The organism is Flavobacterium fructosi (assembly GCF_042787335.1).
GTDB classification, from domain to species: Bacteria; Bacteroidota; Bacteroidia; order Flavobacteriales; family Flavobacteriaceae; genus Flavobacterium; species Flavobacterium fructosi.
The window spans coordinates 288,357-519,042 of record NZ_JBHZQA010000002.1 but is presented as its reverse complement, the minus strand read 5'-3'; the positions used below and the strand labels follow the sequence as shown (position 1 = coordinate 519,042).

Genomic DNA, 230,686 nt, shown 5'->3' with positions numbered 1-230,686 from the left:
CGTAATCATTCTTATTTTTCCTAAATCTTTCAATTCTTGTACTTTTTCAACAGAATCTAAAGCTCCTCTAAATTCATTTCTACGGTGAATCAAAGTCACCTCAGAAGCAATTTTAGACAAGAAAATACTCCAGTCCAAAGCGCTATCTCCTCCACCGGCAATTACAACTCTTTTGTCTCTGAATTTCTCCGGGTTCTTAATGAAATATTTTACTCCTTTATCTTCATAAAATTCGATGTCTTCGATAAGTGGTTTTCTTGGTTCAAAACTTCCTAATCCACCAGCAATCGCCACAACCGAAGCATGAAATTTTTTCCCTTTATTTGAGGTTACAATAAAACTTCCGTCTTCTTGTTTTTCTATAGTTTCTGCACGTTCACCAAGTGTGAATCCTGGTTCAAACTGCTTGATTTGTTCCATTAAATTACCCACTAAATCTCCAGCTAATACTTCCGGAAATCCTGGAATATCATAAATAGGCTTTTTTGGATACAATTCTGAAAGTTGTCCGCCCGCTTGTGGTAAGGCATCTAAAATATGACATTTTAGCTTTAACAATCCTGCTTCAAAAACTGCAAATAAACCTGTTGGTCCGGCTCCTATAATTAATATGTCTGTTTTAACCATTTTTTTATTCTTTATGTAATGTAATTGTACTTAACTATTTTATTGCAAATTAACGATTGATTTTCACTATGTAAAATGATAAATATCATTTAGTAATTTGCGCTACTTTTATTTTTTGTTTTTTAATGCTTCTGTGATTTCGTTCATTTTCTGCACTTTTTCTTCAAAATTTCCTTTTAGCGTCTTGCGGTATTCATTCAGGTTTTCGACCATTTTATTGATGTCATCCGGAATTATTTCTTCGAAAAACTCCCGTAATCTTTTGGCAGTTGTCGGTGATTTACCGTTGGTTGAAATGGCTATTTTCACATTTCCTTTGGTTACGATTCCGCCCAAATAATAATCACATAAATCCGGTGTATCGGCAATGTTGCAAATCAAATGTCTTTTTCGACACAAGTCGAATACCCGTTTATTGACTTTCAAATCATCGGTGCAGGCAATTACCATATGGCGTTTGCGAAGCATCCAGCGATTGAACTTTTTATAGGTCAATTTTACCAAAGGATGTTTTTGTACTAGCGTTTCCAGTTCCGGTAAAAACTTCGGTGCTACCACCTCAACATTGGCGTTAGGACTGGATTTTAGCATAAATGATAACTTTTCTAAACCTACATTTCCTCCGCCTACAATAAGTACATTGAGTTTGTGTAGTTTTAAAAAAACTGGATATAATTCGTTCCTTTCCATTACTATCTTATTTTCCTCTCCCCAACCCTCTCCTTCGGAGAGGGTTGGGGAGCTTGAATAATTTATACTTATTTTTTATGCAATGTTACTTAAAATCAATTCTTCGTAAAATCCTTTTAACTTGCTACTTTCTTTTACCACTTCTCCAATAACAATTATCGCTGGTGAGCTTAACTTATTCTTCGCCACAACTTCTTGGATAGTGTTAATCGTTCCAACACCCACTTTTTCTTGTGGAGTAGTTCCGTTTTGAATAATTGCAACTGGAGTTTCTCCTTTAAATTCTTTTTGAAATAAAGAAACAATTTGCGATAGCTTACTCATTCCCATCAAAATCACAACTGTTGCTGATGATTGCGCTGCGAGAGCTACATCATTCGACAAATTCCTGTCGGAAGTTGTGCCTGTAATGACCCAAAAACTTTCAGAAACCCCTCTTTTTGTCAAAGAAATTCCTTGGTAAGCGGGAACTGCAATTGCCGATGAAATTCCGGGAACTACAAATGTAGGGATTCCAAAACTTTCTGCATATTCTATTTCTTCGCTTCCACGGCCAAAAATAAAGGGATCTCCCCCTTTTAACCGAACCACATTTCCATACGTAAGCGCATTGTCTACAATCAACTGATTGATTTGGTCTTGCGAATATTCATGTGCGCCAATTCTTTTACCCACAAATATTTTTATGGCCGTTTTTGGTGCGTGATTCATTATTTCTTCATTGGCCAGCGCATCATATAAAACCACGTTCGCTTCAGCAAGTGCTTTAACTCCTTTCAGAGTAAACAAATCTGGATCGCCAGGACCAGCACCCACTAAAGTTACTTTTGGTTGTATTGTATTATGCATCAGCTAAATCTTTGGCTCTGTATTTTTCTATTTTATCAAAAAACGCAACTCCTTCTTGAATGTATTTTTGTGCAAATTCTGCCGAAGGCTCATTCGCTTTTATTTGATAAACTAACTCTTTAAAGCTTGAGTCCAATTCGATTTTTTTGCTTTCGATAAAAACAGTATCAAACAAATCGATAATTCCAGCGTGGTGATTTGTTTTTTGGTTTTCGGCCAGTAAAATTGCTTTGGCACCGTTTACAAAACCTGCGTAGGCTAAATAAATAGCATCCGCCCATTTTTCATCTTCAAAAGCTTCTTGTGCAAAAGTCATTTTATCTTTGGCTTCTAATATTAAAGTAGCCACTAAATCAATTACTACACCCGCGCATTCTCCTATTCCAACTGCTTTTACGTAGTTATCGGCATTTCCCCAATCTACAAAATCAGCCTCAGTAAGGTTTGTTATATCTGCTAATGGTTTCAAAAACTCATAGAAATATTTCTCTCCTTTGGCATCGTAATAATTCAAGAATGATTGTCCGTTTCCATTGGCATCAAAATCATTTAAGATATAACGCAACGCATCTGGTCCTCTTCTACTTGGAATTTTAATCACTTTATCCGAAAATCTTCCGTTTCCGTTTCCTAGATTTCCTCCGCCCAATAATACCTGAAGTGCCGGAGCAACCAGTTTTCCTGCATTGATTGACATTCCTTGGAAACCAATTTCGGACATATTATGTTGTCCACAAGCATTCATACAACCGCTAATTTTTATTGCGATTTGTTGATTGTTGCTGTATTGTGGGTATTCTGTTTTTAATACTCTTTCTAATTCATCTGCAATACCAGTACTACTTGCAATACCTAAATTACAAGTATCTGTTCCCGGACAAGCCGTGATATCTCCGATAGTATCATATCCTAAAGCAACAAAATCCAATTTGGCTAATTCTTGGTAAAAGAACGCTAGATTTTCTTCTTTAATATTACGTAAAACGATGTTTTGTCGTAATGAAAAACGCAATTCGTTAGCACCATAATTTTTAATCAAATCGGCTAATAATCGTGCTTTGTCTGTATAGAAATCTCCTAAAAGTACTTTGATACCAATAGCAACATAACCCGTTTGTTTTTGTGCAATCACATTCGATTTTTTCCAAGCTTCAAAAGCTTCAACATCCTCGATCGTTACTGCTGGTACTGCCAATAAAGGTTCAGTAATTGGGCCTTCAAAAGCGGTAGTGTCTATCTCGTAAGTATGGAAAGGCAATGCTTTTTTCTCTTCTTCAACCAAACGTAAAAACTCATCACGACCTAGGTCTTTGATTAAGAATTTCATACGCGCTTTCAAACGTTTTGCTCTTTCTCCGTAACGGTCAAAAACTCTAATTATACCTTCGGCAGTTGGAATAATTTGATTCACCGGTATAAATTCTGAAAGCAATTCGGCGTGACTTGGTTGAGAACCTAAACCTCCGGCAAACATTATTTTGAACCCTTTTTCGCCATTTACAATTTTTGGAATAAATCCTAAATCATGCAAATAACTCAAAGCAGTATCTTTATCTGAAGAGGAGAAGGAGATTTTGAATTTACGCCCCATTTCCTGACAAATTGGGTTACGCAATAAATATTGAAACAAACCGTGTGCATAAGGCGATACGTCAAAAGGTTCGTCAACATCTACACCAGCTAATTCGCTTCCAGTAATATTACGCACAGTGTTTCCACAAGCTTCTCTCAAAGTGATATCATCTTTGGCTAACTCAGACCAAAGCTCAGGTGTTCTATCTAAACTCACATAGTGAATTTGAATATCCTGACGGGTCGTAATGTGCAAACGTCCTGTCGAATATTTATCAGATACTTCAGTAATACGCTTCAATTGCTCGCTAGTCACTTTTCCGTATGGCAATTTAATACGAATCATTTGCACACCTTCTTGACGTTGACCGTAAATACCACGTGCCAAACGAAGACTGCGAAAACGCTCATCGTCAATTTGTCCACTTCGGAAGGAATGAATTTTTTTCTCTAAATCGATAATCTCTTTTTGGACAATCGGATCTTCTATTTCGGTTCTAAAACTTTGCATCTTTTTTAGCTTTTAGCTATTGCCTTGGGCTTTTAGCTGTTAATCTATATCTTTTAATTTATTTGTTTTTTTAGCAAAAGCTAAAAATTATTTTATAAATCCAACTCCTGCTGTTGTGTTGGTTGCAGCATCTATTAAGATAAAAGCTCCGTTTGATTTATTGTCATTATACGCATCAAAATAAATGGCTTTGCTTAATTTAATATTTACTTCTCCAATTTCATTTATAGCTAATTCAGTTGCCGGAGTTGAACCGGAATAATCCGTTGCAATTACATTTTTCACACTCTCGATTTTAGCCAAAACTCTATTCGTATTGTGCTGTATAAAATATTTTGTTCCCGGAACTAACTTTTTGCTGTCCATCCAACAAATTGTAGTGTTGATATCTTTCTCGATTCTTGGAAGCTCATTCGATTTCACGATCATATCGCCTCTAGTCACATTAATATCATTTTCCAATTCAATTGTAATAGAAGAACCCGCAGTGGCTTCGTTAAATTGTTTATCGAAAAAATGAATGTTAGTCACTTTAGATTCTGTCAAAGATGGAAGAACGGTTACCGCATCACCCACTTTAATATTATTTCCGTATAATTTTCCGGCATATCCTCTAAAATCATGGTATTCCTCCGTTTTAGGTCGAATTACTGTTTGAACAGGGAAACGTGCGATTCCGTTTTCGTAGATATCATTTGGCTCTAAAGATTCCAGATGTTCCAAAACCGTCTGTCCGGTGTACCACGGCATATTTTCTGATTTGTCAACGACATTCCCACCATTAATAGCACTTAAAGGAATGTAACTAACCGTTTGCTCTTTGAACGTGCTTTTTGCATTCAAAGCCTGAAAATCAGCTTTAATTTTATTGTATACTTCTTCCGAATAGTCCACCAAATCCATTTTGTTTACCGCGACAATCACTTCCTTGACACGCAATAAATTATTGATAAAAAAGTGACGGTAGGTTTGCTCAATAACTCCTTTACGAGCATCAATCAAAATGATTGAAACTTGTGAAGTTGAAGCTCCGGTAACCATATTACGTGTATATTCTACGTGACCCGGAGTATCGGCAATAATGTAACTTTTCTTTGCAGTCGAAAAATAAATGTGAGCCACATCAATCGTGATTCCTTGTTCTCTTTCGGCAACCAAACCATCGGTAGCCAGTGAGAAATCTAAATAATCATATCCTTTTTGCTTGCTGCTTTTTTCTATTGCTTCAATCTTATCTGTAGTCAACGATTTTGTATCGTATAATAATCTTCCGATTAAGGTACTTTTTCCGTCATCTACACTTCCCGCTGTTGCTATTTTTAAAACTTCCATCAGTTTTTTTATTTTAAATATTGAATTTGATTTTTTTATTTTAAATGCTGAATTTTAAATTTTAAATGCTTCAGAATAATTCAAACATTTAGAATTTATAATTTAAAATAATTTTCTAAAAGTACCCTTGTTGTTTTCTTTTTTCCATTGCGGCTTCAGAACGCTTGTCATCAATTCTGGCTCCTCTTTCAGAAATAGTTGAAGATCTAATCTCACCAACTACTTCTTGAATAGTTGCTGCATAAGAATCAACGGCAGCAGTACAACTCATATCTCCAACAGTTCTAAAACGAACAATTCTTTCTTCGATTTCTTCGTCTTCTTCTTGAAAAACAAATGGAGAATGCGACCAAATCATACCGTCTCTCAAGAACACCTTACGTTTATGTGAAAAGTAAATTGATGGAATTTCAATTTGCTCTTCTTCAATATAACTCCAAACATCTAATTCTGTCCAGTTGGAAATTGGGAAAACACGAACATTTTGACCGTTCTCAATTTTTCCGTTCAAAATATCAAACAATTCCGGGCGTTGGTTTTTCTCATCCCATTGACCAAAATCATCGCGAACAGAGAAAATACGTTCTTTGGCTCTTGCTTTTTCTTCATCTCTGCGTGCTCCACCAATACAAGCATCAAATTTGAATTCTTCAATAGCATCTAAAAGAGTTACGGTTTGTAAACTGTTTCTGCTAGAGTATTTTCCGGACTCCTCTACTACTTTGCCTTCATCAATAGCATCTTGTACATTGCGCACGATTAATTCCAATCCTAATTCAGCGACCAATCTATCTCTAAATTCGATTGTTTCCGGAAAGTTATGACCCGTATCAACGTGTAATAATGGAAAAGGAATCTTTGCTGGAAAGAATGCTTTTTGAGCTAAACGCACCAATGTAATTGAATCTTTACCACCGGAGAAAAGCAAAACTGGTTTGTCAAATTGAGAAATAACTTCTCTGAATATGTATATCGCTTCGCTTTCTAAAGCGTTTGTTTTTAATATTGAACTCATTTTTTTTATTTAAAGATTTAAAGGATTGAAAAATTTAAAGATTCCAACAATCATTTATAATTTATAATTACTTTTGGTGTAAACCGCATTCTTTATGACTAGATTCCCACCACCATCGTCCCGCTCTGATATCCTCGCCAGGCATAATGGCTCTGGTACATGGCGCACAACCTATACTCACAAAACCTTGTTTATGGAGTGCGTTTTGAGGCACATTGTTATCATTAATATATTTTTGAACTTCTTCTAAGGTCCATTTCAATAATGGATTGAATTTGATGATATCAAAATGCGCGTCGTATTCAAATAAATCCAGATCATTTCTGTTTTCGGATTGTTCCGCTCGTAAACCGGTAATCCAAATCTTATTACCTTTTAATGCTTTAGTCAATGGAGCCACTTTTCGAATAAAACAACATTCTTTCCTATTTTCAACTGATTCGTAAAAGCTGTTTGGACCTTTTGTTTGCAATAAGTTTTCAACCGCCGTAGCTTCTGGGAAACATACTTTAATCTCTTTTTTATATTTCTTTATGGTTTTGTGAAAAACATCATATGTCTCTTGAAATAATCTTCCTGTGTCTAAAGTAAAAATGGTAATAGGCAAATTACTTTTGGCAATCAACGCAGTAATTACTTGGTCTTCTTGTCCAAAAGAAGTCGAAAAAACTACTTTATCCTTGTATTCGTTAGCCAAAAAAGCCAAAGTTTCCTCGATCGAGAAATTTGTTGTTTTTTCTAATAAAGTATTTATTATTGCTGTACTCATTATAATAATTTAGATAATGTTCGTAAACTCAAAATAATAATTAAGATCCCAACCAAAATCATCATTGGTTGTCTTTTAATTTTGTTAACCAATAAGGCGGCAATCGGTGCGGCAATTACTCCTCCAAGAATCAATCCTATAATTACTTCCCAGCCTTGTATTCCGCCAAAAATCATAAATGTTATTCCACTTGCAAAAGAAACTGCGAACTCAGCGGCATTTACGGATCCAATAGTATATCTGGGATTTCTGCCTCGCCCAAGTAATGTAGAAGTGACAATTGGCCCCCATCCACCGCCACCAACAGCATCCATGAAACCTCCAAAAGAAGCCAAAATACCTAAACGCTTGGTTTTCTTTTTTATAATATTCTTTTGCATCGCTTTTCTAATAATAATACAAGCTAATGCAATCATATAAACCGCAATAAATGGTTTAATCACATCTCCGTCAATCACATCAGACAACAAATAAGCTCCTGTTATAGAACCTAAAACACCTGGTATTAGCAAGTGTCTCACTAATTTTTTATTTATATTCCCAAATTTATGATGAGAAATAGCAGATGCTCCTGTTGTAAACATTTCAGCAACGTGAACTCCAGTACTACTGATTACAGGGGGAACTCCGTACGCCAATAAAAAAGAAGTAGAGGTTGCTCCATAACCCATTCCCAGAGTACCATCAACTAACTGCGCAAAAACACCAATACAGAAAAAGATTAAAAACTCTTGATTAAAACCAGCTACAAAGCCATCCCAAGAAAACTCGGCGTGATGATTATATACTAATACGGATATCAAACCTATTAACAAACCAACAGGTATTATAACCCATAAACGTTCCTTAAAAGTCGTTCCCGATTTTATTGCTACCGTATTTTCTTTTAACTCTCTACTCATATTTTCTTCGATTCAATTAATTTGTCTATTACCCCATCGGAATAGTAGATTAAAAGGCAAAAATAATACTTTTTACTTAATTACAAAACTTATTCAGAGATTTATTTGTTAAAATGCGATATCAGCCAGTGTGTTACTATCTAAGATTTTCAATGTGTTATCGCGTACTTCGATCATTAGTTTTCTAACCGCGCAAGTTGCTTCATCCGTACAATCCTCACATTTTTCATAAAAATTATGACTTGCACAAGGTAATAATGCAATAGGTCCTTCCAGAATACGGTAGACATGTGCCATATTTATGTCTTTTGGCTCTTTAATTAAATAATAACCACCACCTTTTCCTTTTTTGGCACCCAAAAAACCGGAGTGACGTAAAAGTAATAATATACTTTCTAAAAATTTCAACGAAATATTTTCACTCTTTGCTATTTCAGCAATTTGAACTGGAGTATTATCTTTCTGTCGAGCCAAAAAAGTCAAAGCTTTTATTCCGTATTTTGTTTTCTTTGAAAGCATTTAAAAAAATATAAGATTGAAGATTAACGATTTTTAGAATTCAGATTTTAAAGTAATCTGAAGTCTACCTGTCTTTTATTGTAGCAACAAAAATATAATTTTTGATTTAAGAATAGTGAATGCAGATTAACGATTTTCGATTTGCACTAAATCTGCTCCCGAACTTCGGAATAAAAATCGTTAATCTACTCTCTAAACTTCGGGACAAAATCTTTACGATAGAGCTTGCTCTAAATCTGCTATAACATCTTTCACTGTTTCCAACCCTACAGAAACGCGAACCAACCCATCCGTTATACTTACAGCCAAACGTTCTTCAACAGATAATTTACTATGCGTTGTAGAAGCTGGGTGCGTTACAATTGTTCTGGTATCCCCAATATTTGCCGAAAGGGAACAGAGTTTTATTTTATCTAGAAATTTTCTACCAGCTTCAATCCCACCTTTAATTTCAAAAGCAATAATATTACCCCCTAAAAGCATTTGCTTTTTGGCAACATTATACTTTGGATGTGATTTCAAGAACGGATATTTCACGCTGTTCACATTTGGATTATTTTCTAGAAATTCAGCTACTTTCAAAGCATTTTTGCAATGTTTTTCGACACGAACCGATAAGGTTTCTAAACTTTTAGATAAAACCCAAGCATTGAATGGAGACAAAGCCGGCCCTGTATTTCTGGAGAATAAATAAATTTGACGTATCAAATCTTCACTTCCCACAGTCACCCCACCCAAAACACGTCCTTGCCCGTCAATCAATTTGGTTGCTGAATGAATAACTAAATCCGCTCCCCATTTTATCGGTTGCTGTATATATGGCGTTGCAAAGCAGTTATCTATAATCAAGATCAGATTGTGTTTTTTGGCAATTGTTCCTAATAATTCCAAGTCAATAATATCAACCGCAGGATTTGTGGGCGATTCAGCGTAAAGAATTTTAGTATTTGGTTTGATGAAACTCTCAATAGTTTCTGGTTTATTAATGTCAAAATACGAAGTTTCAATATTCCATTTTGGAAAATAGGTCATAAACAAAGCATGTGTAGAACCAAAAACACTCCCAGCAGAAACGATATGATCCCCTGAATTCAACAAAGCTGCAAATGTAGAATATACCGCAGCCATTCCTGTTGCAAAAGCATAACCAGCTTGAGCACCTTCCATTTTGCATATCTTTTCTACAAATTCAGTTGTATTGGGATTACTGAAACGACTGTAAATATTGCGATCTTTTTCTTCTGTAAAAGAGGCGCGCATGTCTTCGGCATCTTCAAATACAAAACTCGATGATAAATACAAAGGCACTGAATGCTCCTGATATTGTGATCTTTCTAATTGGGTACGGATGGCTTGGGTTTCAAAACCAAAATCTTGTTCGTTCATATTATTTTTTAATTTAAAGTTTAAGGTTTAAAGTTGTTGGAATCATGAAACTCCAAGCTCTTGTATTTAAACTATAATGATTTATTATTCAAGACTACTTTATAATGTATTGTTGCTGTTGGTTCTAATGTTTTAGAAACCGAGCAGTATTTTTCGAAAGAAAGTTGTGCTGCTCTGGCTGCTTTTTCTTCATTGATAGGTCCCTCCAAATAAAACACAACGTGAATATCTTTGAATGGCTTTGCTTCTCCTACTTGCACACGTTCGCCTTCGACCTCAGCTTTGAAAGAAGTGATTTCCTGACGCTGTTTTTTCAAAATAGAAATCATATCAATCGCACTGCAACCAGCAACACCCATTAAGACTAATTCCATTGGGCTTGGTCCCATATCATTCCCACCAAATTCTGGCCGGCTATCTACATTTACTATATGTCCTCTTTCATTTTTTAATTCAAAGTGAAAGTTTTCGTTTACTCTGTTTAATGTTATTTTCATTTTGTGTGTTTTTATTATAAATCAAAAATCTGTAATCTCAAAAATTACCCTTTATCCGACAATCTCAAGATATCTCCAAAAACACCTCTCGCCGTAACTGCAGATCCTGCGCCTGCACCTTGAATTACAATGGGTCTGTCACCATACGATTCCGTGTAGATTTCGAAGAAAGAGTCAGAGCCTTTCAAACCGCCCAAAGCCGTATCCGAAGGTACCGAAACTAATTTTACTTCAAGATTTCCTTTGTCGTTTTGTAAATCACCTGATAATTCGCCTATGTAACGCAACACATGATTTGGTTTTTGTTCTGCTTTAATTTTATCATAAATAGGATCAAACTCTTTTAGTTTACTCAAAAATTCCGAAGCACTTCCTTCACGCAAATGTTCTGGAATTAAATTCTCAATTTCGATTTCTTCAAATTCATTTTGCAAATCCAACTCTCTTGCCAAAATCAATAATTTTCGACCTACATCATTCCCGCATAAATCCTCGCGCGGATCTGGTTCGGTGTATCCATTGTCAATTGCCTCTTGTAATACTTGACTAAACGGAAGGTCATTGGCGGAGAAATTATTAAATAGATAACTTAATGTACCTGAAAAAACGCCCTTTATTTTGGTGATATTTTCACCAGAAAGATGCAATAACTTAATGGTATCAATCAACGGCAAACCAGCTCCAACATTGGTTTCATAAAGATAACTCTTTTGATTGTCTGCCAATACTTTTCGCAACTCTTTATAAAAACTATAACTTAACGTATTCGCCACTTTATTAGAAGAAATTAAATCGAAACCATTTTCAGCCAATTTGATATAATTTTCAACAAAGGTGGCACTTGCCGTGTTATCTATTGCAATTAAATTCTCTAGGTGATTTTCATTAGCAAAGGCAACAACATCTTCAATTGTATAAGAGAAACCGTTATTTTGTATTTCGTTTTTCCAATTTGGAGTCACTCCGTTTTTATTCAAAAGTACATTTTTCGAATTGGCGATAGCAAAAACATTCAATTTAATATCCTTTCTTTTTTTGATAGCAGCAGCCGACTCCAGTATTTGATTAATCAAAGTACCACCCACTAATCCATGTCCAAAAATGGCAATATTAATTTTCTTTGAAACTCCAAAAATTTCCCCATGAATAACGTTTAACGCTTTATGAAGTTGTGACTTGTTGACAACTAAACTTACGTTTTTCCCCGTTACCGTATTATTGAAAAGAATAGGCACAATCTTGTTCTTGATAAGAGCAGTATATGGCTTGTGAAAAGTGCTTAAATCCTGACCAATGATAGAAATCACCGAAACATTATCAGTAACTGAAATTTTGTTAACGTCCTTAGAATAGAAATCATTTTCGAATTCCTTTTCCAGTTCTATCATTGCTTTTGTAGCCTGATCTGCGGCAACTACAAGGCCGATACCTCTTTCTGAGGAACCTTGTGAAATGATACTGACACTAATATCATTATCTCCCATTACTCTAAAAATTCGCGCATCGACTCCAGTTTTTCCCAGTAATCCTCTTCCTTCCAGGTTTACTAAAGACACATTTTCCAGAACGGAAAGCGTTTTAATTCCTTCCTCATTAGAGTTTGACGTGATTAAAGTTCCTTTATTTTCGTGATTGAATGTGTTTAAAATTCGAAGCGGAATATTTTTTTCCAATAGAGGAATAATCGTTTTGGCATGAAGAATAGTAGCTCCAAAATTAGCCAATTCATTCGCCTCGTTAAAAGTCAAATGGTCTATTTTTTTAGCATCAGGAACTAAATCTGGGTTGGCTGTATAAATCCCGTCAACATGCGTATAATTCTGTAGTTCTTCTGCATCAATATAATTAGCAATTAATGAGGCAGTATAGTTACTTCCGTTTCTTCCTAAAGTAGTCGTGTCGTTTTTACTATTTGAACCAATAAATCCAGTAACAATATTGACTGTGTTCCCACTATTTTGCTTGAAATAATTGATTACATTTTTCTTCGAAATTTGTTCCAAAGGTTGCGCGTCTCCAAATTTAGAATCGGTTTTTATCAATTCCCTGGAATCGGTAAAACGAGCATTTATACCATTTTTAACTAAAATAGCAGTAAGTAATTTAGCCGAAAGCAATTCTCCTTTCGAAAGCACTAAATCTTTAATCTTATTGCTATAATCTCCAATTAAACTTACACCTTCAAAAAGTTTTTCAAGAACATTAAATTCTTCTGATAAATCTACGTCTTGATAATCGTCTTGCTGGTATTTTTTGAAGTCTTCAAATAGCGGTTTATAGTTACCATTTTTAGAGGCAATTCCTAAAATTTCTTCCAGTTCATCTGTAGCATTTCCTCTTGCCGAAACTACTATAGCAATTTTTTCTCCTTGATTTACTTTATCAGTAATAATAGCGACCACTTTGTTTATTCCCTCACCATTCGATAAAGATTTACCTCCGAATTTTAATATTTTCATCTTTTTATATTATATTTATGCTTGAAAAATAGCCACAAGCAAATTGTCTAATTGTTCATATTCTATCAAAAAAGCATCGTGACCATGAATGGAAACTATTTCCTGATAAGTAACATTATTTTTATATTTTTTTAATTCTTGATAGGTCGCTTTATTTTCCTCTGCAGTAAAAAACAAATCTGAATTGATTCCTATAATATGAATGTCGGCATCAATTTTTGAAACTATTTCTTGGAATGACTCAGCATTTCTGGTGATATCTATCGTTTTAAGCATTTGGTTCATCATTTTATAAGAGGAAAGTTGAAAGCGTTTTTGCAATTTAGTTCCGTGATGACTCAACCAGCTTTCCACATTAAAAATGTTTAATTCTTCGTTTGTTGTCCGCTGGAATTTTTCTTTGAATGATTCTGGAGTGCGGTAACACAACATAGCATGGATCCTTGCATCTTCGATAGGTTTTCGAGAATTATTAAGGATTTGTTCCTGTAAAAAACAATTGGCAATCAGCCAATCCGTCGATTTCCAGTCGGACGCAATAGGAATCAAATGATTTGTTAGTTTAGGTTCTAAGGCAGCTATTTCCCATGCTATTCCTCCTCCAACTGATCCCCCAATAATAGCGTACAATTGTTTAATTTTAAGAATTTTAATTCCTTTAATAAATAGTTTTGCAATATCTCTGGCGTTGAAATCCAAATAGTTTTCTATTTTGGTTCCATCGTATCCATTCCCAGGAACATTAAAAGCTAATACGGTATATTTAGTGGTATCAATGGTTTTATTGACACCTATTAAATCATTCCACCAGCCGTTTTCTCCCACAACTTGGGAATTTCCGGTTAAAGCATGATTTACTAAAACGATCGGCGCAGTGTTTAATGCGGGTCCAAAAACTTCAAAACTTAAGTTTAAGATAGCACAAAACACGCCACTTTCTGTGGTAAAATCTTTTATTTTAATATAGGTTGGTTTATTTTCCAATTTCAAATCTTTTATGATTTTTGATTTGCGTCTGGAAATATTAGAAAGAAAAAACTAGGGTAGTGCAGTTAAATTCTTGTTGTTATCTTTCCACGTTTGGCGTGGTAGAATGCAGCACCTTCTTCGATAAATCGAAGGGTTGCTAAGGCTTCATTGGGTCTAATCCCTCTTCCTTTCTTTATAACATTTCAATACGTTTGTGAACTTAAAGCAGCAAATAAACTACATTTTTTTTTAAGAAACAAATTTTTTAAAGAATTGATTACTGGTATCAAATAAAAAAAAATGCGCATAAGCACAAAAAAGCATCCATCTATTTGAATGGTGCTTTTAAGTTTTTGAACGAAATTCTAAATTTAATAAAGTCGTTTCTACCCATATAGAAAAATGCATTTTGAATATTTTTAATTAATAAAAACATGCTTTAAATTATATAAAAAGCATTTCATTTTCTTGAGAATACATTAAAGCTAATAGTGAATTAGACCCTTTTTCTCCAAGAACACCTATGGTTTTAACTTCAAACCTACGATGTATTAATTCATTTTCTGGTTGAATCTCTTTTGTTTTTCTTGCCTTGAATTTGAAATTCGGCATTGACGGAATTGTTTTTGATGCTCTCATTATAGTTACTTTTAGTAGTTTGTTTTAGTATTAATTAAATTTACAAAATCCCAGTTAAAAAGAACTGATATTCCTTACAATCAATTTCATTGCCAATAATAAATTAAATCTAAAAAATAAATGCCAAATAAGGTATTCGTTGGTAGTTTACTGAAAAAATATATTTTTAAAATAGCTGATCAATAATGTGATGCTTAGTTTTCAATGCAATTCATTGAAAAACAATTCTTAATTATTTTTCATGTTAATTTTAATTACTCTTTTGATTTGCTTTTTGGTTAAGCATTTTTTGGCATACGCTTTAGTGATACGCTCTTTTAAATCTTCCCACTTAACTCTCATATAAGGATATAGCGATAATGAGATTTCATCTCCGTTTTGTGAATTCTTGTAATGTCTCTTATATTCCTTGATATAATTATTATAATCATCCAGATATTTGTCCCATTTGTTAGTATGGATTTTGACTCTTTTTTTTACTGTATTTTCCAATACAAAAACGTTTTCGCTTGCTTTCATGGTTAAATTATTTTAGTTAAAAAATCATTCTACTAATAAATCATTGGCTATACCACTTCTCTAAGATATTTTGGTACTACAAAAATGTGGTGAATTTTGTGTAGGTTGTAATTTCTTACTTGTAAGCATTAAAAAAACTAACCTTGAAAAGTAATTATTTTTTCGATTATTCGTTCTGGGTTTAACAAATTTACTGAAATAATAAGGTTACAATAAAACATATCCGACCAACTAACACTATATCAGATATAAAGCATTTTTTCAAGATTAAATTTCAGAAAAAAGTCATAAAAAATAAAAATTTTCCCTTATACTAAATAGCACAAAATTAAATGGTTAAAAAAGAGTACTCTTTGTTTTTTTTCAACTTTCTTCACGTAAAGTATTATTCAATTTAAAATAAAAAAAATAAATATTTACAATTTAATGAATAATCTAAAATCGTTTACTCAATAATTTAAAAATAGCTGCCATTTTTGCAACAAAAAAAAAGACAAGATTAATTTGCAATTCAAAATGGTTTCATACATTTGCACTCGAATACAAGAGGAAAAATTTGAACTGATTGCAACCTCTTCATAATGAAAGGAATTCATTATGGATGCTGAAAAATTTTCAGTAGAAAAAATGCTAAAGCAGAAACTCTCCTTTAGTATTTTTAGCAATTATTTTCCTCCGTTAATTTTAATTTATATTTATTATGGCATATTTATTTACGTCAGAATCTGTGAGTGAAGGACATCCAGACAAAATTGCAGATCAAATTTCAGACGCATTAATTGATAATTTTTTAGCATTTGACTCCGAGTCAAAAGTAGCTTGTGAAACTCTAGTTACAACTGGACAAGTAATTCTTGCTGGTGAAGTAAAATCAAATACCTATTTAGACGTACAACAAATCGCTCGCGATGTAATCAAGAAAATTGGTTACACGAAAAGCGAATATATGTTTGAAGCCAATTCTTGCGGAATCCTTTCCGCTATTCACGAACAATCTGCTGATATCAATCAAGGTGTTGACAGAAAAAATCCTGAAGAACAAGGCGCCGGAGATCAAGGAATGATGTTTGGTTATGCAACTAATGAAACAGAAAATTACATGCCTTTGGCACTTGATTTATCTCATAAATTGTTGCAGGAATTGGCCATTTTAAGACGTGAAAATAACGAAATTACGTATTTACGTCCAGATGCTAAATCTCAAGTTACATTAGAATATAGCGATGACAACAAGCCAACTCGTATTGACGCTATTGTAATATCTACTCAACACGATGATTTTGACGAAGAAGCTGTTATGCTTGCAAAAATCAAAAAAGACATCGTTACAATTTTGATTCCAAGAATTATTGCAAAAAACCCAAAACAAGCGCATTTATTCAACGATTCAATTCAGTACCATATCAATCCAACAGGGAAATTCGTAATTGGCGGACCTCACGGTGACACTGGTCTTACGGGAAGAAAAATCATTGTGGATACTTACGGTGGAAAAGGCGCTCACGGTGGTGGCGCATTTTCTGGAAAAGATCCAAGTAAAGTGGATAGAAGTGCTGCTTATGCAACCCGTCATATCGCTAAAAACTTAGTTGCGGCAGGTGTTGCTGACGAGATTTTAGTACAGGTTTCTTATGCAATTGGTGTTGCAAAACCAATGGGTATTTTTATCGATACTTACGGAACATCAAAAGTGAATTTGACTAATGGTGAAATTGCAAAGAAAGTAGAAGCTATTTTTGACATGCGTCCTTACTTTATCGAGCAACGTTTGAAATTAAGAAATCCTATTTATAGCGAAACAGCTGCTTACGGGCATATGGGACGTACGCCAGAAACGGTTACTAAAACTTTCTCTGCTCCAGGTGGAAATGTAAAAACAGTTACTGTTGAATTGTTTACTTGGGAAAAATTAGATTTTGTTGACCAAGTTAAAACAGCTTTCGGATTGTAAGAAATACAATTCTATTTATACTTAAGACCCAGCTCAATTGAGCTGGGTCTTTATTTTAGCAATATACCTATCCACAAACACAGCAAGTAGAAAAAATTTAACTTAACAGTCAAAAACTAATAGTTTTGCTCTTTTTTTGTAATTTGCTTCAATTATGAAAAACCTGATTCTATTCTTCTTCTTCTGCACTACAATCTCGATTGCATTCGGCCAAAACCAAAAATTACTATCTTCCAAGATAAATCACCTAACTATTGATGCTGATCAATTTTTAGGATACGATCAATTTGGATATTATTATACCCTTAAGAACAATGTTTTTTCTAAAATAAAAGACACCGAGACTCTAGAGTATAAGAACATTTCTTTGGGCAAAATCACGAAAGTAGATTTACTGAATCCATTGAAAATTGTTTTGTTCTACGAAAATTTCAATACCGTTATCTTACTTGACAATCAACTGAACGAAACTCAAAAAATAAACTTTTCAGAAAACACTGTACCAATAGTTGCGACCGCTATTGGAATAGCTTCTCAAAATCAATTATGGATTTACAATAGTTTGAACCAACAAATTGGACTTTATGATTATTTAAAAAAGGATTACAAAACCATTTCTACTTCATTTCCGGAAAGTATAAAATATTATCAATCTGATTTTAACACCTTTCATTGGATCGATAAAAAAAACAATTGGTTCTCTTGTGACATTTTTGGAAAAATAACAAAGAAGGAAAAAATTTCTGATTTTGATTCAATAGAAATTATCAGTGACAACCAACTTATCATTTCTAAAGACTCAATTCTAACTATTGACAATGAAAAGAATCAAAAATTTGAAATTGAAATTTTAGAAAAAACGTTTAAAAAATTCTGCTACAAAGACCAAATTTTATCTATTTTTACATCACAAGGAATTACAAATTATAAAATCATAATACCGTAATGCACATAGCAGTAGCAGGAAACATTGGATCAGGAAAAACAACTTTGACGCGATTATTGGCAAAGCATTTTAAATGGGAGCCCCATTTTGAAGATGTTGTAGACAACCCTTACCTGGATGATTTTTACCATCAAATGGAACGCTGGTCATTTAATTTACAGATTTATTTCTTGAATAGTCGTTTTCGCCAAGTGAAGCAAATTCGCGAAAGCGGTAAAAAAATCATACAAGACAGAACAATTTATGAAGACGCTCATATTTTTGCTCCCAACCTATATTCGATGGGTTTGATGACAAATCGCGATTTTCAGAATTATTCTTCTTTATTCGAATTAATGGAATCAACGGTTAAAGCGCCAGATTTATTAATTTATTTAAGAAGTTCTATTCCTAATTTAGTAGGACAAATTCATAAGCGTGGCCGTGAGTACGAATCCACAATTTCTATTGATTACTTAAGCCGATTGAATGAGCGTTATGAAGCTTGGATTCACACGTATGACAGAGGTAAATTATTGATTATTGATGTAGACAATATTAATTTTGTCGATAACCCTGAAGATTTAGGGAACATTATTAATAGAATTGATGCCGAGTTACATGGGTTATTTTAGAATCCTCTCCTCTCCCGAAGGTTCGGGATACTCCGAAGGAAAGGGAGCATTAACGGAATAAAAATAAACACAAACAAAAATGCCCCGCAATTGCGAGGCATTTTAATTTATAATAATTTGCTGATTATTTCAAAGAATCAATCTTAGTTTGAACTTCTTCATCAGTTCCTTCAAAATTTTGAATATCCACTTTACCGTTTACGGTTGTTTTAATGGTAGCTTTTACTTTTCCGTCAACATTCGTTTTTTCAATTGAGACTTCTTTAGACATCATATGAGCAGGCATTGCTGCATTCATATATTTACACATTTTACTAGTACATCCTTTAGCAATGCATTCGGCTGCAGACATTGAAGTACACATTTCAGAAACAGTACAACAAGAAGCTTTATTGGCCAATGTATGACTTCCATTTCCTAGAATTGGAGCAATTACCAATCCGATTAAACAAGTCAATTTTATCAAAATATTCATTGATGGTCCAGAAGTATCTTTGAACGGATCTCCGACGGTATCACCCGTTACCGCAGCTTTATGTGCATCAGAACCTTTATAGGTCATTTCTCCGTTAATTAAAACTCCTGCCTCAAAAGATTTTTTAGCATTGTCCCAAGCACCGCCCGCATTGTTTTGGAAAACTGCCCAAAGCACACCAGAAACGGTAACACCAGCCATATAACCTCCTAACATTTCCGCAATTAATTGGTTATTGTCTCCATAAACTAATTTACCTAGTAGTACAATTGCTATTGGAAAACCAATGGTCAAAACTCCAGGTAACATCATTTCGCGCAAAGCGGCTTTGGTAGAAATATCAACACACTTCGCATATTCCGGTTTTCCGGTTCCTTCCATAATTCCGGGAATCTCCCTGAACTGACGACGCACTTCATACACCATGTCCATTGCGGCTTTTCCAACAGAATTCATCGCTAATGCCGAGAAAACTACAGGTATCATTCCGCCCACAAATAGCATCGCTAAAACTGGTGCTTTAAAAATATTGATTCCGTCAATTCCTGTAAAGGTTACATATGCAGCGAATAAAGCAAGTGAAGTTAATGCCGCTGAAGCAATAGCAAAGCCTTTTCCAGTTGCAGCAGTAGTATTTCCAACAGAATCCAAGATATCTGTTCTGGTACGAACTTCTTTTGGTAATTCGCTCATTTCAGCAATCCCACCCGCGTTATCCGATATTGGTCCAAAAGCATCGATTGCTAACTGCATGGCCGTCGTTGCCATCATCGCTGAAGCTGCCAAAGCCACACCATAAAATCCTGCAAAGGCATAAGAAGTCCAAATTGCTGCAGCAAATAATAAAACTGTTGGAAAGGTAGAAATCATTCCAGTTGCTAAACCCGCAATTACGTTAGTTCCTGCGCCAGTACTTGATTTTTGAACAATCGCCATAACCGGTTTTGTTCCTAATCCCGTGTAGTATTCCGTTACTGATGAAATGACTGCCCCAACGGTTAATCCAACAAGGGTCGCATAAAAAACTCTCATGGAAGAAATATCTTGAATCCCTTCACCGAAGAAATTCATTTTCATCGTTTCCGGCAACATATATTGCACTAAAAAGTAACATGCTACAGCAGTTAATACGATAGAAACCCAGTTTCCAATATTCAATGCTTTTTGAACTTGCGCTTCTTTTGCATTTTCATCTGTGATTTTTACTAACATCATTCCGATTATAGAAAATAAAATTCCGAAACCAGCAATTGCCATTGGTAATAATATAGGTCCAATTCCGCCGAAAACATCTTTGATATTACCACCCATATCTTTAATCACATAATTTCCAAGAACCATGGCGGCCAAAACTGTCGCTACATAAGAACCAAATAAATCAGCTCCCATTCCGGCAACATCGCCCACATTATCTCCTACGTTATCCGCAATAGTAGCTGGATTACGAGGATCATCTTCTGGAATTCCTGCTTCTACTTTACCTACTAAATCAGCACCAACATCGGCTGCTTTTGTATAAATACCACCTCCAACACGGGCAAACAAGGCAATTGATTCTGCTCCAAGAGAAAAACCAGCTAATGTTTCCAGCACTTTGGTCATATCTTCTGATGAAGTCCAAACGCCACCCATAAAATAATTATAGAAGAAAATAAAGAAACTTGTCAAACCCAATACGGCTAGACCGGCAACTCCCAATCCCATTACTGTGCCGCCACCAAAAGAAACTTTTAGCGCTTGTGGCAAACTCGTACGGGCTGCTTGCGTCGTCCTAACATTAGTTTTCGTTGCAATTTTCATTCCCATATTCCCGGCGAAAGCAGAGAAAAATGCTCCAAAAATAAAAGCAACAACTATTAATATATTGGTGGTATGAAATAAATAAGACATTCCTGCAAGAACAACACTTGCACCCACTACGAAGAAAGCCAACAATCTGTATTCAGCATTAAGGAAAGCTAATGCCCCTTCATAAATATAATCTGAAATCTCTTTCATTTTACCGTCTCCGGCATCTTGTTTTAAAACCCATTTTCTTTTACCTAGCATAAATGCCAGTCCAATAAACGCCATGACTATTGGCAAGTAAATCATTATTGTATTCATAATTTTGGTTTGGTTTTTGGTTATTTTTAATAATGTAACGAAACGAATTTAAACAAAAAAGCAATACTCTTAACGGAGTATTGCTTTTTTTGTAAAAATTACGTACAAAAATTATTTAATGCTAAATAATCCTTCCGGTTTATTTTCAATATCGTCAAAACGTTTAGTACATTCTTTGATAATGGCATACGCTTCATTCACATCGCCCCAACCACCAACATCTACTGTTTTGTTTTCAAGGTCTTTATATACTTGAAAGAAATGTTCGATTTCTTTTAATAAATGCGGATTCATATCAGACAAATCGTTCAATGAATTCCATATTGGATCAGAAACCGGTACACAAATTACTTTTTCGTCTGGTCCTTTATCGTCTGCCATATGAAAAACACCTATTGGTTTTACTTCCATTACGCATCCAGGAAAAGTTGGCTCATTTACTAAAACTAGAACATCTAAAGGATCTCCGTCTAAAGCTAATGTTTCAGGAATAAATCCGTAATCAGCAGGATACATCATGGATGAAAAAAGCATTCTGTCAAAACGCATTCTTTTTATTTCGAAATCATATTCGTATTTATTTCTACTTCCTCTTGGTATTTCGATTAGAACATCGAAAGTTGTTAATTTGTCTGCAGTCATTTTAGTTTTTTCTTTTCTATAATTATGGGTGCAAAAATAAGCAAACGATACGTTTTTACAATGAAAAATCCATGTTATCTCTGTATTAAATTTTCATAAAATTAATATTGGTATACCACAGTTCTGTTTCTTTTGTTCAAATAATAATGCCATAAAAGAAATGTGGCGTAAGAACGATACGGACTCCATTGCACAGCGTGAACTTCCATCGCGTTTTTTTCGTGAATACCTAGTAATTCTTTTATGGTATTTATTACGGCAATATCTCCAAGCGGAAGTAAATCTGGAGCTTGCAGACAAAACATCAAATAAATATCTATGGTCCAGTTTCCTATTCCTTTTATTTTAATGAGCTCTTGTCGTACTTGATCCGCTGTTTTGGATGGCAAGCTTTCTAAATCTATATCTTTGTTTAGTATTGCATTTGACAACGCTTTGATGTAAGACGTTTTTTGATGGCTTACGCCAAGGGTTCTAAATTCTTCATCCGATAGACTAAGCAGAATATTGGGTTCAAAGATTTTTATCTTTTCTCTTAATTTTAAAAAAGTGGCTTTGGCGGAATCTATCGAGACTTGTTGTTCCAATATTAACAACACTAAAGTCTCAAAACCTTGTGGCCTTTTTGGAATCGTTGGAAGTCCGTATTTTTCTATTATGAGTTTGAAAATGGTATCTTTTTCAGAAAGATATTCGATTGCTTGTTGCATAATCTGATTTTTTTTAGCCCTGATGGGAACGGCATCCTTTTTGTCTCGTTTTCAAAACGAGATAAAAAGATACAGTGTACAGCTGGATTAGCTTCAAATAAAAATAGTAGGATTAAATCTGAAACAAGTTTTCATTAAAAATAGAATCCGAACGATCCTTTTACAGAAAAACGATTGGTATCGGGAGTATTCAAATAACTGCCTCTCCATGCGAAATCAATACGCAAAAATTTGAAAATATTCCCAATGCCTGCTTGGTATTCCCAATAGACTTTGTCAGGTGCACTATACTTTAACCCCGAAGCATTAATCGCTCTATTCGCATCTGATATTGTTCCATAAACTCCTTTTACTCCAATAATTTCTCTCCAATTAAGTTTTCTCATAAAAGGGATTCTGGAAAAAAATCGCCCCTGAAAATTATGATTCCACTGCAACGTAGTATATTGATCCGATATAAACTCATAATAATTGAGGTTGTTAAAGGTACTTTCGTTCGAAAAGAAGGTTTGATTCCCAGGAATAACGCTCATCAATCCTAAAGGAATTGTCCCAAAGGTTTTCCCAACTTCAAGAATTATATTGGAGCGGCCTAAAGGCCCTATTATTATAGGTTGTTTATAATACAATTGAATTTTTTCGTATTTAAAATCACTATTCAGCAATCCTTTAAATCCGTGCCTGTAATTTACAGAAACCGCACTGTAAGGACTGTCTACAATATCTCTTTCTACGGCAAACCCAATGGTTTTTCTTTGCGGTGTAAAACCTACCTGAATATTAAATTCCGATTGTTTCACATCGCTTTTCGTTATTGTCTTCGCTGCATCTGTATAGTAATCTAAACTAAATGTCGGCGAAGCAGATTCTAAAGTTCGATAGGAAAATCCCGCTTGAAAAGTTAAGTTTTTAACCGGTTCAATTTCTAAACCAAATGTACTTAAATTGATAGTAGTCAACTTACCATTATTCCCCGAAGCAAAAATCGTTGACGAAGCATTACTTCGACCCAAGACATCGGTTGAAGCGGTTAAACTCGAGCCTATTTGTTCTACATCACGCCTATTTCCTCCAGATAAAATAAGGCGATTTTTCTTATCGACCATCCACTTTCCTGAAAATCCGTACTTAAACTTATCATCCTTAAATCCGTATGCAGTATAGCCTTGCAATCTCCATGTATCCGCTGTGCCAAAATAAGTTCTTGCTCCGGTCCGCAGTCGAAGACCTTCTACTTCATTGTATCCAAATGTCGAAAAAACAGGACCATAATCGATATGATTAAATTGGATATAACCACTGGCAAGTACCATTACTGAACTTGATATTTCTTTGAATTTTTTAACGCTCTTCAAAGTATCAAGCATTTTATAAACGCCTAACTCATCTTTGCTCAAATTTTCGAAACGGTTTTCATTCCAAAATTCATCTGATTTATCGTAAACCGCTTTATCCATATAATTAACCTCCTCCTTATAAAAGGCAACTGGTTTCTCTTTATTGAATTCATGGTTTCTGTAGAAAGAGGACCTCTTTCCATACAATCCTTTTGATTTTTCTTTTTTGTTTAAAGCAAAATCAGACATCATGTAATCGCGGGTCAATAAAAAAACAGAATCATTTACCACATCAAATTCCTGCTCTAAATAAATATCTTTTACCCAGTTAATATTAGCGCTTTTTGTAACCGCCATGTTGATTTTCTTGATAGCAAATGTGGAATCATTTACATAAAAATCACCTTTGAAAGTAAGCTCATTTTTACGTCGAGGATAGAACACTATATGATAACACCATTTTTTATCAACAAACGAGCTGTCTCTTAACACATAATTATAAACATCAATTCCGGTGGTAGACAATGGACTGGTAAAGCTTTTGTCAAAAAAAGTAAGGTGGTTTTCATAGATATTATAATCCGAATACAAATCTTTGACAAAAGTCAAAATTTGCTGATTGCCTTCAAAACCAGAAGTTTTATTAGCTTTCATTTTCTCTTTTACCTTCTTCAATTTAGTATCTCCATACACATCATACAAAGATTCATTGATGAAAATAGGTAAATACGTTTTTCCGGTAATTCTGGAAGTATCTACTTGATCAAAAATAAATTCCATGCCTTTGAAAAGCTTACTTTTCATAAAAGCACTGTCAATAGTATTCATATCAAACTCAACCTTCTCATATTTTTCCATTTGGTATTGAGCAAATAAATTCAATCCATTTTTACGCTTGTGCTCCCAAATTTTTCTAAGAATATCAAGTGCCGGATTATTTTTCTTAGAAGTTTTTCCTGAAAAAATCACTACTTCTTTGAGGCTTTCGGCTTCATTCAACTGAATTCTAAAATTATAATTTACCGGTTTATCCAAAGTAATCTCTTTTTCTGAAAATCCTACTGAAGACACTACTATTGTGGTATAGGTTTTTTTGGATTCAATGTAAAAACGACCATCTTCATTGGTAACAATTCCTGCATTTGAATCTTTGAAAACGACATTCGCAAAAGGAATAGGCTGACCTGATTTATCGATAACAATGCCGCTCACTTTTGTTTGAGCAAAAATGTTATTCGCAAATGTGAATAAAAAAAGCAGACTGAATACTAAAATTTTTTTCATAGTTGTAAAAAAAAACTTCATCAAATAAACAATTGATGAAGTTTCAAATATAGGTATTTAGATAATCTAAAATTAAGTCCGTTGACTGTTAAAATTTATTTAAAATCAAATTCTTAAAAAAATTTATTTTTTATACAGTACTTTCTTAACCGCTTTGATAACATCTCCGGAATTAGGCAACCATTCTTTCAGCAAAACTGGAGAATAAGGTGCTGGTGTATCCGCCGTAGTGATTCGTTGAATAGGAGCATCCAAGAAATCAAAAGCACGTTCTTGAACTAAATACGTAATCTCAGAAGAAACACTTGCAAAAGGCCAAGCTTCCTCAAGAATAACTAGTCTATTTGTTTTTCTTACTGAAGTCAAAATTGTTTCGAAATCCAAAGGGCGAACTGTTCTTAAATCGATAATTTCACAGGAGATCCCTTCTTTTGCTAATTCATCAGCAGCGATGTACGCTTCTTTGATGATTTTTCCGAACGATACAATCGTAACATCAGTACCAACACGTTTTACATCAGCAACACCAATTGGGATTGTATATTCGCCATCTGGCACTTCTCCTTTATCACCATACATTTGTTCTGATTCCATAAAAATTACAGGATCATTATCACGAATAGCTGATTTCAAAAGTCCTTTTGCGTCATAAACATTAGAAGGAACCACAACTTTAAGTCCCGGAGTATTTGCAAACCAGTTTTCTAAAGCTTGTGAGTGTGTTGCTCCTAGTTGCCCTGCCGAGGCAGTTGGACCACGAAAAACGATTGGCACATTGAATTGCCCACCGGTCATCTGACGCATTTTAGCGGCGTTATTTATAATTTGATCAATTCCTACTAAACAGAAATTGAAGGTCATATATTCTACAATTGGTCGACACCCATTCATTGCTGATCCTACCGCAATACCTGTGAATCCAAGTTCCGCAATGGGAGTATCAATAACCCTTTTTTCGCCAAATTCAGCAAGCATTCCTTTTGATGCTTTGTAAGCACCATTATATTCTGCAACTTCTTCACCCATTAAGTATATGGACTCATCGCGACGCATTTCTTCACTCATCGCTTCGCAAATGGCCTCTCTAAATTGTATCGTTCTCATAGTTATAGTGTATGTGTGTAATTTTTAGAAAAGCAAAAATAAATATTTAAAACCACTTAAATGCATAAATTACTTTAAAATAATTAGGATTTATCCTGATGAATATCAGGAGCTATTTCCAGCTAGCCGCTATATCTTCTTGCAGTCTAGTTCCAAAAAACTAGACTGCAAGAAGGATGCCGCTTTTATCCGGGCTACGAAATCGATGTAATAGCGAACTTTTTTTACTCTATAAAAAATAACGATTAAATTTCTAATTTATTTATTTTCAAAAGAGCCAGTATTATCCTAAAATCTAAAAAAATAACTATACTAATTTTCAACAAAAGCTATCTTTTCTAACGAAACAACCAAATACGATTAAATAATTTCCGAAATCGTAATAGTTATGATAAAAATATTATGCGCGCATAGTATTTATTCAAATTAAAATTTTAAATTTGTAAAAGAAATTAAGAATAATTAAATATATACTTATGAAAATATTAGTTTGCATCAGTCACGTTCCTGATACTACTTCAAAAATTAACTTCATCAATGGTGACTCAGAATTTGATACTAATGGTGTACAGTTTGTGATTAACCCAAATGACGAATTTGGTTTAACACGAGCTATTTGGTTTCAAGAACAACAGGGTGCAACGGTTACCGTTGTCAATGTTGGAGGGCCGGAAACAGAACCAACTTTAAGAAAAGCATTAGCAATAGGGGCAAACGAAGCAATTCGTGTAAACGCAAATCCTACTGACGGATTTTATGTTGCCAAACAACTTGCTGAAGTAATTAAAAATGGTGCTTACGATGTAATAATAGCTGGAAAAGAATCTTTGGATTATAATGGCGGAATGGTTCCTGGAATGATTGCCGGTATTTTAGGTTATAACTTCTTAAATTCTTGTACATCGCTAACGGTTGACGGCACAAATGTAAAAGCAGTTCGCGAAATTGACGGCGGAAAAGAAACCGTTGCTACTACTCTGCCTTTGATTATTGGTGGACAAAAAGGATTAGTAGAAGAGAAAGATTTGCGTATCCCTAACATGAGAGGAATAATGACTGCTCGAACTAAAGCAATGACTATTCTTGAGCCTGTTGATGCTCCAAAATCAACTAAAGCAGTGAAATTTGAAAAACCAGCTCCAAGATCGGCGGTGAAATTAATTTCTGCAGATAATTTAGACGAATTAATCAATTTATTACACAACGAAGCGAAAGTAATCTAACTGTCATAAAGTCGAATGTCGAAAGTCAAAAGGATAGAAATTTACACTAAATTCCCTTTATGACTTTAGACTTTAAAACTTTAAGACTAAAATAAAAAATTATGTCAATATTAATATATGCAGAATACGCAGAAGGAAAATTCAAGAAAGTAGCTTTCGAATTGGCTTCTTATGCTAAAAAAGTAGCGGAATCATTAGGAACAACTGTAACAGCAGTGACTGTTAATGCAGGAGATGTTTCGGAATTATCAAAATATGGAGTAGACAAAGTATTAAAAGTAAACAACGATAAATTATCAGGTTTTACAGCTAAAGCGTATGCTGATGTAATCAAACAAGCTGCTCAAAAAGAAAATATTAAATTAATTTTACTTTCTTCAACTACAGACAGTATTTACCTTTCCTCACTTGTTGCTGTAGCTTTAAAAGCTGGTTATGCTTCAAATGTTGTTGGATTACCAGTTTCAACCTCGCCTTTTCAAGTAAAAAGAAATGCTTTTTCAAACAAAGCATTCAACATTACGGAAATTGACACTGATGTAAAAGTACTTGGACTTGCCAAAAACTCGTACGGAATTGTCGAAAGTGCATCTACGTTAGCTGAAGAAGATTTCAACCCCACTATTGGAGATAATGATTTTGGAGTAAAAGTTGAATCAGTGGAAAAAGTTTCTGGAAAAGTTTCCATCGCTGACGCTGACATCGTAGTTTCAGCGGGTCGCGGATTAAAAGGACCTGAAAACTGGGGAATGATTGAAGAACTAGCTTCGGTACTTGGTGCTGCAACAGCTTGTTCAAAACCAGTTTCAGATTTAGGCTGGAGACCTCATGGAGAACACGTAGGACAAACTGGAAAACCGGTTGCCACAAATTTATATATTGCTATTGGAATATCTGGTGCAATCCAACATATTGCGGGAATCAACTCTTCTAAAGTAAAAGTAGTAATCAATAGTGACCCGGAAGCTCCCTTCTTTAAAGTGGCTGATTACGGAATTGTTGGTGATGCATTTGAAATTGTTCCAAAACTAATTGAAAAACTCAAAGCTTTCAAAGCACAAAACTAGTCTTTTTAATAAATCATCTAATTTGCTATCTAAAAAACAAGATATTTGTATCTTTGCTTTTAGACAGCATTTTTTTTGAACGCTATTTATTATTAAAAAAGTACACGGTACTTTCCCATTACAACAATTATGAGCTTAGTTAAATTATCCATAAAAGGAATTTCATATAGTCAAACTCAAAACGGAGCGTACGCTTTGATTTTGAATGAGGTTGATGGCGAAAGAAAGTTACCTATTGTCATAGGTGCTTTTGAAGCACAATCTATAGCTATTGCTCTAGAAAAAGAAATAAAACCACCACGTCCTTTGACGCACGATTTATTCAAAAATTTTGCAGAACGTTTTGATATCACTATAAAACAAGTCATAATTCATAAACTAGTAGATGGTGTTTTTTATTCGAGTATCATTTGCGAAAGAGATAAAATTGAGGAAATCATAGATGCTCGTACTTCTGATGCCATAGCATTGGCGCTACGATTCAATGCTCCTATTTTTACCTACAAGAACATTCTGGACAAAGCCGGGATATATTTGAAAGCAAACCCATCTGACGCTAATAAAGACTCCCAAGAAATAGATGATGTACTTTCTAATCCGGACACTTTCGGGCGAGCAGAAGAAAGCAATCAATCCGGTAACACTTATTCCAAGCATAGTTTACAAGAATTAAATGAATTATTGGATCAAGCCGTAACTCATGAAGATTATGAAAAGGCAGCAAAAATTAGAGATGAAATCTCGAAAAGAGAATCGTAAAAAGCTTTAACCTTTAGGCTATATGCTTAAAGCAAAAAACAAACTTAGGTTTACAACTTATAGCATAAAGCATAAAGCAAATGAAACAGTATTTAGATTTAGTGCAACACGTTATGAAAAACGGTTGTCAAAAAGGAGATCGAACAGGAACAGGAACAAAAAGCGTCTTTGGTTACCAAATGCGTTTTAATTTAAGTGAAGGTTTCCCGATGGTTACCACTAAGAAACTGCATCTAAAATCTATAATATATGAATTGCTTTGGTTCTTAAAAGGAGATACAAACATAGCCTATCTTCAAGAAAACGGAGTGAGAATATGGGATTCTTGGGCTGATGCTAATGGCGACTTAGGACCCGTTTACGGACATCAATGGCGCAATTGGAACAGTGAGGAAATAGATCAAATCACAGAACTAATTACCGAACTTAAAACCAATCCAAACAGTCGTAGAATGCTAGTTTCGGCTTGGAATCCTTCTGTACTTCCTGATACAACAAAATCATTTGACGAAAATGTAACCAACAACAAAGCCGCATTGCCTCCTTGTCATGCTTTTTTTCAGTTTTATGTTTCTGATGGAAAATTATCCTGTCAGTTATACCAAAGAAGTGCCGATATATTCTTGGGAGTTCCCTTTAATATCGCTTCCTATGCATTACTGACTATGATGATTGCACAAGTTTGTGATCTCGAAGCTGGAGAATTCATCCATACTTTTGGTGATGCACATATTTATAACAATCATTTTGAACAACTTGAATTACAATTATCCCGAGAGCCAAAATCATTGCCAAAAATGATTTTGAATCCAGCCATAAAAAATATATTCGAATTTAATTTTGAAGATTTTACTCTTGAAGGCTATGAGCCTCATCCAATTATAAAAGGAAGCGTCGCTGTTTAAATTAGACGGAATCCTTGCCCCTAAATTAAAAATAATAAAAAATATGCTTTATGGCGGATTTTCATATTTGATTAGATAGACAAAACACTATTTTCTGCCCCAGCAAAATCATTCCATCTGAAAGAATCTGCATCTGGTTCATTTACGAATTGACCATCTACTACATATTTAAACTCATAAGATGCATCTTTGTTCAAGTCAAAAGTAGCTTTGAAGGTTCCGTTTTTTAACTTACTTAATACTCCTTCAGCTAAATTCCAACCATTAAAATCACCAACTACTGATGCTGATGCTGCTTGCTTTGCTTCTACCGAAAATGTAACTTTACAAACCGGTTTTGTTTTTACAAATTGTTTCTTTATCGACATAACTATTTCATTTTTAGATTTATGAGACAAAGAAAATGAATTCAGTTGGACTTTCAAAAAACCACCCGAAGTTTTAATGAAATAAGTTAAACACTGTTAATTTTTTAAATGTTTTGCTTTTTTTTTAGTTTAAATTTAGATATCCAAAATAAGAAAACGTTTTCTCCCTAAATTATAAACAACCAAAATATTACCTTTCCAAAATAAATTTTATCTTTATAAAATAAAAACGAAATATGGAAAAAGAACTACACGAACAATATGAATATGCTCGTAGAAGAATAAAACAAAAAAAAAGACTTTATTTTCATTCTGTTTTATTCCTTTTAGGCAGTTTGTTTTTGTTTATTGCCCATAAATTCCTCAACATTGGTATAGAAACAAATTGGTGTATTTGGGTAATCACAATATGGTTTTTCCTTTTTATTCTGCATTTCATAAAAGTATATATAACAGATCGTTTTATGAATAAAGATTGGGAAAGAGAACAAATAGACAGACTAGTTGCTTTACAGCAAAAAAAGACCACTCAATTAGAATCGCATATAAATGAAGAATCCGGTACATAAAATTTTAAAAAAATGATAATAATGATTGCGGCTGTAGCCGAAAATAATGCACTTGGAAAAAATAATGAATTGGTTTGGCATCTTCCAAATGACTTCAAAAGGTTTAAAGCACTTACCTCAGGGCATCACATAATAATGGGTAGAAAAACATTTGAAAGTTTTCCAAAACCTTTACCTAATAGAACCCATGTAGTTATATCCAGACAGAAAGATTACAAGCCGGAAGGTTGTGTGGTTGTTGACAGCATAGAAAAAGCAATAGAAATATGTACTGAAAATGAAACCACATACATTATTGGCGGAGGAGAAATCTATTATTTGGGATTGCCGTTTACGGATAGAATTGAAATTACACGAGTGCATGAATCTTTTGATGCAGATGCTTTTTTCCCAGAGATAAATCTTGAGGAATGGGACAAAACCACTTCAGAATTTAATAAGAAGGACGAAAAACATCTTTACGACTACAGCTACGATACCTATTTAAGAAAATAAAAAAACATCCCTTTAGGGGATGTTTTTTTTTACAATGATAAGAGAATGACCTACTCTTGAAACAGTATTTGATAACATAAAATAAAAATTACAAATATTAAAAATACTCCAGATATGAAGATAATAATATTTGATGTTTTTTGAGAATACATCTCAAAAAAGCCTTTAATACCAAATACCACGAAGGTACTAAAGACAAAGAAAACTAAAATTTCCAAAAACAAATTTAATCCTAAGAACGTATTTTGCGCTTTAAACATAGTACCATTTTGTAAAATGGTACTTTCAATACAGCTTACAAGAACAAATGAGATTGTTAGCGCAAGAAAAAACCACTTTGTTTGGGTCATTAAATCTCTCTTAATCATTGATTCTAATATTAAAAACTAGAAAGTAAAATTCAACATTAAAAACCGTCCGTGCAATACCCACTTTTAGTGATATTTCATTTTTTTTTAAATAATTACGAGACCCTTTTTTTAACCGTTTACAACAAAATCGAATTCAATTTTAGAAACCCATTTTTAGTTCGTGCCGTTTGTATTACATTTGTATAAATAAAAATAAAATGTCAAAAAACATTACACCATATAAAAATTCGACTCTAGGGAAAAAAGAGCAAGTTGCACAAATGTTTGATACCATATCCGGGAATTATGACAACCTTAATCGCGTCATTTCTTTTGGAATCGACATAAAGTGGCGTAAAAAAGTTTTACAAATAGTTGCCAAATTTAATCCTAAAACAATTTTGGATATTGCGACCGGAACTGGAGATCTGGCAATATTAATGGCTCAGACAAATGCCGACACGATTATTGGCTTAGATATTTCCGGTGGAATGCTTGAAGTGGGTAAAAAAAAGATTGCCGCTAAAAATCTTTCTGGAACGATCAAAATGATTTTAGGAGATTCAGAAAATATGCCTTTTGAAGACAATTATTTTGATGCCATTACAGTTGCTTTTGGTGTAAGAAATTTTGAAACCTTAGATAAAGGATTAGCTGAAATACTTAGAGTCTTAAAGCCAAAAGGTGTATTCGTAATTTTAGAAACTTCAGTACCAGAAAAAATACCTTACAAACAAGGGTATAATTTTTACAGTAAAAACATACTTCCTCTGATTGGTAAATTATTTTCAAATGATAATGTAGCGTATGGCTATCTATCAGAATCTTCAGCTGCATTTCCTTATGGCGAAGCGTTAAACAATATTTTGAGAAAAATTGGGTTTATAGATGTGATAGCAATGCCACAAACATTTGGCGTTGCTACCATTTACTCCGCTTCTAAAAAATAATACGGAAGATCATTTAGAACAAACATGAAAAAAATAGTTTGCTTAATTTTGTTTGCTTTCACATTAAGTGGATCAGCACAGTTTACTAAGAATATGTTCAGCAAGGACCCTATTATCAACTTGGAAAATTTCCAGAATAAAAGACTGTATTTTGGATACTTTTTGGGTTTCAACTCTTATGATTTCAAAATTGACTATAAAACGGTAGGCCCTGATATTCAGGTAAAAAAATCTACTGGATTTAATGTTGGGATTGTTGGAGATATAAAACTTCATGAATACATCAACCTGCGGTTTGAGCCAGGATTATACTACACAACAAGAGAATTAATGTATCCCAATTTCTCTACGGAATCCGATGCTTTAAGACAGGTAAATAGCACCTACATTCACCTTCCTTTGTTATTAAAATTCTCTTCTTTAAGAACAGGGAATATTCGCCCTTATCTATTAGGAGGACTATCGACTACTTTAAATTTATCTAGTAATTCAAAATCTTTAGACGATAATTTAGAGCAGCGTTTCCGCGTAAAACCTTGGACGACAAATTACGAGATGGGTTTTGGAATTGATCTATTTTGTCCTTATTTTATATTTTCCCCTTCAATCAGAGGGGTTTTTGGGCTTAAAGATGAATTGATTAGAGACAACGATCCTAATAGTCCATGGACGAGCAATATTGAATCCATAAAAACCAGAGCCGTTTTTATCAACTTTACTTTCCACTAAATAGATTTACAGATTTACTTCAAAGTACCCAGCTCTCGTGCTAAAATGATCCTTAAGCTTCGGGATGAAAACTAAATACTAGCCCCGGCGAAACTCACTCAAAACAATCGCCGTAGCGGTGGCTACATTCAAACTTTCTGTTTTTTGGATGTTTCCAAAACGAGGAATCGTTAATCTATTTTGAATCAAATTCTCCAATTCAACTGAAATTCCGTTCGCTTCATTTCCCATCACAATAATTCCTTCCTGTGGTAAATTGGTTTTATAGATATTTGTCCCATCCATAAATGTTCCAAAAATTGGTAATTTAGTTTGCGTTATAAAAGCATTCAAATCAACATAATTTACATTTACTCTGGCTATGGAGCCCATTGTAGCCTGCACGACTTTTGGATTATAAATATCAACGGTTTCCTTAGAACACAACAGCTGATTGATCCCAAACCAGTCACACAACCGCAATATAGTTCCTAAATTTCCGGGATCGCGAACGGAATCAAGAGCAAGAATCAGTCCCGATTCAACCTTATCTTTCTCAACAGGAATTTTAAAGACTGCTAAACAAGAGTTTGGAGTTGACAAAGCACTTATTTTCTTTAAATCATTGTCGTCAATACGTGTCTTTTTTACTTTCGAAACTTCTTTGAAATCGTCTTGAGTAGAATACAAATGCTCCAGTTCAAAATTAGACTGCAATAATTCTTGAATTACTTTTACGCCTTCGGCAAAAAATAATTTATTGGTGTTTCGATATTTTTTTTGCTGTAAACTCGTTATAAGTTTTATTTGGTTTTTACTAACCATAAAATAATGTACTTTTGAATTAAATATTTATAACAATTGAAGAAGATTTCCACAAAAATAACAGCATTTATTCTAATAGCAATATTTATTTGTGCTTGTAATGCTGTAAAACGAGTTCCCGAAGGAAAATTACTGCTTACTAAAAACGAAATTAAGGTAAATGATAAGATCACAAAAGAAGAAATTGTTTTTAATCAACTGTATCAAAAACCCAACAGCACCTTTCTAGGCTATCGATTGCGATTAAATTTATATAACATAGCTAACCTGAATCCAGACTCTACCTATCAAGCGAAATTCACTAATAATCCCGGAAAATATGAAAGAAAATCAAAATGGCTGTCAGCAAAACAAGTTGACAGACTAGGTCAATCTTTCTGGTATCATGGTATCCATGATTTTTTAAAAAAAACAGGGGAACCGCCCGTAATTATTGAGAAAACTAAAATTGACAAATCCATCGTACGGTTAAGCTACTATTATTTTAATTCCGGTTATTTCAATGTGAAAGCTAATTATACTATAGACACGTTGAGCATAAAAAAAGCCAAAACAAAATATACGATAATTACTGGTGCACACTATTCTTTAGACACTATAAAAACAACTATTTTAACCCCAGTCTTGGACTCATTGTATGAATCTATAAAAGCGAATAGTTTAATAAAATCAGGCAATCAATACAAAACATTAGATTTTGAGAATGAAAAAAACCGAATCACCACTCATTTTAGAAACAACGGAGTTTATTTCTTCCAGCCTAACTATGTAACTTTTGACATAGACACAATCAAAAAAGTGAATAAGGCAAATGTAAATCTTATAATCAATAATTATTCTTATCAAGAGCAAGATTCAAGTAGAGCGGAACCTTTTAAAATGTATAAAATAAGTGATGTAAACATTTACACCGACTATTCGCCAACTAAAAAGCTAAACATAACTGACAGCACCACTTATAACAATTTTAATCTATACAGCCAGAATAAATTAAAATACAAACCGCGCGCGATCACAAATGCAATCTTTATTACCAAAGGAAGCTTGTTTGCTGATAACAAAACGGTTTTAACCACACGTTACCTGAATAACCTCAAAATTTTCAATTACCCAACGATTCAATATGAAGTTGATCCAAGAGATACAACCGCACACTCGTTAATTGCCAAAATCTATTTATCCCCACGAAAAAAATATAGTTTTGGTACTAACTTGGACTTAACACATTCTAACATACAGGATGTCGGAGTAGGATTGAGTGTTTCAGAAACTATCAGAAATGTTTTTAATGGAGCGGAAACTTTAGAAATTGGAGCGAGAGGAAATATTGGTTCCTCAAAAGATTTAGCAAACCCAAAGAATAATTTCTTCAATGTTTCAGAATACGGACTAGATTTAAAATTAAATATTCCCAGAATTTTCATGCCTTTTAGTACCGAAAAAATCATTCCCAAAAGTATGATCCCTTCCACACTTGCCAATGCCGGTTTTGCAAAACAACAAAACATTGGTTTGGATAAGGAAAATTTTACGGGTGCATTATCGTATAATTGGACTCCCAAAAAAAACAATACCGCACGCTTTGATTTATTCAACGTACAATTTGTAAGAAATCTAAATCCACAAAATTACTTCAATGTTTATGGATCATCGTACAAAGCGTTAAACGAAATTGGAAAAACATATAGCAACAACAATTCTTATTTTGACACTGATGGAAATTTGATAATTGAAGACGGAACTAGCGGTTTCACCAATGATGTACTAACCGGAACTGGCAGTTTTCTTACACCAATAGCGCAAACAGCTTTTGAAAGCGTAAAAAGCATCGAAGAGCGAAGAGTGCGACTTACAGAAAATGATTTTATTCTTGCCTCCAGTTTTACATTTTCAAAAACAACTAAAAAAGATTTATTGGATAATGACTTTTACCTTTTCAGAACTAAAATTGAGTCTGCAGGGACCCTTTTGTCATTAGTAGCTAAAGGAGCAAGTATGCCTAAAAATACAAATGGGAATTACGAAATATTCAATTTAGAATATTCAGAATATATAAAAACAGAGTTCGATTATATAAAACATTGGGATTTAACTAAAGAAAAAGTCTTTGCCGTTCGAACTTTTTTTGGAATTGCAATTCCTTTCGGAAATTCAGATAACGTTCCCTTTTCAAGAAGTTATTTCTCAGGTGGATCTAATGACAATAGAGCTTGGCAGCCATATGCCTTAGGACCGGGAAGCAGTGGCGCAACTAATGATTTTAATGAAGCAAATATGAAAATTGCTATAAGTGCCGAATTTAGATTCAAACTTTTAGGCAGTTTAAAAGGAGCACTTTTTGCTGATGCAGGAAACATATGGAACGTATTGGATAATGTTGTTGATGAAAAATCAACTTTTACCGGTTTTAGAGATTTGAAAGACATTGCATTAGGCTCTGGTTTTGGACTAAGATATGATTTTAGCTTTTTTGTAATTCGTTTTGATTTAGGATTTAAGACCTACAATCCAGCGAATGAAGGCGGCAAAAAATGGTTTGAAGAATACAATTTTGGACACTCTGTTTTAAATTTTGGAATAAATTACCCATTCTAATTCTATTAATTCTTATTTTTGCAAACTAAAAACAAAAAAAATAACTAAAAAAATCACAATGGCACACAACATAAAACCAGGCGTAGCTACGGGAGATCAAGTACAAGAAATCTTCAATTACGCAAAAGAAAAAGGATTTGCATTACCAGCTGTAAATGTTACGGGATCAAATACCATCAACGCTGTTCTTGAAACTGCTGCAAAATTAAACGCACCAGTTATTATTCAATTTTCTAACGGAGGAGCTCAATTCAACGCTGGAAAAGGACTTTCTAATGTTAATGAAAAAGCGGCGATCGCTGGCGGAATAGCCGGTGCATTACACATTCATACTTTGGCGGAAGCTTACGGAGCAACCGTGATACTCCATACAGACCATTGTGCAAAAAAATTATTGCCTTGGATTGACGGCTTATTAGATGCTTCAGAAAAACATTTTGCAGAAACAGGAAAACCATTGTTCTCTTCTCACATGATTGATTTATCGGAGGAGCCAATCGAAGAAAATATCGAAATTTGCAAAGGTTACTTAGAAAGAATGAGCAAAATGGGAATGACATTGGAAATCGAACTTGGAATCACTGGTGGCGAAGAAGATGGTGTTGACAACTCTGATGTTGACAGCTCAAAATTATATACCCAACCAGAGGAAGTTGCTTATGCTTACGAGGAACTTTCAAAAGTTAGCCCAAGATTTACAATTGCAGCTGCTTTTGGTAACGTACACGGTGTTTACAAACCAGGAAATGTAAAATTGACTCCAAAAATATTAAAAAATTCTCAAGATTTTGTACAAAATAAATTCAATACGGGATCTAATCCAGTAGACTTTGTTTTCCATGGTGGTTCCGGTTCTACCCTTGAAGAAATCAGAGAAGGAATTAGCTACGGTGTTATAAAAATGAATATTGATACTGATTTGCAATTTGCATTTACGGAAGGTATTCGCGATTATATGGTGAAAAATATTGACTATTTGAAAACTCAAATTGGAAACCCAGAAGGTGCTGACGCTCCAAACAAAAAATATTACGACCCAAGAAAATGGTTACGTGAGAGCGAAGTTACTTTCAACACAAGACTTGAGCAAGCATTTGCGGACTTAAACAATGTGAATACATTATAATAAAAAGTTTAAAGTTTCAGGTTTGAAGTTTCTCAACTTTAAACTTTAAACCTGTAACAACAAAAACACTAAATATGGCTTGGTTTAAAAGAAAAGAAAAGGGAATTACAACTCCTACTGAAGACAAAATGGACATTCCAAAAGGTCTTTGGTATAAATCTCCGACTGGAAAAATTATTGATGCTGATGAACTGGCTCGCAACTTATTTGTAAGTCCAGAAGATGGTTTTCATGTTAGGATTGGAAGTTCAGCCTATTTTCAAATTTTATTTGACAACAATGAGTTTGTCGAATTAGATAAAAACATGACTTCTAAAGATCCTTTGCATTTTGTGGATACAAAAAAATATGCAGATCGATTGAAAGACGTGATGGAAAAAACCAAACTTAAGGACGCAGTACGTACTGGAGTTGGAAAATCAAAAGGAAAAAAATTGGTGATTTGCTGTATGGATTTCGCCTTTATTGGTGGCTCTATGGGAGCGGTAGTGGGAGAAAAAATCGCAAGAGGAATTGATCATGCTATAAAAAATCAACTGCCATTTGTGATGATTTCAAAATCAGGTGGAGCAAGAATGATGGAAGCTGCATATTCATTGATGCAATTAGTTAAAACATCTGTGAAACTAGCTCAACTTGCAGAAGCAAAATTACCTTACATTTCTTTATGTACGGATCCAACAACTGGAGGAACAACTGCATCTTACGCCATGTTAGGAGATATAAACATTTCTGAACCGGGTGCTTTAATCGGATTTGCCGGACCTAGAGTGGTGCGTGACACAACTGGTAAAGATTTACCGGAAGGCTTTCAGACCGCAGAGTTCCTTTTGGAACACGGTTTCCTAGACTTTATAACGCCAAGAAAAGAATTGAAAGACAAAATTAATTTGTATATCGATTTAATTCAAAATAACGAAATTAGATAAATTTAAAATCCCGAGATAATCGGGATTTTTTTTGCTTAAAAAGCACAAAGAAAAACGGCTCTCAATTATTTTGAGAGCCGTTTTTATATGAAGTCTAGTACTTTCTTTATCCGATAACAAGTCCTACATCCCGGTTCTTATTGCCTCAACAGGATCCAATTTAGAAGCGGCAATCGCAGGAAGGATTCCAGAAATTAATCCAATTAACGCGGCAAGACCAGTCCCTAAAAGAACATTTCCTATTCCTAAAACGAATTCAAAATCTACCACTTTTGTTAAAACTATAGAGATAATCCAAACTAACAAAAGGCCGATAACCCCCCCAATTACCGAAAGTATGATGGCTTCGAATAAAAATTGAAACAGAATGAATCTATTTTTTGCTCCTAAAGATTTCTGAATTCCGATTAAATTGGTACGTTCTTTTACGGAAACAAACATAATATTAGCAATCCCAAATCCTCCTACAAGTAGTGAAAATCCACTGATAATCCACCCCACAACATTCATCTGACCTAAAATATTATCAATAAAATCAGTAAAACCTGAAAATACATTAATGAAAAAATTATCGATTTCTCCAGATTTCAAACCTCTGTAACTTCTCAATTTTTGAGATATTTCGCCTTTGTAAGCTTCCATATCAATTCCTTTTTCAGGCTTTAAAATAATTACATTCGTTGATGTTGTATTACTGTCCCCGTACAGCTGACGTACAAAATTAACAGGAATAAAAACAGTAGTGTCATTACTGTCTCCAAATAACCCTGCTCCTTCTTTTTTTAAAACCCCAATAACCGTAAATCTTTTCCCGTATAAACGAACATTCTTACCGATTGGGTCAAAATTATCAAATAATTGTTTTGCAATCTCATCACCTAGGACTATTACTGTAGCACCAGAGTTAGCTTCTGATTCGTTGTAAAATCTTCCTTTTTCAAATTCAAGTCCTTGAATATCTATAAATTCATGTGAAACAGGCACAACATTGACATCACTTACGGTTTTAGAGTCGTATTTTATAGATTCTCTTTTTGTGAATATTTGGTATCCCATTTGCGCCGTATTAGTCATAGCACCTTTCATGTAGGTATACTCATCGTATTCAACATTCGGAAACTGCTCCCTTTTCCATTGTGGAATATCAGACGGTCCGAAAGAAAATTTCATTAAATAAATTGTGTTTTTATCTAAGCTGCTTAAATCTTTTGTAATCTTTCTATCCAAAGAATCCACAGCTGCCAGTACCGCTATGATAGAAAAAATACCAATGGTAACCCCCAACAAAGAAAGCAAAGTTCTTAATTTATTGTTTCGTAAGGCATTCATTGCAAAACTAAAACTCTCTTTCAATAACCGAAGATAGACTAACATAAAAACTTTTTTGCGTTAAAGTAAAATTCAATAAATTTTATTCAAAAACCTAATAAAATCCTACCAACAAGTTAGTATGATTATTTAAGATAATGTTACGAATCTTCATTGAAATTTATAATCAAAAAAAAACTATTTTTGCACTTTATAATTATAACTACACAATGAACACTACTAAAAAAATTCAATCTGCATTAATTTCAGTATTTTCAAAAGAAGGTCTTGAGCCTATCGTAAGAAAACTGCATTCTCAAAATGTCATCTTATACTCTACTGGTGGAACTGAGGACTTTATAAAAAATTTAGATATTCCTGTAATTCCAGTTGAGGATGTAACTTCTTACCCATCTATTCTTGGTGGAAGAGTAAAAACATTACACCCAAAAGTTTTTGGAGGTATTTTAAATCGTCAAGACAACGAGAGTGATGTGCAGCAGATGGAAGAATTTAATATTCCGCAAATTGATTTAGTTATTGTTGATTTATATCCTTTTGAAAAAACCGTTGCATCAGGAGCTCACGAATCTGAAATAATTGAAAAAATAGATATAGGTGGTATTTCGTTGATTCGTGCTGCTGCAAAAAATTTTAAAGACACTGTAATTGTAGCTTCTGTTGATCAATACGGGCTACTTTTGGATTTGATTACGAATCAAGAAGGATCGACTACACTTGAGGACAGAAAATTATTGGCTACAAAAGCATTTCATGTTTCTTCTCATTATGACACTGCCATATTCAATTATTTCAATACAGACGAAACTATATACAAACAAAGTATTGCTAATGGACACGTATTGAGATACGGAGAAAACCCACATCAAAAAGGGTTTTTCTTTGGAGATTTTGATGCCATGTTCAAAAAAATTAACGGCAAAGAATTGTCTTACAACAACTTATTAGATGTAGACGCCGCAGTAAATTTGATTAACGAATTCAAAAATGACGGACCTACATTTGCCATTTTAAAACACAATAATGCTTGCGGACTTGCCACAAGAAGCACCATAAGCGAAGCGTATGAAGTTGCATTGGCTTGTGATCCAACTTCGGCATTTGGAGGTGTTTTAATTTCTAACACCAAAATAGATATTAAAACGGCGACAGAAATAAATAAATTATTTTGTGAAGTAGTAATAGCTCCTGAATATGATGCTGAGGCCATTACAATCTTACAAGAAAAGAAAAATAGAATTATATTAGTTCAAAATGATGTGGTTTTACCACAAAAGCAGGTTCGTTCTTGCTTAAACGGAATTCTAGTTCAGGAAAGAAACAATATTACAGACAATAAAGAAGACTTACGAACCGTTACTACTGTAGCTCCTTCAGAACAAGAAGTTCTAGATTTAATTTTTGCTTCTAAAATTTGTAAAAACACAAAATCAAACACGATTGTTTTTGCAAAAAACGGTACACTTATTGCTTCTGGTACTGGACAAACATCAAGAGTTGATGCTTTATTACAAGCCATAGAAAAAGCAAATAATTTCCATTTTGATTTACAAGGAGCAGTCATGGCAAGTGACGCTTTCTTCCCTTTCCCCGACTGTGTGGAAATTGCAAAAAAAGCAGGTATTACGGCAGTGATTCAGCCTGGCGGATCAATAAAAGACGAATTGAGCATCAATTATTGCAATGAAAATAAACTTGCAATGGTATTTACTGGAACGCGTCATTTTAAACATTAATTTGTTTAACTTTGCCCGTCTCAAATTTATAACTTTTTAACCCCTAAAAAACTTATGGGATTTTTTGATTTCATGACCGAGGATATCGCGATAGATCTTGGTACCGCAAATACTTTAATCATACATAATGATAAAGTTGTAATTGACAGCCCTTCAATAGTTGCTCGTGATAGAGTATCTGGCAAAATCATTGCTGTAGGTAAAGAAGCAAGCATGATGCAAGGTAAAACACATGAAAACATTAAGACGATCAGACCTTTGAAAGATGGTGTAATCGCTGATTTTGATGCTTCTGAAAAAATGATAAGCTTATTTATAAAAAGCATACCGGCATTGAAGAAAAGAATGTTTACTCCCGCATTAAGAATGGTTGTTTGTATTCCTTCCGGTATTACTGAAGTGGAAATGAGAGCGGTTAAAGAGTCCTGCGAAAGAGTTAATGGTAAAGAAGTTTATTTGATACACGAACCTATGGCAGCCGCAATAGGTATTGGAATCGATATCATGCAACCAAAAGGAAACATGATTGTCGATATTGGTGGAGGAACTACTGAAATTGCAGTAATAGCATTAGGTGGTATTGTTTGTGACAAATCAGTAAAAATCGCTGGTGACGTATTTACAAACGACATCGTTTACTATATGCGTACTCAACACAACCTTTTTGTTGGAGAGACTACTGCTGAAAAAATAAAAATCCAAATTGGTGCCGCTATCGAAGATTTAGAAACTCCTCCAGAAGACATGTCAGTTCAAGGTAGAGATTTATTGACGGGTAAACCAAAGCAAGTTGAAGTTTCATACAGAGAAATTGCTAAAGCATTAGACAAATCAATTCAAAGGATTGAAGATGCCGTAATGGAAACTTTATCTCAAACGCCTCCTGAATTAGCAGCAGATATCTACAATACCGGAATTTATCTTGCAGGTGGAGGATCAATGTTGAGAGGTCTTGACAAAAGAATTTCGCAAAAAACAGATTTACCTGTTTACATTGCCGAAGATCCATTGAGAGCCGTCGTTAGAGGAACAGGTATGGCGCTAAAAAATATTACGAAATTTAAAAGTATCCTTATAAAATAACAAATTCCAATTTTCAAATTCCAACTTATAAATCAATATTTTGGAATTGGGGGTTTGATTTTTTAAAAATTTTAACTTAAAAAAATGCAGCAAATATTTAATTTTATTTTTAAAAACAGTAATCGTATACTGTTTTTGCTGCTTTTGGGTATTTCGTTAACGCTAACTATTCAATCTCACTCTTTTCATAGAAGTAAAATAATTAGTTCTGCTAACTTTTTGAGCGGAGGTGTTTATGAAAAAGTGAATAACATCAATGAGTATCTAAATTTAAAAACTCAAAACGATGCGCTTGCTCTTGAAAATGCAAAGTTAAAAAGTTTTTTATTTAATAAAAAAGATACCACCGCAATAAAGAAATTAGACAGTTTAAAAGGAGTAAAACCATCGGATATAGTAGTTTCTAAAGTGATTCATAATTCGTTCAATTCGCATGAAAACTATTTAACCTTAAATTCCGGTGAACTTGAGGGCGTAAAACCGGACATGGGAGTCATCAATGACTTAGGTATTGTAGGAATTATAGATAATACATCCCCAAAATATTCTACTGTGGTAAGTATTTTAAATATAAAATCACAAATAAACGCAAAAATTAAAAAATCAAATCATTTTGGTTCTTTGATCTGGGATGGAAAAAGCACCGGTTTCGTGCAATTAATAGATGTTCCCAGATTAGCTTCAATTAGAAAAGGAGACACTATAGTAACGGGTGGACAATCAGTTATTTTTCCCGAAAATATAGGAATAGGTACAATAGCTAATATATATACGGATAATAAAACCCATTATTACATCATAAATGTCAAACTCTTTAATGACATGACAAATTTAGGTCATGTGTATATCATAAAAAGTAAAGATCGCGACGAGCTTATTAATTTAGAAAAAAAAGAAAAAAATGAATAGCACTTTGTTAGTCAATATTTTTCGATTCGTTCTGTTATTGGCAGTCCAGATTATTATTTTTAATAATATGAATTTTTTGGGCTATATCAGTCCATTCCCATATATACTCTTTATCATATTATATCCCGTAAACGGAAACAAATCCGGTTTATTAATAGCCAGCTTTTTTCTTGGTCTTATCATGGATATGTTTTCTAATTCGGGCGGAATACACACAACCGCTTGTTTAGTACTCGCTTATTTTAGACCCTTTATTTTTAAATTTTCTTTTGGTTTGAGTTACGAATATCAAACCATTAAATTAAATGACGTGCTCACTCCGGAACGGTTCTCTTTTATATTACTTTCTGTTTTAATACACCATCTCATTTTGTTTATTTTTGAAGCTTTTCAGTTTAGCTTTATCTTAGACATATTACTGAGAACACTATTGAGTACAGTATTGACATTACTTCTTAGTATCACAATAATCTACCTTATTAAGCCAAACAAAAGATGAGAAAAGTATTGCTGCCTTCTTTAATCATTGTTGCAGCGTTATTGCTGGTGCTACGCATATTTTATTTGCAATTTGTTGACGATTCATTCAAACTTAAATCCGACAACAATGCCATCAAAATAAAGTATGACTATCCTGAAAGAGGTTATATTTACGATAGAAATGGTAAATTATTAGTTGCTAATCAGGCTTCTTATGACATCATGGTTATACCTAGGGATGTGAAAAATATTGATACTTTAGAGCTTTGTCAATTACTTGACATTACCAAAGAAGATTTCTTGAAACGAATGGCAAAAGCCAAAATATACAGTCCAAGATTACCGTCCGTATTTTTACCGCAATTAAACAAAAGCGAATTTGCAGCATTTCAGGAAAAAATTCGAAAATTCGAAGGTTTTTACTTTCAAAAACGTTCTTTACGAGACTACGAAGTCGATTTTGGAGCCAATGTTTTCGGATTTATAACACAAGTTAACGAGAAGCTCGTTGCTAAAAACCCTTACTATAACAGCGGTGATTTAATAGGAAGACAAGGAGTTGAAGAAAGTTACGAAGATATTTTACGTGGAATAAAAGGAGTAAAATATTTTCAAAAAGACAAATACAATAGAGAAATTGGTTCCTATAAAGAAGGAAGATATGATACCGTTGCTGTTCAGGGAGAAGACATCAATCTCACTATTGATGCTGAACTTCAAAAGTACGGTGAACAATTAATGGTTAATAAAAGAGGGGGAATTGTTGCTATAGAGCCTAAAACTGGCGAAATACTGGCACTTGTTACTGCACCATCTTATGACCCTTCCATATTAGTAGGAAGACAACGTTCAAAAAACTATACGGTTTTATATCACGACTCGATTGCAAAGCCATTATATGACCGAGGATTACTTGCGGAATACCCGCCAGGTTCCCCATTTAAAATTCTAACTGGCCTCGTCGCACTTCAAGAAGGTGTCGTAAATGAACATACGACTTTTATGTGTCATCACGGTTTTAGTTATGCAAGAGGCCGATTTATGAAATGTCATGGTTTTGGACCACATCAATTACATAACGGAATCTACAATTCTTGTAACACGTATTTCGCAAGCGCGTATATGCTAACCATAAATAAATATGCAAAACCAGCTTATGCCGTTGATGTATGGAGTAATCATATAAAAAGTTTTGGCCTAGGTCAATTTATGGGATATGATTTACCAACTGGAAAAAAAGGAAATATTCCAGATTCAAAAACATACAAAAAAATCTATCCTAATGGTGGATGGCGCAGTACGACAATCGTGTCAAATGCCATCGGACAGGGGGAAGTTTTAATGACACCTATACAACTTGCTAATATGATGGCAACAGTTGCTAATGAAGGTTACTATTACACACCTCATATCATCAAAAGAATTGAAGGTCATAAAATCGACAAAAAATTTACTACTAAACATGTTACCACGATAGATAAAAAGTATTATAAACCGATGATAAGCGGCTTATTTGATGTGTACAATCTAGGAACAGCAAGTTCACTTCGAGTGGATGGGATCGATATTTGTGGTAAAACAGGAACAGCAGAAAACTTTGCAAAAATAAATGGCAAAAGAGAACAACTAAAAGATCATTCCATTTTTGTGGCTTTTGCACCAAAAGACAACCCAAAAATAGCTATCGCCATTTTAGTTGAAAATGGAGGTTTTGGCGCAACAATAGCGGGGCCTATCGCTAGTTTAATGATTGAAAAATTCTTAAGAAAAAAAATCACAAGAACTGATTTAGAAACTCGCATTCTTAATACAAGTTTACAAGGACAATATGCTAAATTAGGAGGACTTTCAGAAATTATAAAATTACAATTAAGAATTGAAGATTCAATTAAAAATAAAAAAACAGCAGTTCCAGTCCCAGTTATAAAAGTGGATACAACACAACAGAATTAATACGATTATATACCTGAGATGAAAAACCAAAGTATAAAGAACAATCTTGATTGGACCTGCGTAATTATATACATTGCGCTTGTGATCATGGGGTGGTTAAACATTTACTCTTCCTCTTTATCATCTATGGAGGGCACTTCTGAAAAACAGCTCATCTTTATTGTATTAACCATACCATTAATATTTATAATACTGTCTATAGACGGAAAATTTTACGAAAAGTACGCGAGTATCATTTTCGGAATATCTCTGTTATCACTCGCCGGTTTGTTTGTTTTTGGTAAGACAATTGCAGGACAACGCTGTTGGTATGGTTTTGGAAGTTTTACACTTCAGCCTTCTGAATTTGCTAAAGCCGCAACTGCTTTAGCATTAGCCAAATACCTAAGTGATTCTCAAATTAATTTAAAAGAGGTCAACAGGCAGATTCAGGCATTAGCCATTGTATTTTTACCAGTTATGCTTATATTGCCCCAACCTGATCCCGGAAGCGCCTTAATATACAGCATATTCATTATCGTATTGTATCGTGAAGGTCTTCCTTCTTGGTACGTCTGGACAGGCTTTATTACTATATTACTCTTTGTTCTAACACTAGTACTGCAACCACAATATGTTATCCTAATTGCTTTATTAGTACTAGTAATAGTCCATTTCAAATCGAGATTAGGGGATCGCAATCTACTATTAAGCAGTATTCTTTTTGTCCTAATGTCAGGTTTTGTCTTATCTGTAAATTATGTTTTTGAACACGTTTTTAAACAGCATCATCGCGATCGTTTTAATATTTTATTAGGCAAAAGTGTGGACATGAAGGGGATTGGATACAACACCAATCAATCTGAAATCGCTATTGGATCTGGTGGATGGTTTGGCAAAGGTTTTCTGGAAGGCACACAAACAAAAGGTGGATTTGTCCCGGAACAACATACCGATTATATTTTCACAACAGTTGGTGAAGAATGGGGATTTATTGGTTCACTTGTGGTAATTGGGCTTTTTGTTGGATTATTTCTAAGGATTATTTACCTCGCTGAAAGGCAAAAAACCAAATTCAGCCGAGTTTATGGCTATTGCGTAGCCGGTATTTTATTCATTCATTTCTTTGTAAATATTGCTATGGTCGCAGGTATATTCCCAACTATAGGTGTACCACTTCCTTTCTTCTCTTACGGAGGATCGGGACTATGGGGATTCACTATATTATTGTTTATTTTTATAAAAATGGACGCCAATAAAGTAAATGAATGGTAACCAGCATTTATTATCAGGAGCTAAATCCTACTATTCATTTCAAGTTTTTCGTCTCACTATAGTTTTTATTTATTTCTTCAATAGCTTCCCTTGGTCGCTTTGTAAAAATAGAAAAACGATGCTGCGCGCCTTCAAAAGCATTCTATTTCTATCAAAGCTACTTAAAACCCCCCTTTTTAAGACCACTATTTTTTACTACTTGATTTTCTAAATCTCCTTTTAATTTAAGAAAAATCTACCGTCTGTCAGAAAAAAGCGAGCACTTGTGCACTAATCCCAATAACAAACCCTTTGCGATTTCTATTACTGAAAACTAAAGTGAGAATGGATATTGAAATAGGAACAAAATTTTATTTTTCATTTCTAATAACAAAATTTAAACTAAACTCTCTTCAAATACTACCTTAACATTTCCTTAGAATTAAAATCTACACTACTACTAAAAACGCCACAAAAAAAATAGATTTTTTTGTGGCGTTTTAATTCCTTTATTTGTTATTAAAATAAAACAATATCAAATTATGACTTTGCCAGTTTATCCCTTTTTAATTTAGCTGGGATTCCCTTTTTCACAACACCCTTTGATTGTAAATCATCCAAAACATTTAAAGCTTCCTCTACGTAAATATCTTTTGCTAAAGCTTCGTGCCATCTCGCACGTTTTTCTTTCAAAACAACATCTTTACTTACCTCGTCAATTTCATAAGGCAATGAAGTGAACTTCAATGCGTTTTTGTAATCAGAAAGTGGCTTGTACTTTTTAGCAGTTACTTCGATCGCATTTTGAGCAATTTTAAACTTCTCCATGTTCAGGCTATAGGTATTATCCTGACTTCTACTGTCTATCCATTTTGCGTTTTCTTCAATTAATTGAAATTCGGAACTTTGCGCGATTCTTTTTTTACTATTTGCAATAGCCTGATTAAAATTAGCTGTTTTATTCCAAACAGAATAAGCAGCCGGATCAATTTTATCCCATGGCATAGCATTATCTACATCACGTTCACCCATTTTTAAATAAGCATATCTGTCCGGCATAACAATATCACTGCTTACGCCTTCAAGTTGAGTTGAACCACCATTTATTCTGTAAAATTTTTGAGTTGTTGTCTTAATAGCTCCTAAATCTCCCGTAGCACTATTGCGCACAAATTGATTCAAATCGATTACATTTTGCACCGTTCCTTTACCGTAGGTTTGCTTACTTCCTACAATGATACCTCTTTTATAATCTTGAATTGCCGCTGCCAAAATCTCAGATGCTGAAGCTGAAAAACTATTTACCATAATTACAAGTGGTCCATCCCATTCAATTTTTTTGTCTCTGTCAAATAAAACTTCTTTCTTTTTACCTGCGGATTTGATTTGTACGATTGGGCCTTGCTCAATAAATAATCCAGCGATATCAACAACAGTTGATAATGATCCGCCACCATCATCGCGAACATCTAACACAATTCCGTTTACACCGGCTGCTTTTAAACGTTCCACTTCTTTGGCAATATCTTTCCCGGCATCTCTACCATCCTTGTTTTCAAAATCAATATAAAATTTTGGCAGATAAATAACGCCGTATTTTAATCCATTTTTATTTACTACGCTTGATTTAGCGTAGGTTTCTTCAATTTCAACAATATCTCTTACAATAGATATAATTTTAATTGTTCCGTCAACTTTTTTCACAGTAAGGCGAACTTCAGTTCCTTTAGGACCTTTAATTTTTTTAACAACATCATCAAGACGCATCCCAACAACATCAACTGCTTCTTCATCTCCTTGAGCCACTTTCATAACTAAATCACCTGCCTCAAGCTGTTTTCCTCTCCAAGCCGGCCCACCGGAGATAAGTTCTGAAATTTCAGTAAAATCATTCTTCTTTTGAAGACGAGCACCAATTCCTTCTAATTTTCCACTGATACTAACGTCAAAACGCTCTTTTTCTTCAGGAGCAAAATAATTAGTATGAGGATCAAAACGAGCCGTAATAGAATTAATATATACCGAAAACCAATCATTTCTATCTAAGTCCTTCATAAAACCAAAATATTCATCTAGTGATTTCAAGGCACTTTCTCTAGTTTCTTTCTCTAATTGCTCGAATGTTTTCAGTTTTCCTTTATCTAGAGACACAGCCTTATTGTCTTTTTCCGCACTGATGATATCAACTTTCAATTTCTCCGCTTGTTCTATATTATTTGCAGAATCTTTAGCTTCCACTATTCCATTCTTTTTGTTTTCCTGCATTTTCAATCGATCGGTTAGCGAGGAAAGAGCCGACAGTTTAATTTGCTTACGCCATTTATCGGCCAGTTCCTTACTATCTTTCGAATAAGGTGCTTTTTCATAGTCTGTATTAAAACTCTCATCAATTGTGTAGTCAAAAGGTTGGCTCAAAATGTTCTTGTAGAGTTTTTTACTTTCCTCCATCCTTTGCATTAAACGATCGTAAGTAAGATTAAAAAAAGTCAAATCTTTATTTAATAATTGATCATCTAATTGCGTTTCATATTTTGAAAACTCATTAATATCCGACTGCAAAAAGAAACGTTTAGAAGGATCTAAAGCTTGAATATAGTCTTTATAAATTCCTTTTGAAAAAGTATCATCTATAGTTGCAGGATTATAATGTCCTTTTTGTATGACAAAAGTCAATAATTCTAAAAGTAATTTATCTTTCTCAGGGTCTGTATCTTTTGCCGCATTAATTTTGAACGCAAATAGCGATATCGAAAGACACGCAACAACAAGAAGTATTTTATAATTTCTTTTCATATATTCAATAATAGTATTCATCAATTTTTAATCTAAATTAAGGTAAAAACTATGCCATCGTCAACAAGTGCTGCATAATTTTTTGTTAAAGATATAAAAATGTTTTTTTTGTTTTGGCTATAATAAATCAAGTTCATAAATTTTATATTTTTTGTTTATAAAATACCGTTTTGTGTAACTACATTTGTTCTATAAATTGTGAATTAAAAATCTTTTCTTAAAAATAAAAAATGACAAAACAAGCTAAACCTTTAATATTAGTTACCAATGATGATGGCATTTCTGCACCAGGACTTCGAGCATTAATAGCGGTAATGGCAGAAATTGGTGAAGTCATTGTTGTCGCTCCTGATTCTCCACAAAGCGCTACAGGTCATTCAATTACAATAAACGACACGCTTTATTTGAACAAACTTTCAAAGGAAGGTGATACCATCACTGAATACAGTTGCTCTGGTACTCCAGTAGATTGCGTAAAATTTGCGGTCAGTGAAATTCTGAAAAGGAAACCAGATTTATGCGTATCGGGTGTCAATCACGGTTCTAATTCTTCGATAAATGTTATCTACTCCGGAACGATGAGTGCTGCTGTTGAGGCTGGTATTGAAGGAATACAGGCCATTGGATTTTCATTATTAGATTTTGATTGGAATGCAAATTTTCAAGACATAAAGCCATTTATCAAAAAAATAACATTGGAAGTTCTTGAAAACAAACTGCCCGAAGGAGTTGTTTTGAATGTAAATTTTCCGAAATTGAAGGAGAAGGAGATAAAGGGTATTAAAATTTGCCGTCAAGCTAAAGCTATTTGGATGGAAAAATTCGACAAGCGTAAAACACCACAAGGCAGAGACTATTATTGGCTTACAGGTGAATTTATAAACCAGGATCATGGCGAAGACACAGATGAATGGGCATTGAAAAACGGATATATTTCAGTTGTTCCAGTGCAGTTTGATATGACAGCACATCACGCAACACAACAACTTAACACTTGGAATTGGAATGAATAAAATAGATTTGTTGACTGGATTTATAATTGGTCTTTTAGCATCCCTATTAGGATGCTTCATTTTCATCACTTTTTTTACTGATTATACCTTTTTAGGTGGCATACAACTTATGAAATTTGAAGGAAAACTAGGTAAAATAATCACCCTTGGATCCATACTTGATTTGGTAGCATTTGCAATTTTACTCAAATTAAATAAAGAACTAATGGCACGCGGAGTCATTTTGGCAGTCCTATTTTTAGCGCTTCTTTCTTTGTTTGTTTAAAAAACAAAAAAAATAATACCTTTGTTTCATTAGATAGCATTCTAAAATAATTCTGATTTGAGATTCATTTCGACACGTAAAGAACTCCAAACACAACATAAAAAATGAAATACTACATTATAGCAGGTGAAGCGTCCGGCGATTTACATGGTTCTAATTTGATGAAAGCACTTTACATAGAAGATCCCAATGCTGATATTCGGTTTTGGGGCGGCGATTTGATGCGAAATGTTGGCGGCACTTTAGTAAAACATTATCGAGAATTAGCTTTTATGGGCTTTGTTGAAGTCATTTTTAATTTAAAAACTATTTTAAATAACATCAAAATATGCAAAAAAGACATCATTGGTTTTCAGCCCGATGTAATTATTTTCATAGATTACCCTGGTTTCAATTTGCGAATTGCAAAATGGTCGAAAGAATGCGGTTTCAAAAATCATTACTATATTTCTCCCCAAATTTGGGCTTGGAAAGAAAATCGAATTACTGAAATCAAACGTGACATAGATAAAATGTATGTCATTTTACCATTCGAAAAAAGTTTTTACGAAGACAAGCATCATTTTCCCGTTGAGTTTGTAGGCCATCCATTGATTGACGCGATTCATAACCAAACACCAATTGACGGTACTGTTTTCAGAAAAGAAAATCAATTAAACGAAAAACCTATCATCGCTATTTTGCCTGGTAGCAGACAACAGGAAATTAAAAAAATGTTATCCGTGATGCTTAGCGTGGTCGATAATTTTCCTGATTATCAATTTGTAATTGCGGGTGCGCCAAGTCAGGAATATTCATTTTATGAAAAATTCATTTCAAATGAAAACATAAAGTTTATATCAAACAAAACCTATGATTTATTGCAAAATACGACGGCCGCATTAGTCACTTCCGGTACGGCAACATTAGAAACAGCACTATTCAAGGTTCCTGAAGTTGTATGCTATAAAGGAAGCTGGGCTTCTTACCAAATTGCAAAACGGATCGTTACGCTGAAGTACATTTCACTAGTCAATTTGATCATGGATAAAGAAGTGGTAACGGAATTAATTCAGGAAGACTGTTCTACTACACGCATTCGAGAGGAATTAAAAAAAATACTTGAATCCACTCATCGAAGTACTATTTTAAAAGAATATGAGTTATTAGAGGCGAAACTTGGCGGAATTGGAGCAAGTACCAAAACAGCAAAATTAATTGTTGCTGATTTGCAGTAATTTCAGTTGTTTGATAGACTTTATTATTTTACAAAAACAAAAACTTTTGAAACACTTACTGTATCTTTCTTTATTAGTTCTCCTTTTTACTTCCTGTAAACCCACAGCTGCGGTTATAACTTCAAAAAAAGAGAATTACACAAAATCAGAAAAGAGGAACACTAGTCGTTTGATAGAAGAACTAATCGATACTGCAACTGAAAACATAGGAATTAAATATCAATACGCGGGCACTACAAAAGCTGGTTACGATTGTTCCGGATTAATATGCACTATTTTCAACTCGCACAATGTTCAACTGCCACACTCTTCTTATCAACAATCAAAAACAGGAGTGGTTATTGATCGAGAAGAAGCCAAAAAAGGAGATTTAATCTTTTTTAAAACAAATGGAAAAACTCAAATTAATCATGTGGGAATGGTCATTGAGGTCAATGATGACGAAATAATATTCATACATTCCTCTACCTCAAAAGGAGTGATTATTTCCTCAACAAAAGAGTCTTACTATAAAAGAACATATGCTCAGTTAAATAGAATTTTATAGTAGTTGACTAATTTGGCCCAATAAATTAAAGCTTCATTTCAATTATTTTTAAATACAAAGTTATTTCTTACTAAAAAAAGTGTACTTTAGAAACATGAAAGTGTTCCAATTCCCTTTAGCGAGAATAACAGTTGGTTTCGTTCTAGGCATAATTGCTGCATTTTACGCAAAATTAAATCCACAAACAGTATTTTTTTTACTATTCGTTACATTTTCGGTTTTAGGAATTACTTGGTTTTTATCACGAAAAAATATAATTCATCCGCTATATTTTAGCCTAACCTCTTGTTTACTATGGTTTTATATTGGTATGATTACGCATATCACGCATAATGATTTTTATCAAAAAAGTAATTATATACATTATAGCTCCATTTATGAAAAGCCTCATTTACTTGTCATAACCCTGAGAGAGAAACTAAAAAGTTCTGCAGCTAATGACCGTTATATTGCTGTTGTAAACCGTATAGGCAAATTAGAAAGCACGGGCAGGATAATCCTAAATGTTCGAAAAGACAGTTTACGACATGTATTTGAGATAGGCGATATTTTACAAATCAAAACTACCTTACATAAAAATAGTCCTCCAAATAACCCAAACCAATTTGACTATAGTAAATACCTTGAAAACAAGCAAATATTTGCGCAACTTTACACTGAGTCTGATGAAATAAAAACTGGAACTGAAACCGATAAAAACATTTGGTACTATACCTCCAAATTAAGATCTAAAATCATTCGTAATTTAGAGCAAAGCGACTTTCATAAAACAGAACTAAATGTTGCCATTGCTCTAATTCTAGGACAACAACAAGATATTTCACCTGAAATTATTCGGGATTATCAATACGCTGGTGCCATACATATATTGTCGGTTTCCGGATTACATATTGGGTTTATATTACTTTTTGTAACTTTTATTCTCACACCTCTACCCAACACAAAACGAGGTTCACTCTTTAAGTTGATAATTATTCTATCCTCATTGTTCCTCTTTGGCATAATTGCAGGTCTAGCACCATCGGTAGTTCGTTCTGTAACCATGTTTTCGTTCGTCGCAATAGGAAATCATCTACGAAGAAGTGTAAACATTTATCATACCTTACTCGTTTCCATACTAATTATATTGCTTTTCGAACCCTCATTCTTATTTGATGTTGGATTTCAATTAAGTTATATCGCTCTGTTTTTTATCATTTGGTTGCAACCGCTTTTAGCATCTATATGGTTACCAAAAAATAAGATTACAAAATATATTTGGGATATTCTGACTGTTTCCTTTGCCGCTCAAATCGGCACTTTACCTTTAAGCATTTATTACTTCCATCAATTTCCGGGATTGTTCTTTGTCACTAATTTAGTCATTATCCCACTGCTCAGCATTATAATGGTTTTAGGCGTTGTGGTTATGGTTTTGGCAGCATTTGGTTATGTTCCTTTTGTGTTTGCTAAACTTTTGGAATGGAGTATCTATTATTTGAATAAGATAATTAATTCAATCGCGTCTTTGGAACAATTCATAATTCATAATATCTCCTTTACTTATTCCCCTTTAATCAGTAGTTACTTGTTGATTATTGCAGCAGTAATTTGGTTTAAGAAACCAAGTTTTAATAAATTGATTTTCTTACTGATTACCATTGTCATTTTACAAACATCATTTTTGCAAAATCGATATAACATTCAAAACCAGCAAGAATGGGTTGTATTCAATTTAAAAAAACACACATTAATTACTGAGCGAAATAGCAATGATGTCATTATGTACGCAAACGACAGTATTTTAAAAATCTCCAGAAAAAACAGCACTCTAAACTCTTATTTGGTTGGTAATTTTAGTGTTTTGAAAACAAAAAAAAGACTTCAAAATACTGCTTTTTTCAACGGAAAGAAAATTATGATTGTCGATAGTTTTGGTATTTATCCTAAAAATATAAAGCCTGACATTTTACTGCTTATCCAATCTCCGAAAATAAATCTGGAACGACTTTTTCAAACTGTGTCTCCTAGAATAGTTGTCGCTGACGCATCCAACTATAAAACAATTCAGAAGCTTTGGAAAGCAACTTGTGCTAAACAAAAAATCCCTTTTCACGCTACTGGTGAAAAGGGATTCTATAAATTGAATTAAAAATTATTTCTTTTTCAAAATACCATTTGCGACTTCAAGCCAAGCAGCTGGACCTCCAGCGACATATCCTGTAGTTCCTAACCCTTCAAAATTGACTTTTCCGTCTTTATTAGTTCCATTTGCAAAGCAAATAGTTGGAAAACCTTGAATCGAAAAAGCTTGTTGCAATTCATTATTCTGCTGTTTGATTTCTGGAGTTTGAGGTGTTCTTCTTGGATAATCTAACTCTACCAGAATTACATTTTCGCTCGCCCACTTCTCAAACTCAGGCGTTTTAAGGACTTCCTTTTGCAATCGTATACACCAGCCACACCAGTCACTTCCTGTAAAAAACATCAACAAAGGTTTTTTCTCTTTATTACCAATAGCTATTGCTTCTTTAACATTGGTATGCCATTTTAACTCTTGCGCTTGTGACGAAATGATTCCTAAAAAGAATACTGTTATTAAATATATTTTTTTCATAATTACTCAATTTTTATACAAATTTAAACAAAAATAATACCATAAATGTCGGCTATCTTACTTCTTGCATTAATTTTTTTACCAAGGGTGAAATAACAATTAAAAGTACCCCTGCGATTAAAGCGTAAATGGCTAATTGCTTGTATCCATCGGCATAAACAATTAATTTTTCAAGATTAGTGGAATTTTCAGAAGCTCCGGCAATATTCGCTCCTAATAATCCAGCAAAATACTGCCCATATGCACTGGCAAGAAACCACATTCCCATCATTACGGCTTGCACTTTCTGAGGCGATAATTTTGTCATAGCGGACATTCCAATTGGTGATAAACACAACTCGCCAAAAGTGATAATAAACCAGCCAAAAGTGAACAAATCCAGGGAGGTAACACCATTCACGTTAGCAAAGAATTTTGTGTAATAAAAAATATAAAAACCACCTGCAAGAAACAAAAAGCCTAATCCAAATTTTACCACGGTATTAGGTTCAATTTTTCGTTTACTCATCCATAGCCACACTAATCCAACAAGTGCAGCAAAAGCAATTACAAAGAATGAATTAGCCGAATTATTTACACCGTTAGGATCTAACGGCACACCTAAAACCGTTTTACTTAAATTACTCTCTGCAAAAAGACTTAATGAGCCCCCGCTTTGTTCAAAAAATGCCCAAAAAATAATAGAAAACAAAACAAACACTAGTGCAGCAAGCAATTTTTTATTCTCGGAAGCAGAAAAATTTCTCATTTCAAAAAGTAAGTACAACAAAGAACAAGGACCAATAATGTACATAAATATATCAGTATAGCCCGAATTAGAAACTAATAAAATTATGACCGGAATAACGGCAAGTGAACCAAGGTAAGTACCGTATTCATAAACTTTTATTCTAGAATTTTCCAGACTTAACAAAGGTGAAATTCCAATGTCTCCTAAGCTTTTTTGAGTTTGGACAAAAGTCAATAAACTTATGACCATAACAATTGCAGCAAATCCAAAAGCAACGTTCCATCTTAAATGTTCGGGGACAATAGCAGACATCATGGACCCATTAGCCACAGCAATACACAAATAACCGCCAATCAGAGCGCCAAGATTTACTCCCATATAGAAAAAAGAAAAACCGGCATCTCTCCTATTATCATCGTCTTTATACAAACGTCCCACCATAGTAGAAATATTTGGTTTAAAAAAACCAGTCCCTATAATAGTAAAACTAATTCCGATAAAGAAAAACTGATGAGGATCTAATGCCAAAATAACACTTCCGGCAATCATTAAAATCCCTCCCCAAAACAATGATTTTCTAAAACCCAAAATTTTATCAGCAAACATCCCTCCAATAAAAGTAAAAGCATAAACAAAAGCCTGAGTAGCGCCGTACTGCAAATTAGCATTTACAGCATTCATATTTAATTGGTTCACCATAAAAATAACCAACATTCCTCGCATACCATAAAAACTGAAACGTTCCCACATTTCACTAAAAAATAAATACCACAATTGCTTTGGATACTTGCCTTTGAAATTTTGTATTTCTTCTATTGTTACATTTTGAGCCATTTGCGAAGTATTTAAAAAAACAAACCTAAAAGAATTCTTGTAGGTTTGAAAGATATTAACTTATTTTTTTCGTATTATCGAACACCATGCATCATTTTTTTCAAAACTGGTGTCAATGCAAATAGTATTACAGCTGCAAGTCCTGTTAAAACAACAAAAACCATGAAAAATTCAAATAAATTATGAATTTCAAAACCTGCAAATACTGGATTATGATCGCTCAACTGATTGTCTGATAACAACTTTAATTGTTCTGTCGTTGGTGTTATTGTTTTATCTAAAACGGCTTGTAAATCAATTCCTAATTCTTTTGCTTTAATAAATTTATCTCCCGTTGCAGGAATAATTGAACCTAAAGTTCCTGCTAACGCGTATCCTGCTGCATTGGATAAAAAGAAAACCCCGAATAAAAGAGAAGAAAAACGTTTTGGAGATAATTTGCCTACCAATGACAATCCAATTGGCGACAAACATAATTCAGCAAAAGTCTGAATTAGGTACATTAAAATTAACCATTTGATACCTAAAAGTCCGCTGTTTCCTAAATCCTTCACATTGTAAGCCAAGATAAAATAACTCAAAGCGATTAACCCTAAACCGATAGCTTGTTTTACGGGCGAAATTGGTTCTTTTCCAGAAGCTCTCAATTTATCCCAAAGAATACTGAAAGGAAGTGCAAACGAGAATACGAAAAGACCGTTAAAAATTTGAACCATCGACGGTGGCATATTCCATCCAAAGAAATTTCTGTCGGTTTGGTTATCCGCGATAAAAGTCAATGAAGATCCCGCTTGTTCAAAAGCTGCCCAGAAGAAAATAATAAAAAAGGCAACGATATAAATTACGAAAATTCTGTCTCTTTCTATTTTAGTCAGCGAAGTATCTGATATAATTAATCCTGCCAAGGTCAAACCACTTGCATAGATAATTGGATAAATTACTGTTTTAATAAAATTTTCACCTCCCAATAAATATCTAAAAGCAAAAAACAAAGCAACAAATGCAATTACTGCCATTACTAAAGATTTTACAGAGAACACCGCTTTTTGCGCTTCTCCTTCTTCAAAATCTGATGCTTCATTTTTAGATGGCAATCCTCCTAAAGGTCTTCCTTCTGGTGTTATCACGTATTTATTTTTCAAGAAATAAAACACTAACGTCCCTATTAACATAGCAATAGAAGCAGCAAGAAATCCCCATTTAAAAGCATGAATATCTCTAATTCCGTTTGCGTCCTTAATATCCCCTATTAATGGGCAAATTAATTGTCCTAGAAAAGCCCCTAAATTTATACCCATGTAGAAAATGGTAAAAGCAGTGTCCAGTTTACTTTTTTCTTGTTTTGGATACAAACTTCCCACCATGCTTGAAATATTTGGTTTAAAAAAACCGTTCCCAAAAATGATAATCCCTAAAGCCGACCACATTAATGTAGTGGCAAGACTTAAGTTTGTACCAAAAATACTAGCACTGGTGAACAATAATAACTGTCCAATAGCCATCATTAAACCTCCAAGTAAAATACAATTTCTATTTCCAAAAAAACGATCGGCAACGAATCCTCCTAACATTGGTGTCAAATAACAAAGTCCTAAGAAACCTCCATAAATAATAGAAGCATCTGCCTCTTTCATCATTAATGAATTGATAAGGAACAGGGTTAAAATTGCCCGCATTCCATAGAAATTGAAGCGCTCCCACATTTCTGTTCCAAACAATACCCAAAGACCTTTTGGATGTGCTGTTTTTACCTGTGTTTCTATCATATTGTTTGTTTTGAAGTTATTGTTTTAGTTTGTAAATTTTCTTTAATGAAATTAGTCATTTTAGTGTACAATTGTATTCTGGTTTTACCACCATAAATTCCGTGGTTTTTGTCAGGATAAATCTGAGAATCAAATTGCTTGTTTGCTTGAATTAATGCTTCCATCATTTGCATCGAATTTTGAACATGCACATTATCGTCTCCTGAACCGTGTATCAATAAAAACTTTCCTTTAAGTTTTTCTACATGATTTATTGGAGAATTTTCATCATAACCACTAGCATTTTCTTGTGGTGTTTGCATGTATCTTTCTGTGTAAATACTGTCATAAAATCTCCAATTCGTTACCGGAGCAACCGCAATCGCCATTTTAAAAACATCATTCCCTTTCATTATACAATTAGAAGCCATAAATCCACCATAACTCCAACCCCAAATTCCAATATTTGCTTTGTCAACAAAGGCGTAATTTCCGATCACTTTGGCGGCATCAATTTGATCTTCTACTTCGAATTTACCTAACTGTTTTTGAGTACATTTTTTAAAATCAGCTCCTTTAAAACCAGTTCCGCGACCATCAACGCAAGCCACAATATAGCCTTGTTGTGCTAACATCATAAACCAATACTCATTAGAACTACCCCACTGATTTACTACTTGTTGTGATCCAGGTCCTGAATATTGAATCATAAATACGGGATATTTTTTGGTAGCATCAAAATCTTTTGGTTTCATGATCCAAGCATTTAACTCATTTCCTTTTTCTGTTTTCAAAACAAAAAACTCTTTTGAAGGCAAATTATACGCTTTCAATTTTGCTGCTAATGCTTCATTGTTTTCAATAACTTGCATTTGTTTACCCGCTTTAGCTTCATTCAACGTATAGATTGTGGGCTGTGTTGCTGTTGAAAAAGTATTGATATAATATTGATAGTTTGGACTAAAAACAGCAGCATTTGCCCCAACATTCTTGGTCAGCCTTACTTTGTTTTTTCCGTCAAGACCTATTCTGTAAACATCTCTGTTAATTGTACCATTCTCCACTGATTGATAAAATACAGTATTGGTTTTTTCATCAAAACCATAATAATTGGTCACTTCCCATTTTCCTGCGGTAACTTGTTTTTTTAGTTTCCCATTTTTATCATATAGATAAATATGATTAAAACCGTCTTTTTCACTAGTCCAAATAAAACTATTGTCTTTCAGGAACGTTAAATTATCCGTCACATCTACATACGCTTTATCTTTTTCATTCAAAACCACTTTTGCATCTCCTGAATTCCCATCAATAAACAAAACATCTAAATTATCTTGATGACGATTCAGTACCTGTGCTGACAAAACATTAGAATTGTTTGTCCATTTCATTCTTGCAATGTAAAAATCATTGTATTTGCCTAAATTAACCTTTTTGGTTGCATTAGCATTTACGTCATAAATGTGCAAAGAAACTTCTGAATTTTTTTCACCTGCTTTAGGGTATTTGAATGTTTCAACTGTTGGATACAAATCTTTGTGAAAGATTGACATAGAAAATTCCGGCACTTGACTTTCGTCAAAACGAATGTAAGCTAACTTTTTACTGTCTGTACTCCAATCGAATGCTTTTACGAATGCAAATTCTTCTTCATAAACCCAATCCGTAATCCCGTTTATAATGGCATTTTTCTTGCCATCAGTAGTGATTGGAGCCGATTGATTTACAGCTAAATCGTATACATATAAGTTATTCTCTTTAGCGTAAGCTATCTTTTTTCCATCAGGAGAGAAAGTTGGTTCCTGAACCTGAAAATCAAATAACTTCTTTAGTTGTTTAGTTGCTATGTTATATAAATAATAATCTGCTGTAAAAGAATGACGGAAAATTTGTTTGGTATTGCAAGCTAACAAAATCATTTTTTCTTCAGCGTCAAATGTATAACTATCAATCGCAGGCAATTCCTTATGATCTTTAGTGTCAATCAAAACTGCCACTTTTTTCAACGTAGCAAAATCATATAAATTAACCTGCATACTTTTAGAGGCCTGGTCAAAATTTAAAACTGAATATTGATTGCTATTTTTCATGGATTGCAATTCATCCATTCCTTCCGCACGAAAAGTGCCATTAAAAACTTCATCAATTGTGATTTTTTGCTGTCCAAAAACAGTAAAACACAAGAATAAAAGTAAGACTGTAATTCTATTTGAATTCATAAGATAGATTTAAAGATAAAAACCGTCAATTTTAGTGAAAAAATTACAATTAACGGCTATTTATTATGTTAAATGTAAAAAGCAATATTAAAAACAACAATTTAATGAATATAATTTGAGGTAAATAAAAGCGCTAAAACCGTATCTTTGCAACTAAACATCACATAATCTCTTGAGAATGAATAATGCAGTAACGGGATTTTCTAAATTATCCAAAGAAGAAAAAATAAACTGGATTGCCAACGAATACTTTTCTACTCCAACAGAAGCAATCGCATTGCTGAAAAACTATTGGAATTCCGACAAAAAAACACAACAACTGCACGATGAATTCATCGAAAACACAATCACCAACTTTTATATTCCATTAGGAATTGCGCCAAATTTCTTAATTAACGGCCAATACAGCACTATTCCTATGGCTATTGAAGAGAGTTCTGTAGTAGCTGCAGCTTCAAAAACGGCTAAATTTTGGTCCACTCGTGGCGGATTTAAAGCAACAGTTATCAATACCGAAAAAATTGGCCAAGTCCACTTTATTTATAACGGCGATGTCTCCAAACTCAACTTATTTTTTGCCCAAACCAAAGCTGTCTTTTTTACCGAAACGGAAAGCATTACCAAAAATATGCAAAAAAGAGGTGGTGGAATTCTCGATATTGTTCTAAACGACAAAACCGACTTGCTGCCAAATTATTTTCAACTTCATGCTACTTTTGAAACTAAAGACAGTATGGGAGCCAATTTTATCAATTCTTGTTTGGAGCAATTTGCTAAAACATTAAAAGAAGAAGCTACCACTTATGAATTATTTTCAGAAAAAGAAAAGGACATTCATGTTGTAATGAGTATTCTTTCTAATTACGTTCCTAACTGTCTTGTTCGTGCTGAAGTTTCCTGCCCAATTGAGGAATTAACAGAAAAACACATACAGCACCCAAAAGAATTTGCCGAGAAATTCGTTCAGGCCGTTCAAATCGCTGAAGTCGAACCCTACCGAGCCGTAACTCACAACAAAGGAATTATGAACGGAATCGATGCAGTGGTACTTGCTACCGGGAATGACTTCCGTGCTGTCGAAGCAGGAATTCACGCTTATGCCTCTCGAAACGGAAAATATTCCAGTTTGTCGCATGCAAAAATTGAGAATGGTATTTTTACTTTTTGGCTGGAAATTCCTTTAGCCTTGGGAACTATCGGCGGACTAACCACTTTACACCCTTTGGTGAAATTTTCTCTGGAAATGCTTAAGAAACCATCTGCAAAGGAATTAATGCAGATTGTGGCCGTTGCAGGTTTAGCTCAAAATTTTGCTGCTTTGCGTTCCTTGACCACAACAGGAATTCAGGAAGGGCACATGAAAATGCATTTAAACAATATCATCAATCAGTTTGAGGCCACTGACAAGGAACGTGTTTTGATACAAAAACATTTCAAACACAATGTAGTTTCTCATAATGCGGTTGTTGACTTTATTGAAAATCTAAGAAAGTAAAACTGATTTCCGACATACCTGTCAGCATTCAGAAACCTGACAGGGATTAAAACAAGAATAATGAAACAAACATTCTACAGTAACGGAAAACTTTTGATCACAGGTGAATATCTAGTTTTGGATGGCGCCAAAGCTTTTGCTTTACCCACAAAATTGGGACAAAATTTAATTGTAGAAAAAGGAAATAATAAAGAAATACAGTGGACAAGTTTCGACTCTGATGGTAGCATATGGTTTGAAGATACCATTTCATTCTATGATATTTCAAAAGAAAGAAATTTAGAAAATGAATCCGTTAAATCAACATTAATTGCTATTTTACACGAAGCTTTTGTATTAAATCCTGATTTTATAAATCTTTCAGAAGGATACACAATTACCACCGAACTTGGATTTCCTAAAAGCTGGGGTCTAGGCACCTCGTCTACTTTGATAAACAATATTGCCCAATGGTTGCACATTAATGCTTTTACGCTGCTTAATAACAGTTTTGGAGGAAGTGGCTACGATATTGCCTGTGCTCAAAACGACACTCCTATTTTATATCATTTAGAACAAGGAAAACCCATTATTGAAAAAATCGTTTTTAGTCCTTGGTTTACTAAAGACCTCTATTTTGTCTATCTGAACAAAAAGCAAAGCAGTAAAACCGCAATAGCAACTTATAACATTAATAAAAAACACAATTTGGTCAGAACAATTGCTTTAAACGACAAAATAACTTTTGACGCTTTGAAAGCAACTACCCTTAAAGCATTTGCTTTGGCGATAGAAAAGCACGAGGTTAATATGAGTACCCTTTTGGAAATGCAAACCGTAAAAGAATCTTTGTTTCCTGATTTTAATGGCACGATAAAAAGCCTTGGCGCTTGGGGAGGTGATTTTGTTATGGCAATTTCTGATGAAAATCCTAACGAATATTTTAGTTCAAAAGGCTACCATACAGTTATTCCTTATAACGAAATGATACTATTTTAATTTTGATCTTAAATTCTGTTCAAGCTTTCAAACAAAACTTTATTAAAAACAAAATCCCGATACACTAAAAATGTATCGGGATTTCTATTTGAATTAATTACTTGTAAGATATTAGTAATTGAATTGTTTTCTGTTGTCTTCAATTTTAGCACTGCTTTTCAATGCTGGAATAACTCTATTCACATCAGAGGCAGCCTGTGCTTTTAACTTAGCCACATATGGAGCATGATCTTTCAAAGAAGGCGCTTTTACTGTACTCGTGTTTTTCACAACATAAACTCCTGTATTTCCTTCAATAGGAGCAGATGTTTTGTTTGCAGCTAATTCAAATGCATTTCCTACAACTTTAGGCTCTAACCCTGCACCCACTAACATTGGATTTTCCATAGTTATATCAGATGCTTGTTGAATTTTTGCACCAGTAGCTTTTGCGATAGCTTCTAATGAAGAACCTGTCATTTTAGCTTTGATCAATTCCGCTTTTTTCTTATTTTTAAGAATTGGCTCTACATAAGGTCTCGCTAATGTAACTGTTACTAAACCAGATTTATCTACATTTTTAAGTTTTGCAATTACATGCCCTAAATTAGCTACTTCAAATCTTTTTACAGCACCTACTTTAGTATCGTCTTCAAATGCCCATCTAACTATAGATCTTTGGTTTCCTAAAGGTCCAAAAGTCTCGTCCATACCTTTTAAAGTTAGTGGAGCAGCTACCGTAAGCTTCATGTCTTTTGCAATTTTGCCAAAATCTTTATCCGTTGCGTCCATTTCAAATTTAGTCGCTTGAGTAAACACTTTATCAGAAGTTACTTCCGACGCTTCAATTTTTTGAGCAACAGTTGCTAAACGAATTCCGTCTTGTTTGTCCGTAATTTTGATAATATGAAAACCGAAAGGAGTTTCTACTAAACCAACTTTTCCAATTCCGTTATTGAAAACAAAATCATTGAAAGGTTTCACCATTTGATTTGGACCAAAATAACCTAAGTCACCACCTTGTTGTGCTGAAGAATCATCTGAATTAGTAAACGCTAACATCAAGAAACTATCCGGATTTGCATTCACTTGAGCTAAAATAGATTCTGCTTTAGCTTTCGCTTCCTCTTTTGTTCTTTTCTCTTTTTTGTTAGGAACCTGTGTTCCTTCATAGCTAATTAAAATATGGCTTGCTTTTGCATTTACACCTGCCTTCATTCCCATTGATTTAGAAATACAGTAGTATTTTCCAAACATATAAGGGCCGTAAACCTCACCTGATGCAAGATTGAATAATTTGTCTGCATCAACTGCCGGCAAATCTTTTTTAGCTATGTAAGTTGAATCGTAAGGAACATCTGAATTCGAATTTACAAACTCAATTGTGTTAGTCGCATTTCTAAATCCTGGTAAGGTATCATTTTTACCAGTTGCCTGATTATACACTACTCTTCCAGACAACAATCCATTTATTTTAGATTTAACCTCATCTTCATCTTCTTTCGAAGCTTTGTCTTCAATCAAAACATATTCTACTTCACGAGATTCGTCAGCTTTGAATTTCTTTTCGTTTTTCTTCATGAAATCTACAATTTCAGCATCAGTTACTTTTACATCACTGTCTTTAATCGTAGAATACAAACCAGCTACGTAAGCAAAATTTACTTTGTTGGCTTCCATTTCATATTTCATTTTTCCTTCGCTCTCCGTAGTATAAATACCCGCTTTAATCAGTGTATTATAAATTTGATATTTCGCATTCAATTCCGCATCTTTCTCTCTATCTTTCAAATATTGCGCTTGTGCAGGATTTGATTTAAAATACTCTTTGAATTTTGCAATATCAAACATCCCTGCTGCATTCAAGAACAATGGATTTTTACCAATATTTTCATCTGCTTTTAAAACTTCAAGTATGTGTTTTTCACCTACTCTTAATCCTAATTTATCAAATTCTGAAGACAATAAAGCTATAGAAACTTCCTGATCCCAAACTCTGTTTGCTGCGGCTGTTGAAGTAATCCCTTGACCACTTTTCTCAACATTGCTTACTTTGATTCTAAAATCCTCGAAGGCAATATCTTTTCCGTTGATACTTCCTACATCCTTTGTACTTTTACCAAAGCCTCCTTTACCGATAAGATCTTGTATTATAAATGCAAATAATGCAAGTGCAATAACTGCTATCAATAAAGCGGAACGTTGTCTAATTTTTGCTAAAACTGCCATTTCTATTGTTGTTAATTTTTATATTCAGTTTGCGAAAATACAATTATCTAATTAATAATTATACTAGTAGCGTTTTATTTTGAAAGAATTTTTAATTTTATAAAAAAAACTACTCTCGCACCGCCATTTTCACTAATTCTATTTTTTTATTTGTGGCCTCTTCTATGACAAAATGAAAGGTCCCAATGGTAATTACAGTCCCTTTTTGCGGAATTTCCTTGGTAAAATCAACAATAAAACCACCAAGTGTACCATAAGAATCTCTCTCCGGAATATTAAGTTTATAGGTTTGATTTAGATATTCGACATCAAAACGAGCCGAAAAAAGATAGGTATCATCCCCAAGCTCTTTTTCGATTAATTCTTCTTCTGAATCGTGTTCATCTTCTATTTCTCCAAAAAGCTCTTCGACAATATCTTCTATCGTAATAATTCCGGAAGTTCCGCCATATTCATCCAGCACAACGGCAACACTCTTTCGCTTTTTAGTCAGCAAATCCATGGCGTCTTTGATATAAATTGTTTCTGGCACAAACTCTACCAAAATTACAATTTCTTTAATACTCTTCGGTTTTTTGAATAAATCAAATGAATGTACGTAACCTACAATATCATCCAAAGAATTCTCATAAACTACAATTTTTGAATACCCAGTTTCAATGAACAATTTATTCAATTCATCCATCGAATCATATAAATCAATCGCAACGATTTCAGTTCTGGGACTCATCACGTCTCTAGCTTTCACCCCCGAAAATTCTAAAGCTTTTTGAAACATTTGTATTTCTGAATCTACTTCTTCATTATCCTCAACAGCACTCATTTGTTCTGTTATGTAATTCCCAAGCTCCACTTTGCTAAAATATACCTGTGCCTGATCGCCTTCGGTTTTAAAGAATTTTTTCAAAACAAAATCGGAAACCCAGATAAAAAAAGTAGAAATAAAATAGAATAAAACGTAAAAAACGTAAGCTGGAACAGCAAAAAATTTTATTAACGTATTGGCATAAATCTGAAAGAATACTTTAGGCAAAAACTCTGCAGTAATCAAAACTATTAGAGTGGAAAGAATAGTTTGGACTAACAAATCCAGTAGACTTGAAAAATGATAACCAAAGGATTCAACCCAACGCATCAATAACCCGCCCATAAAAAACCCATATATCACTAACGCAATATTGTTTCCAATCAGCATAGCTGCAATAAATTTAGAAGGCTTTTCGGTAAGTTTAGTAAGTATTCTAGAGAGAAAATTATCTTGCTTTTTTTCTATTTCAAGATAAATTTTATTGGAAGAAATAAAAGCAATCTCCATTCCTGAAAAAAAGGCACATAGTATTAAACACAATATTATGATACTAATTTCCATAATTTAGGATTTTTTACTTCTGTCTTCAAATTTTTTTCCAAATTTCATTCGGAAGAAAAACATAAATACCGCTACGGCCGCTATCCCAAAACTTAGCCAAGGTGTTGCAGCAGGATCATAAAACTTTGTAACGCCGTCATAGAGAAAGAAAACTGCAAAAACCAAATAGAAATAAGGCACGTATTTTAAGTAAGTCATAATTAGAATTTATAAGTTATTGGGCAGATTCAAACTCACCGGAGATTCTCTGTGAATTGATCACTTTGAAATCTTTACTGAAATCGATGCCTTGTCCGTTAGAAGAACCTTTAAGGTCTGTTAATTTGAATTTTTTCTCCGTAAAAAACCATTCGTTTTTTTGATCGTAATACAATTGTTCCGTTTCGAGCATCTGCCCGTTCTCTGATTTAATTTTTACTTTTCCCTGCAAATCAATAATATTTGTCAACTTGTAGGAAACCGCATAATTGGCAGTTATAAATGTTCTCTTTGCTTTATTATCATATAAAGTTACATCAATTCCTTTAGGAAATTCAGTAAAAGGAAACTCAACATTAGAAAAATCTAACATTTTAGGACTTACCAAAATTGATTTAATCAAACCTGAATCAGTGTATTTTAGATTTACATTATCGGCATCGCCACCAGGAACAAAATCTGAAAAATTAATTTTTTGTACTTCTTTAAAATTACTTTCGCAACCAAAAAACAGAGTCACAGCAAAAACTGTGACTACTGGAAAGATTGTATGTTTTTTTAGTAAAGTCATATGCTGTACTTGACAAAGCAATGTGATTAAATTTACTTATTTGGCTCTAGTTGAATTTTCTTTTCTCAAACCATTTGTCGTTTAAGGAAAAACCAACACTAAAATTAGCATAATTCTCCTGAATCAAATTTGCATTTGTTGTTCCTTTTTTACCCAATTCAAAACCTAAATTCACATTAGAAAAACTTCCTGTTATTGGCAATCCAAATCCAAGAGTTAATCCCATGTCATTTATAGACTCTGAATTAATCATCAAGCCTGTTTTCTCATATTTAAGTCCAGCTCTATAAACAATTCTTTTCGTGTAACTTGAAAACGAATTATAGTTCGGAATGTAATAACCTCCAAGACTTACACTTCCGAATCTTCCATACCCCACATTACTAGCTGTATTATAGGTATTCTCTTGACCATAGGTTTTCTGGTATGCTATTTTCCCACCTAAAAGCCATTTTTTTGATTCACCAATTCCCATACCAAATGATATTTTGCTTGGATACCTCACATCAGATTGTGTTTTTTGCTCCCCATAGCTATCCACAACAGACAAATCAAAAGTCGAGTTATAAACGACCGTGGATATATTTCTTGTGTTTTTAGAAGTCAAACTACCTTCTATCGTATAATTTAAACTACTGTATAAAGATAATTTTTTACTTAATTTAGCTTGGTACATTGTTCCAATATTAAAATTCACTCCTGACAACTCTGCGCTATTCAATTCACGAGTACCTAAAGGGACATTTGTAATAATTTCTAAACTATTAGTTTCAATTTTACCAAAATTATAATTTGCATCAGCACCAATACTGAAATTTGGTGTTATTTTGTACCCAATTCCTAGAAATACTTTATTTAGACCACCAGTCCCGCTTAACCGTTTGTTGGTTTCACCTACTTCTGAAGATAATTTTTGAATTCTATACCCTACAGAAGAATATGGAATTAATCCAAAACCTATACCAAACTTTCCTAAAGGCAAACCAACAGCTAGATAGTCTAAAGTGGTTCTGCGAGCATTAGCTGACTCCGTATTTGTTTTAAAAGTCTTAGTCCCATAAGTACCTCCCATGCTAAAAGTAGTAAGTTTTAAGCTCGAAAAACTGGCTGGATTTTCTAAATTAATGTGAATACTATCTTGTTCCACCGCAACTCCTGCCATAGAGCGATTTTCAAGCGTTCCTTTAAATCTTATGTCACCAATTCCGTAAAAAGAATAAGGAGATGAAGTTCCCTCTTGAGCGATGGATACAAGTGACAAAAGTAAGCATGCGCTTATTATAATTTTTTTAATCATTTTTGATTTTATATTGAAATGTTTGGTTCAAACTCTCCAAAAGAAAATTTGAATTGGCAAATATGGTATTTTTTAATCGTTTAGCCAAAAAATCTGTATCTCCTCCCGTTAAAATTATTATAAAATTTGAATACCGGGCTCGATATTCATCTATGAAACCATCAATCTCATAGACCAACCCATTAACTACTCCTGAATGAATTGATTCGGAAGTTGAATTTCCAATTAAATCTTTAGGACTTTCCAAGGTTAACAAGGGCAATTTTGCCGTGAAATTATGCAATGACTCATACCGCAATCGTAATCCCGGAGCAATTGCTCCACCATGATATCTATTAATATCATCAATAAAATCAAAAGTAACACAGGTCCCGGCATCAATAACCAACCTGTTTTGATCAGGAAACTGAAATGTCGCTCCGGCAGCGAGAACCATTCGGTCAATTCCCAATGTCAAAGGAGTTTCATAATCATTAGAAAACGGAAAAGGATCCTCGTGTGATATAAAATGAACATTTAGTTCCTTTTTAAACGTCAAAAAAGGCTCCTTTTTAACATCTCCAACAGATGCAACTACCAAATCAGTTATTTTTTGATGTGTTTTTAAAATATTTTCAATTTTTTTTCGAAAGTCTATTTTAGTAAAAAAAAAAGCATCAATTTGAGTATTACCCTCAAAAACAGCACCTTTAATTCTGGTATTCCCTATGTCAACCGTTAAAATCATAATTTATATTTTGATGTTGCGAAGGTACGAATTGATTTTTTTAAAAAAATGTTTTGGATATCCTAAAAATGATTCTATATTTGCACCCGCAATAAGCACGGTACCTTAGCTCAGATGGTAGAGCAATGGACTGAAAATCCATGTGTCCCTGGTTCGATCCCTGGAGGTACCACAAAACCCGAATAGAAATATTCGGGTTTTCTGTTTTTAATCCTTTCCTGTAATTTATCAAATCGTAAGCATCATCAATTACAAGAAGTTTCAATTCTTTGTTTATTTAACGCAATCTTATTTTGAAGCTTTATTTCCATCGTAAGTCGTCGCCCTAATCCTATTTAAAAAATGCGATAAAACTTAGTCTTTTTTAACAGTAAGGATAGATTTCATTAACTGTATTACCTACTTAAAAATCATAATTTTACTAAACTAAACAAATGTTATTAAATGTAAATTAGAACTATTCCGTACAACAATTTATTAAGAAATAAAATAAATTATCAAAACAGCAAGGGGAGGTAAATCAAAAGCCTTGTAATTTATTTTAGTATTAAAGATTAGTGATTTAATATTAATAAAGAAAGTTATGAAATCATTTATTATAATTTTGTTTTTTGCAGGGTTTGTGACCCTCTCTTATTCCCAAGATAAGAAAAGTAGTGATTCAGAAGAAGGAAGTCTTACATTAGAACAATTACCTGAAGTGGTAATTCGGAGTGCCGGAAAAGATTTCTCTGTTTATTTAACCGACAAAAATCCTGATGCAAGCGTCAGAGGACTACAGCAACAATTTATTAGCTATAATCTGGGCAAAGATTACGAAGGATTTGACAGCTATTTAGTGACCATGGAAACTAAAAACGGCTCTTTGGCAGCAACCTATAATGGGAATGGAAAGTTAACACGAGTTGTAGAAAATTATCAAAACGTGCGACTTCCCAGCAAAGTGATTTATTCTATTTACAAAGACTTCCCAGGCTGGCAAATTATCAACGACAAATTTCTATTTTCTCAGGAAAATGGTGATATAATCAAGAAACAATACCATCTAAAAATCAAAAAAAATAATGAAGTTCGTAAATTAGTAGTTCACGCAAACGGGGAAATTCTAAAAGGAGTTGATTAAAACTTGAAAGCGTATTAAAAAATTTAATATTAGTAGAATCTAAGGGTTTAGTCTGAAAAAAGCTAGACCCTTTTTATTTCCTGAATCATTGAATCATCTATTAAAGAAATCAACTGTCCGAAAACAGATTTAGTCGAAAAATACTTATTTTTACTCATCGTTATTTGAATTTTGCAATTCTAAATTACGATTCTTTTTAAGAAGCCATTAATTTGGCTTCTTTTTTATCGGACAACAATGTTTCTGAATAGTAAAAAGTCGCTATCAAAAAGCATTAGTTTAAGACTTTATAAATGTAACAAAGTTCCTAATTGTAAGTTTTCGTTTTTACAAGCCAAAAAAATAAATTTCAAAAAACACTTCAACTTCAGAGATATTAACCAATTTTACCAATATAAATGCGGGTTCCGTAAATATTTTTATTTTTTATTATGAATTGCTAAAAATAATAATTGCTAAATTAGTATATTTATGCAAAATTTATATACATGGAACTTTTAACCTGCCCGAAATGTCAAAATAATCACATAGTAAAAAGTGGCATAGTCAACAACAAACAAAGGTACTTATGTAAAAATTGTAAGTATTTTTTTACTGTAAACAAAATTGGGAAAAAGATAGACGATTATTACGTTACCAAAGCATTACAACTCTACTTGGAAGGACTAAGTTATCGCGAAATAGAGCGTATTATAGGCGTTTCACATGTCACGGTAAGTAATTGGGTGAAGACATTTAATATCAAAAAACCCTCTCATGCTAATTACCATCCTACTTACAAGATTTTTAACCATTTAGAGCTGGTAGAATATATAAAAAACAAAGGATTGCTTTCAGGAGCCGGCATGATAATAACGGAACTTGGCGATAAATTTATGCTTATAAAATGGGAGCGTTTTAAAGATTAACTATATCACTTTACACATATATATAACTTAATTTTTTTTTAAACCAAAAAATTAGAATTTGGCAGTGTTGAAACTAACCATTTCCCCTAACCAAATCTTATTTATTATGAAAAAATATTGCCTTATCCTTTTGATTGGAATTTCTTCCCTTAAAGGATATTCTCAGACTGCCCCTGCCGCGCCAGCTGAAAAAGATTGGAGTATAAACCTGTATGGATTTGTAAAAACGGATTATATCTTCGATTCTAGAAAATCCGCAACTGTTCGCGAGGACAATTTAAATTTATATCCTTTGGATGTTGCATTAGACGTCAACGGCAAAGATGCAAATGCAGTATCACAATCCAACTTTTTATCGATAACGTCTCGATTTGGGATTAAAGTCAAGGGCCCTGATGTTTGGGGCGCAAAAATGAGTGGAAATATTGAAGGTGACTTTTTCGGAAATACAGATGGAACTATTGGAACTTTGAGATTACGACATGCCTACGTAAATATGGATTGGTCTAAAACATCCTTAACCATGGGACAAACCTGGTATCCAACTTTCATCCCCGAAGTTTTTCCTGGTGTTGCAAACTTTAATACTGGGATTATGTTTAATCCTTTCGGATGGGCTACCCAAGTGAAATTAAAACAAGCTTTAACAAAAAAAGTTACTGTAATCGCTACCGCATATAAAGAAAGAGAATTTTTTGCTCTTGGCACCACAGGAACTCAAAATTCAGCCTCAATCAATTCAGCTTTACCTTCTTTGAATGGCCAAATTCAGTACAAAGGAAAAAACTGGTTTTTAGGCGCAGGAATGGAGTACAAGTCAATGCAACCTTTGACAGTTAGCGCAACTAATATTGTAACTACCGAAAAAGTAAATAGCTCTTCCGTATTTGGCTATGCTAAATATTCAAATGACAAAATTATTATCAAAGCTTATGGAATTTCAGGTGGCAACTTAAACAATCTGGTGATGCTAGGTGGTTTTACAGGATCTACAACTTCTGGAATTCAGTCTTACGATCCAACAAAAACAACTTCTTTTTGGATTGACATCGCAAGCAACGCAAAAGCGATTGCTCCTGGTTTTTTCTTTGGAACTACCAAAAATAACGGAGCCAATACTGCCGCTGGAAGTACTGCCCAAGTATATGGCAGAGCTATTACGGGACCGAGAATAGTAGACAATGTTTGGAGAGCTTCGGGAAGAATTGATTTCAAAAGTAACAAATTCAGAGTTACACCAGAATTAGAATACACCACAGCAACATGGGGTGATACTGATTTATACGCAAAAGCATCCACTAACAAAAAAGACGTTGCTAACCTAAGAGCTATGGTTTCCTGTGTCTATGTCTTTTAAAATAATTAACCAAACCACTATAATATCAATTTTATGAAAGAAAAATCAACAAAAGGAATCTGGAAAGTTATTTCCGCATCCTCCATGGGAACAATGATTGAATGGTATGACTTCTACATTTTTGGAAGTTTAGCCGTTGTAATTTCAACTAAATTTTTCCCGGCAGATAATCCAACCGCAGCCTTCCTGGCAACCCTAGCCACTTTTGCAGTTGGTTTTGTAGTTCGTCCCTTTGGAGCACTTTTCTTCGGGAGATTAGGAGATTTAATTGGACGAAAGTATACCTTCATGGTTACCTTGCTACTAATGGGTGGCGCTACCTTCCTGATCGGTTGTATTCCCAGTTATGAAACCATTGGCTTTATGGCGCCTTTATTAGTATTAATATTGCGAATGCTTCAAGGTCTAGCACTTGGTGGCGAATATGGTGGAGCCGCAACTTATGTGGCAGAACATGCACCAGTCGGGCAAAGAGGATATTGGACTTCCTGGATTCAAACTACGGCAACGGTTGGTTTGTTTATTTCCTTAATGGTTATTTTAGCCACTAGAAATGTTCTTACTCCTGAACAATTTGACGAATGGGGATGGAGAGTTCCATTCTGGGTTTCTATCATTATGGTTGGAGTTTCCTATTTAATTAGAAAAAACATGGATGAATCTCCGGTTTTTGCCAAAGCGAAATCAGAAGGAAAAACAAGTACTAATCCGTTAAAAGAAAGTTTCGGAAATCGTTACAATTTAAAATTTGTTTTATTGGCTTTATTTGGAGCTACCATGGGACAAGGGGTTGTCTGGTACACCGGTCAATTTTACGCCATGAGTTTCTTAAAAACAGTTATGTCTATTGACTCTTCTCAAGTGGATACTTTATTGGGAATTGCATTAATATTAGGAACGCCCTTTTTCATTGTATTTGGTTGGTTAAGTGACAAAGTGGGTAGAAAATACATAATGATGGGAGGAATGTTATTGGCCATTTTATTATACAGACCCATTTACAAACAAATGTATGAAACAACATCTGTAAAAAATAAAACTGAAATTGTTACGAATACAAAAGTAGTTTCTGAACTGAAAGAGAACAAGAAACTAACTATGGATTCCATTTATACCACTAGCAAAGAGTATACTGACGGGACTAAATTTCTTGAAGTAAAAACGGTATCTTTAGAGAAGGGAGCAGCGAAGATCGTTGATGGGAAACCGAAAATTGAAACCAAAACAACGATCAATATTAATTGGAACGACAAGTGGACTTTAATCTTTTTGATATTTATACAAGTGCTATTTGTTACTATGGTCTACGGCCCTATTGCAGCATTCTTGGTAGAAATGTTCCCAGTGAAAATTAGATATACTTCTATGTCATTGCCCTATCACGTAGGAAACGGAATTTTTGGAGGATTGCTTCCTGCTATCTCCACCTATTTTGTTATAAATGCAAAAGAAGCAGGAAATCCAGAATTTTATCTCGAAGGACTTTGGTATCCAATTGTTATTGCTGCAGTCAGCTTTGTAGTTGGAATGATTTACATTAAAAATAAAGATAAAAACGCTCACATATAAAAAACACAGCTATGAATCAGATAAAAAGAGTTTTAGGATTAGTTTGGATCGCCTTAGCAATTGCGGCAGCTTATTTTTGCATCTTTACCTTTGGATTGCCAAAATTCATGTCCGGTAAACAAGAGGATTTAGTATTTGGAATTATCATCTTATTTATATTAACGCCATTAATAGTTTTAGGGCTGGGTACCTTTGGTTATTTTTCCTTAATGGGCGATTACGATGAAAAAAAATAATTATTAAATAAATTTCTAATATGCAGTCTCTACATTAATCGGTAGAGATTGCTTATTTTTATTACATATAGTCGCATTTAAAAATGTCGACACCATTTTTCGCTGAAAAATAATATTATCTTCAAATGAAAAAAAGACACGAACAAAAGTTAGTTATACTTTCCATGCTAATGCTATCAGCGTTGAACATACCTCTTTTGCTTTTATTTGACAGTTCTAAACCACTTTTTGGTTTCCCAATCGTGTACATCTATATTTTTTCGGCATGGTTATTTTCAATTGCCATCACCTACCTAATCATAAAAAGATATTATGAGTAGCATAGGACTTTTACTGATTTTAGCACTTTATGTGTCCATTCTTTTTTACATCGCCTATTGGGCTGAAAAAAGAAGCCATTCTAAATGGACGAATAATCCTTACATCTATTCTTTTTCCTTAGCGGTTTATTGCACCGCATGGACCTATTATGGAAGCATTGGTGTTGCTGCAGAATCTGGTTTAAGTTACTTACCAATTTACTTAGGCCCAATAATAATTATCCCCTCCTGGATGGTTATCCTCAAGAGAATTATCCAAATTTCGAGAGTAAATAAAATCTCCAGTATTGCCGATTTTATTTCTTTAAGATACGGAAACAGTAGATTTCTTGGCGCATTAGTAACTATAATTTGTGTTTTTGGAATTGTACCCTACATTTCTTTACAGTTAAAATCGATTTCAGATACATTTCATATTGTCACAAAAACGCAGTCAAGTGATAATATTTTTACGGACACTACTACTTATGTTTGTCTGGCACTGGCTTTATTTGCCTCTTATTACGGAACAAAATACGTTGATGCTTCCGAAAAAAGACGCGGAATCGTTACGGCAGTCGCAATAGAATCAATCTTAAAACTAGTTTTCTTTTTAATCATCGGAATTTATGTAACCTATTTTGTTTACGATGGTTTTGGAGATATTTACACCAAAGCTGCAGTTCTTGAAAATTTCGAAAAGAAGAATTCGATAGGCGACCTAACAAGCGGAATAAATTGGTTTTTCCTTTGTTTATTGTCCATGTTTGCGATTTTTCTGTTGCCAAGACAATTTCATACCGCAATTGTTGAAAACAATAAAGAAACCCATATTCGAACAGCCATGTGGCTTTTTCCGTTGTATTTATTGCTGTTCAATATTTTTGTTTTTCCAATTGCTTGGGGAGGAAATATTCTTTTTCACGGAAAAGGATTCAATTCAGACACCTTTTCATTGTTGATTCCTCAATTTTTCAACAATAATTTCTTGACCGTTTTAGTATTTCTTGGTGGATTCTCCGCTGCCATCTCCATGATTATTGTTTCATCGATTGCATTAGCAACCATGTTAAGTAATAATTTGTTGATTCCTTACGGTTTCATTGGTTCACTCAAAAATTCTTCTCAAGAAAAAAATAGTAAACGAATTCTGATTAGCCGAAAAATAGGCATTTTTTCGTTAATTATTTTGGCGTATGCCATCTACCGAATTTTCATTTTAGATTACTCGTTGGTTTCCATTGGCTTGGTTTCATTTGTTGTTATTGGACAACTAGCACCTTCTTTTTTTGGGGCATTATTCTGGAGAAGAGGTTCAAAAAAAGGAGCTATAACAGGAATTATAATGGGCTTTTTGATTTGCTTTTATACCTTATTAATTCCCTACGCCATTGGCATCACAAAATCTTCCAGCCTATTTATTCAGGAAGGGCCTTGGGGAATTGCACTGTTAAAACCGTTTCAACTTTTTGGATTGGATTACTTAGAACCTATTCCTCATGCTGTTTTTTGGAGTTTATTTTTTAACCTTATCTGTTATGCCGCAATTTCTGTAAGTTTCAAAGGAAATTACAGAGAACGTAATTATGCGGAAATGTTTGTGGATATTGACAAGTACATCACCAATCATGAAGATGCATTTGTTTGGAAAGGAACCGCTTATATTTCTGATATTCAAAAAGTTTTACAGCGATTTCTTGGAGAAGAAAGAACAAAAAGAGCCATGACCATTTTCAATTTAAAATACAATATTGATAAAAACATCACCACAGCCGATGCCCGGTTTATAAAGTTTGCGGAGAATTTATTGACGGGACATATTGGTACGGCTTCCGCCAAAATATTAATATCGAGTGTAGTAAAAGAAGATAAAATCAGCTTGACTGAAGTGTTGCGAATTCTAGAAGAATCTAAGGAGAACATTATTATCAACAAGAAACTGACAGATACTTCCAACGAATTAAAAAAAATATCCATTCAACTGAAAAATGCCAATCAGGAATTGGTCAACAAAGACATTCAGAAAGACGAATTTTTGGACACGGTTACCCATGAGTTACGAACGCCAATAACTGCAATTCGTGCAGCAAGTGAAATTCTTCATGACGACGATGACATCCCAGAGGAATTGAGAAAACAATTCTTGCTAAACATTATTTCTGAATCAGACAGATTGAATCGTTTGATAGACAAAATTCTGGATTTAGAAAAATTCGAAACAGGGAAGCAAAAAATTTATCTTTCTAAAAATAACATTTCTAAAACCGTCGAAAAAACCCTGCTTTCACTAAATCAATTAATTAAAAATAAAAAAATAAGTATTGAATTCGGTGAGTCTTCTAAAGAAATAAAAGCATTTTATGATGAAGAACGAATCATTCAGGTCGTTTACAATTTGTTATCAAATGCTATTAAGTTCAGTTCAGAAACAAATGGAAAAATCAGTGTCAAAATAGCAGAAAAAAAAGAAGTTGTGGAAGTGCGCATCCATAATAATGGTAAAGGAATTAAGGAAGAAGATTTTGAAGCCATATTTGATAAATTTTATCAATCCCGAAATCAAAATGTAAAAAAACCCATAGGAAGCGGTTTAGGATTGGCCATTTGCAAACAGATTATAGAACATCATAAAGGAAAAATTTGGGCGGATAACACGGAGATAAACGGCGCGACATTTATTTTCACTTTACCCAATTATAATACTACTGAAAATTATTAAAAAATGAAAAAAATTTTAATTGTAGATGACGAACCGAATATTGTTATGACACTTGAATACACATTCAAAAAGAACAATTTTGAAGTTTTTATTGCACGCGACGGACAAGAAGCTTTAGAAATTTTGAGGAACCAATTTCCTGATGTAATTATTCTGGATGTAATGATGCCAATGGTTGACGGCTACGCAACATTGGAACAAATCAAAAAAGACGAACGACTAAAACATTGTAAGGTTATTTTCCTAACGGCAAAAAACAAAGAAAAAGATATTGAAAAAGGACTTTCTCTAGGTGCAAATTTATATATGCTTAAGCCCTTTTCGGTCAAAAAATTGGTAGAACAGGTGCAAGGGCTGATTTAAAATAATTAGTTTCAGCAAATATGCAGGACTTTTTTAAAATATAAACAACCAATAACAAAATGAACTATAAAGATTTTTATACTAATAGCATCCATCAACCTGAAGCTTTCTGGAAAGACCAAGCGATGGAGATAGAATGGTATAACAAACCCGAAAATATTTTATCAAATGATAAAAATGGATATCCAGTTTGGTACAAAGACGGAGAATTAAACATCTGTTATTTGGCACTAGACAAGCATATCCAGGATGGTTATGGAGACCAAATTGCACTTATTTATGATTCCCCAGTGACACAAACAGTAAAAAAATACACTTATTTTGAAGTAAAAACGGAGGTCACAAAACTCGCCGGAGGAATGCTCTCCCTAGGTTTAAAAAAAGGCAATATAGCCATTATTTATATGCCAATGATTCCTCAAGCTGCATTTGCAATGCTTGCCTGCGCCAGAATTGGAGTGACACATTCGGTTGTTTTTGGCGGTTTTGCACCACATGAATTGGCTATACGAATCGATGATTGCAAACCGAAAGCCATCATCACTGCCTCTTCAGGAATTGAAATTGATCGACTAATTGCGTACAAACCATTAGTAGATGAAGCGATTGAGTTAGCTTCACACAAACCAAAAAAAGTGATTGTTTTCAATAGAAAATTAGGGGCAAGAGTTCCGTTTAAAAAATATGATGTTGATTATGATGCATTGGTGTATGGCTCAGAAGAAACACCCTGCGTTCCAGTTAATGCAACACATCCTTTATATGTACTTCATACCTCGGGAACAACAGGAAAACCAAAAGGAATTGTCAGAGATACCGGCGGCTACGCTGTTGCACTTAAATTTTCGATGCAATATATCTATGGCATAAAAGAAAATGAGGTTTTTTGGGCCGCTTCAGATTTGGGTTGGGTTGTTGGACATAGTTTTATTGTCTATGGTCCATTAATTAATAGAAATACCTCCATTATTTTTGAAGGAAAACCAATTAAAACGCCTGATGCGAGTACCTTCTGGAGAATTATCCAAGAACATAAAGTCAATACCATGTTCACCGCACCTACGGCGATTCGTGCCATCAAAAAAGAAGATCCTAACGGAGATTTCATTAAAAAATATGATTTAACTTCTTTGAAAACGCAATTTCTGGCAGGTGAGCGTTGTGATGTTTCAACATTAGAATGGTATTTAGAACACATTCCTGTTCCGGCAATCGACCATTGGTGGCAAACAGAATCCGGTTGGCCGATGACTGCCAATATGATGGGTGTAGAATATTTACCCATAAAACCGGGTTCAGTTGGAAAAGCGGTTTGTGGTTTTGACATTAAAATATTTGACGAAAAAGGCATTGAATTAGGTCCAAATGAAGAAGGTTATGTAGTACTAAAATTACCATTGCCACCGGGAACTTTAATGGATTTATGGAAAGACAATTCTCGATTTAAAGCAGATTATTTAAATAAATTTCCAGGTTACTATTTCTCCGGTGATGGTGGATTTAAAGACGAAGACGATTATATTTTTATTACCGGCCGAGTGGACGATGTAATTAATGTTGCCGGACATCGCCTTTCGACAGCCGAAATGGAAGAGATTGTTGCCTCCCATCATTCCGTTGCGGAATGTGCCGTAATTGGAATAAATGATACGCTGAAAGGGCAAACACCATTAGCATTAGTCGTAACAAAATTAGATGGCGGTATAGAGCATTTTCAATTAGAACAAGAAATCATTAAACTGGTTCGCCTTCAAATTGGAGCTGTTGCGTCTTTAAGAAATGTAGTGATTGTACAACGATTACCAAAAACACGCTCGGGGAAAACCCTCAGAAAATTAATGCGAAGCATTGCTGACGGAGAAAATTATCAAATCCCTTCAACGATAGATGATGAATCTATTGTTGATGAAATAAAAGCTGTTTTGAAAAAATATGAAATTGGAGTTTATAATACTAAATAAGAAAATATCACAATTATGAGTCGCTATAAAATTAATACCTTAGAAGAATACTTTAAAGAATACAAGAAATCAGTTCGTGAACCAAAAAAGTTCTGGGACAAAATTGCCTCCGAAAATTTTACTTGGTACCAACAATGGGAAAAAGTGGTCGATTTTAATATGGCAGAAGCCGAAATAAAATGGTTTATTAATGCCAAAGTAAACATCACTAAAAATTGCATCGACAGACATCTTGCAAAAAAAGGAGACAAAACGGCGATCATTTTTGAACCGAATGATCCCAATGAAGAAGCGTTACACATTTCGTATAATGAATTGCACCAACGTGTTTGTAAAATGGCAAATGTATTGCGAGAACAAGGCGTAAAAAAAGGAGATCGTGTCTGTATTTATTTACCCATGATTCCTGAATTGGCCATTACTACTTTGGCTTGCGCGAGAATCGGAGCTATCCATTCGGTTGTTTTTGCCGGATTCTCGGCCTCTGCTGTTGCAACAAGAATAAATGACTGCGATTGTAACATGGTCATCACCTCAGATGGAGGATATCGTGGTAACAAAACCATTGATTTAAAAGGAATTATTGACGATGCATTGACCAATTGCCCGGGAGTTTCAAACGTATTAGTGGTCAAAAGAACGAATACAATTGTAAATATGAAAGAAGGTCGTGACCAATGGTTGCAACCTCTTTTAGACAGAGCATCAGACAATAATGTAGCCGAAATTATGGACGCCGAAGATCCTTTATTTATCCTTTACACTTCAGGCTCAACCGGAAAACCAAAAGGCATGGTGCATACTACGGCTGGTTATATGGTTTATACTGCTTATACTTTCAAGAATGTTTTTAGCTATGAAGAAAATGATATTTTCTGGTGTACCGCTGATATTGGCTGGATCACCGGACATTCCTACATTCTTTATGGCCCATTACTGAACGGAGCCACTACGGTAATTTTTGAAGGAGTTCCCTCCTATCCTGACTTCAGTCGTTTTTGGCAAACAATCGAAAAGCACAAAGTAACTCAGTTTTATACCGCCCCAACAGCCATTAGGGCTTTGGCTAAAGAAAGCATCGAATACGTACAACGCTACCAATTAACCTCTTTAAAAGTGATTGGCTCTGTAGGTGAACCTATCAACGAGGAAGCTTGGCACTGGTACAACAACCACGTAGGAGACAAAAAATGCCCGGTAGTTGACACGTGGTGGCAAACCGAAACCGGAGGAATTATGATTTCACCAATTGCCTTTGTTACCCCAACAAAACCAACCTACGCTTCACTTCCCTTACCGGGGGTTCAACCTGTTTTAATGGATGAAAAACGCAACGAAATAGAAGGGAATCAGGTTACGGGCAGTTTATGTATTAAATTCCCTTGGCCGGGAATTGCGAGAACTATTTGGGGAGACCACCAACGCTATAAAGACACTTATTTCTCTGCCTTTCCAGGCAAATATTTTACTGGAGACGGCGCTTTGCGTGATGAAGTTGGGTATTATCGAATTACAGGTCGTGTAGATGACGTCGTTATTGTTTCAGGCCATAATCTGGGAACGGCACCTATTGAAGATGCCATCAACGAACACCCGGCAGTTGCTGAATCAGCCATTGTAGGTTTTCCTCATGACATCAAAGGAAATGCCCTGTATGGTTTTGTAATTTTAAAAGAAACCGGAGAGTATCGTGATAGAGAAAATCTTAGTAAAGAGATAAACCAACACATATCTGATCACATTGGACCAATTGCAAAACTAGATAAAATACAGTTTGTTTCCGGTTTACCAAAAACCCGTTCCGGAAAAATAATGCGTAGAATTTTGCGTAAAATAGCGGAAGGGGATTATTCAAATTTTGGCGATACCTCAACATTACTGAATCCTGAAATCGTAGAAGAAATCAAAAACGAAAAAGTATAATTTTTTTTAATTGTGGTAATTTGTCGAAAACTGCTTCCTCACGGGAGCAGTTTTTTTGTACAAAAAAAGGCTGCCCTTTTTAGAGACAGCCTGCTTGATGTTAATAATAAATACTACTCTTTTATAAATTTCATCACTTCAGTTTCATTATTATCATTCAGTACTTTTACAATATAAAGTCCTTTGGTCAAATCACTGATAGCAAAAGGAGTATCTTTAGAATGATTCGTATCAAAGCTTTTTACCAATTGTCCGGTAATTGAGAAAACCTGAACTTTAGTGGTATTTGTATTTAAAGTAAAATAACCTGAAGAAGGATTTGGATACAAATGAACGGTATTAGTTTTTTCATAGTTGGCAATCGCTAAGTTTGCCACCTTATTACCGTAAATTCTAAAATCACCTGCCGAAATTGCAATAGTAGCGTTCATATCAGTGACAGTAATAGCAGAATTATCCATCAAGTTGTACCAAATTCCAGGATAAGGAAAACCAGTCGGTACATCTTTAGTAGATAATTCAAAATTAGCTAATACTAACACATCTTTAAGTTGCGTTGCCGCCAAAGTGCTATTGGTAATCTTGATATTAGGTATTAATGAAGTACCACTTGACATCGTTGCCGTTCCAGAGAATACAGGTTCGGCAATTTTCATACTGATCATTTTTGCCCAATCGTTATAAATTTTATTTCTTCCGTTATCACTTAACCAATTATTCGACCATTGCGGTTGTGGTTTCTTGTCCAATTTACAATCACCAGAAATAGCATCTGAAGAAGTGTTCACTGAACCATCATTACAGCTAAAAATAGAAATCTCCCACCCAAGCTCACCGAAATGCCAAATCATTTTTGGTCCAGGAACTAATAAAGAAACGGCTCCTAAAGCTGACATTCTTGACAAAGCAGTCGCTGGAGTTTTTACACTGTAACCCCCAAGACTATTTCCAAATTGGATATTTTTGTACATCAATCGCTCTTCATCGTGACTTTCAGCATAGCCCATCAATCTGTTTGCGGTAAATCCATGACTGGCACTATTCATTCTTGAAATATCATTGCTAGAATTGTATCCCATCGTCAACTGATTGTATGGATCGGTCATTTTACCCCACATCATGATTCCTTTGCTAGGAGTTTCGGCAATTCTATAATTTGCCCATTCTTTTTCCTCTGCATCAGTTCCTAAGTGTTCGAAAATAGTATAGTGCGTTGGATCCAGACTCCAGGAATAATCCGCATAATCTTTCAAAATGGCAACTCTGTCCGCTTGATACCCATTAGTGCAATTTTCGTCACTAGCCGTACAATTTTGTGTAAAACCTTTTGTCAAATCCCAACGGAAACCGTCAATTTTGTATTCGTCAATCCATTGTTTAACTACTCTTTTTACGTAATTTTTCGTCAAGGCCGAAGTATGATTGAAATCATTCCCCACACTATAAGTGTGTTTTGCCACAGTATTAAAATAAGGATTCTCCGTTGAAGGGGAACCCCAACCATCGCCATCAGGATCATTCATCCACATTCTGACCATTGGATTTCTGTCAAAAGCATGGTTTAACGCTACGTCCAGAATTACTGCAATACCATTTTGATGGCAAACATCTATCAATTCTTTAAATTTACTTGAAGTACCATAAAACTTATCTAAAGCCATATGGAAAGAAGTATTGTAACCCCAACTTTCATTCCCTTCAAATTCCATTACTGGCAGTAGCTCAATGGCATTAATTTTCAAATTTTTGAAATAATCAATTCGGTCAATTACATTTTGAAAACTTCTGCCTGCATCGAAATCTCGTACCAAAAGTTCGTAAACCACTAACTTTTCCTTCTCCGGTTTTACAAAATTAGTCGTTGCAGTTGTCCATGGATACGGTGTTTGACCCGTTTGCAAAACGGTCACTTCTCTTTGCTGACCTGCAGGATATATCGGCAAATTTGGATAAGATACTGCAGGAATATATGGATCATCATCTGCTGACAATACTAAAGTAGAATACGGATCGGCTGTTTTTACTAAAGATGGAGTTCCAGTAATAGGTGTTGCGTCAACCACCCAATACTGATAACTATAATTGGCGCCTGACGTCAATCCGGTCAATTCCAACCAAAATTTTCCTGAAATAGGGTCCTTTTTCATCGCGTAGCTCGAATTTGGCTGCCAGTTATTAAAACTACCGGCTACATACACAAAATCCTTTAACGGAGCATCTAATACTAAAGTAGCTTTTGTCGCATTTGCAGTATAATTGATTCCGTCCAATAAACCTGTCGGTAATGCCGCACTAACTGTTCCCGGATTTACGATTACACTAAATCTTTTAGTGACACTTGTACTTCCCTGCGTTACTTCCAATGCATAATTTCTATTACCGGTGATATTAGTATCATTAAAAGTATAACTAGCTGTACTTGTATTTGTATTTATACTTACACCATTTGCTTTTAAGTTATAGCTGGCGTTTCCGCCTGTATTTGTCGCGGCAATATTAAAACTGGCTCCAGATGCAATTATTGTTGAACTATTTTCAGTTGGAGCTGTTAGATTTACTTGAAAAGCTCCAACATTAAAAAAAGTATCAGCAGTCTGCATGTTTCCAGCGTCATTTCTCAATACAACACAAATTTCAGTGATAGAACTAGAAAGTGGAACTCCAAAATAAGTATATAAATCAGGTGTTAGATCTAATTTATAACTAGTTCCTGAAATAAATGTTAACGCAGGCTGAGTTGAATTGTTCGCCCATGTTCCTTTGACATTTTGCCATCTTGTTCCATTAACGGTCAAACCAATATGCGCATATATTGTACCTGTATAGGCAGCTAATGCCGTTCCCGTTTTATTAAAATTCAGCGTAACTACCCCACTAGCAATTGCCGGTGAAGGCGTAGTTGTAAATTGAGCAAAACTAATAGATGATATTAGTAAAAATAATAAAGTAATTTTTTTCATCTCATTTATTTATTAAATTAAAAAAAGAGGCTATCCATAAGATAGCCCCTTCAAATTTAAAAAAATTAATTTTTTGTAAACGTATATTTGTAATTTCTTGGAGAACTTAAATCTAAAGTTATCGTATAATTTCCAGCTGTTACAGCAATATTATCGCCGCCATATTCTAGGTGAGAACCATCAGCCGCAGTTTTAAGTTTACCTAGGTTAATATCCCAACCGTTATTCGCTCTAAATTTAAATTCAGCTCCAGTTAATGTTGCAGTTACAGACCATAATTTTGTCGTTTTATTATAAGTCATTGCTGTACTGTTATCCCAACCACCTGCAGTTGCACTACCAATGATTCCCCATGAAGTTGCAGTCGCTTTGTACGTTAATTTTTCAGTATCAACTACAATCTGATAATAACCCGCAGCAGGGATTTTAAGATTAGCCCCTGTAAGAGCTAATGTTCCAGCAGTCGCACCTGCCGCATATTCCCCTTTCCACTCTGGGAAACTTGTAAATTTATATTCAGCATTTGCATCATTGAAATTAACATATCCTTCAAAATCTACTTTACCATATCCAGAAGCAGAAAGTTGTGGAGATGTAGCAGGATCCCAATCGTTAGGATATCCAGAAGCTTTAGCATAACCACCAGGAACCCATAATTTAGGATTTTCAGTAGTGTAAGGCGTAACTACAATTCCAACAACATTAGAATACATTGCAGCAAGCGCACCAGCGCTTGATTTTACTCTTACTTCAAATTCACCAGGGGAAAAAGGAGTCGCTTTTAAAGTCAATGCAGCTTTATTCATTGATTCAACACTTACAGAAACTTGATTTGCTGAAATTACAGATCCAATAGACTGAGGAGTTTTGAATGCATTTCCTTTTTTGTCCATTTCGACTGCATAGGTAACTTGAATATCACCACCGTAGTTAGCAGACTTCCATGTAAAACGTTCTGCTTGAGCAGCTGCATTTATAGGAGAAAGAACATAAGCAGCACCAGAAGTTGGAGCTGTTAATACTGGGGAATCAACCCCTTCAATGACTGGTCTGTCTTGAACATCTTGTACCGTACAAGACAAAGCAACTACTGCAAATAAAGCAATTATTGATTTAGTTATATTTTTCATTTTTATATATTTTTTAAATTATTAATATCCAGGGTTTTGTTGTAATTTACTGTTTGAAGATAATGCCGTTGCAGGAATAGGGAATAAATCTCTGTAAGACTGTGTTGGAGATCCTCCAGCAACATTTCCTTTCCAAGGCCATAAATAACTACCTCCAGAGAATTTTCCGAAACGAATTAAATCCGTTCTTCTGTGTCCTTCCCAGTGTAATTCTCTTGCTCTTTCGTCAAGAATAAAATCTAAGGTTAAATCGCCTTGATTTACTGCGGCACCATTTGCTCTTATTCTTAAGGCATTAATATAAGTAGTTGCTTGTTGCAAAGTCCCACCACCGCCTCGTACAGCACATTCAGCGTACATTAAATAAGCATCAGCTAAACGGAAAATAGGGAAATCAGCATCTGAGAAGTTACCTGCTTTATCTGAACCTTGTTTCCCATTCACATCAACATTTCTAAATTTTTGAATAGCATATCCATCAGTAAAATTACCAATGTTTTTGATTTCTTTAGTTTGACCAACTTTATAGAATTGTCCACGTGTATCTGTAGTGTTAGCATCAAATTTATCGACAAATGCAGAGGTAGTTCTTATACCACCCCAACCACCATTGATACCAAATGAAGCTGCATTCATGCTACCTCCAACAGGAGCGTGCGTTAAGAAAGTAGTTCCACCATACGTTTGTGTATGAAGACCGTCAAAGCCTATTGCAAAAATAAATTCGTTTTGTGCACCATTTTTATCATTATCTGCAAAAAACAATTGATTGTAATTAGTATGCAATTTATAACTTGAACCAGTGATTTTTGTAAGTAAAGGAACAGCAGCAGCATAATGATCCGTACCTGTATATACTTTTGCATTCATGTACAATTTAGCTTGTAACATCCAGGCAGCAGCTTGATCCACACGATATGCCTCATTAGCTTTTGGTGCTTTCAATAATGGAGTAATCGCTGTCAATTCATCATCAACAAATTTGTATAATTCTGCTCTTGTAGCATATTCTGGGTAAAAGAAAGTACTCGGAGAATCTTCCGTTACTAATGAACCACCCCCAAACATATCAATTAAATGCCAGTACGTCATTGCTCTCAAGAAACGTGCTTCTGCTCGATAAGTAGCAATCTCTCCTTTCAAAGTAGCATCAATTCCTCTTGCGGTTAATTTCTCGTCAGTAGTTTGACGTAAAAACTCATTACAGTTTACAATTTGAAAAGAGTAACGTGCAAAAACAGCTGTTACAAAACGGTCCAACGATGTCCATGTTTGAGAGTGTAGGTCTTTAATAGTTCCATCATTCCAAGCAATTACTGCTTCATCAGTTGTTAATTCCTGTAACAACCAATATCCTCTAATGTATTGGCTTTCTCCTTCATCTATTCCCGAAATATCTGGAGAACCAGCCGCCGTTTGACCTGAGGTAGCAAATCCTGCATATAATTTAGCTAGATTTTGCTTATAGGATTCCGGTGTACTAAAAAATTGGTCACCCGGAATAGCATTAGCACTTTCAGGAGCTTGGTTCAAATCATTGGTACATGATGGCAACAACATCACCAACAGTAACAAAGAAATACCCAATAATTTTATTTGTGTCTTTTTCATTTTTCTTGTTATTTGTATTAGAAATTAACGTTTAAACCTAACGTGAAAGTAATTGGTCTTGGATATAAATTATTATCTATACCTCCAGAAATTTCTGGGTCTAATCCACGGTAGTCAGTAATTAACAAAACATTTTGAGCTGCTAATGTTAATTTAACTAATGAAGTAGAATTCGGTTTTTGATTAAAAGTATATCCTACGCTAACATTATCCAATCTAACGAAAGCTGCATCTTGAATGTAATAATCCGACTCATATCTTTTTGTATCCTGAGTAGTAAACCCAGTTTCCAAAATATTGGCAACACCATTAGACAGGTCAGTTTCTCTTAATAATATGTTTTGGTAAGAACCTTTGCTTGAATCAACATTGTTATAATTAAAATTACCCCAAGATCCTCTCCAATTCATTCCAAAATCAAAATTTTTGTACGTTACACTTGTATTGAAACCATAAAACACATCAGCCGCCGGCTTGTGAAAACGATATTTATCTTGTTCTGTAATTATTCCGTCTTTATTTCTGTCAATATAAACACCATCAATTGGCTTACCATCAACTCCGTATGCTTGCTCGTATACATAAAACGAACTTGGTGCATACCCAACTTGGTGATTTTGAATCGTATTTCCTGTAGCGCCTTCGTATCCACCTACATTAATACCAGGTGTATTCGGTTGTGTTGTAGTTAACTTAGTGATTTTAGAGTCTTGAAAAGTAACGTTTCCGCCAATTCTCCATTCTAAATCATCAGTACGAACTGGAATAACTTCACCAGAAAGTTCAATACCCTTATTTTCTATAGTTCCTACATTATAATTGTCATAATTAGAGAATCCAAAGAAAGATGGGTTTTGAGTGTACAATAATAAATCTTTGGTAGTTCTTTTATATAAATCTACAGTACCATTAATTCTATTGTTGAACAACCCATAATCAAGACCTGCATTGACCGTAGTAGTCTCTTCCCATTTCAAATTACTGTTGTAAGGCTGCGGTCTAAATGTATTATAAAATGTATTACCAAATTGGTATTGTGCCTGACTGTTAGAAACTAAATATAAAGGAATAGATGGATAACTCACCCCAATATCCTGTTGTCCAGTTACACCCCAACCTCCTCTAAGTTTTAATGTAGAAATACTTGACACATCTTTCAAGAAACTTTCTTCGTTTAATTTCCAAGCTAAAGCTACTGCAGGGAAATTTGCCCAACGGTTTGCCTCTGTAAATCGAGAAGTACCATCGCGTCTGTAAGACAAAGTCAATAAGTATTTATCGGCAATAGTGATGTTAGTTCTAGCAAAAAAGGACTGCAAATTCACACGTGATGGAACCGGAACTCCTAGGGTACTAATTTTGTTTTCAAAATTATAAGAAGATCCGTCATTAACATCTCTAAAATCTTGGTACGAATACCCTCCTGTTAAATCAATTTGTGTATTAATTGATTCTACTTTTTTATTGTAGTTCAAAAATAAATCCATCAATTTATTATTTCTTGAACCTGTATTCGCATAGGAATTATTATATCCAGAACCAGGAAGTCCATTTAGATACTTTGCGTCTGTATTTCCATAAGATCTTCCGCTTAACTGATCGTAACCAAAATTAGCTACAGCCTTCAATTCTGGCAAGAAGTGCATTTTATATTCCGTTTGAATATTTCCGATGCTTCTGTAAGAAGTTCCAAAATTATTCTGTTGATTTATTATAGATAATGGATTTCTACCTGCTAGTTGATTAATTTGCGTTGGAGAAGTATACCATTGGAAATAAGTACCATCAGCATTCCTTACAACCTGTGTAGGGTCAAAGCTAATTGCAGAACCAATAGCTCCTCTATTACTATAATTATTTTTAATCAACGAAGTGTTATTATTCAATTCAATTTTCAAATGTTTGTCTAAGAAATTTCCAGTTACACCAACTCCAATAGTCGTTCTCTGCATGTTATCTCTTTTCAAGATACCATTCAAATTAGCATAACCTACAGAGGCTCTGTATACTACGTTCTCAGTTCCTCCACTTAATGCAATGTTATGATCGGTGCCAATTGCCGTTCTGTAAATTTCATTTTGCCAGTCTGTATCAGCCGCTCCAACAATTGCTTGTTGCGCTGGTGTACCATGAGCAGCAATAAAATCTCTAAATTGAGTAGGCGTCAACGCATCTACTTTTTTAGTAATTTCAGATACTTGCAAATTTCCATTATAACTCACCTGCATATCACCTGCTTTTCCTTTTTTGGTAGTAATAATAATTACCCCATTAGAAGCGCGAGATCCATAGATAGCAGTCGCGGAAGCATCTTTTAAAACCGAAATAGATTCTATATTATTTTGGTTGATTGTTGATAATGGATTTCTTCCACCATTGATTCCACCAGCCGCGACCGGAACGCCATCAATTACATATAAAGGATCATTATTAGCAGATAATGAAGAACCACTTCTGATTCTTATTGTCGCACCTTCACCTGGAGAACCACCTCCATTAATGATTTGCAAACCAGCCACTTTACCTTGAATCATTTGATCCGCAGAGGTTACCGGTCCTTTATTAAAATCTTTTGATGTCAATACAGTAACTGCTCCTGTTGCATCTTTTTTCTTAACGGTACCGTAACCTACTTGTATAACAACCTCTTTTAGTTGATTTTCATCTTCAGCTAAAGAAACCATTACTGATTTTTGAGAATCGTAAGTAACGACAGAAGCTTTATATCCGATAAAAGAAAAAACGACTTTATCGCCTTTCTTAACATTTGATAACTGATATTTACCATCAAAATCTGTTGAAACACCATTTGTGGCGCCTTGAACATTTACATTTACTCCAGGAATGGGCTGTCCTGATACTTTGTCAAGAACAACACCATTAAGAGTATTCTGAGCCAGAATACTAAGAGGTAGTAGTAGTAATAAAAATAACAACTTTTTATAAATTGTTTTCATACTTTTTGTTTAAATTAATTTGAAATTTGGATGTGTTTTTAACTTTTAATTTTACTTCGAATGTTAAATTTATGTAAATTTTGTCACGCCCGACAAACCCCCTTTTTTTTTGGTTTACGAAAACGTGATAGTGTTGAAAACTTTCTATATTATCTAATTATTTAAGGGATAAATTGCCATTAATAAAAACATACCATACCTTTATTACGAAAATAATTATTATCAATTTTACAATTATGAAAAGGAAGGTAACGCTTAAACAAATTGCCAAAGAACTTGACGTTTCAATTTCCACAGTTTCAAAATCTTTAAGAAATAGTTTAGAAATTGGAGAAGATACCCGATTAAAAGTGCAAGCTTTCGCCAAATTTTACAACTACAAACCCAACAATATAGCCCTGAGTTTAAAGAATCGAAAAACAAAAACCATAGGGATCATCATACCCGAAATTGTTCATCATTTTTTCTCCACTGTCATTAATGGAATAGAACAGGTTGCAAACGAAAACGGATACAGTGTAATCATCTGTTTATCAGACGATTCTTTCGACAAAGAAGTTCTTAACATGGAAATGCTTGCCAATGGAAGTATAGACGGTTTTATTATGTCTCTTTCTAAAGAAACCCAGTTCAAAGGTGATTTTCATCATATCACTGAAGTAATTGACCAAGGAATGCCAGTTGTTATGTTTGACCGAGTTACCAATGAAATTCTGTGTGACAAGGTTATTATTGACGATAAACTTTCGGCTTATGAAGCTGTTCAAAGCCTGATTGACAGAGGAAGAAAGAAAATTGCCCTAGTTACCACTGTAGATTATGTTAGTGTCGGTAAACTGCGCACAGATGGCTACATAAAAGCATTATTAGACAACAACATCCCTTTTGATGAAAATCTAATTATTAAAATCGAGGACGTAGATACTTGCGAAATAATAATAGGAAAACTATTAGAAGACAAAGCTATTGATGCCGTTTTTGCCGTTAATGAGCTTTTTGCCGTAATCTGCATAAAGACAGCGAACAAAATAGGCCTGAATGTCCCTAAAGACCTAGCAGTTATCGCGTTTACGGATGGAATTATTTCAAAATACTCTACTCCTACTATTACAACCGTGAGTCAAAGCGGAATAAAAATGGGTAATAAAGCCGCAAAAATGCTGATTGACCGATTAGAATCAGAACATGAAGAGGAAGAGGAAGAAAATTATAAAACAGAAGTAATTGAAACCCATTTAATTGAAAGAGAATCTACAAATTAGAATTTATCAGTTTTCAGTCGCTTTCTGAAAACGGCGACTGAAAACGGCGACTGCTTTTTAAAACAAACGGCAGATATTCCGTATGATATTCATTACTACAACCTTGTAGTAATGAATATTTTTTTTTATTTGTTTCTAAAAAATAAAAGTTTAAAAAATATTTTTATATTTACCCGATCAAAGCTTTTACTTTTACTTCGAAAAATAAGACAAGTTTTGATAAGCATAGCGCTTATCGTATTAATTTTACAAATTACGATAATGGAAAAGCGTAAATTAAGTTTCTGGCAAATTTGGAACATGAGTTTTGGATTTCTGGGAATTCAAATGGGTTTTGCCTTGCAAAACTCGAATGTCAGTAGAATATTTCAAACTTTAGGTGCTAATATTGACGACATCCCAATTTTATGGGTTGCTGCTCCTTTGACCGGATTAATTATTCAACCAATTATTGGCTATTTTTCCGACAGAACCTGGACAAAACTAGGGCGAAGAAAACCCTATTTTCTAGCAGGCGCAATTCTAGCTTCAGCCGCCTTATTTATAATGCCTAATTCGCCAGTACTTTGGATTGCTGCAGGAATGCTTTGGATTATGGATGCATCTATCAATGTTTCAATGGAACCATTTCGTGCCTTTGTTGGAGACAACCTTCCAGAAAAGCAACGTACAATGGGATTTGCTATGCAAAGTTTTTTCATTGGTATTGGTGCTTATTTCGCTTCAAATCTGCCTTTAATTTTTACCCATTTAGGAGTCCAAAATACAGCTCCTCTTGGCATCATTCCTGATTCCGTAAAGTACTCCTTTTATTTCGGTGGAATTGTATTTATCATAACTGTTCTATGGACTGTTATTACTTCGAAGGAATATTCTCCGGAAGAATTAGCCGCTTTTGAAAAACACAAAGAAGCCACTTTTATAAAAGAGGAACATTCTGCTGATTGGTTTGCATCTAATGCAAAATCGCATCTGACAAAGGGAATTTCATTCCTGATTGTTAGTGTACTATTTTCGTTAGCGATCTACGAATTTGATTTAAAGAAAAATTTATACGTGTTATCACTTGGACTTATTGGTTTGGGTGGAATGGCCATGTTCCTTTCCGGATTGATGCAAAAGACAAATAATACTGAAAATGGATTCGTAACTATTATGAACGATTTCCAGTTTATGCCAAAAATAATGAAACAATTGGCATGGGTTCAATTCTTTTCCTGGTTTGCGCTTTTTTCCATGTGGATTTACACCACTCTTGCCGTAACCCAACACATTTATGGCACAACAGACACCACTTCTACTGCTTATAATACTGGCGCCAATCAAGTAGGTGAAATGTTTGCTAATTATAATTTAATTGCGGCAATCGCTTCTTTTTTACTACCATTATTAGCCAAATATACCAGTAGAAAATTCACCCATTTCGCGGCATTAGTCTGCGGTGGCCTTGGTCTTATCTCTATTTATTTTATATCAGAACCAACCGCGTTCACTATGGAATGGCTTCCGATGATTGGCGTTGGAATTGCCTGGGCTAGTATTTTATCTATACCATATGCAATGCTATCCGGCTCATTACCTTCAAACAAAATGGGATATTACATGGGAGTTTTCAACTTCTTTATCGTAATTCCACAATTAGTCGCAGCATCCATTTTAGGATTTTTAGTCTCCAAATTTTTTAACAACGAACCTATATACGCGCTTTTAATTGGTGGAGCATCAATGATTCTTGCCGGAATTATTGCGCTTACCATTAATGACGAATCAAAAATTATCATAAATGAATAAAAAAGCATTCATCTTCGACCTTGACGGAGTTATTGTTGACACCGCGAAATACCATTTTTTGGCTTGGCAAAAAATTGCAAAAGAATTAAATATTGATTTCACACTCGAACATAACGAACTTTTGAAAGGAGTTAGCAGAGTGCGTTCATTAGACATAATTTTAGAATTAGGAAATGTTGAAGCTTCACAAGAAGACAAAGACAAATGGTTAATTCAAAAAAACGAGGATTATCTAACCTATTTGGTAGATATGAATGAAAGTGAAATTCTTCCGGGTGTTTTTACAATTTTAAAGTTTTTAAAAGAAAAAAATCAACCTATCGCTTTAGGTTCAGCAAGTAAAAATGCCAGACCAATTCTCGAGAAAACTGGAATATTATCTTATTTCAATGTTGTTGTAGATGGAAATGATGTTACCAACGCGAAACCTGATCCGGAAGTTTTCCTGATTGCGGCTAAACTATTAAATATAAGTCCAGAAAACGCTATCGTTTTTGAAGATTCAGTAGCTGGTGTACAAGCCGCTAATACTGGAAAAATGACAAGTGTAGGAATTGGCGAAGAATCTATTTTGCAGGAAGCAAAATACATCTTTAAAGATTTTACAGAAATAGACACCGATTTTATAGAAGAATTAATTAAAGAATAAAGAAACAAATTCAAAAAAAGTAAAAAAGGACAAGATTGAATGTGAATCACAACAATCATTGAATTTTTAAATCATTGAATTTTTAAATTAGAAAGAATGAATCAAGATTATATAAAACCTGACAATTGGTCGATCATTGAAGAAGGCTTTGATGTAGAGAGCGTAAAATCATCGGAGAGTCTTTTCAGCATTGGTAATGGAGCGATGGGACAACGTGCGAATTTTGAAGAAAATTATAGCGGTGAAACATTTCAAGGAAGTTATATTGCCGGAATATATTATCCTGATAAAACCAAAGTGGGTTGGTGGAAAAATGGATATCCTGAATATTTTGCCAAAGTTTTAAATGCGCCAAATTGGATTGGAATCAACATCGAAATCAACGGTAAAAACTTAGATTTAAACAATTGTAGCTCAGTTTCAAACTTTCGTAGGGAATTAAATATGAAAGAAGGCTGGTATCACCGTTCCTTTGAGGCAACTCTAAAAAACGGCACTCAAATTTCTGTGAACATTCGTCGTTTCCTATCTATAGTTTTAGACGAAGTTGGTATTATCAATTATGAAATCACACCTTTAAACAAGGATGTCAAAATAATTTACAAACCCTATATTGATGCTGGGGTAACTAACGAAGACGCTAACTGGGAAGAAAAATTCTGGGAAATACTTGATGTTAAAAAATCAGGAAATGAGGCATTTGTAACTGCACAAACATTCAAGACGCATTTCAAAGTAACTACTTTTATGCAAAACAGCATTTTGATTAATGGAGAGAAAACGAATATTTCTCCTTCCAATATTGAAGCTGTTTCAGATAAAATCAAATTTAGTTATGATGTTGTTGTGGCTCAAGGCCAAAAATCATCTATCCAAAAAATTGGTGGTTACACTGTTTCTTTGAACCATGCAAATACGCAAACTGCTGCCGAAAAAGTTATTCAAACAGCACTTGCTAAAGGATACGACCAAATGTTACAAGACCAAATTGATGCTTGGGCAAAAATTTGGGAAATGTCAGATATCACTATTGATGGTGACGTGAAGGCACAACAAGGAATTCGTTTCAATATTTTTCAATTGAATCAGACCTATTTAGGAAAAGATTCCCGTTTGAATATTGGACCAAAAGGATTCACAGGAGAAAAATATGGTGGTTCTACTTATTGGGATACTGAAGCCTATTGTATCCCATTTTACATGGCGACCAAAGACCAGGAAGTAGCCCGAAACTTATTGACGTATCGTTACAATCAATTAGACAAAGCCATTGAAAACGCTGCCAAATTAGGATTTACAAATGGCGCTGCTTTGTATCCAATGGTGACCATGAATGGCGAAGAATGCCATAACGAATGGGAAATTACATTTGAAGAAATTCATAGAAACGGAGCTATTGCATTTGCCATTTATAACTTTTATAGATACACTGGGGATTACAGTTATATTCCAGAAAAGGGATTGGAAGTATTAATAGGAATTGCACGTTTTTGGCATCAAAGAGCTAATTTTTCGACAAATTTAAACCAATATGTGATTCTTGGCGTTACGGGTCCAAATGAATACGAGAACAATGTAAACAATAATTTTTACACCAATTATATTGCAAAATGGTGTCTGGAATATACCTACGAACAAATTCAAAAAGTGTCTCTGGAATATCCATCGGATCACAAAAGAATTTCGGAGAAAGTAAAAATTTCGGATTCGGAATTACAATCTTGGAAAAAAGTTGCTGATAACATGTACTTCCCTTTTTCGGAAGAGCATAATGTGTACTTGCAACAAGATGGCTTCTTAGACAAAGATTTAGTAAGAGTGGCTGATTTAGACAAAAGCCAGAGACCAATTAACCAAAAATGGTCTTGGGATAGAATTTTGCGTTCTCCATATATCAAACAAGCCGATGTTTTACAGTGTTTCTATTTCTTTGAAGATCATTTTTCGAAAGAAGAACTGAAAAACAATTTTGAATTTTACGAATCCTTTACGGTTCATGAAAGTTCACTTTCTCCTTGTGTACACTCCATTCAGGCAGCATTATTAGATAAGATGGATATGGCCTATACGTTCTATTTGAGGACTTCTCGTTTAGACTTAGATGATTACAATAAAGAGGTAGAAGAAGGTTGTCATATCACCTCGATGGCCGGAACTTGGATGAGTATTGTTGAAGGTTTTGGTGGAATGAGAATTAAAGAGAATAAACTCCATTTTTCTCCAAAAATTCCAAAAGAGTGGAAAGGCTATTCCTTTAAAATAAATTTCAGAAATCAAATTTTGAAAGTAGATATTACTCATGAGAAAACTTCATTTTCAATCGATGGTCAAAAAGACCTATCAATAGTTGTCAATGGAAAGACACTAGTTGTCTTGGTAAATAAAGCAATATCTGTATAAGTATTAATTGTTGGAACTTGTAGTTAATTCTATCATTTAATAAGAGGCCCCAAAGGCCGACAAACAATCCCAATTTTTATTGGGATTGTTTAATTACCATCCGTTTATAAAATTTCGTTGTCCGTTGCTGTAAATTTAATATCACTAAAACGTATATAATAATGAATATATTTGTTACATTCCCTTTCATAAATAAGAGCTTTCTAAAAAAAATAACCTTATTACTTTTCTTTATGTCTTTATCATTAACCGCTCAAATTCAAAGAGTCGAACCTCCTTTTTGGTATGCAGACATGAAAAATCCGGAACTTCAAATCCTGTTTTATGGTAAAAACATAGCGGACTATCAAGTTACGGTATCAAATGCAATAAAAATCACTAACGTGAAGCGAACGGAAAATCCTAACTATATTTTTATCACAATTAACACTAAAAAAGTGCAGGCGACAGATTTGATTTTTACTTTTAAAAACAACAAGAAGGAATCGTTTACACAAAAATATGCTTTAAAGAAAAGAAGAGAAAATTCAGCGCAACGCAAAAGCTATGATTCCTCAGATATGATGTATTTACTGATGCCAGATCGTTTTGCAAATGGAAATAGAAATAATGATAGTGAAAACACCACAACTGAAAAATACAATAGGGAATTACCCGGAGGCAGACATGGTGGTGACATTGAAGGGATTATAAAAAACCTCGATTACATCTTTTCTTTAGGAGCAACAACAATCTGGAGTACGCCACTTTGCGAAGACAACGACCCTACTTTTTCGTACCACACTTACGGTCAATCAGATGTTTATAAAATAGATCCTCGTTACGGAACCAATAAAGATTATGTACGTTTATCCTCTGAAATGCATAAAAAAAACATGAAACTAGTCATGGATTATGTAACCAATCATTGGGGAATTAAACATTGGATGATGAAAGATTTACCTACAAAGGGATGGATCAATCAATTTGATAATTATACCCAAACTAATCATAAAAGAACGGTTATCAGCGATACCCATGCGTCTAAAATTGACACAGAAACCTGCTTAAACGGATGGTTTGCACCAGCAATGCCGGATTTAAACTTATCGAATCCATTGGCCTTAAAATACCTGATCCAAAATGCCATTTGGTGGATCGAATATGCTGATTTAGATGGTTTTAGAGTTGATACCTATAATTACTCTAGTCCAAAAGGAATAGCTTCATGGACCAAATCCATCACAGATGAATACCCAAATTTTAATATTGTAGGGGAAGTCTGGATGCAAAGCCAAGCACAAATGGCCTATTGGCAAAAAGACAGCAAAATAAGCCAAATTCAAAATTATAATTCGTATTTACCAAGTGTAATGGACTTTACATTGTACGAGGCAGCGACAAAAGTTTTCAATGAAGATGATGGCTCTTGGGACAAAGGAATGATAAAGTTATATGACAATTTCACCAATGACTTTCTGTATCCTAACATCAATAATTTGTTGGTTTTTGTTGAAAATCACGACACCAATCGGTTCAATCAGACGTACGGAAACGACATTAGAAAATATAAAATGGCAATGAGTTTGCTGGCAACCATTCGCGGTATTCCGCAATTATATTACGGAAGCGAAATTGGCATGACAGGCGATAAAAACAAAGGTGATGGAGATATTCGCCAAGACTTTCCGGGCGGCTGGGAAGGAGACCAAAACAATGCTTTTATAAAAGAAGGAAGAACTTCGGGGCAAAGTGAATATTTCGATTTCACTGCTAAGTTATTCAACTGGAGAAAAAGCAAATCAGTGGTTCATTTTGGAGAAATGACACACTATATTCCAGAGAATAATGTCTATACCTATTTTAGATACAATGCCAATGAAACTGTCATGGTTGTAATAAACAACAGCAATGAAACCCATAAAATTAACACACATCGTTTCAAAGAAAACATCAAAGAATTTAAAACCGGAAAAGATGTGATTTCGGAATTATCATTTGATGTTACAAATGAAATTATTATTGAACCAAAATCAGTTTTGATTTTAGAGTTAAAGTAATGTAAAGCACAAAAAATAGCTTACAAAATAATCCTTAATGCTAAAAAAATGAAAAAATATTCAATTCCCCTTTTACTATTAACCATGACAATTCTGAGTAGTTGCTCCAGTACAAAAACAGTTTCTGAACGTGACAAAACACCTTTCGTTTGGGAAGGAGCAAATGTTTATTTTCTAATGACGGACCGTTTTAATAATGGTGATACTTCAAATGATATAAACTTAAACAGAACTAAAACACCGGGGAAACTTCGTGGTTTTGAAGGAGGAGATATCATAGGAATTTCTAAAAAAATAGAGGAAGGGTATTTTGACAAACTGGGAATTAATGCCATTTGGTTTACACCAATTGTAGAACAAATTCATGATGGTGTTGATGAAGGAACGGGTTTAAGCTATGCCTTTCATGGGTATTGGGCCCGAGATTGGACAAATTTAGACCCTAACTTTGGAACAAAAGAAGACTTAAAAGCATTAGTAGAAAAAGCACATGCACACGGAATCCGAATTATTCTTGACGGGGTGATCAATCATACAGGACCGGTAACGACTGAGGATACGGTTTGGCCAAATGACTGGGTGAGAACAGGACCAACTTGTAATTATAAATCCTTCGTAAATACAACTGCCTGCACATTAGTAGCCAATCTTCCGGATATAAAAACGGAAAGTATGGAAAATGTGGATTTACCTCCCTTTTTAATCGAAAAATGGAAAAAAGAAGGACGTTACAGCCAAGAAATGAAAGAATTGGATGCGTTTTTTGCCCGTACCGGTTATCCTCGAGCGCCCAAATATTACATCATTAAATGGCTGACTGATTATATTGCCGATTACGGAATTGATGGTTATAGAGGTGACACCGTAAAACATACTGATGAAACGGTTTGGGCCGATTTTAAAACACAATGTAATTATGCTTTTGAAAACTGGAAGAAAAACAATCCTACAAAAGTGTTAGATAACAATTCTTTTTACACCATTGCTGAAGTGTATAACTATGGAATAAGTGCAGGACAAATTTTTGATTTTGGAGATAAAAAAGTCAATTATTATGAAAATGGCTTCAACAACATGATCAATTTCGAATTCAAATGGGATGCGCAAAAAGACTATGAATTTATATTTTCCAAGTATTCTGACAAGCTAAACAATGACTTGAAAGGTCATAGTGTTTTAAACTATTTATCCTCTCATGATGACGGCGGACCTTTTGATGCCAAAAGAACAAAAAGCAAAGAAGCAGGGACTAAATTATTATTAAGTCCCGGACTTTCTCAAATATATTACGGTGATGAAAGCGCTCGTCCTTTAGTAGTCGAAGGAACTCAAGGTGATGCTACATTGCGTTCGTTTATGAATTGGGATGCTATTAAATCAGATTCTTCAACACAAAAAACGTTGTTGCATTGGCAGAAATTAGGACAATTCAGAAAAAATCATCCTTCAGTAGGTGCAGGAATCCACAAACAAATTTCGGCACATCCGTATGTGTTTTCCAGAACTTTTGCTAAAGATGAACTTACAGACAAAGTAGTAATTGGATTGGATTTGGCAATTGGATTAAAAGAACTTTCTGTAGATTCTATTTTCAGTAATGGAACGACCGTAATTGATACCTATTCTGGCAAAGAAGCAATAGTTTCCATTGGAAAAGTAAGTATTGATTCAGAATTCGACATTGTTTTATTGGAAGTGAAAAAATAATTTTTTAAATTATTTAATCCAAACGTCTTTAGAAATGAAGGCGTTTTTTTTATGTTTACCTTTACCAAAAAATAAAAGACAATGCTTAAAATTGGACATCGTGGTGCAAAAGGATACGAACCGGAGAACACCTTGGTTTCGTTCCAAAAAGCATTAGATATGCAAGTGGAAGGTATTGAACTCGACGTGCATTTGAGCGCTGATGGTGAAATAATCGTAATTCACGACGAAACCATTGACCGAACGACCAATGGAAAAGGTTTTGTAAATAACCTTTCTTTGCACGAATTGAAGACTTTCCCAATTGATGGTAAGCATCAAATTCCAACTTTGAAAGAGGTTTTTGATTTGGTAAACCAAGATTGTTTTATCAATATTGAGCTCAAAAGCTATGAAGCTACAGATAAAGTAGTTTCACTGATTGAAAAGTATGTCACTAAAAAAGGGTGGAAATACGATCGTTTTTTAGTTTCCAGTTTTGATTGGAATGCATTGCAGCAAGCGGCGTTTTTAAATGATAAAATTCCAATTGGCGTTTTAACGGAAACTGATTTAGACTTGGCTTTGGCTTTCGCCAAATTTATTCAGGCCAAATCTATTCACCCTCATTTTCATTTATTAACAAAAGAAAATACGGCCAAGATACAGGAAAAAGGGTTGCAGGTTTTCCCCTGGACCATCAATGAATTAGAAGATATTCAAAAAATAAAAGTCTTCAACGTAAACGGAATCATTACAGATTTCCCAAATAGAATATGAACCAAAATTTGACATTATTATTTCCGTTTTTTCAAATAGGATTTTATTTTTAAACCATTAAGTGAGTTAAGTCAATTAAGTAGCTAGCTAAATAGTATAGTTTATGACAAAAAAAGAGCTAACGCAATTATCCTATGAAATTATTGGTTACGCCATAAAAGTTCACAAAAAACTAGGACCAGGTTTATTAGAAAAAATTTATGAAGAATGCTTAAAATATGAGTTAGAAAAAAACGGGGACAATGTTAAGCAACAATTTAATGTAAAAATCGATTACTACGATTTAGAACTAGCAGATCCATTACGATTAGATTTATTGTAAATGATTGTATTATTGTAGATTTAAAAACAGTTGAAAAATTCCACCCCATTGATGAAGCCAAATTATTAACGTACATGAAACCATTAAGTGTTCCACAAGGATTACTTATTAATTTTAACACTACCAACATCACAAAATCGTGCAAACCCTTAATTAACGCATATTTTTCAAGGCTAGCTGATGATTAAACTTAAAAATCTTAACTTTCTTAATGGTTAAAAAATGAATCAAAATTTTGATATAATAATAGTAGGCGGTGGCGCTGCAGGTTTTTTTACGGCAATTAATATTGTGGAGAAAAATCCAAAACTGAAAGTCGCAATTTTAGAACGCGGTGCAGAGGTATTGCAAAAAGTTCGAATTTCCGGCGGCGGAAGATGCAACGTAACGCACGCTTGTTTTGAACCGAATGAATTGGTGAAGTTTTATCCTCGTGGCGAAAAAGAATTACGCGGTCCTTTTCATCAGTTCTGTTCTGGCGATACGATTGAATGGTTCGAGAAACATGGTGTAGAACTGAAGATTGAAGCGGATGGACGCATGTTTCCCGTTTCAAATTCCTCACAAACTATTATTGATTGTTTTCTAAAAGCGACGCAAAAACTCGGAATTGCAGTACTTACGGGACAAAGTGTGCAATCTATTTTCAAAAAAGAACATGAATGGAAAATAGAAACCCAAACCGAAAATTATCTTGCCGAAAAGCTAATTTTGGCCACAGGGAGCAATCCTAAAGTATGGGAAATGTTACAAAGTTTTGGTCATGCGGTTGTTAGCCCGGTTCCTTCCCTATTCACTTTTAACATCAAGGATTCAAGAATAAAAGAATTACCCGGAGTTGCGGCACAAGTAACTGTAAAAGTAAAAGATACCAAACTCAGCTCAACAGGACCATTGTTAATTACCCATTGGGGAATGAGTGGTCCCGCAATTTTGAAACTCTCCGCTTGGGGTGCCCGAATCTTGCATGACAAAAATTATCAGTTTACCATTTTTGTGAATTGGTTGAATGATGCTGACAAAGAAGATGTCGAGAAAAAGCTAAAAGATTTAAAGCAAGAACACGCGAAAAAATCAGTTTCAAAAAAATCCCCTTTAGAGCTTACAAATAGATTATGGGAGAGTTTAGTGCTCGCTTCTGGAATTGAAGTAGAGACAAAATGGGCCGATTTATCTAAAATACAATTGCAAAACTTGGTAAATCAATTGACGAATGGGACTTTTCAAGTCAATGGAAAAAGCACGTTTAAAGAAGAATTTGTGACTGCCGGCGGAATTGATTTAAAAGAAATCAACTTCAAAACCATGGAAAGTAAACTGCATGAAAACTTATATTTTGCAGGTGAAATCATCAATATTGATGCAATCACTGGAGGATTTAACTTTCAGAATGCTTGGACCAGTGGGTTTATTGTGGCGAATGCTGTTTAGACCAAGTCATTACCCTGCAAAACTTTAATTAAGAGAACTTTAGTTTTTGATTAACATGAATTTATTATTCTGTTTTAATTTTGATAGAATGATTTGAATATGTTTGTAATCAAAATATTACGAATGATAAAAATCTACTTTTCGATTCTATTACTGATTTTTGTATTCCAATCTGGTTTTTCTCAAACCGAAAAATTAATTAGCGGCAAAGTTTTACATCAAAATTTCCCTGTCGAAAAAGTTGAAGTCGCTAATTACAATTCTAAAAAAACTACAATTAGTAACGCAGCCGGGGAATTTTCTATATTGGTAAAAGTAGGTGATGGTCTACTTTTTATTTCAAAAAACCATGATATCAAAAAAATTGTAGTAGATCAAAATACCATTGACAAAAACAATCTTCTTATTCCATTAATCCTTAAGCCAGAACAATTAGAGGAAGTAATAATTACAAAAATGCCTTCTATTAAATTAAGTACAGACAAAGGCTATGAACAAGGGAAACTTGATAAATATACATTAGAGAAATCAGCAAGAAGTTTAAAAACGGGGGTTTACAATGGCAGTATTGAAAATGGAATGGATTTTATGCGAATTGGCAGAATGATTATAGGCTTGTTCGCAAAAGAAAAACAAAAAATCAAAAAAAGTCTCCCAAAAATTGAATTTGCAGCATTAGCAAAAAGCAGCTGTGACCTGACATTTTATATCGAAACTTTAAAATTAAAACCAGAAGAAATACCTCTTTTCCTTCAATTTTGCGATGCTGATCCTAAGTCGAAAAAATTAATTGAAAATCACAATATACTCCGCATGATGGATTTTTTATCGACCAAGAATATTGAATTTAAGAAGCGATAAGACTTGGAGAAATCGTTAAAATTGTCATCAGAAGATAAACTAAAAACTGCCAACTACTTATTCAACCACCAAATACTTCCATTCAAAACGGCGGCAAAACTTACCCAAGCCAAATACGGAAGGAATAAATAGCCCGCGATCCTATTAATTTTAGAAAACTGGATATACGTTTCATAAATCATTAGCCACAATACTATAATCTCTAAACCAGCCAGCATCGGGTTGTGCAATCCAAAGAATAAATACGACCACAATGCATTTAATGCCAATTGTATAGCAAAGAAAACCAATGCTTTTTTTACGATCTCTTTTTCAAATTCGATTCGGTTCCACACTAATCCTGCAGCAACACCCATCATAATGTAAAGCATACTCCAAACGGGTGCAAAAATCCAATTGGGTGGATTAAAACATGGTTTTACCAAAGTTGGGTACCAAGTCACAATTGCAGAACGGGTAACCATTCCAGAAAAATAACCAATCACAAGACAGGTTACAACCATCGTTAAAATTCGAGTAATCTTAGTCATAATTCTATTTTTCTAATGTGGGTCAAATTTAATCAAAACTTTAGTACAAATCGATAAATAAACAAATCAAAGGATAAATCAAAAAAAGTATCTTTGCATAAATTTTATCATTCATGTTTATAGCAAACGATTTTATTCCAAAAAAGTATTCACAAATTATCGAACAAGGTAATTTCGAATGGAGTGCGCCCAGTAATATTGCTTTGGTGAAATATTGGGGGAAAAAAGACAATCAAATTCCTGCGAATCCTTCGGTGAGTTTTACGTTGAATAATTGTAAAACGATCACCAAATTGGCTTTCGCCAAAAAAATAAACACTGGAAATTTTTCTTTTAACTTACTTTTTGAAGGAAAGCCAAAAGATGATTTCAAACCGAAAATCCAGAAATTCTTAGAGCGAATTGAAATCTATTTGCCATTTTTGAAAGACTATCATTTTACGATTGAAACGGTAAATACCTTTCCGCACAGTTCCGGAATTGCCTCTTCAGCATCAGGAATGGCGGCTTTAGCAATGAACTTGATGAGTTTAGAAAAAGCGTTAAACCCGGGAATGACGGAGGAATATTTCTATCAAAAAGCATCTTTGCTAGCGCGCTTAGGCTCGGGCAGCGCTTGCCGCAGCGTAAAAGGACAAGTGGTAGTTTGGGGAAACCATGAAAATATCTCCGGAAGTTCTGATTTATTTGGAGTGGAATTTCCAAAGGTTATTCATGAAAATTTCAAGAATTATCAAGACACTATTTTATTGGTTGATAAAGGTGAAAAGCAGGTTTCGAGTACCGTGGGTCATGATTTAATGCACGACCATCCATTTGCTGAAAGACGATTTGCACAAGCGCACGAGAATTTAGATAAACTAATTACCATTTTTGAAAAAGGAAATTTAGAGGAATTCATTAAAATTGTAGAAAGCGAAGCGCTGACTTTGCACGCCATGATGATGACTTCGATGCCCTACTTTATATTGATGAAACCAAATACTTTGGAGATCATTAATGCCATTTGGAAATATAGAAATGAGACTAAAATTCCGGTTTGTTTTACGCTGGATGCTGGTGCAAATGTGCATGTTTTATATCCTGAAAATGTTGCCGCAACAGTTTTACAATTTATTCAGGACGAATTAGTTGGCTATTGCCAAAATGGTCAGTACATTTGTGACGAAATTGGAAATGGAGCTTTGTTGAATTAGTTTGTTTTTTTCCTATCTTTATTTTTTAAAGCACTGAAATTATGGACATTCAATCTGAAAAATTAGACTTAATAAAAATGCTATTAGAAACTAATGACAAATCCATAATTGAAGCTGTCAAAGATATTTTGAAGTCAGAGAAAAAAGAAGCTTGGGAAAAATTAACGCCTGAGCAACAAGAAGAAATTAATATCGTAATACAAAAAGAAAATCGAGGTGACATTGTCGATTTTTAAAATTATCAAAATCAAATCACCAACCCCAAATTGCTAATTACCAACATCATATGAAAGGACCTTTATTTTATTCAAAAATATTACTCTTTGGCGAATACGGAATTATTCGTGATTCAAAAGGATTGTCCATTCCTTACAATTTTTATAACGGTGCGCTCAAAAAAGACGGAAATCCATCTGATGAAGCTATAAAATCAAATGGAAATTTGAAACGTTTTCTTGTTTATTTAGAAACATTGCAAAATGAGCAACCCGACTTAGTTACTTTTGATTTAGCAACGCTAAAAAATGATGTTGAAACGGGAATGTATTTTGATTCCAGTATTCCGCAAGGATACGGAGTAGGAAGCAGTGGGGCTCTTGTTGCTGCTATTTACGATAAATATGCCCAAAATAAAATCACGGTTCTGGAAAATTTAACACGTGAAAAATTATTGCAGTTAAAAAATATATTTTCTCAAATGGAGAGTTTTTTCCACGGAAAAAGTTCTGGTTTGGATCCATTAAATAGTTATTTGAGTATTCCAATTCTTATTAATTCAAAAGACAATATTCAAGCTACCGGAATTCCAAATCAAAGTTTCGACGGAAAAGGTGCGGTATTCTTGTTAGATTCAGGTATTGTAGGCGAAACTGCTCCGATGGTTAATATTTTCATGGAAAACTTGAAAGACAAAGGATTTCGTGCCATGTTGAAAAATCAGTTTGTAAAACACACTGACGCTTGTGTAGAAAATTTCCTTGGTGGCGACATGAAATCATTGTTCATGAATACCAAGAAATTATCAAAAGTAGTTTTGAATAATTTTAAGCCTATGATTCCAGAGCAATTTCACGGAATTTGGCAGCAAGGAATAGACAGTAACGACTATTATTTAAAATTGTGCGGCTCTGGTGGTGGCGGTTATATCTTAGGATTTACTGAGGATTTAGAACGTGCAAAATTATCGCTAAAAGATTATAAACTAGAAGTCGTTTATCAGTTTTAAAACTTTATACCTAAAAATTAAACTCGAATAATTATTATGTTAAGCAGGCAGCACAAACTTTTATTGATGAAAATGATAAGTTTGTTCTCTGTCGTACGAGGCTATAATATTCCAATAATTATTTTGGCGCAGTATCTTTCGGCTATATTTATTCTAGCTCCTGAGATCAGAGCTTTAGACATCCTGCTTGATTTCAATTTATTCCTGATTGTCTTCGCTTCCTCATTAACGATTGCTTCCGGCTACATCATTAATAATTTTTACGACAGCAAAAAAGATTTAATCAATCGCCCGAATAAATCCATGCTTGACCGCTTAGTAAGCCAGAAGACGAAGCTTACGGTTTATTTTTCTCTTAATTTCATTGTGGCCTTAATGTCAATGTTTGTGTCCTGGCGCGCTTTTTTATTCTTTTCTGCTTATATATTTTTCGTTTGGTTTTACTCTCATAAAATAAAAAAATATCCGATAATAGGGAATTTGACAGCTGCCTTGTTGGCTGTTTCGCCATTTTTTGCCATCTTGTTATATTATTACACTAAAATTTCCTTTAGCGATATCGAGGTTTATAAAAGTCAGTTTGCTGTAATTTTCGCGCATGCGACATTCTTATTTCTTTTACTTCTTGTTCGTGAAATGGTTAAAGATTTAGAGAATTTAAAAGGGGATTTAGCTAATGGCTACCAAACGATTCCAATTATATACGGCGAAGAGATCTCGAAGAAAGTAATCACTATTTTGGCTCTTTTAACCATTTTTCCAGTTTATGTTCTAATCGAAATATATGATGTAGGTTACATGGATATTTATTTTTATGTCTGTCTTATTATCCTAATTTTCTTCCTGCTTTATTTATGGAAATCCAATACCAAAGCGCAATTTTTATTGCTTCATAACGTCTTGAAATTCCTTATTGTAGCTGGGGTATTTTGTATTGTGCTTATCAATCCAAGCGTATTGTGGCATGGAAAAAGATTACTGTTGATGATATAGGTTTTTCTTCAAAAGATCATAAAAAAGGTTGAAAATAATTTCATTAAAAATTCATTAATTCCTCGATTAGGTTAGCCCCGATTAAAACGGCATCCTTTTTCTTTTTTTCTTTATAAAGAAAAAGATACAGTGGAAAGCGGGAAATAGCTACAAAAAATCAAATCAACACTACTTAATCAGCTTATTAATTAGATAGTTAGCGTTTTCTAATTGTCAAAAATCGTTTGTCAATTATATAAATACTATCTTTGCGCAAATTATTGGAATATTATGAATAACAAGGAGGGCAATAATAAGAAAAGTGGCGCTAGAGCAAATAGCTCAAGACCCAGTTCGAATAAGCCAAAACCTGCCATGCAGAAGCGCGCTCAAGGGCCAAAAAAAGTTAAAGTAAATACTAAAGTTGCCGAAGTTGCTACTGATAAAGTAGAGAAAAAACCAAATCAGGCACCAAAAAGACCAAAAGTAAAAGACGAGATTCGTTTGAATAAATATATTGCTAACTCTGGTGCGTGCTCGCGTCGTGATGCCGATATCTACATTCAATCCGGAACGGTAAAAGTAAACGGAATCCCTGTTACTGAAATGGGGTATATGGTAAAACCCGGAGATGTTGTAAATTTTGACGGTTCAACTTTGACACCGGAGAAAAAAGTATACATCTTACTGAACAAACCTAAGAACTTTACGACAGCCATGGACGAAGGTCAGGAATATCGTAATGTATTGGAATTAGTAAAAGGTTCTACAACTGCAAAAATTGGAGCTGTAGGTAGAATGGACAAGAATACAACTGGTTTGTTACTGTTCACTAACGATACGGATATGATTCGTAAATTTACTTTACCAAGTCAAAAATCATCTAAAATATACCAAGTTTCTTTAGATAAAAACCTGAAATATGAAGATTTAGAAAAGATAAACAAAGGTTTGACTCTTGATGGACACCGTGTTTTTGTAGAAGATGTAAGCTACATTGATGGAGAAGCAAAAAGTGAGATTGGATTGCAATTAAGATCATCTAACGTGAAAGTGGTTCGTAATATTTTTGAACATTTTAGTTATGATGTATTAAGAATTGACAGAGTTTCTTTTGCTGGTTTGACCAAAAAGAACTTACCAAGAGGAAACTGGCGATTGCTTACCGACCAAGAAATCATCAACTTGAAAAACGTTTAATATTTCTTTGAAATTATAAAAATAAAATCCCTTTTCGCATAAGTGAAATGGGATTTTTTTAATTAAAAAAACAACTACCATGACCCCAGAAAAATTACAGTCTATTGCTTTTAAATGGTTCGAAACCTTTAACAACAAAGAATTAGAAAAACTATTGTCATTGTATGATGATGAGGCCGTGCATTTTAGTCCAAAACTAAAAATTAACAAACCCGAGACCAATGGTTTTGTCATAGGAAAACAAGCATTGCGCGACTGGTGGCAAGATGCTTTTGAACGTTTGCCTAGTTTAAACTATAAAGTCACTTCGCTTACTGCAAATGGAGATCGTGTTTTTATGGAATATCTTAGGACAGTTGATGGAGAGGATGAAATGCTTGTTGCAGAAGTACTCGATATTAAAGAAAATAAAATAATTGCTTCGCGCGTATATCACGGTTAAAATAACCTCATTTAAGTTCTTATTTTAACAATATAGAAAAACAACTCCTAAAATTCCATTCCCTTTAAAAAGGAATTGGATTTTTTTTTAAACAGACAGCTTTAAAGCAAAAACAACTTCACTTTCGGAAAACCTTTCTTTTAAAACGAAAACGTTAAGCCCTTTGAAAACAAAGGAAATAATAGGTCTGAAGTAGCGCTGTACAAAAAATAGCATATATTTAAAATCGAGCAATTAAAAATATAATTTTATTCATTAGTTTTTAAATATTCTAAAAAACCAACCAAAAGACAAACACAAAAAATGAAAAAAACAATTCTCTTACTATTTGCAATCATCCTTTACCCAAACTCTTCCTGGAGTCAAGATAGTAAAGCTCAAAAATCAGAAATCAACCAGAAAGTTTCGGAATTACTTTCTAAAATGAGCATTGAAGAAAAAATTGGGCAAATGACTCAAATTACAGTCACTAATTTTGAAGCAAAGGGCAAACCTGGCGTTTTTGACATAGCAAAATTGAGAGAAGCGATTCAAACATATCATATAGGTTCTATCTTGAATGTACCAAATCCTGGTGCACCAACAATTAAGAAATGGAACGAAGTAATTACTACAATAAGTAATGAAGCCAACAAAACAAGACTCAAAATTCCTGTGTTATACGGTATCGATGCCATCCACGGATCAAGTTATACTGCCGGCGCTACTTTGTTCCCGCAACAAATAGGAATTGCAGCAACATTTAATACTGAAATTGCCAGAAAAGGATCGGAGATTTCAGCTTATGAAACTAGAGCTTCCTCTATTCCATGGGTTTTTTCGCCAGATTTGGACTTACCTAGAAATCCTTCATGGTCAAGAATATGGGAATCTTTTGGAGAGGACGCTTATTTATCCTCTCAAATGGGCAAGGCAATGGTTGAGGGATTTGAAGGAAATAATGTGGCTTCTAAATACCATGTAGCTTCTTGTATGAAACATTTCATAGGTTATGGAAGTACTACAACTGGAAAAGATAGAACCCCAAGTATTATCCCAGAACGTGTTTTAAGACAATTTGATTTAACAATTTATCAAGCTGCAATTAAAGCCGGTGCCAAAAGCATTATGGTGAGTTCTGGCGAAATAAATGGAACTCCTGTTCACGCGAGCAAACATCTGATTACCGATATATTGAAAACAGAATTAGGATTTGAAGGCGTTGTCGTTACGGATTGGAAAGATATTATTTATTTGCATTCTCGCCATAAAGTAGCAGAGACTAATAGAGATGCCGTACGAATAGCTGTTTTGGCTGGAATTGACATGAGTATGGTACCGGAAGATTATACCTTTTATACTGATTTATTAGATTTGGTAGCCAAAGGCGAAGTCCCTGTGTCACGAATTGATGATGCCGTTTCCAGAATTTTACAAATGAAATTCAAATTAAATCTATTCCAAGATACCGTTGCTAATTTAAAGGATTATCCAAAATTTGGCTCACCGGAGTTTATCAACGAAGCTTATAATGCAGCGGCAGAATCAATTACTTTATTAAAAAATAATGACGCTGTTTTACCTTTAGCAAAAAATGAAAAAATATTAGTCACAGGTCCTACTGCGAATAGCATGAAATATTTGAATGGTGGTTGGTCCTACAACTGGCAAGGTGAAAATTCAGACACCTATGCTGCAGATAAATTTACTATTCTAGAAGCTTTACAGGACAAAGCAGGACATGAAAATGTACTTTATACACAAGGGGCAGATTTTGCTACTTTTAATGACGCCGAAATAGAAAAAGCTGTAGAATTAGGAAAAAGCGCTTCGAAAATAATTTTGTGTCTCGGGGAAAAAAATTATACCGAAACTCCTGGCGACATTAGTAATTTATACATAACCGAACCGCAATCTAGACTAGCCTTGGCTTTATCGAAACTAAACAAACCTATTATTTTAGTTTTGAACGAAGGAAGGCCACGATTAATCAGCAACTTTGAAGACAAAATGAATGCAGTTATCCAATGTTACCTGCCAGGAAACGAAGGTGCTAGAGCTTTGGCTGACATTCTTTTCGGCACCATTAATCCAAGTGGAAAATTACCATACAATTACCCAAGATACCCTAATTCATTAGAAAAATACAATAGAAAACACACCGAGAGTTTAGGGGACGAAGAGCAAAATAACGATGCTCAATATGAAAAAAGCTATTCTCCACAATTTGAATTTGGTTCCGGATTATCATATACCACTTTTGCGTATTCAAATTTAAAAATAAATAAATCAGAAATAAATGATACCGATGATTTAACTGTAACTGTTGATGTAAAAAACAATGGAGAATTAGCCGGAAAAGAAGCGGTTTTACTTTATTTATCTGATAATTATGCCAGTATTACTCCTGAAGTAAAAGCATTAAAAAGATTTACAAAAATTAGTTTAGCGCCAAATGAAACAAAAACTATAATCTTCACTTTGAATCAGAAAGATTTACAGTTTGTCAACAATGACTTGAAATGGATATCCGAAAAAGGAACATTCAAAATACAAATTGAGAAACTTACAAAAGAGTTTTTGTTAAAATAAAATTGCATTTAAATAACGATTAAAGAAAAGCTTCTCGATGTAAGAAGCTTTTTTAATTATAGGCAAGACCCATCCAGAAACCAAAAACAACTAATAGTTGGATAGCAAAAATTCAAATATATTTGAATTATAATCAGTTTTTTTAATAAATTAGCTACAACTATTTAACAATCAATCATTATGAGAAAAATAACTATTGTTTTTATTACTTCAATTATTTCATTAGTACTGGTAAACTGTAAATCCAACGAAAAAAAAGAAGATTTTAGTACCTTGACAGAAAATTATTTTGATGATAAAAATGCACTGGATCCTTTGAGCGCAACACAAAATGGTCAAAACGAATATAACGATCAGTTGCAATTTGAAATGACGGATAGTTATAGAAAATCCCAAGCCGTATTTTTTGACAAATATGAAAAAGCATTGCAAGATATTGATGAAACGAAACTTTCTGAAGAAGAAAAAAATAGCTACAAAATCATTAAATGGGAAGTAGGGATAGGAAAAAAATTGCTAAAGCAGCCTACTAATTTAATGCCAATTCATCAGTTTTGGGGAACACACTTGACAATGGGACAATTTGCCGGAGGAACAAGTGCACAGCCTTTTAAAACAGAGAAAGACTATACCAATTTCTTAACGAGGATGGATAAGTATTCTGTTTGGATTGATTCGGCCATGATTTATATGAAAAAAGGAATCAAACAAGGTATTGTCATACCAAAAGCGTTAACCGTAAAGTTAATACCTCAATTTGAAGAAATGGCAACCTCAAAAATAGAAGATAATTTATTTTATTCGGCTATAAAATTAATGCCAACCACTTTCTCCGATGCGGTAAAAAAAGATTTTACAGAAAAGTATACTGCCCTAATTAATGATAAATTGATTCCGCAGCATAAAAAAATGACTGAATTCCTGAAAAATGAATACCTCCCTGCGTCGAGAACTACAAGCGGAATAGGAGTTTTTCCTTTTGGAAAAGAACTATATGCTACTTATGTAAAACAATGGACCACTACTGAAATGACTCCTGAGGAAATCCATGAATTGGGATTAAAAGAAGTCGCTAGAATAAATGCCGAAATGGAAAAGGTAAAAACTCAAGTTGGGTTTAAAGGTACTTTATTAGCGTTTTTTGAGGAAGTTCGAAATAAAAAGGAATTAAAACCTTTTAAAAAACCCGAAGAAGTTATTGCCAATTTCCAACGTATTTATGCTCGCATAAAACCGAACGTGAACCAATTATTTTCGTTGCAACCTAAAACAAAATTTGAAATTAGAAGAACGGAAGCTTTTAGAGAAAAAACTTCCAGTGCTGAATATATGCAAGGTACTGCAGATGGTTCGCGTCCCGGTATTTTTTATGTACCAATACCAGATGTAGTTAATTATAATCTGTACGGAGATGAAGATTTGTTTTTGCATGAAGCCATTCCTGGACATCACTTTCAAATTTCCTTGCAACAAGAAAACAATAGTCTTCCAAATTTCAGGAAATTCAATTGGTTTGGTGCTTATGGTGAAGGCTGGGCTTTGTATACGGAAAGTTTAGGTAAAGAATTAGGTCTATACAAAGATCCCTATCAATATTTTGGCATGTTAGGCAACGAAATGCATAGAGCTGTCCGATTAGTTGTTGACACTGGCTTACACGCAAAAGGATGGACCAGAGAACAAGCAATCCAATATTCTCTAGCAAATGAAGCGGAGAGCGAAGCAAGTATAATTCCAGAAATAGAACGTTACATGGCAATTCCTGGACAAGCTTTATCTTATAAAATCGGCCAATTGAAAATCATGGAATTGCGCAAAAAAGCGCAGGATAAAATGGGAACCAAGTTTGACATTAAAAAATTCCATGAAAAAGTATTGGAATCCGGAGTAATGCCATTGGCCCTATTAGAAAATAAAATTAATGCTTGGATAACTGAAGCTAAATAAAAATGAAAAAATTACTATTCAACGGCTTATTACTATTTTCTATCGTTTCTATGTTAATGCTCAGGCAATGTTTGAAAAAATTGCCCCTTACTCTAGTGGAGTCCTCTTTAGAAATCCAAATTTCGACAATCGCGATTTCGTTAAAATCGAAGGTTCACAATACCTGAACGAAGACTATAAATTGGCTGAAGTTTCCGGGGTCACTAAAAAACTACTAGTGCGCTACAATGCTATGGCGGATGTAATAGAGGTTCAAGATGAGGGCATGAAAGAGTTTTTACTGACTAAACAAAGTCCTTATCACACGATTACTATAATTTCGAATCCAAATAAAATTAAACTTTTAAACTACAAGAATAAGCAGGGGGAAGTTTATGGATACTTATCAGAATTACACAATAAAAACAATGTTATTCTATATAGAAGAGATAAAATTATACTCCAGAAAGCCTTAGAAGCCAGAACGACATATCAAGAAGCTGTACCTCAAAAATTTGTCAAAATTGACGACGAATACTATTTGAATTTAAAAAATGATATGGCTGTAGCAATACCAAAAAACAAGAAAGAACTTCAAAACCTTTTTCCGATGAAAAAAGAAGAAATTGCAGTTTATCTCAAGGATAACAAATTCTCTTTAAAGGATGAAAAGAGTATAATTGAAATGGTAAAATTCATTTCTAGGTTATAACAAAAAAAAAAGCTTCTCGATTGAGAAGCTTTTTTTGTGCGGATAATAGAAGTCCAATCCTAGTTTAGATAAGATTAATTACATTCGGATATTCTAATTTAAGCCAACAAATATAACATATTACAGCTTTATTTAATCAAACTGAATTTCGTCTAATTAAGTAAAATTAAGTCATAATGGGGTATTTATTGGGGGAATTAAAATAATCAGTATATTTGAAAAAAGATAAATTATGGCAACAGGAAGCTATCGAATAAAAACAGCAAATGATTTAAATAGCATTTACTATCGATTCAAACAGGGTAATCAATTTGATGTTGAGATTTCGACTGGTATTCAAGTACCAAAAGGACGATGGAGTGTGAGCAAAGAACAAGTTTTATCAACTTTAGAAGTTGAAGTTGATAAAATAAATATAAAACTAAAAGAACTAAATGTATTTGTAAACGCAGAGTACAATGCTACGAAAATTGGAGGTAAAACGGTTTTAATTACTAGTAAGTGGCTTAAAGAAAAGATGGCTTTTTGTTTTAAGCATGGTTCTAAATCAAAAAAAGTAAACGAACAAATATTTTTCACAAACTTTATTACAAAATTCATCGAAGATTCTCTTAAAAGGAAAACAAAAAATAATACACCAATAAAGAAGCGTACAATTCAACACTACCAGACAACTCTAAATAAGATTGAAGATTTTGAGAAATATATTGGTTCGAAGGTAAACTTAGATGGGGTTGATATTGACTTTCATACTCATTTTGTTCATTATTTAGAAACCATAGTCGTATTAAATCCTAATACGATTGGAGGATATATCGATGATATAAAGTTATTTTGCAGATCAGCCATACTTAAAAAACATGTTATTTCTATGGAATTTAAAGAGCAACAATTTTATAGTCCTTCAAATTCGACACAAGACATCTATCTTAAGGAAGAAGAAATAATAGAGATTTATAGTACTGAATACAAACAGGATTATCTTGACAACGCAAGAGATTGGTTTATTATAGGACTTCGAACTGGCCTAAGGGTTTCGGATCTACTTGGTCTTACACGAAAAAGTATAGATGACGGATTTATACAGCTTCGCAATAAAAAAACAGATTTTCCTGTTATAATCCCAATACACGGCAATGTTAGTAAAATTCTAGAAAAAAGAAATGGATTATTTCCTCGGAAGATTAGCGATACTAACTTCAATCTTTATATTAAAGAAGTTGCAAAGATTGCAGGTTTAACCGAAATGACTAAGGGGGGTAAAATTTCAGAAAAAATCATTGAAATAAACGGTAAAAAAGAAACCATGCATCGGAAAGTTGTTGGAGAGTACCCAAAAAATGAATTAGTATCAAGTCATATTTGCCGAAGAACATTTGCAACGTTGCTTTATGGCAAAATTGATACACTAACCATTATGAAGATAACGGGGCATCAAACAGAAAAACAATTTCTTGCATACGTCAAAATTACACCAAAAGAATACGCTGAAAAGTTAAAAGCTTATTGGAGATTAATGGATCAGCTGGTAATGTCAAGTACTTCAATTTAATTTGATCAAGTCCCCCATAGATATTCAGACGAAAGCACCTACCATTCCGCAAACAGGACACCATATTCCAAGGTAATGTGAACACCTCTTTCCGGACAAAGCAAAAAAAAATTAGCAATACCCAGATTTAACAACGCCCCCCTAGCCGAGTCTTTGCTGAATTTTATGACCAACTTGAAATGAAACATAACGAACAATATAAAAGACCGAAAATATATATTGGTAGCATTTACTATTCCATTAATATTCGATCAATCGCCTGTTCCCATCATTGCAGCAAAAATCAATTTCGCGATTAATGAAGCAATTCTAGATCCATTTTTTTACCATGCGTTAAATAATAAAAAAATCAAATCTCTTGATGATCTAGACGGAGAATGTTTGGAAGGATTGCTTAACAGTAATAAAAATCAAATCGAAATTTGGTTAGATCGTAAAAAAGTACAAAAACTAAAAGTCAATGATTTAATTGACGACTTATTGTTATTTCCGTTATATAAAACTGAACATAGGATTAAAGACATGAATGAATGCGGTCTTTATGCTCTACGCAAAGACATTGGCTTAATCGGACAATATGAAACTTATATTGAAAAATTTAATATTGACAATTTAAAATTCCAACTACTTTTAGTTAATGATATTTTATTGATTGAAGGTGTTGTTTATGAGAATGAAAAGTTGGAAATAACAAAAAAAGATACTGTTACAACTCAACAATATGTTTATGAAATATAACTTAAAATTAGTACCAGCTTAATATTACATACTTATAATGTGATGAATTGTGAAATATTCTTTGATAAAACAACATACATTAAAACTTGGGATAAAAACAGAATCTAGTTCAGGAACGGCTATATCCGGATAGACAATCCATATCTTCATATTGTATAAATATCATCACACATTTTATATAATGGTGCTCGCCAACTTCAATTTAAATCTTCTATAATACCGGTGGCTATAACCATAAGCGACATTATAACATAAATACGAATAAAAAAATTTATTGCAGATAAAACCATCCTTAAAACGGTCTTGTGTCCCCAACCTACTCGATTATCATTAATATTTATATAATGACGGTTGACGCTAAGTTATATAGCTTTAACACAATTTGTATAACTATTTCTTCAGTAAAGTCCTATATTAAATTTAAATAACTATTTTGGTATTCTATTTTAAATATTAAAATACAATGCAACTATTCAGCTAGGTTTTAAAAAAATATTTGTAGCAATAAGACCCGAAGACTCTTTTATAAGTCTATAAAAAAATAGTAAGCAATTATCCATGGTAAGAATAAGTATTAGTTATAAATAAATTTCAACCATTAATAGATTAATAATTAAATGATACGTATTCAATACAAAGGAACAAGATGGTTTAAGTGCGATTTGCATTTGCACACTACCGCAAGTGCATGTTTTCAAGAACAAACAATCACCGCTGAGGCTTGGGTCAATAGAGCAATTGAACAGGGTTTAAACTGTGTTGCGGTGACGGATCATAATACAGGATTAAGCATTAATGATATAAAAGCTGCAGCTTTGGGTACAGGCCTTATTGTTTTTCCAGGTGTAGAAATTACATGTGACACGTCCAAAATTCATATTTTAATATTGTTTGATGTTAACAAAACAACAGATGATATCAATGACTTTTTGATAAAGTGTGGTATTAATAGAGACGATTTTGGAAAACAGGATACACATACATCTAAAAATATTTTTGATGTTGCTGAAATTGGTAATAATGATGGAGCATTAGTTATTCCAGCACATATTGATGAATACAATGGCTTAGGATCAATCAGTGTTGCAAATATTAAAAAGTTTTACGATTTAGATTATATTAATGCTGTTCAGGTGGTTCATAAAGATTTTACAAGTCGCTCACTTGTTACTGCTGGAAATGCAGAGTTAAAAACTTCACTTAATGATTACTATAGTAATCCTACACCAGCTATAGATGAAGCAACTATTAAAGAATGGCACACCCCAGTAAAGTACGCTTTAGATTCAAATTTAGCGATCCTTACGTTTTCTGACAATCCACATGAACCAAAAAACTCAAAACATGGTCTTTGGGGTATAGGTTCGCATTTTACTTGGATTAAAATGGATGAAGTGCCTACTTTAGAAGGATTAAGACAAGCTTTTCTTTTACCCGAATTTAGAATTAAAAATGAATTTGATAGCCCAAGTTTGCCATATCAAATGCCTGATTTATGGATAAAGTCAATTCAAATTTCTAATACTGAAATCACACACGGAACCGAGCCGTTAAAGCTAGATTTTAGCCCGCAACTAAATACAATAATTGGTGGTCGAGGAAGTGGTAAATCTAGTGTTTTAAGATTTCTACGAGGTCTATTTAATAGAACAGCGGATTTGATGGAATTAAATGAAATCATGAACGATCATAATGATTTCTATAAGAGACAAAGTAGCAAAAACAAAAAAGGTATTCTTAATGAAAATTCAATAATTGAAATTGAATTTATTCGGAATAAACTCTTGCATAAATTCAAATCATCCGATATTACCAATTCACAAAATCAAAAAATTGAAATCGTTCGACAAGATACTGACACTGGCGAATGGGAGTTAATAACAGATATTGGATATTCAGATTTTTTTGAATTTGAACATTATTCTCAGAAACAAATTTACGAAATAGCCCAAGAACCCAATGCTCTTCGTGAAAGAATTGACAGTGCTATTGAAGGAGTGGAAAAGTTAAAATCAGATCGTGAAATAGTACGTAATCTATTTCTAGAAAAATCTGCTTCTATTAGAACAGCGGATTCGTTGGTCGCTGGAAAAGGAAAAATCGAAACAACTATTAAAGATTTAGACACTAGTATTAAAAAACTACAACAAAGTGGTATCGCAGATATTTTAACAGCTAAGGAAAAATTTAATACTCATGAAGATGTATTCACATCTTTTACAAGTGAACTTACCACCAGAGAGGAATCGCTTGAAAGTTTATTAGAACCATTAGAGCTTCCAGATATTGATTTTAATAAATTTGAATTAAAGCATTCTGTTGAATTGGCAATTGCTTCAAAATCTGTTATTGAAGGAATGAGCATCATTAAAGATGAAATTGAAAAACAAAAATTAGCCATCGCGAAACTTAGATTAGACTTCGAAACAGCTGTTGCTGCTTCAACTTGGAAAATAGATTTTACAGCTAATAAAACTAGTTTTGAGGCAAAAAAACTTGAACTAGAAGCTGATGGAATTAATGATATAGCAAATTTTGAAAAGTTTACTATTGATAAAAATGCTTTGGAAATTGAATTACAATCTATAAATGATAAAGAAGCAGAACGAGTAATTGAAGTTCGTCAAAGATCTGAAATGCAAGAGGGATATCTAGATATATCTAAAGAAATTTCAAGGAAACGTAAGGAATTTGTTACCGCTACTCTTCATGATGATAAAATAAAAATCAACATTAAGTCGCTAAGGAATAGAAATGATTATATACAACGATTAAGATTCATTCTTCAAAAAGATACAGAATTTGAAAAAGATTTAGAAGCTTTAGCGGATAAGTGTTTCTACGGAAATGTTGAAACCAATATTGTACAGGTTCGAAAAATATTTGTGGATCTAAAAAATGGTTTAGATGTTGAAGGAATTTCTGGCTATTTTAAAGGGTTAGTTGGTAGAATTTCAAATGCTCAAATTGATGAAATTGAACTTCTTTTTCCAGAAGATGATATTGAGGTTCAATATAAACCGAATCCAGCAGCTACATTTAAATCTCTTTCAACGGCATCCGCTGGACAAAAAACAACCGCAATTTTGACATTTATACTTTCTTATGGGAAATCACCTCTTATTTTGGATCAACCAGAAGATGATTTAGATAACAGATTAGTTTATGAACTTATTGTTGATAGATTAAAACAAGCAAAAAATCAAAGGCAAATTATTGTAGTTACACACAATGCCAATATTCCAGTCAATGGAGATGCTGAATTTATTATTTCAATGAATTCAGAAAGCAAAGCATTAGAAGTACTGTATTCCGGAACAGTTGAACAACCACATATTAAAAAAGAAATTTGTGATGTAATGGAAGGAACTGAACAGGCTTTTGATATGCGATCAAAAAGATATAAACAAATTTGACAGAAAGAATGACAGACGATTATAACGATATATTTTTACCTAGACTCGAACAAAGCGAAATCTATTCTACTTTAAAGAAAAAATGCAAAGGAAAAGACAGTAAGGTAATCGGTCTCATTGATGACGCGGTATACTATGCATATCAGCGCACAAAAACTATAATCACTCATATGGGTGAATACACTTTGCATGATAGTGATCATCTTTTTAGAGTACTTCATATAATGGAGAGATTGCTACTTAAAAAGAATATTAAGCAACTTTCTATTCCAGAATTAATGCTTTTAATTTTAAGTGCTTTTTTGGAAAAACCGGTCAAATTGACCACCCAATTCCAGTGCAAATTGACCACCAGTTTCGGAGCAAACTGACCACCACTTTCCAGTCCAAATTGACCACCTAAATTTGAGGTACAATTAACCATTAAAAACTACTAACTTTTTCATGTTGTTAGCACCATACATTCGTTAAAAAAAAACACGGATTATGGCAAACAAAATAACAGACATGAGTAAAATTAGAAAAGCAATTAAGTTCTACTGTAACGGAAAAAGTAAGTTATTCATAAGTAAGTATTTATCTCTTTCTAGAAATACGGTAAAGAAGTATATTTCTTTATTTGAAGTGCTAGGATTAAGTTTTGAAGTAATTAGTGAAAAAACTGATGCTGAGTTAGAACTTTTATTCTCACACACTACCGTGGAATCAATCAGTCCCAAACTGCAGATTCTATATGATTTTTTTCCTAAAATGGAACGCGAACTAAAAAAAGTTGGCGTTACCATACAGCACATGTTGGAGCAATATATTGCACTAAATCCTAATGGTTACAGAAGCTCGCAATTTGGACATCATTATAAAACATGGGGCAAACGAGTCAATCCAGTGATGCACATGAATCACAAAACGGGTGATAAAATGTATGTGGATTATGCTGGAAAAACACTCTCCATCATTGATAAAGACACGGGAGAAATTAAAGAAGTACAATTTTTTGTAGCCATATTAGGAGCCAGTCAATACACCTATGCCGAAGCTTCCATGAGCCAACAAAAGGAAGATTTTGTTACATCGGTAGAAAATGCTATGCGTTTCTTTGAAGGCACTCCTGCGGCAATTGTTCCCGATAATTTAAAATCGGCAGTAATAAAAAGTAGTCGTTTTGAACCAACAATCAATGAAACCTTGGCTGATTTAGCCGAGCATTACCAGACTACAATCTTGCCTGCCAGGGCTTATAAACCCCGAGACAAATCATTGGTTGAAGGAGCCGTTAAGATATTGTATCGAAGGATTTATGTAAACCTAAAAGAAACTAAATTCTTTTCTCTGGAAGAATTAAACCAGCAAATATGGGATTTATTGGATGCTCATAACAGTCGAAAACTCACAGGACGTCCTTATTCTCGTATAGAATTATTTTTAGAAGATGAGAAGCAAAAACTAAGTCCATTACCACAAGAACGTTTTGAAATCAAATACCAATCCTTTGCAACAGTGATGCAAAACGGACATGTTCAATTAAGTCAGGACAAAAATTACTACAGTGTTCCCTATCAATACGTCAAGAAAAAAGCGAAACTATTGTATACCAAATCAACGGTAGAGATCTATCACAAATACAATCGAATAGCCATCCATCCAAGGAATTACAAACCGTATATCTATACCACAATCCCGGAACATATGGCTAGCACGCATCAATTTGTAGCCCAGTGGAGTGCTGCCCGCTTCATTGATTGGGCCAGTAGTATTGACGAGTCAGTAGCAGAATATATTATGCAAATAATCGAAAGTAGAAACCATCCTGAACAGGCCTATAAAAGTTGCTTAGGAATATTAAACTTCGAAAAAAAGGTAGGGAAAGAACGATTAATAAATGCCTGTAAACGGGCACTTGATTTTAAAATTTACAATTTTAAGACCATTCAAAATATTTTAGAAAACAACTTAGATCATATTGAATTTGAACAAGAACCCGAGCAAGAACTCCCTATTCACGGTAATATCAGAGGAAAACACTATTATAATTAAATTAAAACACAGTAATCATGAATGAATCCACAGCAACAAAAATGAAACAAATGAAGCTTTACGGCATGCATAATGCTTTTAAAACTGCCATTGAAAGCGGAAAAACCGACCATTACACACTCGATCAGTTTGTATCGATGCTTATTGATGCCGAATGGGATGAAAGGCACAATCGGCGTATTGCCCGCAGTATCACCAATGCCCGATTCCATTACAAATCAAATATTGAAAGTATCAATTTTGACCAAACCCGTAATCTGGATCGAAACACCATACTACGTCTGGCAGAATGTGAATTTGTCGAAAAAAATGAAAACATTTTAATCACAGGAAGTACCGGTGTTGGCAAAAGTTATTTAGGCACCGCATTAGGTTATCAAGCCTGTATCCAAGGTTTTAAAGTAAGTTATTTTAATACTTCGAAGCTGTTTGCTAAATTAAAAATGGCCAAAGCAGATGGTTCTTACCTGAGAGAATTGGCCAAAATAGAACGGCAAGATGTTATTATATTAGACGATTTTGGACTCCAAGCTTTAGATAGCAGTAATCGAATTACCCTTTTAGAGATCATTGAAGACAGACATAATAACGGTTCTATTATTGTAACCTCACAAATCCCAGTGCAAGGCTGGTATGACATCATTGGAGAAAAAACCATAGCTGATGCCATTTTGGATAGACTCATACATCAATCTCATCGACTCGAATTACATGGAGAATCTATGAGAAAAAAAAGAGGGATAAACAAAGGGTAATATTTAAGTATATTTGAATACTAATTAACAGATGAAAAAGAGTAGTTTTTAATGAAAAATGGGGTGGTCATTTTGCTCCGGAATTGGGTGGTCATTTTGAATTGGAATCAGGTGCTCACTTTAAATTGGAATTGGGTGGTCAATATCACTGGAATTTGCATGAGGTACTCAATGCAGGACAGTTAAAGAAATATTTAAACGCTGATTGGTAATGGATTTAAAATCAATACATGAGATTTTCACGAATAGAATTCTTAGAATTCCTGCTTACCAACGTGGTTTTGCATGGACAAACAACAAAACGGTAGATATAAATTCTAAAGAACCTTTAAAAAATATAAAAGGACAGTTAAAAGACTTATGGGACGATTTAATTAATATTCCACAAGGGAAATGGCACTACACAGGTTTATTGACCTTAGTAGAAACTAAACCTTGCGAATATAGTTGGTTACCTAACTTTAAACAATATGCTATTGTAGATGGCCAGCAGCGTATAACTTCCATTTTAATATTGTTAAGTGTTCTTATTGAAAAGGCAAAAGAGCAGAATATTGTATTAGGTATTAGAGAAGGTGATGTAGAGATGCAATACTTGTATCTAAATAAAGGGGTTAATGCTTATGTTTTTGGATATGAGAAAGATAACCCAAGTGATAAGTTTTTCAGAAAACATGTCTTGTGTCTGGATGAAGTGGAAGACGATAGCCAAGAGAGTACATACACTGAAAATCTTTTAAAAGCAAAAAACTTTTTCAAAGCGATGGTAACCTTGTTTCTACAAGATCCTGATAATACCATTCTAAAGCTTTTTAATAAAGTGACTAGTCAGTTAAAGCTAAACGAATATGTTTTGCCAGAAGAACTGGATGAGTATGTCGTATTTGAAACAATGAATAACAGAGGAAAACCTTTGTCTCAACTAGAAAAACTCAAGAATAGATTATTGTACTTAAATGATAAGTATCATTCTTCAGAAGAAGTGTCAAAAGAAGAAGTATTACTAAACCAAGCTAAAAAAGACCAGTTAGAAATAGCTGTAAATAAAGCATGGATAACCATTTACAAATCATTAGGTCAAAATAAAACACATCCACTAAGTGATGAAGATTTTATTAAAAACCATTGGATTGTGTACTTCAATAAATATAGTCGTGATGAAGCTAATGTTTATGCTAATTTTTTGTTTGATGAATATTTTACATTAGAGCGTGTTTACAATCAAAGTTTAACTAGAGAAGAAATTGAAAAGTATATTAAATCGCTTCAACTTTGTTCGATTTGGTGGAATAAACTTCACAACATTAAGTATTTCAGTGAGGAAGAAAAGATTGTTAGAAACGCCATCCAAGGCATTCATCAAGTAGGTTTGAAAGCCTCGTTCAAGCCATTACTTTTAGCAATTTTAAGTAGAAGCGATAGAAATGCATTCGTAGATTCAATAAAAACACTCGAGAAGTATAGCTTCAAATTATTTGATCTTTCAGACAAAAGAGGAAATACGGGAGATAGTAAAATTTACAGTCTTGCTCATGAAGTATACAGGAACAAAAGAGATAACACTGTAACGAAAACAGAATTAGAATTATATACATCTTGGTACTACCGTTTTAATTTATTTGTAAACCAAAGTTATGAGCTTTTTGATTTAGGGAACAAAACAGGTTTCTATAAATGGTCCGGTAGATTTTATTTATTGTATCAATATGACAAATATTTAAGAAAGGAAAACAAAACATCTACTCAAAGTAGCACTATTATTTGGAGCGATTTTGTTAAAAATGACAGCATAGAACATATATATCCTCAAAGTGCAACCGTAAGTTTAACAACCTATGCGAGCCATAAAGAAAAAGAAGAATCAGAAGTAGAGGAAAGCTATAATAAAATTCAAAGCAACTGGAGTAGTTTTACTAAATATTCCCCTTCACAAAGAAAAAAACTAGCAAATAGCTTAGGGAACTTATTAGCCATATCTTCAAGTGATAATTCATCATTACAAAATGATAAGTTTTTATTTAAAGTAGATCAAAGTAACAAAGGAGAAAGTTACCTGAAACGAGGTTATAAATACGACTCTATGAGCGCAATGATAGTGTCTAATGAAGAAGATTGGACACCAGAGAAAGTATTAGGTAGAGGTTTAGATATGTTGAGTTTTTTATGTAAATTCATTGGTGAGGATTATAACAGTTTGACTGACGAAACAAAGTACAAAGTGTTAGGTTTAGATTTTATGCTTAAAAAAGAAGATGAAGCATCAAAAAACATTCTAATTTTGTCGCAAAAATAGCCTATATTTGCGACAATATAAAAAATAAAGTACCATGCAAAGTATTGATGACAAGGTAATTGCTAAAATAAAAAAAGCCAAGAGGGGTTCGCTTTTTTTTACCGAAGATTTCCTATCCTTTGGCTCAGCTAAAGCCGTAGCAAAAGCACTAGAAAGAATGGTAGAAAAAGAAGAAATTTTCCGTGTGGCACGTGGCATTTATGCGCGACTAGAAAAAGACCCCATTTTGGGTCTGCTAAAACCAAGCACAGAAGCCATTGCAGAAGCGATTAGTAAGCGAGACAAAGCACGTATTGTACCAACAGGTGTATTAGCACTTAACGCCTTGGGATTGTCAACACAAGTACCAATGAATGTAGTGTATCTAACCGATGGTGCAGCAAGAAAAATTGATTTGGGTAAAAGAAAAATTTTATTCAAAAAATCAGCACCAAAAAACCTATCCGCTATTGGTAAAATAAGTAGTCTGGTCATTCAAGCATTAAAAGAAATAGGAAAAGACAATTGCACCGAAAACGAAATACAAATAATATTAAAGCAATTAGATAAAGAAGAACCATACCGCCTGGAACACGACATCAAGTTGGCACCAGAGTGGATTAGAATAATAATGCGTCAAGCACTAAACACAAATAAAAATGGATAAATGGTTTGCAATTCCTGACAGCACAAAAAGAAATGCCTACATTCAAATAGCAGAGAGAACAGGTATGGCTGCCTTTGCTGTCGAAAAAGATTGGTGGGTAGTACAAACCTTAGCTATCATCTTTGAAATGGAAGTAGCAAAACATTTAGTTTTCAAAGGGGGAACTTCTTTAAGCAAAGCCTGGAAACTTATTGACCGATTTTCAGAAGATATAGATCTAGCCATTGACAGACGGTTTTTAAATTTTGATGGAGAGTTGTCAAAAAAGCAGCGAACAGCATTAAGAAAAGCAGCTAGTACATATATCGAAGAAACGTTTTTCATTGAAATACAAGCAAAGTTCCAAGAAAAGGGCTTGTCAGGAATAACATTCGAATTGGTCGAAACCAAAGACAGCGACCAAGACCCAAGAATCATAGAAATCTATTATCCCAATGTAATAGAGACACCGGGCTATATTCAACCAAGAATTCTGGTGGAAATTGGCTGTCGTTCCTTAAAAGAACCTTTCTCGGCACAAACATTTGCATCACTAATAGATGAAGGATATCCAAACAGCGATTTTGTGCAAGCCCCTATAACCGTACCAACAGTAAATCCAGAACGTACTTTTCTCGAAAAAATATTCTTATTACACGAAGAATTCCACAAACCGCTTGAGAAAATCAGAGTAGATCGATTAAGCCGTCATTTGTACGATGTGTTTCAATTAGCCAAAACTGATTTTGCAATAACAGCATTAAATGATGCAGCCCTTTATGGAATCATAGTGAATCACCGATACAAATTTACTCGTGTTGGAGGTGTTGACTATAATGGCCATCAACCACAAACTATCAATCCTATTCCAATTCCCGAAGTAATGGAAGCATGGAAAGCTGATTATAAAACGATGTTGGAACAAATGATTTATGAAGAAAATGCACCTTCATTTGAAGAAATGATCGGTGAGTTAACCAACTTAAAAAATAAAATCAACGCATTAGATTGGAAGTTTGAAACTGAGTTCCCGCTGTAAATTAACTAATCACTAACCACCAACCAAAAAATTATGATCGATACTTGGTTTAAAAAAGATTTAGAAAAAATATTCAATACCCATTCAATAGTAGTTATTATTGATGAGTCAAAAGAAGCTACTTTTCTGTTAGACGAGGTAAAAGAGAAATACCAAATATTCAATGCATCCAATGAAATTGATGAACTCAAGGTAAAATATGAAATTGAAAAAAAGGATACAGATGGCACAAAATATTTAATCTATACCAACACCCCAAAAGAGCAACTTAAATTCATTAGAGAATATTGTGAAACCAATGGCAGCGTAGAGATTAAACACTTCGACAGGTACATAAAAGAAAAAGTAGTATCGCATTTAAACATTAATCTTCATTTAGAAAAAGAAGAACTGATCGCTGCTGCCAAGGTAAGTTTGGGTAAAGACCAAACCTATTGGATGAATATTAGCCATAACGGTGCTTCTGAAATCTTTAATTTAGAAAAAGAAATACTTCCTTTTTTACATAGCCCAAAAACTTACCTCAACAAATATGACAAGGCAGTTCAGGAACTCTTCTTTAAAAAGGTAAATGAATTAATTGGTCAGGTATATATCAGTAAATCATCCGAAGTTCTTGCTACTGAAGTGGTGTTCTACTTACTGGATGGTTTGGCTAACAATAATCCAAACAAAGTTCTATTGGACGTATATAATAATTGGTTAGACAGTAAGACTTATCAAAAATCGTTTGATGTTTATCTGAAAAAATACAAACTGGAACCAAAAACAGAAATTTTCAATTGTCATCCTGCACATCCTTTCATTGAGATAGATGAACTTTGGCTGGAAGAATTAGGTAAAAACATAAACAACAAAAGTTATTGCATCAATTTCTTACCTAGAATAAACCAACGTATTTCCAGTAAAGCAGTCCATCATTTGGGGATTAATTTTTGGAAACAAATCAAAATACTATTAGAATTTGATGAAAAAAACATCAATCAAATTGCCTCATATGATGAAGCTGTTGCTTTCTATACGTCTCATTTTTATAAACTAGACAAGGCAATTCGTGCTCTTTATGCGACCTTTCTAGACCGTGAAAATTTGATGGAGCCAATACAGAGCTACTATAAAAATTATGCAGTCATTTTTTTAGATAAATGGTTCAAATATATCGAAGAATACAAATCAAACCAAACGGGTAAATTACAAGAAATCATTGATAATAATGCGTCTAAAACGGCTATCGTTGTGGGTGATGGAGTCTCATATGAATTTGCTCAGGACATTATTGAAAAAGTATCCAAAGAATACATATTGAGTAAAGACCACCAATATATTTTTGCAGGTTTACCATCAGAGACCGAACACAATATGAGCCAGCTTTATATTGATACTGGTAAAGTAGTGGCAAAAAAACAAGATAGAGAAGCCTACATTTTAAATCAAAACAAGGACAAATCTATTGGTTTTATTGATTTAGAAATGGTTAATGAAAATACGGATAAGGAACACTATTTAATTTGTAGTTATAAAGACCCTGATAAATTAGGGGAAACATACCAGCAAAAGGCACTTAAATATTTTGACCAAGTGGCTGGAATCTTTGCCACTAAAATAGAGCAATTATTAAAAAACGGCTACCAAAATGTTTATTTAGTGACCGACCATGGGTATGTCCTTACTGGTATTTTGGATAATTCTGATAAAATAGAAGTCGCCTTTAACGGCAATGTTAAAAAGAGTGAACGTTTCACAAGAACAGAAGACAAACAAACTATTGACATCGATTTACTTATTGAAAAAGAGGTAGTTTATGGTAACTTCAATTATTGTTATTTTGCCAAAAGAGTCGGACCATTCATAACACCAGGAGTGTATGGTTTCGCTCATGGTGGTTTATCACCACAAGAAACAATTATACCTTTTTTAAAATGGTCGAACGATAAAAACCAAAATGACCAGCTTCAGGTAATGATTGCAAACAAAAAAGATCTAAACGATGTAACTGGTGATTTATTTTCCATTGTCTTAAAAGCAACTACAACAGCTTCAGATTTGTTTTCCTCTGAAAGAAAAGTAACGATGCTCTTTTTTGCAGATAATAAAAATATTAATGAAAGTGAGATACTTACCATTGAAAAGGATCGCGAAATCAAAAAAGAATTCCGTTTTGGTTCAAATGCAACAATTGAAGTAAAAATAGTTGATGCAGTTACAAAAGAACAATTAGACAAGGTAATAGTCAAACAAAACAACGCTAGGGATTTAGGCGGTTTACTTTAAAACAGATATAGTATGATAATCTTAGACGATTTAGACAAGAAAGTATTAGAACATTTCAGAGGGTTTGTGGTAAAAAAGGATTTGGTGGGAATAATCAAAGGTGGCGCAAATGTGCCTGCATTTGTATTGGAATATTTACTAGCCAACACTTGCAGTACCGAAGATGAAGAGAAGCTTAAAGAGGGAATGGAAAATGTAAAAACCATTTTGAGAAATCACTACATTAATCCCGAAGAGAGTTCCTTGATCCAATCCAAACTTCGTGAAAAAGGAAGTTATAAAATAATTGACAAGATTTCTGTTGAACTAGATTCTCAAAAAGATAAGTATTGGGCTAATATCAGCAACAGTAATATCAAGAAAGCAAATATCAGTGATGAACTGGTAACTAATCACGAAAAGTTATTGCTTGGTGGCATCTGGGCCATTATAGACATGGAATATGATCCTTTAATTACTATCGGAACTACTGTTTTTCCGTTTGTAGTAAAGGAAATCAGACCAATTCAACTGTCCTCATTTGACAACAACAAAGTTTCACAAAAGCGTAAGGAATTTTCAAAAGAAGAATGGAAAAAATTACTGCTTCGTAGTGCTGGATATGAGCCCTATAGTGAAGGATTAGATGAAAGGAAACTAACCCTATTACTTTGTCGTTTGATTCCTTTAGTCGAAGCCAATTTCAATATGGTTGAGCTAGGTCCACGTTCATCAGGTAAGTCATATATTTATAAAGAAATCACGCCTTATGCTATTCTAATTTCGGGTGGCCAGGGTTCAGTAGCTCAATTGTTTGTAAATAACACTTCGGGTCGTGTAGGTGCTGTTGGACTTTGGGACACAATTTGTTTTGATGAAAGTACAGACAAGCTTTTCAAGGACAGAGATACCATTCCGTTGATGAAAGATTATATGGAAAGTGGTTCATTTTCAAGAGCAAAAGGTGGTGAAATATCGGGTTCAGCATCAATAATCCTCAATGGAAACATCAACCAACCTGTGGAAACAGTTTTGCAAACATCACATTTATTCAGTCCTCTTTCAGATGAAGTGAACCACGACACAGCATTTTTAGACCGTATCAATTTATTTTTACCAGGCTGGGAAATAACTAAATTCAGTCCGCAGAATTTCACCAATCATTTTGGTTTTAGCACCGATTTCTTTTCGGAAGTATTGAAGTCACAAAGAAAAATAACCTATTATGATGCATTGGATAAATATTTCTCTCTAGGATCTCATTTGAAACAACGAGATAGTAAATCAGTGAGAAGAATTATCTCTGGATTCATAAAATTACTACATCCAAATGGTGAGTATTCTAAAGAAGATGTAAGAGAATACCTTATCATAGCTATGGAAATGCGTCGAAGAGTAAAAGAGCAGCTTAAACGTATTGGTGGTATGGAATTTTGGGATACAAACTTCTCTTACATCGATAAAGAAACACAAGAAGAAATATTTGTAGGACTACCCGAAGAAAAAGGATCATCTTTAATCGAGGCAAATCCTTTGGCACCAGGTGTATGTTATACAGCTACAAGTGATGGTGATAATAACACATTAGTAAAAATCGAAGTGGTAGCATTGCAAGGTTCCGGGAAACTAAATGTAACAGGAACCAGTTCAACTGAAGTAAAAGAAAACATCAAGAACACATTCAATTACATTAGGGCAAATGAGAAAACAATATTAAACGAACAACATTCATTATCCAGTTACGACCTAAATATTCAGGTAAGCAACGTAATGGGAGCAGCAATACATGGGGGCATCGGTAGCGCTGTGTATGTCGCTATCATTTCAGCTATATATAAAAAGAACCTCAAAGCAGGATTAGCAGTTTTAGGAAATGTTTCAATTGGTGGTGCTATTGAAAGAGCATTAAACTTTGCGGACAAAGTAACCTTACTTTCAGAAAACGGTGCTAAAACAGTAATCGTACCAATGGATAATCTATCCGAAATACCAACATTACCAACAACTATTTTGGGGAAAACTGACGTGCCATTCTATGGAAATAGCCAAATGTTATTACAAAAATCAGTATTGGGTGAATAGTAAGGTGAACGATTGATATTGCATGAGGATTTTGGCAATTACTAAAAGTTAACTAAGACACTATTTAAAGGATATAGAAGAAGGGATGTTTTACGAAAAGATAGAAAATTACATGGGTACTAATCGGGATGATTTTAAAATGCTATTCCAATAAATACATTTTTTTTAAAATACACCACTGCGCGGTGGAAAGACCTTTGATGCCATGAATAAAATATTTCCAGGCTTTACGGATGATTGTACGACATCGTTATAATTAAAATACGCAATTGTTTGAAGGCGGAAAGTTTAAAAACACGATTCGCCGCAGTACACTCGCAAAATTTAGAAGAGATGAATGTCAGAATATAGCCCGGTTGTAAGTGATAGATGTTTTCTTTTTTTTTATCGTAAGCCATCCTCTATTTCCTCTATTAAAATATCGAAATTTTCTCGATTAAAACTCAAGTCATCATTCCACATATAAAAGTAACGCTGATACTTTAAAATTAGCTTAATGTGACGCATATTTCGTAATAGTACATCAGGCAATTTCCGAGTATTTGGTGCATTGTAATTAGTTTCATTTAAAAAAAAATTCCCGTCAAATTCAATTTCAACGTCACCGAAATAAGTAGACAACAGGATATCATCGAAAGAAAAATTCCCCCCAATTTTGACAGAGCATCCTTTCAGATTTTCTAAATTTTCATTTCCGCTTATATAATAACTTCCAACCACTTCTTCGGGAGAACCCCCTAATGATCTTAATTGGTTTTGATAGCAATAGAAATCCCCGCCAACCCATTTTGGGGCACCAAGAAGACTTATTAGATGATTGTTAAAACAATTGAAATTACCCCCGACCGCTATTGGCGCGCCATATAATGTAGTCAATAGATTATTATGGATGTTAAAATTGCCAATAACCCTTCGAAATCGCACCGGTAGTATGGTCAGATTTCTTGAAGATAGATCTACATTCCCATCCACATCAATAGACCCATCAGAATTTATTGAATAGTTTTCTATTTTATATTGAAGACAGGTCTTTATAATTTTTTCTAATATCATAAAAATACTCATTTTATGCATAACGCAAAACTCAAGCTAAGATTGTCATTGTCAATATCACATTAATTAGCTTCATAAAAAAAATGAAAATATTTCCTATGACTAATAAACCCCAATAACAGCAGTTGAAAAGACCAATCTCGTTGATACGTAATTTATTAGCTAGCCACTACTTTCAATTAATTATTTCATTTATTATCCTGCAACGTTTAATTGCTCTATATTTTTGAAATAAATCATTTAAGTATTGATTATTTGTCATACCAGACCTACCCATTGCCCTAAACGAATTTGCTTTTCTAATGTAAAAATCTATAAATGACCAAGCGTTTGGAATATCTATCATCTGATATTCAATAAAATAGAGTAAATTCAAAACAAAATCAATACCACCAATTCTTTCATTTATTATTACTGTAAAAATATCATCAAAATTATATGAGAATCCACCAGATTTTTTTTTCACCTTTTTCAGTTCCATTTTGGTACTTTGACCTGTTTCACAATAAATTTGGGATGCTACATAATATCGAGACATTTCCATTAAATTTATATGATACAAAATATTTTCAGTAAATGGTATAGCGTAACCACAATTAGAGTAAAATATTTTGTATTTATTAGTACTTTTACTCAAATCTATAAATGATTCTTCAAAGAATTCCTGTCCAAATTCTTTTAATGTAGCCGCTCACAACATTTCAAACTCTACTGTTTGACTACGATCCATATGTAGGTATCCATTTTGAGTTAAATTCCAATTGCATTTTTCACATGCCTCGAATCTTTCTATCCTTTTATGCATGCGATTAATTGTCTTGAGTTCGCAACCATTGTCATCGATGTTATTAAAATTACTACCGATGATCTTAGTATATTTTTTTGAAACCACTATGTAGTACACATATCTCTTATTTTGTTATTCAAATGTCATATCATATATTATTACACATACATATATCTAAAAAAGAACATTTAGTTTATTAAATCGAAATAAATAATCTAATAATTATAAATCTATTTTTTTCGTAACTGAGCCATTACATCTGCCTTCTCATAAAACACTTTATTGCCTATTTTCTTGGACGTCAAAATACCGCTTTTGTTCCAAGACCATAGAGTTGGGAATGATACCTTCAATAGATTTGAAACCTCTGCACGTGTTAAAAGTTCATTAGACTCGGTTTTCGCATCAATTTTCATAATGCTATTGTGTTTTTGAAACTCGGAGGCTACAGCTGCACCTATTAATTGTTGTAATTGAGCTACTGTTAGCTGAACTATCATTGTCGTATCATTTTGCATTTCCTATACTGTTTTCACCTTATACAAAAAATCAAATGAAAAGTTTAATTTTTTGTATAAAATGAAACTACTAATTTATCGACACTTCAATTTTGCCCTAACGTTTCGTTAATCATTGACAATACTTGGAAATTCTCTGTGATCGCAATTTAATCACCTATCGGGTCCTTTGATTTGACAAATGGTCTTTATATGATCTCAAGGTTAAAACAAGTAAATTTGAGTTAAATCACGATAGTTTTTATGAAATAGGGTTGTTTTTAGGGGAATATACAAAATAAAAAAGACTTAAAAAACTGAATATCAGCTAATTAAGTCTTAATGTCTGTGCGGATAATAGGACTCGAACCTACACGCCTTGCGGCACCAGATCCTAAGTCTGGCATGTCTACCAATTTCACCATATCCGCTCAATTGTGGGTGCAAAGATAAACATAACTTCCAATTTTCAAAGCAATTTATCGAAAAAATATTTATACTATTTTTTGTACTTTTGAAACTATAAAATTTAAATCCATGGAAAATATAAAATCTTATGTTCTACAACATAAAGATCGTTTCATAAACGAGTTAATCGAATTATTAAAAATCCCATCCGTAAGTGCTGATGCCTCTTATGCTCAAGATGTTATCGATACCTCCGAGGCTGTAAAAATCAGCTTAGAAAAAGCAGGATGTGATTTTGTTGAGATTTGTGACACACCCGGTTACCCAATTGTGTATGGTGAAAAAATCATCGATCCCACTTTGCCTACGGTTTTAGTTTATGGTCATTATGACGTTCAACCGGCAGATCCGATGGAATTATGGACTTCTCCACCCTTTGAACCCGTTATAAAAAAGACAGATATACATCCGGAAGGCGCCATTTTTGCCCGCGGTGCTTGTGATGATAAAGGCCAAATGTACATGCATGTAAAAGCATTGGAATATATGGTTCAAAGCAATACTTTGCCTTGCAACGTAAAATTCATGATTGAAGGTGAAGAAGAAGTTGGTTCTAAAAGTTTGAGTTGGTTCGTGGAACGCAATCAGGAAAAACTAAAAAATGATGTAATTCTGATTTCGGATACCGGAATGATTTCAAACCAACAACCATCCATCACTACAGGATTACGTGGATTAAGTTATGTAGAAGTAGAAGTTACAGGGCCAAACCGTGATTTGCATTCCGGTTTATATGGCGGAGCAGTTGCAAACCCGATAAACGTACTGGCAAAAATGATTGCTTCACTTCACGACGAAGACAATCACATTACCATTCCTGGTTTTTATGATAATGTACAAGAATTATCTCTTGAAGAAAGAGCAGAAATGGCCAAAGCGCCTTTCAACTTAGAAAATTATAAAAAAGCACTCGACCTCTACGATGTTTACGGCGAAAAAGGATATGTTACTAACGAAAGAAACGCTATTCGTCCTACGCTTGACGTGAACGGAATTTGGGGAGGATACACCGGTGAAGGTGCTAAAACTGTAATTGCAAGCAAAGCTTTCGCTAAAATTTCGATGCGTTTGGTTCCAAACCAAGATTGGGAACAAATCACCGAACTTTTCACGAAACATTTCATCAGCATTGCTCCCGCCGGCGTTGCTGTAAAAGTAAAACCACATCACGGCGGACAAGGTTATGTAACCCCAACTGACAGCATTGGCTACAAAGCCGCGAATATGGCGTATACCGAAACCTTTGGTGTGCCCGCCATTCCGGTACGCTCCGGTGGAAGTATTCCTATCGTTGCCTTATTCGAAAAAGAACTGAAGAGCAAAACAATTTTGATGGGATTTGGTCTCGATAGTGATGCTATTCACTCGCCAAACGAACATTTTGGAATTTTCAATTACCTAAAAGGAATTGAAACTATCCCATTGTTTTATAAATATTTTGTGGAGCTTTCGAAATAGATTAACGCAATACCTTTTGTACAATCCGCTCAGCAATGAGCGGATTTTTTTTGGGCGTTACCTCGTTTCGGAACTACCTCGTTCAATAAGAACTTCTATCTAGAAACAAGGTCGGGCTATTCGCTCTATCTTTTGTTCCATTTCTATTTTGCTTCGCTACTAGTTCATCTTGTCACAAAAGGATGCCGCTACCATCCCTAACGCACTGACACACAAAAATAACTATAAATCATAATATTGAAAAAGAATTTGTTTTTTTTAAATATATAGCTCTACATTTGTAGAGTAGACTCTATTAATGTAGAACAAATTATCGATATGCGTAACTTAATTATTTCAATCAGTATTCTTTTTTTGTTAGTGGCATGCAAAGCCAAATCCATTAATCAAAAAGTAAACAAAGAAAGAGAAGGGCTTTGGGTCGAAAAATATGCACAAGACAGTTCGCAATATAAATTAATAGGGAAATACCATAAAGGAGATCCAATAAAAAGATGGAGCTATTACCTAAACGGAAAAATCATCATGAGAGAAAAGTATAAAGATGATTATTGTATCAGAACCAAGTACCATCAAAATGGCAAAGTCGAATCAAAGGGAAAAACACAATGTGACAATAATGACAAATACTCGCATTGGTTCTATAACGACAATTGGGAATTCTTTGACGAAAAAGGAAAACTAATTCTAATTAAAAAATATGAAAACGGGAAACTGATTTCTGAGATAAAGCCTCAGCAGTAATATCCTTTAAAACAAATAATCGATTCAACAACTAAACAAAATCAAATGCAATTGTCCAACTCCGAAGAACAACTGATGGAACATCTTTGGCAACTCGAAAAAGCCTTTATGAAAGACTTGCTTGAAGCATTTCCGGAGCCAAAACCCAAAACAACAACTGTCGCCACACTATTAAAAAGAATGATTGATAAAAAATTTGTTACATACACTGAATTTGGAAACTCTCGAGAATATTATCCTTTGGTCAAAAAAACAGATTATTTCTCCAAACACGTCAACGGATTGATTAGTAATTTTTTCAACAATTCGGCATCACAATTTGCTTCTTTCTTTACCACCGAAACCAATTTATCTCAAACGGAACTGGAAGAACTCAGAAAAATAATAGACAGTGAACTTCAAAAAAAGAAAAAATGATAGACTTTCTAATCAAATCCTCAATTAGTTTATTTGTATTACTGACGGTGTACTATTTGTTTTTAGAAAAAGAAAAAATACATATATTCAATAGGTTTTACTTGCTCTTCATTCTTGTATTTTCGATGGTAGTTCCATTTATAACCATCGAAATTATTCAGGAAGTAGCACAACCTACAGTCAATGCAGGAAGCATCCAAACATTGCAAGGAAGTGCAATAGCATTAGAAGAAACAAACTATTTCGAAATAGGATTATGGAGTTTATATACGGTAGTAACAATCCTATTAGCGATACGTTTTTTCAGTAATATAATCCAGATTTCGTCTAAAATGAAGTCGAATACCCCAATTGCCTACCGAAATGCAAAATTGATTTTGGTACCCCAAAAAACACTGCCACACACTTTCCTAAATACTATTTTCATCAACGAAACGGAATACAATAACCGTAAAATTGAAGCTGAATTGTACACGCACGAACTTACGCATGTATACCAAAAACACACCTTAGACATTTTATTCATTGAAATATTGAAAACCATTTTTTGGTTCAACCCAATTTTTATTTTTTATAAAAAAGCAATACAACTCAATCACGAATTTCTTGCCGACGAGAAAGTAGTGACATCCTATAATAACGTTCCGTTCTACCAATCTTTACTACTATCGAAAGCAAACGAGAACCAAACTTTTTACCTGGCCAGTAATTTGAATTATTTATTAACTAAAAAACGATTACTTATGATGAACAAAACTACATCAAAGACAAAATCAATACTTACAAAAATTGCCTTAATTCCACTGTTTTCTTCCCTGATTCTATTATTATGTATAGAGATGGTGGCACAAGGAAATAGTCAAAAAGGAGAATCAACAATTTCAAAAGATAAAAAGAAAGATACTTATTATGCGGGAGTGAGATTGATTGTAAAAGACAGCCACAAAAAAATATTAATTAATAAGAAATATGAAGACTTAACATTAAATGAAAAAAGGCTTTATATCGCAGAAGTTCCTTCATCAACTAAGAAAAATCCACCTACGGAAAAAGAATTCAAAAACTGGAAAAACGATGTGGATTTTAAGGGAATTCTTGATACAAGACGGATCGTAAATACTGCTTTGGACAAATACAGCGCCAAAGATATCGCAACATTTGCAAAATTCGATAACATCATTCATAACGGAAAGAAATTTGAACCACATATAAATCATTACATCTTGCAAACTAATTCCTATTTTGAGAAGCATTCAAAAAAAACAGCTGAAAAATCAAATTTCAAAGTAATAGAAAAAACGATAAAGGACGGAACAGTAAAAAATCCTATTATACTTAAATATCTATTAAAAACAAGCGCTATAAATAAAGTCATACCATCAAAAAAAAACAAAAACAATTCTAATACAGCTATTCAACAACCACAGTTCCAAGGAGGCATGAATGAATTCTACAAATTCGTGGGAGCTAATTATAAAATTCCCGCAGAATTAAAAGGTAATGGACGAGTATATATTAAATTCATGGTAGAAAAAGATGGAAGTCTTAGTGAATTCGAAATTCTACGTGACATGGGATTTGGAACAGGAGAAGAAGCGATTCGGGTTTTAAAATTAAGTCCAAAATGGATACCTGGAACAGATAAAGTCAAACCCGTTAGAGTACAATACAGTTTACCAATTACTCTACAACAAGCAAAGTAATAATATCCTAAAAAGACAAATTCGTTCAGAAATGAGCGGATTTTTTTTTTGGCGTTACCTCCGGTCGGGCTTTCCATTTCAATCTTTTTATTTTTTAAAGAAAAAAATAAAAAGGATTTTCATTGCAATCCATAACGCAAACTGCTAATCGCCATAATATTTTGTGTAAAAATTTGTTTATTAAATGTACATAAGCGAAAGTGCTTTACTAAGTCTCTTTCCACATATCTTTCAAAAACTTTAAATATGGAATTTTCAACGGCTAATTTTAGGTTTTTAGTCAGCCTGAACGGTTCGCGCATAGACCTCGTGGCGGCGAAACGAACTGAGTTCTTTTCCCAAAGATAAACTTTTTTCGAAAGGAAAAACGTGAAGCTACCGAAAACCAGCAATGAGATTTTTTAGCTGTTAGTATCTGTCATAGAACATATTAACCTTCCATTTTAATAAATAATTACATAAATTTTCGTATAATTTTGTAATAAATTTAACAGTATAAGAAGTAAATTGCATTCAATTTAAAATTCAATGTTATGAATTACGAAAACAACGACAAAAGCGAAGGACCAATTGCAAAAGCAATTGAAGAACAAACTGCCAAATTACCGTCTGATGTGTTTTTGTGGTCAGCACTTGTAGCAATCGCTGTTTCCGCAGGATTGAAAATTGCTGGACGAAAACACTCAGCCTTATTTGTTGGACAATGGGCGGCACCTTTTTTATTATTAGGAATCTATAATAAATTAGTCAAGCTAGAGGGTCATGACCAAAATGACAAAGGTTAGAAACTTTGCACCCCCGTTTATCGCGGGTTTTTTTTTCTGGCGAAAACTTCATCTCTAAAACGGTCACGATATCGTTGCTGCTAACTTGTATATAAACTTTCCAAAGTAGCGCATAAACACCATATTTTGTTTGGCTTTGCGCTACTTTGTTTCGTTTTATCTGTATCAAAATACAAATAAATTTTCTTACAATTCACCAAAGCGACTTCAAATCGATGGATAGCTTGCGTGAGGGATGGCAGCGAAAATCCTTTATGTTTTTTCTTTAAAAACTTAAAGATTGCAGCGAACAGCCCGACCCGAAGTTGCCGGGAGGAAGGACGAAGCAATTTGCAGTGTCACGCCCAAAAAAAATATTAAATGGAACCCAAAAAATAAATCCGCTTTAAAAGAAGCGGATTTATCGAACTACAAATCTAAAAACTATTAACTAAAAACTTTTACTGGATTATAGCCCAAATAAGGCATGGCTTGTTCTTTGAAAACAACGCCATATTCTTCTAATTCTTTCAAAATAGGCAAATACACTTCTTTACGAATTGGAAGTTGTACTCCCGAAGTGGTAATCTTACCATTTAGAATTAGCAATGTTGCCATTGCAACCGGCAAACCTACTGTTTTGGCCATAGCGGTGTAAGTTTGATCTTCTCCTATGCATACCATTTTAGAATCAATTTGTCTTTTTACACCACCTAATTCGTATCCGAATTTATGGTACATCACAATCATATCTTTATCTTCGGGCTGAAGCGTCCAACCATCACTCAATATTTTTTCTAATATTTGTGCCGGAGTGGCGTTTTTTAGTCCAATAATTTTTTTGGTACTGAATAAATCCAACTCCACTAATTTATCCCACATAATATCGTCCTGATCAATCTTTAGAATCAGGCGTACTTTTATTTCAACGGAATCCGTTGGATGATAAGGCAAAAAGGAGTTAACAAATTTACGGTAGCTCATGTTTTCAGAATCTTCCATAACGTAACTATCGTCAGTCATTCCTAATTGCACAAACATATTCCACGCTTTTGAAAACCCAACCCGACGGATTGTTCCTCTATATAAGGTAAGGACATCATCCAAGCCATATACACTTCTGTATTTTAGGGAATCTCTGTTAGAATAGGCTTCAAATCTTCCATAATCTTCCACGTCCAGGAATTCTGTTCTACGAAACAAATTACAATACGGAATATATTTATACGCGCCTTCCTGAATAAACTTGGCAGCACCACCTTGTCCTGCAAGAACAACATTACGTGGAGCCCATGTAAATTTATAATTCCACAGATTAGTATCGGATTCTGGAGCTACAAGTCCGCCACAAAAAGATTCAAACAAAAGCATTTTTCCGCCCTGATCTCCAATTTCATCAATGACTTTCATAGCACTCATGTGATCTATTCCGGGATCCAAGCCAATCTCATTCATGAAGATAAGATTATTCTCCTTTGCTGCTGCATCTAATTCTTGCATCTCATCACTTACGTACGAAGCGGTTACCATGCTCTTTTTATAAACAACACAATCTCTAGCGACCTCAATATGCAAATGTGCCGGCAACATCGAAATCACAATATCCGCTTTTTTTATTGCTTCTTTTCTTTGATTTTCATCAAAAATATTGAGCGCTATTGCTGTAGCGTTAGGGTGATTGTTCGTTTTCTTCTCAGCTAATGACAAAGATAAATCACCAATAACTAGATGTAAACTCTCTTTTTCTGACTTCTCCAGAAGATAATGTATCAACGACGAAGCTGATCTTCCTGCCCCAATGATAAGTATTGTTCTCATTTTTAATATAATTATAACACAAACATACGTAATTGTTGTATTTATAACAAATGATTGTTCCGAAAATATTAAAATAACACCATTCTAAAAAATAACATATCTGTAAAAACGCCTTCTTGATCAATATACATTTCTAAAAAGAATATCCCAATTTCTTTCAATTTGAATAGAATATGAGATAAATTTGCAGAGAAAAAAACAGGAAAACGATGGATAAAAAAATAATTTCAACTGGCGCCTTTATTGGCATGTTGGCTGTAATATTAGGTGCTTTTGGCGCACATGCCCTAAAAAAAGTACTGTCTATCGAACAACTTTCAACTTTTGAGACTGGAGTGCGCTACCAAATGTACCAGGCGCTGTTTTTACTATTCATTGGCCTAATGACAAACCTCAATCAAAAAACAAAAAAAACGATCTATAATTTAGTCCTTTTTGGTGTTATTTTGTTCTCAGGGTCTATTTATTTACTAGCCACAAATACACTTACAACTTTTGATTTCAAAGCAATTGGTTTTCTTACTCCTATCGGTGGACTCCTATTAATACTGGCTTGGGGAATCCTATTTTGGAATGTCACAAAGAAAAAACAACAAAAATTAGATAATTAAATCCTATCTAAAATATAAGTTCTACTTTTGCAATCGATAAATTAAACTACACAATACATAATTTTATGAATAATAACACACCGTTTACGCAATCGATTTCGCTAAAAGACATAGGAATTGAAAACGCAAAGATTCATTACCAATTATCAGCCAACGAATTACATGAAATGACTATCGAATTTGGTCAGGGAGTTGAAATTTCCAATGGCGCTTTAGCTATCAATACTGGCGAATATACAGGACGCTCTCCTCTGGATCGATTTATCGTGAAAGATAATATTTCAGAGAACCAAGTCTGGTGGGGAAAAGTAAATATTCCTTTTGAACCTAAAGCGTTTGATGCTTTATATAAAAAAGTTACGGCTTATTTATCAAACAAAGAAGTTTACGTTAGAGACTCTTATGTATGCGCGGATCCTAACTACAGATTAAATGTACGTGTGGTTACAGAAACTCCTTGGGCAAATTTATTTTGTTACAATATGTTTTTGAGACCAAAATTAGAAGAACTTGAAAACTTTACGCCACAATGGACCTTACTTTGCGTACCTAGTTTCTTAGCTGACCCTGCAGTTGACGGAACTCGTCAAAGCAATTTTGCTATTTTAGATTTCACCAAAAAAATTGTCCTAATAGGCGGAACCGGGTATACGGGTGAAATGAAAAAAGGAATTTTTTCTGCTTTGAATTTCATTTTGCCAGTTTTCAAAAATACATTGCCAATGCATTGCAGTGCCAATGTAGGCAAAGAGGGAGATACAGCCATTTTCTTTGGATTATCCGGAACGGGAAAAACAACTTTATCAGCTGACCCAAACAGAAAATTAATTGGTGACGACGAACACGGCTGGACAAACGAAAATACCGTTTTTAATTTTGAAGGTGGATGCTATGCAAAGGTGATCAATCTTTCAGAAGAAAATGAGCCAGATATCTTTAGAGCTATTAAAAGAGGTGCTATTTTAGAAAATGTAGTGATCAATAAAGAAACGAATGAAGTTGATTTTGAAGACGTTTCAATCACGCAAAATACTCGCGTAAGCTACCCTATTTACCATATTGACAACATTCAACCTGATTCCATTGGAAAAAATCCTAAAAACATATTTTTCTTAACAGCAGATTCTTTTGGAATTTTGCCTCCCATTTCAAAATTAACACCTGGCCAGGCTGCCTACCACTTTATTTCTGGATATACTGCAAAAATTGCCGGAACCGAAGCCGGTATAACAGAGCCTCAACCTAACTTCTCAGCTTGTTTTGGTGCTCCATTTATGCCTTTGCACCCAACAAAATATGCTGAAATGTTGAGCAAAAAAATGAAAGATGCCAATGTAAAAGTTTGGTTAATTAATACTGGATGGACTGGTGGTCCTTACGGAATTGGAAACCGAATGAAACTGAAATACACACGTGCGATGATTACAGCCGCATTAAACGGTGAACTGGATGATGTAGCATATGAAAATCATAACGTATTTGGAATTGCCATACCGCAAAGTTGTCCAAATGTTCCAGTTGAAATATTAAATCCAAGAAATACATGGGAAGATACTGAACTGTATGATCAAAAAGCAGTTGAATTAGCTCAAAAATTTAAGGCTAATTTTGCTAAGTTTGAAGAATTTGCAAATCCCGAAATTATGATGGGAGCTCCAATCGCATAAGTTAATTATAATTCAAAAAAGAAAAAGAGCTGTTCATTACGAATGGCTCTTTTTTATTTGGACAAAACAGAACATCGCTCTACTATCTCGAAAAGTCTCTTTTCCTACAGGGCCCAATGCTAATTGAAAACATATCAACTATTTATACCACTATTAAATAATTGGCGTTAAATTTGTAATCAATCAAAATCATCAATCATGTTAAAACAATTTTTTATTCTTTGTTCCGGAGCCGATAAAGAACTTCTTGAAGGCTGCTCCGAGGGCGAACAAACCAAATATATTGGCATTGGCGCCACGGTTTTCTTTACTGCTGTCATGGCTTTTATCGCTTGTGCTTATGCGCTGTTTACCGTTTTTGACAGCATTTATCCCGCTTTACTTTTTGGATTAGTATGGAGTTTACTTATCTTTAATCTGGATCGCTACATCGTTTCTACCATTCGAAAAAAAGACAAATTTAGCAGTGAATTTATACAGGCTACCCCCCGAATTATCTTGGCAGTTATCATTGCCATTGTGATTTCGAAACCATTGGAAATTAAAATCTTCGAAAAAGAGATCAACACCGTTTTATTGAGCGAGAAAAACGCCATGGCTTTGAACAACAAAAAAGAAGTGGCTAACTATTTCAAATCGGATTTGGATAAGAATAAAGCTGAAATCTATAAATTAAAATCGGAGGTTACCCATAAAGAAAAAGAAGTCAACACGCTTTACGAGACCTACATTACTGAAGCCGAAGGAACGGCTGGAACCAAAAAATTAGGCAAGGGACCAGTTTTTAAAGAGAAAATTGCCAAACATGATTTGGTCAAAAAAGAACTGGATACCTTACAAAAAATCAACTTGGCTAAAATTGTAGCCATGGAGCTAAAATCAAAAACACTTCAAGCCGACCTAGACAAGAAAGTAACCGAGACACAACCAATTATTGACAGTTTTGACGGTTTGATGTCGCGAATAAACGCATTAGATAAATTACCTTGGCTGCCTTCGTTTTTCATTATGCTCTTGTTTTTAGCCATTGAAACTTCCCCAATTATTGCAAAACTATTATCTCCAAGAGGAGAATATGATTTTAAACTAGAAGATCTGGAAACGGCATTAAAAGCCACATTGGAACAAGATAAATACCAACGCGCTTTATTGGTAAAAACCAGTGCTTCTATGTATGATAAAGTCTATGGAGACATTGCAGAGGACAAAAAATTGTATGATTTACAGCGAAAAAACACCTCCGATTTATTAGAGTTACAATCTAATAATTTTATAGAAAAACAGAAAAGAACTCTTTAGCTTTAATGTTAGGAAGTCTAAAGTCATAAAGTCAAAAAACAACGTATTACTTTTGCCTTTATGACTTTCGGCCTTAAGGCTAGTTACATATAACTCAAAATTTCTTTTTTGAAAGCATCATATTCGCCTTGTAAAATCAATCCGTTATCCAATAATTTCTTATAGTTCTGTAATTTATCAAATAGCTTGTCTTGTGACAAAGCACTTAATCCGCTTTCTTTTAAAGTCTCAGCTATTGTATTTAATTGCTCTTTTTCCATATTAAAAATGGGTGGAGTAACGGGCATTATTTCAGCAAAACTGGTCACTTCCTCGGTTTCTACTTCTTCAATAATCTCAAATCCTTCTTCTGTAGAAATCAAAGGAACCTCTTCAATAATTATTGCATTGAGTGCAGCTCCGCTTTTTAACACGTCTAATTGTTCATTGGCGTACGTGAAAATTTTTCTGGCTTGAATTTTCGGAATATAATCAATCGAAACCTCCATGTTGGTTCTGGTTGTAAACGAAAATTCTGAACCCAGAATGTTTTCTTTTACAAAAGTGCCCTCTATCTCGTCCCACGTATAATCAATAAAATTCATAGAAAGCCCAAGATTTTTTGGCTGACAGATGATGATTCTCTTGTTTGTCAAAACAATACTATCTGGTAAAACGGTAATTGCTGGTTTTTTTTGAACAGCAATATAACCGATCTCCTCATTTTTCATCAATAAATCACTCAATTTTGAAGCGATTTTTTCTATGGCTTTTGGATCTTGTTCTTCGTTTAAAAACTTTTTAAATTGTTCTTTCATTTTATGCTGAATTTATTTCAGTATGTGAAGTTGTTTTTTTTAATTCCTTCGCAAAAGTAATGCCTATTTATTAATTCATAGATTTCAAGTTGCCTTTTCTTTGTTAAAGTTTTGAAAACCAAATGAAATCCATAAAAAAAGAGATCATACAAATTGTATAATCTCTTTGAACTATAATTTAAAAGTAATTTTATTTGTAATGAATTGCAATTTGACCGATTTGAAAAATGATTTTGAAGGAATCCTTAAATGAAAGTTTGGAACCATCCACATGAACCCATCTGTTTAATGGTTTCTCGCATACTAATTTCTTTGTTTCTTCAGCTCCATATATTTTTTTCATTCGCATGAAAATTTCAACATCAAACAACCATTTTGTCAAGAACTTTTTTTGGAATGTTTTTTCAATAATTTCTTTACTCATGATTTTGGCACCACATTGTGTGTCTTTAAAATCCATTCCTAAGGTTTTTCTAATAATAAAATTAATTATCTTGCTAAAAATTGCTCTTGCTGATTCTTTAGCTATGTATGCCCCCATTCTGTTGATACGGGATCCACTAACGATTTTATAATTTGAATTGGATATCGTTTGAACTAAATCCTCAAAATCTTCAAAATTAGTTGATAAATCAGCGTCCAAGAAACCTATATAATCAAATTGGGTTTGCTTCGCTAAATGCAACATTCCCAGTCTGACTGCTTCGGCTTTACCTCCGTTTTTTTCGCAGTCATAAATACTAATATACTCTTCCTTTCCTTTGCGTAACTCTTGTAACACTTCGAGCGTCTTATCTTTACTGCCATCATTTACAAAACACAAATGATATCCTAAATTTTTATGGACAAATTTTTTGAATTCATCACCTGATAATCTCGATTCTTCATTATAACAAGGAATCACTACACCTACACAATTATTTTGAATTAACCGATTATTATTATCAACAGAACTTTCTTTACGTACGCCTATGAGTCTTTTGACTCTTGCCCCTATCTCATTAAGGCTTAAAGGTTTTTTCATATAATCTGAAACACCTAATTCAAATCCTTTTAAAATAACATCTTCGTCATTATTACCGGATAAAATCATAACAGGAATTTCATGTTTTTTAATCACTTTTATATATTTGACAATCTCTAACCCTGCTGCCTTTGCATTATTGTCAATTGTCTGATCAGCATCACTTACAGTATTAAATACTGGCATATTAATATCGGCAATGACAAGATTTGGTAAAAATTCATCATATTCAGCAATAGCATCAAAAACATTGTTGGCGCTTCTTACTTCATAACCTAAATCTGTCAAACATTTTTCTAAAGAAAGCAAAACTAATTGTTGGTCATCGACAATAAGTATTTTCATTAATTTATGATTTTATAATATTAATATTGAGCAAATATAGTTTGTTTGCTTGATAGTTTCTAAATATTAGACCAATGGCACCGAATGTATAGATGAATGGATTGATTCATATCGACATTTAAAATCTCACTAATACATGTTAATTACTTATATTTACAACTTTGATAACAATAAATTTTTAGTGAAAGAAAAATCCAATAAATATTTAATAGCAGCAATTTTAATAGGACTCGTATTTCACTCCAGCGCGATCTTTTTTACTTTAGAAAATACTTATGATGCTTTGATTCATTTGTTTTTTGCTAATCATTATGCTCATAGCTGGTTTGAACCTTGGAACTACAGCTGGTACACCGGTTTTACAGTAATGAGTTATCCTCCCTTGGTTCATCAATGTATTGGTATTTTATCATTAATCGGTGGATTAAAATTTGGACTGTTCTCGGTCGCGATAATTGGCATTCTACTATTTATAACAGGAATCTATCGTTTTTCATTGGTTATGACAGGCAACAGAACAGTAGCGGGATATACTGCTCTTTTAGCCGTCTTTTCTTCCTCCTTTGTGGAAACACTTCATATTTTTGGGCAATTACCCAGTATTATTGGAATTTCAGTTTTAATGCATTCCTTGCCGGAAATCTATTTATGGATTAAAACGGGTAGCTATAAATACTTTTTTTCTTCCATCTCTTTAATAGCTGTAACGATTTGCTCTCATCATGTGACACCACTTTTCGGAATGATTTTTTTTATTTTCCCTCTAATCGGAATGGTTATTATGGACACCTCGAGAGAAAAAGTGAAAAATTACAAAGAAGTCACCTTTAAAATTTTCTTGCAATCCTTCCTTACCTTATTCAAAAGAATTGTACTTTTTGGGGCCACATCTGTATTTCTTATCGTTTTTTGTATTTTACCTTATTGGATAAATTCTAAAAAAAATCCAATTACACAAGTTCCTATTCCACACGGAAGCAGGGATAATTTTATTGAAGTCACCTCTTCTGGCCTGATGTTCTTTTTGATTCCATGGGGAATTTTACTGTTCTTTTTACCTTATATTCTATATCGATATTACAGCAAACGATATCTGTTTTTTGGATTATCACTGACATTATTAACAATCCTAGGAACCGGAGGCACCACCCCTATACCGTTAATGGTTTTAGGGAAAAATGCCTTTAACATCCTGACATTAGACAGGTTCACATTATGGGCATCTATTATGAGTTTACCCATGTTTGGAGAATTTGCATACCGATTTGTTGAAGGTGATTTAAAAGAAGCGCTACAAAATAAATTTGGATCTGTATATTATAAAGTTTTAGGCGGATTGATGGCGGGAGCCTTTTTATTGATGACAGTTTTAACAATTACAATGGGATATTTCAGACCATTTCAGCCACAAAAAATAAACACATTACCCATAATTAATTTCCTAAATCAGGATCAGCACGATCAATGGCGTTATTTGCCTCTGGGTTTTGGAGATCAAATGGCAACTTTATCGTACCAAACTAAGGCTCTTACAGTTGACGGAAACTACCATTCTGCCCGTAGGCTTCCTGAATTGACTTCTAGAGCGGTTGAACGTCTGGAAAATTCAAAATTTAGAGGCGTGGAAGGCATCGGATCATTACAACAATTCCTTACCGTTCCTGAAAAATACAACTTGAAATATGTTTTTTCAAATGATAAATTTTATGATCCTATTTTATATTTCTGTGGCTGGCATCGATTAACATTACTTGAAAATGGAATCATGGTATGGGAAAAGCTAAATATTCTACCGTTATCTAAAATCCTTCCCATGGAGGATGTACCGGTTTACCAAAAATTAATGTGGGGAATTATTCCTTTATTATCGGTCCTGATTGCATTTGTATTAAACATTCAAATGATTTTGTATCAAGCTCTAAAATTAAAACCAGCGTCTTCTCCTGTTTTCTTTAATTTTAAAGTTTCATATACGACCTTTTCAAGAAAACTAATTATAATTTTACACGTGTGGGCTGTTGCTTTACTTCTAATTATTGCGAGTTTCGTTTATAAATTCTACATTAACAATGCCCCACAAATAAGCCCAGAAAACGTCGTTAGATCTTACTACGATGCTATTGATTTCAAAGAATTTGAAAAGGCTTACTCTTTTATGAATCCGCAAAGCAAATTGTCAATTTCTCAATTTATGCTCGAAACATCAGTGGCTGATGGTATATTGAATTCCTATGCTAAATTAGATGCTATTGATATTACTATTTTACACCAAACAAAAGACAGAGCTAAAGTATTGGTAAAAACAAAATGGATTACTCCGCTCGAAATCATAGTTAAAGAATACACTCATAATGTGGCAGAAGCAAATGGAAAATGGTTTATTAACCCAGTACAGCTTGATTTAGATATTCCGCCGGATCAGTTTGTTTCTACTAATGGAACGGGATTTTTTAAGCATGGCCGAAGAGTAATTTCGACCCAGCAAACTTATCATGATGATGAATTAAAACAACCGGTTCTTGAAATTCTTTCCGCAAAACTTATCAAAATCAACAACGAATATATGATAATAGGCGAGGTTCAAAACGTAGATAATTTTCCTGCGGACGTAACATTGAAAGCAACTTTGTATGACAAAAACAATAAAAAACTAGCTTCACATAATGCTAAATATGTTATAAAACACAAATTAATGCCAAAAGAAATCACCAGTTTCAAAGTAAATTTTGAAGACATTGCTTGGCTAAAAAACACAGATGTAAAACCGACAACGTTTAATCCCAATGAATTTACCCCCTTAGAAATCATTAAAATTCCAGCAACATTTGACATTCAATGTGCCGGAAATATTGCCATCACTGATCTATATTCGCAAGTTGGATTATCCGATTTAGAAATTACCAAAAAACATTTAAAAGGGACATTATTTAATTTTGGAATCCAGGAAGTAACTATCCCGGAATTATTAATTTCGTATTTTGACAGTACTAAAAATTTACTTTATGTGGACCATTTCTTTGTACGAGAGGGGTTAAGAGTGGAGAGAAAACAATATTTTGACTATACTTTTATGGATTTAACCAACATAAAACTTTTACAATCCTCTTTGCAAAATTGCTTTGTAAACGGATTATCTAACGAATCAATTGGTAAGGAGGTTGTTCCAAATAGAAATAACAACAGTGAAAAAGAACAATTACAAAAGGTAAAAGGCAAAGGTTATGATTTCATCAAAATAGAAATTAACAATTATATTGGAAATCCACGATAATGAGAAAATTAGTTTACATCACCTTTTTAACATCAATCGTCCTTCTTGTGGCTTTTGGCACTTCACTGGAAACAACAAAAAAAGCAAATTTTATACTAGATACAAAAACTAAATTTTTTGTAGCAGGAACGGAGGTGAAAATTCAATTTACATCTAATTTACAAGCCACCGTCCCGCAGCTTTACATAGTTCATTCCTATGGCAAAACTTTAATACAAGGAACTAATAAAAATGGCAAACTGACATTTAAGCTACCACAAATTTACTTCAATAAAACGGGCATTGTATCCTGGTTTTTAATTTTTAATGAAGAAATAGTAACACAAGGTGTTTTTGAAATCAAACCCAATCGAAACAAACAAACTCAAATTGAAAATTATTTAGGGCCTCGAAGTATTTTAGCGGGTGGAAAACAATTCACGATGATGGTAGTCGTTCCAACGGATGGGCTTGACAATCCAGTTATAGAAAATACGCCCGTACTAATCAAAAATCAATTTTCCAATAACATTACAATTGATGCCAGAAAAACTAAAGATTTCATTGCTTGGAAAAATATATTCTCTGATAGACAGATCGGCAAAATTTTATTTTCAACAGAATGCAAAAATATAGTTACAAAAGAAATCGACACAGAAGTCTGCCCTAATATTGCCTCTAATTTCAGCATCCATTTTACACGGAATCACGAATTTGCAGATGGCAATCAAATCACCACTTTATCTACATCAATAATTAAAGACCCATTTGGCAATATCGTTAGTGATGGTACTTTAGTCACTTTTATTATCATTAATCAAAAAAGTATAATTTTAAAGACTTTTGGAACAACAATAAAAGGAATTGCAACAGGTCAATTATTACATCCTGATCATCCCGATTTGTACGACGTAAAAGGGTATATCACTGGGATTTCAGAAAGTAACTCTTTGTTTATTAATTACAAACCCATATTATCAACATTCAATTATATGTTTTCTGATCAAAACAGAACAATTACTGTAGGACCATTAAAAAGTTTTATGAACCAACTAGTTCCTGATGGAATAAAAGTTACTGTAAAAATCATTCACGAAAACAAATTAGTCGCCACTTTACAAGAAGATTCATCAAACGGAATTACAACTTTTCACATTTTGGCTGATTTTTACAAAGCAAAAAATTATCGTTTTGAAATTACTACCTTGGGCATTACTCAAAAATCAGAAATAAAATACTATGACCCTAATAAACAATAGAAATATTACCCGAGCAGTTCTTATAATATCGTTTACTGTTATAAATATTTTGTTACTCCTCGGCATTAGCAAAGTACTCGATTTTTTAAATTCTGGTGCTGATAGAACTTCTATGCTGCATTTAGAAAAAGAAACCATCAATATCTACTTACCAAAAGTAGTTTGGGAAAGCACTGTCAATCCCGGAAGAGTTATGGAACTAAACACTTTAAAAACAATCGAAAAAGATTATCTTTTTTCGTGGTATGTTAAAAACAAATCGCTACAAGAAAATTCAAAGTCAGGAATAGCCGATTATTACACCCAAAATACACGTCAAAATTTATATAACACATTAAAATATAATATCAAGAATGAAATTACGATTGAAAGCACCACTTTAAAACACAATCCAAAATTAGACTTTTATAGTGCCGATGGCCAGTTAGTCGTTTTCACCGATAAAAATGTCGTCGAATTTCAAAAAGTATATCAAAAGAAAAAATTAATTACAGCAGTTCAGGACACAGCAACTTACAAAGTAATGATGTTGCTTGAAGATGGTTTTTGGAGAGTGCGACATCTCCAAAGAATAGAAAAAACAACATTTCATTTGGATACAGTAAAATCGCAGCCTATGTTTAAAATAATAGGAAATAAAATCACTAAAAACAATGTCGATTTTACGATTAAGGGAATTAATTATTATCCAAAAAATTCTGCTTGGGATACTTTTGGCACTTCTTTTAATACAAATACAATTAGCAAAGATTTTGATATTATAAAAAATGCAAAACTAAATACAGTTCGGATTTTTATTCAATATGATGATTTTGGCAAAGCCGAAATCAAACAAGAAAAAATGGATAAACTCAAAAAAATATTGGATTTAGCCGCAACTAAAAACCTTTTTGTAATCGTTACTCTTTTTGATTTTTATAGCGACTATACGTTGGAAAACTGGACTTTAACTCATCGTCACGCAGAAAAAATTGTTTCAACATTTAAAGACCACAAAGCTATTTTAGCTTGGGATTTAAAGAACGAACCCAATTTAGATTTTGAAAACAGAGACAAAAGCAATGTCCTGAATTGGTTGGAACACATGATTTCTGTTGTTAAAGAAAATGACCCAAATCATTTGGTTACTATAGGTTGGTCAAACTCTACAGAAGCAACGCATTTAGAAAAGCAAGTTGATTTTGTTTCTTATCATTTTTACAATGCAATTGAAGATCTGGAAAAAGAAATTAAGACTTTGGAAAAAATCACCAAAAAACCCCTCGTTATTGAAGAATTTGGAGTTCCCTCGTACAAAGGAATATGGAACTTGAGAGGTTCTAATGAAGAAGAACAGGCACAATATCATAAAAAAATGCAAGCATTATTCAAAAAGAATAATCTTGCATTTATGTCGTGGACCTTATATGATTTCCCTCACGTTCCGGATCAAGTTGCAGGTAAATGGCCTTGGCAAAAGAAACGACAAAAACGTTTTGGATTTATTGATATTAATGGAAATAGGAAGCCTTCCTTTTTATACATTAACCATTAACCCATCTTATTATTTTATCGTAATTAACTTGCTTAAAATCGCGAATATACATCTGAACTATTTTATCCATAGAAAGTTCACAAGCTGCCCTGTAGTTTGTCTCCGCTAGTTTTCGTCGGTAATCGTCGTCCTTTAAAATTGTTTCAATAGCTTTTGCAAGTGATTCTGTACTTTCAGGATTAAAAAACTCTCCTATATATCCTTCTTCTTTTACTAAAATACTTAAATCACCTAAATCCGGCATAACAACTGCCTTACCATAACTACCCGCTTGGTGCAGAACGCCAGAACTTCCAGTAGTAGAAGTATATGGAAAAACGACCATTGTACTTTCATTAAAAACTGTAGCAACTTCATTTTCTTCAATATAACCCGTGAAAATAATACCGGGAATATGAGCATATTTTTCTTTAACTTCTTGTAAATATCCGGGAGTATTAGGACTATCTGTTCCGGCAATTACAATTTCTATTGCTTCATCACTGTTTTTTCTAATTAATTCAACTGCATCTATTAATATTTCAACTTTCTTATAAGTCCCGAATTTACCAAATGCCATTACCTTTTTAGGACCTTCAGGCAAATCAAAATTGGGGTTTTTTGGAATTTCGAAGGTACCATGAGGAATTAATATTACATTATCAGTTTTGTATTTTTCATTTAAAATCTCTACATATTTACTAATTGTCACCGCTACTTTATCTGCTTTGAGAATACATTTAGTCAAACATGTTCCGATCAATTTATATGTCTTCTGGGCAATTTTATTACTTGTAAAACCCGCATTTTCGAGATCTACTTGTTCTAATATGTTGTGCAATAAAACAATTGTATTAAAACCAAAAAGTCGCAAAATCATAGGTATCAATAACCCCAAAGCTGCAGGAACTTTTTTATCTCCAAATTTTACAAATTGTAAATTGAACAAAACAGCGTCTGGCTTCTCTTTGAAAATAGTTCTACAGATGGTGAATATATTTGCATAACTATTAAATTCCCAACACTCTTTAACAGATACTTTAGTACTATTTTTAAAGTCCAGTTGTTTTGGCTCTTTTGTTTTATCGGTAATCAAAAGCAACTGTGAAACTTCTGTTCTTTGCACAAAATTTTTCACCAAATGATAACCATATTCATTCAGGGTTACTTTGCTGGGAGGGAATGATGTTATTACAGCTACTTTCATTGGTTCTTCATTTTCAACACTGTAAATATCTTTATTCATATGATTTTTTTTTATTTTTTTCGACGAATGGTTTATTTGTAAAGACGAGCATTCTTTTTATTATGATTAAAGAAAAAACACAGCTGAAAAAACAGCAGTATCAACATAGCAATAATTTGCATTTCTACTACTTGTTGAAGAGAATTATGAAATAAAACTATTAGTCCAATTTGCGCGAGTCCCAAGACTGCAGAGATAATAACTGGTATATATTTATTCATGGATAAAAAATAATACGCAAAGATGTTTGCAATTGCAAAAACAGAAGTCGCCAATGCATATTTCCATAATAAAAAAGCAATAGAAATATACTTTTCTCCAAACATAACCTTAACTACAAACGCAGGAAACAAAAAAGTAAAAAGGATAATTCCTACTGATAAAACAGCAATGTATCCTACATATTTCATTAGAATGGGCAACGTGTCTTTACCTTCTTTTTTTAATAATATAACCTTTGGCAGAAGCAACATTACAAACATCCACGCAACGAAATAAACAACTCTTCCTATTAATGCTAAAGAAGCATATAAACCCGCCTCTTTACTATTGAAATAGTGTTTTACCAAAATAATATCACTATTGTTTATAATGATCTGTGTTAATTCATAAAAGGCTGTTAGTGCAAAAAAAGTAACGATACTCTTTGTATCTAAAATTTCATTTGTTTTGGAAATATTTGTTCTGATACCGATGCTTTTCTGAAAGGGAAAAAGACCAAAAACAAGTGACATTGATATTCCCGCAGCCACAGCCACTGATGTGGGCAAAGTGGGAACCAAAAGAACTAGTGCCACTGTTAAAAATAAACGGCTTACCATTTCTGTTATATAAGTAATTGACATTCTGTTCAAATCATTTCCACCTTGATACAGTCCTCTGTTTACACTCATCAAAAAATACAAAGGAATTCCCATTGCAAAAAGAATAAACATTGCTGCTGTTTTGGTATGAAAAAGAATCTGAAGTTCCTCATTAAAAAACAGTATTATTGCTCCAAAAATAACACCAAAAAAAACTGCAAACTTTGTCACCGTAACAACAAAGAGTTGCAATTTTTGATTTTCATACAAAACCGCATATTTTGCAACAACAATTTGAAAAGTCATTCCCAAAAACGACAGTATCAGCAGAAAAGTGATTAAAATTGCTGCATCCGAAAATTCACTTGGTCCAAGAATTCTACCCACTAATAAGTTATAAATATAATTTCCAGCATTAACAACTAACATTGTTAACATAAAGACATGGTCTGAACTTAATTTTTTAGGAATTGAAGGAAAATTCAAAAGAGGCAATTTTAAGAATAATAGTAACAATAGTACAAAAAAAATAATGTGAAATAAAATTAACCTCAAACTATATTTTAATAGTTCCCGTCATGAACACAATTAAAAAAACATTGTTCTTTGAAATCAAATAATTGTTCGATGAAAAACATTTTACTATAGTTCAGATGTGATCCCTTTATCCTAACTTGCATTGAAATAATTAAAGTATAATACCGAATGACATTTTTAAAAAATTTAGTTTTTATTGTTCTAATTTGTTGCAGTTTCAGTAGTAGTGCTCAAGATATGAGTGAAGGTTTTAGCCATCTTGAAAACGGAGAATTTGGCAAAGCCGAGATATTTTTTGATACTATTTTAAAATCCTATCCCCAAAACAAAACAGCAAGACTTTGTTATGCCAGAGCAATTGGTTTAAACAGTCAGCCTGACAAAGCTTTAAATCTTTTTATAAATTTAAAAAATGAATATCCTGGTGATTTAGAAATCGAACTAAATTATGCTGAATCTTTACTTTGGAACAAAAAATTTGCTGAAGCTAAAGCATTTTACAGTATTTTGGTTGAAAGAAATCCAACTAATTTTGTTGCTAATCTTGGCTATGCCAACACACTTTCTAATTTAAAAGAGTTCAAAGATGCTCTTTTTTATGTTAATAGAGCGTTAGAAATTTCACATGCAAACCTTGGCGCTTTAATTTCTAGAAAATATATAAAATTAGGGTATGCCAATCAGAAGGTAAGTGAAAAATTATATAGCGACGCAGAAACCTTTTATAATGAAATTTTAATCGATTTCCCCAATGATAAGGAAACGCTCTTAAACAAAGCCAATTTATTTTTAATAACTAAAAATATTACTAAAGGAAAACAAACGTATTCTCTGATTGCGAAAAATGACCCAATAATTGCATTAAAGGGCCTGTCCCTAATTGAACATATCGACGGAAAAGACAAAAAAGCTTTAGCTTTAGCTGAAGAAGCAATCCGAAAAACGAAAAGTAGCAACGATGAAAATATAATTAAACAAACACAGGAACGCTATGTTCAGGCTTTAATTTGGAATAAAAAATATATACTAGCTGAACAAAAAATAACTGAATTAAACACTAAATATGCGAATGAAAATTGGTTACTGGCTCTATCAGCAACTTTAGCAACTTACCGCAGCGATTTTAAAGAAAGCATACAATACTACTCCACTATTTTAGAAAATGATTCAAAATCTTTTGATGGAAATCTTGGAATTGCAAATGCTTATTATGCCACTGGCGAGATAACTAACTCCATTGATGCCGTTGCTAAAACTTTGGAAATTTTCAAAAATCAAAATGATGCCGAAAACTTCTTAAAAAAAATCAAGGAAGATTATACTCCAACTTTAGAAGAGAAGCTAAGCTATTCCTTTGATAACGGTAATAACACCGCAATTAGCTCTCGTACGAATGTGATTTTTCCTTTATCGACAAAATGGTCTATAAACACAGCATATCAATTTAGAAAAACCGGTAATAAAGTAACTAATGTTACAGCAAATACAAATGATATGCTGATAGGAATTGGTTATAAATTTTATCCTCAAATCAATTTTAATTTGGAAGCGGGTATTACATCTGCCAATTCAAAAGCCGGTAAGTATACGCAATCATTGATTAACCTTTATTTCAAAATAAAACCACTTAAATTGCAAGATTTAGAAATAGGATATAAACGTGATTTACAAAATTTTAATACTGATTTGATTGAAAAACAGATTGCCGCAAACAATTATTATTTGAACTACAATATTGGCAGTAATTTTAATTTGGGATGGTTTACCCAGTATTTCTACACCACTCAAACAGATAATAACACTAGAAACTTACTTTTTACCTCACTGTATTATAATTTCATGTCGCAACCTGTTTTGAAAGGCGGTTTTAATTATCAGTTCATCTCTTTTAAAGATCAGCTGCCAACAGTTTATTTTAGTCCAAAGAAATTTAATGCTTTTGAGATCTTTGTTGATTTCTTAAAGGATGAAAAAATAGCACTAAGCAAATGCTGGTTCTATAATGTAAATGCAGCGGTAGGGTATCAATTTATAGAAGAAAATGACAAGCAACTTACTTATAGAATTCAAGCTCGTTTTGGCTATAAATTCTCTGATCGATTGTTAGCCAATCTTTATGGTGGACGCAGTAATATTGCATCTGTCTCTGTTGCTGGATTTACCTATACGGAAATGGGACTTCGCTTAAAATGGAATCTATTTGACCGCACTGTTTTCGAACTAAAATAGCCATACTTACTAAAATTTTTAAACCAGAAAGAGGCTTAACAATAGGCAGCCTCTTTGTTTTTACGCTAAACTCAAAAACGGTTATGATTATTGTTATTGCACGCCTTGAGTTCCATTGCTTGTTCTTGCTTAATGAATTGATTTTTATTTATTTATACGCAACTAATTTTCCACTACAGTATTTTTAAGACATGCAGTTACTTAAATTTAAAAAACATACTACCAAGGTTATGAAAAGCTTGAGGGACTATGATCTTAATGAAAATTAGTGCTTTCACAATTTTTTAGTGCCTGTTTTATAATGAAACTTTAATTTCTTAATCCACTGTTCTAAAACAAATAAATACACCTTGATTTGCAGATAAGTAGAATACATTTCTACAATGCACAGCAAACCAACTAATTGCTAAATCGTAAACTACAAAAGAGGTATCGGTAAATGGTAAATATCGGTGTAAAACAACAATGTTTCTGTTTCTATAATAAAGTAATAGCAAAAATTATAGACCAAAAAAAAGCGATCCAATTGGATCGCTTTTTCTTACGTTGCGGTATTCTTAGTTAATTATAAATTTGCTTTGGAATGTTTCATTTTGTTTTGTTTTAACAATAAATAGGTAAACCCCTTTAGCTAAATTATCTAAAGCCACTTGTATTTCATTATTAGATGGCATTATTTTATATTCTTTGGTAATTAGAATTCTTCCAGAAAGATCCAGTACTTTTACACTTGCACTTTCGGTTATTTTAGGTAGTACAAGTGTAGTGGAAAGCTGGCATGGATTAGGATAATTATATATATTCTTTCCAAATCCATTTGCAAAATGAGCTGTACTTAAAGAACTTGCATTTTTAAACACTAATTGAGACACATTAATCTCAAAAGGTTGAAAAGCTTTGTAATTTCCTTGGACAGAGAAAACAAGTCCTTTAATTTTTTCGTTGTTGTATTTTTGACCTTTTGGATTAGTAAACTTGTCAAAAAGAACATTCAAATCTGAAATACTTGAATTTGCTGGAAGCTGAAAACGCAATCGATCATTCCAGTCTGTTGTATGATCTGTTACTAAAACTACCTCAACAGGTAATGAATTTTGGATTTTAAAACCTATTGCAGTGTATGCCTTTACATCAAAAACTAATTCCCCTGGAAGAATATTTCTAAATAAATTCATCGTCCCGTAAACACTTCCGCTAACAGCAGCATTTCGTTCTATAGCATATTGATCGCTTGTAATTCCAGTATTTACCTTGTTATCAATTTTAAATGATGCAATTGTAGTTTCTAGTTTAGAATAATCCAATCCCCAAGGTCCATCAGCTAAATACAATGCGTCAATTTGTGCTGATTTATTTCCTATTACGGAGAAACCAATATCAAATATACCGCCTAAATCTGTTACTACCTCTTGCTCGTAAGAACCAGACAAGCTTATGTTTTGAGATACAAACTCAGTTGCAGATAATTCAGTGGCTTTTTTATTTCCTTCGAAAATTAAATTTGAAGCACCCGATTTATTAATTAAAGAAAGATGCAATTGCCCATTTTTGTAAAATCCCTTTTTTACAAAAACGGTTGGAATTCTGTTGCTAACGACATCAGCACTAACAGTTCCTTTTGCAGTAAATTTTGCTAAAATATTATTTGCAATACTACTCACTTGTCCCATAGAAGAACCCCAAATTTGAAAATTAAGATAATCCCCCGCTGGATACTGAGTTAAGTTCCAGTAACTATGTAATTTATTTTCTGTAGGTAATTGTTGCATAGAAAAATTCAAGGCATATTCAATTAATCCATTGGCTCTTTTTAATTTTACCATTATGATTTCATACCCATTTAAACTAATCGTTCTGATATCTTCTAAAGAAGAACTATTTAAACGATCACAAATCGCTTTTGAATGGCTATAAATACCTCCAACAGTTTCTGTTGCTAATACTGCCGCAACACGGCTTGCCCCTTCATAATAATCTACTGAATACACTTGTTTTGCATTAGTAATTCCCAGTAAATCAGTTGGACTTGAAACGTAAGTTGTTTCAGTTCCATACATTCCAGTAGTAGGAAGTAAACTTGACAAATCTGTTCCCGTTGTTTTACCTGTTAAATTAGCAGCCACAAAAAACTTATTTTGCAATTCTTTTTTATCAGCAAAACTGTTCGATTTTATTCTATTAAAGTTTCTTTTAGCGATAAGTGTTGCTAAATCTCCATTGCTCTCTAAACCTCCATTATTTGCTGAAGAAACATCAGTGGCACTACTTACATCTGCAACATTATTTGTATCAAAAGCTTCAAATGGAGCTGCTGAAACGTAAAAAATAGCGTCATTGAAATCATTATCACAAGACGAGTAATCTCTTCTTACATCCTCGAATCCTAGAATTATTCTTCGGTTTTCTATGTCTTTCAAGAGTACATTATGTTGTCTTAAATTTGAGTGGGCCTCCGGATTAAAATTTGGGTTAGAAAATAATTTCGATAGTCCATCGGTCACATGAGTATCATCCCATCCATTAGCTAAAAGTACCCATCCTATTCCTGTTCCTGCATCAAAATTTCCAATTTTGACTTTGTTTCCAGTCAATAAACTACCACCGCTTCCCTCAGCTGAAACATTAGGAAAAACAATTGTAATGTCAGTCGCGCTTGGAGCTACTGTTGGGGGATTATTAATATTGTAGGTGTAAAATCCTAAAACATTTTTATATGCTGTATCTTCGGAAACAAATGTTACCCATACATCCGCATTTGTTTTTAACCGTAAATCGGTATCATATTCTGAAGAAAGGTATTGAGGATTATAAGTTGGAACAGGATAATTTTCTGGCAATGAATTTTTAATTAAATTAAGTGATTCTGTGGTGACAATATCGCTTGTAGCAAAATACTGTGGTGTACCATCTGCAGTGTAGTTGCCTAAAAAATTATAAGAAGCGTTATCTGGAGAGATTGTCGCATTTGTTTCATAAATGGAAACGGCTCCAACATTTGAATATAAGCTTCCGTTTAACGTACAGCCGGCCCCCATAGAAACAGCTCCATCATATCCTATGAAGGTACCATTCATTGTACTTCCTGCAGCCATAGCAACTGCACCGTTTGCAATCCAAATAACATTTGCAGCTACTGCACCATTAGTCAAAATAATAGCTGTATTGGCAGCAGCTGAAAGCGCTCCTACTATTTTAAAAATAAACAAAGCGTTTGGATTTCCCCGAGCATCTAATGTGAGAGACCCAATAATAGATGCCGCTGCTCCAGCAGAATAAACACCGGGCAAAAGAGTTTCGCCATTTCCGTAAGTCGTGCTGTGATTCGTTACTGTTGCACCTGTATTTTGAAGTTGAACGCAGGCTGCATTTAAATCTGAAGCAGCTTGTGCGGTTACTATATTGACATTCTCTATTGTCCCATCTACAGTTGTAGGTGCTCCAAAACCGGAGATCGCACCAATATTTGCGCCAACTTTCCCTTTTAAGGTAGAAGTACCCGTATTTGAGATCGCTCCAATTCCAGAAAAAAGGACAAATTTAGCAGCTGTACCAAAATTAGGTTTGGTTTGAGCATTTACTTTACTTTCAAATCCAAAAATGAATAAAAAAGAAATAAAACCAATAAAGCTTAAAAATAAATTTTTATTTTTACACTGTGTAGAGTTCATCATATATTTTGCATTTAAATTATTCTTCGAAATTAATGAATTAAATCCAAGTTAAATTTATTTACCAGCTTATTTCGTACTTTCTATCGCCGAAATACGAATTTGTAACGACGAACTGATTATAACAAATTTAATCTTTTCATTAATTCTGGTCTATTAGCGCGACTAACAGGAATCACATCTTTGGCTATTAACACACTATTATCCTCAATATCAATAATTTTATTGGTATTAATTAAAAAGGAACGATGCACTTTTAAAAATAAATCCTTAGGTAATTTATCTTCAATTTTTTTTAGGGTAGAGTGAACAATATAATTTTTGCTTTCTGTTTTTATATGGATATAATCCCCTTTCGCTTCTACTATATTTATCGATGGTATTTCGATTTTTATCAATTTACGGTCTATATTGATGTAAAACTCATTTGCGTTGTCCTCTACATTTAGTTTTATTTCTATTGGTTTAGCTGTGAATATATAGGCATTAGCTTTTTGAATTGCTTTATTCAAACGATCTTCTGTAATTGGTTTGACCAGATAATCGACAATGCACTCATATTCAAACGCGTCAATAGCAAAATTTTTATCTGAAGTAACCAAAATTACTTTTGCAGGATTTTTTAAACTTTGAATGAAATCAAAACCCGTAAAATCAGGCATATGGATGTCTAAGAAAATTAAATCAACTGCATTGTGGTTCAAGAATTTTATAGCCTGAATAGCATTGGGGAATTCTTGAACTAATTTAAGTTCAGGATAGCGAGTGATCATCTGGGACATAATTGCTCTTGCCATCTCTTCGTCATCAATAATAATGCAATTCATACTGCAAGTGGTGTTACAAACGGTTTACAAACTCTTGCATGATATTTAAAATATTTTCAAAATCAGCGTTCAAACTTGTTGAGTTATTTTTTAGATTACCTTCATATTCTTCAGCAATATAATAACTTTTTTCTAAACCAAGTATAGATATTTTATGCTTTAGTTTATGAACCGATTGTGTAGCCTTGGAAAAATTGCTATTTTCCATTTCTTCTCTGTAACCTTTTATTTCATTTGGAAGTTCATTTTTAAGAATACCAATTAATTTACTTTTAAATTCAATATTGTCTTCCGAAAGTTCGTCGATGTATGTTAAATTAGGCTGTTCCATTGTTTTTTAGTATTGTAAAATAAAAAGTTGTTTCAATATTTTCTTGACTTTCCAGCCAAATTTCACCATTATAGTAGTTAATAATTTTTTATACAATAGAAAGCCCTATTCCTTAGGACGCATCATAATTTTCTAATTTAGAAAAAATATCAAAAATTTTAGTCTGGCACTATTGCGGAATGCCGATTCCGTTGTCTTTTATATAAAAACTGATTTCAGTATCACTTTCTGAATTTCCAATTTCGACAGTGATTTTTTCTTTATCATTGTATTTGATGGCATTTTGTATCAAGTTTTGAAATAGCTGTTTATATCTAAAGTCATTTCCAAATACTTTGGGCAATTGATTATTTACAGTAATTTCGACATGTTCACAAATATGAATAGTCCTTAAAATCTCATCAATCAAAATATTTAGATCAATTATTCCATCATCATTTTTTAATTTCAAAACCTAAATGATTTTCATAATTTACTTATTAAGTTTTACAAAAAAGGTAGAACCTTCACCTAATTCACTTTCAATCCAAATTTCACCTTTATAAGAGTCGACGACTTTCTTAACAATTGAAAGCCCTAGTCCAGTTGAATGCTGACTTTTTGTATAGGATTGAAAAGTATTAAATATTTTTTTTTGATGTTTTTTTGCAATTCCAACACCATTATCTTTGATTGAAAAAACACAATGATCATCAAATTCTTCCGAAGCTATTTCCACTAAACCTGCTTCCCTTTCAATATAATTAACAGCGTTCCCTATTATATTTTGAAACAACTGTTGAATTCTATAACGATCTGCTTTAATAATCGGCAGCTTATTTTTTAGAGTAATAGTGATATGTTTTGGAATGTGAATAATATCAACTATACCTTGTATAATTTGATGTGTGTTTACATTTTCTTTGACCATATCCTCTTTATCAATTTTTGAATAAGTCAAAATGCCTTCAATTAAATGATCCATTTTTTCCACTTTATGTTCAATCATAGAAAAATATTTTAAGGTTTGATCACTAAATTCTCTATCACTATCCTCTTTTATCCATGAAATCAAAGAATGAATACTTCGCAAAGGCGATTTTAAATCATGAGAAACTATTTGTGCATAATCTTCCAGCTCTTTGTTAGTTTTTGCTAAACTCTCTAGTAATTCTTCCCTTTGATTTTCTAATAATTTTTTGTCAGAAATATTTTCTTCTATAGCAAAAAACCGGACTATTTCACCCTTTTTATTATATAAAGCTTGTCCTTGGATTTTGACCCAATATTTTTCTCCCGTTTTAGAATAATTTAAAATTTCACAATTAAAGGGTTGCCCTTTACTAATTTGATTTTTTAAATAATCAGTGGTTTCAGGATCTGTTTCTACTCCTTGCAATAGGCACTGTGGATTAACTCCAACTAACTCTTTTTTAGTGTAACCCGAAATTTTTTCAAAACTGGAATTAACCCACTCAATCCTGCCCCGTATGTCAGAAATTACAACTGAATTTATATTTTTTTCAGCAATTAGAGAGAGTAAATAGAGTCTTTCTTCCTGTTCTTTTTGTTCAGTTATGTCTAGATGTATACCTATTGAACCAATAATTTTTCCATTAACATTATAATTTGGCGCGCCGCTTATTAACCAATGCCTTTTTTCTCCTTTTTTGTTTTTCACCTGTACCTCATACGAATCTGTCACCCCTCGAGTACGCAATTCATTTTTAGTTTCAATAAGCACTTTATTTTCTTCAGATAGAAATGTAGTTGATGCCTTTTTCCCAATTAGCTCTCCTGAAGTATAACCGCTAATTTCACAGAAACTATGATTTACTAAAGTGATCCTATCGTTTTCATCAACCTCAATTAAGCCTAAATTCATATTAGCAATAATATTGCTGTATTTCTCTTTTTCGTTTCGTAGTATTTCTTCGTGTTTTCTTTTTATCGTAATATCAACGTAGGACCTTAGATTACCTTTATAAATACCGTCTCTAAAAACTGGAATATAACTTCTCTCCAGAAACCTTCCGTCAACAAGCTCTAATTCTTCATTATAAACTGGTTCATTAATTTTGAATATACTATTCAATCTTTCTACATATAAATCGGGATTTTTGAAAAAGCGTTTTGAATCCTGAACAGAATTAGAACAATCCATACCGACTAAAGTATTCGGATCTTCTAGAAAATCAAACATGCTGCAGAATTTTTTATTGGCAAGTAAAAGCTTTCTGTTTTCGTCTTCTAAAATAATACCAGTTTGCAAATTGACAATAAGAAATGAAAGCCTGTTTTCAGACTCTAGTAATTTAAAATCCGCATGCTTTTTTTCGGTTATATCCTCTATCATCGCAAAATACTGACTAACGTTTCCTGCTGAATCTAAGACAGGTTGCCCTTTTGTTTTAGTCCAAAAATAGCTGCCATCTTTTCGACCATGAACTAATTCTACATCAAATTTTTCGCCTTTAATAAATGGGCCAGTCATTCTCTTTAAGTCCTCTCTATTTGTGTACTCGCATTTTCCAATCTCAACAGGAGTTCTTCCTATAACTTCTTCTTTAGAAAAACCTGTCAATTTTAAATAAGCATCATTACACCAAAAAATCACACCATTAGGTTTAGTAAAAACAACTCCATTCTCGTTAGCACTTGCAACAAGTGAAAGCTTGTTTAACTCGTCCTGATCATTTTTTAAATCTTTTTTTTGATTATTAATTTTAATCAATGATTCTTTTAATTCTTGGGTAGTAATTTCTTGCGTTTTTAAAACCTGAAGCAGGTCTAGCAAGGGATCATGGAAAGCGAAATCATGGAACGTCAGTTTTCTTTCACTAACTTGATTTATTGAGACAAACCAGGGGGAACCTACAAATAAAATAGAATCATCATGGAGTTGAAATTGACCTCGTAAATCAATATCTTTAATAGAGGTTCCTAAAACGACAAGTTGATCAAAAATTCCTATTAAGTCTTCAAAAGTTGGATTTTCAACAAAAGGTCTTTTAACTTCAAAAGTTGAATTAAAATTGTCATTTATAGTAATTGACGGTAAAGTCTTGGCTAAACTTTTACCAAGCCCTCTTATTTTTAATTTAGAATCAATTAGAATATAAAAAGGAAATAACTTATTGAAGCTATCTTCATCAAAATTAAATCCTAACTTTTCCATGCTTTTTTTTACCAAATTACATTAAAAATTTCATCTTAACAACCTTCGTCGCGAGTTTGAATTAAATTAATTTTGACAGGAGTATTGTACATTACTCCCAATCCACGAATAAGCCCTCTTACGAAGTCGTGAAGTCCCTTTGTTTTTGAAAAATAATGCTATTAATGCTATTTTCAGTAACATCACTAATTTTGAATTCTGGAGGAGTCAGCTTTGGATAAATCACCATTACTCGATTTTGAAAAAGACGTGATTTGATTGAAAATTCTTTTAAATAATCGCCTTTCGCTTTTATTAATCTTCTTTATTTATCCCTTGTTTTCTTTAAGAACCAACATTCTCCAAAGGCAATTAAAAAGGCACTCAAGGTCTTTCTTCAGAAACTACTTGAGCTAACTTAAAAACGATAGCTTTATCATAGGGCTCACTACTTATAAAAAAATCTACATCATTCCACTACGAATTTCAATTGCTTCCCATTTATCCGCACCAAAATTGGGCGTTACTAATTCTTCAATAGATTTATTTACAATCGCGTAGATCTTATTGAGATATTAACTCATTACAACTCCAGTATTCTAACAGACGTTTTATTCTGTCAATATAATCATCATATTTAAGCGGTTTCAATAAATAGCCTGCAATTCCTATTCTGTAACATTCCAATACATCTTTTCTATTGTTTGATGTTGTCAAAATTATCGCCGGTATATACTTTAAATATTCGTCTGCTTTTAATATTGTTAAAAATTCAATCCCATTAATTTTCGGCATATTCAAGTCTAAGATTATGATATCAGGGATAACTTCTTTAACCTCCAGAATAGCCAATGCCTCTTCTCCATTGTTTGCTTCCACAATTTTATGTTTAACATCCAAGGTACTCAAAACTCGATTGAATTTCATAACCTCAATTGCATCATCTTCAATTAATAAAATGTTTAGTGATTTACTCATTTTTCGCTATAAGGATTGTAATGTATAAAAATAGATAGATTTTAAATAAAATAACGCTGTTTTTCGACAAAAATAATTTTAATATAGCCGAATAACAATAAAGTTTAGATGAATCGAAACCATAATCAAAGCTCCAGCTGTATCTTCTTAGTTAAACTCTTGTGCACTAAGTCGTAGGAATGATCAATTAATTCTTTAATTAGTAAATCCGGAACAGATTTATTAATCGCAATTGTATTCCAATGAATTTTACTCATGTGAAACCCGGGTTTGATGTCATCATATCTTGCCCGTAATTCCTGAGCAAGGTCCGGATCACATTTTAGATTGACGGATGGCTCCTCTTTTTCCCAATGCATCAAAGACGACAACGCAAACATTTTTCCGCCAACTTTAAACACCATTGTATCTTCATCAAAAGGAAAATGCTCAATTACTCCTTTTTTGGAACCACAATATTCGTAATACATTTCAAGGTTCATTGTTTTATTTTTTTCCTATTTCGTCCAAATGAGAATAATTAAACCCCGTTTCATACTTCAAACCATAACCAAACATTCGATCCATTGAAGAGTGGGAAAATATAATTACTCCTGAAAGTTGAATTGATGAATTTGAAGAATAAATCCCACTAAAATACAATGCAATGGCAATTCCTCGATGATGAAACAAATTGTAACAGAAAGCTTCTGTTTTATTTCCAAAAACATACCCAATCATGGATAAATCCGGAACTAAAATTAAAACCAGAAACCACCACCTAGCATAATCCAATAGATTGAAAAGATAAATTCCTAGCATAAATAATCCTAATTCTTCTAGTTTTAATGTGTTTTTCATAGTATTTTATATAACACCGGCTTACTCGGACTTGCATCATTTTCAAAAGATGCGATTTGCAAATTCAGTAAATAACTGCCGTCCTTTACTTCACTAGCAACAAAAACCATTTCCGTAATCGTGCAGTCCAATCTCGCATCTGCATTCAAATCATTGACATTTGTTACATTCCAAAACGCTTTGTGCGCTAATAATCTTCCGGCGTCATATTCTTTATCGACACTTGGTAAATCAATCAGTAAATGTTGTATACCGCTTTCGCGAATGAAACGCGCAGCAGTTTCATCCAGATATGGCGGATTTGTATTCGAATATTTTAAATGTTTTTTTGATTCTAAATTCGGTAACGTCCTAATAATTATTGCTTCGGAAGTCACGCTGAGCGAAGTCGAAGTGCTCAATGCTTTTTCAATCTGACTTTTAGTAATCACTAAATCTTCACCCCTAATTTCTGGCTCTATCGAAACCAATTCAGCCAAAAAGAAAAACTGTTTCAAAGATTGATTAATACTGTAAAAATCCCTTGTAATATGCCCCACACATTCTGTATGCGTTCCATGTCCATGGGGATTAAAAAAAATATTATTAAAATTCGTAGACGATTTCCCTTCAGAAACTTTTCCTATCCAATCCCCAAAAATAACGGGTTCAATTACCGGCTTCTCAATATACCAAGCAATTGGATTTTCATCGGTATTCGTTAATGAAATCGAAATATCAATGGGTTTTGACAGGTCTACTTGATATTTATTATCGATAACTGCTAGCATTTATGCTGAATTTATTTCAGCATCTCATCATGAGATACTTTGTAAGTTCAAATATAAATCTTTTAATTCAGGATTTGAAAGTTTTGCAATATTCCATTTCCAGTCTTTATGCCAATTTTCAAGTTGTATTTCCCTTTTAAAAGCATCGCTTAAATCATCAAATACTTCAAAATAAATTAAAATAGTAGCATTATATTTTTTTGTAAAAACTGCGCCTATCCCATTTCTATGACAATCAACTCTATTTTTTAGATTTTTGGTTGCTCCTACTTATAAAACCGTAACATTTTTATTAGTCAAAATATAAGTAAATCCTTTTTCCATAAAAATCAATTAAAAATCAACAGATCCTAAAACTAGTTCAGGATAAACAAATCACTTGCAATTCCATCCGTCAAAAACTTTCCTTTCTTGGTGGTTTTCAAAACATTGTCTTTGACTAAAACTAGTTCATCGTTCAAGAACTTCTGAACTTGTTTATTCAAATAATCCAAATAAACAAACCCAAATTCCGTTTTTACTCGATCTAAAGAAACGCCCCAAATCGTCCGCAAGCCCGTCATAATATATTCATTGTATCGATCGGCTGTAGAAAGAATTTCAGTTTCATTAGGCAATTTATCTTCTTGTATAGATTTTAAATACAGCGAATTGTTAGAAATATTCCAACTCCTCGAGACACCATCATAACTGTGGGCCGAAGGGCCAATTCCCATATATTTTTTTCCTAACCAATACGCCGAATTATTCTTGGAAAAATAATTTTCCTTCCCAAAATTAGATAATTCATAATGGATAAAATCATTGGCTTCAAGTGTTTCCACCAAAATAGCAAAATGTTCTTGGGCAACTTCATCTTTAGGCGCAGCAATTTTTCCTGTTTGAATAAGCTTGTTCAATGCTGTTTTCGGCTCTACGGTCAAAGCATAACTGGAAATATGTGGAATCCCAAAACTCAAAGCAGTTTCTATATTTTGTTTCCACTTCTCGTTGCTCATTCCCGGAATTCCATAAATCAAATCAAGGGAAATATTATCGAAATATTGAGTAGCAACTTCCAAGCATTTCTGGGCTTCGGCCGAATTATGGGCGCGGTTCATCAATTGTAAATCGTCTTCAAAGAAAGACTGAATACCTATGCTTAACCTATTGATTTTACTTTTAGATAATTCGATGATTCGCTCTTCAGACAAATCATCAGGATTCGCTTCAAGCGTGATTTCAGGATTATCAATTACAGAATAATTGCTATAAACTGCAGCAATCAGAAAATTAATCTCTTCTGATGTCAATACACTTGGCGTACCACCACCGAAATAAATGGTTTCCACCATTTGCTTCCCCTGTTCGCTTTTGCTCGGATCATTTTTAAATTCACTTTTGCGCACTTTAATTTCTTTGGCAATAGCCAAAACCATCTCCTCTTTCTTCTTCATCGAAGTCGAAAAATGGAAGTCGCAGTAATGACACGCCTGCTTGCAAAAAGGGATATGGATGTAGATTCCGCTCATATAATTTTTAGTTGCAGTTTCGAGTCTCAGTATCCAGTGAAACGCTGAAAACTGAGACAAAGAACTGTTTACTTTTTTATTCGTTCTTCATTCTGTTTTACAAAAGCGTCCCAACCGTTATAACTTTTTTCCCCAACCACTTTTCCTGAATTGAAAAAATGACAAACCGCTGCGGCCAAACCGTCGGTGGAATCAAGATTTTTGGGTAGTTCTTTCAGCCCTAATAATTGTTGGAGCATTTTAGCGACTTGTTCTTTACTGGCGTTTCCGTTTCCGGTAATTGCCATTTTTATTTTCTTGGGTTCGTATTCCGTAATAGGAATATCTCTCGAAAGTCCCGCTGCCATGGCCACGCCTTGCGCGCGTCCTAACTTCAACATTGACTGTACATTTTTACCAAAGAAAGGCGCTTCAATTGCGATTTCATCGGGATTATGTGTATCAATTAACTCAATGGTTCGTTCAAAAATGATTTTCAGTTTTTGATAATGATTGTCATATTTGGACAATTGCAATTCATTCAATTGTAAAAACTCCATTTTTTTATTGACAATTTTTATCAATCCGAAACCCATAATCGTCGTTCCGGGGTCAATTCCTAATATGATGCGTTCGTTTGCCAATGATTTAGTTTAAAGTTTAAAGTCTAAAAGTTTAAAGTTTTGTTACTTTGCACCAATGATTTCAATTCCACACAAAACTAAGCAATTCCTTGTACTTCTAATCAAACTTTTGATTGTAGGTGGCGCCTTTTATTTTATTTACGATCAATTAGCAAATAACGACAAACTTGATTGGCAAAAATTCATCATTCTGTTCCAGAAAAACCAGTCAGTTAGCGGAATCGCCTTCATTTTATTTCTCAGTGTTTTGAATCGGTTCTTTGAAATCTTGAAATGGCAGAATTTAGTTCTATTTATCCATAAAATATCGTTGGGAGAAGCAACCAAACAAGTTCTTGGCGCGCTAACTGCCGGACTATTTACACCAAATGGCGTAGGCGAATATGCCGGAAAAGCATTGTTTTTCGAAAAAAGTGAAACTAAAAAAGTCATTTTTTTAAACCTCATTTGCAACGGAATTCAAATGATTTTGACCGTTATTTTTGGGATTATCGGATTATTGTATTTCAATGCACAATACAATGTGATTACCACAAAAACTGTTATGATTCTGTTTGGAATTTGTTTTCTGGTGTTTGGAATCTTGTTTTCTTTAAAAAAGTTAACGATTAAGGGCTTCTCAATCGAAAAATTAATTCATAAGACTAACGAAATTCCAAAATTCATTCATCAAAAAAATATCTTTTTAGCGATTTGTCGTTTTCTTGTTTTTTCGCACCAATACTACTTTTTGTTTCTGGCTTTTGATGTTGACTTGCTATATTTAACAGCCCTTGCCACGATTACAAGCGTTTATTTTCTGGCTTCCTTCTTGCCCACTTTTCAGTTTTTGGATTTTGCTGTAAAAGGAAGTGTTGCCGTTTATTTTTTTGGGACACTTGGCGTAAACGAATGGATTGTAATTTTTGTTACAACGATTATGTGGTTTTTGAATGTTGTTGTGCCAGTAGTGATTGGCAGTTATTATGTGTTGAATTTTAAAACTAAAAATCGAATATGATTTTTGTTTTGTCTGTCGTCTTAATCCTGTATTGCCTGGCGATTGTATTTCTTATTTATGGTTTTACCAAAGTAAATACTATAGATTACAATGGCTTAACACCAAAAACAAAGTTCTCGATTATCGTTCCTTTTCGGAATGAGGCAGAAAACCTGCCCTTTTTATTAGACAGTTTATCCAAGATGAATTACCCGTTAGAATTGTTTGAAGTGATTTTGGTAGATGATTTTTCTGAAGAAAAGTTGAAAGTTGAAAATTTAAAGTTTAAGGTTTCGGTTATTAAGAATATTCGGGTTTCAAATTCACCCAAGAAAGATGCGATTTTAAGCGCAATGCAAATAGTAAATACTAATTGGATTATCACCACTGATGCTGATTGCGTGGTCAATAAAAACTGGTTATTGACATTGGATAATTACATTCAACTACACGATATTGCTATGATTGCCGGAGCAGTTACTTATGATTGTAACAATTTGTTTCTTCATCATTTTCAGCAATTGGAATTAGCTAGTTTACAGGGTGCTACAATTGGTAGTTTTGGAATAAAAAAAGATTTTATGTGTAATGGTGCCAACTTTGCTTACACCAAATCTCTTTTTCAAGAACTGAATGGCTTTGATGGAAATGATGGAATTGCAAGTGGTGACGATGTTTTCCTGTTGCAAAAAGCAACTGAACAATTTCCCGAAAAAGTACATTATTTGAAATCTAAAAATAACATTGTCATCACGAAACCAATGAACGATTGGAAATCGCTTTTCTATCAAAGAGTGCGCTGGGCATCGAAAACAAGTTCGTATAAAAGTACGTTCGGGAAAGGATTGGCAGTAGTGGTATTTGCTGAAAATTTAAGCTTAGTCCTTGCTTTTATACTTTTGCTTTTGGGCTTATTATCATTTCTGAATATCTTTTTGTTATTCGTATTGAAATTTGTTGTTGATACTGTTTTGATTTACAAATCTCAACGTTTTTTGACCAAAGCTAAAATGAGTTATTTAATTCCGAGCAGTTTATTGTACCCTTTTTTCAGCACTTCTGTCGCTTTGTATTCCTTATTTGGTAAATACGAATGGAAAGGAAGAAAATTTACTAAATAATTTTTTTATTTCTAAAAATCAATCCTGTTAAAGAAATTGCAAGTACCATTGGAGAAATAATACTTACTACAGTATTCCCAATTTGATTCAATTGTGTTCCAAAATAAAATCTAACAGCAATAAAAACTAGTGCAAAAAGGAAGGACAGACGCCAATAGTTAAAATCCATTATTTTGCTATTTCCATTTTTTTTCGGTAGTTTATAAATATAAAATAAAATCCACGACAAGCCAATTATTGAACTTGCATGCTGTGCAACTTTATATAACGGAATTGAAAATACTTCTATATTAAAAAAAGAAAACCGTTGTACCATATAACCATCCCAATGCGTCATTGAATCCCATAAAATATGGGAAACGGCCCCTAAAAAAAAAGAAATCAGAACGGTAAAAACAGCACTATTAAAATACTTTACCCAATTAAACTCTTTTAATTCCTGCAACCTACTTTGAAAAAAAAGGGGTGAATTATCTATGAGAGGACGTTTTATTATTTCATGAAAAGCAAACATAACTATAAAACCCAAAGGAAAATCAATTAGAAATATCCCTGAAAGAGTATGACTGATTTCGCTTTGCATTTTCATTCGAAAAAAATATTCAAAGTCGGGAGACATAGAACCAACCATCAAAGCAGTCGCTGACAATTTTTTATTTTTTAAAAATGGTAAAATAATGGCCGGATGTGAAAATGTAAATGGCATTGCTTACTCTACTTTTAGAATAACTGGAAGTATAAACTGCGTTTTTACTGGAATTCCACGTTTAATGGCTGGATTTACTTTTGGAAAATCGACTAAACGAGCTTGAAGTATACTATCTATTTTCACTTTGTCATAAGCCACGGAATCCTTAGGGAACTGAGGTTCGAATTTAATAGTAGAATTAGGAAAAACAGTTACTTTTACTTCAATTGTATCTAATTCCGGATACAGAACTGCTAGCGTATCCGCGCATAATTTTTCTTGAATAAGTTGGGTTAGCACCTCAAAAAAACATTGTTGACGCTGTGTTTTATTTTCTATTTTTTCACAATCAACCACTGATGGAAACTCATCGACTTCTTTCCAATTAATATTTTTTAATTCCTTTTGGAGCAATTCCTTTTCTGAAGGCACTTGCTTGTCTAAGTATTGACAGGAGTTAAAGAATACAAATACTAATAAAAAGTATAATTGCTTCAAGGTTTTGTTTTTGATTGAGACTAATATTTTATAAAAATACAATTATTTTTTTACGGATGCCTTAGACAATAAATAATCTTGATACGATTCAGCGAACCACTTCTTTTTATTTTCAGCGGCGGTTTGCTTTTGCTCCGGATACAGGGCAGCTAATCGATCTGAGAAAATAGCAATTCGAATCGTATAACTATAGAATTCTGATTTGGTTAACACCAATTGCGAGTCTGATTTCTTACGGAAAAATTCAAAAAAAAGTTGATCGAACTGTTTCAGAGAATAATTCAATACTTTTACTTTATTGACAACATAAAGTGAGTCTTTTAAAAGGTCATCGTTACTACCCGTCTTTTTTTCTTGGGCAATTAAAGTCCCGAAAGAAATAGTGAAATAGAGTAAAAGGGAACATATTAAAATTATTTTTCTCCTATTCATTTACAAAGGAATTGTTGCTTCTTTATTTTTCAAAAATACTAAAAATAAGTTTATGGACATATTATTTTTGGCTCTTGGTTTTATTTGTATGATTGTAGGCATTTTAGGGAGTTTTCTCCCTGTTTTACCGGGTATAAGTATCAGTTGGATCGGCGTACTTTTCCTTTACTTCACAAACGCTGTTCCGACTAATTATTGGATTCTTGGAATTACTTTACTGATCACTATAATTATATCCGTTTTGGATTATGTGATTCCGGCTAAAGGAACCAAAAAATTTGGCGGAAGTTCTTATGGAATTTGGGGAACTAACATAGGATTGATAGTAGGAATTTTAGCCCCTATCCCTTTCGGATTTATCATCGGGCCTTTTCTTGGTGCCTTTCTGGGAGAACTGCTTTACGACTCTAAAAACCACAAGCGCGCTTTAAAGGCTGCCACAGGATCATTATTGGGCTTTCTAGCTTCGAGTTTTGTGACGTTTTTAGTATGCGTGATGTACTTAGGATTGTTTCTGGTAATTGTCTGGCAATATAAATCAGAATTCTTCTAATTACAGATCAAAATATTGAAACAAAAAAAGCCTTTCTGTTACGAAAGGCTTCCCCAATATTAGCGGTCTGGACGGGACTCGAACCCGCGACCCCATGCGTGACAGGCATGTATTCTAACCAACTGAACTACCAAACCTGCTGCTTTATTGCGGTGGCAAAGATACAATAGATTTCCATTTATACACCGGAAACTTAAAAAATATTCTTCACAAATTTTATACTAGAAAATAGGCTTCTTAACTCCCTTTAAATCAAAAAAGCTATCCACATAAGTGGAAAGCTTTTCATTGGTCTAACTACTAAACCCGGTCAGCTTACAAGGCCGACCAAAACAACACAACTAGCTTTAGATACCTTATTGGGGCAAAAAAGCCTTTCTGTTAAGAAAGGCTTCCCCAATATTAGCGGTCTGGACGGGACTCGAACCCGCGACCCCATGCGTGACAGGCATGTATTCTAACCAACTGAACTACCAAACCTGCTGCTTTATTGCGGTGGCAAAGATACAATAGATTTCCGTTTATGCAAGTGTTTTTACAAGAAATATTCAATAAAACTTTGCTCTATTATACAAAGTTTTGTTTTTCAACTAAGTATGTAGTCAAAATATTTTCAAAACTTTCACCAACACTAACCGGAACATACTTTATTCTGTTTTGTGCACAAGTCAACGCGAGCTTCTTGAAGTACCTTTCTGTTTGTTTTTCGTATTCTTGTTTCACATTATCTGCAAAAATAGCTACTTCTTCTCCTGTTTCTACATCAATAAACTTCCTTGGCGCATTATCAAAATCAAAATTTAGCTCCGTTTTGTTATCTACGACATGAAATAAAACTACTTTATGCTTATTGTGTTTCAAATGTTGCAAGGCATTAAACAACGCTTCTTCATTGCCGGATTGAAACATATCCGTAAACAAAATAATCATTGAACGGCGGTGAATCTTCTCCGCTATTTGATGTAAAAATATAATTGTATCCGTCTTTTTTTTTATTGTTGGTTTTTCCAACAGGTTTTCAAGCGCATTTAATATCATTCGATGATGACGGCCACTACCTTTTTCAGGTGCGTAGTACTCATAGGTGTCCGAAAACACACTTAGTCCTATAGCATCGCGTTGCTTCTTTAGAAGATTCATTAAAACCGCTGAGGCCAAAACCGAAAATCCTATTTTATTCTCATAGAAAACTTGTTTGTCACTTAATTCTGGATAATACATCGAGGAGGAATTATCAATAATAATATGACAACGCAAATTCGTCTCTTCTTCGAAACGTTTTGTGTACAAGCGATCCGTTTTGGCAAACAACTTCCAATCAATATGCTTGGTGCTTTCCCCTACATTATAGACTTTATGTTCTGCAAATTCAGCCGAAAATCCATGAAACGGACTTTTATGCATTCCTGAAATAAAACCTTCCACCACTTGATTGGCAAGCAATTCTAGATGCTGAAAGCTGGAAATTTTCTCAATTTGCGATTCGATTTTCATATCTCAAATATAGTAAAAGTTGGAATGATTTAAAAATTAAACGATTGCACATAAAATCCAATTAAAATTAGACTCGTCTCACCTAAAATAGTAGACATAAAAAAAAGGCCTGACTTTCGTCAAACCTTTTATATAAATCATAATCTACCGATTACAACAAAGCGTCTAAGCTATCAGCGTAGGTCTGTTTCGGAGCAACTCCTACTTGTTTTCCTACTACTTCTCCATTATGAAAAACCAACACTGTTGGAATATTTCTCACTCCGTATTTTGCAGCAAATTCTTGGTTTGCATCTACATCAACCTTCCCTATTACTACTTTACCTTCATATTCTGTACTAAGTTCGTCAATGATTGGTCCGACCATTCTACAAGGTCCGCACCACGCTGCCCAAAAATCTACCATTACTGGTTTGTCTGATTTCAAAACTACTTCTTCAAAAGTAGCGTCCGTTATTGCTAAAGCCATATTATTTTTTTGTTTAAAGTTTAGTTTAAAGTTTCACGAACCTTAAATACAATGCAAATTTAGATATTAAAAACAAACCAAACACCATTCTCAAATTAGTTTTAATTATAAATGTATTGTCAATACTTATTTGAAGCTATTTCCTGCTGTTCACTGTATCTTTTGTCACGTCCCGAAGCATCGGACGGGACAAAAGGACGCCTCCCGAAACTCCGGGACAATCAGTACTAAAAATACAATTATAAAGAAACTACCTTGGTTTAAAACACAAAAAAGAGGCTATTTTCTCAAACAGCCTCTTCAATTATTCAATATCGATTTGTATTATAAGCTGTATTTCAACCCAAGAGTCAAACCAACACCACTAATACTGATGTATGAACTTAATTCGTCAGTTGGCTTAGTAGAATCAACTGTATTAAAATCTGAATTATTAGAAATACTATCTAAATGATCCGTATAATTAGAATGTATTTGAGCAGTAGTGCGTGTACTTAAAGCATCTGCTCCATTCACAGTGTAAACTGTCGTTTCTTTTGTTTTACCATGCACTGTAAAATTACGGTATTCAACTTCTCCAAATGCAGATAGATTTTTTGCTAATTTATAACTTGTCCCCAAAGCTGCTAAAAACCCCACAGTTGCATTAGGTTTAACTTTATCACTTTGAAATACTTTTCTCTCTCCGCCTACAGCTGGACCATTAAAATCCTGAGTAGTTTCAATTGTCAACTTTCCATTAACCGGAACAATCGCACCTACTTTAGAATACGGTTCAAATCCTTTTAACTCTCCTAAAAACAAAACAACTGCAGGAGCTAAATCTAAAGCTTTAACCTGTCCTTCTGCAGTTAAATCTAAATACGTTGGCCCTCCAGTCATAGAAATTACCCTGTCTATAGTTTCAACCATTGTCTTTCTATTACTATTATAGTAGTTAATACCTATTTCTACACCCAAACGTGGTGTAAAACGATATCCTACATTCCCCCCATAACGAAAACCCTCTCCAAAAGATCCCGTAATACTTTCTCTAGAAGCTAATTTTCCATCAACATAAACATCTCTGTTTGGAGTTTGCCCTCCTACAACTGGAAATTGTGTAGCAGTTGCTTGTATAAAGTAAGACCCTCCAAGCTTAAAATACCAACTTTCTTTCTTTTCAGTTTGAGCAACCACTGACATCGCACAAACTAGCAATCCTAACACAAAAAGATTCTTTTTCATAATTTTATTCTTAATAAATTCATACCAAATTTAAAATAATTTAATACAATTTTTACCCATGCTCCACCATCGCACCAGAACAATCATTACAATATTTGAGCTTTTAGCTAAAAGTATGCGCGCATACTAAATATTTAACTAAAAATCATAATTTACACCTAACATTTAACTGTTAAAAAACTTAATTTAATTTAAAATTAATTTGCATTTTCTCTAACTCCACCAACAATTCATTCGAAATTTTTATTTTCAACTTTCTGCTCGGCATAGTCACCTTGGTTACAACCTTAATCTCTTCAATTTCTTCTACTTTCGCTTCAGCATTTATCTCTGGAATTTCGAGAGCTCCCATTTCAGAATCTTCATTCTCGTCGACAAAAGCCACTTCTTCGTTTTCTATTTCTACAGGAGAAACGGCAACGAGTCGTTTCGTTTTTTCCAATTCCATAATTTCAAAAGACACTGTATTATCTCCTTTATTTTCCTGGAAAAGATGACTTAATTTATGGATGAAATCAGTTTCTAAATCCTTAATATTTAATAGTACAATTAATTTCTTAGCAAAGACTTCCAGTACATCTTGTAATTGTTTTACCTCTACAAACTGTAGTCTTGGTTCTCCTTTTTTCCCTGTATCTCGGTCGGTCCAACCTTCTTTTACCAACACCTTCATAAACGTAAAATTATTCTGGATAAAGAAATGGCGAAACTTTAGATACTCCTCCCCAAAAATCCTAAACTCATAACTTTCATCATACCCTTCTAATGTAAACATGCCCCAACCTTTTCCATTTTTGGCCACACGATGTTGCACATTATTGATAATCCCCCCAAATGCGAGGTTTTTACTCACATGAAGTTCCATATTCTTCAATGATTCTAACTTGGCATTACAAAAATGTTTCATTTCAAATTTGTAATCGTCTAGTGGATGTCCCGAAATATAAATTCCAACAACCTCTTTTTCTTTGGCGAGTTTTTCCATCGTACTCCAGTCCTCACAGGGTGGCACCACCGGTTCTGCAATTTGTACTTCGCTGGTATCGCCAAACAAACTCACTTGTGATGAATTTTCATTTTCTTGAAACTTCGCCCCATACCGAATCGCTTTTTCATAAAAGGTAATTCCATCCCCATCATCATGAAAATATTGCGCTCTTGTTGTTCCTAAAAACGAATCAAACCCTCCAGCCAAAACCAGATTCTCCAACGCTTTTTTATTCGCTGCACGCAAATCAATACGTTTGGTCAAATCAAAAATCGACTTATATCTTCCATCTTTTCTATTCTCCACAATTGTTGCCACAGCTCCAGAACCCACACCTTTTACGGCTCCCATTCCAAAACGCACCGCATAATCATCATTTACGGTAAATTTATAAAACGATTCATTCACATCGGGTCCTAAAACTTGCAATCCCATACGTTTACACTCTTCCATAAAGAACGAAACCTGCTTAATGTCACTCATGTTATTGGACAAAACCGCTGCCATATATTCGGCTGGATAATTCGCTTTCAAAAATGCCGTTTGATAGGCAATCCAAGCATAACAGGTAGAGTGTGATTTATTAAAAGCATATTCCGCAAAGGCTTCCCAGTCTTTCCATATTTTCTCCAGTTTATCTTCGGCATGCCCTTTGGCGGCAGCCTGACTGATAAATTTAGGTTTCATTTTATCCAAAACGTCCTTTTGCTTTTTTCCCATCGCTTTACGCAAAACGTCCGCATCACCTTTGGAGAAATCCGCTAATTTTTGGGACAAAAGCATTACCTGCTCTTGGTAAACGGTAATTCCGTAGGTATCTTTTAGCAATTCTTCGCAGGCATCTAGGTCATAAATAATTTCCTCTTCACCGTTTTTTCTTTTTACAAAACTAGGTATATAGGCAATCGGTCCCGGACGATACAAGGCATTCATCGCAATCAAATCGGGAAAAACCGTTGGCTTCAATTCCTTCATGTATTTCTGCATTCCCGGACTCTCATATTGAAAAATCCCTACCGTTTCTCCGCGTTGAAAAAGCTCATAGGTCTTCAAATCATCAATAGGAAATTCGTCGGGATTCAGGTCGATTCCTGTTCTGTATTTTACTAATTTAACCGTGTCTTTTATCAAGGTCAGGGTTTTCAATCCCAAGAAGTCCATCTTCAACAAACCGGCACTTTCTACTACCGAGTTGTCAAACTGAGTCACATACAAATCAGAATCCTTGGCCGTAGCCACAGGAACAAAATCAGTAATATCACTTGGTGTAATAATAACTCCACAAGCGTGAATCCCTGTATTTCTTAAGTTCCCTTCTAAAACTTTGGCTTGCTGAATGGTTTCTCCAGCCAAATCACTCTCATTAGCTAGACCTATTAATTCTTTTATTTTATCGTATTCTTCGGGACGAACGGCCTTCTTGATTACATCTTCTTTTTCATTTAAAAATCGCGCTAAATTCCACTTGGAAGGCATCATACCCGGAATCAATTTTGCTATTTTATCGGCTTCGAACAAAGGTAAATCCAACACACGAGCGGTATCTCGAATGGCCGATTTTGTTGCCATTTTACCATACGTGATAATTTGTGCCACTTGTTTTGAACCGTATTTCCTGATCACATAATCCATTACGCTGCTTCGTCCTTCGTCATCAAAATCAATATCAATATCGGGTAGTGACACACGATCGGGATTCAGGAAACGCTCAAAAAGCAGGTTGTACATTAACGGGTCGATATTGGTGATTTTCAAACAATACGCCACCACCGATCCTGCCGCAGAACCTCGACCAGGACCTACAGAAACGCCCATACTTCTCGCTTCAGCAATTAAATCCTGGACAATTAGGAAATATCCTGGATAACCGGAATTGGATATTGTCAGTAATTCAAAATCCAATCGTTCCTGAATTTCTTCGGTTATTTCAGGATATCTGCGATTGGCACCTTCAAAAGTCAAATGCCTTAAATACGCATTTTCACCTCGCACCCCACCATCAACTGCATCTTCGGGATTATTAAATTCAACAGGGATTTCAAATTTTGGCAATAAAACTTCCCGTGCCAAATCGAAAATTTCAATTTTATCCACAATCTCCGAAATATTCGAAATCGCTTCCGGCAGATTATTGAAGAGTTGTTTCATTTCGTCTCCCGACTTGAAATAGTATTCCTGATTCGGCAATCCGTAACGATAGCCTCGACCACGACCAATAGGAGTAGTTTGTTTTTCACCGTCACGCACACAAAGCAAAATATCGTGTGCATTCGAATTTTCTTTGTCTATATAAAAGGTATTGTTAGTCGCAACAATCTTCACATCATGCTTTCTCGCCAATGAAATCAAAGACGCATTCACCCGATTTTCATCTTCCTGATTGTGACGCATCACTTCAATATAAAAATCTTCCTTGAACTCGTTTTTCCACCAAATCAAGGCTTCTTCGGCTTGGTTTTCACCAACGTTTAAAATTTTATTTGGAATTTCTCCATAGAGATTCCCCGACAGAACAATAATATCTTCTTTGAATTCCTGAATTACTTTTCTGTCAATTCTTGGCACATAATAAAATCCTTCCGTATAAGCGATGGAAGACATTTTAGCCAAATTGTGATAGCCTTTTTTGGTCTTCGCCAAAAGTACTATTTGGTATCCATTGTCCTTAACCGACTTATTTTTATGGTCTTCACAAACAAAAAATTCGCAACCTACAATCGGTTTCATCGGAACTTCGGTAGGTTCTTCACCATTTTCAATTGCCACTTTATTCTTAGCTTCAGCCGCTTTATTGTGGTATAAAATATCACGAACAAAATGGAAAGCACCCATTAAATTGGCATGGTCTGTCATGGCCACCGCAGGCATTTTTTGTTGTGAAGCTGCTTTTACCAGTGCTGCAATACTAATCGTAGATTGCAATACTGAAAATTGGGTATGGTTGTGTAAGTGAACGAAAGGTGTATCGACAAGTACTTTTTTATTCTCCGACAGTTCTGCTCTGGAAACAGCAGGCGCTTGTTTTTCGCCAAATTGCTGCTGAATTTTATTCGAAGCTTCCTTGAGATTAATATGTTTTAATCCAATTAATTTAATCTCGTTTGGATTCTTATTTTGAAAATCTTTAAAATAACCAACTTCAACATCGAGTTCTTCTTTCGTGAAAATATCACGACGAATTAATTCCAGGAAACAACGCGTAGTTGCCTCCACATCGGCAGTTGCATTGTGGGCTTCACCAAAGGGTTTATTAAAAAGATAACTATGTAATTCGGTTAAGGTTGGCAGTTTGAATTTACCGCCTCGACCACCTGGCAATCGCAATAAGGAAGCGGTAACTTCAGTACACGTATCCAAAATAGGCATGGCACTCATAGGGCTCTCCACACCCATTCTATAAAATTCGCAACCCATAATATTGATATCAAAACCTAAATTCTGACCTACAATAAATTTGGCTTTGCCTAATGCAATATTGAATTTTTCCAAAACTTCTGCCAACGAAATACCATCGGCATCTGCCAGTTCCGTAGAAATACCGTGAATTCGTTCCGCGTCATACGGAATATTAAAACCTTCGGGCTTCACCAAATAATCCTGATGCTCGATGAGTTTTCCCATATCGTCGTGCAACTGCCAAGCGATTTGAATACAACGCGGCCAGTTATCCGTATCTGAAATGGGAGCGCCCCAACGCTTCGGTAATCCTGTAGTTTCGGTATCGAATATTAAGTACATAGATAGTAGTAATGAAGTTGTTGAAACTATTTGTTTTTTAAATTATTTAATTTTTGTAGTCTATCGAAGGTTTGCCCAAGTAATTGCTTCATCAAGACCTCTATCAAAAAATGATTTTTCTTTAATAATAATGTCTTTAACTTGCCCATAATCAAATTTTAATAGTTCAAAAATAGTTTTCCCTTCTGAATCCCAAACTCTATTATATTCTCTACTATAAAAATCCCATGTCTTCATAACAGTTTGCTTAATAATTAATTCGTCTATATTGTCAAATATACTATCCTTATTTAAAGCACTTTCCATATATAAGTCATGTGGAATCTCTGTAAAACCATTTCTCATATCATAATCCGATTCAGATAATTTATCATTTAACCTTTCCATTGCATTTAATAAGCTTTTAGGAAAATCATTTTTATCTGAAATTTGTGTTATACTTATTAAGGGATTTTCTTCTACCCCTCTAACAAAAATTTTCTTTACTCCACAAAAACATGCCAAAATTTGAAAACGATTACCTTCAAACAATTGGCTATATATTTCATTTATATTTATTTGCCCTCCTAGATCCCCAAACATCTCTTCAAAACCTTTTACAGTAATTTTTAACCAAAGCTTAAGAGCTCTTTTTTGTTTTACATCTTTAATAGCATCATGAGAAAGAGGTAAGAATCTCATTAATTCATTGTCCTCCTTTTGTTCTAATTCTCTAATTTGTATGAGTTGCATCATCATATGCTCTAACCCCTTACAATCTTTAACAATTTTGAAACCAGATATGAACATAAATCCAAATTTAGATTCAAATCCCCGACCAAACGCCCGAACAATATAATCTTGTGATTTTTTATCATTCATATTAGAGAATGCAAAAGACCCAAACACACCACCTACATAATCTTGGAATTTTTCGTCATTTACAAATACACACTTCTTTAAATTAACAGATTCTATTGGTTTTTGTTTAAATGTTTCTCTTATAACATCCGAAGATAATTTCAAATCTATATGTTTTAAACCAATGAGTTTAATCTCACTTGGATTCTTACTTTGAAAATCTTGAAAATAACTGGCTGGAACATCGAGTTCCTCTTTAGTGAAAATATCGCGGCGAATTAGCTCTAAGAAACAACGCGTAGTTGCCTCTACATCGGCAGTAGCATTATGTGCCTCACCAAAAGCTTTATTAAAAAGATAAGAGTGTAATTCGGTTAAAGTTGGCAATTTGAATTTACCGCCTCGACCTCCTGGCAATCGCAATAAGGAAGCGGTAACTTCAGTACAGGTATCCAAAATTGGCATGGAGCTCATTTGGCTTTCAACTCCCATTCTATAAAACTCACAACCCATAATATTGATGTCAAAACCTAAATTCTGACCTACAATGAATTTGGCTTTGCCTAAAGCGATATTGAATTTTTCTAAAACTTCACTCAAAGAAATACCATCTGCTTCGGCCAATTCCGTAGAAATACCGTGAATTCGTTCCGCATCATACGGGATATTAAAACCTTCGGGCTTCACCAAATAATCTTGATGCTCGATGAGTTTTCCCATATCGTCGTGCAACTGCCAAGCGATCTGAATACAACGCGGCCAGTTGTCAGTATCTGAAATGGGAGCGCCCCAACGCTTTGGTAATCCTGTAGTTTCGGTATCGAATATTAAGTACATAAATCCCCTTCCCAGCCCTCCCCGAAAGGGAGGGTGCCAAAACCTTTAGATTCAGACTGTGTATTTAACTGGTTTTAAACACTTTAAATTTATAATAAATCACAAAAAATGAATTTCAAATTTAGGATTTTTTTAGATAGAAGAAGCCTTAAATAAGAACAAAAAAATTCAAAATAATCGTTAAGAATCACCTTACGAATTACTTCATCTTTTAGCACAAAATCACTCAATATTGCCCTATTAAAAAGAACAAATAAACTCGCCATACATTTTTTGGATGTCGTAGTATTTCACTAAAACAAATCGAAATAAAAACACAAAAAAAACACTGCTTTAGTTCTCTAAAAAGCAACAAAAAAGTATGTTATAAAAAATAAAACAATCCGTTAATTTTGTTAATTATTAGTATTTAAATTCATTTTATTGTATTTTTTGAATCAAAAAACCTTCTTTTATATTAAAATACCGATAAATTTGCAAATTATCAAATTGGACCGATTTAAAAGAAAAATAGATTTAAAAGAAATTTAATATCAAAACAAAAAGAAGGTATTCAAACTACAAACCTATAACAGAAGAGGTAAGGTGTTGTAAAAACAGTTTGGGTATCGTATATAATCAAATATTAAAATTGACAACCTTATTTCTTTTTTTAAATTTGTTCCCATTGTTACAACTTTATGTAAATAATTTGGTTGTAAAAAAAGAAATACACTTAAAAAATATTTAAAATGAGTACTACATTATTTGACAAAGTATGGGATTCGCATGTTGTGCGTAAAATTGAAGATGGACCAGATGTGTTTTTTATTGACCGTCATTTCATCCATGAAGTTACTAGTCCTGTAGCTTTTTTAGGTTTAAAAGAAAGAGGTATTACGGTTTTATACCCAGAACGCACTTTTGCAACTGCCGATCACAATACACCAACAATAAATCAACACTTACCTGTTGCTGATGCTTTATCTGCTAATCAATTAAAAGCATTGGAAGACAACGCAGCAGAATATGGTATTTCTCACTGGGGATTAGGTCACCAAAAAAATGGAATCGTTCACGTAGTAGGTCCTGAAAACGGAATTACTTTACCGGGTGCAACTATTGTTTGTGGAGATTCTCATACTTCTACGCATGGTGCTTTTGGCGCTATTGCTTTTGGTATCGGAACTTCTGAGGTTGAAATGGTGATGGCTACTCAATGTATCATGCAACCGAAACCAAAGAAAATGCGTATCAACGTAAATGGCGAATTGAGTAAAGGTGTTGGTCCAAAAGACGTTGCACTTTATATCATTGCACAATTAACTACTTCTGGAGGTACAGGATATTTCGCAGAATATGCAGGAGATGTTTTTGAAAACATGTCTATGGAAGGCCGTATGACCGTTTGTAACTTGAGTATCGAAATGGGTGCTCGTGGTGGTATGATCGCCCCAGACCAAAAAACATTCGATTTCTTAGAAGGAAGATTGTACGCTCCAAAAGGCGAGGCTTGGACAAAAGCGGTAGCGTATTGGAAAACATTAAAAACAGATGCTGATGCAATTTTTGATGCAGAATTAAACATCAATGCTGCAGATATTGAACCAATGATTACCTATGGTACAAATCCTGGAATGGGAATTGGTATCTCAAAAAATATTCCAAGCGCTAACCAAGTAGAAGGTGGCGCCGAAACGTATAAAAAATCTTTAGCTTACATGGGCTTTGAAGAAAATGACGTAATGATTGGCAAACCAATTGATTTTGTTTTCTTAGGAAGTTGTACCAATGGTAGAATTGAAGATTTTAGAGCTTTTACAGAAATTGTAAAAGGAAGAAAAAAAGCAGATAATGTTACCGCTTGGTTGGTTCCAGGTTCTCACGTAGTAGAAGCACAGATTAAAGAAGAAGGCCTTTTGGATATTCTTACTGAAGCTGGTTTTGTATTGCGTCAGCCAGGTTGTTCCGCTTGTTTAGCGATGAATGATGACAAAGTACCTGCAGGAAAATATGCAGTAAGTACTTCAAACAGAAACTTCGAAGGTCGTCAAGGTCCAGGTTCAAGAACATTATTGGCGAGTCCAATTATGGCCGCTGCTGCTGCAGTTACTGGAAAACTAACAGACCCAAGAGATTTGTTTTAAAAGATTTCAGAATGTAGAGTAACGATTTTTGAATTCAGATTTCGCTAAGTCTACAAATTGTAGCGTCTTTTACAACATTCAGCAAATTATACAATTTAGATTACACAAAATAACATTAACGATTACGATTCCATTTCCCTTAAGGTAAATCAAAAATCAGCAATCGTTAATCAAAAATCATAAATAACAATGGCATACGATAAATTTAATATCCTTACCAGTAGTGCAGTGCCACTACCAATAGAAAATGTGGATACCGATCAAATCATCCCAGCACGTTTCTTGAAAGCTACGAAAAGGGAAGCTTTTGGAGACAACCTTTTCAGGGACTGGAGATACAACGGAGATGATACTCCAAAAGCAGATTTCGTATTGAATGACGCAACTTACAGTGGAAAAATATTAGTAGGCGGAAAAAACTTTGGTTCGGGTTCTTCAAGAGAGCACGCAGCTTGGGCAGTTTACGATTACGGATTCCGTGCAGTTGTTTCTAGTTTCTTCGCAGACATCTTTAAAGGAAACTGCTTAAACATTGGTGTTTTACCAGTACAAGTTAGTCCGGAATTTGCTGAAACAATTTTCAAAGCTATTGAAGCTGATCCAAAAACAGAATTGGAAATAAATCTTCCGGAACAAACCATTACTTTAAAAGCAACTGGCCAAAAAGAATCTTTTGATATCTCTGGATACAAGAAAGACAATATGGTTAACGGTTTTGATGATATTGATTACTTACAAAACATCAAAGAAGAAATTGTTGGGTTTGCCAATAAGCTTCCTTACTAAAAACAAACAATAAAAATGCAGTTACTGTAAGCTCAACTTTATTGTTAGCTTAGTAACTGCTTTTTACTATTTTATAAAATACAACAACAAGATTTCAAATTACTGAAATCGAAACCGCTTTTAGCATCAGATTTATAATGGAAAAAAGAAAAATTGAAATAATGGATACGACGCTCCGTGATGGCGAACAAACATCGGGAGTATCATTTTCTGCTGCAGAAAAACTAACCATTGCACAATTGTTGCTGGAAGAATTAAATATTGATAGAATTGAAATTGCTTCTGCACGTGTCAGCGAAGGAGAATTTCAAGGTGTAAAAGGGATAATGACCTGGGCTAATGAGAAAGAATATTCTAACCGAATTGAAGTTTTAACTTTTGTAGACGGTGGACTTTCAATAGATTGGATGAAAAAGGCCGGAGCTAAAGTCCAAAATTTGCTAACCAAAGGATCCCTCAACCATTTAACGCATCAATTAAAAAAAACGCCTGAACAACATTTTACCGAAATTGCTCAAGCCATTGTATTAGCTCAAGAAAACAATATTGAAACGAATGTCTATCTTGAAGATTGGAGTAACGGAATGCGTAATTCACCTGAATATGTGTTTCAATATTTAGATTTTTTAACCCAACAACCGATTAAAAGAGTCTTACTACCGGACACTTTAGGCGTTTTAATCCCTTCTGAAACTTTTGATTTTATTTCGAAAATTATAGCGCGATACCCAAATACCCATTTTGATTTTCATGCGCATAACGACTACGATTTAAGTATCGCTAATGTAATGGAGGCCGTAAAAGCGGGTATTCAAGGACTTCACGTAACCGTAAACGGAATGGGAGAACGTGCTGGAAATGCACCGCTTGAAAGTACTGTTGCCGTAATCAACGACTTTTTACCAGAAATAAAAATCAGCGTAAAAGAATCTTCATTATACTCTGTGAGTAAATTGGTAGAAACATTCACAGGATATAGAATTCCTGCTAACAAACCTATTGTTGGAGACAATGTTTTTACTCAAACAGCAGGTATTCATGCCGATGGCGACAACAAAAATAATTTATATTTTAATGATTTGCTTCCGGAACGCTTTGGAAGAAAACGAAAATATGCATTAGGAAAAACTTCTGGCAAAGCCAATATTGAAAAAAACCTTCAGGAATTAGGGCTGAAATTAAATCCAGAAGATCTAAAATTAGTTACCCAACGCATCATTGAATTAGGCGACAAAAAAGAAACCGTTACCAAAGAAGATTTACCTTATATTATTTCTGATGTTTTAGACAGCCAGACTTACGAAGAGAGAATTGTGGTCGAGTCTTATGTATTGGTTCACGCCAAGGGAATGCGACCTTCTACCACGCTCTGTTTAAAAATTGATGGAGAAATCATTGAAGAAAATGCTCAAGGTGATGGACAATTTGATGCTTTTATGAATGCTTTATCAAAAATTTATAAAAGTAAAAAAATGGAATTGCCTAAATTGATTGACTATGCAGTACGAATTCCTCCAGGAAGTAGCTCAGATGCGTTATGCGAAACCATAATTACCTGGACTAATCATGGAAAAGAATTTAAAACGAGAGGATTAGATTCAGATCAAACAGTTGCCGCAATAATTGCTACGCAAAAGATGTTGAATGTGGCTACTCCCCAATAACGATAAATAAAAAAAACGATATTAATTTAAAAAATACCTAATGAAATTTAACATAGCCCTTTTAGCCGGAGACGGAATTGGACCAGAAGTTATCAATGAAGCTGTAAAAGTTTCTGATGCTATTGCAAAAAAATTTAACCACGAAATCAATTGGACTCCAGCTCTTACAGGAGCTTGTGCAATTGATGCTGTTGGAGTTCCTTATCCTGATGAAACGCACGAAATTTGCATGGCTGCTGATGCCGTTCTATTTGGAGCTATCGGACACCCAAAATATGATAATGACCCCAGTGCACCTGTACGACCAGAACAAGGTTTATTATTGATGCGTAAAAAACTAGGATTGTTTGCTAATGTACGTCCTACATTTACTTTCCCATCTTTGATTGACAACTCTCCTTTGAAAAGAGAACGTATTGAAGGAACAGATTTAATCTTTTTAAGAGAACTTACCGGAGGAATTTATTTTGGTGAAAAAGGAAGAAAAGACGATGGCGAAACAGCTTATGACACGTGTACTTACACTAGGGCAGAAGTTCAACGTTTAGCCAAGAAAGGTTTTGAATTGGCGATGACCCGAACTAAAAAATTGTGTTGTGTAGACAAGGCCAATGTAATGGAAACTTCTCGCTTGTGGAGAGAAACTGTACAAGCCATGGAGAAAGACTATCCTGAAGTAACGGTAAGTTATGAATTTGTTGATGCGGTTGCCATGCGTTTAGTTCAATGGCCGAATTCTTACGACGTCTTAATTACTGAAAACTTATTTGGAGACATCTTAACGGATGAAGCTTCTGTAATTTCAGGCTCTATGGGACTAATGCCATCAGCATCTGTAGGAGAACACACTTCACTGTACGAACCTATTCACGGGTCGTATCCACAAGCTACAGGATTAAATATCGCTAATCCATTAGCGACAGTTTTATCTGCAGCAATGATGTTTGAAGATGCTTTTGGATTAAAAGAAGAAGCAGAAGCTATTAGAACCGTAGTAAACAAATCATTGGAACAAGGAATTGTAACAGAGGATTTAGCCGGAAAAGATGCAAAATCGTATAAAACTAGTGAAGTTGGCGACTGGTTAGTTGCTAATCTATAAAGTTTCTTTTGTTTAAAAATTGAGTAATAGCTAAGATTACAACCTGAAAAAACAACACTCACTTTTAGCTTTTACTCAGCTTTAAACAAAATAATAAACAACAAAAAAGGTGTCAATAAATTGACACCTTTTTTTATAGCTAGAAAAAAATATTAATATCCTCCTCTGTTTCCACCACCACGGTTTTCTCCACCACGGCTGTTTCCACCACCATAACCACCGCGTGAATCTCCACCACGACTGTTATTGTTAAAACTTCTTCTTTCGCCTTCTGGTTTTGGCTCAGATTTGTTTACAACTATTGCACGTCCTTGAACAGTTGCACCGTTCAATTCATCAATTGCTTTTTGAGCTTCATCATCATTTGGCATCTCAACAAAACCAAACCCTTTACTTCTTCCAGTAAATTTATCAGTAATAATTTTAACTGAATCAACTGCTCCGTAAGCCTCGAAAGACTCTCTTAAATCTGCTTCCTCAATACTGAATGGAAGACTTCCAACAAAAATATTCATATGTACTTATTTAAATAATAGAACAAATGTACACCTATTTTTTTCTAATACACTACATATTAGCTTATTTATGTTTTTTATTTTTCAAAAAGGATATGAAAAATATTTAAAAGTAAAATCCAGAACCTATTCAAGATTATAATTTACCTCAATTCACTGAACAAATTACCTCACAGGCACTTTATAAAAAACACCCTGCTGAAAATTTACAACGTCACCTGCTAATGGATTTTTGTACGTGTTTTCTGCATTAAATTTAAATGTGCCGCTAACCGTATTATTCGCAGCATCATATTTAGTTATTACAATTTGACCATCTCCAACACCAAAACCTGTAGAAAATGTTATTAATCCAGTTGGGCCGGATAACACATAGGTCGCAGTTCTGGAAGTACTATTTCCTAAAAAATAACTTTTTTCAATATAAGAATCCAATTTAATGGTTAAAGTCTCGTTTCCGGTATACGCTTCAATAACCAAAGAACCGTTCGTACCTTTAGTTGCCTTACTCTCTATAGCCCTCCAAAAGACACTGTCTTTCATCCCTTGCAAAGAAGGATTATTGAATCGAACATCTTCTTGACACGAAATAAATGCGAAGACAACACTAATAAGTAAAAGATTTTTTTTCATAATAGATGCCATTAACCTAAACAAAAGTAAATCATTTTAAACAGAAAATTTAAAAACAAAAACAAAAAACACACTCGTTTTTTATCTAACCTATTACACCTCATTAAAACACCCATCTGATTTGTATTTATCAATAAAAAACGTATCTTTGCACCCTTAATTAATAGAGGTCGAGTACCTCAAAATTTAATCACAAGATTATGTCAGTAAAAATTAGATTACAAAGACACGGTAAAAAAGGAAAACCTTTTTACTGGGTTGTAGCGGCGGATGCTCGCTCAAAAAGAGATGGTAAATATTTAGAGAAAATCGGTACTTACAATCCAAACACAAACCCAGCAACTATCGATTTAAATATTGATAGTGCAGTAAAATGGTTGCACAATGGTGCTCAACCAACCGATACTGCTAGAGCAATTCTTTCTTACAAAGGAGCTTTATTGAAACATCACCTTGATGGTGGTATTCGTAAAGGGGCGCTAACTCAAGAACAAGCTGATGCAAAATTAGCAACTTGGTTAGAAGAAAAAACAGGAACAGTTGATGCTAAAAAAGAAGGTTTGACAAAAGCACAAGCAGATGTTAAAGCTAAAGCTTTCAAAGCAGAACAAGATGTAAACGCAAAACGCTTAGCTGCAGCTGCACAAGCTGAAGCAGATGCTATTGCTGCTGCAACTCCTGCTGTAGAAGAAGAAGTTGCTGAAGTGGAAGCTGAAGAAGCTCCTGCTGCAGAAGAAAATAACGAAATAACTGAAGCATAATTTTAGAAGGCGAAGATGCGTAAAGAAGATTGTTTCTATTTAGGTAAAATCGCCAAAAAATTTAGTTTCAAAGGGGAAGTTCTTGCCTATTTAGATACGGACGAACCTCAGTTATACGAAAACTTGGAATCAGTGTTTGTTGAATGCAACAAACACTTGGTTCCTTTTTTTATTGAAAATAGCTCCCTTCACAAAAACGATTTTCTTAGAATTCGTTTTGAAGACATGAATACCGAAGAGGATGCCGATGCAATTATAGGTAACGCCATCTATCTGCCTCTAAAAATGTTACCAAAACTTACTGGCAACAAATTCTATTTTCACGAAGTTATTGGTTTTGAAGTTGAAGACAAGCGACTTGGTGTTGTCGGAAAAATTCAATCCATAAACGACACTACCGCCCAACCTCTTTTTGAGGTTTTAAATGGAGATGTAGAAATTCTTATTCCTATGATTGATCATTTTCTGGTCAAAATCGACCGTGAAAACAAGAAAGTTATCATGGATTTACCAGAAGGACTTATTGAAATGTACCTTTAAAATAGTGTTCAGTATTCAGTTTTTAGTGTTCCGTTCCTTAAAAATCGTTAATCTGAAATCTGAAATAAAAATTCTCCATGTTTAGTTTCAAGCAATTCTCAATCCAGCAAGATCGTTGTGCCATGAAAATTGGAACCGACGGGGTTTTACTTGGTGCATGGACCCCAATTGAAAACAATCCTTTTAGTATTTTAGATATTGGAGCGGGAACAGGCGTAATCGCCTTGATGCTGGCACAAAGAAGCAATGCGGAACAAATTGATGCTTTGGAAATCGACGAAGAAGCCTACGAACAATCTGTAGATAATTTTGAAAACTCCCCTTGGAGTGATCGCTTATTTTGTTTTCATGCCGGCTTGGATGAATTTGTAGAAGAACCTGAAGACGAATACGATTTAATTGTTTCCAATCCTCCATTTTATACTGATGATTACAAATCTGACAACGAACAGCGCGATTTAGCCCGTTTTGCTGACGCCATGCCATTTGAAGATTTAATTGAAGCCGCCGACTTGTTACTTTCGGAAAACGGAATTCTTGCTGTAATAATTCCTGTCAAAGAAGAAGAAAATTTCTTGGCTCTAGCCAAAGAGTATGAATTATATCCTTTAAAAATAACCAGAGTTAAAGGAACCGCGACTACCGAAATTAAAAGGAGTTTATTAGCTTTCAGTCGCTATGAAAAAATTGACTTTCCTATTGATGAACTGATTATCGAAACTTCAAGACATCAATATACACCCGAATATATCGAATTGACTAAGGATTTTTATTTGAAAATGTAATGAAAATTAGAGACAATTGGCAACTTTGGTCTTTCAAAACTATCCTTAAACCGTATTAAAAAAGAATACTTTAGCCTTTAATACAGTCCTATTTTTTTAAATTGATACTTTTTAATTAAATTAAAAATATATAACATTTTATAATGCTTTTGTTATATTTCTTTACGTAAATTTGTTCTTTTAAAAATCATAACCATGAAACCAGATTTATTTCAAGCTCCGGATTATTACAACCTTGACGATTTATTAACAGAAGAACACAAATTAGTGCGTGATTCTGCTCGTGCATGGGTAAAACGCGAAGTGTCTCCTATTATTGAAGAATATGCTCAAAAAGCGGAATTCCCAAAACAAATCATAAAAGGTTTGGGCGAAATTGGTGGTTTTGGTCCTTATATTCCCGAGGAGTATGGCGGCGCAGGTTTAGATCAGATATCCTACGGATTAATCATGCAAGAAATAGAACGCGGAGATTCTGGCGTTCGTTCTACCTCATCTGTGCAATCTTCGTTAGTAATGTATCCAATCTGGAAATACGGAAATGAAGAACAACGCATGAAATACTTACCAAAACTAGCTACCGGAGAATACATGGGATGTTTTGGATTAACGGAACCTAACTATGGTTCTGATCCAGGAAGTATGATAACCAACTTTAAAGATATGGGTGATCATTATCTATTGAATGGTGCAAAGATGTGGATTTCAAACGCTCCGTTTGCCGATATTGCAATAGTTTGGGCAAAAAATGAAGAAGGGAGAATTCACGGTTTAATTATAGAGCGAGGAATGAAGGGTTTTACAACTCCTGAAACACATAACAAATGGTCCCTTCGTGCCTCTTCAACAGGAGAGTTAATTTTTGACAATGTAAAAGTACCAAAAGAAAATTTACTACCAAATAAATCTGGATTAGGAGCCCCATTAGGCTGTCTGGATTCGGCACGTTACGGAATTGCCTGGGGTGCTATTGGCGCCGCAATGGACTGTTATGACACCGCTTTACGTTACGCTAAAGAAAGAATTCAGTTTGACAAACCTATCGCAGGAACTCAATTGCAACAAAAGAAATTAGCCGAAATGATTACTGAAATCACCAAAGCACAATTGTTAACTTGGAGATTAGGTGTTTTGAGAAATGAAGGAAGAGCTACAACTGCTCAAATTTCTATGGCAAAAAGAAACAATGTAGATATGGCCATTCACATCGCTCGTGAAGCCAGACAAATGCTTGGCGGAATGGGAATTACCGGAGAGTATTCTATTATGCGTCATATGATGAATTTAGAATCAGTGATTACTTATGAAGGAACTCACGATATTCACTTGTTAATTACAGGTATGGATATCACGGGAATTCCTGCTTTTAAATAGTAATGAACAACTATTAAAGTATTTATAAAATTGATAGTAAAAGCTTCTTGGACACAAGAAGCTTTTTTATATTTACATCAAAAAATACCACTATGAATATTGAAGCAATTAACAAGACGATTCATGCTCAAAAAGAATCGTTGTTACAACATTCCTTATATAAAAAAGTACAAACAATTGAGGATTTGCACACTTTTTTAGAAAACCACGTTTTTGCAGTTTGGGACTTCATGTCCTTATTAAAAGCACTACAATCCAAATTAACTTGCACTACTACTCCCTGGTTTGCTACCGAAAATCCAGAAACAAGATATTTAATTAACGAAATTGTTTTGGCTGAAGAGACCGATCTAACTATGGACGGCCGCCATCAGAGTCATTACGAAATGTATATTGAAGCGATGAAATCTTGTGGCGCCAATACTAATGGGATTGAACATTTTTTAACTGAAGTTCATTCTCTTAACAACGTGTTTGTTGCTATCAAAAAAAGCAATCTACACCCTAACATTAAAGCCTTTTTAGACTTCACTTTCCGAGTAATCGATGAAGGAAAAACACATGAAATTGCTGCAGCATTTACTTTTGGAAGAGAGGACTTGATTCCAAGTATGTTTACCGCAATCCTGAAAAATTTTCAGGAAAATTTTCCCCAAACTGATTTAAGTAAATTGATTTACTATTTTGAAAGACATATCGAATTAGATGCTGACGAACACGGTCCTATGGCGATGAAAATGATAACAGAACTTTGTGGTAATGACCCACAAAAATGGTCTGATGTAGAGGAAGTTTCGATTTTAGCTTTGGAAAAAAGAATCGGACTTTGGGATGCAATCGAAGAAACAATTATGATGAATGTCGAATTGGCATAAAACCAATACTACCAAACAAACGTAACTATTATTTAGAAATAACTCTTTCCAAATTTCAAAATAATGAAAAAACATTTTCAAATAATAGTTACGTTCCTTTTATTACTTTTAATTGCAAGTTGTAGCAGTGAAAATCCAATTCCTAAAACGACTTCTGCACCAACCGTTACAAATCCTACATTAATAACAGTCCCGCAAACACAAAATCAAACCTTTAGCTATTTAGCACTTGGCGACAGTTATACCATTGGTCAAAGTGTATGTGAAACCTGCAGATTTCCGGAACAACTCAAGAAAAGTTTAAGTAATTTAAATCCAAATAATAATTATCCTTTAAAGCTTATTGCGCAAACGGGCTGGACTACCACCAACTTAATTTCGGCTGTTTATTTACAAAACACAAGATCAGATTATGATTTGGTAACCTTACTAATTGGTGTAAACAATCAATATCAAAACAAACCTTTTTCGGTATACGAGAAAGAGTTTCCTGAATTAGTAACTAAAGCTATTGCTTGCGCAAAAGGAGATAAAGGTAATGTCATTGTAGTTTCTATTCCAGATTATGCCTATACCCCCTTTGGCCAAGGTTCTGGAAATCAATTGCGGATTTCTATTGAAATTGATGGATATAATGCTTTCGCCAAAAAATATTGCACAGATAATACTATTGAGTTTACAAACATTACTGATATCACCAGACAAGGATTAACGAATACTAATCTCGTAGCCCAAGACGGATTACATCCTTCGGAATTAGCGTATTCGCTATTTGTAGAACGGATTTTACCCAAAGCCGCTGCGGCAATCCAAAAATAAAAGATCAGTCCACTTATTAAAAAAGTATTCCTTCAATTACCCTTTAATACCAGTTTTTATATATCTTTATTTTTTTAAAACATACAAATGTCTTCCCAAGAACGACTAACAAAAGCCTATAAAGAAGCTAAAAGAATTCCTTTTGATGATCAATCAAAGTTTATTCTATTCAGCGACTGCCACCGGAGCGACAATAGTTTTGCTGATGATTTTGCAAACAATAGAAATGTCTATTTTCATGCAATGAACCAGTATTATAATGATGGTTTTGAATATTGTGAGTTGGGTGACGGCGATGAATTATGGGAAAATATTTTCTTTAAAACCATTTTTGAAGCACATAAAAACGTTTATCTTTTATTAAAGAAATTTCATGATTCTAACAGATACCATAAAATCTGGGGAAATCATGATATGGTTTTTCGGAATAAAGATCATGCAGAAAAAACGCTTTCAACATATATAAATACTCAAAACGACCGAATCGAACCTTTATTTACCGATATAAAATGTCACGAAGCCATCGTTTTAGTCCATAAGGAAACCAATCAAGAACTCTTTTTAACGCATGGTCATCAAGCGGATTTCATGAATTATCTAGGTTGGAAAATCAACCGGTTTATGGTTGCTGTATTATGGAAACCTTTACAAATTTGGGGCATATCTGATCCAACCAGTCCTGCAAAGAACTATGTAGAACGTATAAAAGTCGAACTGCGGATAAAAAAATGGATTGAAAACAACAATCGAAAGATTACTATAGTAGGACATACACATCGCCCTAGTTTTTCGTACCCTAGTCAAAATTCAACCCCTTATTTTAATGACGGGAGCTGCGTACACCCTCGAAGCATTACCGGCATTGAGATTTCAAACGGAACTATCACACTAATAAAATGGTACATCGACACCAAGGACAACGGTATTTTACAAATTGTAAGAGAAGTGCTTGATGGCCCCACCAATCTAAAAGATTATATATAAAAAAAGCGTTCACCAAGATGAACGCTTTACTTTAATTTTCCGGAGCCAATTCCAATTCTAATCCTTCGAGGCTTTCGGTAATTGGGATTTGACAACCCAATCGACTGTTAGATTTTACGTAGAACGCTTCTGAGAGCATCGCTTCTTCATCATCTCCCATTTCAGGTAATGCGACATCATTTAGCACATAACATTGACAAGAAGCACACATGGCCATTCCGCCACAAGTTCCTTCTACAGGTAGTTCATAGGCTTTACATAATTCCATGATGTTCATGGCCATATCTGTGGGAGCCTGTAATTCATGCACTACTCCTTCTCTGTCTTTAATTTTTATTAATACATCCATAAAATCAGCTATGAGTTATAAGTTATGAGTTGTGAGTTTGCGTGAGGGATAAAAGCCAGCTACCGAAGTAGCGCGGATAGCCCGACCGTTTTAAGAAAAAAGGCATATACTCCTTGTATTGAGTAGCTTTTTTCCTTAAAAGGGGCACGCCCTAACATTTATAGGATATTTACAACAGTTTCTATTTGGGGAGCAAATTTTTTGATGGTAGTTTCCACACCGGCTCTCAATGTCATTTGGTTTACACTGCAACTGGTACATGCTCCTTCAAGACGCACTTTTACATGTTTGTCGTCTTCGATAGAAATCAATGTAATATCACCTCCATCAGAGTTCAAAAAAGGTCTGATTTCTTCAAGTGCTTTTTGAACTTCTATTGTTAATTCTTCTGTTGTCATTTTCTTTATTTAAAGATTGAAAGATTAGAAAATTGAAAGATTAAAAATCATTCAATCACTCTAATTTCTATTTTTTTACTGCTGAACAACCTGCCATAGTTGTAATTTTAACCGCTTCAGTCGCCGGCAAATTTTCGTTTCTACTCACTACTTCTTGCACTACATTACGGGTTATTTCTTCGAAAACAGTTTCGATAATTGAACCTGTTTGCATGGCTGCAGGACGACCATAATCTCCCGCTTCACGGATTGATTGTACGATTGGCACTTCTCCAAGGAACGGAACTTCTAAATCTTCTGCAAGATTTCGGGCCCCTTCTTTTCCGAAAATGTAATATTTATTTTCAGGTAATTCTTCTGGTGTGAAGTACGCCATGTTTTCAATAATTCCCAATACAGGTACATTTATTGCCTCAGACATAAACATAGAAACTCCTTTTTTAGCATCGGCCAAAGCTACCGCTTGTGGTGTGCTTACAATCACAACACCGGTAATAGGTAATGACTGTACGATTGAAAGGTGAATATCTCCTGTTCCCGGGGGCAAATCAACCAACATGAAATCCAATTCTCCCCAATCTGCATCAAAAATCATTTGATTTAATGCTTTGGAAGCCATCGGTCCTCTCCATATTACCGCTTGACTTGGTGCTGTAAAAAATCCTATTGAAAGAATTTTTACTTCGTAGCTTTCAACCGGTTTCATTTTTGATTTCCCATCTACCGTTATAGAGATTGGTTTTTCGTTTTCTACGTCGAACATGATTGGCATCGATGGTCCGTAAATATCAGCATCAAGGATCCCTACTGAGAACCCCATTTTAGCCAATGATACCGCTAAATTTGCAGTTACTGTAGATTTTCCTACACCCCCTTTACCAGAGGCAACTCCGATAATGTTTTTTATTCCTGGAATTTGTTTTCCTTTTATTTCTGGTTTGTCTGGAACCTCAACTTTACTATTGATTTTGATTTTAGCCTCCCTAGACACTAATTCAAAAATTGTTTTTTTGATATCGTCTTCCGCTCGCTTTTTAATGTGCATCGCTGGTGTGTGTAATACTAAATCTACTACCACCTCATCGCCAAAAGTAACTACATTCGCTATTGCGCCACTCTCTACCATGTTTTTCCCTTCTCCAGCTATAGTAATCGTTTCTAAAGCTTTAAGAATCTCTTTTCTATCTAATTTCATTTTTAGTTAACTGTTTTCTATTGGCGTGTTACCACCAGAATATTATCTTTATTTAAACTGATTTCAGATTACAAAGATACTGTGAAAAGTTCTTATTATAAAGGATTTGCATTGCATTTATTGATGTGGAAATTGATGGTGGTTATTGATTTTTTTAACAAACACTTCATTTTTGAAGATTAGGATTTAAAGAAGGTCCTAAAATTGTATTTCAGGTTGCCAAAAGTGTTTATCAAAATCCATTATCTGATTATCAACCACAACAATCCCCTCATTTTCCAGTAATTGTTGCATGAGATTTATTCCGTCAAAGTGGAGTTTTCCGGTAAGCAGTCCTTTTCTGTTCACTACCCGATGTGCTGGAACATCTTCCATATTATGGGAAGCGTTCATGGCCCACCCAACCATTCGTGCGGAACGGCCTGTTCCCAATGCCTTGGCAATCGCTCCATAGGACGTGACTTTCCCATAAGGAATTTGTCTGGCCATAGTGTATACTCTTTCGAAAAAATTATCTTCGGACATGAATTTGAGTCTAATAAAAATGGTAACTATGATACTATCCTGAGCTACAGAAGTGCTAAATGCTCATGTAATGTTTTATTATATTGATCAACGTTACGACCGCTATCAATCCAGTTATAGTGCCAATAATGGTGTTCATATTTCGCATCATATAATCCGCTTTGTTTTGTATCTTTCCCAAAAAAGCGATGTAGCAGTAGAAAACCAAAAAAGCTCCCAGCACAACCCCATTCACAAAAATAAAAACGAAAGAGGTATCGAAAGAAAACAAATTATATGAGGATAAGGTAATGCTTACCAAAACATAATACGGAATAGGAAAAAAATTAAGTGCAGAAAGTAACATTCCAAGAAAAAAACGAGAACTTTTACTCTGCTTCTTTATTTTTCCTTTTATCTTCTTTGGTTTTTTGGCTATCAAAAGGAAATAAATGGTTAAGCCTGAAAAAACAACACAACCAATTTCACGCAATAAAAGAACCAGATCAGGGCGATCATCAATAAATCTGGCAAAAAGTATTGCTATATAAGCTTGAAAAAATATTATAATTATCGCTCCAAAAACAAACCATAAAGCACTTTTTTTTCCTTCTTTCAAGTTCACTTTTGCAGCAGTCATATTGAGTAACCCCGGCGGAGTAATCCCTATAAAAGCAGTAATAAAACCGGAAACTAAAGATATAAGTAGATTCATAGACTAAGTATCAGCATTCAAAAAAGAAAAATAATTCCAGTTAAAACCGTAAAACTATTCTTTAATTTTGAATCGAATATACGTAATTGCCTTATTAACTTCCAAATATTGTTTTTCGTAAAAAGTCTGAAAAGCAGTTACTTCTTCCGGACTTCCTTCGTTTACGTAAACATTATGATTGGCGTACAAAACCTCGTGTCCTTCACCATGAAGCAAACCAAGTGTATAACCGTGCATGAATTCACTATCGGTTTTAAGGTTCACAACACCCTCTTTTTTGAGCACTTTTTTATACAATTGCAAAAACTCGGAATTGGTCATTCTGTGTTTTGTTCGTTTGTATTTTATCTGCGGATCTGGAAAAGTTATCCAAATTTCGTCTACTTCATTTTCAGCAAAAATATGATTAATCAACTCGATTTGAGTTCGAATGAAGGCTACATTGTGCAACCCTGTTTCAACAGCTGTTTTAGCACCGCGCCAAAAACGCGCTCCTTTGATATCAATCCCAACAAAATTTTTATTAGGATATCTTTCGGCAAGACCCACAGAATATTCTCCCTTTCCACAACCTAACTCCAACACCAATGGATTATCATTTTTGAAAAATTCAGCGTTCCACTTCCCTTTAAGTGGAAACAAATCCCCTACTACTTCTTCTCTTGTTGGTTGAAAAACGTTATCGAATGTTTCGTTTTCCTTGAATCTCTTTAATTTATTTTTACTTCCCACGCTTTTACAAATATTTCCGCAAAATTAAGGAATTATATAAGACCGAAAGCCGAAGCAAAGAAAAATTAATAAAGACCTTTTTATTAGTACAATTTTTCCATCGCAAAAAAATTAATTCAAAGGCTTTACTGTCTGTCTTTCATTTTTTTCAAAAAAGCATCTTCTATAGGTGTTTTGATTTTTACTACTTCGTTTATATTATCATTTGGTATAGTCGCAGACAGAACATAGTGTTTAATTTTCCATTCCTTGCCTATTTTTACCAAAACTCCTGAACCACGGCAAATTTTCATTTGGGTATTCAGTAATTCGTCAAACCATGCTGTTCTTCCCGTTTCATCAAAATAAACATGGCGTTCCAAAGCAGTAAAACTCCAAGCTTTCCCTTTATCAAAATAAGGTTTTGCCCAAACTTGAAAAGCTGCTTTATTCCAATTTTCAGTAGCATCGGTGCCAATAAAAATAGCGTCATCTGTCATTAAATTAAAATAATTATTAAAATTAGCTGATGCTGCAGCTTTGTGCCAGGAATCTAGCGTGGTATTGATACTTTCTTTTGAAACTGTTTGGTTATCCATCATGCTTTTGCAACCGGATAAAGTTAAAACGATAAGAACAGCCAGTATTTTTTTCATTTGTTTTAGGTATTTATTCATGGTTTTTATTCTATCTGATTTTTATTTTTTCATCTCCATCAACGGTCATTAAATGCAATAAAAAATTAATTTGACTTTTTTACTATTCAAAATAAAGGTATCTAAAAACATTAGAATATGGAATTAATAATACCAAAACTAGTTTGTCTACTGCTTTTGAGTGCACATCGCATTCCTGGCAACTGCACCCTATTAAACCTCATTTTTAAACATATATTTTGGTAACTCCTATAAATTAATTCGAGTAAACCAGTAAGAATTGAGCTCTATTTTTTGATCTACCATCGAATAAAAACAGCTTAAATCTTCTTAATCAGTGTCATCTTCATCAGGATTTTACTATTGTAAAGACGGTAGCACTGGCCTGCTTTTTCTTGCACATTGCTTGTATTTTTACGCCCCCTGACAAAAGCAAGCAGCAAAAATAATTTTACATATTTACTGCTATTTATTTCATAATTTTTGGATTTACATTCATTTAAACGGATAAAAAGTTGAAATTCAAAAACAAACTTAAAATACAAAATATTGATATACAAATACTTATACTTTTACTACTTTTAATTACTCATAAAAAACAAAAATAGGACATACCGTCCAAAAAATGCTCGCCTTTCAAAACAGGTATTTCAACACTTCATTTGACGTATTTTTGTGAAGCCTTAAATGAATTATTACGCTTCAAAGTTTAAACTATGAGAAAGTTACCATTCCCTATTGTAATTATTGTTATGACATTTTTGTTCATAACCGTTTCCTGTAAAAAGCAGGACAAAAAAGAAGCAGAAGCCGCTAAAATCTCTCTCGAAACTCCTTTTGACAGTACCTTGGTAAAAACATTTTTTGTTAATCATCCAAAACTGCAAAAATACCAAGGCGATGTGGAGAAACTGTATCGCAAACATCAATTTCATTATGTTTGGTATGATGATAACGGAATTAATGATTTCGGCAATCTATTATATGACAAACTTAATAACCTGGAAGAAGAAGGTGTTCAGGTCGATGTTCCTTATAAAAATCAATTGGCCGATATTTACGAAGATCCAGACAATGACCAAAAGCCTGATATTGCTGCGGAACTTTTAAGTTCTTCTCTTTACTTTTTTTATGCGGACAAAGTATTTCACGGTATTTCTGCCAATAAAATGAAGGATCTTGAATGGTATCTTCCAAGAAAAAAACAATCCTATGTTAGTTACTTGGATTCGCTTTTAATTGAACCTAATTTGATCAACAAAGACGAAAAGGGCGTATTAAGCCAATATTACCTTCTTAAAAACGTCTTGCAAAAATACCGTGAAATCGAAAAAAAGGGCGGATGGAAAACCATTACCATCGATCCAAATGTAAAGTCGTATAAACCGGGTGATAATTCTACCACAATTGCACAAATCAGACAGCGTTTATTCGTTACAGGAGATATTTCGAGAGATTCTAAAAGTACCGTTTATGATGATGTATTAGCTGACGGAATTTTGAAATACAAATTGAGAAGTGGCAACATTCCCGATAAAATTATTTTGCCGGCACACATCAAAGACATGAATGTTTCTGTTGGGCAGCGCATCAAAACAATTACGGTCAACATGGAACGTTGTCGATGGATTTCAAATGACATCACAAAATCACCAGAATTCATAGTTGTAAATATTCCTGCTTATGAGCTAACTTATTTCAACAATGGAAAACCGGAGTTGCGTTCTAAAGTGGTCGTTGGCAAAGCCTTAAATAAAACGGTCGTATTTAGTGCCGTAATGAAATTTATTGCGTTTAGTCCGTATTGGAATGTACCCACGAGTATTTTAAAAAAGGAGATACTTCCGGCGATAGAAGAAAACGAAAACTATTTAGCGGAGCACAATATGGAATGGCATGATAGTTATGTGAGACAAAAACCGGGGAAAGATAATTCTCTTGGTAAAGTGAAATTTTTGTTTCCTAATTCTAATAATATTTATTTGCACGATACGCCTTCAAAAAGCTTATTCAATAGCGAAGACAGGGCATTTAGCCACGGTTGCATCCGAGTTGCCAAACCAAAAGACCTAGCGAATATCATTTTGAAAAATGATCCAAACTGGACTCCGGAAAAGATTGATGCCGCGATGAACAGCGATACAGAAACCATGTATAGATTAAAAAACAAAATCCCGGTTTATATTGGTTATTTTACCTCTTGGGTAGATGATAAAGGAATGATTCATTTCTATGAAGATATCTACAACAGAGATGAACGATTAGCTTCCTTGATATTTGCGAAATAATCATTTGATTCGATCAGTATAAAATTACTATTCCACAAAAAAATGACATTATCTTTTTTAAGAGATAATGTCATTTTTTTTATGTCTTCCAAAAACGGATTTTTTAGTGTGCTTTCATTTTATCAAAAGTGGTTCCCAAAACTTTTTTCATCTTCTCTAATGACCCTTGAAAAGCTTTCTCCGTTGTATCAGAATGATTAGTGACTACAATAGGCTGCATATTTACAGCACGCACTTCGATAAGACACCGCTTGTCATTAATGCCGGTTTTATCACTATTTTCATCTCCCAGATGCACTTCAAGACGTGTGATTTTATCTTCAAAACGAGCCAGTACTTTTTCTAATTCGCTAGAAAAATAGGCTTCTAACCGTTCGTGTCCTTCAATATTTTTGTCTGTGTTGATTTGAATTTTCATATTTATTTTATGTTTAGTATTGATTCTCAAATTTAACCATCGTGCGGTAAAAACAATGATAATTAGTAAAACCTTGTGAAAACAAAAAGCCTATTTATAGCATAAATCTTAATAATCAGGCAACAGCTGCTCCTATTCATTTATTAATATATTCATAAAAGAGACAAACAATTGTGGATATACTTTATACTGAGAATATATTTTTTTACCTTTATGTATATAGTTGTACTATGAGAAAATATTTTTTATCCATCGTAGTAATTGTATGTGGAGTGTCAGTTACTACAATTTACCGTAACCGAAATGAAAATTTAACGGCTAAAGTATTTTCTATTGCCAAAAATATTCAGGAATACACTTTTGGAAAACCCGAAATCACCGTCAACAAGGCTATAATCACTGACTTTTTTAAGAAATATCCCGAGATAAAAAAATACCAATATCATGTTAATGCTGTGTACAAAAAACGGAATTACAAATCCATTTGGTACGAGGACAACCGAATTATTGATTTGGCCAGTATGTTATATGCCAAAGTAAATCAACTTGAAGAAGATGGTATTGACTCTAAATTTCCCTGTCAAGATAAAATTGAGGGAATATTAGACACAAAATCTATAACAGCGAATCCCTCCGAAACCGACACCGAACTACTGCTGTCTTCTATGTATGTATTTTACGCCAAAAAAGTGTTCTTTGGAATTGACAACGAAAAAATCAGGAAAATCGGATGGTTTTTACCAAAAAAAAATAACTCTTATGACAGCGTGTTGGATTCCTTGTTAACTGATCCCAATTCATTGAATGAAGACAATAAAAACATGCTGGGGCAGTATTATAAACTCCGTGGATTTTTAAAAATATACCGACAAATAGAAAAAAATGGTAATTGGAATCACATAGCCACAGATACTGCTGTAAAATTATACAAACCGAACGACAGCTCAAAAACTATTGGTCAAATCAGACAGCGTCTAAATGTTACTGGAGATTTAAAACAGGATTCCAAAAGTAATGTGTACGATAATGAGTTAATGGTAGGCGTATTAAAATATAAAAAACGAAATGGCTATCAACCGAATTATCTCATTACCAATTGGCAAGTGCAACGAATGAATTTACCTATCCAGAAATACATACAAGCAATTACTGTAAATATGGAACGTTGCCGATGGATGGATCCTGAGTTGACAAATGCCAATGAGTCGATCTTTATAAACATCCCTGCTTTTCAATTGGTTTATACTAAAAATGGTCACACAGAATTAGAGTCTAGTTTATTGGTAGGCAAAAACATTTCTGAAACGGTAGTTTTTAGCAGTTATGTCACTTCGATTGTGTTTAGCCCGTATTGGAATATTCCCCAAAGTATTGTTGAAAATGAATTAACACAAGCGGTGTTTGGTGACAAAGACTATTTAGCCAAGCACAACATGGAATCCACTAAGGAAAAGGTCAGACAAAAACCTGGAGGAAAAAACCCGATGGGATTGGTTAAATTCATGTTCCCGAATCCAAATGATATTTATTTGCACGATACGCCATCCAAAAGTTTATTTGAATTCAACTACAGAGCCTTAAGCCACGGCTGCATCAATATGGACAAGGGCAAGGAATTAGCCCAATTGTTATTAAAAAATGATCCTGAATGGTCCATTGAGCGCATAACTGATGCCATGAAAGGCGAGAAAGAAACCACTTATATGCTAAAAAACAAGGTTTCCATATACATCGGCTATTTTACCACTCGCGTCGATGATAAAGGGGATATTCATTTTTATGAGGATATTTACGATAAAGATGAAAAATTAGCTTCGTTAATTACACAGGAATAGCTTGTAAAGAGGCATCTATTTAAAATCATGTAAATCAACCCTTATTCAATGCCAATAATCTGATTTTCAATGTATTTTATTATTTATATTTGTTTTTAATTTATCTTTAATATCCTAAAAAATTTAAAGATAAATACTATGAAATTCAAATTCTCCTCTTTTAGAACTCTTATTTTATTAGTGTGTTCTATTCTGATTTTTGGTGCGTTCACTAAAATTAAGTCAGACAAAAAATTAGTATCCGGTTTATTCCTCAAAAACATGGATACCTCGGTAAGGCCTGGTGATAATTTTGATGCCTATGTTAATGGTATTTGGATCAAAAACACCAAAATACCGGCAGACAAGCCTTCTTATGGAAATTTCTTTATTCTATATGAGAAGTCACAGGACGATGTGAAAGCCATCATTGGCAATGCTGCAAAAGGCAGTTTTACAGATGGTTCCAATGAACAAAAAATCGGGGATTTCTATGGCGCTTTTATGGATACTATAACTAGAGACCAGATAGGAATTTCACCCTTGCTACCCGAATATAAAAAAATTGACGCCATTGCCAGTTACACTGATTTAGCGAAGTATTTTGGTTATGCTAACAAAACGGGGATTAACACCCCATTTACAATAGCCGTTTTGGAAGATTTTAAAGATCCAATGCATTATATGCTTCTTACATGGCAGTCAGGCTTAGGATTACCCGACAGAGAATATTACTTTATTAAAGATGTTAAATCAATAGAAATACGAAAAAAATATATAATTCACATTCAAAACATGTTACAATTGGGCGGCGTAACAAATCCCGCTGAACTAGCCCCAAAAATTATGGCTTTAGAAACCACCTTAGCTTCTAAACATATGAAAAAAGAACTAACCCGCGATATGGTAAAGCTCTACAATAAATATCCAGTCAAAAATTTAAATCAACTTATGCCTGATTTTGACTGGACTTCCATGCTGAATAATGCGGGAATTATCAACCAGCAAAACATTGTTGTCACACAAATAGAATACCTTAAATCACTCAATGCTATTATAAAAACAACCCCATTAGATACTTGGAAAGGCTACCTAAAATGGAATGTCGTTCATGCATCCGCAATGTCATTAAATACCGCTTTAGACAATGAAAACTTCAATTTTTATGGTAAAGCGCTTTGGGGTATTGAAAAACAAAAACCATTATGGCGAAGAGGTGTAGATAAAGTAAACAACAACCTTGGCGAAATTATAGGCAAAGTATATGTTGAAAAATATTTCCACCCGGAAGCTAAAGCACAAGTAACAATTTTAGTCAAAAATCTTCTTAAGGCTTATGGCGAAAGCATCAAAAACTTGGAATGGATGAGTCCGGAAACCAAAAAACAAGCATTACAAAAATTATCTAAAATCACGCTAAAGATGGGTTACCCTAACAAATGGCGAGATTATTCCAAATTAGAAGTCGTAAAAGGCGACTTGTATGGCAATTTACAAAAATCTACGACCTTTGAATACAACCGACAAATCAACAAACTAGGGAAAACTGTTGATAGAACAGAATGGGGAATGACGCCACAAACCGTAAACGCCTATTACAATCCCCCGTTAAACGAAATTGTTTTTCCGGCCGCTATTCTGCAGCCTCCTTTCTTTGATCCAAACGCAGATGATGCCGTAAATTACGGTGGAATTGGTTCCGTAATTGGACACGAAATCGGACATGGATTTGACGATCAAGGAAGTACTTTTGACGGTAATGGAGTCATGCGCAACTGGTGGACATCAAAAGATTTAGTTGCCTTCAAACAAAAAACAGGCGCATTAATTGCACAATATAACGGTTTCAGAGTATTTCCTGACCTCAATGTTAATGGAGAATTTACGCAAGGCGAAAACATTGGGGATTTAGGAGGCCTATCCATCGCTATAAAAGCTTACAAAATGAGTCTTAACGATAAAAAATCGCCTGTTTTAGATGGTTTCACCGGAGAGCAACGTGTTTTTTTAGGCTGGGGTCAAGTTTGGCTAGAAAAAAGTCGCGATGAGGCATTACGAAGCCAAGTGGCAAACGACCCACACTCCCCCCCCAAATTTAGGATAAATGGCGTTGTGCGCAATATCCCGGAATTCTATACGGCTTTCAATATAAAACCGACTGATTCGCTATACCTCGCTCCAGAGAAAAGAGTTAAAATTTGGTAAATGTGATATTTTTATGTAGCAAATAGCTGTTTATCATATCGTTATATAAATAACAGAACCTCCAGGAAAGTGGAGGTTTTTTTATGTTAAAAATTGTCTTTCAGGAATTTAAGATGAGATTTTACCGATTCCATCCTGCAAATCCGCCTGTCTTTTTTGTACCTTTACTGTTGCAAAAATAAAATCCATTGACATGAAACGTATACTTGTCATATTAATTTTTTCTGTTCCTTACTATCTATTATTGGGTCATTCCTATACTATCAAAGCAAGTAACACTACCCTTCCTTTTTCTACTGTTTCTTTTATTTACAAAAAGTCAATTCCTATTTTAAATGAGCCATTTGACAGCACATTGATTGCTCCTTTTTTTGCCAAATACCCAAAACTAAAATACCTAAAACCAGAAGTAATCAAACTATATCGGAAACACAACTACCAATTCGTTTGGTATGACCGCAATGGCAGGAATGAGTTTGCTGATTTATTGTACAGCAAAATCAACAATTTAGATCAAGAAGGCCTGAAAATTCGTGTCCCTTATAAAGAGAAAATGCAAACCATTTTTCAGGATTATGACAACAGGAAAGAATCAAATATAGAGATAGAACTTCTAATGTCTTCGCTTTATTTTTTCTATTTTAATAGAGTTTTTAAAGGGGTCGATATCCAGAAAACGCAAGAATTAGGTTGGTATCTTCCCCGAAAAAAACAATCGTATGTTAATAGATTAGATTCGTTATTACAAGATCCCAGTTTAATCAACAAGAAAGACAAAGACCTTTTGGGACAATATTACCAATTAAAAGAAGCCTTGCAAAACTATCGGAATATTGAAAAAAAAGGAGGCTGGAGTCCCATTGTTTGGCCAAAAAAAATGAAATCGCTGAAACCGGGAGATACCGCTGATGTCGTTTTGCAAATCAGAAACCGTCTATCCATAACAGGTGATTTAAATTTTGACTCCAAAAAAAATTGGTATGACAATGAACTTTTAGCAGGGGTCCTGCATTACAAGGAACGAAATGCATTTACTCGCGATCCGGATCTTTTGCCTAAACACATCAAGGATATGAATATTCCTGTCAATGAGCACATAAAAACTATCATGGTAAATATGGAACGCTGCCGATGGATTTCTCCCAGTTTGACAAAAACACAACAGTACATTATGGTCAATATCCCTTCCTTCAATCTTACTTATTTCAAAAACGGAAAACCCGCTCTGGAATCTAAAGTTGTAGTAGGAAAATCATTGAATAGAACAGTGGTTTTTAGCGGCCAAATGAGTGAAATTATATTCAGTCCCTATTGGAACGTTCCTTCAAGCATTTTAAGAAAAGAGATTTTGCCGGCTATTGCCAAAAATGCGAACTATCTGGAGGAACACGACATGGAATGGCTTGGTGACAAAGTACGGCAACGACCTGGTCTGGAAAACTCGCTTGGATTGGTAAAGTTCGTATTTCCAAACTCTTTTTCCATTTATATGCATGATACACCTTCAAAAAGCTTATTTAATGAAGAACAACGGGCTTTTAGTCACGGATGCGTCCGAGTAGCGCGTGCCAGGGATTTGGCTGTCGCCATTTTAAAAGACGACAAAAACTGGACTCCCGAAAAAATAGACGCAGCCATGAACAGCGGCTCAGAAAAGACATATACCCTTACAACTAAAATCCCCGTTTATATTGGTTATTTTACCGCTTGGGTCGATCGCGATGGGTCGATTCATTTTTATAATGACATCTACGGCCACGATGATCGACTCTCTGAGTTATTGCTTTCTGATTTATTGTAGAATAATTTTGACAAGCAGTTAGAATTGATTGTTTTTTTTGATTTGCATTAGACTGCTTTTATCCATTTTCTAAATAATCATAAATAAAGTCATTTTCTGTTTCGAATTCTGAATTAAATTTCATCACAAAACGGGAAGTCAATTTATCAATCCAATTTTCAATATCTCTTTTCGAATTTAAATACCCAAGAAAAAGTAATTGTGAATTTTCCTTAGAAAAATCATCATCAAAAAACATAATGATATCCGCCTTGAAACTATCCGCATAATTCTCTTCTGGTTGATTAAGAAATTGTTCTAAATATTTGATTTTTTCAGATGTTGTCATTGTTTAAAAGAATTGTCTATATAAAGATAGATTATTTCAAAGGCATAAAAAAACCGGACTCTACTCCGTTGCAATATAGACCACATTTTGTAATATTTGTTAACATGAATATTAAGCAAAAACTCGGTCTAAAAATAAAAGAGCTAAGAGAAGCGAAGGGTCTTTCGCAAGAAAAGCTTGCTAATCTTGCAGAAATCGACAGAACTTACTTACCAACAATCGAAAAGGGAGAAAGAAACGTTTCCATTGAAGTTGTTGAAAAACTGGCAAAAGCTCTCGATGTAAAAATTAAAGACTTGTTTGATGAATAGAGCTTACTATTCTAATTTCATTAATGAATTTATTGATGAGGATTCCCAAACTATCTACGGCAAGATTTCTGGACAATACGATTTGAATAAATTAAATATTCAACAATCTAATGCGTGGAAAAGTCAAATAGAAATTCTAAAAAAAACTATAACAATTTTTAGCGGTAAAATATATTTTGAATTTACTATTCCTAGAATGGGAAAACGCGTTGATAATATACTAATTATTGACAACTGCATTTTTGTTTTGGAGTTTAAAATTGGGTCAAATACTTACGACAAATATGCAACCAATCAAGCTTTTGATTATGGTTTAGATTTGAATAATTTTCACGAAGGAAGTCATAGCAAAATAATTATTCCAATTTTAGTTGCTGAAAATGCACCAGCCTTAGAAAATATTTACCGCCCTATTTTCGATAATTTACATGAAACAATTTATGCGAATTCTGGAAATTTGTCAGAGGTAATTAATGCCGCATTATTAAATTTTGAAAAAGCAGAAACAGTTGACATTGAATATTGGGAAAATTCTATTTACAAACCCACTCCGACTATAATTGAAGCCGCAACGGCATTATATAAAAAACATAACGTTAATGAAATTTCAAGAAGTGATTCGGGAGCGGAAAACTTATCGGTAACATCCGAATGTATTTCTCAAATCATTGATTTTTCAAAAGACAACAATAGAAAATCAATTTGTTTCATTACCGGAGTTCCTGGCGCTGGAAAAACTTTAGCAGGATTAAATATCGCAAATCTTCGTTCCAATTATAAAGAAGAAGAACACGCAGTATTTTTATCAGGGAACGGCCCATTAGTTGATGTTTTACGTGAAGCTTTAGCCAGAGACAAAGTAAAAACTGCAAAAGAAGAAAATGAAACGATGACAAAATCTTTGGCATCATCTCAAGTAAAATCATTTATACAAAATATCCATCATTTTAGAGACGCTTCTATAAAAGATGAAAAAGCACCGATTGAAAAAGTAACTATTTTTGACGAAGCACAGAGAGCCTGGACAAAAGAACAAGCTTCTAACTTTATGAAACGAAATAAAGGAATTACTGATTTTGATAAATCAGAACCTGAATTCCTTATTGAAGTTATGGACAGACATCAAGATTGGTGCACAATAGTTTGTTTAATTGGCGGTGGTCAAGAAATTAATACTGGAGAAGCGGGTTTAGAAGAATGGATTAGACCATTTTCAGTTAAGTTCAATGACTGGGATATTTATTATTCTTCAAAAATAATTGAGGATGAAAATTACATTAAAGACAAAAAAGCATTGATTGTTTTAAATGAAAGGAAAGCTATTAAAAAAGATGAATTACATCTATCCGTTTCATTAAGATCTTTTAGAAGCGCTCAACTATCAAATTTCATTCAAGAAATTATTAATAATGATATTGAAAAAGCTACAACTATTTATCGTGATTTTATCAAAAAAGATTATCCGATTAAAATAACCAGAGATTTAGACAAAGCTAGAGATTGGTTAAAAAAATCAGCAAAAGGTTCAGAAAGAACTGGAGTTGTGGCTTCATCAGGTGGCATTCGTTTAAGACCTTTTGGATTAAATGTAAAAGCTAAAATTGATGCGCCAATTTGGTTTCTAAATGACAAAGATGATATTCGTTCTTCTTATTTTTTAGAGGAAGTTGCTACAGAATTCGATATTCAAGGCTTAGAATTAGATTGGACTTGTGTTGCTTGGGATGGTGATTTATTCTATGATAATAGTCAATGGAACTATAGAAAATTCAAGGGTACAAAGTGGCAAAATATAAATAGTAATGACATTACTAACTATCTAATTAACTCTTATAGAGTTTTACTAACAAGAGCAAGACAAGGAATGGTAATCTATATTCCATTCGGTAATAATGAAGATATTACAAGACCGACTTTCATGTATGACGGGACTTTCAATTTTTTTAAATCATTAGGAATCGAAGAAATTTAGCTACAGTTACATTGCAAAAAACGCCGCTAGGTGTTTGATATTGGTAGCGACTCAGAATCCACCACCCATCATAGTCCCATAGGGACGGACCTATAATCCCTACGGGATATAATTGTGTGTCTGAAATAATTTTCTACCAATATTACATCCCATACGGGATAAAAAAATAAGTTGCTTTCAATATTTATAATCGAATTCTGTTTTCGATTTACTCCACAAAAAAAACGCTACTCTTTCGAATAGCGTTTTTTTTAGTGGTAAATCTTGTTTTGATGAGATTGCTTCGCCTGTTCGCTATCGCACGGGTCCTCCTTCGTCGGAATGACAAAAAAAATTTCAGAATGAGAAATGGAATAGCGGAATGACAAACGAAATCTCGCAATGACAATCGTCTGGGGTATATGATGCCCTAGCCCTGATAAAAGTGGAAATCCTTTTTCTAAACGCTGTCACGGTTCAAAACCCTGACAGCGTTGAAAAAGATTGTAACGGATAGCAGGAAATAGCTCCTAAAAACAGCTCTTATTCAGCTAATTTTTGCAATTCGGTTACGCCCATATTGTACAAGGTAAATGCCTGTATGTCTACGTTTTCCTGGATGGTTGCCGCCACGGATTTTCCTGCGCCGTGTCCTGCATTAACGTCAATTCGGATTAAAGTAGGATTAGGTCCGGTTTGTTTTTCCTGTAATTCGGCAGCAAATTTGAAACTGTGCGCCGGCACTACTCTATCGTCGTGATCGCCCGTTGTGACCATCGTGGCCGGATATTGAATTCCTTGTTTTACATTATTAACCGGAGAATAGCCCTTGATGTAGGCAAACATTTCCTTGCTGTCCTGTGATGTTCCATAATCATACGCCCAACCTGCCCCCGAAGTAAAGGTGTGGTAGCGCAACATATCCATTACACCCACGGCCGGCAAGGCGACTTTCATCAAATCCGGGCGTTGTGTCATGGTTGCTCCTACTAGCAATCCGCCGTTTGAACCACCGCGAATAGCAAGAAAACTGGAAGAAGTGTAGTTTTGAGCTATAAGATATTCAGCCGCAGCAATGAAATCATCAAACACGTTTTGTTTTTGCATTTTAATTCCCGCATCGTGCCATTTTTTCCCGTATTCACCTCCACCGCGCAAATTAGGAACGGCATAAATACCTCCGTTTTCCATCCAAACGGCATTGGCTATACTGAAACTCGGCGTCAAGCTTATGTTGAAACCGCCATAACCATATAGTATCGTTGGATTTTTACCATCCAGTTTCAATCCTTTTTTATGGGTTATCATCATTGGGATTTTGGTTCCGTCTTTGGACGTGTAAAACACTTGTTTAGAAACGTAGTCTTCGCTTTTGAAATCTACTTTCGGTTTATCATATACCACCGATTTTCCGGATTTTGGTTCGAATGAATAAATAGTTCCCGGGCTGAGATAATTTGTAAAGGAATAATAAAGGGTTTTTTCTTTTTTCTTCCCGCCAAAACCACCTGCAGTTCCCAAAGCTGGTAACTTGATTTCCCGAATCATTTTTCCGGAGTAATCATATTGTTTCACCACCGAAACGGCATCTTTCATGTAATTAGCAAAAATGTAACCGCCACCCGTTGTTGGTGACAAAACGTTCTCAGTTTCTGCGATGAAATCTTTCCAATTTTCCGGTTGTGGGTTATTGACATCTACCATTATTATGCGTTTGTTGGGCGCATTCGAATCGGTTTCTATGAATAATTTCGTCCCTTCATTGTCGATGATGCTGTTGTCGCTCTTGAAATTATCAACAATACTCACAATAGGACTGTTGGGCTTGGTCAGGTCTTGGATGTACAATTCGTTTCCGTAAGTCGAAGTCGAAGCAGTGATAACCAAATAGTGATCGTCCTCTGTCACACTTCCGCCAACATAACGTCGTTTTTGGTCTGCGCCAAAGATGATTTGGTCTTGCTTTTGTGGCGTTCCTAACTTGTGGAAATACAGTTTGTGTTGGTCCGTTTTTGCCGACAATTCGCTTCCTTTTGGCTTGTCATAACTGGAATAATAAAAGCCTTCGTTTCCTTTCCAGGACACACCACTGAATTTTACATCGACGATGGTGTCTTCAATTATTTTTTGGGTGATGGCATCCATGATAATCACTTTTCGCCAATCGCTTCCGCCTTCTGAAATGGCATACGCAACTTTAGAACCGTCTTTGGAGAAATCTAATCCACCAAGCGAAGTGGTTCCATCTTTAGAAAAAGTATTGGGATCCAAGAAAACGGTTTCAGTTCCTTTCGCGTCTTTTCTATACAACACCGACTGGTTTTGCAAGCCGTTATTTTTGTAGTAATAGGTAAAATTCCCCTCTTTGAAAGGTGCTCCTATTTTTTCGTAATTCCACAATTTTTCCATTCTTTCTTTTAACACATCACGAAACGGAATCTGAGCTAAATAATCATAAGTCACTTTGTTTTGGGCTTTTACCCAAGCACCGGTTTCGGCAGATTTGTCATCTTCGAGCCAACGGTACGGATCGGCAACTTTGGTATCAAAATATACATCGACCGTTTCGCCTTTATGGGTAACTGGATATTTCATTGTAGTTGGTCTTTGGTTTTGGCCAAAACTTGTGATTGTGGCAGATAAAGCCATTAATAAAAAAGTGTTTTTCATCATTTTGGTTTTAAGTTATTACAAAAATAGGGAAATAGTTAGTGTTCCGTATAAAGGAAGTCTTAAAAAAATTAGTCGCTAAAATGGTTTTTTTATTACAGTTATGTCTATTGCAAATTAAAATCAATTGAATTGTGGACGCACTGCGGACGTAATTCGAATATGACCTTATTTTACTGATAAGTTGAAAAAAAACAAACCATTTAAGGATTATAAGTTCATTTAAGGTTAAACCAAAAAACGCTACTCTTTCGAATAGCGTTTTTGTTATTTTTATGCTTTCGCAAAAGTTTTACAAATTAAAGTTCACTCCCAAAACAATGTTTCTTCCTATGTTAGGAATTCCATCATTCTTTAAACGGGAAAGATGTGCAATATAGCTTTTGTCCAGTAAATTATTTCCATTCAAATTAATATCAAAAGCCGTTTTACCGAGTTTTACTTTTCCTCCAAAACTCAGGTTTATCAATGTGTAGCCATTCGATTTTGTTTCAAAACCACTCACGTTATTTTGATTGAACGTAGAGGAGAAATTCAAAGTGGCGAATCCATCTTCTAACCAATCTTTAATTACAAATTCGGTTCTAATGGTGTTATTCCAATTATTTGCCGGAATTAAAGGCAGAAAATCACTCCCGACGCTTCGGGATTGCTTCTTGCCGGTTACCGTTTCAAAACTGGTTTCAAAATGCAACCAATCTACAGGATGCGGATGAAAATGCAATCCTATTTCGCCACCATACAACTTGGCATTATTCTGAATATAATCAAAAACATCGTTATTGTCAATCACCGCTCCGGTTGGTGCGGTATAAATATAATTGTTAATGTGGTTGTAAAAGCCATTGGCAAAAAACTCAAAATGGCTGTTTTTATATTCTAAATTCACATCGGTTTGTATATTTTGCTCGGTTTTCAAATCACTGTTTCCTCTCTCATAACGATTGGTTCCTTCATGGATCCCATTAGAAGTTAATTCGGCTAAATTCGGCGCTCTAAATCCCGACGCCAGATTCAATCGTAAGGTTAAATCCTTGGCTAAATTGGTTTTGTAACCCAGCGACGCATTAAAACTATCGTACGATTTATCGATGGCTTTAAAATACCCTTCCTCACCTAAAGTTCCGTGTTCTTGAGTGGTAATTTGTCTGTTATCAAAACGCAATCCTCCCTGTAACACGTTCGATTCCCACTCATAATTTGCAGTTCCAAAAACACCAAAATCATTGGTTGCAGCATCCGGAATCAAAAATTCTTCTCCAGAATTCGTATTGGTTTGGTGCATTCCCTGCACTCCAAATATAGATTCGACTTTTCCTATTTTTGGCAAATAGTATTTCGCATCATAATTGAATGTTTTCAATTTCATGTGTAAACTGGCCACATCACTATCCGTGAACTCCGAACGGTCATTGGCAACATAGCCTAAATCGACATCCAGTTTTGAATTTTTTAAATACACTATAGAATTCAAACTCAACAGATGATTGAAAACGCCTTGCTTTGGAAAACCTGTTTTCTTACTTGTAGATTGTTCTGCAATACCATTTTCCGGGATTCCTAAATCCAGTTTGTTGTAATTGTAACGAAACACCGTCGAAAATTTTGAATCACTGTAACCAATTCCTGTTTTGAAATCCGTCTCGTTATAACGGGAATTGGTCACTCGGTCGCCATTTGGAATGGTATAATCCGAATGTGTATTGTAACTTCCACGAGCAAGAAATTTCCAGTTTTCAGTAGAGGTTTTCAATCCCAAAGAAGAATTACTACCTAAGGTATTCGAGAAAAGTTTCTGACTGAAATTAGCTTTGACGGTATTGGCATCGGCAAATTTTTCTGGGTTAAAATACAAAACACCACCCAAAGCATCTGAACCATACAACAACGAAGCCGGTCCTTTGATGACTTCAACGCTTTCTATTCCAGAGTCGTTTAATCCCAAACCATGTTCGTCTCCAAACTGTTGATTTTCCATTCGAACGCCTTGTGAATATACTAAAACCCGATTGCCGCTCAATCCGCGAATTACCGGTTTTCCAATGGAAGTTCCTGTAGAAACCTGCGAAACACCGGGGATTGTTGCCAATCCTTCGATTAAGGTGGCAGTTCCTTTTCGTTGTAATTCTTTGATGCTTTGGTGCTCGACTTTCATCACATTCTGCGATTGTATTTTATTGAACGCCGTAGAAACGATTACCTCATCCATTTGGAATATGGTTTCTTCAAGAATTACATTCAGTGTATTTTCTTTTTGTAAGCTTTTTATCGTTTTATTTTGGATTCCAAATCCAATAAATGTAAAAGTCAATTTTAGGTTTCCATTAGGGAGATTGGTAAATGTATATTTTCCGTTCTCGTCTGTTGCAGTTCCCTTGTACAGCTCTGATGCATAAACCGAAACACCTTTTATGGGTTGGTTTTTCATATCCCTCACCGTTCCTGACACTGAATTCTGCGCATTAAGCATAACCGAAAACCCCAAGAATAGGGCTATAATAAGATATTTCATTGAAGATGATTGTATTGTTCCCAACAACATTCTTCTCTAAAATAAAGGAAGATGAGTCTGAAATTATTTAGTAAATAAGACGAAATGATACGTGCTGAAATAAATTCAGCTTAAACTATTTGCAGGAGGCCCGCGAAGGGAATATAAACTTCCGGAAAACGAAAGAACCGTTTTCTCTGTACTAATGAAATAAGGTATTTCTTTATATGTGGAATGTAATTGATACCAAAATTCTTTTGGAGAAATATAACTGCCAAAAGTAAAATCACAAACATAACAATGATCAAAATTGTGGTGTTGATGGGTTATCTCTTTCTGGGTGACATTGTATTTATGATGGCATTGCTTTTGGGAAAGTTGCTTCTCTAGATGCTCATAGGTATGAAAGGACTGAAACAGTATTGAGAACAATACCGCAATCGCCAAAGAAAGACTTATTATGAGCTTATTTTTTTTCATCCACGCCAAAGGTATGAAAACATAGAAATGTTATCCTATTTAAAACAAAAAAAACTAAAACCCTAAAAAGTAAAGACCCACTGCAGTACGTCTTTACTACAGTGCGTCTCTATATTGAAAATTCAATTTAGGCTAAACTAATTTAGCGGCAATCAAATATTCTGCAATTTGTATGGTGTTTGTTGCTGCTCCTTTTCTTAAATTATCAGCTACAATCCACATGTTTAATGTATTTGGCTGGCTTTCGTCACGACGAATTCTACCTACAAAAACATCGTCTTTTCCCTGCGCATACATTGGCATCGGATACGTGTAGGTGTCATTATTGTCCTGAACCACCACTCCGTCAGTATGATGCAAAATATTTTGAATATCAGACACTTCAAAATCATTGTTAAACTCAACATTTACCGCTTCGCTGTGACCCCCAACAATAGGCACACGAACCGCAGTTGCCGTAACAGCAATTGTTTTATCGCCCAATATTTTTTGAGTTTCACGAACCAACTTCATCTCTTCTTTAGTGTAACCATTATCTTCAAAAGAATCACATTGTGGAATTGCATTCCTGTGAATTGGATATTTGTATGCCATTTCACCTCGAACTCCAGCATATTCATTTTCTAATTGTTGCACCGCTTTTACACCCGTTCCTGTGATGGATTGATAGGTAGAAACAATTACACGTTTGATATTGTATTTTTTATGTAAAGGTGCCAAAACCAAAACCATCTGAATAGTAGAACAGTTTGGATTCGCAATAATTTTATCTGCTGCCGTTAATTCGCCTGCATTAATTTCAGGTACAATTAATTTCTTGGTTGGATCCATTCTCCAAGCCGATGAATTATCGATTACTGTTGTTCCTGCTGCCGCAAATTTTGGAGCCCATTCTAGTGAAGTGTCACCTCCTGCAGAAAATAAAGCAATGTCTGCCTCCATATCTACGGCAGTTTGCATTCCTACAACGGTATATTTTTTTCCTTTGAACTCAATTTCTTTCCCAACTGATCTTTCAGAAGCTACAGGAATTAATTCTGTAATAGGGAAATTTCTTTCTGCTAATACTTTCAACATTACTTCGCCAACCATTCCAGTAGCGCCTACAACTGCTATTCTCATAGTATATTTTTTTATTTGGACATTCAATTTGAGTTGCAAAAGTAAGCAATATTGAAATCAAAACAAGCGCGCTCACAAAAAACAACAAATTGTTACAATTACAACAATAGAGTTATTTAAACCTGATTCATCTTTTTTTTATCAAAAGAAAAACCGCCTCAAATAAGAAGCGGTTTAGCTATAATATCTAGTGTAACGGTATTATTTTTTCAATAAATCTCTAATTTGTGTAAGTAACTCTTCTTGAGTAGGACCCACTGGAGTTACATAAGCCACTTCTTCTTTCTTTCTGGCTTTTTCAGCAGCCCTTAAAATAACAAAAATAAAGAAAGCAATAATCACAAAATTGATAATCGCTTGAACTAAATTTCCATAAGTAATTACTGCCGCCCCAGTTTTTTTTGCCTCCGCTAAAGTTTTATAACTATTTCCATCTAATGTAATGAATTTCTGTGTAAAATCGATTCCGCCTGTAAGCAACCCTACAATTGGCATGATTACATCATCAACCGCAGAACCTACAATTTTACCAAACGCAGCACCAATAACAACCGCAGTTGCTAAACTCAACACATCTCCTTTCATTAAAGATGCTTTAAAATCGCCAAAAAATCCCATAATTATCTTTTTTAGATTAAAAATATTTTCTTACTCGACGAATTTAATAAAAAATTTAAATATAATTAACAATCGTTTAATAAATTGATTATTCCCTGTAAAACACTCTCTTTACTCGCTGCGAAATACCGGTAAGAATTTCATACGGTATCGTATTTAGTTTTTGAGCGATATAATTTACAGTTAGACTTTCGCCAAAAACAACTACAGCATCACCTTCCTTACAATCAATTCCACTGACATCTACCATCAGCATATCCATACAAACGCTCCCAAGAATAGCTGCTTTTTCATTTTTAATAACTACAAAACCAACTCCATTTCCCCAACCTCTAGAAATTCCGTCGGCATAACCTATTGGAATTGTCGCAATTTTTGTTGGTTTCTCCGCCATAAATCGTCTGCCATAACCGACACTATCTCCTGCAGGAATTGTTCTGATTTGAGAAATAATAGATTTAAGCGTCCCTACATTTTCTAAATATTTCTGCTCTTCATCGTTATTTGAAACTCCATAAAGACCAATTCCTAAACGAACCATATCAAATTGAGAACTAGGAAAATTACTAATCCCTGACGTATTTAAAATATGTCGAATAGGTTTTATTTGCAATTCAGTCATTAATTTTGAAGATAATTTTTCGAACAAATTAATTTGTGAATGCGCAAAATCCTTCTGTTTTAAATCATCGCTCGTGGCCATGTGCGACAAAATACTTTTTATCTGAATGGTTTGATTTCCTTTTAAAGCAATTATCAAATCATCAATTGTATTGGCTTCAAAACCCAAACGATGCATCCCAGTATCAAGTTTGATATGAATAGGAAAATGCTTCAATTTTTTTTGTTCCGCAATTTTAAGAAAGGCACGAAGCCCTTTCAAACTGTAAATTTCTGGTTCCAATTGATGTTGTATGATCGCCGGAAAACTGGTGTTTTCAGGATTCATTACCATAATGGGCAAATGAATTCCCAGATTTTTCAATGAAATTCCCTCATCGGCAAAAGCGACTCCCAAATAATCCACTTTATGATGTTCCAATAATTTGGCGATTTCAAATCCACCGTTTCCATATCCAAAAGCCTTGACCATTACCATCATTTTGGTTGCTGGTTTCAACTTTGATTTAAAGAAATTCAAATTATGGCTTATGGCATTCAAATTAATTTCAAGAACGGTTTCATGTGTCTTTTCTTCTAACAGGGAAACAATTTCTTCAAATTGAAAAGTTCTGGCTCCTTTTATCAAAATGGTTTCATTACTAAAGATTATATCGTCAAAATCAGCAATGAACTCTGCAGTGTTTTTATACGTTATGCAGTTGGTAAACATTTTTTTAAATGCCGAAATAGTTTCTCCAATACCTATTACCCGGCTGATTTTGTTCGAAATAATAAGTTCTGCCACTTTCGAATATAATTCGGCATTAGACAAACCACTTTGCAAAATGTCCGATAATATCACCGTTTTCTTTTGGTATTGCTTTTGACTTTCGAGAAAATCCAATGCTATTTTTAGGGATTGAAAATCAGAACTATAACTGTCGTCTACTACGCTGCAATTATTGATTCCATTCTTGACTTTCAAACGCATTTCAACAGGATACAATAATTTTATTCTGTTTTGGATCGTTTTTACATCGTATTTGAAATACAACAAAACCATCATACATGAGATTGCATTTTCGACAGAAGCCGCATCTTGAAAAGGAATTTCTATTTCAAAATTTCCCTCAACATCACGAATATGTAAAATTGTTTTATCTAATACAGGACTTTTAGTTATAAAAACATCAGCTGTTGAATCTTTGAAACTCCAAGAAAAAAGCCGTCTATTTTCGTACCTAAACAAATTAGCATCAATAATCTCACTCTTTTGATAAATAACCACCTCCGAATCGCTGAACAACAGGAGCTTCTCTCTTATCTTTTCTTGTAAGCTTCCAAAGCCTTCATCGTGTGCAGACCCTATACTTGTTAAGATTCCAATAGTTGGTTTAATGATTTTTTCCAGTTTTTCCATTTCTGAACCGGTAGAAATTCCCGCTTCGAAAATTCCAAGATTGTGTTGCTCATTTATAGCAAGCACTGATAACGGAACACCCACTTGTGAGTTGTAGCTTTTAGGGCTCCTTATGGCATTATAATCCGGACTAAGCAGAAAATTTAGCCATTCCTTCACAATTGTTTTACCGTTACTTCCGGTTAATCCAATCACTGGAAAATCAAAAAGACTGCGATAATAGCTTGCAAATTGTTGCAAAGCCAATAAAGTATTTTCGACAATCAGAAAATTAGCTTTTCCTATACAATCGACAGGGATATGGGTAACCACAAAATTTCCTACTCCTTTTTCAATTAAATTTTCAATATATAAATGCGCATCATTATTAGCTCCTACCAATGCGAAGAATAAAGTTTGCGAACCATTTTGCAAAGAGCGACTATCAATAGAAATACCGTCTATTGTTTTAGTTCTATTATTATCTACAAATACTGCCTGCATTTGTGAAATGATATTTTGAATTTTTAGAATCATTAATAAAGAAAGCGAATGACGCTCATTTAAGGATTTATATAAATTACTATTACAAAAGAGAAGAATATTTTATTCCTAGCTATTGTTTTCAATGATTCCTCAAAAATAATACTTCTTTTGACAATGAAGACTTTGAAAGCTCAGAAATTATTGCCAATTTACATTTATTAATGATCAATCCAAATTATAGAGAAAGCCATATTAAATGTTAACAAACTCAAAAATATAACTACACTTTACAAAATTATTTATATTTGTTGAAGTCAATAAACATCAGAACTCTTGAAAAAAATCCTTCCCTTATTTTCTTATATTTTTCATCCGATATTTATTGCGGCTATGGCCACCTTATTTTATCTTTTTTTTAATACCTCTAATTTAATGCCTGAGGAAAAATTATTCATTTTTTCTCAAGTAGTAATTATAACTGTTATCATTCCTATTCTATTTTTTGCAATATTAAGGGCTGTTGGTAAAATTGATTCTGTCATGGTTGTCGACGTAACGCAACGCAAAATACCGTTGATTCTTCAATGTTTTTTAATCATTTTATTGGTTCGAAAAAGCATCACTATAGATCGATATCCTGAATTGCATTTTTTCTTCTTAGGAGCGTTGCTCAGTACTATTTTGGCTCTTTTATCTTTATTTGCCAGTATAAAAGCAAGCCTACATATGATGGCAATAAGCGCACTGACGGTATTTGTAATTGCGATAAGTCTTCATTTTCAATTTCAGAATACTTTTATCATTGCATTTTTAATACTCGCAAATGGTCTTGTTGCATCCTCTCGTATAGAAATGAACGCACATACTAACAAAGAATTAATTATAGGGTTTGGTTTAGGAAGTATTCCGCAGCTGCTTTTATTATTTTTATGGCTATAATATATAAAAGATTACTCCAATATTTAAGGACTTCATAGCGATGGGTTCCCCTTCAATTTTAGCTGATTTAAATAAAGAATTCAAACCATAGTAAGCATATACATTTATGGTATTATAACCCGTTGAAATATACGCTCCGTAAAGAAGCTTATTAAAATCCTTATTATTAGTTACAATGATTTTTCCTTGCGCATCTTCAAAAATGGATCTGTCAAGAATTAAATAACTCAACTTGAAGCCGCCGTAAATCCTCCAAAACTTATGGCTCTCATAAGTCGATGTTCTCCATCTAAATTCAAGAGGTACCTCAACTAAAAGTTGCGAAAATTTATTTTTATTAAAACTGGTACCTGGATCAATAATCGAATAAGATGGCGCTTGATCTGATTTATAAACTGTCAAGTTCTGATTATAGTTATTATACGACAGCCCGATTCCCGTAGCTATTGAATGCGTTCTATTTTTGTTTGTAGGCATATCCCTTAAAAATCCCAGTGAAAATCCAGTAGACAATTTGCTTTGAGACAAACCGTCGGGTTTATTTGTTAGGGTATTGTATGTAAATCCAAAATAGAATTGGTCCTCTCTGTACAATGAATCGATTTTTACTTTTGAAGCACCTTCTAAACTTGTTATTTCCTGAGAAAAAACATTGAAAACATTTAGAAGAATAAAACAACTTACAAATGATATTTTGTTGTTACTTTTGTTTAATGATTGCTTCATGTGAGTCTTAAAATATATTTTTCGATTAAACTATTGTTTATCGTTGCACAAATATAAGATTTTGGCTTGTACCCGAAGCGTATTCCTTTGAAAAAACGAGGAGCGGGATTTCATTAAACCTTTTAAAATTCTGACTTACAGTTAAATCAAAAAAATATAAAAAACAACATCAACATTAAAGCAATCATTGACAAACTTGCGGCAGTAAAAAGAAATGCACCCATATAAAAAAACACCCCATCTTTTTTATTTTCTGTTTCCATCTGTTAAGTTTTTAAAATTTCTAAATTTCAGCCTTTTTTTAATAATCTATCATACTCCCTTCTTCTCGGTTCTTCACTTAATTATCGAAAGAATGTTTCAAATAATAATTTCGCTACAGTATGATTTAATCGTTACTTAAAATTACAAAACTGACATTTATACTACAAATATAATCGACAAAATACACAAATATTTATTTTTAATGTTTATTATCCTACATAATTACCACATTCTGTTGTGTTTTTAATGCAACCAAAATCGTTTTATATAAAACATTTAGTCAAAACTAACGCCACGACAAAAAATAACTAATTATGAAATAAATTAGTATTGCTCGGAAACAAAAATCAAGAAGGCTAAAGACAGCCGCAGGTCCAAAGACTTTTATTTATCAGTGATATACTTCTGAAAAGAGAATGGAATCAGCACATCAAAGGCAAACAACTTGCGAACCCTTGAACTAGGGTTAATTTCGCGCAACACTAGAAAGGACGTTTTACAAAGAAAATACAATTTGGAATTTCGCCTCCTGATCCTTTTTTGCCTTCTACATTCCGACAAATAAAAAAGGTTATACCGCTGTAAAATAAAAAATGCTCCCTTTCAGGGAGCATTAATTTTTCAGCAGAGAGGATGGGATTTTAATTTCCCTAAATTCAAAACTTAACTGTCAAATTTTCAAATACTTACAATTCAAAAAACGCTAAATTTTGACGTTGTTTGACACAAATACAACACAGGATGCAGAGGGTAAATCCACTCTCTGCAAGGCTTCCCGTGTCTTTTATCTTTTTAAAATTGGCTTTTTTGCTTAAAATAATCCGTTTTTAGGTCTTTTTATCCGCTCCTATGCAATAGCGGAGCGGTTGCATTTTAACCGTTAGTATTGTGTTTTTTTTTTAGTGCAAATGCGATAGCTTTTGTGCTAAAAAAGAATACAATACTAACACCTATTAATAATCTCCCCGAACGGTTAACCTTTGGGGGCTCCTGTTTTTCTGTTTTCCTTCCCCTTTCTTCTTTATATTAATATTTTTTGTATTATTTGTATTATAATAAGTAAAGTGTAGTAAAATAAAGGGTTTGCAAAGAATACAAAAAATAATACAAAAAATATTAAATACAAAAAAAATGTATTTTTGAAAAAATCAACAAAAAAATAAGCCTAAACAGATTTTTATCTTATTTGAATGATCTATTTAACCCTTTTGTATCTTAAAAAATTCCCTCTTGATAAATAAACCAAGGTTAATTTTTTGCTTTCCAGTAAATCAATACCCCAAATACTTACATTTTTGTTATCAATCGACTGATTAATATAAATAGAATTTGCAGGTCCTTTTGAAAGGCTATATTTCTCTATGTCCCAGTTATCCATCCCTTCAGCAATTTCTTTTCTCAAACCCTTGGTAAAAATCAAAAAATTTGTTTTGTCGTCCAGACTTTGCCATTTTCCTTCAAGTAATTTGACGTTAATTTCTTTTTGAGCAGAACAAATTCCAAAAGAAAGAAATAGTATTCCTAATAAAATATTTTTTTTCATCTCTAATAATAAATTAATTTTCTTGTCCATCACCATCCACGTCACCTGTGTAGAACTGGTCAATATATTCCAATTGTTTTTCAAGTACCGAATCTAATCCGTTTTCAGTATTTTCATATTCCGCTAACTCCGTTTCGTCGTCATTCTCTCCGTCATTATTATGATCTTCACTTGATGATGATAACTCTATGTGGCCATCATTATCATTGTCTTGAGCATTAATTGTAATTACCTCTACATCTTCCCTGTCGCCTTGACTATCGTCAAGCACTTTTATATTTTTATCTGAAAAAAAAGATTTTGCAAGTTCTAAAGCCCCGTTTATTAAATCTTCCTGTAAATTAGGTGCTACAATTTTTAAAACAAGACCCCACAACGGCAACAAAACACCGTCTTTCTCTTTATAATAATTGCCGCCTATTTTTACAATTTTCGGCGTTTCATTTATTGTATTTGCATTGCAATTGTTCAATGTTAAAATTGCAACTAAACTTAAAAGTAAAATTTTATTCATTTTTAGTAAATATTGGTTATTATCTTTTTTTTTCTCCATACAACCCGCAAATTATGCGGTACGGCTTTTATCTTGTCCCTGCAATTGTACAATTTCATTTTTCATTCTCAATATTTCCGCTTCCAATAATTCTATGATTTTGTCTTTTGATTTAATTAGATCAGAATCTTTTGAATTTGAATAACTGCTGTTTTGTTCGCCTACTTTATATATAGCGTCTTCGTCAATTTCCATTTTCCCTCTTCCAGTAATTAGCCAATTCAAATTGACATCTTCAAACTTGTTTGATATATCTAACAAAATTTCAAACGAAGGTTTATTGTTTTCTTTCTTCAAACGATTAATTTTTTCAGAAGATGCGTAAAGCAAACCGCTTTTTGCAAAATCAGAAATGTTTTTAAATCCTTTATTTTCAGACAATTGCAATATTCTTTTAAAAAAATCATTCATAATAATCAAATTTATTTGTTTTTATCAAACATGTTTGTATATTTGTCAAACAAAGCAGATATAAAACCGCTTTAAAACAGATTAAAAGCAACTTGCAATATAATAAAATTTTGCAGGGACTTTAGAAAAACAGGAAAGAAATTTTAATCATAAAATACCCGTTGCAAAAGCCACAAATAAGCTTTGCAAAACTGTTTTTCGCTTCTGTTTATAAGGCAATTTTTATGCCAATTTTAGTAGGAAAAGTTCGCAAACCAAAAAAAAACAAACCATGACATTAAACCAAAAATTTAAAGAGTATTTCTTCGGAGCATTATTCCTGATTTTCGTAATTCTAGCGACAATTTTAGTATCGAATAAATCCCCAATAATGCCAGATCTTTTTTAGTATTAAAAATAAGTAAAATTTATACCACGATGGCGAACAAAAAAAACATTTATAGGAAGTACCGGTTACATCAAAAAATAAAGGGACTGTATCGCTGTCAATCCAGCACAAAAACAATTTTTGTGCCTTACGATGAAGATTTGCAAAACAAATATGTACTTGAATTGCAAAGGAATTACGACTATCAAATTCAACTAGAAATCCCTACCAAATGATAACAGAGAAACAGAAACAGAAAATAATTGAGGTTTTGGGCAAACAGTTTTCGAGAGCAATTATACCGCATCTCAAGAAAAAGAAAATATTTAATGCAGACGGACACGAATTTTCGCCCTCTTCCATCCAAAAGATAGTTTCGGGGAAACAACCTAATGAAGCGGTTGAACTGGAAATTGCAAAACTCGTTGCAAAGGTTAAAATCCAAAAGAAAAAAAACCAAGAGACTAAAAATAAGTTTTTAAGATAAAAGTTATGCGACTGTTACAAGCTGAAAAATTAGTAAATGAATTAATGGATCAACACGGATTAATTCAGGCGGGATGGAAATTCAACTGGTTAAAACACAGCAGTATTGCAGGGCTTTGTAATTATACTAAAAAGGAAATAAACCTGTCTTTAGAACTCACCATGCTGAACACTGAAAGCGAAGTTAGAGATACCATAGTTCACGAAATAGCACACGCTTTGACGCCTAACGAGGGTCACGGCAAAAAATGGAAAGCTAAATGTGTTGAAATTGGTTGTCGTCCTGAACAATTCTACACTGACGATCAAAAAGTGAGAGCATCCGTAAGATATTTAGCCGTTTGCGAATATTGTGGTAGAGAGCATAAACAGGCAGAAAAAACACTTTCCTGCTATTGTCAAGCTTCAATAAAAATGAGAGATCGAATAGTATTAAAATGTACTGATAGAAAAATATAATATGGCATTTATACACACAAAAAAGCAACTGGAAGCATATAAGAAGAAGATAGAACTGCAAAGGGATTTATTGCCTTTGAGTGACATTTTTACCGAAGAGGATAAAGGCGCAATTGATACAATTTATCGGGATTTGATAGAAATATGCAATTACCGTCTTTTAAGCTTTTCATAAGAATAAAATTAGCCCCAACCAAGCCACTACCCCCCAAATAACCAAAAATGAACACTAATTACCCTATAACTACCGAACAACTATACCAGGCTACAAACAAAGGGTTAGACATATACACTAAATTTTTAACTCTTCCTGTTGGTGCTGAAAACGGTAAAGTAAAATTTAAATATAGAGAATCAGAAGACTCTCCCAGCAGTCTTTTAACATTAAAAAGCGGAATTTATTTTCTTGTTGATTTTGGTGGTGAAAGTTACAGCCCTGTTTCCATGATTATGGATAAATTCGGGTTGGAATTTGGTCCCGCATTTAAGAAGCTTTGTGACGAATTTAATCTATCCCCAAACAATACCTTTTACAAACCTGAAAAAGAATTTAAGGACACGGAACTTTCTTTGGATCACTTCGACATAAAATTCAAGGAATTTGCTGGTTTAGACCACATAGGGCGTTTTGTAGACCCTTCAAGTGTAGATTTAGAGGGCTATAATTTTCACGAGGTAGATTATTATGAAAAAGTAATAGTTTCCAGCACAACTAAGCTGCATACTCTTTTAAAAGTTACTGCTACCAAAGAATATCCAATTTTTGCCTATACACCTGATGCAAAAGTATGGGGCAAACTTTATGAGCCAAAAGCAACGAAAAACCAAAAAGGCTTTTCAAGCAAGCATTCCTATTTTGGCGAAAAGCCAAATAGATATGTTCACGGATTGCAAAGGATTTTAGACAACGT

General features: G+C 34.0%; 189 protein-coding genes, 4 tRNA genes, 3 pseudogenes and 1 riboswitch (2 of these 197 only partly in view). Of the genes and pseudogenes, 105 read left to right on the top strand and 91 right to left on the bottom strand.

All coding sequences use genetic code 11. From position 1 onward, the window contains the following. The 15 genes from ACFX5D_RS05155 to ACFX5D_RS05085 all read right to left on the bottom strand — a co-directional run. Positions 1-627: the 5' portion of an NAD(P)/FAD-dependent oxidoreductase gene (locus ACFX5D_RS05155; RefSeq protein ID WP_379857174.1), read on the bottom strand. 426 nt of this gene lie to the left of the window's left edge; only the first 627 of its 1,053 coding nucleotides appear in the window; the start codon lies at positions 625-627; its stop codon lies off the left edge, out of view. Between the two features lie 108 nt (positions 628-735). Beyond that, on the bottom strand, positions 736-1,317 hold the full coding sequence (locus ACFX5D_RS05150; RefSeq protein ID WP_379857173.1) for a precorrin-2 dehydrogenase/sirohydrochlorin ferrochelatase family protein: 582 nt from the start codon (positions 1,315-1,317) through the stop codon (positions 736-738). Between the two features lie 75 nt (positions 1,318-1,392). Next, on the bottom strand, positions 1,393-2,166 hold the full coding sequence (cobA, locus tag ACFX5D_RS05145; protein WP_379857172.1) for a uroporphyrinogen-III C-methyltransferase: 774 nt from the start codon (positions 2,164-2,166) through the stop codon (positions 1,393-1,395). Beyond that, the gene (locus ACFX5D_RS05140) at positions 2,159-4,249 is read right to left on the bottom strand and encodes a nitrite reductase (RefSeq protein ID WP_379857171.1); all 2,091 of its coding nucleotides are present in this window, start codon (positions 4,247-4,249) and stop codon (positions 2,159-2,161) included. The genes cobA and ACFX5D_RS05140 overlap by 8 nt, the downstream gene beginning before the upstream one ends. An 87-nt stretch (positions 4,250-4,336) precedes the next feature. Continuing rightward, entirely contained in the window at positions 4,337-5,581 is a 1,245-nt protein-coding gene (locus ACFX5D_RS05135; RefSeq protein WP_379857170.1) for a sulfate adenylyltransferase subunit 1, read from the bottom strand. A gap of 115 nt (positions 5,582-5,696) precedes the next feature. Continuing rightward, the gene (gene cysD / locus ACFX5D_RS05130) at positions 5,697-6,596 is read right to left on the bottom strand and encodes a sulfate adenylyltransferase subunit CysD (RefSeq protein ID WP_379851843.1); all 900 of its coding nucleotides are present in this window, start codon (positions 6,594-6,596) and stop codon (positions 5,697-5,699) included. A 67-nt stretch (positions 6,597-6,663) separates the two neighbouring features. After that, a complete protein-coding gene (locus ACFX5D_RS05125; protein ID WP_379857169.1) occupies positions 6,664-7,365 on the bottom strand; it encodes a phosphoadenylyl-sulfate reductase in 702 nt (233 codons plus the stop codon). After that, a complete protein-coding gene (locus ACFX5D_RS05120; RefSeq protein ID WP_379857168.1) occupies positions 7,365-8,267 on the bottom strand; it encodes a sulfite exporter TauE/SafE family protein in 903 nt (300 codons plus the stop codon). Before ACFX5D_RS05120 ends, ACFX5D_RS05125 begins: the two co-directional genes overlap by 1 nt. Positions 8,268-8,375: 108 nt before the next feature. Beyond that, positions 8,376-8,786: an RrF2 family transcriptional regulator gene (locus ACFX5D_RS05115; RefSeq protein ID WP_379851846.1), complete on the bottom strand. Its 411-nt coding sequence runs from the start codon at positions 8,784-8,786 to the stop codon at positions 8,376-8,378. Between the two features lie 213 nt (positions 8,787-8,999). Next, entirely contained in the window at positions 9,000-10,172 is a 1,173-nt protein-coding gene (locus ACFX5D_RS05110) for a trans-sulfuration enzyme family protein (RefSeq protein WP_379857167.1), read from the bottom strand. Positions 10,173-10,243: 71 nt separating this feature from the next. After that, positions 10,244-10,669 (bottom strand): OsmC family protein, encoded by a 426-nt coding sequence (locus ACFX5D_RS05105; protein WP_379857166.1) that lies wholly within the window; start codon positions 10,667-10,669, stop codon positions 10,244-10,246. 44 nt (positions 10,670-10,713) lie between these two features. Further along, positions 10,714-13,128, bottom strand: a complete 2,415-nt coding sequence (gene thrA / locus ACFX5D_RS05100; RefSeq protein WP_379857165.1) for a bifunctional aspartate kinase/homoserine dehydrogenase I — start codon at positions 13,126-13,128, stop codon at positions 10,714-10,716. Between the two features lie 15 nt (positions 13,129-13,143). Beyond that, on the bottom strand, positions 13,144-14,112 hold the full coding sequence (locus ACFX5D_RS05095) for an alpha/beta fold hydrolase (RefSeq protein ID WP_379857164.1): 969 nt from the start codon (positions 14,110-14,112) through the stop codon (positions 13,144-13,146). Positions 14,113-14,191: 79 nt separating this feature from the next. Beyond that, a riboswitch (SAM riboswitch) is annotated at positions 14,192-14,299 on the bottom strand. Between the two features lie 242 nt (positions 14,300-14,541). After that, positions 14,542-14,736 (bottom strand): hypothetical protein, encoded by a 195-nt coding sequence (locus tag ACFX5D_RS05090; protein ID WP_379857163.1) that lies wholly within the window; start codon positions 14,734-14,736, stop codon positions 14,542-14,544. Positions 14,737-14,964: 228 nt separating this feature from the next. Continuing rightward, positions 14,965-15,255 (bottom strand): hypothetical protein, encoded by a 291-nt coding sequence (locus tag ACFX5D_RS05085; protein ID WP_379857162.1) that lies wholly within the window; start codon positions 15,253-15,255, stop codon positions 14,965-14,967. Positions 15,256-15,955: 700 nt separating this feature from the next. Here ACFX5D_RS05085 and metK point away from each other — a divergent pair. The 3 genes from metK to ACFX5D_RS05070 all read left to right on the top strand — a co-directional run bounded on the left by metK (position 15,956) and on the right by ACFX5D_RS05070 (position 18,766). Further along, positions 15,956-17,206 carry a methionine adenosyltransferase gene (metK, locus tag ACFX5D_RS05080; protein WP_379857161.1) on the top strand — a complete coding sequence of 417 codons (1,251 nt, stop codon included), beginning with the start codon at positions 15,956-15,958 and terminating at the stop codon, positions 17,204-17,206. Positions 17,207-17,360: 154 nt separating this feature from the next. Next, positions 17,361-18,152, top strand: a complete 792-nt coding sequence (locus ACFX5D_RS05075; RefSeq protein WP_379857160.1) for a hypothetical protein — start codon at positions 17,361-17,363, stop codon at positions 18,150-18,152. Then, positions 18,152-18,766 carry a deoxynucleoside kinase gene (locus ACFX5D_RS05070; RefSeq protein WP_379857159.1) on the top strand — a complete coding sequence of 205 codons (615 nt, stop codon included), beginning with the start codon at positions 18,152-18,154 and terminating at the stop codon, positions 18,764-18,766. Before ACFX5D_RS05075 ends, ACFX5D_RS05070 begins: the two co-directional genes overlap by 1 nt. 124 nt (positions 18,767-18,890) lie before the next feature. Here ACFX5D_RS05070 and ACFX5D_RS05065 read toward each other — a convergent pair whose 3' ends face one another. The 5 genes from ACFX5D_RS05065 to ACFX5D_RS05045 form a co-directional block, all read right to left on the bottom strand. Beyond that, positions 18,891-21,347 carry a sodium-translocating pyrophosphatase gene (locus ACFX5D_RS05065; protein ID WP_379857158.1) on the bottom strand — a complete coding sequence of 819 codons (2,457 nt, stop codon included), beginning with the start codon at positions 21,345-21,347 and terminating at the stop codon, positions 18,891-18,893. A gap of 111 nt (positions 21,348-21,458) precedes the next feature. Beyond that, the gene (locus tag ACFX5D_RS05060; protein WP_073205589.1) at positions 21,459-21,989 is read right to left on the bottom strand and encodes an inorganic diphosphatase; all 531 of its coding nucleotides are present in this window, start codon (positions 21,987-21,989) and stop codon (positions 21,459-21,461) included. Positions 21,990-22,090: 101 nt separating this feature from the next. Further along, entirely contained in the window at positions 22,091-22,699 is a 609-nt protein-coding gene (locus ACFX5D_RS05055; protein WP_379857157.1) for a DNA-3-methyladenine glycosylase family protein, read from the bottom strand. A 134-nt stretch (positions 22,700-22,833) separates the two neighbouring features. Beyond that, positions 22,834-25,320, bottom strand: a complete 2,487-nt coding sequence (locus tag ACFX5D_RS05050) for a DUF5686 and carboxypeptidase-like regulatory domain-containing protein (protein WP_379857156.1) — start codon at positions 25,318-25,320, stop codon at positions 22,834-22,836. 123 nt (positions 25,321-25,443) lie between these two features. After that, complete coding sequence (locus tag ACFX5D_RS05045; RefSeq protein ID WP_379857155.1) at positions 25,444-26,424, bottom strand: pyruvate dehydrogenase complex E1 component subunit beta; 981 nt, start codon at positions 26,422-26,424, stop codon at positions 25,444-25,446. Between the two features lie 476 nt (positions 26,425-26,900). Between ACFX5D_RS05045 and ACFX5D_RS05040 the strand changes: the two genes are divergently transcribed. The 4 genes from ACFX5D_RS05040 to ACFX5D_RS05025 all read left to right on the top strand — a co-directional run bounded on the left by ACFX5D_RS05040 (position 26,901) and on the right by ACFX5D_RS05025 (position 30,378). Further along, complete coding sequence (locus tag ACFX5D_RS05040) at positions 26,901-27,647, top strand: electron transfer flavoprotein subunit beta/FixA family protein (protein ID WP_379857154.1); 747 nt, start codon at positions 26,901-26,903, stop codon at positions 27,645-27,647. Between the two features lie 101 nt (positions 27,648-27,748). Further along, positions 27,749-28,714 carry an electron transfer flavoprotein subunit alpha/FixB family protein gene (locus ACFX5D_RS05035; RefSeq protein ID WP_379857153.1) on the top strand — a complete coding sequence of 322 codons (966 nt, stop codon included), beginning with the start codon at positions 27,749-27,751 and terminating at the stop codon, positions 28,712-28,714. 129 nt (positions 28,715-28,843) lie between these two features. Next, complete coding sequence (locus ACFX5D_RS05030; protein WP_379857152.1) at positions 28,844-29,473, top strand: bifunctional nuclease domain-containing protein; 630 nt, start codon at positions 28,844-28,846, stop codon at positions 29,471-29,473. An 80-nt stretch (positions 29,474-29,553) separates the two neighbouring features. After that, on the top strand, positions 29,554-30,378 hold the full coding sequence (locus tag ACFX5D_RS05025) for a thymidylate synthase (RefSeq protein WP_379857151.1): 825 nt from the start codon (positions 29,554-29,556) through the stop codon (positions 30,376-30,378). 71 nt (positions 30,379-30,449) lie between these two features. Here ACFX5D_RS05025 and ACFX5D_RS05020 read toward each other — a convergent pair whose 3' ends face one another. Next, positions 30,450-30,746: an isoamylase early set domain-containing protein gene (locus ACFX5D_RS05020; RefSeq protein WP_379857150.1), complete on the bottom strand. Its 297-nt coding sequence runs from the start codon at positions 30,744-30,746 to the stop codon at positions 30,450-30,452. Positions 30,747-30,982: 236 nt separating this feature from the next. On the opposite strand from ACFX5D_RS05020, the gene ACFX5D_RS05015 reads away from it, so the two are divergent. The 4 genes from ACFX5D_RS05015 (at position 30,983) to porT (ending at position 33,839) form a co-directional block, all read left to right on the top strand. Continuing rightward, the gene (locus ACFX5D_RS05015; protein WP_379857149.1) at positions 30,983-31,315 is read left to right on the top strand and encodes a 2TM domain-containing protein; all 333 of its coding nucleotides are present in this window, start codon (positions 30,983-30,985) and stop codon (positions 31,313-31,315) included. A 12-nt stretch (positions 31,316-31,327) separates the two neighbouring features. Then, on the top strand, positions 31,328-31,810 hold the full coding sequence (locus tag ACFX5D_RS05010; protein ID WP_379857148.1) for a dihydrofolate reductase: 483 nt from the start codon (positions 31,328-31,330) through the stop codon (positions 31,808-31,810). Between the two features lie 568 nt (positions 31,811-32,378). Beyond that, on the top strand, positions 32,379-33,110 hold the full coding sequence (ubiE, locus tag ACFX5D_RS05005) for a bifunctional demethylmenaquinone methyltransferase/2-methoxy-6-polyprenyl-1,4-benzoquinol methylase UbiE (protein WP_379857147.1): 732 nt from the start codon (positions 32,379-32,381) through the stop codon (positions 33,108-33,110). Between the two features lie 24 nt (positions 33,111-33,134). After that, on the top strand, positions 33,135-33,839 hold the full coding sequence (gene porT, locus ACFX5D_RS05000; protein WP_379857146.1) for a type IX secretion/gliding motility protein PorT/SprT: 705 nt from the start codon (positions 33,135-33,137) through the stop codon (positions 33,837-33,839). A 78-nt stretch (positions 33,840-33,917) separates the two neighbouring features. On the opposite strand, the gene ACFX5D_RS04995 is transcribed toward porT, so the two are convergent. Beyond that, positions 33,918-34,643: a TrmH family RNA methyltransferase gene (locus tag ACFX5D_RS04995; RefSeq protein WP_379857145.1), complete on the bottom strand. Its 726-nt coding sequence runs from the start codon at positions 34,641-34,643 to the stop codon at positions 33,918-33,920. Between the two features lie 36 nt (positions 34,644-34,679). Between ACFX5D_RS04995 and tamL the strand changes: the two genes are divergently transcribed. The 3 genes from tamL to accD all read left to right on the top strand — a co-directional run bounded on the left by tamL (position 34,680) and on the right by accD (position 39,293). Further along, a complete protein-coding gene (tamL, locus tag ACFX5D_RS04990) occupies positions 34,680-37,238 on the top strand; it encodes a translocation and assembly module lipoprotein TamL (RefSeq protein WP_379857144.1) in 2,559 nt (852 codons plus the stop codon). A 58-nt stretch (positions 37,239-37,296) separates the two neighbouring features. Beyond that, complete coding sequence (gene fbaA, locus ACFX5D_RS04985; RefSeq protein WP_379857143.1) at positions 37,297-38,364, top strand: class II fructose-bisphosphate aldolase; 1,068 nt, start codon at positions 37,297-37,299, stop codon at positions 38,362-38,364. 74 nt (positions 38,365-38,438) lie between these two features. After that, a complete protein-coding gene (gene accD, locus ACFX5D_RS04980; RefSeq protein WP_379857142.1) occupies positions 38,439-39,293 on the top strand; it encodes an acetyl-CoA carboxylase, carboxyltransferase subunit beta in 855 nt (284 codons plus the stop codon). A gap of 123 nt (positions 39,294-39,416) precedes the next feature. Here the strand turns inward: accD and ACFX5D_RS04975 are convergent, their stop codons facing one another. Beyond that, positions 39,417-40,667, bottom strand: coding sequence for an ABC transporter permease (locus ACFX5D_RS04975; protein WP_379857141.1), 1,251 nt, complete (start codon positions 40,665-40,667; stop codon positions 39,417-39,419). 164 nt (positions 40,668-40,831) lie between these two features. Between ACFX5D_RS04975 and purH the strand changes: the two genes are divergently transcribed. The 6 genes from purH (at position 40,832) to rodA (ending at position 48,037) form a co-directional block, all read left to right on the top strand. Next, positions 40,832-42,358 carry a bifunctional phosphoribosylaminoimidazolecarboxamide formyltransferase/IMP cyclohydrolase gene (gene purH, locus ACFX5D_RS04970; protein WP_379857139.1) on the top strand — a complete coding sequence of 509 codons (1,527 nt, stop codon included), beginning with the start codon at positions 40,832-40,834 and terminating at the stop codon, positions 42,356-42,358. Positions 42,359-42,412: 54 nt separating this feature from the next. Further along, a complete protein-coding gene (locus ACFX5D_RS04965) occupies positions 42,413-43,441 on the top strand; it encodes a rod shape-determining protein (RefSeq protein WP_073205523.1) in 1,029 nt (342 codons plus the stop codon). An 84-nt stretch (positions 43,442-43,525) separates the two neighbouring features. Further along, the gene (mreC, locus tag ACFX5D_RS04960; protein WP_379857138.1) at positions 43,526-44,350 is read left to right on the top strand and encodes a rod shape-determining protein MreC; all 825 of its coding nucleotides are present in this window, start codon (positions 43,526-43,528) and stop codon (positions 44,348-44,350) included. After that, positions 44,343-44,849 (top strand): rod shape-determining protein MreD, encoded by a 507-nt coding sequence (locus ACFX5D_RS04955; RefSeq protein ID WP_379857137.1) that lies wholly within the window; start codon positions 44,343-44,345, stop codon positions 44,847-44,849. The genes mreC and ACFX5D_RS04955 overlap by 8 nt, the downstream gene beginning before the upstream one ends. Beyond that, complete coding sequence (gene mrdA, locus ACFX5D_RS04950) at positions 44,846-46,783, top strand: penicillin-binding protein 2 (RefSeq protein WP_379857136.1); 1,938 nt, start codon at positions 44,846-44,848, stop codon at positions 46,781-46,783. Before ACFX5D_RS04955 ends, mrdA begins: the two co-directional genes overlap by 4 nt. A gap of 18 nt (positions 46,784-46,801) precedes the next feature. Next, a complete protein-coding gene (gene rodA, locus ACFX5D_RS04945) occupies positions 46,802-48,037 on the top strand; it encodes a rod shape-determining protein RodA (protein WP_379857135.1) in 1,236 nt (411 codons plus the stop codon). Positions 48,038-48,556: 519 nt separating this feature from the next. Here rodA and ACFX5D_RS04940 read toward each other — a convergent pair. After that, positions 48,557-50,830, bottom strand: a complete 2,274-nt coding sequence (locus ACFX5D_RS04940; RefSeq protein ID WP_379857134.1) for a carboxy terminal-processing peptidase — start codon at positions 50,828-50,830, stop codon at positions 48,557-48,559. Positions 50,831-51,039: 209 nt separating this feature from the next. Here ACFX5D_RS04940 and surE point away from each other — a divergent pair, with 209 nt between their 5' ends. The 5 genes from surE to ACFX5D_RS04915 all read left to right on the top strand — a co-directional run bounded on the left by surE (position 51,040) and on the right by ACFX5D_RS04915 (position 55,982). Next, a complete protein-coding gene (gene surE / locus ACFX5D_RS04935) occupies positions 51,040-51,822 on the top strand; it encodes a 5'/3'-nucleotidase SurE (protein WP_379851877.1) in 783 nt (260 codons plus the stop codon). Beyond that, positions 51,815-52,087 carry a hypothetical protein gene (locus ACFX5D_RS04930; RefSeq protein ID WP_103998292.1) on the top strand — a complete coding sequence of 91 codons (273 nt, stop codon included), beginning with the start codon at positions 51,815-51,817 and terminating at the stop codon, positions 52,085-52,087. The genes surE and ACFX5D_RS04930 overlap by 8 nt, the downstream gene beginning before the upstream one ends. Positions 52,088-52,191: 104 nt before the next feature. Further along, complete coding sequence (gene lpxB / locus ACFX5D_RS04925) at positions 52,192-53,304, top strand: lipid-A-disaccharide synthase (RefSeq protein ID WP_379857133.1); 1,113 nt, start codon at positions 52,192-52,194, stop codon at positions 53,302-53,304. A gap of 46 nt (positions 53,305-53,350) precedes the next feature. Further along, on the top strand, positions 53,351-53,851 hold the full coding sequence (locus ACFX5D_RS04920) for a C40 family peptidase (RefSeq protein WP_379857132.1): 501 nt from the start codon (positions 53,351-53,353) through the stop codon (positions 53,849-53,851). Positions 53,852-53,945: 94 nt separating this feature from the next. Further along, positions 53,946-55,982, top strand: coding sequence for a ComEC/Rec2 family competence protein (locus tag ACFX5D_RS04915; RefSeq protein ID WP_379857131.1), 2,037 nt, complete (start codon positions 53,946-53,948; stop codon positions 55,980-55,982). Between the two features lie 3 nt (positions 55,983-55,985). Here the strand turns inward: ACFX5D_RS04915 and ACFX5D_RS04910 are convergent, their stop codons facing one another. From ACFX5D_RS04910 to ACFX5D_RS04895, 4 genes are all read right to left on the bottom strand, one after another. After that, positions 55,986-56,447 (bottom strand): thioredoxin family protein, encoded by a 462-nt coding sequence (locus ACFX5D_RS04910; protein WP_379857130.1) that lies wholly within the window; start codon positions 56,445-56,447, stop codon positions 55,986-55,988. Positions 56,448-56,499: 52 nt separating this feature from the next. Further along, a complete protein-coding gene (locus tag ACFX5D_RS04905; protein WP_379857129.1) occupies positions 56,500-58,011 on the bottom strand; it encodes a peptide MFS transporter in 1,512 nt (503 codons plus the stop codon). Between the two features lie 74 nt (positions 58,012-58,085). Further along, complete coding sequence (locus ACFX5D_RS04900; RefSeq protein WP_379857128.1) at positions 58,086-59,777, bottom strand: peptide MFS transporter; 1,692 nt, start codon at positions 59,775-59,777, stop codon at positions 58,086-58,088. Further along, entirely contained in the window at positions 59,774-61,975 is a 2,202-nt protein-coding gene (locus ACFX5D_RS04895) for a S9 family peptidase (RefSeq protein ID WP_379857127.1), read from the bottom strand. Before ACFX5D_RS04895 ends, ACFX5D_RS04900 begins: the two co-directional genes overlap by 4 nt. A gap of 178 nt (positions 61,976-62,153) precedes the next feature. On the opposite strand from ACFX5D_RS04895, the gene ACFX5D_RS04890 reads away from it, so the two are divergent. Both ACFX5D_RS04890 and ACFX5D_RS04885 read left to right on the top strand, forming a co-directional pair. Next, positions 62,154-63,470 (top strand): hydroxymethylglutaryl-CoA reductase, degradative, encoded by a 1,317-nt coding sequence (locus ACFX5D_RS04890; protein ID WP_379857126.1) that lies wholly within the window; start codon positions 62,154-62,156, stop codon positions 63,468-63,470. Positions 63,471-63,530: 60 nt separating this feature from the next. Further along, on the top strand, positions 63,531-64,448 hold the full coding sequence (locus tag ACFX5D_RS04885; protein WP_379857125.1) for a GYDIA family GHMP kinase: 918 nt from the start codon (positions 63,531-63,533) through the stop codon (positions 64,446-64,448). 111 nt (positions 64,449-64,559) lie between these two features. Here the strand turns inward: ACFX5D_RS04885 and ACFX5D_RS04880 are convergent, their stop codons facing one another. The 6 genes from ACFX5D_RS04880 to ACFX5D_RS04855 all read right to left on the bottom strand — a co-directional run bounded on the left by ACFX5D_RS04880 (position 64,560) and on the right by ACFX5D_RS04855 (position 70,818). Then, positions 64,560-66,656 (bottom strand): peptidylprolyl isomerase, encoded by a 2,097-nt coding sequence (locus ACFX5D_RS04880; protein ID WP_379857124.1) that lies wholly within the window; start codon positions 66,654-66,656, stop codon positions 64,560-64,562. Positions 66,657-66,765: 109 nt separating this feature from the next. After that, the gene (locus tag ACFX5D_RS04875) at positions 66,766-68,025 is read right to left on the bottom strand and encodes a hemolysin family protein (protein WP_379857123.1); all 1,260 of its coding nucleotides are present in this window, start codon (positions 68,023-68,025) and stop codon (positions 66,766-66,768) included. A gap of 3 nt (positions 68,026-68,028) precedes the next feature. After that, the gene (locus ACFX5D_RS04870) at positions 68,029-68,223 is read right to left on the bottom strand and encodes a hypothetical protein (RefSeq protein ID WP_379851890.1); all 195 of its coding nucleotides are present in this window, start codon (positions 68,221-68,223) and stop codon (positions 68,029-68,031) included. Between the two features lie 16 nt (positions 68,224-68,239). Beyond that, complete coding sequence (gene lptC, locus ACFX5D_RS04865) at positions 68,240-68,794, bottom strand: LPS export ABC transporter periplasmic protein LptC (protein ID WP_379857122.1); 555 nt, start codon at positions 68,792-68,794, stop codon at positions 68,240-68,242. Positions 68,795-68,840: 46 nt separating this feature from the next. Further along, entirely contained in the window at positions 68,841-70,091 is a 1,251-nt protein-coding gene (locus ACFX5D_RS04860; protein WP_379857121.1) for a hypothetical protein, read from the bottom strand. Then, positions 70,084-70,818, bottom strand: coding sequence for a type III pantothenate kinase (locus ACFX5D_RS04855; protein WP_379857120.1), 735 nt, complete (start codon positions 70,816-70,818; stop codon positions 70,084-70,086). The genes ACFX5D_RS04860 and ACFX5D_RS04855 overlap by 8 nt, the downstream gene beginning before the upstream one ends. 99 nt (positions 70,819-70,917) lie before the next feature. Here ACFX5D_RS04855 and ACFX5D_RS04850 point away from each other — a divergent pair. The 11 genes from ACFX5D_RS04850 (at position 70,918) to acs (ending at position 83,276) form a co-directional block, all read left to right on the top strand. Then, positions 70,918-70,990: transfer RNA gene (locus ACFX5D_RS04850), tRNA-Phe, on the top strand. Positions 70,991-71,401: 411 nt separating this feature from the next. Continuing rightward, positions 71,402-71,941, top strand: a complete 540-nt coding sequence (locus ACFX5D_RS04845) for a hypothetical protein (protein ID WP_379857119.1) — start codon at positions 71,402-71,404, stop codon at positions 71,939-71,941. Between the two features lie 488 nt (positions 71,942-72,429). Further along, positions 72,430-72,849: a transposase-like zinc-binding domain-containing protein gene (locus ACFX5D_RS04840; protein ID WP_379857118.1), complete on the top strand. Its 420-nt coding sequence runs from the start codon at positions 72,430-72,432 to the stop codon at positions 72,847-72,849. 106 nt (positions 72,850-72,955) lie between these two features. After that, entirely contained in the window at positions 72,956-74,206 is a 1,251-nt protein-coding gene (locus ACFX5D_RS04835) for a DcaP family trimeric outer membrane transporter (protein ID WP_379857117.1), read from the top strand. Between the two features lie 33 nt (positions 74,207-74,239). Beyond that, a complete protein-coding gene (locus ACFX5D_RS04830; RefSeq protein WP_379857116.1) occupies positions 74,240-75,775 on the top strand; it encodes an MFS transporter in 1,536 nt (511 codons plus the stop codon). A gap of 11 nt (positions 75,776-75,786) precedes the next feature. Next, a complete protein-coding gene (locus tag ACFX5D_RS04825; protein ID WP_035668533.1) occupies positions 75,787-76,011 on the top strand; it encodes a DUF6814 family protein in 225 nt (74 codons plus the stop codon). Positions 76,012-76,136: 125 nt separating this feature from the next. After that, on the top strand, positions 76,137-76,331 hold the full coding sequence (locus ACFX5D_RS04820) for a hypothetical protein (RefSeq protein ID WP_379857115.1): 195 nt from the start codon (positions 76,137-76,139) through the stop codon (positions 76,329-76,331). Beyond that, the gene (locus ACFX5D_RS04815; RefSeq protein WP_379857114.1) at positions 76,324-79,029 is read left to right on the top strand and encodes an ATP-binding protein; all 2,706 of its coding nucleotides are present in this window, start codon (positions 76,324-76,326) and stop codon (positions 79,027-79,029) included. Before ACFX5D_RS04820 ends, ACFX5D_RS04815 begins: the two co-directional genes overlap by 8 nt. 3 nt (positions 79,030-79,032) lie before the next feature. Next, entirely contained in the window at positions 79,033-79,392 is a 360-nt protein-coding gene (locus tag ACFX5D_RS04810; protein ID WP_379857113.1) for a response regulator transcription factor, read from the top strand. A 59-nt stretch (positions 79,393-79,451) separates the two neighbouring features. Continuing rightward, complete coding sequence (locus ACFX5D_RS04805) at positions 79,452-81,353, top strand: AMP-binding protein (protein ID WP_379857112.1); 1,902 nt, start codon at positions 79,452-79,454, stop codon at positions 81,351-81,353. Between the two features lie 15 nt (positions 81,354-81,368). Continuing rightward, positions 81,369-83,276 (top strand): acetate--CoA ligase, encoded by a 1,908-nt coding sequence (gene acs / locus ACFX5D_RS04800; RefSeq protein WP_379857111.1) that lies wholly within the window; start codon positions 81,369-81,371, stop codon positions 83,274-83,276. 113 nt (positions 83,277-83,389) lie between these two features. On the opposite strand, the gene ACFX5D_RS04795 is transcribed toward acs, so the two are convergent. The 4 genes from ACFX5D_RS04795 to ACFX5D_RS04780 all read right to left on the bottom strand — a co-directional run bounded on the left by ACFX5D_RS04795 (position 83,390) and on the right by ACFX5D_RS04780 (position 91,934). Beyond that, a complete protein-coding gene (locus ACFX5D_RS04795; protein ID WP_379857110.1) occupies positions 83,390-86,236 on the bottom strand; it encodes an alpha-amylase family glycosyl hydrolase in 2,847 nt (948 codons plus the stop codon). Positions 86,237-86,301: 65 nt separating this feature from the next. After that, positions 86,302-87,366: a SusE domain-containing protein gene (locus ACFX5D_RS04790; RefSeq protein ID WP_379857109.1), complete on the bottom strand. Its 1,065-nt coding sequence runs from the start codon at positions 87,364-87,366 to the stop codon at positions 86,302-86,304. A 21-nt stretch (positions 87,367-87,387) separates the two neighbouring features. Beyond that, on the bottom strand, positions 87,388-88,977 hold the full coding sequence (locus tag ACFX5D_RS04785; RefSeq protein ID WP_379857108.1) for a RagB/SusD family nutrient uptake outer membrane protein: 1,590 nt from the start codon (positions 88,975-88,977) through the stop codon (positions 87,388-87,390). A 17-nt stretch (positions 88,978-88,994) separates the two neighbouring features. After that, positions 88,995-91,934: a SusC/RagA family TonB-linked outer membrane protein gene (locus tag ACFX5D_RS04780; protein WP_379857107.1), complete on the bottom strand. Its 2,940-nt coding sequence runs from the start codon at positions 91,932-91,934 to the stop codon at positions 88,995-88,997. 236 nt (positions 91,935-92,170) lie between these two features. On the opposite strand from ACFX5D_RS04780, the gene ACFX5D_RS04775 reads away from it, so the two are divergent. From ACFX5D_RS04775 to ACFX5D_RS04730, 10 genes and pseudogenes are all read left to right on the top strand, one after another. Then, positions 92,171-93,196 (top strand): LacI family DNA-binding transcriptional regulator, encoded by a 1,026-nt coding sequence (locus tag ACFX5D_RS04775; protein WP_379857106.1) that lies wholly within the window; start codon positions 92,171-92,173, stop codon positions 93,194-93,196. A gap of 261 nt (positions 93,197-93,457) precedes the next feature. After that, positions 93,458-94,987 (top strand): MFS transporter, encoded by a 1,530-nt coding sequence (locus ACFX5D_RS04770; protein WP_379857105.1) that lies wholly within the window; start codon positions 93,458-93,460, stop codon positions 94,985-94,987. Further along, positions 94,980-95,636: a beta-phosphoglucomutase gene (gene pgmB, locus ACFX5D_RS04765; protein ID WP_379857104.1), complete on the top strand. Its 657-nt coding sequence runs from the start codon at positions 94,980-94,982 to the stop codon at positions 95,634-95,636. The genes ACFX5D_RS04770 and pgmB overlap by 8 nt, the downstream gene beginning before the upstream one ends. Before the next feature lie 96 nt (positions 95,637-95,732). Further along, positions 95,733-98,036 carry a glycoside hydrolase family 65 protein gene (locus ACFX5D_RS04760; RefSeq protein WP_379857103.1) on the top strand — a complete coding sequence of 768 codons (2,304 nt, stop codon included), beginning with the start codon at positions 95,733-95,735 and terminating at the stop codon, positions 98,034-98,036. A gap of 233 nt (positions 98,037-98,269) precedes the next feature. Continuing rightward, on the top strand, positions 98,270-100,075 hold the full coding sequence (locus ACFX5D_RS04755; RefSeq protein WP_379857102.1) for a glycoside hydrolase family 13 protein: 1,806 nt from the start codon (positions 98,270-98,272) through the stop codon (positions 100,073-100,075). A gap of 48 nt (positions 100,076-100,123) precedes the next feature. Beyond that, the gene (locus ACFX5D_RS04750; RefSeq protein WP_379857101.1) at positions 100,124-101,782 is read left to right on the top strand and encodes an alpha-amylase family glycosyl hydrolase; all 1,659 of its coding nucleotides are present in this window, start codon (positions 100,124-100,126) and stop codon (positions 101,780-101,782) included. An 81-nt stretch (positions 101,783-101,863) separates the two neighbouring features. Beyond that, positions 101,864-102,541, top strand: a complete 678-nt coding sequence (locus ACFX5D_RS04745; protein ID WP_379857100.1) for a glycerophosphodiester phosphodiesterase — start codon at positions 101,864-101,866, stop codon at positions 102,539-102,541. A gap of 103 nt (positions 102,542-102,644) precedes the next feature. Continuing rightward, positions 102,645-103,051, top strand: a pseudogene (locus ACFX5D_RS04740) (GxxExxY protein). 34 nt (positions 103,052-103,085) lie between these two features. Further along, positions 103,086-104,294: a BaiN/RdsA family NAD(P)/FAD-dependent oxidoreductase gene (locus ACFX5D_RS04735; protein ID WP_379857099.1), complete on the top strand. Its 1,209-nt coding sequence runs from the start codon at positions 103,086-103,088 to the stop codon at positions 104,292-104,294. A 123-nt stretch (positions 104,295-104,417) separates the two neighbouring features. Next, entirely contained in the window at positions 104,418-105,155 is a 738-nt protein-coding gene (locus ACFX5D_RS04730; protein ID WP_379857098.1) for a hypothetical protein, read from the top strand. Positions 105,156-105,208: 53 nt separating this feature from the next. Here the strand turns inward: ACFX5D_RS04730 and ACFX5D_RS04725 are convergent, their stop codons facing one another. Continuing rightward, positions 105,209-105,685, bottom strand: a complete 477-nt coding sequence (locus tag ACFX5D_RS04725; protein WP_379857097.1) for a TspO/MBR family protein — start codon at positions 105,683-105,685, stop codon at positions 105,209-105,211. A gap of 113 nt (positions 105,686-105,798) precedes the next feature. On the opposite strand from ACFX5D_RS04725, the gene ACFX5D_RS04720 reads away from it, so the two are divergent. The 20 genes from ACFX5D_RS04720 to brxL all read left to right on the top strand — a co-directional run bounded on the left by ACFX5D_RS04720 (position 105,799) and on the right by brxL (position 132,713). Continuing rightward, positions 105,799-106,881, top strand: a complete 1,083-nt coding sequence (locus ACFX5D_RS04720; protein ID WP_379857096.1) for a diphosphomevalonate decarboxylase — start codon at positions 105,799-105,801, stop codon at positions 106,879-106,881. A 41-nt stretch (positions 106,882-106,922) separates the two neighbouring features. Beyond that, positions 106,923-107,117, top strand: a complete 195-nt coding sequence (locus ACFX5D_RS04715; protein ID WP_379857095.1) for a hypothetical protein — start codon at positions 106,923-106,925, stop codon at positions 107,115-107,117. A 50-nt stretch (positions 107,118-107,167) separates the two neighbouring features. Beyond that, the gene (locus ACFX5D_RS04710; RefSeq protein WP_379857094.1) at positions 107,168-108,106 is read left to right on the top strand and encodes a mevalonate kinase family protein; all 939 of its coding nucleotides are present in this window, start codon (positions 107,168-107,170) and stop codon (positions 108,104-108,106) included. Between the two features lie 36 nt (positions 108,107-108,142). Beyond that, positions 108,143-109,099 carry a geranylgeranylglycerol-phosphate geranylgeranyltransferase gene (locus ACFX5D_RS04705; RefSeq protein WP_379857093.1) on the top strand — a complete coding sequence of 319 codons (957 nt, stop codon included), beginning with the start codon at positions 108,143-108,145 and terminating at the stop codon, positions 109,097-109,099. Positions 109,100-109,369: 270 nt separating this feature from the next. After that, the gene (locus tag ACFX5D_RS04700; protein ID WP_073205361.1) at positions 109,370-110,278 is read left to right on the top strand and encodes a pseudouridine synthase; all 909 of its coding nucleotides are present in this window, start codon (positions 109,370-109,372) and stop codon (positions 110,276-110,278) included. A 79-nt stretch (positions 110,279-110,357) separates the two neighbouring features. After that, positions 110,358-110,720 (top strand): nuclear transport factor 2 family protein, encoded by a 363-nt coding sequence (locus tag ACFX5D_RS04695; RefSeq protein ID WP_379857092.1) that lies wholly within the window; start codon positions 110,358-110,360, stop codon positions 110,718-110,720. Between the two features lie 303 nt (positions 110,721-111,023). Next, a complete protein-coding gene (locus ACFX5D_RS04690; protein ID WP_379857091.1) occupies positions 111,024-113,291 on the top strand; it encodes a glycoside hydrolase family 3 N-terminal domain-containing protein in 2,268 nt (755 codons plus the stop codon). A 180-nt stretch (positions 113,292-113,471) separates the two neighbouring features. Next, positions 113,472-115,238, top strand: coding sequence for a DUF885 domain-containing protein (locus ACFX5D_RS04685; protein WP_379857090.1), 1,767 nt, complete (start codon positions 113,472-113,474; stop codon positions 115,236-115,238). Between the two features lie 67 nt (positions 115,239-115,305). Continuing rightward, complete coding sequence (locus ACFX5D_RS04680) at positions 115,306-115,929, top strand: hypothetical protein (RefSeq protein WP_379857089.1); 624 nt, start codon at positions 115,306-115,308, stop codon at positions 115,927-115,929. A gap of 232 nt (positions 115,930-116,161) precedes the next feature. Continuing rightward, the gene (locus ACFX5D_RS04675; protein ID WP_379857088.1) at positions 116,162-117,481 is read left to right on the top strand and encodes a phage integrase SAM-like domain-containing protein; all 1,320 of its coding nucleotides are present in this window, start codon (positions 116,162-116,164) and stop codon (positions 117,479-117,481) included. Between the two features lie 219 nt (positions 117,482-117,700). Next, positions 117,701-118,219: a hypothetical protein gene (locus ACFX5D_RS04670; protein WP_379857087.1), complete on the top strand. Its 519-nt coding sequence runs from the start codon at positions 117,701-117,703 to the stop codon at positions 118,217-118,219. Between the two features lie 617 nt (positions 118,220-118,836). Then, positions 118,837-121,635 (top strand): TrlF family AAA-like ATPase, encoded by a 2,799-nt coding sequence (locus ACFX5D_RS04665; protein ID WP_379857086.1) that lies wholly within the window; start codon positions 118,837-118,839, stop codon positions 121,633-121,635. 8 nt (positions 121,636-121,643) lie between these two features. After that, positions 121,644-122,006 carry an HD domain-containing protein gene (locus ACFX5D_RS04660; RefSeq protein ID WP_379857085.1) on the top strand — a complete coding sequence of 121 codons (363 nt, stop codon included), beginning with the start codon at positions 121,644-121,646 and terminating at the stop codon, positions 122,004-122,006. A 115-nt stretch (positions 122,007-122,121) separates the two neighbouring features. Continuing rightward, on the top strand, positions 122,122-123,669 hold the full coding sequence (gene istA, locus ACFX5D_RS04655; protein ID WP_379857084.1) for an IS21 family transposase: 1,548 nt from the start codon (positions 122,122-122,124) through the stop codon (positions 123,667-123,669). Positions 123,670-123,686: 17 nt separating this feature from the next. Further along, a complete protein-coding gene (gene istB / locus ACFX5D_RS04650; RefSeq protein ID WP_066082786.1) occupies positions 123,687-124,424 on the top strand; it encodes an IS21-like element helper ATPase IstB in 738 nt (245 codons plus the stop codon). A gap of 211 nt (positions 124,425-124,635) precedes the next feature. After that, positions 124,636-126,717 (top strand): DUF262 domain-containing protein, encoded by a 2,082-nt coding sequence (locus ACFX5D_RS04645; protein ID WP_379857083.1) that lies wholly within the window; start codon positions 124,636-124,638, stop codon positions 126,715-126,717. Between the two features lie 34 nt (positions 126,718-126,751). Further along, a complete protein-coding gene (locus tag ACFX5D_RS04640; protein WP_379857081.1) occupies positions 126,752-127,363 on the top strand; it encodes a DUF6088 family protein in 612 nt (203 codons plus the stop codon). Next, positions 127,356-128,381 carry a nucleotidyl transferase AbiEii/AbiGii toxin family protein gene (locus ACFX5D_RS04635; RefSeq protein ID WP_379857080.1) on the top strand — a complete coding sequence of 342 codons (1,026 nt, stop codon included), beginning with the start codon at positions 127,356-127,358 and terminating at the stop codon, positions 128,379-128,381. Before ACFX5D_RS04640 ends, ACFX5D_RS04635 begins: the two co-directional genes overlap by 8 nt. A gap of 33 nt (positions 128,382-128,414) precedes the next feature. Next, positions 128,415-130,652 carry a PglZ domain-containing protein gene (locus ACFX5D_RS04630; RefSeq protein WP_379857079.1) on the top strand — a complete coding sequence of 746 codons (2,238 nt, stop codon included), beginning with the start codon at positions 128,415-128,417 and terminating at the stop codon, positions 130,650-130,652. Positions 130,653-130,664: 12 nt separating this feature from the next. After that, on the top strand, positions 130,665-132,713 hold the full coding sequence (brxL, locus tag ACFX5D_RS04625) for a protease Lon-related BREX system protein BrxL (RefSeq protein ID WP_379857077.1): 2,049 nt from the start codon (positions 130,665-130,667) through the stop codon (positions 132,711-132,713). A 384-nt stretch (positions 132,714-133,097) separates the two neighbouring features. On the opposite strand, the gene ACFX5D_RS04620 is transcribed toward brxL, so the two are convergent. The 4 genes from ACFX5D_RS04620 to ACFX5D_RS04605 form a co-directional block, all read right to left on the bottom strand. Beyond that, entirely contained in the window at positions 133,098-133,766 is a 669-nt protein-coding gene (locus ACFX5D_RS04620) for a hypothetical protein (protein ID WP_379857076.1), read from the bottom strand. A gap of 175 nt (positions 133,767-133,941) precedes the next feature. Then, positions 133,942-134,247: a hypothetical protein gene (locus ACFX5D_RS04615; RefSeq protein ID WP_379857075.1), complete on the bottom strand. Its 306-nt coding sequence runs from the start codon at positions 134,245-134,247 to the stop codon at positions 133,942-133,944. 536 nt (positions 134,248-134,783) lie between these two features. Next, positions 134,784-135,053 (bottom strand): helix-turn-helix domain-containing protein, encoded by a 270-nt coding sequence (locus tag ACFX5D_RS04610; RefSeq protein WP_379857073.1) that lies wholly within the window; start codon positions 135,051-135,053, stop codon positions 134,784-134,786. Positions 135,054-135,399: 346 nt separating this feature from the next. Then, positions 135,400-135,481, bottom strand: a tRNA-Leu gene (locus ACFX5D_RS04605). Between the two features lie 106 nt (positions 135,482-135,587). On the opposite strand from ACFX5D_RS04605, the gene ACFX5D_RS04600 reads away from it, so the two are divergent. The 5 genes from ACFX5D_RS04600 (at position 135,588) to ACFX5D_RS04580 (ending at position 140,625) form a co-directional block, all read left to right on the top strand. Then, a complete protein-coding gene (locus ACFX5D_RS04600; protein WP_379857072.1) occupies positions 135,588-136,976 on the top strand; it encodes a dipeptidase in 1,389 nt (462 codons plus the stop codon). 318 nt (positions 136,977-137,294) lie between these two features. Further along, entirely contained in the window at positions 137,295-137,720 is a 426-nt protein-coding gene (locus tag ACFX5D_RS04595; protein WP_379857070.1) for a toxin-antitoxin system YwqK family antitoxin, read from the top strand. A 45-nt stretch (positions 137,721-137,765) separates the two neighbouring features. Then, positions 137,766-138,137 (top strand): BlaI/MecI/CopY family transcriptional regulator, encoded by a 372-nt coding sequence (locus tag ACFX5D_RS04590; protein ID WP_379857069.1) that lies wholly within the window; start codon positions 137,766-137,768, stop codon positions 138,135-138,137. Further along, positions 138,134-139,840 (top strand): M56 family metallopeptidase, encoded by a 1,707-nt coding sequence (locus ACFX5D_RS04585; RefSeq protein WP_379857068.1) that lies wholly within the window; start codon positions 138,134-138,136, stop codon positions 139,838-139,840. Before ACFX5D_RS04590 ends, ACFX5D_RS04585 begins: the two co-directional genes overlap by 4 nt. Positions 139,841-140,373: 533 nt before the next feature. Then, positions 140,374-140,625: a hypothetical protein gene (locus tag ACFX5D_RS04580; RefSeq protein ID WP_103998336.1), complete on the top strand. Its 252-nt coding sequence runs from the start codon at positions 140,374-140,376 to the stop codon at positions 140,623-140,625. 426 nt (positions 140,626-141,051) lie between these two features. On the opposite strand, the gene ACFX5D_RS04575 is transcribed toward ACFX5D_RS04580, so the two are convergent. Next, positions 141,052-142,422 (bottom strand): saccharopine dehydrogenase family protein, encoded by a 1,371-nt coding sequence (locus ACFX5D_RS04575; protein ID WP_379857067.1) that lies wholly within the window; start codon positions 142,420-142,422, stop codon positions 141,052-141,054. A gap of 209 nt (positions 142,423-142,631) precedes the next feature. Here ACFX5D_RS04575 and ACFX5D_RS04570 point away from each other — a divergent pair, with 209 nt between their 5' ends. The 3 genes from ACFX5D_RS04570 to ACFX5D_RS04560 all read left to right on the top strand — a co-directional run bounded on the left by ACFX5D_RS04570 (position 142,632) and on the right by ACFX5D_RS04560 (position 145,999). Beyond that, positions 142,632-143,033, top strand: coding sequence for a DUF423 domain-containing protein (locus ACFX5D_RS04570; protein WP_379857066.1), 402 nt, complete (start codon positions 142,632-142,634; stop codon positions 143,031-143,033). A 65-nt stretch (positions 143,034-143,098) separates the two neighbouring features. Further along, on the top strand, positions 143,099-144,700 hold the full coding sequence (gene pckA, locus ACFX5D_RS04565) for a phosphoenolpyruvate carboxykinase (ATP) (protein ID WP_379857065.1): 1,602 nt from the start codon (positions 143,099-143,101) through the stop codon (positions 144,698-144,700). 198 nt (positions 144,701-144,898) lie between these two features. Next, entirely contained in the window at positions 144,899-145,999 is a 1,101-nt protein-coding gene (locus tag ACFX5D_RS04560; RefSeq protein ID WP_379857064.1) for a DUF4407 domain-containing protein, read from the top strand. An 83-nt stretch (positions 146,000-146,082) separates the two neighbouring features. Here the strand turns inward: ACFX5D_RS04560 and ACFX5D_RS04555 are convergent, their stop codons facing one another. After that, on the bottom strand, positions 146,083-146,796 hold the full coding sequence (locus ACFX5D_RS04555) for a PH domain-containing protein (protein ID WP_379857063.1): 714 nt from the start codon (positions 146,794-146,796) through the stop codon (positions 146,083-146,085). 190 nt (positions 146,797-146,986) lie between these two features. Then, a complete protein-coding gene (locus tag ACFX5D_RS04550; protein WP_379857062.1) occupies positions 146,987-148,165 on the bottom strand; it encodes a glycosyltransferase in 1,179 nt (392 codons plus the stop codon). A 136-nt stretch (positions 148,166-148,301) separates the two neighbouring features. Here ACFX5D_RS04550 and ACFX5D_RS04545 point away from each other — a divergent pair, with 136 nt between their 5' ends. The 3 genes from ACFX5D_RS04545 to ACFX5D_RS04535 are packed head-to-tail and all read left to right on the top strand — an operon-like array spanning position 148,302 to position 154,208. Beyond that, complete coding sequence (locus tag ACFX5D_RS04545) at positions 148,302-151,436, top strand: hypothetical protein (RefSeq protein ID WP_379857061.1); 3,135 nt, start codon at positions 148,302-148,304, stop codon at positions 151,434-151,436. Then, the gene (locus ACFX5D_RS04540; RefSeq protein WP_379857060.1) at positions 151,436-152,674 is read left to right on the top strand and encodes a hypothetical protein; all 1,239 of its coding nucleotides are present in this window, start codon (positions 151,436-151,438) and stop codon (positions 152,672-152,674) included. The genes ACFX5D_RS04545 and ACFX5D_RS04540 overlap by 1 nt, the downstream gene beginning before the upstream one ends. After that, positions 152,655-154,208 carry a glycoside hydrolase family 2 TIM barrel-domain containing protein gene (locus tag ACFX5D_RS04535; protein ID WP_379857059.1) on the top strand — a complete coding sequence of 518 codons (1,554 nt, stop codon included), beginning with the start codon at positions 152,655-152,657 and terminating at the stop codon, positions 154,206-154,208. Before ACFX5D_RS04540 ends, ACFX5D_RS04535 begins: the two co-directional genes overlap by 20 nt. Here ACFX5D_RS04535 and ACFX5D_RS04530 read toward each other — a convergent pair. Together ACFX5D_RS04530 and ACFX5D_RS04525 are read right to left on the bottom strand one after the other, a co-directional pair. Continuing rightward, positions 154,198-155,394, bottom strand: a complete 1,197-nt coding sequence (locus tag ACFX5D_RS04530) for a glycosyltransferase (RefSeq protein WP_379857216.1) — start codon at positions 155,392-155,394, stop codon at positions 154,198-154,200. The genes ACFX5D_RS04535 and ACFX5D_RS04530 overlap by 11 nt on opposite strands. 71 nt (positions 155,395-155,465) lie before the next feature. After that, positions 155,466-156,722 (bottom strand): oligosaccharide flippase family protein, encoded by a 1,257-nt coding sequence (locus ACFX5D_RS04525; RefSeq protein WP_379857058.1) that lies wholly within the window; start codon positions 156,720-156,722, stop codon positions 155,466-155,468. A 219-nt stretch (positions 156,723-156,941) separates the two neighbouring features. Between ACFX5D_RS04525 and ACFX5D_RS04520 the strand changes: the two genes are divergently transcribed. Continuing rightward, positions 156,942-159,002: a tetratricopeptide repeat protein gene (locus ACFX5D_RS04520; RefSeq protein ID WP_379857057.1), complete on the top strand. Its 2,061-nt coding sequence runs from the start codon at positions 156,942-156,944 to the stop codon at positions 159,000-159,002. 557 nt (positions 159,003-159,559) lie between these two features. On the opposite strand, the gene ACFX5D_RS04515 is transcribed toward ACFX5D_RS04520, so the two are convergent. The 12 genes and pseudogenes from ACFX5D_RS04515 to ruvC form a co-directional block, all read right to left on the bottom strand. Then, on the bottom strand, positions 159,560-162,673 hold the full coding sequence (locus ACFX5D_RS04515) for an ice-binding family protein (RefSeq protein WP_379857056.1): 3,114 nt from the start codon (positions 162,671-162,673) through the stop codon (positions 159,560-159,562). A 116-nt stretch (positions 162,674-162,789) separates the two neighbouring features. Beyond that, a complete protein-coding gene (locus tag ACFX5D_RS04510) occupies positions 162,790-163,497 on the bottom strand; it encodes a LytR/AlgR family response regulator transcription factor (RefSeq protein WP_379857055.1) in 708 nt (235 codons plus the stop codon). Positions 163,498-163,510: 13 nt separating this feature from the next. Next, the gene (locus ACFX5D_RS04505) at positions 163,511-163,828 is read right to left on the bottom strand and encodes an Hpt domain-containing protein (RefSeq protein ID WP_379857054.1); all 318 of its coding nucleotides are present in this window, start codon (positions 163,826-163,828) and stop codon (positions 163,511-163,513) included. Between the two features lie 169 nt (positions 163,829-163,997). Continuing rightward, positions 163,998-164,279 (bottom strand): ATP-binding protein, encoded by a 282-nt coding sequence (locus ACFX5D_RS04500; RefSeq protein ID WP_379857053.1) that lies wholly within the window; start codon positions 164,277-164,279, stop codon positions 163,998-164,000. A gap of 21 nt (positions 164,280-164,300) precedes the next feature. Continuing rightward, positions 164,301-166,985: a PAS domain S-box protein gene (locus ACFX5D_RS04495; RefSeq protein WP_379857052.1), complete on the bottom strand. Its 2,685-nt coding sequence runs from the start codon at positions 166,983-166,985 to the stop codon at positions 164,301-164,303. 543 nt (positions 166,986-167,528) lie between these two features. Next, positions 167,529-167,942: a response regulator gene (locus tag ACFX5D_RS04490; RefSeq protein ID WP_379857051.1), complete on the bottom strand. Its 414-nt coding sequence runs from the start codon at positions 167,940-167,942 to the stop codon at positions 167,529-167,531. 125 nt (positions 167,943-168,067) lie between these two features. Continuing rightward, complete coding sequence (locus tag ACFX5D_RS04485) at positions 168,068-168,424, bottom strand: MmcQ/YjbR family DNA-binding protein (protein ID WP_379857050.1); 357 nt, start codon at positions 168,422-168,424, stop codon at positions 168,068-168,070. A 4-nt stretch (positions 168,425-168,428) separates the two neighbouring features. Continuing rightward, complete coding sequence (locus ACFX5D_RS04480; RefSeq protein WP_379857049.1) at positions 168,429-168,782, bottom strand: DUF4260 domain-containing protein; 354 nt, start codon at positions 168,780-168,782, stop codon at positions 168,429-168,431. Continuing rightward, positions 168,779-169,552 (bottom strand): cyclase family protein, encoded by a 774-nt coding sequence (locus tag ACFX5D_RS04475; protein ID WP_379857048.1) that lies wholly within the window; start codon positions 169,550-169,552, stop codon positions 168,779-168,781. Before ACFX5D_RS04475 ends, ACFX5D_RS04480 begins: the two co-directional genes overlap by 4 nt. A 27-nt stretch (positions 169,553-169,579) precedes the next feature. Beyond that, positions 169,580-169,810, bottom strand: a pseudogene (locus ACFX5D_RS04470) (GIY-YIG nuclease family protein); the annotation flags it as partial. 98 nt (positions 169,811-169,908) lie between these two features. Next, complete coding sequence (hemW, locus tag ACFX5D_RS04465) at positions 169,909-171,063, bottom strand: radical SAM family heme chaperone HemW (protein WP_379857047.1); 1,155 nt, start codon at positions 171,061-171,063, stop codon at positions 169,909-169,911. Between the two features lie 68 nt (positions 171,064-171,131). After that, positions 171,132-171,686, bottom strand: a complete 555-nt coding sequence (ruvC, locus tag ACFX5D_RS04460; RefSeq protein WP_379857046.1) for a crossover junction endodeoxyribonuclease RuvC — start codon at positions 171,684-171,686, stop codon at positions 171,132-171,134. A gap of 55 nt (positions 171,687-171,741) precedes the next feature. Between ruvC and ACFX5D_RS04455 the strand changes: the two genes are divergently transcribed. Both ACFX5D_RS04455 and ACFX5D_RS04450 read left to right on the top strand, forming a co-directional pair. After that, on the top strand, positions 171,742-172,686 hold the full coding sequence (locus ACFX5D_RS04455) for a hypothetical protein (RefSeq protein WP_379857045.1): 945 nt from the start codon (positions 171,742-171,744) through the stop codon (positions 172,684-172,686). Beyond that, the gene (locus ACFX5D_RS04450) at positions 172,683-173,786 is read left to right on the top strand and encodes a glycosyltransferase family 2 protein (RefSeq protein WP_379857044.1); all 1,104 of its coding nucleotides are present in this window, start codon (positions 172,683-172,685) and stop codon (positions 173,784-173,786) included. The genes ACFX5D_RS04455 and ACFX5D_RS04450 overlap by 4 nt, the downstream gene beginning before the upstream one ends. On the opposite strand, the gene ACFX5D_RS04445 is transcribed toward ACFX5D_RS04450, so the two are convergent. Genes ACFX5D_RS04445 through ACFX5D_RS04435 form a run of 3 tightly spaced genes read right to left on the bottom strand, consistent with a single transcriptional unit; the run spans position 173,779 to position 175,404 of the window. After that, complete coding sequence (locus ACFX5D_RS04445; protein ID WP_379857043.1) at positions 173,779-174,492, bottom strand: DUF4184 family protein; 714 nt, start codon at positions 174,490-174,492, stop codon at positions 173,779-173,781. The two genes, ACFX5D_RS04450 and ACFX5D_RS04445, sit on opposite strands and share 8 nt — an antisense overlap. A 3-nt stretch (positions 174,493-174,495) precedes the next feature. Beyond that, positions 174,496-174,972 carry a hypothetical protein gene (locus ACFX5D_RS04440; protein WP_379857042.1) on the bottom strand — a complete coding sequence of 159 codons (477 nt, stop codon included), beginning with the start codon at positions 174,970-174,972 and terminating at the stop codon, positions 174,496-174,498. 42 nt (positions 174,973-175,014) lie between these two features. Continuing rightward, positions 175,015-175,404 (bottom strand): hypothetical protein, encoded by a 390-nt coding sequence (locus ACFX5D_RS04435; protein WP_379857041.1) that lies wholly within the window; start codon positions 175,402-175,404, stop codon positions 175,015-175,017. A 52-nt stretch (positions 175,405-175,456) separates the two neighbouring features. On the opposite strand from ACFX5D_RS04435, the gene ACFX5D_RS04430 reads away from it, so the two are divergent. Beyond that, positions 175,457-175,957, top strand: a complete 501-nt coding sequence (locus ACFX5D_RS04430) for a DUF456 domain-containing protein (RefSeq protein WP_379857040.1) — start codon at positions 175,457-175,459, stop codon at positions 175,955-175,957. A gap of 63 nt (positions 175,958-176,020) precedes the next feature. Here the strand turns inward: ACFX5D_RS04430 and ACFX5D_RS04425 are convergent. The 7 genes and pseudogenes from ACFX5D_RS04425 to ACFX5D_RS04395 all read right to left on the bottom strand — a co-directional run. After that, positions 176,021-176,094: transfer RNA gene (locus tag ACFX5D_RS04425), tRNA-Asp, on the bottom strand. A 269-nt stretch (positions 176,095-176,363) separates the two neighbouring features. Next, positions 176,364-176,437 (bottom strand) — tRNA-Asp (locus tag ACFX5D_RS04420). Between the two features lie 87 nt (positions 176,438-176,524). Then, positions 176,525-177,451 carry a DUF58 domain-containing protein gene (locus ACFX5D_RS04415; RefSeq protein ID WP_379857039.1) on the bottom strand — a complete coding sequence of 309 codons (927 nt, stop codon included), beginning with the start codon at positions 177,449-177,451 and terminating at the stop codon, positions 176,525-176,527. 151 nt (positions 177,452-177,602) lie between these two features. Next, the gene (trxA, locus tag ACFX5D_RS04410; RefSeq protein ID WP_072945763.1) at positions 177,603-177,920 is read right to left on the bottom strand and encodes a thioredoxin; all 318 of its coding nucleotides are present in this window, start codon (positions 177,918-177,920) and stop codon (positions 177,603-177,605) included. Between the two features lie 324 nt (positions 177,921-178,244). Next, positions 178,245-179,147, bottom strand: coding sequence for an outer membrane beta-barrel protein (locus ACFX5D_RS04405; RefSeq protein ID WP_379857038.1), 903 nt, complete (start codon positions 179,145-179,147; stop codon positions 178,245-178,247). Positions 179,148-179,328: 181 nt separating this feature from the next. Next, complete coding sequence (gene dnaE, locus ACFX5D_RS04400; RefSeq protein WP_379857037.1) at positions 179,329-183,873, bottom strand: DNA polymerase III subunit alpha; 4,545 nt, start codon at positions 183,871-183,873, stop codon at positions 179,329-179,331. 963 nt (positions 183,874-184,836) lie between these two features. Continuing rightward, positions 184,837-185,550, bottom strand: a pseudogene (locus tag ACFX5D_RS04395) (3'-5' exonuclease); the annotation flags it as partial. A gap of 731 nt (positions 185,551-186,281) precedes the next feature. On the opposite strand from ACFX5D_RS04395, the gene leuC reads away from it, so the two are divergent. The 4 genes from leuC (at position 186,282) to leuB (ending at position 191,228) form a co-directional block, all read left to right on the top strand. Next, positions 186,282-187,676: a 3-isopropylmalate dehydratase large subunit gene (gene leuC, locus ACFX5D_RS04390; RefSeq protein ID WP_379857036.1), complete on the top strand. Its 1,395-nt coding sequence runs from the start codon at positions 186,282-186,284 to the stop codon at positions 187,674-187,676. Between the two features lie 189 nt (positions 187,677-187,865). Continuing rightward, a complete protein-coding gene (leuD, locus tag ACFX5D_RS04385; RefSeq protein WP_379857035.1) occupies positions 187,866-188,462 on the top strand; it encodes a 3-isopropylmalate dehydratase small subunit in 597 nt (198 codons plus the stop codon). 137 nt (positions 188,463-188,599) lie between these two features. Next, the gene (locus ACFX5D_RS04380) at positions 188,600-190,126 is read left to right on the top strand and encodes an alpha-isopropylmalate synthase regulatory domain-containing protein (protein ID WP_379857034.1); all 1,527 of its coding nucleotides are present in this window, start codon (positions 188,600-188,602) and stop codon (positions 190,124-190,126) included. A 40-nt stretch (positions 190,127-190,166) separates the two neighbouring features. Then, on the top strand, positions 190,167-191,228 hold the full coding sequence (gene leuB / locus ACFX5D_RS04375) for a 3-isopropylmalate dehydrogenase (protein WP_379857033.1): 1,062 nt from the start codon (positions 190,167-190,169) through the stop codon (positions 191,226-191,228). A 152-nt stretch (positions 191,229-191,380) separates the two neighbouring features. Here the strand turns inward: leuB and ACFX5D_RS04370 are convergent, their stop codons facing one another. Together ACFX5D_RS04370 and ACFX5D_RS04365 are read right to left on the bottom strand one after the other, a co-directional pair. Beyond that, positions 191,381-191,743 (bottom strand): RNA recognition motif domain-containing protein, encoded by a 363-nt coding sequence (locus tag ACFX5D_RS04370; RefSeq protein WP_066079550.1) that lies wholly within the window; start codon positions 191,741-191,743, stop codon positions 191,381-191,383. A gap of 165 nt (positions 191,744-191,908) precedes the next feature. Further along, positions 191,909-192,376, bottom strand: a complete 468-nt coding sequence (locus tag ACFX5D_RS04365; RefSeq protein WP_379857032.1) for a DUF6252 domain-containing protein — start codon at positions 192,374-192,376, stop codon at positions 191,909-191,911. 200 nt (positions 192,377-192,576) lie between these two features. Between ACFX5D_RS04365 and ACFX5D_RS04360 the strand changes: the two genes are divergently transcribed. The 7 genes from ACFX5D_RS04360 to ACFX5D_RS04330 all read left to right on the top strand — a co-directional run bounded on the left by ACFX5D_RS04360 (position 192,577) and on the right by ACFX5D_RS04330 (position 198,514). Beyond that, complete coding sequence (locus tag ACFX5D_RS04360) at positions 192,577-193,137, top strand: 30S ribosomal protein S16 (protein ID WP_379857031.1); 561 nt, start codon at positions 192,577-192,579, stop codon at positions 193,135-193,137. Between the two features lie 15 nt (positions 193,138-193,152). Continuing rightward, on the top strand, positions 193,153-193,677 hold the full coding sequence (gene rimM, locus ACFX5D_RS04355) for a ribosome maturation factor RimM (protein ID WP_379857030.1): 525 nt from the start codon (positions 193,153-193,155) through the stop codon (positions 193,675-193,677). A 77-nt stretch (positions 193,678-193,754) separates the two neighbouring features. Continuing rightward, complete coding sequence (locus tag ACFX5D_RS04350; protein ID WP_379857029.1) at positions 193,755-194,462, top strand: tRNA1(Val) (adenine(37)-N6)-methyltransferase; 708 nt, start codon at positions 193,755-193,757, stop codon at positions 194,460-194,462. 195 nt (positions 194,463-194,657) lie between these two features. After that, entirely contained in the window at positions 194,658-195,836 is a 1,179-nt protein-coding gene (locus tag ACFX5D_RS04345; RefSeq protein ID WP_379857028.1) for an acyl-CoA dehydrogenase family protein, read from the top strand. 92 nt (positions 195,837-195,928) lie between these two features. Further along, complete coding sequence (locus ACFX5D_RS04340) at positions 195,929-196,711, top strand: DUF3050 domain-containing protein (protein WP_379857027.1); 783 nt, start codon at positions 195,929-195,931, stop codon at positions 196,709-196,711. A 63-nt stretch (positions 196,712-196,774) separates the two neighbouring features. Beyond that, entirely contained in the window at positions 196,775-197,530 is a 756-nt protein-coding gene (locus ACFX5D_RS04335) for an SGNH/GDSL hydrolase family protein (protein ID WP_379857026.1), read from the top strand. An 87-nt stretch (positions 197,531-197,617) separates the two neighbouring features. After that, positions 197,618-198,514, top strand: a complete 897-nt coding sequence (locus tag ACFX5D_RS04330) for a serine/threonine protein phosphatase (protein WP_379857025.1) — start codon at positions 197,618-197,620, stop codon at positions 198,512-198,514. 31 nt (positions 198,515-198,545) lie between these two features. On the opposite strand, the gene ACFX5D_RS04325 is transcribed toward ACFX5D_RS04330, so the two are convergent. The 7 genes from ACFX5D_RS04325 to ACFX5D_RS04295 form a co-directional block, all read right to left on the bottom strand. Then, positions 198,546-198,863 (bottom strand): 2Fe-2S iron-sulfur cluster-binding family protein, encoded by a 318-nt coding sequence (locus ACFX5D_RS04325; RefSeq protein ID WP_035668621.1) that lies wholly within the window; start codon positions 198,861-198,863, stop codon positions 198,546-198,548. 158 nt (positions 198,864-199,021) lie between these two features. Beyond that, positions 199,022-199,261 carry a NifU family protein gene (locus tag ACFX5D_RS04320; protein ID WP_073205171.1) on the bottom strand — a complete coding sequence of 80 codons (240 nt, stop codon included), beginning with the start codon at positions 199,259-199,261 and terminating at the stop codon, positions 199,022-199,024. A gap of 67 nt (positions 199,262-199,328) precedes the next feature. Continuing rightward, a complete protein-coding gene (locus ACFX5D_RS04315; RefSeq protein ID WP_379857024.1) occupies positions 199,329-200,456 on the bottom strand; it encodes an Mrp/NBP35 family ATP-binding protein in 1,128 nt (375 codons plus the stop codon). Between the two features lie 198 nt (positions 200,457-200,654). After that, the gene (locus tag ACFX5D_RS04310) at positions 200,655-200,981 is read right to left on the bottom strand and encodes an MGMT family protein (RefSeq protein WP_379857023.1); all 327 of its coding nucleotides are present in this window, start codon (positions 200,979-200,981) and stop codon (positions 200,655-200,657) included. Between the two features lie 55 nt (positions 200,982-201,036). Further along, on the bottom strand, positions 201,037-201,675 hold the full coding sequence (locus ACFX5D_RS04305; RefSeq protein WP_379857022.1) for a LysE family transporter: 639 nt from the start codon (positions 201,673-201,675) through the stop codon (positions 201,037-201,039). Between the two features lie 54 nt (positions 201,676-201,729). After that, entirely contained in the window at positions 201,730-202,407 is a 678-nt protein-coding gene (gene trmB / locus ACFX5D_RS04300) for a tRNA (guanosine(46)-N7)-methyltransferase TrmB (protein WP_379857021.1), read from the bottom strand. Positions 202,408-202,532: 125 nt separating this feature from the next. After that, positions 202,533-203,042 (bottom strand): nuclear transport factor 2 family protein, encoded by a 510-nt coding sequence (locus ACFX5D_RS04295; RefSeq protein WP_379857020.1) that lies wholly within the window; start codon positions 203,040-203,042, stop codon positions 202,533-202,535. A 716-nt stretch (positions 203,043-203,758) separates the two neighbouring features. On the opposite strand from ACFX5D_RS04295, the gene ACFX5D_RS04290 reads away from it, so the two are divergent. Beyond that, positions 203,759-205,330, top strand: a complete 1,572-nt coding sequence (locus ACFX5D_RS04290) for a L,D-transpeptidase family protein (RefSeq protein ID WP_379857019.1) — start codon at positions 203,759-203,761, stop codon at positions 205,328-205,330. A gap of 103 nt (positions 205,331-205,433) precedes the next feature. Here ACFX5D_RS04290 and ACFX5D_RS04285 read toward each other — a convergent pair whose 3' ends face one another. Further along, positions 205,434-205,748 (bottom strand): HPF/RaiA family ribosome-associated protein, encoded by a 315-nt coding sequence (locus ACFX5D_RS04285; protein WP_379857018.1) that lies wholly within the window; start codon positions 205,746-205,748, stop codon positions 205,434-205,436. A gap of 230 nt (positions 205,749-205,978) precedes the next feature. On the opposite strand from ACFX5D_RS04285, the gene ACFX5D_RS04280 reads away from it, so the two are divergent. The 3 genes from ACFX5D_RS04280 (at position 205,979) to ACFX5D_RS04270 (ending at position 211,568) form a co-directional block, all read left to right on the top strand. Continuing rightward, a complete protein-coding gene (locus ACFX5D_RS04280; RefSeq protein ID WP_379857017.1) occupies positions 205,979-207,583 on the top strand; it encodes a L,D-transpeptidase family protein in 1,605 nt (534 codons plus the stop codon). 138 nt (positions 207,584-207,721) lie between these two features. After that, complete coding sequence (locus ACFX5D_RS04275) at positions 207,722-209,767, top strand: M13 family metallopeptidase (protein WP_379857016.1); 2,046 nt, start codon at positions 207,722-207,724, stop codon at positions 209,765-209,767. A gap of 193 nt (positions 209,768-209,960) precedes the next feature. Next, positions 209,961-211,568 (top strand): L,D-transpeptidase family protein, encoded by a 1,608-nt coding sequence (locus ACFX5D_RS04270; RefSeq protein ID WP_379857015.1) that lies wholly within the window; start codon positions 209,961-209,963, stop codon positions 211,566-211,568. Between the two features lie 58 nt (positions 211,569-211,626). Here ACFX5D_RS04270 and ACFX5D_RS04265 read toward each other — a convergent pair whose 3' ends face one another. Next, positions 211,627-211,896, bottom strand: coding sequence for a hypothetical protein (locus tag ACFX5D_RS04265; RefSeq protein WP_379857014.1), 270 nt, complete (start codon positions 211,894-211,896; stop codon positions 211,627-211,629). 104 nt (positions 211,897-212,000) lie between these two features. On the opposite strand from ACFX5D_RS04265, the gene ACFX5D_RS04260 reads away from it, so the two are divergent. Beyond that, positions 212,001-212,207 (top strand): helix-turn-helix domain-containing protein, encoded by a 207-nt coding sequence (locus ACFX5D_RS04260; protein WP_379857013.1) that lies wholly within the window; start codon positions 212,001-212,003, stop codon positions 212,205-212,207. Beyond that, the gene (locus tag ACFX5D_RS04255; RefSeq protein WP_379857012.1) at positions 212,200-214,179 is read left to right on the top strand and encodes a DUF2075 domain-containing protein; all 1,980 of its coding nucleotides are present in this window, start codon (positions 212,200-212,202) and stop codon (positions 214,177-214,179) included. Before ACFX5D_RS04260 ends, ACFX5D_RS04255 begins: the two co-directional genes overlap by 8 nt. Before the next feature lie 522 nt (positions 214,180-214,701). Here ACFX5D_RS04255 and ACFX5D_RS04250 read toward each other — a convergent pair. From ACFX5D_RS04250 to ACFX5D_RS04225, 6 genes are all read right to left on the bottom strand, one after another. Further along, positions 214,702-216,807 carry a prolyl oligopeptidase family serine peptidase gene (locus ACFX5D_RS04250; protein ID WP_379857215.1) on the bottom strand — a complete coding sequence of 702 codons (2,106 nt, stop codon included), beginning with the start codon at positions 216,805-216,807 and terminating at the stop codon, positions 214,702-214,704. Between the two features lie 313 nt (positions 216,808-217,120). Continuing rightward, the gene (locus tag ACFX5D_RS04245; RefSeq protein WP_379857011.1) at positions 217,121-219,340 is read right to left on the bottom strand and encodes a TonB-dependent receptor; all 2,220 of its coding nucleotides are present in this window, start codon (positions 219,338-219,340) and stop codon (positions 217,121-217,123) included. 105 nt (positions 219,341-219,445) lie between these two features. Continuing rightward, positions 219,446-219,799, bottom strand: a complete 354-nt coding sequence (locus tag ACFX5D_RS04240; RefSeq protein WP_379857010.1) for a hypothetical protein — start codon at positions 219,797-219,799, stop codon at positions 219,446-219,448. Positions 219,800-219,931: 132 nt separating this feature from the next. After that, positions 219,932-220,921 (bottom strand): aspartate-semialdehyde dehydrogenase, encoded by a 990-nt coding sequence (locus ACFX5D_RS04235; RefSeq protein WP_379857009.1) that lies wholly within the window; start codon positions 220,919-220,921, stop codon positions 219,932-219,934. Between the two features lie 201 nt (positions 220,922-221,122). Continuing rightward, positions 221,123-221,539 carry a large conductance mechanosensitive channel protein MscL gene (mscL, locus tag ACFX5D_RS04230; protein ID WP_379857008.1) on the bottom strand — a complete coding sequence of 139 codons (417 nt, stop codon included), beginning with the start codon at positions 221,537-221,539 and terminating at the stop codon, positions 221,123-221,125. 88 nt (positions 221,540-221,627) lie between these two features. Beyond that, positions 221,628-224,045 (bottom strand): bifunctional UDP-N-acetylmuramoyl-tripeptide:D-alanyl-D-alanine ligase/alanine racemase, encoded by a 2,418-nt coding sequence (locus ACFX5D_RS04225; RefSeq protein WP_379857007.1) that lies wholly within the window; start codon positions 224,043-224,045, stop codon positions 221,628-221,630. Between the two features lie 315 nt (positions 224,046-224,360). On the opposite strand from ACFX5D_RS04225, the gene ACFX5D_RS04220 reads away from it, so the two are divergent. Next, positions 224,361-224,966: a hypothetical protein gene (locus ACFX5D_RS04220; RefSeq protein ID WP_379857006.1), complete on the top strand. Its 606-nt coding sequence runs from the start codon at positions 224,361-224,363 to the stop codon at positions 224,964-224,966. On the opposite strand, the gene ACFX5D_RS04215 is transcribed toward ACFX5D_RS04220, so the two are convergent. The 4 genes from ACFX5D_RS04215 to ACFX5D_RS04200 form a co-directional block, all read right to left on the bottom strand. Continuing rightward, a complete protein-coding gene (locus ACFX5D_RS04215) occupies positions 224,961-225,692 on the bottom strand; it encodes a porin family protein (protein WP_379857005.1) in 732 nt (243 codons plus the stop codon). The genes ACFX5D_RS04220 and ACFX5D_RS04215 overlap by 6 nt on opposite strands. A 1,459-nt stretch (positions 225,693-227,151) precedes the next feature. Continuing rightward, a complete protein-coding gene (locus ACFX5D_RS04210) occupies positions 227,152-227,499 on the bottom strand; it encodes a hypothetical protein (RefSeq protein ID WP_379857004.1) in 348 nt (115 codons plus the stop codon). 13 nt (positions 227,500-227,512) lie between these two features. Beyond that, complete coding sequence (locus ACFX5D_RS04205) at positions 227,513-228,013, bottom strand: hypothetical protein (protein WP_379857003.1); 501 nt, start codon at positions 228,011-228,013, stop codon at positions 227,513-227,515. A gap of 51 nt (positions 228,014-228,064) precedes the next feature. Further along, positions 228,065-228,463, bottom strand: a complete 399-nt coding sequence (locus tag ACFX5D_RS04200) for a hypothetical protein (RefSeq protein ID WP_379857002.1) — start codon at positions 228,461-228,463, stop codon at positions 228,065-228,067. A 599-nt stretch (positions 228,464-229,062) separates the two neighbouring features. Between ACFX5D_RS04200 and ACFX5D_RS04195 the strand changes: the two genes are divergently transcribed. The 4 genes in view from ACFX5D_RS04195 to ACFX5D_RS04180 are tightly spaced (at most 47 nt apart) and all read left to right on the top strand, a layout consistent with a single transcriptional unit that may run on beyond the window. Further along, positions 229,063-229,317: a hypothetical protein gene (locus ACFX5D_RS04195; RefSeq protein WP_379857001.1), complete on the top strand. Its 255-nt coding sequence runs from the start codon at positions 229,063-229,065 to the stop codon at positions 229,315-229,317. 5 nt (positions 229,318-229,322) lie between these two features. Further along, positions 229,323-229,775 carry a SprT-like domain-containing protein gene (locus ACFX5D_RS04190; RefSeq protein WP_379857000.1) on the top strand — a complete coding sequence of 151 codons (453 nt, stop codon included), beginning with the start codon at positions 229,323-229,325 and terminating at the stop codon, positions 229,773-229,775. Position 229,776: 1 nt separating this feature from the next. Then, positions 229,777-229,950 (top strand): hypothetical protein, encoded by a 174-nt coding sequence (locus tag ACFX5D_RS04185; protein ID WP_379856999.1) that lies wholly within the window; start codon positions 229,777-229,779, stop codon positions 229,948-229,950. Positions 229,951-229,997: 47 nt separating this feature from the next. Further along, positions 229,998-230,686 carry the start of a hypothetical protein gene (locus ACFX5D_RS04180; protein ID WP_379856998.1) on the top strand. The gene runs 2,200 nt beyond the window's last position, so 689 of the gene's 2,889 nt are visible here — the first part of the coding sequence; the start codon lies at positions 229,998-230,000; its stop codon lies off the right edge, out of view.

Excerpts from the sequence above, each read along its gene's own strand:
- ACFX5D_RS04630 (WP_379857079.1), top strand. The coding sequence starts at position 128,415 with ATGATCGATACTTGGTTTAAAAAAGATTTAGAAAAAATATTCAATACC.
- ACFX5D_RS04830 (WP_379857116.1), top strand. The coding sequence starts at position 74,240 with ATGAAAGAAAAATCAACAAAAGGAATCTGGAAAGTTATTTCCGCATCC.
- ACFX5D_RS04660 (WP_379857085.1), top strand. The coding sequence starts at position 121,644 with ATGACAGACGATTATAACGATATATTTTTACCTAGACTCGAACAAAGC.
- ACFX5D_RS04435 (WP_379857041.1), bottom strand. The coding sequence starts at position 175,404 with ATGAATAGGAGAAAAATAATTTTAATATGTTCCCTTTTACTCTATTTC.
- ACFX5D_RS04725 (WP_379857097.1), bottom strand. The coding sequence starts at position 105,685 with ATGACTAAGATTACTCGAATTTTAACGATGGTTGTAACCTGTCTTGTG.
- ACFX5D_RS04940 (WP_379857134.1), bottom strand. The coding sequence starts at position 50,830 with ATGAATACTATTATTGAATATATGAAAAGAAATTATAAAATACTTCTT.
- hemW (WP_379857047.1), bottom strand. The coding sequence starts at position 171,063 with ATGAGCGGAATCTACATCCATATCCCTTTTTGCAAGCAGGCGTGTCAT.
- ACFX5D_RS04755 (WP_379857102.1), top strand. The coding sequence starts at position 98,270 with ATGTCTTTATCATTAACCGCTCAAATTCAAAGAGTCGAACCTCCTTTT.
- ACFX5D_RS04510 (WP_379857055.1), bottom strand. The coding sequence starts at position 163,497 with ATGAATTGCATTATTATTGATGACGAAGAGATGGCAAGAGCAATTATG.
- ACFX5D_RS04955 (WP_379857137.1), top strand. The coding sequence starts at position 44,343 with ATGAATAGCACTTTGTTAGTCAATATTTTTCGATTCGTTCTGTTATTG.
- ACFX5D_RS04705 (WP_379857093.1), top strand. The coding sequence starts at position 108,143 with ATGTTAAGCAGGCAGCACAAACTTTTATTGATGAAAATGATAAGTTTG.
- ACFX5D_RS04745 (WP_379857100.1), top strand. The coding sequence starts at position 101,864 with ATGCTTAAAATTGGACATCGTGGTGCAAAAGGATACGAACCGGAGAAC.
- ACFX5D_RS04555 (WP_379857063.1), bottom strand. The coding sequence starts at position 146,796 with ATGAAAGAACAATTTAAAAAGTTTTTAAACGAAGAACAAGATCCAAAA.
- ACFX5D_RS04310 (WP_379857023.1), bottom strand. The coding sequence starts at position 200,981 with ATGTCCGAAGATAATTTTTTCGAAAGAGTATACACTATGGCCAGACAA.
- ACFX5D_RS04245 (WP_379857011.1), bottom strand. The coding sequence starts at position 219,340 with ATGAAATATCTTATTATAGCCCTATTCTTGGGGTTTTCGGTTATGCTT.
- ACFX5D_RS04840 (WP_379857118.1), top strand. The coding sequence starts at position 72,430 with ATGGAACTTTTAACCTGCCCGAAATGTCAAAATAATCACATAGTAAAA.
- ACFX5D_RS05010 (WP_379857148.1), top strand. The coding sequence starts at position 31,328 with ATGATAATAATGATTGCGGCTGTAGCCGAAAATAATGCACTTGGAAAA.
- ACFX5D_RS04815 (WP_379857114.1), top strand. The coding sequence starts at position 76,324 with ATGAGTAGCATAGGACTTTTACTGATTTTAGCACTTTATGTGTCCATT.
- ACFX5D_RS04540 (WP_379857060.1), top strand. The coding sequence starts at position 151,436 with ATGAGAAAATTAGTTTACATCACCTTTTTAACATCAATCGTCCTTCTT.
- ACFX5D_RS04890 (WP_379857126.1), top strand. The coding sequence starts at position 62,154 with ATGAATAATGCAGTAACGGGATTTTCTAAATTATCCAAAGAAGAAAAA.
- leuD (WP_379857035.1), top strand. The coding sequence starts at position 187,866 with ATGGCATACGATAAATTTAATATCCTTACCAGTAGTGCAGTGCCACTA.
- ACFX5D_RS04520 (WP_379857057.1), top strand. The coding sequence starts at position 156,942 with ATGACATTTTTAAAAAATTTAGTTTTTATTGTTCTAATTTGTTGCAGT.
- lptC (WP_379857122.1), bottom strand. The coding sequence starts at position 68,794 with ATGACTTTACTAAAAAAACATACAATCTTTCCAGTAGTCACAGTTTTT.
- ACFX5D_RS04910 (WP_379857130.1), bottom strand. The coding sequence starts at position 56,447 with ATGAAAAAAATATATTTAATAACAGTATTCTTTTTAGGAATCATTTCG.
- cysD (WP_379851843.1), bottom strand. The coding sequence starts at position 6,596 with ATGAGTTCAATATTAAAAACAAACGCTTTAGAAAGCGAAGCGATATAC.
- ACFX5D_RS04880 (WP_379857124.1), bottom strand. The coding sequence starts at position 66,656 with ATGGCAGTTTTAGCAAAAATTAGACAACGTTCCGCTTTATTGATAGCA.
- ACFX5D_RS04810 (WP_379857113.1), top strand. The coding sequence starts at position 79,033 with ATGAAAAAAATTTTAATTGTAGATGACGAACCGAATATTGTTATGACA.
- ACFX5D_RS04185 (WP_379856999.1), top strand. The coding sequence starts at position 229,777 with ATGGCATTTATACACACAAAAAAGCAACTGGAAGCATATAAGAAGAAG.
- ACFX5D_RS05035 (WP_379857153.1), top strand. The coding sequence starts at position 27,749 with ATGTCAATATTAATATATGCAGAATACGCAGAAGGAAAATTCAAGAAA.
- ACFX5D_RS04255 (WP_379857012.1), top strand. The coding sequence starts at position 212,200 with ATGAATAGAGCTTACTATTCTAATTTCATTAATGAATTTATTGATGAG.
- ACFX5D_RS04275 (WP_379857016.1), top strand. The coding sequence starts at position 207,722 with ATGAAATTCAAATTCTCCTCTTTTAGAACTCTTATTTTATTAGTGTGT.
- leuB (WP_379857033.1), top strand. The coding sequence starts at position 190,167 with ATGAAATTTAACATAGCCCTTTTAGCCGGAGACGGAATTGGACCAGAA.
- ACFX5D_RS04900 (WP_379857128.1), bottom strand. The coding sequence starts at position 59,777 with ATGATAGAAACACAGGTAAAAACAGCACATCCAAAAGGTCTTTGGGTA.
- ACFX5D_RS05115 (WP_379851846.1), bottom strand. The coding sequence starts at position 8,786 with ATGCTTTCAAAGAAAACAAAATACGGAATAAAAGCTTTGACTTTTTTG.
- porT (WP_379857146.1), top strand. The coding sequence starts at position 33,135 with ATGAAAAAAATAGTTTGCTTAATTTTGTTTGCTTTCACATTAAGTGGA.
- ACFX5D_RS04350 (WP_379857029.1), top strand. The coding sequence starts at position 193,755 with ATGTTTAGTTTCAAGCAATTCTCAATCCAGCAAGATCGTTGTGCCATG.
- ACFX5D_RS04225 (WP_379857007.1), bottom strand. The coding sequence starts at position 224,045 with ATGCAGGCAGTATTTGTAGATAATAATAGAACTAAAACAATAGACGGT.
- ACFX5D_RS05045 (WP_379857155.1), bottom strand. The coding sequence starts at position 26,424 with ATGAGAACGATACAATTTAGAGAGGCCATTTGCGAAGCGATGAGTGAA.
- ACFX5D_RS04235 (WP_379857009.1), bottom strand. The coding sequence starts at position 220,921 with ATGAGAATAGCAGTTGTAGGCGCTACTGGAATGGTTGGCGAAGTAATG.
- ACFX5D_RS04335 (WP_379857026.1), top strand. The coding sequence starts at position 196,775 with ATGAAAAAACATTTTCAAATAATAGTTACGTTCCTTTTATTACTTTTA.
- ACFX5D_RS04710 (WP_379857094.1), top strand. The coding sequence starts at position 107,168 with ATGAAAGGACCTTTATTTTATTCAAAAATATTACTCTTTGGCGAATAC.
- ACFX5D_RS04885 (WP_379857125.1), top strand. The coding sequence starts at position 63,531 with ATGAAACAAACATTCTACAGTAACGGAAAACTTTTGATCACAGGTGAA.
- ACFX5D_RS04320 (WP_073205171.1), bottom strand. The coding sequence starts at position 199,261 with ATGACAACAGAAGAATTAACAATAGAAGTTCAAAAAGCACTTGAAGAA.
- istB (WP_066082786.1), top strand. The coding sequence starts at position 123,687 with ATGAATGAATCCACAGCAACAAAAATGAAACAAATGAAGCTTTACGGC.
- ACFX5D_RS04895 (WP_379857127.1), bottom strand. The coding sequence starts at position 61,975 with ATGAATTCAAATAGAATTACAGTCTTACTTTTATTCTTGTGTTTTACT.
- ACFX5D_RS04965 (WP_073205523.1), top strand. The coding sequence starts at position 42,413 with ATGGGATTTTTTGATTTCATGACCGAGGATATCGCGATAGATCTTGGT.
- ACFX5D_RS04620 (WP_379857076.1), bottom strand. The coding sequence starts at position 133,766 with ATGATATTAGAAAAAATTATAAAGACCTGTCTTCAATATAAAATAGAA.
- mscL (WP_379857008.1), bottom strand. The coding sequence starts at position 221,539 with ATGGGATTTTTTGGCGATTTTAAAGCATCTTTAATGAAAGGAGATGTG.
- pckA (WP_379857065.1), top strand. The coding sequence starts at position 143,099 with ATGAATAATAACACACCGTTTACGCAATCGATTTCGCTAAAAGACATA.
- ACFX5D_RS04545 (WP_379857061.1), top strand. The coding sequence starts at position 148,302 with ATGTTAATTACTTATATTTACAACTTTGATAACAATAAATTTTTAGTG.
- ACFX5D_RS04330 (WP_379857025.1), top strand. The coding sequence starts at position 197,618 with ATGTCTTCCCAAGAACGACTAACAAAAGCCTATAAAGAAGCTAAAAGA.
- ACFX5D_RS04825 (WP_035668533.1), top strand. The coding sequence starts at position 75,787 with ATGAATCAGATAAAAAGAGTTTTAGGATTAGTTTGGATCGCCTTAGCA.
- ACFX5D_RS04515 (WP_379857056.1), bottom strand. The coding sequence starts at position 162,673 with ATGATGAACTCTACACAGTGTAAAAATAAAAATTTATTTTTAAGCTTT.
- ACFX5D_RS04270 (WP_379857015.1), top strand. The coding sequence starts at position 209,961 with ATGAAACGTATACTTGTCATATTAATTTTTTCTGTTCCTTACTATCTA.
- ACFX5D_RS04685 (WP_379857090.1), top strand. The coding sequence starts at position 113,472 with ATGAGAAAAATAACTATTGTTTTTATTACTTCAATTATTTCATTAGTA.
- surE (WP_379851877.1), top strand. The coding sequence starts at position 51,040 with ATGACAAAACAAGCTAAACCTTTAATATTAGTTACCAATGATGATGGC.
- ACFX5D_RS04290 (WP_379857019.1), top strand. The coding sequence starts at position 203,759 with ATGAGAAAGTTACCATTCCCTATTGTAATTATTGTTATGACATTTTTG.
- ACFX5D_RS04480 (WP_379857049.1), bottom strand. The coding sequence starts at position 168,782 with ATGAAAAACACATTAAAACTAGAAGAATTAGGATTATTTATGCTAGGA.
- ACFX5D_RS05075 (WP_379857160.1), top strand. The coding sequence starts at position 17,361 with ATGAAAAACCTGATTCTATTCTTCTTCTTCTGCACTACAATCTCGATT.
- ACFX5D_RS04680 (WP_379857089.1), top strand. The coding sequence starts at position 115,306 with ATGTTTGAAAAAATTGCCCCTTACTCTAGTGGAGTCCTCTTTAGAAAT.
- ACFX5D_RS04305 (WP_379857022.1), bottom strand. The coding sequence starts at position 201,675 with ATGAATCTACTTATATCTTTAGTTTCCGGTTTTATTACTGCTTTTATA.
- ACFX5D_RS04845 (WP_379857119.1), top strand. The coding sequence starts at position 71,402 with ATGAAATCATTTATTATAATTTTGTTTTTTGCAGGGTTTGTGACCCTC.
- ACFX5D_RS04380 (WP_379857034.1), top strand. The coding sequence starts at position 188,600 with ATGGAAAAAAGAAAAATTGAAATAATGGATACGACGCTCCGTGATGGC.
- ACFX5D_RS04535 (WP_379857059.1), top strand. The coding sequence starts at position 152,655 with ATGACCCTAATAAACAATAGAAATATTACCCGAGCAGTTCTTATAATA.
- pgmB (WP_379857104.1), top strand. The coding sequence starts at position 94,980 with ATGAATAAAAAAGCATTCATCTTCGACCTTGACGGAGTTATTGTTGAC.
- thrA (WP_379857165.1), bottom strand. The coding sequence starts at position 13,128 with ATGAAAATATTAAAATTCGGAGGTAAATCTTTATCGAATGGTGAGGGA.
- ACFX5D_RS04995 (WP_379857145.1), bottom strand. The coding sequence starts at position 34,643 with ATGGTTAGTAAAAACCAAATAAAACTTATAACGAGTTTACAGCAAAAA.
- ubiE (WP_379857147.1), top strand. The coding sequence starts at position 32,379 with ATGTCAAAAAACATTACACCATATAAAAATTCGACTCTAGGGAAAAAA.
- ACFX5D_RS04570 (WP_379857066.1), top strand. The coding sequence starts at position 142,632 with ATGGATAAAAAAATAATTTCAACTGGCGCCTTTATTGGCATGTTGGCT.
- lpxB (WP_379857133.1), top strand. The coding sequence starts at position 52,192 with ATGAAATACTACATTATAGCAGGTGAAGCGTCCGGCGATTTACATGGT.
- ACFX5D_RS04195 (WP_379857001.1), top strand. The coding sequence starts at position 229,063 with ATGATAACAGAGAAACAGAAACAGAAAATAATTGAGGTTTTGGGCAAA.
- ACFX5D_RS04595 (WP_379857070.1), top strand. The coding sequence starts at position 137,295 with ATGCGTAACTTAATTATTTCAATCAGTATTCTTTTTTTGTTAGTGGCA.
- ACFX5D_RS04295 (WP_379857020.1), bottom strand. The coding sequence starts at position 203,042 with ATGAAAAAAATACTGGCTGTTCTTATCGTTTTAACTTTATCCGGTTGC.
- mreC (WP_379857138.1), top strand. The coding sequence starts at position 43,526 with ATGCAGCAAATATTTAATTTTATTTTTAAAAACAGTAATCGTATACTG.
- ACFX5D_RS04760 (WP_379857103.1), top strand. The coding sequence starts at position 95,733 with ATGAATCAAGATTATATAAAACCTGACAATTGGTCGATCATTGAAGAA.
- rodA (WP_379857135.1), top strand. The coding sequence starts at position 46,802 with ATGAAAAACCAAAGTATAAAGAACAATCTTGATTGGACCTGCGTAATT.
- ACFX5D_RS05030 (WP_379857152.1), top strand. The coding sequence starts at position 28,844 with ATGAGCTTAGTTAAATTATCCATAAAAGGAATTTCATATAGTCAAACT.
- brxL (WP_379857077.1), top strand. The coding sequence starts at position 130,665 with ATGATAATCTTAGACGATTTAGACAAGAAAGTATTAGAACATTTCAGA.
- ACFX5D_RS05140 (WP_379857171.1), bottom strand. The coding sequence starts at position 4,249 with ATGCAAAGTTTTAGAACCGAAATAGAAGATCCGATTGTCCAAAAAGAG.
- ACFX5D_RS04485 (WP_379857050.1), bottom strand. The coding sequence starts at position 168,424 with ATGAACCTTGAAATGTATTACGAATATTGTGGTTCCAAAAAAGGAGTA.
- accD (WP_379857142.1), top strand. The coding sequence starts at position 38,439 with ATGGCTTGGTTTAAAAGAAAAGAAAAGGGAATTACAACTCCTACTGAA.
- ACFX5D_RS04750 (WP_379857101.1), top strand. The coding sequence starts at position 100,124 with ATGAAAAAATATTCAATTCCCCTTTTACTATTAACCATGACAATTCTG.
- ACFX5D_RS04820 (WP_379857115.1), top strand. The coding sequence starts at position 76,137 with ATGAAAAAAAGACACGAACAAAAGTTAGTTATACTTTCCATGCTAATG.
- ACFX5D_RS04360 (WP_379857031.1), top strand. The coding sequence starts at position 192,577 with ATGTCAGTAAAAATTAGATTACAAAGACACGGTAAAAAAGGAAAACCT.
- ACFX5D_RS04790 (WP_379857109.1), bottom strand. The coding sequence starts at position 87,366 with ATGAAAAATATAACTAAATCAATAATTGCTTTATTTGCAGTAGTTGCT.
- ACFX5D_RS05055 (WP_379857157.1), bottom strand. The coding sequence starts at position 22,699 with ATGCAACAAGCAATCGAATATCTTTCTGAAAAAGATACCATTTTCAAA.
- ACFX5D_RS05060 (WP_073205589.1), bottom strand. The coding sequence starts at position 21,989 with ATGACTGCAGACAAATTAACAACTTTCGATGTTCTAATCGAAATACCA.
- ACFX5D_RS04415 (WP_379857039.1), bottom strand. The coding sequence starts at position 177,451 with ATGAAAATCGAATCGCAAATTGAGAAAATTTCCAGCTTTCAGCATCTA.
- ACFX5D_RS04190 (WP_379857000.1), top strand. The coding sequence starts at position 229,323 with ATGCGACTGTTACAAGCTGAAAAATTAGTAAATGAATTAATGGATCAA.
- fbaA (WP_379857143.1), top strand. The coding sequence starts at position 37,297 with ATGGCACACAACATAAAACCAGGCGTAGCTACGGGAGATCAAGTACAA.
- ACFX5D_RS04315 (WP_379857024.1), bottom strand. The coding sequence starts at position 200,456 with ATGAAATTAGATAGAAAAGAGATTCTTAAAGCTTTAGAAACGATTACT.
- ACFX5D_RS04590 (WP_379857069.1), top strand. The coding sequence starts at position 137,766 with ATGCAATTGTCCAACTCCGAAGAACAACTGATGGAACATCTTTGGCAA.
- ACFX5D_RS05070 (WP_379857159.1), top strand. The coding sequence starts at position 18,152 with ATGCACATAGCAGTAGCAGGAAACATTGGATCAGGAAAAACAACTTTG.
- ACFX5D_RS05085 (WP_379857162.1), bottom strand. The coding sequence starts at position 15,255 with ATGAAAGCAAGCGAAAACGTTTTTGTATTGGAAAATACAGTAAAAAAA.
- ACFX5D_RS04695 (WP_379857092.1), top strand. The coding sequence starts at position 110,358 with ATGACCCCAGAAAAATTACAGTCTATTGCTTTTAAATGGTTCGAAACC.
- ACFX5D_RS04585 (WP_379857068.1), top strand. The coding sequence starts at position 138,134 with ATGATAGACTTTCTAATCAAATCCTCAATTAGTTTATTTGTATTACTG.
- ACFX5D_RS04715 (WP_379857095.1), top strand. The coding sequence starts at position 106,923 with ATGGACATTCAATCTGAAAAATTAGACTTAATAAAAATGCTATTAGAA.
- ACFX5D_RS04430 (WP_379857040.1), top strand. The coding sequence starts at position 175,457 with ATGGACATATTATTTTTGGCTCTTGGTTTTATTTGTATGATTGTAGGC.
- ACFX5D_RS04550 (WP_379857062.1), bottom strand. The coding sequence starts at position 148,165 with ATGAAAATACTTATTGTCGATGACCAACAATTAGTTTTGCTTTCTTTA.
- ACFX5D_RS04860 (WP_379857121.1), bottom strand. The coding sequence starts at position 70,091 with ATGATTAAAAAAATTATAATAAGCGCATGCTTACTTTTGTCACTTGTA.
- ACFX5D_RS04285 (WP_379857018.1), bottom strand. The coding sequence starts at position 205,748 with ATGAAAATTCAAATCAACACAGACAAAAATATTGAAGGACACGAACGG.
- ACFX5D_RS04975 (WP_379857141.1), bottom strand. The coding sequence starts at position 40,667 with ATGTTAGTCTATCTTCGGTTATTGAAAGAGAGTTTTAGTTTTGCAATG.
- ACFX5D_RS04675 (WP_379857088.1), top strand. The coding sequence starts at position 116,162 with ATGGCAACAGGAAGCTATCGAATAAAAACAGCAAATGATTTAAATAGC.
- ACFX5D_RS05120 (WP_379857168.1), bottom strand. The coding sequence starts at position 8,267 with ATGAGTAGAGAGTTAAAAGAAAATACGGTAGCAATAAAATCGGGAACG.
- ACFX5D_RS05135 (WP_379857170.1), bottom strand. The coding sequence starts at position 5,581 with ATGGAAGTTTTAAAAATAGCAACAGCGGGAAGTGTAGATGACGGAAAA.
- ACFX5D_RS04615 (WP_379857075.1), bottom strand. The coding sequence starts at position 134,247 with ATGGAACTGAAAAAGGTGAAAAAAAAATCTGGTGGATTCTCATATAAT.
- ACFX5D_RS04770 (WP_379857105.1), top strand. The coding sequence starts at position 93,458 with ATGGAAAAGCGTAAATTAAGTTTCTGGCAAATTTGGAACATGAGTTTT.
- ACFX5D_RS04405 (WP_379857038.1), bottom strand. The coding sequence starts at position 179,147 with ATGAAAAAGAATCTTTTTGTGTTAGGATTGCTAGTTTGTGCGATGTCA.
- ACFX5D_RS04560 (WP_379857064.1), top strand. The coding sequence starts at position 144,899 with ATGTTAAAACAATTTTTTATTCTTTGTTCCGGAGCCGATAAAGAACTT.
- ACFX5D_RS04855 (WP_379857120.1), bottom strand. The coding sequence starts at position 70,818 with ATGATTTTAACGGTTGACATAGGGAATACCAGAATTAAAGGTGCTGTT.
- ACFX5D_RS04720 (WP_379857096.1), top strand. The coding sequence starts at position 105,799 with ATGTTTATAGCAAACGATTTTATTCCAAAAAAGTATTCACAAATTATC.
- ACFX5D_RS04690 (WP_379857091.1), top strand. The coding sequence starts at position 111,024 with ATGAAAAAAACAATTCTCTTACTATTTGCAATCATCCTTTACCCAAAC.
- ACFX5D_RS05015 (WP_379857149.1), top strand. The coding sequence starts at position 30,983 with ATGGAAAAAGAACTACACGAACAATATGAATATGCTCGTAGAAGAATA.
- metK (WP_379857161.1), top strand. The coding sequence starts at position 15,956 with ATGGCATATTTATTTACGTCAGAATCTGTGAGTGAAGGACATCCAGAC.
- trxA (WP_072945763.1), bottom strand. The coding sequence starts at position 177,920 with ATGGCTTTAGCAATAACGGACGCTACTTTTGAAGAAGTAGTTTTGAAA.
- ACFX5D_RS04205 (WP_379857003.1), bottom strand. The coding sequence starts at position 228,013 with ATGAATAAAATTTTACTTTTAAGTTTAGTTGCAATTTTAACATTGAAC.
- cobA (WP_379857172.1), bottom strand. The coding sequence starts at position 2,166 with ATGCATAATACAATACAACCAAAAGTAACTTTAGTGGGTGCTGGTCCT.
- ACFX5D_RS04775 (WP_379857106.1), top strand. The coding sequence starts at position 92,171 with ATGAAAAGGAAGGTAACGCTTAAACAAATTGCCAAAGAACTTGACGTT.
- ACFX5D_RS04805 (WP_379857112.1), top strand. The coding sequence starts at position 79,452 with ATGAACTATAAAGATTTTTATACTAATAGCATCCATCAACCTGAAGCT.
- ACFX5D_RS04490 (WP_379857051.1), bottom strand. The coding sequence starts at position 167,942 with ATGAGTAAATCACTAAACATTTTATTAATTGAAGATGATGCAATTGAG.
- ACFX5D_RS04495 (WP_379857052.1), bottom strand. The coding sequence starts at position 166,985 with ATGGAAAAGTTAGGATTTAATTTTGATGAAGATAGCTTCAATAAGTTA.
- ACFX5D_RS05050 (WP_379857156.1), bottom strand. The coding sequence starts at position 25,320 with ATGAAAAAAATTTTAGTATTCAGTCTGCTTTTTTTATTCACATTTGCG.
- mrdA (WP_379857136.1), top strand. The coding sequence starts at position 44,846 with ATGAGAAAAGTATTGCTGCCTTCTTTAATCATTGTTGCAGCGTTATTG.
- ACFX5D_RS04780 (WP_379857107.1), bottom strand. The coding sequence starts at position 91,934 with ATGAAAACAATTTATAAAAAGTTGTTATTTTTATTACTACTACTACCT.
- ACFX5D_RS04260 (WP_379857013.1), top strand. The coding sequence starts at position 212,001 with ATGAATATTAAGCAAAAACTCGGTCTAAAAATAAAAGAGCTAAGAGAA.
- ACFX5D_RS04455 (WP_379857045.1), top strand. The coding sequence starts at position 171,742 with ATGATTTCAATTCCACACAAAACTAAGCAATTCCTTGTACTTCTAATC.
- ACFX5D_RS04250 (WP_379857215.1), bottom strand. The coding sequence starts at position 216,807 with ATGGCTTTATCTGCCACAATCACAAGTTTTGGCCAAAACCAAAGACCA.
- ACFX5D_RS04610 (WP_379857073.1), bottom strand. The coding sequence starts at position 135,053 with ATGATAGTTCAGCTAACAGTAGCTCAATTACAACAATTAATAGGTGCA.
- ACFX5D_RS04930 (WP_103998292.1), top strand. The coding sequence starts at position 51,815 with ATGAATAAAATAGATTTGTTGACTGGATTTATAATTGGTCTTTTAGCA.
- ACFX5D_RS04325 (WP_035668621.1), bottom strand. The coding sequence starts at position 198,863 with ATGGATGTATTAATAAAAATTAAAGACAGAGAAGGAGTAGTGCATGAA.
- ACFX5D_RS04735 (WP_379857099.1), top strand. The coding sequence starts at position 103,086 with ATGAATCAAAATTTTGATATAATAATAGTAGGCGGTGGCGCTGCAGGT.
- ACFX5D_RS04580 (WP_103998336.1), top strand. The coding sequence starts at position 140,374 with ATGAATTACGAAAACAACGACAAAAGCGAAGGACCAATTGCAAAAGCA.
- ACFX5D_RS05110 (WP_379857167.1), bottom strand. The coding sequence starts at position 10,172 with ATGAACGAACAAGATTTTGGTTTTGAAACCCAAGCCATCCGTACCCAA.
- ACFX5D_RS04665 (WP_379857086.1), top strand. The coding sequence starts at position 118,837 with ATGATACGTATTCAATACAAAGGAACAAGATGGTTTAAGTGCGATTTG.
- ACFX5D_RS05105 (WP_379857166.1), bottom strand. The coding sequence starts at position 10,669 with ATGAAAATAACATTAAACAGAGTAAACGAAAACTTTCACTTTGAATTA.
- ACFX5D_RS04450 (WP_379857044.1), top strand. The coding sequence starts at position 172,683 with ATGATTTTTGTTTTGTCTGTCGTCTTAATCCTGTATTGCCTGGCGATT.
- leuC (WP_379857036.1), top strand. The coding sequence starts at position 186,282 with ATGAGTACTACATTATTTGACAAAGTATGGGATTCGCATGTTGTGCGT.
- ACFX5D_RS04530 (WP_379857216.1), bottom strand. The coding sequence starts at position 155,394 with ATGAAAGTAGCTGTAATAACATCATTCCCTCCCAGCAAAGTAACCCTG.
- ACFX5D_RS04240 (WP_379857010.1), bottom strand. The coding sequence starts at position 219,799 with ATGAAAAAAAATAAGCTCATAATAAGTCTTTCTTTGGCGATTGCGGTA.
- ACFX5D_RS04280 (WP_379857017.1), top strand. The coding sequence starts at position 205,979 with ATGAGAAAATATTTTTTATCCATCGTAGTAATTGTATGTGGAGTGTCA.
- ACFX5D_RS04365 (WP_379857032.1), bottom strand. The coding sequence starts at position 192,376 with ATGAAAAAAAATCTTTTACTTATTAGTGTTGTCTTCGCATTTATTTCG.
- ACFX5D_RS04475 (WP_379857048.1), bottom strand. The coding sequence starts at position 169,552 with ATGCTAGCAGTTATCGATAATAAATATCAAGTAGACCTGTCAAAACCC.
- ACFX5D_RS04445 (WP_379857043.1), bottom strand. The coding sequence starts at position 174,492 with ATGCCATTTACATTTTCACATCCGGCCATTATTTTACCATTTTTAAAA.
- ACFX5D_RS05020 (WP_379857150.1), bottom strand. The coding sequence starts at position 30,746 with ATGTCGATAAAGAAACAATTTGTAAAAACAAAACCGGTTTGTAAAGTT.
- acs (WP_379857111.1), top strand. The coding sequence starts at position 81,369 with ATGAGTCGCTATAAAATTAATACCTTAGAAGAATACTTTAAAGAATAC.
- istA (WP_379857084.1), top strand. The coding sequence starts at position 122,122 with ATGGCAAACAAAATAACAGACATGAGTAAAATTAGAAAAGCAATTAAG.
- rimM (WP_379857030.1), top strand. The coding sequence starts at position 193,153 with ATGCGTAAAGAAGATTGTTTCTATTTAGGTAAAATCGCCAAAAAATTT.
- ACFX5D_RS04200 (WP_379857002.1), bottom strand. The coding sequence starts at position 228,463 with ATGAATGATTTTTTTAAAAGAATATTGCAATTGTCTGAAAATAAAGGA.
- ACFX5D_RS05150 (WP_379857173.1), bottom strand. The coding sequence starts at position 1,317 with ATGGAAAGGAACGAATTATATCCAGTTTTTTTAAAACTACACAAACTC.
- ACFX5D_RS04340 (WP_379857027.1), top strand. The coding sequence starts at position 195,929 with ATGAATATTGAAGCAATTAACAAGACGATTCATGCTCAAAAAGAATCG.
- ACFX5D_RS04265 (WP_379857014.1), bottom strand. The coding sequence starts at position 211,896 with ATGACAACATCTGAAAAAATCAAATATTTAGAACAATTTCTTAATCAA.
- ACFX5D_RS04345 (WP_379857028.1), top strand. The coding sequence starts at position 194,658 with ATGAAACCAGATTTATTTCAAGCTCCGGATTATTACAACCTTGACGAT.
- ACFX5D_RS04600 (WP_379857072.1), top strand. The coding sequence starts at position 135,588 with ATGGAAAATATAAAATCTTATGTTCTACAACATAAAGATCGTTTCATA.
- ACFX5D_RS04370 (WP_066079550.1), bottom strand. The coding sequence starts at position 191,743 with ATGAATATTTTTGTTGGAAGTCTTCCATTCAGTATTGAGGAAGCAGAT.
- ACFX5D_RS04575 (WP_379857067.1), bottom strand. The coding sequence starts at position 142,422 with ATGAGAACAATACTTATCATTGGGGCAGGAAGATCAGCTTCGTCGTTG.
- ACFX5D_RS04905 (WP_379857129.1), bottom strand. The coding sequence starts at position 58,011 with ATGGCTCAAAATGTAACAATAGAAGAAATACAAAATTTCAAAGGCAAG.
- ACFX5D_RS04835 (WP_379857117.1), top strand. The coding sequence starts at position 72,956 with ATGAAAAAATATTGCCTTATCCTTTTGATTGGAATTTCTTCCCTTAAA.
- ACFX5D_RS04785 (WP_379857108.1), bottom strand. The coding sequence starts at position 88,977 with ATGAAAAAGACACAAATAAAATTATTGGGTATTTCTTTGTTACTGTTG.
- ACFX5D_RS04505 (WP_379857054.1), bottom strand. The coding sequence starts at position 163,828 with ATGGAACAGCCTAATTTAACATACATCGACGAACTTTCGGAAGACAAT.
- ACFX5D_RS04215 (WP_379857005.1), bottom strand. The coding sequence starts at position 225,692 with ATGAAGCAATCATTAAACAAAAGTAACAACAAAATATCATTTGTAAGT.
- ACFX5D_RS04640 (WP_379857081.1), top strand. The coding sequence starts at position 126,752 with ATGCAAAGTATTGATGACAAGGTAATTGCTAAAATAAAAAAAGCCAAG.
- ACFX5D_RS05025 (WP_379857151.1), top strand. The coding sequence starts at position 29,554 with ATGAAACAGTATTTAGATTTAGTGCAACACGTTATGAAAAACGGTTGT.
- ACFX5D_RS04635 (WP_379857080.1), top strand. The coding sequence starts at position 127,356 with ATGGATAAATGGTTTGCAATTCCTGACAGCACAAAAAGAAATGCCTAC.
- ACFX5D_RS04210 (WP_379857004.1), bottom strand. The coding sequence starts at position 227,499 with ATGAAAAAAAATATTTTATTAGGAATACTATTTCTTTCTTTTGGAATT.
- ACFX5D_RS04795 (WP_379857110.1), bottom strand. The coding sequence starts at position 86,236 with ATGAAAAAAATTACTTTATTATTTTTACTAATATCATCTATTAGTTTT.
- purH (WP_379857139.1), top strand. The coding sequence starts at position 40,832 with ATGAACACTACTAAAAAAATTCAATCTGCATTAATTTCAGTATTTTCA.
- ACFX5D_RS04700 (WP_073205361.1), top strand. The coding sequence starts at position 109,370 with ATGAATAACAAGGAGGGCAATAATAAGAAAAGTGGCGCTAGAGCAAAT.
- ACFX5D_RS05125 (WP_379857169.1), bottom strand. The coding sequence starts at position 7,365 with ATGAGTACAGCAATAATAAATACTTTATTAGAAAAAACAACAAATTTC.
- ACFX5D_RS04645 (WP_379857083.1), top strand. The coding sequence starts at position 124,636 with ATGGATTTAAAATCAATACATGAGATTTTCACGAATAGAATTCTTAGA.
- ACFX5D_RS05040 (WP_379857154.1), top strand. The coding sequence starts at position 26,901 with ATGAAAATATTAGTTTGCATCAGTCACGTTCCTGATACTACTTCAAAA.
- ACFX5D_RS04870 (WP_379851890.1), bottom strand. The coding sequence starts at position 68,223 with ATGACTTACTTAAAATACGTGCCTTATTTCTATTTGGTTTTTGCAGTT.
- ACFX5D_RS04915 (WP_379857131.1), top strand. The coding sequence starts at position 53,946 with ATGAAAGTGTTCCAATTCCCTTTAGCGAGAATAACAGTTGGTTTCGTT.
- ACFX5D_RS04875 (WP_379857123.1), bottom strand. The coding sequence starts at position 68,025 with ATGGAAATTAGTATCATAATATTGTGTTTAATACTATGTGCCTTTTTT.
- ACFX5D_RS05090 (WP_379857163.1), bottom strand. The coding sequence starts at position 14,736 with ATGAGAGCATCAAAAACAATTCCGTCAATGCCGAATTTCAAATTCAAG.
- ACFX5D_RS05065 (WP_379857158.1), bottom strand. The coding sequence starts at position 21,347 with ATGAATACAATAATGATTTACTTGCCAATAGTCATGGCGTTTATTGGA.
- dnaE (WP_379857037.1), bottom strand. The coding sequence starts at position 183,873 with ATGTACTTAATATTCGATACCGAAACTACAGGATTACCGAAGCGTTGG.
- ACFX5D_RS04730 (WP_379857098.1), top strand. The coding sequence starts at position 104,418 with ATGATAAAAATCTACTTTTCGATTCTATTACTGATTTTTGTATTCCAA.